Source organism: Sphingomonas sp. VDB2 (assembly GCF_047946695.1).
In the GTDB taxonomy this organism is placed as follows: Bacteria; Pseudomonadota; Alphaproteobacteria; order Sphingomonadales; family Sphingomonadaceae; genus Sphingobium; species Sphingobium bisphenolicum.
Map to the genome: position 1 here is coordinate 1,983,152 of NZ_CP159615.1, position 222,007 is coordinate 2,205,158.

The 222,007-nt window shown below is 65.7% G+C and carries 227 protein-coding genes, 2 tRNA genes, 2 pseudogenes and 1 riboswitch (2 of these 232 cut by a window edge); of the genes and pseudogenes, 109 read left to right on the forward strand and 122 right to left on the reverse strand.

The annotated features are described in order from the left end of the window. The 6 genes from ABT375_RS09825 to ABT375_RS09850 form a co-directional block, all read left to right on the forward strand. On the forward strand, positions 1-1,767 hold the 3' portion of the coding sequence (locus ABT375_RS09825) for an OPT family oligopeptide transporter (RefSeq protein ID WP_416462308.1). The gene continues 201 nt to the left of window position 1, outside the view; 1,767 of the gene's 1,968 nt are visible here — the last part of the coding sequence; the start codon falls outside the window, past its left edge; its stop codon occupies positions 1,765-1,767. A gap of 89 nt (positions 1,768-1,856) precedes the next feature. Further along, the gene (locus ABT375_RS09830) at positions 1,857-2,036 is read left to right on the forward strand and encodes a DUF3606 domain-containing protein (RefSeq protein WP_416462310.1); all 180 of its coding nucleotides are present in this window, start codon (positions 1,857-1,859) and stop codon (positions 2,034-2,036) included. A gap of 181 nt (positions 2,037-2,217) precedes the next feature. After that, positions 2,218-5,004, forward strand: a complete 2,787-nt coding sequence (locus ABT375_RS09835) for a TonB-dependent receptor (RefSeq protein WP_224551014.1) — start codon at positions 2,218-2,220, stop codon at positions 5,002-5,004. Between the two features lie 74 nt (positions 5,005-5,078). Continuing rightward, the gene (locus tag ABT375_RS09840) at positions 5,079-6,485 is read left to right on the forward strand and encodes a metallophosphoesterase (RefSeq protein ID WP_416462312.1); all 1,407 of its coding nucleotides are present in this window, start codon (positions 5,079-5,081) and stop codon (positions 6,483-6,485) included. A gap of 11 nt (positions 6,486-6,496) precedes the next feature. Continuing rightward, positions 6,497-7,567 (forward strand): phytase, encoded by a 1,071-nt coding sequence (locus tag ABT375_RS09845; protein ID WP_416462313.1) that lies wholly within the window; start codon positions 6,497-6,499, stop codon positions 7,565-7,567. Positions 7,568-7,638: 71 nt separating this feature from the next. Then, positions 7,639-8,955, forward strand: coding sequence for an acetyl-CoA hydrolase/transferase family protein (locus ABT375_RS09850; RefSeq protein ID WP_416462314.1), 1,317 nt, complete (start codon positions 7,639-7,641; stop codon positions 8,953-8,955). A gap of 39 nt (positions 8,956-8,994) precedes the next feature. Here ABT375_RS09850 and ABT375_RS09855 read toward each other — a convergent pair whose 3' ends face one another. Together ABT375_RS09855 and queF are read right to left on the reverse strand one after the other, a co-directional pair. After that, the gene (locus tag ABT375_RS09855) at positions 8,995-11,649 is read right to left on the reverse strand and encodes a M1 family metallopeptidase (RefSeq protein ID WP_416462315.1); all 2,655 of its coding nucleotides are present in this window, start codon (positions 11,647-11,649) and stop codon (positions 8,995-8,997) included. A 182-nt stretch (positions 11,650-11,831) separates the two neighbouring features. Further along, on the reverse strand, positions 11,832-12,293 hold the full coding sequence (queF, locus tag ABT375_RS09860) for a preQ(1) synthase (protein WP_066606263.1): 462 nt from the start codon (positions 12,291-12,293) through the stop codon (positions 11,832-11,834). An 88-nt stretch (positions 12,294-12,381) separates the two neighbouring features. Here queF and ABT375_RS09865 point away from each other — a divergent pair, with 88 nt between their 5' ends. From ABT375_RS09865 to ABT375_RS09910, 10 genes are all read left to right on the forward strand, one after another. Continuing rightward, positions 12,382-13,677 carry a hypothetical protein gene (locus tag ABT375_RS09865; RefSeq protein ID WP_416462316.1) on the forward strand — a complete coding sequence of 432 codons (1,296 nt, stop codon included), beginning with the start codon at positions 12,382-12,384 and terminating at the stop codon, positions 13,675-13,677. A 72-nt stretch (positions 13,678-13,749) separates the two neighbouring features. Beyond that, positions 13,750-14,595: a sulfurtransferase gene (locus tag ABT375_RS09870; protein ID WP_416462317.1), complete on the forward strand. Its 846-nt coding sequence runs from the start codon at positions 13,750-13,752 to the stop codon at positions 14,593-14,595. Beyond that, positions 14,592-15,821, forward strand: a complete 1,230-nt coding sequence (metC, locus tag ABT375_RS09875; RefSeq protein ID WP_416462318.1) for a cystathionine beta-lyase — start codon at positions 14,592-14,594, stop codon at positions 15,819-15,821. Before ABT375_RS09870 ends, metC begins: the two co-directional genes overlap by 4 nt. 3 nt (positions 15,822-15,824) lie before the next feature. Continuing rightward, on the forward strand, positions 15,825-17,078 hold the full coding sequence (locus ABT375_RS09880; protein ID WP_416462319.1) for a mechanosensitive ion channel family protein: 1,254 nt from the start codon (positions 15,825-15,827) through the stop codon (positions 17,076-17,078). Positions 17,079-17,333: 255 nt separating this feature from the next. Continuing rightward, entirely contained in the window at positions 17,334-18,098 is a 765-nt protein-coding gene (locus ABT375_RS09885; RefSeq protein WP_261936173.1) for a TorF family putative porin, read from the forward strand. A 197-nt stretch (positions 18,099-18,295) separates the two neighbouring features. Then, positions 18,296-18,817: a beta-carotene hydroxylase gene (locus ABT375_RS09890; protein WP_416464876.1), complete on the forward strand. Its 522-nt coding sequence runs from the start codon at positions 18,296-18,298 to the stop codon at positions 18,815-18,817. Continuing rightward, positions 18,798-19,238 carry a hypothetical protein gene (locus ABT375_RS09895; protein WP_416462320.1) on the forward strand — a complete coding sequence of 147 codons (441 nt, stop codon included), beginning with the start codon at positions 18,798-18,800 and terminating at the stop codon, positions 19,236-19,238. Before ABT375_RS09890 ends, ABT375_RS09895 begins: the two co-directional genes overlap by 20 nt. Positions 19,239-19,326: 88 nt before the next feature. Then, positions 19,327-19,584 (forward strand): hypothetical protein, encoded by a 258-nt coding sequence (locus tag ABT375_RS09900; RefSeq protein ID WP_416462321.1) that lies wholly within the window; start codon positions 19,327-19,329, stop codon positions 19,582-19,584. A gap of 489 nt (positions 19,585-20,073) precedes the next feature. Further along, positions 20,074-20,940 carry a prolipoprotein diacylglyceryl transferase gene (gene lgt, locus ABT375_RS09905; protein ID WP_416462322.1) on the forward strand — a complete coding sequence of 289 codons (867 nt, stop codon included), beginning with the start codon at positions 20,074-20,076 and terminating at the stop codon, positions 20,938-20,940. After that, positions 20,930-21,997 (forward strand): class I SAM-dependent methyltransferase, encoded by a 1,068-nt coding sequence (locus tag ABT375_RS09910; RefSeq protein WP_416462323.1) that lies wholly within the window; start codon positions 20,930-20,932, stop codon positions 21,995-21,997. The genes lgt and ABT375_RS09910 overlap by 11 nt, the downstream gene beginning before the upstream one ends. On the opposite strand, the gene gmk is transcribed toward ABT375_RS09910, so the two are convergent. Beyond that, positions 21,994-22,659 carry a guanylate kinase gene (gene gmk / locus ABT375_RS09915; RefSeq protein WP_224550524.1) on the reverse strand — a complete coding sequence of 222 codons (666 nt, stop codon included), beginning with the start codon at positions 22,657-22,659 and terminating at the stop codon, positions 21,994-21,996. The two genes, ABT375_RS09910 and gmk, sit on opposite strands and share 4 nt — an antisense overlap. Positions 22,660-22,713: 54 nt before the next feature. Between gmk and ABT375_RS09920 the strand changes: the two genes are divergently transcribed. Beyond that, positions 22,714-23,283 carry a DUF2585 domain-containing protein gene (locus ABT375_RS09920; RefSeq protein ID WP_416462324.1) on the forward strand — a complete coding sequence of 190 codons (570 nt, stop codon included), beginning with the start codon at positions 22,714-22,716 and terminating at the stop codon, positions 23,281-23,283. Here the strand turns inward: ABT375_RS09920 and ABT375_RS09925 are convergent. From ABT375_RS09925 to ABT375_RS09935, 3 genes are all read right to left on the reverse strand, one after another. Beyond that, a complete protein-coding gene (locus tag ABT375_RS09925) occupies positions 23,280-23,624 on the reverse strand; it encodes a hypothetical protein (protein ID WP_224550526.1) in 345 nt (114 codons plus the stop codon). The genes ABT375_RS09920 and ABT375_RS09925 overlap by 4 nt on opposite strands. Positions 23,625-23,673: 49 nt before the next feature. Then, positions 23,674-25,062 carry a class II fumarate hydratase gene (gene fumC / locus ABT375_RS09930; protein WP_416462325.1) on the reverse strand — a complete coding sequence of 463 codons (1,389 nt, stop codon included), beginning with the start codon at positions 25,060-25,062 and terminating at the stop codon, positions 23,674-23,676. A gap of 105 nt (positions 25,063-25,167) precedes the next feature. Beyond that, positions 25,168-25,644 carry an SspB family protein gene (locus tag ABT375_RS09935; RefSeq protein WP_224550528.1) on the reverse strand — a complete coding sequence of 159 codons (477 nt, stop codon included), beginning with the start codon at positions 25,642-25,644 and terminating at the stop codon, positions 25,168-25,170. A gap of 97 nt (positions 25,645-25,741) precedes the next feature. Here ABT375_RS09935 and hisB point away from each other — a divergent pair, with 97 nt between their 5' ends. The 8 genes from hisB to ABT375_RS09975 all read left to right on the forward strand — a co-directional run bounded on the left by hisB (position 25,742) and on the right by ABT375_RS09975 (position 30,319). Next, positions 25,742-26,329 carry an imidazoleglycerol-phosphate dehydratase HisB gene (gene hisB / locus ABT375_RS09940; protein WP_261936685.1) on the forward strand — a complete coding sequence of 196 codons (588 nt, stop codon included), beginning with the start codon at positions 25,742-25,744 and terminating at the stop codon, positions 26,327-26,329. A gap of 23 nt (positions 26,330-26,352) precedes the next feature. Next, positions 26,353-26,643, forward strand: coding sequence for a YciI family protein (locus ABT375_RS09945; RefSeq protein WP_066606340.1), 291 nt, complete (start codon positions 26,353-26,355; stop codon positions 26,641-26,643). Next, entirely contained in the window at positions 26,640-27,251 is a 612-nt protein-coding gene (hisH, locus tag ABT375_RS09950) for an imidazole glycerol phosphate synthase subunit HisH (RefSeq protein ID WP_416462326.1), read from the forward strand. Before ABT375_RS09945 ends, hisH begins: the two co-directional genes overlap by 4 nt. Before the next feature lie 96 nt (positions 27,252-27,347). Further along, positions 27,348-28,085, forward strand: a complete 738-nt coding sequence (gene hisA / locus ABT375_RS09955; protein WP_224550530.1) for a 1-(5-phosphoribosyl)-5-[(5-phosphoribosylamino)methylideneamino]imidazole-4-carboxamide isomerase — start codon at positions 27,348-27,350, stop codon at positions 28,083-28,085. Between the two features lie 37 nt (positions 28,086-28,122). Then, positions 28,123-28,887 (forward strand): imidazole glycerol phosphate synthase subunit HisF, encoded by a 765-nt coding sequence (hisF, locus tag ABT375_RS09960; RefSeq protein WP_224550531.1) that lies wholly within the window; start codon positions 28,123-28,125, stop codon positions 28,885-28,887. Positions 28,888-29,048: 161 nt separating this feature from the next. Next, positions 29,049-29,306 carry a PEP-CTERM sorting domain-containing protein gene (locus ABT375_RS09965; protein ID WP_416462327.1) on the forward strand — a complete coding sequence of 86 codons (258 nt, stop codon included), beginning with the start codon at positions 29,049-29,051 and terminating at the stop codon, positions 29,304-29,306. A 39-nt stretch (positions 29,307-29,345) separates the two neighbouring features. After that, complete coding sequence (locus ABT375_RS09970; RefSeq protein ID WP_224550533.1) at positions 29,346-29,666, forward strand: phosphoribosyl-ATP diphosphatase; 321 nt, start codon at positions 29,346-29,348, stop codon at positions 29,664-29,666. Between the two features lie 74 nt (positions 29,667-29,740). After that, a complete protein-coding gene (locus ABT375_RS09975; protein WP_416462328.1) occupies positions 29,741-30,319 on the forward strand; it encodes a hypothetical protein in 579 nt (192 codons plus the stop codon). Here ABT375_RS09975 and ABT375_RS09980 read toward each other — a convergent pair. Continuing rightward, positions 30,316-31,215: a histone deacetylase gene (locus ABT375_RS09980; protein WP_416462329.1), complete on the reverse strand. Its 900-nt coding sequence runs from the start codon at positions 31,213-31,215 to the stop codon at positions 30,316-30,318. The genes ABT375_RS09975 and ABT375_RS09980 overlap by 4 nt on opposite strands. A gap of 56 nt (positions 31,216-31,271) precedes the next feature. Here ABT375_RS09980 and ABT375_RS09985 point away from each other — a divergent pair, with 56 nt between their 5' ends. Genes ABT375_RS09985 through ABT375_RS09995 form a run of 3 tightly spaced genes read left to right on the forward strand, consistent with a single transcriptional unit; the run spans position 31,272 to position 33,768 of the window. Beyond that, positions 31,272-32,720 carry a L,D-transpeptidase family protein gene (locus ABT375_RS09985; protein WP_416462330.1) on the forward strand — a complete coding sequence of 483 codons (1,449 nt, stop codon included), beginning with the start codon at positions 31,272-31,274 and terminating at the stop codon, positions 32,718-32,720. A gap of 3 nt (positions 32,721-32,723) precedes the next feature. Further along, positions 32,724-33,038, forward strand: coding sequence for a hypothetical protein (locus tag ABT375_RS09990; RefSeq protein WP_416462331.1), 315 nt, complete (start codon positions 32,724-32,726; stop codon positions 33,036-33,038). Positions 33,039-33,090: 52 nt separating this feature from the next. Beyond that, positions 33,091-33,768 (forward strand): murein L,D-transpeptidase catalytic domain family protein, encoded by a 678-nt coding sequence (locus ABT375_RS09995; RefSeq protein ID WP_416462332.1) that lies wholly within the window; start codon positions 33,091-33,093, stop codon positions 33,766-33,768. A gap of 116 nt (positions 33,769-33,884) precedes the next feature. Here the strand turns inward: ABT375_RS09995 and ABT375_RS10000 are convergent, their stop codons facing one another. The 8 genes from ABT375_RS10000 to ABT375_RS10035 form a co-directional block, all read right to left on the reverse strand. Beyond that, the gene (locus ABT375_RS10000; RefSeq protein ID WP_416464877.1) at positions 33,885-34,619 is read right to left on the reverse strand and encodes a hypothetical protein; all 735 of its coding nucleotides are present in this window, start codon (positions 34,617-34,619) and stop codon (positions 33,885-33,887) included. Between the two features lie 142 nt (positions 34,620-34,761). Next, entirely contained in the window at positions 34,762-35,457 is a 696-nt protein-coding gene (locus ABT375_RS10005) for an ATP12 family chaperone protein (RefSeq protein WP_416462333.1), read from the reverse strand. Next, on the reverse strand, positions 35,454-35,717 hold the full coding sequence (locus tag ABT375_RS10010) for a hypothetical protein (RefSeq protein ID WP_261936159.1): 264 nt from the start codon (positions 35,715-35,717) through the stop codon (positions 35,454-35,456). Before ABT375_RS10010 ends, ABT375_RS10005 begins: the two co-directional genes overlap by 4 nt. Continuing rightward, positions 35,714-36,373 (reverse strand): HAD-IA family hydrolase, encoded by a 660-nt coding sequence (locus ABT375_RS10015; protein ID WP_261936158.1) that lies wholly within the window; start codon positions 36,371-36,373, stop codon positions 35,714-35,716. The genes ABT375_RS10010 and ABT375_RS10015 overlap by 4 nt, the downstream gene beginning before the upstream one ends. After that, a complete protein-coding gene (locus tag ABT375_RS10020) occupies positions 36,370-36,987 on the reverse strand; it encodes an FMN-binding negative transcriptional regulator (RefSeq protein ID WP_261936157.1) in 618 nt (205 codons plus the stop codon). Before ABT375_RS10020 ends, ABT375_RS10015 begins: the two co-directional genes overlap by 4 nt. Beyond that, entirely contained in the window at positions 36,984-38,441 is a 1,458-nt protein-coding gene (locus tag ABT375_RS10025) for an RluA family pseudouridine synthase (protein WP_416462334.1), read from the reverse strand. Before ABT375_RS10025 ends, ABT375_RS10020 begins: the two co-directional genes overlap by 4 nt. Next, positions 38,438-38,824 (reverse strand): fluoride efflux transporter CrcB, encoded by a 387-nt coding sequence (gene crcB / locus ABT375_RS10030; protein ID WP_416462335.1) that lies wholly within the window; start codon positions 38,822-38,824, stop codon positions 38,438-38,440. The genes ABT375_RS10025 and crcB overlap by 4 nt, the downstream gene beginning before the upstream one ends. A 44-nt stretch (positions 38,825-38,868) precedes the next feature. Further along, positions 38,869-39,825 carry a DMT family transporter gene (locus tag ABT375_RS10035; protein ID WP_416462336.1) on the reverse strand — a complete coding sequence of 319 codons (957 nt, stop codon included), beginning with the start codon at positions 39,823-39,825 and terminating at the stop codon, positions 38,869-38,871. Between the two features lie 107 nt (positions 39,826-39,932). On the opposite strand from ABT375_RS10035, the gene ABT375_RS10040 reads away from it, so the two are divergent. Next, positions 39,933-40,406 (forward strand): Lrp/AsnC family transcriptional regulator, encoded by a 474-nt coding sequence (locus ABT375_RS10040; RefSeq protein WP_416462337.1) that lies wholly within the window; start codon positions 39,933-39,935, stop codon positions 40,404-40,406. A gap of 67 nt (positions 40,407-40,473) precedes the next feature. On the opposite strand, the gene ABT375_RS10045 is transcribed toward ABT375_RS10040, so the two are convergent. After that, positions 40,474-40,827, reverse strand: coding sequence for a hypothetical protein (locus ABT375_RS10045; RefSeq protein ID WP_416462338.1), 354 nt, complete (start codon positions 40,825-40,827; stop codon positions 40,474-40,476). Positions 40,828-41,115: 288 nt separating this feature from the next. On the opposite strand from ABT375_RS10045, the gene ABT375_RS10050 reads away from it, so the two are divergent. After that, a complete protein-coding gene (locus tag ABT375_RS10050; protein ID WP_416462339.1) occupies positions 41,116-42,273 on the forward strand; it encodes a DUF2157 domain-containing protein in 1,158 nt (385 codons plus the stop codon). After that, positions 42,270-42,806, forward strand: coding sequence for a GDYXXLXY domain-containing protein (locus ABT375_RS10055; protein WP_416462340.1), 537 nt, complete (start codon positions 42,270-42,272; stop codon positions 42,804-42,806). Before ABT375_RS10050 ends, ABT375_RS10055 begins: the two co-directional genes overlap by 4 nt. Here ABT375_RS10055 and ABT375_RS10060 read toward each other — a convergent pair. Both ABT375_RS10060 and ABT375_RS10065 read right to left on the reverse strand, forming a co-directional pair. Next, positions 42,803-43,504 (reverse strand): hypothetical protein, encoded by a 702-nt coding sequence (locus tag ABT375_RS10060; protein WP_416462341.1) that lies wholly within the window; start codon positions 43,502-43,504, stop codon positions 42,803-42,805. The genes ABT375_RS10055 and ABT375_RS10060 overlap by 4 nt on opposite strands. A 151-nt stretch (positions 43,505-43,655) precedes the next feature. Next, entirely contained in the window at positions 43,656-44,042 is a 387-nt protein-coding gene (locus ABT375_RS10065; protein ID WP_224550549.1) for a PH domain-containing protein, read from the reverse strand. A gap of 161 nt (positions 44,043-44,203) precedes the next feature. Between ABT375_RS10065 and ABT375_RS10070 the strand changes: the two genes are divergently transcribed. Together ABT375_RS10070 and ABT375_RS10075 are read left to right on the forward strand one after the other, a co-directional pair. Beyond that, positions 44,204-44,755 (forward strand): nuclease, encoded by a 552-nt coding sequence (locus ABT375_RS10070; RefSeq protein ID WP_261936151.1) that lies wholly within the window; start codon positions 44,204-44,206, stop codon positions 44,753-44,755. Between the two features lie 336 nt (positions 44,756-45,091). Then, positions 45,092-46,174 (forward strand): sensor domain-containing diguanylate cyclase, encoded by a 1,083-nt coding sequence (locus tag ABT375_RS10075; protein ID WP_261936150.1) that lies wholly within the window; start codon positions 45,092-45,094, stop codon positions 46,172-46,174. Positions 46,175-46,258: 84 nt separating this feature from the next. Here the strand turns inward: ABT375_RS10075 and ABT375_RS10080 are convergent, their stop codons facing one another. Together ABT375_RS10080 and lepA are read right to left on the reverse strand one after the other, a co-directional pair. Then, positions 46,259-46,804, reverse strand: coding sequence for a hypothetical protein (locus ABT375_RS10080; protein WP_224550552.1), 546 nt, complete (start codon positions 46,802-46,804; stop codon positions 46,259-46,261). Positions 46,805-46,859: 55 nt separating this feature from the next. Continuing rightward, entirely contained in the window at positions 46,860-48,668 is a 1,809-nt protein-coding gene (gene lepA / locus ABT375_RS10085) for a translation elongation factor 4 (protein ID WP_416462342.1), read from the reverse strand. Positions 48,669-48,840: 172 nt separating this feature from the next. Between lepA and ABT375_RS10090 the strand changes: the two genes are divergently transcribed. After that, positions 48,841-49,611, forward strand: coding sequence for a CsgG/HfaB family protein (locus ABT375_RS10090; RefSeq protein WP_224550554.1), 771 nt, complete (start codon positions 48,841-48,843; stop codon positions 49,609-49,611). Between the two features lie 56 nt (positions 49,612-49,667). On the opposite strand, the gene ABT375_RS10095 is transcribed toward ABT375_RS10090, so the two are convergent. From ABT375_RS10095 to rpsL, 29 genes and pseudogenes are all read right to left on the reverse strand, one after another. Next, positions 49,668-50,711 carry an acyltransferase family protein gene (locus tag ABT375_RS10095; protein ID WP_416462343.1) on the reverse strand — a complete coding sequence of 348 codons (1,044 nt, stop codon included), beginning with the start codon at positions 50,709-50,711 and terminating at the stop codon, positions 49,668-49,670. A 125-nt stretch (positions 50,712-50,836) separates the two neighbouring features. Further along, positions 50,837-51,376, reverse strand: coding sequence for an SRPBCC family protein (locus tag ABT375_RS10100; protein WP_416462344.1), 540 nt, complete (start codon positions 51,374-51,376; stop codon positions 50,837-50,839). A gap of 36 nt (positions 51,377-51,412) precedes the next feature. Continuing rightward, on the reverse strand, positions 51,413-52,069 hold the full coding sequence (locus tag ABT375_RS10105; protein ID WP_224550557.1) for an adenylate kinase: 657 nt from the start codon (positions 52,067-52,069) through the stop codon (positions 51,413-51,415). 41 nt (positions 52,070-52,110) lie between these two features. After that, complete coding sequence (gene secY / locus ABT375_RS10110; protein ID WP_224550558.1) at positions 52,111-53,475, reverse strand: preprotein translocase subunit SecY; 1,365 nt, start codon at positions 53,473-53,475, stop codon at positions 52,111-52,113. A gap of 195 nt (positions 53,476-53,670) precedes the next feature. After that, the gene (gene rplO, locus ABT375_RS10115) at positions 53,671-54,204 is read right to left on the reverse strand and encodes a 50S ribosomal protein L15 (RefSeq protein ID WP_416462345.1); all 534 of its coding nucleotides are present in this window, start codon (positions 54,202-54,204) and stop codon (positions 53,671-53,673) included. A 367-nt stretch (positions 54,205-54,571) separates the two neighbouring features. Continuing rightward, positions 54,572-54,751 carry a 50S ribosomal protein L30 gene (rpmD, locus tag ABT375_RS10120; RefSeq protein ID WP_066560520.1) on the reverse strand — a complete coding sequence of 60 codons (180 nt, stop codon included), beginning with the start codon at positions 54,749-54,751 and terminating at the stop codon, positions 54,572-54,574. Between the two features lie 5 nt (positions 54,752-54,756). Beyond that, on the reverse strand, positions 54,757-55,488 hold the full coding sequence (rpsE, locus tag ABT375_RS10125; protein ID WP_261936146.1) for a 30S ribosomal protein S5: 732 nt from the start codon (positions 55,486-55,488) through the stop codon (positions 54,757-54,759). Between the two features lie 2 nt (positions 55,489-55,490). Continuing rightward, positions 55,491-55,844, reverse strand: a complete 354-nt coding sequence (rplR, locus tag ABT375_RS10130) for a 50S ribosomal protein L18 (protein WP_066606453.1) — start codon at positions 55,842-55,844, stop codon at positions 55,491-55,493. Position 55,845: 1 nt separating this feature from the next. Continuing rightward, on the reverse strand, positions 55,846-56,379 hold the full coding sequence (gene rplF / locus ABT375_RS10135; RefSeq protein WP_066606456.1) for a 50S ribosomal protein L6: 534 nt from the start codon (positions 56,377-56,379) through the stop codon (positions 55,846-55,848). Next, complete coding sequence (rpsH, locus tag ABT375_RS10140; RefSeq protein WP_224550561.1) at positions 56,379-56,774, reverse strand: 30S ribosomal protein S8; 396 nt, start codon at positions 56,772-56,774, stop codon at positions 56,379-56,381. Before rpsH ends, rplF begins: the two co-directional genes overlap by 1 nt. Positions 56,775-56,786: 12 nt before the next feature. Continuing rightward, positions 56,787-57,092, reverse strand: coding sequence for a 30S ribosomal protein S14 (rpsN, locus tag ABT375_RS10145; RefSeq protein WP_007707881.1), 306 nt, complete (start codon positions 57,090-57,092; stop codon positions 56,787-56,789). A gap of 51 nt (positions 57,093-57,143) precedes the next feature. Continuing rightward, complete coding sequence (gene rplE, locus ABT375_RS10150; protein WP_224550562.1) at positions 57,144-57,719, reverse strand: 50S ribosomal protein L5; 576 nt, start codon at positions 57,717-57,719, stop codon at positions 57,144-57,146. After that, positions 57,719-58,030: a 50S ribosomal protein L24 gene (rplX, locus tag ABT375_RS10155; RefSeq protein ID WP_416462346.1), complete on the reverse strand. Its 312-nt coding sequence runs from the start codon at positions 58,028-58,030 to the stop codon at positions 57,719-57,721. Before rplX ends, rplE begins: the two co-directional genes overlap by 1 nt. Next, entirely contained in the window at positions 58,030-58,398 is a 369-nt protein-coding gene (rplN, locus tag ABT375_RS10160) for a 50S ribosomal protein L14 (RefSeq protein WP_056691686.1), read from the reverse strand. The genes rplX and rplN overlap by 1 nt, the downstream gene beginning before the upstream one ends. Before the next feature lie 167 nt (positions 58,399-58,565). Beyond that, positions 58,566-58,829, reverse strand: coding sequence for a 30S ribosomal protein S17 (gene rpsQ, locus ABT375_RS10165; RefSeq protein WP_006960320.1), 264 nt, complete (start codon positions 58,827-58,829; stop codon positions 58,566-58,568). A gap of 12 nt (positions 58,830-58,841) precedes the next feature. Continuing rightward, complete coding sequence (rpmC, locus tag ABT375_RS10170) at positions 58,842-59,045, reverse strand: 50S ribosomal protein L29 (protein WP_056691689.1); 204 nt, start codon at positions 59,043-59,045, stop codon at positions 58,842-58,844. A 4-nt stretch (positions 59,046-59,049) separates the two neighbouring features. Next, positions 59,050-59,481 carry a 50S ribosomal protein L16 gene (gene rplP, locus ABT375_RS10175; RefSeq protein WP_261936143.1) on the reverse strand — a complete coding sequence of 144 codons (432 nt, stop codon included), beginning with the start codon at positions 59,479-59,481 and terminating at the stop codon, positions 59,050-59,052. 21 nt (positions 59,482-59,502) lie between these two features. Beyond that, a complete protein-coding gene (gene rpsC, locus ABT375_RS10180; protein WP_416462347.1) occupies positions 59,503-60,198 on the reverse strand; it encodes a 30S ribosomal protein S3 in 696 nt (231 codons plus the stop codon). A gap of 4 nt (positions 60,199-60,202) precedes the next feature. Next, the gene (gene rplV, locus ABT375_RS10185; RefSeq protein ID WP_224550565.1) at positions 60,203-60,589 is read right to left on the reverse strand and encodes a 50S ribosomal protein L22; all 387 of its coding nucleotides are present in this window, start codon (positions 60,587-60,589) and stop codon (positions 60,203-60,205) included. After that, on the reverse strand, positions 60,589-60,864 hold the full coding sequence (rpsS, locus tag ABT375_RS10190) for a 30S ribosomal protein S19 (RefSeq protein ID WP_007707899.1): 276 nt from the start codon (positions 60,862-60,864) through the stop codon (positions 60,589-60,591). Before rpsS ends, rplV begins: the two co-directional genes overlap by 1 nt. A gap of 5 nt (positions 60,865-60,869) precedes the next feature. Next, positions 60,870-61,706, reverse strand: coding sequence for a 50S ribosomal protein L2 (gene rplB, locus ABT375_RS10195; RefSeq protein WP_224550566.1), 837 nt, complete (start codon positions 61,704-61,706; stop codon positions 60,870-60,872). Between the two features lies 1 nt (position 61,707). Then, entirely contained in the window at positions 61,708-62,025 is a 318-nt protein-coding gene (locus ABT375_RS10200; RefSeq protein ID WP_224550567.1) for a 50S ribosomal protein L23, read from the reverse strand. After that, positions 62,018-62,641 carry a 50S ribosomal protein L4 gene (gene rplD / locus ABT375_RS10205; RefSeq protein ID WP_416462348.1) on the reverse strand — a complete coding sequence of 208 codons (624 nt, stop codon included), beginning with the start codon at positions 62,639-62,641 and terminating at the stop codon, positions 62,018-62,020. Before rplD ends, ABT375_RS10200 begins: the two co-directional genes overlap by 8 nt. Positions 62,642-62,644: 3 nt before the next feature. Next, a complete protein-coding gene (rplC, locus tag ABT375_RS10210) occupies positions 62,645-63,400 on the reverse strand; it encodes a 50S ribosomal protein L3 (RefSeq protein WP_224550597.1) in 756 nt (251 codons plus the stop codon). A gap of 271 nt (positions 63,401-63,671) precedes the next feature. Next, positions 63,672-63,980, reverse strand: a complete 309-nt coding sequence (gene rpsJ / locus ABT375_RS10215) for a 30S ribosomal protein S10 (RefSeq protein WP_007686587.1) — start codon at positions 63,978-63,980, stop codon at positions 63,672-63,674. A 209-nt stretch (positions 63,981-64,189) separates the two neighbouring features. Continuing rightward, a pseudogene (tuf, locus tag ABT375_RS10220) lies at positions 64,190-65,381 on the reverse strand (elongation factor Tu). A 137-nt stretch (positions 65,382-65,518) separates the two neighbouring features. After that, the gene (gene fusA, locus ABT375_RS10225; RefSeq protein ID WP_224550569.1) at positions 65,519-67,591 is read right to left on the reverse strand and encodes an elongation factor G; all 2,073 of its coding nucleotides are present in this window, start codon (positions 67,589-67,591) and stop codon (positions 65,519-65,521) included. A gap of 163 nt (positions 67,592-67,754) precedes the next feature. After that, positions 67,755-68,225: a 30S ribosomal protein S7 gene (rpsG, locus tag ABT375_RS10230; protein ID WP_224550570.1), complete on the reverse strand. Its 471-nt coding sequence runs from the start codon at positions 68,223-68,225 to the stop codon at positions 67,755-67,757. 15 nt (positions 68,226-68,240) lie between these two features. Further along, on the reverse strand, positions 68,241-68,612 hold the full coding sequence (rpsL, locus tag ABT375_RS10235; RefSeq protein ID WP_004208728.1) for a 30S ribosomal protein S12: 372 nt from the start codon (positions 68,610-68,612) through the stop codon (positions 68,241-68,243). 352 nt (positions 68,613-68,964) lie between these two features. Here rpsL and ABT375_RS10240 point away from each other — a divergent pair, with 352 nt between their 5' ends. From ABT375_RS10240 to ABT375_RS10250, 3 genes are all read left to right on the forward strand, one after another. Further along, positions 68,965-71,259: a putative bifunctional diguanylate cyclase/phosphodiesterase gene (locus tag ABT375_RS10240; protein WP_416462349.1), complete on the forward strand. Its 2,295-nt coding sequence runs from the start codon at positions 68,965-68,967 to the stop codon at positions 71,257-71,259. Between the two features lie 257 nt (positions 71,260-71,516). Further along, the gene (locus ABT375_RS10245; RefSeq protein WP_416462350.1) at positions 71,517-72,602 is read left to right on the forward strand and encodes a M23 family metallopeptidase; all 1,086 of its coding nucleotides are present in this window, start codon (positions 71,517-71,519) and stop codon (positions 72,600-72,602) included. Next, complete coding sequence (locus ABT375_RS10250; RefSeq protein WP_416462351.1) at positions 72,583-72,966, forward strand: bactofilin family protein; 384 nt, start codon at positions 72,583-72,585, stop codon at positions 72,964-72,966. The genes ABT375_RS10245 and ABT375_RS10250 overlap by 20 nt, the downstream gene beginning before the upstream one ends. A gap of 603 nt (positions 72,967-73,569) precedes the next feature. On the opposite strand, the gene ABT375_RS10255 is transcribed toward ABT375_RS10250, so the two are convergent. From ABT375_RS10255 to ABT375_RS10265, 3 genes are read right to left on the reverse strand one after another with little or no spacing between them, the layout of a single operon-like run. Continuing rightward, entirely contained in the window at positions 73,570-75,078 is a 1,509-nt protein-coding gene (locus tag ABT375_RS10255; protein ID WP_416462352.1) for a YifB family Mg chelatase-like AAA ATPase, read from the reverse strand. Between the two features lie 43 nt (positions 75,079-75,121). Next, the gene (locus ABT375_RS10260; protein ID WP_261936099.1) at positions 75,122-75,826 is read right to left on the reverse strand and encodes an RlmE family RNA methyltransferase; all 705 of its coding nucleotides are present in this window, start codon (positions 75,824-75,826) and stop codon (positions 75,122-75,124) included. Next, entirely contained in the window at positions 75,823-76,944 is a 1,122-nt protein-coding gene (locus tag ABT375_RS10265; protein ID WP_224550584.1) for a Ppx/GppA phosphatase family protein, read from the reverse strand. The genes ABT375_RS10260 and ABT375_RS10265 overlap by 4 nt, the downstream gene beginning before the upstream one ends. Before the next feature lie 334 nt (positions 76,945-77,278). Here ABT375_RS10265 and ABT375_RS10270 point away from each other — a divergent pair, with 334 nt between their 5' ends. After that, positions 77,279-80,770 (forward strand): autotransporter domain-containing protein, encoded by a 3,492-nt coding sequence (locus tag ABT375_RS10270; RefSeq protein ID WP_416462353.1) that lies wholly within the window; start codon positions 77,279-77,281, stop codon positions 80,768-80,770. Positions 80,771-80,959: 189 nt separating this feature from the next. Here ABT375_RS10270 and ABT375_RS10275 read toward each other — a convergent pair whose 3' ends face one another. The 5 genes from ABT375_RS10275 to yajC all read right to left on the reverse strand — a co-directional run bounded on the left by ABT375_RS10275 (position 80,960) and on the right by yajC (position 85,833). Then, the gene (locus ABT375_RS10275) at positions 80,960-82,384 is read right to left on the reverse strand and encodes a M20/M25/M40 family metallo-hydrolase (RefSeq protein ID WP_416462354.1); all 1,425 of its coding nucleotides are present in this window, start codon (positions 82,382-82,384) and stop codon (positions 80,960-80,962) included. A 106-nt stretch (positions 82,385-82,490) separates the two neighbouring features. After that, positions 82,491-82,832: an Mth938-like domain-containing protein gene (locus ABT375_RS10280; RefSeq protein ID WP_224550598.1), complete on the reverse strand. Its 342-nt coding sequence runs from the start codon at positions 82,830-82,832 to the stop codon at positions 82,491-82,493. A 47-nt stretch (positions 82,833-82,879) separates the two neighbouring features. Next, positions 82,880-83,869: a protein translocase subunit SecF gene (gene secF, locus ABT375_RS10285; RefSeq protein ID WP_224550587.1), complete on the reverse strand. Its 990-nt coding sequence runs from the start codon at positions 83,867-83,869 to the stop codon at positions 82,880-82,882. Positions 83,870-83,890: 21 nt separating this feature from the next. Beyond that, positions 83,891-85,489 carry a protein translocase subunit SecD gene (secD, locus tag ABT375_RS10290; protein WP_416462355.1) on the reverse strand — a complete coding sequence of 533 codons (1,599 nt, stop codon included), beginning with the start codon at positions 85,487-85,489 and terminating at the stop codon, positions 83,891-83,893. 8 nt (positions 85,490-85,497) lie between these two features. Further along, complete coding sequence (yajC, locus tag ABT375_RS10295; protein ID WP_224550589.1) at positions 85,498-85,833, reverse strand: preprotein translocase subunit YajC; 336 nt, start codon at positions 85,831-85,833, stop codon at positions 85,498-85,500. A 184-nt stretch (positions 85,834-86,017) separates the two neighbouring features. Between yajC and ABT375_RS10300 the strand changes: the two genes are divergently transcribed. From ABT375_RS10300 to ABT375_RS10310, 3 genes are all read left to right on the forward strand, one after another. Next, positions 86,018-86,094, forward strand: a tRNA-Pro gene (locus ABT375_RS10300). Positions 86,095-86,329: 235 nt separating this feature from the next. Further along, the gene (locus tag ABT375_RS10305) at positions 86,330-86,869 is read left to right on the forward strand and encodes a glycoside hydrolase family 108 protein (protein ID WP_416462356.1); all 540 of its coding nucleotides are present in this window, start codon (positions 86,330-86,332) and stop codon (positions 86,867-86,869) included. An 11-nt stretch (positions 86,870-86,880) separates the two neighbouring features. Further along, positions 86,881-87,150, forward strand: a complete 270-nt coding sequence (locus ABT375_RS10310) for a 3TM-type holin (protein WP_224548096.1) — start codon at positions 86,881-86,883, stop codon at positions 87,148-87,150. 451 nt (positions 87,151-87,601) lie between these two features. Here ABT375_RS10310 and ABT375_RS10315 read toward each other — a convergent pair whose 3' ends face one another. Continuing rightward, on the reverse strand, positions 87,602-88,183 hold the full coding sequence (locus tag ABT375_RS10315) for a hypothetical protein (protein WP_416462357.1): 582 nt from the start codon (positions 88,181-88,183) through the stop codon (positions 87,602-87,604). Between the two features lie 279 nt (positions 88,184-88,462). Here ABT375_RS10315 and rpsM point away from each other — a divergent pair, with 279 nt between their 5' ends. The 8 genes from rpsM (at position 88,463) to guaA (ending at position 97,274) form a co-directional block, all read left to right on the forward strand. Further along, a complete protein-coding gene (rpsM, locus tag ABT375_RS10320; RefSeq protein ID WP_066606530.1) occupies positions 88,463-88,831 on the forward strand; it encodes a 30S ribosomal protein S13 in 369 nt (122 codons plus the stop codon). 111 nt (positions 88,832-88,942) lie between these two features. Beyond that, positions 88,943-89,332, forward strand: coding sequence for a 30S ribosomal protein S11 (rpsK, locus tag ABT375_RS10325; RefSeq protein ID WP_004208752.1), 390 nt, complete (start codon positions 88,943-88,945; stop codon positions 89,330-89,332). A 118-nt stretch (positions 89,333-89,450) separates the two neighbouring features. Next, positions 89,451-90,512 (forward strand): DNA-directed RNA polymerase subunit alpha, encoded by a 1,062-nt coding sequence (locus tag ABT375_RS10330; protein ID WP_224548098.1) that lies wholly within the window; start codon positions 89,451-89,453, stop codon positions 90,510-90,512. A gap of 176 nt (positions 90,513-90,688) precedes the next feature. Then, positions 90,689-91,111: a 50S ribosomal protein L17 gene (gene rplQ / locus ABT375_RS10335; RefSeq protein WP_224548099.1), complete on the forward strand. Its 423-nt coding sequence runs from the start codon at positions 90,689-90,691 to the stop codon at positions 91,109-91,111. Between the two features lie 101 nt (positions 91,112-91,212). Beyond that, positions 91,213-93,393, forward strand: a complete 2,181-nt coding sequence (locus ABT375_RS10340; RefSeq protein WP_416462358.1) for a prolyl oligopeptidase family serine peptidase — start codon at positions 91,213-91,215, stop codon at positions 93,391-93,393. 106 nt (positions 93,394-93,499) lie between these two features. After that, positions 93,500-94,132: a hypothetical protein gene (locus tag ABT375_RS10345; protein ID WP_416462359.1), complete on the forward strand. Its 633-nt coding sequence runs from the start codon at positions 93,500-93,502 to the stop codon at positions 94,130-94,132. 288 nt (positions 94,133-94,420) lie between these two features. Continuing rightward, on the forward strand, positions 94,421-95,671 hold the full coding sequence (locus ABT375_RS10350; protein WP_416462360.1) for a TCR/Tet family MFS transporter: 1,251 nt from the start codon (positions 94,421-94,423) through the stop codon (positions 95,669-95,671). A 43-nt stretch (positions 95,672-95,714) separates the two neighbouring features. After that, a complete protein-coding gene (gene guaA / locus ABT375_RS10355; RefSeq protein ID WP_224548104.1) occupies positions 95,715-97,274 on the forward strand; it encodes a glutamine-hydrolyzing GMP synthase in 1,560 nt (519 codons plus the stop codon). Between the two features lie 180 nt (positions 97,275-97,454). Here guaA and ABT375_RS10360 read toward each other — a convergent pair whose 3' ends face one another. Further along, entirely contained in the window at positions 97,455-97,730 is a 276-nt protein-coding gene (locus tag ABT375_RS10360; RefSeq protein ID WP_224548130.1) for an HU family DNA-binding protein, read from the reverse strand. Positions 97,731-98,094: 364 nt separating this feature from the next. On the opposite strand from ABT375_RS10360, the gene ABT375_RS10365 reads away from it, so the two are divergent. Continuing rightward, positions 98,095-99,270 carry an aminotransferase gene (locus ABT375_RS10365; protein ID WP_416462361.1) on the forward strand — a complete coding sequence of 392 codons (1,176 nt, stop codon included), beginning with the start codon at positions 98,095-98,097 and terminating at the stop codon, positions 99,268-99,270. Here ABT375_RS10365 and ABT375_RS10370 read toward each other — a convergent pair. The 3 genes from ABT375_RS10370 to ABT375_RS10380 all read right to left on the reverse strand — a co-directional run bounded on the left by ABT375_RS10370 (position 99,225) and on the right by ABT375_RS10380 (position 101,526). Next, entirely contained in the window at positions 99,225-99,737 is a 513-nt protein-coding gene (locus tag ABT375_RS10370) for a hypothetical protein (RefSeq protein ID WP_261936074.1), read from the reverse strand. The genes ABT375_RS10365 and ABT375_RS10370 overlap by 46 nt on opposite strands. Positions 99,738-99,826: 89 nt before the next feature. Beyond that, the gene (locus ABT375_RS10375) at positions 99,827-100,606 is read right to left on the reverse strand and encodes an SDR family NAD(P)-dependent oxidoreductase (RefSeq protein ID WP_416462362.1); all 780 of its coding nucleotides are present in this window, start codon (positions 100,604-100,606) and stop codon (positions 99,827-99,829) included. 89 nt (positions 100,607-100,695) lie between these two features. Next, positions 100,696-101,526 (reverse strand): alpha/beta fold hydrolase, encoded by an 831-nt coding sequence (locus ABT375_RS10380; RefSeq protein WP_416462363.1) that lies wholly within the window; start codon positions 101,524-101,526, stop codon positions 100,696-100,698. Positions 101,527-101,655: 129 nt separating this feature from the next. Between ABT375_RS10380 and ABT375_RS10385 the strand changes: the two genes are divergently transcribed. The 13 genes from ABT375_RS10385 (at position 101,656) to ABT375_RS10445 (ending at position 111,756) form a co-directional block, all read left to right on the forward strand. Then, positions 101,656-102,639, forward strand: a complete 984-nt coding sequence (locus ABT375_RS10385) for a GlxA family transcriptional regulator (RefSeq protein ID WP_416462364.1) — start codon at positions 101,656-101,658, stop codon at positions 102,637-102,639. A gap of 124 nt (positions 102,640-102,763) precedes the next feature. Continuing rightward, on the forward strand, positions 102,764-104,284 hold the full coding sequence (gene rmuC / locus ABT375_RS10390) for a DNA recombination protein RmuC (RefSeq protein WP_416462365.1): 1,521 nt from the start codon (positions 102,764-102,766) through the stop codon (positions 104,282-104,284). A 302-nt stretch (positions 104,285-104,586) separates the two neighbouring features. Continuing rightward, entirely contained in the window at positions 104,587-105,216 is a 630-nt protein-coding gene (locus ABT375_RS10395) for a nicotinate-nucleotide adenylyltransferase (protein WP_261936069.1), read from the forward strand. A gap of 84 nt (positions 105,217-105,300) precedes the next feature. Beyond that, positions 105,301-105,618 carry a ribosome silencing factor gene (rsfS, locus tag ABT375_RS10400; protein WP_315975808.1) on the forward strand — a complete coding sequence of 106 codons (318 nt, stop codon included), beginning with the start codon at positions 105,301-105,303 and terminating at the stop codon, positions 105,616-105,618. Positions 105,619-105,736: 118 nt separating this feature from the next. Continuing rightward, positions 105,737-106,159 (forward strand): 23S rRNA (pseudouridine(1915)-N(3))-methyltransferase RlmH, encoded by a 423-nt coding sequence (locus ABT375_RS10405; protein ID WP_224548148.1) that lies wholly within the window; start codon positions 105,737-105,739, stop codon positions 106,157-106,159. A 102-nt stretch (positions 106,160-106,261) separates the two neighbouring features. Continuing rightward, the gene (locus ABT375_RS10410) at positions 106,262-107,467 is read left to right on the forward strand and encodes a murein hydrolase activator EnvC family protein (protein WP_416464878.1); all 1,206 of its coding nucleotides are present in this window, start codon (positions 106,262-106,264) and stop codon (positions 107,465-107,467) included. Between the two features lie 55 nt (positions 107,468-107,522). Beyond that, positions 107,523-107,720 carry a type II toxin-antitoxin system VapB family antitoxin gene (locus ABT375_RS10415; protein WP_416462366.1) on the forward strand — a complete coding sequence of 66 codons (198 nt, stop codon included), beginning with the start codon at positions 107,523-107,525 and terminating at the stop codon, positions 107,718-107,720. Continuing rightward, complete coding sequence (locus tag ABT375_RS10420; RefSeq protein WP_416462367.1) at positions 107,717-108,085, forward strand: type II toxin-antitoxin system VapC family toxin; 369 nt, start codon at positions 107,717-107,719, stop codon at positions 108,083-108,085. The genes ABT375_RS10415 and ABT375_RS10420 overlap by 4 nt, the downstream gene beginning before the upstream one ends. A 102-nt stretch (positions 108,086-108,187) precedes the next feature. Next, positions 108,188-109,540, forward strand: coding sequence for a S41 family peptidase (locus ABT375_RS10425; protein ID WP_416462368.1), 1,353 nt, complete (start codon positions 108,188-108,190; stop codon positions 109,538-109,540). A 110-nt stretch (positions 109,541-109,650) separates the two neighbouring features. Then, positions 109,651-110,130 (forward strand): disulfide bond formation protein B, encoded by a 480-nt coding sequence (locus ABT375_RS10430; RefSeq protein WP_416462369.1) that lies wholly within the window; start codon positions 109,651-109,653, stop codon positions 110,128-110,130. After that, positions 110,127-110,681, forward strand: a complete 555-nt coding sequence (locus ABT375_RS10435) for a demethoxyubiquinone hydroxylase family protein (RefSeq protein ID WP_416462370.1) — start codon at positions 110,127-110,129, stop codon at positions 110,679-110,681. Before ABT375_RS10430 ends, ABT375_RS10435 begins: the two co-directional genes overlap by 4 nt. 13 nt (positions 110,682-110,694) lie before the next feature. Further along, a complete protein-coding gene (locus ABT375_RS10440) occupies positions 110,695-111,264 on the forward strand; it encodes a hypothetical protein (RefSeq protein WP_261936064.1) in 570 nt (189 codons plus the stop codon). Between the two features lie 90 nt (positions 111,265-111,354). Beyond that, positions 111,355-111,756 carry a hypothetical protein gene (locus tag ABT375_RS10445; protein WP_416462371.1) on the forward strand — a complete coding sequence of 134 codons (402 nt, stop codon included), beginning with the start codon at positions 111,355-111,357 and terminating at the stop codon, positions 111,754-111,756. A 23-nt stretch (positions 111,757-111,779) separates the two neighbouring features. On the opposite strand, the gene ABT375_RS10450 is transcribed toward ABT375_RS10445, so the two are convergent. Then, entirely contained in the window at positions 111,780-113,354 is a 1,575-nt protein-coding gene (locus ABT375_RS10450) for an amidase (protein ID WP_416462372.1), read from the reverse strand. Further along, positions 113,351-113,767 (reverse strand): DUF1801 domain-containing protein, encoded by a 417-nt coding sequence (locus ABT375_RS10455; RefSeq protein WP_416462373.1) that lies wholly within the window; start codon positions 113,765-113,767, stop codon positions 113,351-113,353. Before ABT375_RS10455 ends, ABT375_RS10450 begins: the two co-directional genes overlap by 4 nt. 33 nt (positions 113,768-113,800) lie before the next feature. Continuing rightward, positions 113,801-113,985: riboswitch (yybP-ykoY riboswitch) on the forward strand. A gap of 19 nt (positions 113,986-114,004) precedes the next feature. On the opposite strand from ABT375_RS10455, the gene ABT375_RS10460 reads away from it, so the two are divergent. The 6 genes from ABT375_RS10460 to gltB all read left to right on the forward strand — a co-directional run bounded on the left by ABT375_RS10460 (position 114,005) and on the right by gltB (position 123,469). Further along, the gene (locus ABT375_RS10460) at positions 114,005-114,583 is read left to right on the forward strand and encodes a TMEM165/GDT1 family protein (RefSeq protein ID WP_416462374.1); all 579 of its coding nucleotides are present in this window, start codon (positions 114,005-114,007) and stop codon (positions 114,581-114,583) included. 80 nt (positions 114,584-114,663) lie between these two features. Continuing rightward, positions 114,664-115,590, forward strand: a complete 927-nt coding sequence (locus tag ABT375_RS10465; protein ID WP_416462375.1) for a complex I NDUFA9 subunit family protein — start codon at positions 114,664-114,666, stop codon at positions 115,588-115,590. Positions 115,591-115,708: 118 nt separating this feature from the next. Beyond that, positions 115,709-116,518 (forward strand): undecaprenyl-diphosphate phosphatase, encoded by an 810-nt coding sequence (locus tag ABT375_RS10470; RefSeq protein ID WP_416462376.1) that lies wholly within the window; start codon positions 115,709-115,711, stop codon positions 116,516-116,518. A gap of 164 nt (positions 116,519-116,682) precedes the next feature. After that, positions 116,683-118,128, forward strand: a complete 1,446-nt coding sequence (locus ABT375_RS10475; RefSeq protein ID WP_261936059.1) for an NAD(P)-dependent oxidoreductase — start codon at positions 116,683-116,685, stop codon at positions 118,126-118,128. Further along, positions 118,128-118,844, forward strand: coding sequence for a DUF2059 domain-containing protein (locus tag ABT375_RS10480; RefSeq protein ID WP_416464879.1), 717 nt, complete (start codon positions 118,128-118,130; stop codon positions 118,842-118,844). The genes ABT375_RS10475 and ABT375_RS10480 overlap by 1 nt, the downstream gene beginning before the upstream one ends. A gap of 86 nt (positions 118,845-118,930) precedes the next feature. Then, positions 118,931-123,469: a glutamate synthase large subunit gene (gltB, locus tag ABT375_RS10485; protein WP_416462377.1), complete on the forward strand. Its 4,539-nt coding sequence runs from the start codon at positions 118,931-118,933 to the stop codon at positions 123,467-123,469. A gap of 75 nt (positions 123,470-123,544) precedes the next feature. On the opposite strand, the gene ABT375_RS10490 is transcribed toward gltB, so the two are convergent. Further along, positions 123,545-124,054 carry a hypothetical protein gene (locus ABT375_RS10490; RefSeq protein WP_224548170.1) on the reverse strand — a complete coding sequence of 170 codons (510 nt, stop codon included), beginning with the start codon at positions 124,052-124,054 and terminating at the stop codon, positions 123,545-123,547. A 160-nt stretch (positions 124,055-124,214) separates the two neighbouring features. Between ABT375_RS10490 and ABT375_RS10495 the strand changes: the two genes are divergently transcribed. The 4 genes from ABT375_RS10495 (at position 124,215) to ABT375_RS10510 (ending at position 131,149) form a co-directional block, all read left to right on the forward strand. Beyond that, positions 124,215-124,301: transfer RNA gene (locus ABT375_RS10495), tRNA-Leu, on the forward strand. Between the two features lie 124 nt (positions 124,302-124,425). Further along, entirely contained in the window at positions 124,426-127,785 is a 3,360-nt protein-coding gene (locus tag ABT375_RS10500) for a DUF2126 domain-containing protein (protein WP_416462378.1), read from the forward strand. Further along, the gene (locus ABT375_RS10505) at positions 127,785-130,256 is read left to right on the forward strand and encodes a circularly permuted type 2 ATP-grasp protein (protein WP_416462379.1); all 2,472 of its coding nucleotides are present in this window, start codon (positions 127,785-127,787) and stop codon (positions 130,254-130,256) included. Before ABT375_RS10500 ends, ABT375_RS10505 begins: the two co-directional genes overlap by 1 nt. Next, positions 130,253-131,149, forward strand: coding sequence for a transglutaminase family protein (locus ABT375_RS10510; RefSeq protein ID WP_261936054.1), 897 nt, complete (start codon positions 130,253-130,255; stop codon positions 131,147-131,149). Before ABT375_RS10505 ends, ABT375_RS10510 begins: the two co-directional genes overlap by 4 nt. Here the strand turns inward: ABT375_RS10510 and ABT375_RS10515 are convergent. Next, a complete protein-coding gene (locus ABT375_RS10515; protein WP_416462380.1) occupies positions 131,142-132,512 on the reverse strand; it encodes a cytochrome P450 in 1,371 nt (456 codons plus the stop codon). The genes ABT375_RS10510 and ABT375_RS10515 overlap by 8 nt on opposite strands. Further along, complete coding sequence (locus ABT375_RS10520; RefSeq protein ID WP_416464880.1) at positions 132,509-133,642, reverse strand: hypothetical protein; 1,134 nt, start codon at positions 133,640-133,642, stop codon at positions 132,509-132,511. Before ABT375_RS10520 ends, ABT375_RS10515 begins: the two co-directional genes overlap by 4 nt. A 22-nt stretch (positions 133,643-133,664) precedes the next feature. Between ABT375_RS10520 and ABT375_RS10525 the strand changes: the two genes are divergently transcribed. After that, on the forward strand, positions 133,665-133,958 hold the full coding sequence (locus ABT375_RS10525) for a hypothetical protein (protein WP_224548182.1): 294 nt from the start codon (positions 133,665-133,667) through the stop codon (positions 133,956-133,958). Between the two features lie 5 nt (positions 133,959-133,963). Further along, positions 133,964-134,791 (forward strand): 3-deoxy-8-phosphooctulonate synthase, encoded by an 828-nt coding sequence (gene kdsA / locus ABT375_RS10530; protein WP_416464881.1) that lies wholly within the window; start codon positions 133,964-133,966, stop codon positions 134,789-134,791. 20 nt (positions 134,792-134,811) lie between these two features. Here kdsA and ABT375_RS10535 read toward each other — a convergent pair whose 3' ends face one another. From ABT375_RS10535 to ABT375_RS10550, 4 genes are all read right to left on the reverse strand, one after another. Further along, positions 134,812-136,077, reverse strand: a complete 1,266-nt coding sequence (locus tag ABT375_RS10535) for a glutamate-5-semialdehyde dehydrogenase (RefSeq protein ID WP_416462381.1) — start codon at positions 136,075-136,077, stop codon at positions 134,812-134,814. Between the two features lie 220 nt (positions 136,078-136,297). After that, positions 136,298-137,398 carry a helix-turn-helix transcriptional regulator gene (locus tag ABT375_RS10540; RefSeq protein ID WP_416462382.1) on the reverse strand — a complete coding sequence of 367 codons (1,101 nt, stop codon included), beginning with the start codon at positions 137,396-137,398 and terminating at the stop codon, positions 136,298-136,300. Positions 137,399-137,507: 109 nt separating this feature from the next. Next, positions 137,508-138,152 carry a class I SAM-dependent methyltransferase gene (locus ABT375_RS10545; RefSeq protein WP_416462383.1) on the reverse strand — a complete coding sequence of 215 codons (645 nt, stop codon included), beginning with the start codon at positions 138,150-138,152 and terminating at the stop codon, positions 137,508-137,510. 138 nt (positions 138,153-138,290) lie between these two features. After that, entirely contained in the window at positions 138,291-140,585 is a 2,295-nt protein-coding gene (locus ABT375_RS10550) for a CDC48 family AAA ATPase (RefSeq protein ID WP_224548186.1), read from the reverse strand. Positions 140,586-140,920: 335 nt separating this feature from the next. On the opposite strand from ABT375_RS10550, the gene ABT375_RS10555 reads away from it, so the two are divergent. After that, positions 140,921-141,799, forward strand: a complete 879-nt coding sequence (locus tag ABT375_RS10555; protein ID WP_261936048.1) for a LysR substrate-binding domain-containing protein — start codon at positions 140,921-140,923, stop codon at positions 141,797-141,799. Positions 141,800-141,857: 58 nt separating this feature from the next. Next, complete coding sequence (locus ABT375_RS10560) at positions 141,858-143,015, forward strand: GGDEF domain-containing protein (RefSeq protein ID WP_261936680.1); 1,158 nt, start codon at positions 141,858-141,860, stop codon at positions 143,013-143,015. A gap of 6 nt (positions 143,016-143,021) precedes the next feature. On the opposite strand, the gene ABT375_RS10565 is transcribed toward ABT375_RS10560, so the two are convergent. After that, positions 143,022-143,693 (reverse strand): glutathione S-transferase family protein, encoded by a 672-nt coding sequence (locus ABT375_RS10565; RefSeq protein ID WP_224548189.1) that lies wholly within the window; start codon positions 143,691-143,693, stop codon positions 143,022-143,024. Positions 143,694-143,877: 184 nt separating this feature from the next. On the opposite strand from ABT375_RS10565, the gene acs reads away from it, so the two are divergent. Continuing rightward, a complete protein-coding gene (gene acs / locus ABT375_RS10570) occupies positions 143,878-145,821 on the forward strand; it encodes an acetate--CoA ligase (protein ID WP_416462384.1) in 1,944 nt (647 codons plus the stop codon). A gap of 97 nt (positions 145,822-145,918) precedes the next feature. Next, on the forward strand, positions 145,919-146,431 hold the full coding sequence (locus tag ABT375_RS10575) for a cytochrome b (protein WP_416462385.1): 513 nt from the start codon (positions 145,919-145,921) through the stop codon (positions 146,429-146,431). 34 nt (positions 146,432-146,465) lie between these two features. Here the strand turns inward: ABT375_RS10575 and ABT375_RS10580 are convergent, their stop codons facing one another. The 3 genes from ABT375_RS10580 to ABT375_RS10590 all read right to left on the reverse strand — a co-directional run bounded on the left by ABT375_RS10580 (position 146,466) and on the right by ABT375_RS10590 (position 149,461). Next, complete coding sequence (locus ABT375_RS10580) at positions 146,466-146,924, reverse strand: hypothetical protein (protein WP_416462386.1); 459 nt, start codon at positions 146,922-146,924, stop codon at positions 146,466-146,468. A gap of 85 nt (positions 146,925-147,009) precedes the next feature. Beyond that, the gene (locus tag ABT375_RS10585) at positions 147,010-148,218 is read right to left on the reverse strand and encodes a UbiH/UbiF/VisC/COQ6 family ubiquinone biosynthesis hydroxylase (RefSeq protein WP_224548194.1); all 1,209 of its coding nucleotides are present in this window, start codon (positions 148,216-148,218) and stop codon (positions 147,010-147,012) included. A gap of 151 nt (positions 148,219-148,369) precedes the next feature. Then, the gene (locus tag ABT375_RS10590) at positions 148,370-149,461 is read right to left on the reverse strand and encodes a branched-chain amino acid aminotransferase (RefSeq protein WP_224548196.1); all 1,092 of its coding nucleotides are present in this window, start codon (positions 149,459-149,461) and stop codon (positions 148,370-148,372) included. A gap of 159 nt (positions 149,462-149,620) precedes the next feature. On the opposite strand from ABT375_RS10590, the gene ABT375_RS10595 reads away from it, so the two are divergent. Further along, a complete protein-coding gene (locus ABT375_RS10595) occupies positions 149,621-150,652 on the forward strand; it encodes a threonine aldolase family protein (RefSeq protein ID WP_416462387.1) in 1,032 nt (343 codons plus the stop codon). Then, complete coding sequence (locus ABT375_RS10600; RefSeq protein WP_224548201.1) at positions 150,645-151,556, forward strand: DMT family transporter; 912 nt, start codon at positions 150,645-150,647, stop codon at positions 151,554-151,556. Before ABT375_RS10595 ends, ABT375_RS10600 begins: the two co-directional genes overlap by 8 nt. A 99-nt stretch (positions 151,557-151,655) precedes the next feature. Here ABT375_RS10600 and ABT375_RS10605 read toward each other — a convergent pair whose 3' ends face one another. From ABT375_RS10605 to ABT375_RS10660, 12 genes are all read right to left on the reverse strand, one after another. Further along, positions 151,656-151,811, reverse strand: a complete 156-nt coding sequence (locus tag ABT375_RS10605; protein WP_224548202.1) for a hypothetical protein — start codon at positions 151,809-151,811, stop codon at positions 151,656-151,658. 77 nt (positions 151,812-151,888) lie between these two features. Next, positions 151,889-152,683: an SDR family NAD(P)-dependent oxidoreductase gene (locus ABT375_RS10610; protein ID WP_416462388.1), complete on the reverse strand. Its 795-nt coding sequence runs from the start codon at positions 152,681-152,683 to the stop codon at positions 151,889-151,891. 30 nt (positions 152,684-152,713) lie between these two features. Then, positions 152,714-153,076, reverse strand: a complete 363-nt coding sequence (locus ABT375_RS10615) for a HesB/IscA family protein (protein WP_224548204.1) — start codon at positions 153,074-153,076, stop codon at positions 152,714-152,716. Then, on the reverse strand, positions 153,076-153,540 hold the full coding sequence (locus tag ABT375_RS10620) for an SUF system Fe-S cluster assembly protein (protein ID WP_416462389.1): 465 nt from the start codon (positions 153,538-153,540) through the stop codon (positions 153,076-153,078). The genes ABT375_RS10615 and ABT375_RS10620 overlap by 1 nt, the downstream gene beginning before the upstream one ends. Continuing rightward, on the reverse strand, positions 153,537-154,742 hold the full coding sequence (locus ABT375_RS10625; protein WP_261936041.1) for an aminotransferase class V-fold PLP-dependent enzyme: 1,206 nt from the start codon (positions 154,740-154,742) through the stop codon (positions 153,537-153,539). The genes ABT375_RS10620 and ABT375_RS10625 overlap by 4 nt, the downstream gene beginning before the upstream one ends. Continuing rightward, positions 154,739-155,491 (reverse strand): SufD family Fe-S cluster assembly protein, encoded by a 753-nt coding sequence (locus tag ABT375_RS10630; protein WP_416462390.1) that lies wholly within the window; start codon positions 155,489-155,491, stop codon positions 154,739-154,741. The genes ABT375_RS10625 and ABT375_RS10630 overlap by 4 nt, the downstream gene beginning before the upstream one ends. A 139-nt stretch (positions 155,492-155,630) precedes the next feature. Continuing rightward, complete coding sequence (sufC, locus tag ABT375_RS10635) at positions 155,631-156,374, reverse strand: Fe-S cluster assembly ATPase SufC (protein ID WP_416462391.1); 744 nt, start codon at positions 156,372-156,374, stop codon at positions 155,631-155,633. A 3-nt stretch (positions 156,375-156,377) separates the two neighbouring features. After that, positions 156,378-156,833: a hypothetical protein gene (locus tag ABT375_RS10640; RefSeq protein WP_261936039.1), complete on the reverse strand. Its 456-nt coding sequence runs from the start codon at positions 156,831-156,833 to the stop codon at positions 156,378-156,380. Beyond that, positions 156,834-157,256 (reverse strand): endonuclease domain-containing protein, encoded by a 423-nt coding sequence (locus ABT375_RS10645; protein ID WP_416462392.1) that lies wholly within the window; start codon positions 157,254-157,256, stop codon positions 156,834-156,836. It lies immediately after the preceding gene. A 71-nt stretch (positions 157,257-157,327) separates the two neighbouring features. After that, the gene (gene sufB, locus ABT375_RS10650; protein ID WP_224548211.1) at positions 157,328-158,827 is read right to left on the reverse strand and encodes a Fe-S cluster assembly protein SufB; all 1,500 of its coding nucleotides are present in this window, start codon (positions 158,825-158,827) and stop codon (positions 157,328-157,330) included. After that, entirely contained in the window at positions 158,824-159,267 is a 444-nt protein-coding gene (locus ABT375_RS10655) for an RrF2 family transcriptional regulator (protein WP_224548213.1), read from the reverse strand. Before ABT375_RS10655 ends, sufB begins: the two co-directional genes overlap by 4 nt. A 99-nt stretch (positions 159,268-159,366) precedes the next feature. Next, a complete protein-coding gene (locus tag ABT375_RS10660; protein WP_261936036.1) occupies positions 159,367-160,308 on the reverse strand; it encodes a helix-turn-helix domain-containing protein in 942 nt (313 codons plus the stop codon). Between the two features lie 352 nt (positions 160,309-160,660). Here ABT375_RS10660 and ABT375_RS10665 point away from each other — a divergent pair, with 352 nt between their 5' ends. Next, positions 160,661-161,719 carry a quinone-dependent dihydroorotate dehydrogenase gene (locus ABT375_RS10665; protein ID WP_416462393.1) on the forward strand — a complete coding sequence of 353 codons (1,059 nt, stop codon included), beginning with the start codon at positions 160,661-160,663 and terminating at the stop codon, positions 161,717-161,719. A gap of 7 nt (positions 161,720-161,726) precedes the next feature. On the opposite strand, the gene ABT375_RS10670 is transcribed toward ABT375_RS10665, so the two are convergent. Further along, positions 161,727-162,146: a YybH family protein gene (locus ABT375_RS10670; protein ID WP_416462394.1), complete on the reverse strand. Its 420-nt coding sequence runs from the start codon at positions 162,144-162,146 to the stop codon at positions 161,727-161,729. Between the two features lie 136 nt (positions 162,147-162,282). Here ABT375_RS10670 and ggt point away from each other — a divergent pair, with 136 nt between their 5' ends. Continuing rightward, positions 162,283-163,983 carry a gamma-glutamyltransferase gene (gene ggt / locus ABT375_RS10675; protein ID WP_416462395.1) on the forward strand — a complete coding sequence of 567 codons (1,701 nt, stop codon included), beginning with the start codon at positions 162,283-162,285 and terminating at the stop codon, positions 163,981-163,983. A gap of 36 nt (positions 163,984-164,019) precedes the next feature. Here ggt and ABT375_RS10680 read toward each other — a convergent pair whose 3' ends face one another. The 3 genes from ABT375_RS10680 to ABT375_RS10690 all read right to left on the reverse strand — a co-directional run bounded on the left by ABT375_RS10680 (position 164,020) and on the right by ABT375_RS10690 (position 165,613). Beyond that, positions 164,020-164,514: a hypothetical protein gene (locus ABT375_RS10680; protein WP_416462396.1), complete on the reverse strand. Its 495-nt coding sequence runs from the start codon at positions 164,512-164,514 to the stop codon at positions 164,020-164,022. Between the two features lie 61 nt (positions 164,515-164,575). Continuing rightward, positions 164,576-164,992 carry a SufE family protein gene (locus ABT375_RS10685; RefSeq protein WP_224548220.1) on the reverse strand — a complete coding sequence of 139 codons (417 nt, stop codon included), beginning with the start codon at positions 164,990-164,992 and terminating at the stop codon, positions 164,576-164,578. 69 nt (positions 164,993-165,061) lie between these two features. After that, positions 165,062-165,613, reverse strand: a complete 552-nt coding sequence (locus tag ABT375_RS10690) for a hypothetical protein (protein ID WP_224548221.1) — start codon at positions 165,611-165,613, stop codon at positions 165,062-165,064. A 125-nt stretch (positions 165,614-165,738) separates the two neighbouring features. Between ABT375_RS10690 and ABT375_RS10695 the strand changes: the two genes are divergently transcribed. Beyond that, positions 165,739-166,629, forward strand: coding sequence for an aldose 1-epimerase family protein (locus ABT375_RS10695; RefSeq protein ID WP_416462397.1), 891 nt, complete (start codon positions 165,739-165,741; stop codon positions 166,627-166,629). Positions 166,630-166,771: 142 nt separating this feature from the next. Then, on the forward strand, positions 166,772-168,349 hold the full coding sequence (locus tag ABT375_RS10700; protein ID WP_261936030.1) for a peptide chain release factor 3: 1,578 nt from the start codon (positions 166,772-166,774) through the stop codon (positions 168,347-168,349). Positions 168,350-168,624: 275 nt separating this feature from the next. Here ABT375_RS10700 and ABT375_RS10705 read toward each other — a convergent pair whose 3' ends face one another. Continuing rightward, entirely contained in the window at positions 168,625-169,893 is a 1,269-nt protein-coding gene (locus ABT375_RS10705) for a spinster family MFS transporter (protein WP_261936029.1), read from the reverse strand. Between the two features lie 98 nt (positions 169,894-169,991). After that, a complete protein-coding gene (locus ABT375_RS10710; protein WP_416462398.1) occupies positions 169,992-172,298 on the reverse strand; it encodes a TonB-dependent receptor in 2,307 nt (768 codons plus the stop codon). Between the two features lie 160 nt (positions 172,299-172,458). On the opposite strand from ABT375_RS10710, the gene ABT375_RS10715 reads away from it, so the two are divergent. Together ABT375_RS10715 and ABT375_RS10720 are read left to right on the forward strand one after the other, a co-directional pair. Further along, positions 172,459-173,085 carry a TetR/AcrR family transcriptional regulator gene (locus tag ABT375_RS10715; RefSeq protein WP_224548227.1) on the forward strand — a complete coding sequence of 209 codons (627 nt, stop codon included), beginning with the start codon at positions 172,459-172,461 and terminating at the stop codon, positions 173,083-173,085. 106 nt (positions 173,086-173,191) lie between these two features. Further along, positions 173,192-173,593, forward strand: coding sequence for a PilZ domain-containing protein (locus ABT375_RS10720; protein ID WP_416462399.1), 402 nt, complete (start codon positions 173,192-173,194; stop codon positions 173,591-173,593). Position 173,594: 1 nt separating this feature from the next. On the opposite strand, the gene metW is transcribed toward ABT375_RS10720, so the two are convergent. The 3 genes from metW to ABT375_RS10735 all read right to left on the reverse strand — a co-directional run bounded on the left by metW (position 173,595) and on the right by ABT375_RS10735 (position 175,833). Continuing rightward, entirely contained in the window at positions 173,595-174,188 is a 594-nt protein-coding gene (gene metW, locus ABT375_RS10725) for a methionine biosynthesis protein MetW (RefSeq protein WP_224548231.1), read from the reverse strand. After that, positions 174,185-175,336 carry a homoserine O-acetyltransferase MetX gene (gene metX / locus ABT375_RS10730; RefSeq protein WP_416462400.1) on the reverse strand — a complete coding sequence of 384 codons (1,152 nt, stop codon included), beginning with the start codon at positions 175,334-175,336 and terminating at the stop codon, positions 174,185-174,187. Before metX ends, metW begins: the two co-directional genes overlap by 4 nt. Positions 175,337-175,524: 188 nt before the next feature. After that, positions 175,525-175,833, reverse strand: coding sequence for a DUF3601 domain-containing protein (locus ABT375_RS10735; RefSeq protein ID WP_416462401.1), 309 nt, complete (start codon positions 175,831-175,833; stop codon positions 175,525-175,527). Positions 175,834-176,314: 481 nt separating this feature from the next. Between ABT375_RS10735 and ABT375_RS10740 the strand changes: the two genes are divergently transcribed. Both ABT375_RS10740 and ABT375_RS10745 read left to right on the forward strand, forming a co-directional pair. Next, positions 176,315-177,436, forward strand: coding sequence for a pyridoxal phosphate-dependent aminotransferase (locus tag ABT375_RS10740; RefSeq protein WP_416462402.1), 1,122 nt, complete (start codon positions 176,315-176,317; stop codon positions 177,434-177,436). Positions 177,437-177,440: 4 nt separating this feature from the next. Further along, entirely contained in the window at positions 177,441-178,346 is a 906-nt protein-coding gene (locus ABT375_RS10745) for a prephenate/arogenate dehydrogenase family protein (protein ID WP_416462403.1), read from the forward strand. Here ABT375_RS10745 and ABT375_RS10750 read toward each other — a convergent pair. The 4 genes from ABT375_RS10750 to ftsE are packed head-to-tail and all read right to left on the reverse strand — an operon-like array spanning position 178,340 to position 181,205. Continuing rightward, positions 178,340-179,047 carry a lysophospholipid acyltransferase family protein gene (locus ABT375_RS10750; RefSeq protein WP_416462404.1) on the reverse strand — a complete coding sequence of 236 codons (708 nt, stop codon included), beginning with the start codon at positions 179,045-179,047 and terminating at the stop codon, positions 178,340-178,342. The genes ABT375_RS10745 and ABT375_RS10750 overlap by 7 nt on opposite strands. Before the next feature lie 9 nt (positions 179,048-179,056). Continuing rightward, the gene (locus tag ABT375_RS10755; RefSeq protein ID WP_224548241.1) at positions 179,057-179,590 is read right to left on the reverse strand and encodes a YdcF family protein; all 534 of its coding nucleotides are present in this window, start codon (positions 179,588-179,590) and stop codon (positions 179,057-179,059) included. Beyond that, positions 179,587-180,492, reverse strand: coding sequence for a cell division protein FtsX (locus tag ABT375_RS10760; protein WP_261936021.1), 906 nt, complete (start codon positions 180,490-180,492; stop codon positions 179,587-179,589). Before ABT375_RS10760 ends, ABT375_RS10755 begins: the two co-directional genes overlap by 4 nt. Further along, positions 180,492-181,205 carry a cell division ATP-binding protein FtsE gene (gene ftsE / locus ABT375_RS10765; RefSeq protein ID WP_416462405.1) on the reverse strand — a complete coding sequence of 238 codons (714 nt, stop codon included), beginning with the start codon at positions 181,203-181,205 and terminating at the stop codon, positions 180,492-180,494. The genes ABT375_RS10760 and ftsE overlap by 1 nt, the downstream gene beginning before the upstream one ends. Positions 181,206-181,374: 169 nt before the next feature. Between ftsE and ABT375_RS10770 the strand changes: the two genes are divergently transcribed. Further along, on the forward strand, positions 181,375-182,187 hold the full coding sequence (locus ABT375_RS10770; RefSeq protein ID WP_416462406.1) for a zinc-ribbon domain-containing protein: 813 nt from the start codon (positions 181,375-181,377) through the stop codon (positions 182,185-182,187). A 60-nt stretch (positions 182,188-182,247) separates the two neighbouring features. Here the strand turns inward: ABT375_RS10770 and ABT375_RS10775 are convergent, their stop codons facing one another. From ABT375_RS10775 to ABT375_RS10785, 3 genes and pseudogenes are all read right to left on the reverse strand, one after another. After that, complete coding sequence (locus ABT375_RS10775) at positions 182,248-183,153, reverse strand: pirin family protein (RefSeq protein WP_416462407.1); 906 nt, start codon at positions 183,151-183,153, stop codon at positions 182,248-182,250. Continuing rightward, positions 183,150-183,856: pseudogene (locus tag ABT375_RS10780) on the reverse strand (glutathione S-transferase). The gene ABT375_RS10775 and the pseudogene ABT375_RS10780 overlap by 4 nt, the downstream one beginning before the upstream one ends. Before the next feature lie 56 nt (positions 183,857-183,912). Beyond that, a complete protein-coding gene (locus tag ABT375_RS10785) occupies positions 183,913-184,200 on the reverse strand; it encodes a BolA family protein (protein ID WP_224548246.1) in 288 nt (95 codons plus the stop codon). Between the two features lie 45 nt (positions 184,201-184,245). On the opposite strand from ABT375_RS10785, the gene ABT375_RS10790 reads away from it, so the two are divergent. From ABT375_RS10790 to ABT375_RS10820, 7 genes are all read left to right on the forward strand, one after another. Next, positions 184,246-184,866 carry a J domain-containing protein gene (locus tag ABT375_RS10790; protein ID WP_224548247.1) on the forward strand — a complete coding sequence of 207 codons (621 nt, stop codon included), beginning with the start codon at positions 184,246-184,248 and terminating at the stop codon, positions 184,864-184,866. 181 nt (positions 184,867-185,047) lie between these two features. After that, positions 185,048-186,340 carry an Hsp70 family protein gene (locus tag ABT375_RS10795; protein ID WP_416462408.1) on the forward strand — a complete coding sequence of 431 codons (1,293 nt, stop codon included), beginning with the start codon at positions 185,048-185,050 and terminating at the stop codon, positions 186,338-186,340. 86 nt (positions 186,341-186,426) lie between these two features. After that, positions 186,427-187,434 (forward strand): cobaltochelatase subunit CobS, encoded by a 1,008-nt coding sequence (gene cobS, locus ABT375_RS10800; protein ID WP_224548250.1) that lies wholly within the window; start codon positions 186,427-186,429, stop codon positions 187,432-187,434. Positions 187,435-187,481: 47 nt separating this feature from the next. Beyond that, positions 187,482-187,904, forward strand: coding sequence for an OsmC family protein (locus tag ABT375_RS10805; protein WP_416462409.1), 423 nt, complete (start codon positions 187,482-187,484; stop codon positions 187,902-187,904). After that, on the forward strand, positions 187,901-188,683 hold the full coding sequence (locus tag ABT375_RS10810) for a tyrosine-protein phosphatase (protein ID WP_416462410.1): 783 nt from the start codon (positions 187,901-187,903) through the stop codon (positions 188,681-188,683). Before ABT375_RS10805 ends, ABT375_RS10810 begins: the two co-directional genes overlap by 4 nt. Continuing rightward, entirely contained in the window at positions 188,680-190,506 is a 1,827-nt protein-coding gene (gene cobT, locus ABT375_RS10815; RefSeq protein WP_416462411.1) for a cobaltochelatase subunit CobT, read from the forward strand. Before ABT375_RS10810 ends, cobT begins: the two co-directional genes overlap by 4 nt. Positions 190,507-190,589: 83 nt before the next feature. After that, positions 190,590-191,060: a GreA/GreB family elongation factor gene (locus tag ABT375_RS10820; protein ID WP_224548256.1), complete on the forward strand. Its 471-nt coding sequence runs from the start codon at positions 190,590-190,592 to the stop codon at positions 191,058-191,060. 69 nt (positions 191,061-191,129) lie between these two features. Here the strand turns inward: ABT375_RS10820 and ABT375_RS10825 are convergent, their stop codons facing one another. The 3 genes from ABT375_RS10825 to ABT375_RS10835 form a co-directional block, all read right to left on the reverse strand. Continuing rightward, positions 191,130-191,621: a Dps family protein gene (locus ABT375_RS10825; RefSeq protein WP_224548257.1), complete on the reverse strand. Its 492-nt coding sequence runs from the start codon at positions 191,619-191,621 to the stop codon at positions 191,130-191,132. Positions 191,622-191,731: 110 nt separating this feature from the next. Next, positions 191,732-192,298 (reverse strand): TMEM165/GDT1 family protein, encoded by a 567-nt coding sequence (locus ABT375_RS10830; RefSeq protein WP_261936012.1) that lies wholly within the window; start codon positions 192,296-192,298, stop codon positions 191,732-191,734. A 13-nt stretch (positions 192,299-192,311) separates the two neighbouring features. Beyond that, positions 192,312-192,641: a hypothetical protein gene (locus tag ABT375_RS10835; protein ID WP_261936011.1), complete on the reverse strand. Its 330-nt coding sequence runs from the start codon at positions 192,639-192,641 to the stop codon at positions 192,312-192,314. Between the two features lie 213 nt (positions 192,642-192,854). Here ABT375_RS10835 and rpmG point away from each other — a divergent pair, with 213 nt between their 5' ends. Continuing rightward, positions 192,855-193,022, forward strand: coding sequence for a 50S ribosomal protein L33 (rpmG, locus tag ABT375_RS10840; protein WP_066599119.1), 168 nt, complete (start codon positions 192,855-192,857; stop codon positions 193,020-193,022). Between the two features lie 201 nt (positions 193,023-193,223). On the opposite strand, the gene ABT375_RS10845 is transcribed toward rpmG, so the two are convergent. Next, on the reverse strand, positions 193,224-195,086 hold the full coding sequence (locus tag ABT375_RS10845) for a PhoX family protein (RefSeq protein ID WP_416462412.1): 1,863 nt from the start codon (positions 195,084-195,086) through the stop codon (positions 193,224-193,226). A 153-nt stretch (positions 195,087-195,239) separates the two neighbouring features. Further along, positions 195,240-195,602 (reverse strand): response regulator, encoded by a 363-nt coding sequence (locus ABT375_RS10850; protein WP_224548261.1) that lies wholly within the window; start codon positions 195,600-195,602, stop codon positions 195,240-195,242. A gap of 67 nt (positions 195,603-195,669) precedes the next feature. Between ABT375_RS10850 and ABT375_RS10855 the strand changes: the two genes are divergently transcribed. Genes ABT375_RS10855 through ABT375_RS10875 form a run of 5 tightly spaced genes read left to right on the forward strand, consistent with a single transcriptional unit; the run spans position 195,670 to position 198,897 of the window. Continuing rightward, positions 195,670-195,957 carry a DUF3572 domain-containing protein gene (locus ABT375_RS10855; protein ID WP_416462413.1) on the forward strand — a complete coding sequence of 96 codons (288 nt, stop codon included), beginning with the start codon at positions 195,670-195,672 and terminating at the stop codon, positions 195,955-195,957. Continuing rightward, the gene (locus tag ABT375_RS10860; RefSeq protein WP_416462414.1) at positions 195,954-196,610 is read left to right on the forward strand and encodes an HAD family hydrolase; all 657 of its coding nucleotides are present in this window, start codon (positions 195,954-195,956) and stop codon (positions 196,608-196,610) included. Before ABT375_RS10855 ends, ABT375_RS10860 begins: the two co-directional genes overlap by 4 nt. Next, positions 196,607-197,071 carry a RidA family protein gene (locus tag ABT375_RS10865; RefSeq protein ID WP_224548264.1) on the forward strand — a complete coding sequence of 155 codons (465 nt, stop codon included), beginning with the start codon at positions 196,607-196,609 and terminating at the stop codon, positions 197,069-197,071. Before ABT375_RS10860 ends, ABT375_RS10865 begins: the two co-directional genes overlap by 4 nt. A gap of 49 nt (positions 197,072-197,120) precedes the next feature. Next, positions 197,121-197,771: a glycerophosphodiester phosphodiesterase family protein gene (locus ABT375_RS10870; RefSeq protein ID WP_416462415.1), complete on the forward strand. Its 651-nt coding sequence runs from the start codon at positions 197,121-197,123 to the stop codon at positions 197,769-197,771. Further along, the gene (locus tag ABT375_RS10875) at positions 197,764-198,897 is read left to right on the forward strand and encodes a GNAT family N-acetyltransferase (RefSeq protein ID WP_416462416.1); all 1,134 of its coding nucleotides are present in this window, start codon (positions 197,764-197,766) and stop codon (positions 198,895-198,897) included. The genes ABT375_RS10870 and ABT375_RS10875 overlap by 8 nt, the downstream gene beginning before the upstream one ends. On the opposite strand, the gene ABT375_RS10880 is transcribed toward ABT375_RS10875, so the two are convergent. Beyond that, positions 198,898-199,194 (reverse strand): hypothetical protein, encoded by a 297-nt coding sequence (locus ABT375_RS10880; RefSeq protein ID WP_224548267.1) that lies wholly within the window; start codon positions 199,192-199,194, stop codon positions 198,898-198,900. 226 nt (positions 199,195-199,420) lie between these two features. On the opposite strand from ABT375_RS10880, the gene ABT375_RS10885 reads away from it, so the two are divergent. Then, positions 199,421-200,692 (forward strand): multidrug effflux MFS transporter, encoded by a 1,272-nt coding sequence (locus ABT375_RS10885; protein ID WP_416462417.1) that lies wholly within the window; start codon positions 199,421-199,423, stop codon positions 200,690-200,692. Positions 200,693-200,761: 69 nt separating this feature from the next. On the opposite strand, the gene ABT375_RS10890 is transcribed toward ABT375_RS10885, so the two are convergent. Next, positions 200,762-202,324: an amino acid permease gene (locus tag ABT375_RS10890; RefSeq protein ID WP_416462418.1), complete on the reverse strand. Its 1,563-nt coding sequence runs from the start codon at positions 202,322-202,324 to the stop codon at positions 200,762-200,764. Between the two features lie 172 nt (positions 202,325-202,496). On the opposite strand from ABT375_RS10890, the gene pgeF reads away from it, so the two are divergent. Next, the gene (gene pgeF / locus ABT375_RS10895) at positions 202,497-203,270 is read left to right on the forward strand and encodes a peptidoglycan editing factor PgeF (protein WP_416462419.1); all 774 of its coding nucleotides are present in this window, start codon (positions 202,497-202,499) and stop codon (positions 203,268-203,270) included. 12 nt (positions 203,271-203,282) lie between these two features. On the opposite strand, the gene ABT375_RS10900 is transcribed toward pgeF, so the two are convergent. Genes ABT375_RS10900 through ABT375_RS10925 form a run of 6 tightly spaced genes read right to left on the reverse strand, consistent with a single transcriptional unit; the run spans position 203,283 to position 209,413 of the window. Beyond that, positions 203,283-204,161, reverse strand: a complete 879-nt coding sequence (locus ABT375_RS10900) for an RDD family protein (protein ID WP_416462420.1) — start codon at positions 204,159-204,161, stop codon at positions 203,283-203,285. Next, positions 204,145-205,179, reverse strand: a complete 1,035-nt coding sequence (locus ABT375_RS10905; protein ID WP_416462421.1) for a stage II sporulation protein M — start codon at positions 205,177-205,179, stop codon at positions 204,145-204,147. The genes ABT375_RS10900 and ABT375_RS10905 overlap by 17 nt, the downstream gene beginning before the upstream one ends. Beyond that, positions 205,176-206,489 (reverse strand): DUF58 domain-containing protein, encoded by a 1,314-nt coding sequence (locus tag ABT375_RS10910; RefSeq protein ID WP_416462422.1) that lies wholly within the window; start codon positions 206,487-206,489, stop codon positions 205,176-205,178. Before ABT375_RS10910 ends, ABT375_RS10905 begins: the two co-directional genes overlap by 4 nt. Before the next feature lie 25 nt (positions 206,490-206,514). Then, positions 206,515-207,471, reverse strand: a complete 957-nt coding sequence (locus ABT375_RS10915; RefSeq protein WP_224548275.1) for an AAA family ATPase — start codon at positions 207,469-207,471, stop codon at positions 206,515-206,517. Then, positions 207,468-208,709, reverse strand: a complete 1,242-nt coding sequence (locus ABT375_RS10920; RefSeq protein ID WP_416462423.1) for a hypothetical protein — start codon at positions 208,707-208,709, stop codon at positions 207,468-207,470. The genes ABT375_RS10915 and ABT375_RS10920 overlap by 4 nt, the downstream gene beginning before the upstream one ends. Further along, positions 208,706-209,413: a DUF4129 domain-containing protein gene (locus tag ABT375_RS10925; protein WP_224548280.1), complete on the reverse strand. Its 708-nt coding sequence runs from the start codon at positions 209,411-209,413 to the stop codon at positions 208,706-208,708. Before ABT375_RS10925 ends, ABT375_RS10920 begins: the two co-directional genes overlap by 4 nt. 110 nt (positions 209,414-209,523) lie before the next feature. Here ABT375_RS10925 and ABT375_RS10930 point away from each other — a divergent pair, with 110 nt between their 5' ends. Then, positions 209,524-210,330 (forward strand): hypothetical protein, encoded by an 807-nt coding sequence (locus tag ABT375_RS10930; RefSeq protein ID WP_416462424.1) that lies wholly within the window; start codon positions 209,524-209,526, stop codon positions 210,328-210,330. 191 nt (positions 210,331-210,521) lie between these two features. Further along, positions 210,522-211,820 (forward strand): methyltransferase family protein, encoded by a 1,299-nt coding sequence (locus ABT375_RS10935; RefSeq protein ID WP_416462425.1) that lies wholly within the window; start codon positions 210,522-210,524, stop codon positions 211,818-211,820. A gap of 3 nt (positions 211,821-211,823) precedes the next feature. On the opposite strand, the gene ABT375_RS10940 is transcribed toward ABT375_RS10935, so the two are convergent. Next, complete coding sequence (locus ABT375_RS10940; RefSeq protein WP_416462426.1) at positions 211,824-213,197, reverse strand: glutamate--cysteine ligase; 1,374 nt, start codon at positions 213,195-213,197, stop codon at positions 211,824-211,826. Positions 213,198-213,296: 99 nt separating this feature from the next. Continuing rightward, positions 213,297-214,043: a 16S rRNA (uracil(1498)-N(3))-methyltransferase gene (locus ABT375_RS10945; protein ID WP_416462427.1), complete on the reverse strand. Its 747-nt coding sequence runs from the start codon at positions 214,041-214,043 to the stop codon at positions 213,297-213,299. Between the two features lie 93 nt (positions 214,044-214,136). On the opposite strand from ABT375_RS10945, the gene ubiA reads away from it, so the two are divergent. Further along, positions 214,137-215,045 (forward strand): 4-hydroxybenzoate octaprenyltransferase, encoded by a 909-nt coding sequence (ubiA, locus tag ABT375_RS10950; RefSeq protein WP_224548292.1) that lies wholly within the window; start codon positions 214,137-214,139, stop codon positions 215,043-215,045. Further along, positions 215,042-216,496, forward strand: coding sequence for a phospholipase D-like domain-containing protein (locus ABT375_RS10955; protein WP_416462428.1), 1,455 nt, complete (start codon positions 215,042-215,044; stop codon positions 216,494-216,496). Before ubiA ends, ABT375_RS10955 begins: the two co-directional genes overlap by 4 nt. Position 216,497: 1 nt before the next feature. Here ABT375_RS10955 and ABT375_RS10960 read toward each other — a convergent pair whose 3' ends face one another. The 4 genes from ABT375_RS10960 to ABT375_RS10975 all read right to left on the reverse strand — a co-directional run. Beyond that, entirely contained in the window at positions 216,498-219,941 is a 3,444-nt protein-coding gene (locus tag ABT375_RS10960; protein ID WP_416462429.1) for a chromosome segregation SMC family protein, read from the reverse strand. 68 nt (positions 219,942-220,009) lie between these two features. Further along, positions 220,010-220,741, reverse strand: a complete 732-nt coding sequence (locus tag ABT375_RS10965) for a thioredoxin domain-containing protein (RefSeq protein WP_224548297.1) — start codon at positions 220,739-220,741, stop codon at positions 220,010-220,012. 45 nt (positions 220,742-220,786) lie between these two features. After that, positions 220,787-221,458, reverse strand: coding sequence for a thioredoxin domain-containing protein (locus tag ABT375_RS10970; RefSeq protein ID WP_224548298.1), 672 nt, complete (start codon positions 221,456-221,458; stop codon positions 220,787-220,789). A 114-nt stretch (positions 221,459-221,572) separates the two neighbouring features. Further along, on the reverse strand, positions 221,573-222,007 hold the 3' portion of the coding sequence (locus ABT375_RS10975) for a DUF721 domain-containing protein (RefSeq protein WP_224548299.1). It continues 108 nt past the right edge of the window; only the last 435 of its 543 coding nucleotides appear in the window; its start codon lies off the right edge, out of view; the stop codon is at positions 221,573-221,575.

Genomic DNA, 222,007 nt, shown 5'->3' on the forward strand with positions numbered 1-222,007 from the left:
AACAATATCGTCCAGACCATCGCGTCCGCCGCCGGCACGCTCTCGGCGATCATCTTCGTGCTGCCTGGCCTGGTCATCATCGGCTGGTGGCAGGGCTTCCCCTATTGGCTGTCGGCCTGCACCATCGCGCTGGGCGGCATATTGGGCGTCATGTATTCGGTGCCGCTGCGCCGCGCGCTCGTCACCGGCTCCGACCTGCCCTATCCCGAAGGCGTCGCCGCCGCCGAAGTGCTGAAGGTCGGCGCGGGTTCGCGCGAGGGGCTGGAGGAAAACCGCCGCGGCCTCGCCGCGATCGTCGCCAGCGCGATCGCCGCCGCCAGCTTCTCGATCGTCGCCAAGACGAAGATCCTAGCCGAAGAAGCCGCCACCTTCTTCAAATTCGGCGCGGGCGCGACGTCGGTCTCCACCAGCTTTTCGATGGCGCTGATCGGCGTCGGCCATCTCGTCGGCCTGTCGGTCGGCGTCGCCATGTTCATCGGCCTGCTCATCAGCTGGGTCGGCATCGTGCCCTATCTGACCACGCCTGTTCCCGCCGGCGCGGACCTGGCCGACCTCGTCGGCACCACCTTCCGCATGAAGGCGCGCTTCATCGGCGCGGGCACGATCGGCGTCGCGGCGATCTGGACCCTGCTCAAGATCCTCGGCCCCATCGTCAGCGGCATCCGCTCCGCACTGGTCGCCAACGCCACGCGCAAGGCAGGCAACGCCGCCGACCTCGACATTACCGAGCGCGACCTGCCTATCTCCATCGTCGGCGGCACCATCCTGGCTGCGCTGGTGCCGATCGGCTTCCTGCTCTGGGTCTTCGCGCAGGGCGGCCCGATCGCCGCCAACCCCGTGCCCGTCATCGGCCTGACCCTGGCCTATGTGCTGGTCGCGGGCATCGTGATCGCGTCGGTCTGCGGCTATATGGCGGGCCTGATCGGCGCGTCGAACAGCCCGATTTCGGGCGTCGGCATCCTCGCCGTGCTGGGCGCTTCGCTGATGCTGGCCGCCATCTACGGATCGGGCGGCGGCGATCCCAAGCAGACGCAGGCGCTGATCGCCTATGCCCTGTTCACGACGGCGATCGTGTTCGGCATCGCGACCATCTCCAACGACAATCTGCAGGATCTCAAGACCGGCCAGCTGGTCGGCGCGACGCCGTGGAAGCAGCAGATCGCGCTGATCCTGGGCGTGCTGTTCGGCGCGCTGGTGATCCCGCCGGTGCTAGACCTGCTCAACAGCGCCTTCGGCTTCGCCGGCGCGCCCGGCGCCGGGCCGAACGCCCTGCCCGCACCGCAGGCGGCGCTCATCTCCGCGCTGGCCAAGGGCGTGCTGGGCGGCGATCTCGACTGGGGGCTGATCGGCATCGGCGCAGGGATCGGCTCGGTCGTGGTGCTGGTCGACGAACTGCTCGGCCGCGCCGGCAAGCTGCGCCTGCCCCCGCTTGCGGTCGGCATGGGCATCTACCTGCCGATGGCGCTGACCCTGCTGATCCCGGTCGGCGCGGTGATCGGCCATTTCTACAACCGCTGGTCGCTGCGCCAGTCGAACCCGGAATTCGCCGAACGCATGGGCGTGCTGATGGCGACCGGCTTCATCGTCGGCGAAAGCCTGTTCGGCGTCGCCTTCGCCGGCATCGTCGCCAGCACCGACAGCGATGCGCCGCTGGCGCTGGTGGCGGAAAATCCCTGGGCCGTGCCGCTCGCGATCCTGATCTTCGCCGGGGTTATCGCCGCGCTCTACGCCAAGCTCAAAAACTGGGCCAGCAGCCCGCTCAGCTAAGCCTTTCCCGGTCACCTGTCCCAAAGGGAAGCGGAAAAGCGCGGCCATTTATGCGTTTGTACCTGTCCGATGGGACAGGAGGACGCATCATGAAACCGGATCGGAATGTCGATCGCGTCATGCTGGATGATGAAGCGGCGCTGCTTTACTGGACCTGCCGCTTCGACGTGTCGCCCGATGAACTGGAGGAGGCCGTCGACATCGTCGGCGACAGCGTCGATGCGGTCGCGGCCTATCTCAACGTGGGCAAGGGCCGGGAACGGGAATAGCCTCCGACCTTCGGACGCCCGCCCGATCCGGGCCGCGCGCTTTTTCCCCGTCTAATATCTGCGATATTCACGGATCTGTCACGGCTCTGGAATGAAGTCGTAACATCAATCTCCCACTGCGCGCCTCAACGACTGGCAGGCGGAACGACGCCGCATTGCCGCGCCAACAGGGAGAATATCGATGAACCACCTACTTCGCGGCGCGAGCCGCGCAGCCATCATGCTCGCGCTCGCGACCCCCGCAGCGGCTTTTGCCGGCACCATCGCCGGCACCGTGTCCGACGGCACCGGCACGCGCGCGCTACAATCGACGCAACTGCGCATCGTGGAAACCGGCCGCATCGCCGAAGCGGGCCGTGACGGCAGCTATCGCTTTCCCGATGTCGCGCCCGGCACCTACACGATCGAGGCCCGCTATGTCGGTGCCGATCCGGTCCGCACCACCGTCATCGTGCCCGCCAGCGGCGATGTCGATGCCGACATCCGCATCGGATCGAATATCGACGCGTCGATCATCGTCGTCGGCCAGGTCGCCAACCAGGCCTCGACGCTGTCCCGTCAGCGCGCCGCCGACGGTGTCGAAAGCGTCCTGACCCGCGACGCCATCGGCCAGTTCCCCGACCAGAATGTCGCCGAATCGATCCGCCGCCTGCCCGGCGTCAACATCCTGAACGACCAGGGTGAGGGCCGCTTCGTTTCGGTCCGCGGCCTCGATCCCGAACTCAACGCCGCCTCGATCAACGGCACGCGCATCCCCGCACCGGAAAGCGACGTCCGCTCGGTCGCGCTCGACGTCATCCCGTCGGAACTGATCGAATCGATCGAAATCAAGAAGTCGCTGACGCCGGACATGGACGCCGACACCATCGGCGCGTCGATCGAGATCAACACCACCAGCGCCTTCGACCGCAAGAAGGATCTCTACACGGTCAAGCTGGAAGGCAGCTATAACGACTATGCCGATGCACTGACGCCCAAGGGCAGCTTCGACTTTTCGACCCGCATCACCGACCGGTTCGGCATCGCCGGTGGCGTCAGCTACTATAAGCGCAAGTTCCAGACCGACAATATCGAGGCGGCCGACTGGAACCAGACCGACGACGGCACCGCCTATGCCGAAGAAGTCCAGTATCGCGACTATGACGTGCAGCGGAAGCGCCTCGGTGGTTCGCTCAGCCTCGACTGGCTCGCGACGGACACGACCAAACTTTATGCGCGCGGCATCTACAGCCAGTTCGACGACCAGGAATATCGCGGCGACGTGACCCTGATCATGAGCGAGCCTCCCGCATCGGCTTCGGGCGATACCGTCCAGTTCAGCGACGAGGACGGCCGCATCGAAGTACGCCGCCGCATGAAGGATCGGTTCGAGCGCCAGCGGATCAAGTCGCTGACCCTGGGCGGCGTCACCGAAACCGGCCCGTGGAAGGCCACCTATGCCGGCAGCTGGTCCGAATCGAGCGAGCGCGAGAATGGCTCGATTGATCCCACCCGTTTCCGCGCCCGTTTCGACGGCGACGGCGTCGACGTGAATTTCGACTATTCCAACCCGATGAAGCCGACCTTCACGGTCAGCGGCAACACCGCCGATTTCTACGACCCCGAAAGCTATGGTTTCAACGAACTGGAGCGCACCACGCTGTCCAATTCGAAGGACCGCGAATATATGATAAAGGGTGACATTTCACGCGCCTTTGCAAGCGATGGCGGCACCTTCACGGTGCAGACGGGCATGAAGGCGCGCTGGCGCAAGAAGAGCTACGACCTCCAGGCCGACGTCTATGACGACTATGACGGCGACTACACGCTCGCCGACGTGCTGGGCGGCCAGACCTACCGCATCCAGGACATCCTGCCCCTGCCCAGCCACACCGGCCCGACCGACTTCTTCTACGACAACATCGCCAATTTCGAACGCAACGAGCTGGACTCCACGCTCAATTCGGCGACGTCGGACTATTCGGTGAAGGAAGACATCCTGGCGACCTACCTGCTGGGCCGCTGGGACAGCGAGACGCTGCGCGTCATCGGTGGCGTCCGCATGGAGCAGACCCGCAACGACATCCGCGCCTTCCTGACCGAAACGGACTCGGACGAGAATGTCACGATCACGCCCAACCGCTTCATCCGCAACTACACCAACTGGCTGCCCAGCCTGACGGTCCGCTACGAACCCGTCCGCAACCTCGTCTTCCGCGCGGGCGGCTACAAGAGCCTCGTGCGTCCCAAGCTGTCCAACCTCGCGCCGCGCTTCGACATCAACGAGGATCGCGAGGCGACCTTCGGCAACCCGAACCTCAAACCCTATCAGGCGTGGAACGCCGACCTGTCGGCCGAATGGTATTTCGGCACCAATGCAGCGTTGACCGCCGGCTTCTTCTGGAAGTCGGTCAAGGACTTCGTGGTCGAACAGCGGATCACCGATCCGGGCACGATCATGGGCGTCGATTATGAGGAACTGACCACCTACATCAATGGCGACAAGGCCAAGATCAAGGGACTGGAACTGTCCTACAGCCAGGTGTTCAGCTTCCTGCCCGCGCCGTTCGACGGCCTGCTGCTCAACGCCAACTATACCTATACCGACGCCAAGGGCACGGTGCCGACCGACGGCGACATCAGCGATCCGCGCAAAATCCCGCTGATGTCCTCGTCCAAGAACACCTTCAACCTGGTGCTGGGCTACGAAAAGGGTCCGGTCTCGCTGCGCGCGGCCGGCACCTATCGCGACAAATATCTGGACGAACTGGGCAGCGAAGCCGATCAGGACCGCTATGTCGACAATCACTTCCAGCTCGACCTGAGCGCCAAATACCGGGTCGCGCCGGGCGTGCGCGTGTTCGCCGAGTGGATCAACGCCACCAACGAACCCTATTTCGCCTATCAGAACTACGCCGGGTCGAAGCGCATCCTGCAATATGAAGAATATAACTGGACCGCGAAGTTCGGCGTCACCGCCAGCTTCTGATCCGCCCCTTGTTCCCCTCTGCCGGCCGGGTTCCCTTACCCGGCCGGCTTTTTGCTTTTACCGGAGTCCAGGCCATGATCCGCCTCGCCCTCATCGCTCTGCTGGCCGGCACGGCGCCCGCCGATGCCCAGACACCGACGCCACCCGTCCCGCGCTCGACCGGCACGCCCTATGCCGCGCGCAGCCTGCCCGACCGCATCATCCTGACGCCCGCCGCCGATCCGGCCCGCGGCATGGCGGTGGCCTATCGCACCGACGCCGCCCAGTCGCCTAGCGAAGCGCAGATCGCCATCGCGGTCGACGGCCCGACGCTGGAGGAAAAGGCGCAGACCATCGCGGGTTCGCCTGGAACGGCAAAGGACAGCGCCAACGGCCCGGCCCTCTATCACCAGATCCGCTTCGACAATCTGACTCCCGACACCGTCTACGCCTATCGGCTCAAGGGCAGCGCGGGCTGGAGCGAATGGCTGCAATTCCACACGGCTTCGACAGAGGCGAAGCCTTTCCGTTTCCTCTATCTGGGCGACATCCAGAACGGCATATTGACCTATGCCAGCCGCGTCATTCGTCAGGCCTTCCATGCCAATGGCGGCATCGAACTGGTCGCCCATGCCGGCGATCTCGCGGCGCAGCGCGACGATCTCGACCATGACGACGAATGGGGCGAATGGAACCAGGCGGGCGGCTATAACTGGTCGATCGTCCCGCAACTGCCCGCCACCGGCAATCATGAATATGTCGACGTGGCGCTGCCGGACGGCACGGAAAGCCGCCGGCTCGGCCCGTATTTCCCGCTCCAGTTCGCCCTGCCCGACAATGGCGTGCCGGGCCTGAAGACGACCTATTTCGTGGACTATCAGGGCGTACGCTTCATCATCCTCGACGGCACCTCGGCGATCGATCTCGGCACCATGGCGCAGCAGACCCAATGGCTCGACGCCACGCTGGCATCCAGCAAGGCGACATGGAATATCGTCCTGTTCCACCAGCCCGTCTTCACCTGCGCCCGGCCGCAGGACACGGCGGAGATCAAGGCCGCGTGGAAGCCGGTGTTCGACAAGCGCAAGGTCGATCTGGTGCTGCAAGGCCATGACCATTGCTACAGCCGCCTGACCTCCGAAGCGGGACGCGAAGCCTCCGCCACGGCGCGCAGAAATGGCGCGATCCAGGGGCCGGTTTATCTCGTCTCGGTCACCGGCGCCAAAATGTACGGCCTCAACGACCGCGCCCGCACCCAGCCCGACAGGACTGCCGAAGCGACCGAACTCTATCAGGTGGTGGATGTGGCCAATGACGGCGGTATCGACCGGCTCACATTTCGCACCTTCACCGCATCGGGCAAGCTCTATGACGGCTTCGACCTGGAAAAGCGGGCGGACGGCAATCATCTGACCGGCACCACCGAACCGACCATCGCCCAACGCACCTGCACCGGCAATATCGGCCCCGACGGCGGCAAATGCGTCGCGCGCGGCAAGTGAGGAAGACCAAGATGAAGCCTTTCGCCCTCCCCCTCACCAGCCTCCTCGCCCTGGCCGCCTGCACCACGACGGAAGCGGAAGTGCCCGTCGCCACCCGCATCGCCAACGCCACTGCGGCGGTGACCGTCACCGCGCGCGGCGAAACCACGCCGGTCGGCACCGCCAATGCCGACGCGGCCGACGACCCCGCGATCTGGCGCAACCCGGCCGACCCCGCGCAGAGCCTGATCGTGGGCACCGACAAGAAGGCCGGGCTCTACGTCTATGGCCTCGACGGCAAGACCCGCGACTTTCTGAACGCGGGCCGGGTCAACAATGTCGACCTGCGCGACGGCGTGACGATCGCCGGCCGGCCCGGCATCCTCGTCGTCGCGTCCGACCGCAGCGATGTCGCCCACGCGAAGCTCGCGCTCTTCCGCCTCGACCCCGCCACGGCCAAGCTCACGGCGCTGGGCAAGGTCGATGCCGGGACCGGCGAGGCCTATGGCGTCTGCCTGTCGCGTGAAGGCGCGGCGACCTACGGCTTCATCGTACTGAAGGACGGCACCATCCATCAGGTCGCGCTCGACGCATCGGGCGCGACGCCGACCGGCACGATCGTCCGCACCATGAAGCTCGGCACCCAGTCGGAAGGCTGCGCCGTCGATGATCGCACCGGCACCCTCTATGTGGCGGAGGAGGATGTCGGCCTCTGGCGCTTCGACGCGCGCGCGACCGGATCGGCCATGCCGACGAAGATCGCTGCGGCCGACGGGAAGAATCTGGTCATGGATGCCGAAGGCGTCGCCATCGCGCCGATCGGCGCGAAGGACGGCTATGTCCTCGTGTCCAGCCAGGGCGACAATGCCTATGTCGTCTACCGGATCAGCGACGACTCCTATGTCGGTCGCTTCCGCGTGGTGGACGACGCCATCGGCGGATCGGAGGAAACCGACGGCATCGACCTGATGCTCGGCGATTTCGGCCCGGCCTATCCCGGCGGGCTGTTCGTGGCGCAGGACGGCCACAATGCGACCGCCGCCCAGAATTTCAAACTGGTCGCCTGGGACGACATCGGCAAGGCGCTGGGGCTGCCACGCTGACTTCCCACTAAAGGTGGATTGCCCTCTCCGCGGCGCCGGGCGACAAGGCCCCAAAGCGCCGGGGAGAGGGCATGACCATCAAGGAACTATATGACGCGAAGCGGATGTCGGCGCAGCAGGCCGTCGCGCTGATCCCGGATGGCGCGAAGATCGCCGCCGGCCTCGCCGTCAGTTTCCCGCCCGCGCTGGCGGCGGCGCTGGCCGACCGGGTGCGCGCCGGCGCGCTGCGCGGCGCCACCCTCTACGCCATGCTCGCGCCCGCAGTGTCCGCCGCCGCGATCCTCGCACCGGACCTCGCCGACCGCATCCGCCGGATCAGCCTGTTCCATGGCGGCGTGGAGCGCGCGAATGACGCGCTGCTATCAGGCGGCGTGGAGCCGCTAACCGAATTGCTGCCGGTCTCGTTCCACCAGATACCCCGCGCCCTGACCGAGCATATCGGCGTGGACAGCTTCATCACCACCGTCTCGCCGATGGATGCGAATGGCTATTTCAGCCTCGGCACCGACACCGACTATGCGCTGGCGGTCGCGCGCAGCGGCGCGCGGCTGGTCGTGGAGGTCAACCCCGCCATGCCCTATGTGCATGGCGACTGCCTGATCCATGTGTCGGACGTCGCTGCGCTGGTCGAACATCATGTCCCGCTCTGCCAGACCCCGTCCCTCCCCCGCAACGCCACGGACGACGCGATCGGCGCGATCATCGCCGCCATGGTGGAGGATGGCGCCTGCCTGCAAATGGGCATCGGCGCGGTGCCCGACGCGGTCTGCGCCGCGCTGATGGGCCATCGGCGCCTGGGCATCCATACCGAACTCCTCTCGCCCGGCCTTGTCAGCCTGATCCAGGCAGGTGTGGTCGACAACAGCGCCAAGAGCCTGCACCCCGGCAAATCGGTCTTCACCTTCGCCATGGGCGACCAACCGCTCTACGATTTCCTGCACGACAATCCGACGCTCGACGCCCGGCCGGTCGAATATGTGAACGCGCCGCATGTCATCGCGCAGAATGACGCCATGCTTTCGGTCAACGCCACGCTGCAACTGGACCTGTCGGGCGCCTGCAATTCGGAATTCGTGAACGGCCGCCAATATAGCGGGACCGGCGGCCAGCTCGATTTCGTGCGCGGCGCCTATGCGTCGAAGGGCGGCCGGTCGATCATCGCCTGCCATGCGACCGCCGCGAAAGGCACGATATCGCGCATCGTCCCCTGGCTCGACGGCCCGGTCACGACGCCGCGCACCGATACCCATATCATCGTCACCGAATTCGGCTCCGCCGACATGAAGGGCAAGAGCCTGGCCGATCGCGCCCGCGCGCTCATCGCCATCGCCCACCCCGCCTTCCGCGACGATCTGGAACGCGCCGCGCGCGAACGGCGAATCCTCTGAATCAAAAAGGGCGGTGGATCGCGCCACCGCCCTTCCTGCTTATTTCCTGCCCGCGAACCAGGCGGTGAGCGGTGCCTGCAACCGGCCCCGCGTCTCGATCCGCGTCTTGATCGCGGAAATGGCGCGATCCACCACCTTGCGCGATTCGGGCGTCAGATATTGGGTGGCATAGGCGTCCAGCTTGGTCGCCATCGCCGGATCGGCAGACCCGCCGCCGAGGCGCGCCAGCGCCTGGCTGCGCGCCGACACGTCGATCAGCGCCTCATATTGCGCGCGATGCGCCAGCACATAATCGACCGCCATCATAGGATGCTCGTAACCGACCGCGCTGATGATCGCCGCGCTCGTCGTCTTGCCCGGCTCGTCGGTCAGGGCGAGGTCCAGCGCCTGCGCCGCCAGCTTCTCGTCCTTCGCGCCGCCCAGCAGCGCATAGGTGCTGCTCTTCTCCAGGTCGGTCGTCGCGCCCTTGGCCATGGCGCGCAGCTTGTCCCAGGTCGCCTGATCGGCATTTTTGGCGATGATCGACAGCCAGGTGTTGCGCAGCGGCCCATCGAGCAGGGCAGGCTGGGCGAAGCGACGATTGGCCTCCGCCACCACCGTCTTGTCGCCCATATCGCCCAGCGTCGCCACCAGCGCCTGACGCAGCACCGGCGCCTGCGCCGCTTCGCCCGGCTTCACGTCATAGCCGATATCCGCCAGCACCGGCCCCAGCTTGGCCGAGCCATAGGCCGCCACCTTCGCCTGCGCCGCCTTGTCGCTCTCCAGCATGTCATAGGCGCTGCTGATATATTCCGGGACCTCCGCCAGCACGGCGGGGCTGGCGGTCGCGGGCACCGCGTCCACCAGGTCCATCGCCAGCCCGATCGGCTGATACCCGCCCAAACCAAGCTGGAAGTTGTCCGCAAGCAAGCCGGTCTGGTCGATGCTGGCCAGCCTGGTGAAATCCTTCGCCAGCGCCTTCACATTGGCCGCCGGATAGAGCGAGCGATAATAGCCCGTCTGCCCCGCATTGACGACATAGGCGCCGCAGCCCGGCAGCGTCACCGTGCCCTTGCCCTGCAAAATCAGACGCTGCGCTTCGCCGCCGATGGTCTGCGCCTTGACCGGCACGTTCCAGCGCAGCGGCGTCTTGCTCTTCTGATCGCGGCTAAATTCGCCCTGACTCAGCGTCAGGACGGTCGATCCGCCCTTGCAGACCGCGCTGTCGACGGTGACCAGCGGAATGCCCGGCTGCGACGTAAAGTCATGCGCGATCGAAACCAGCCCCGTGGCGCCCGCGCCCTCGACCGATTTCCACAGGTCGTCGGTCACGGTGTTTCCGTAGGCATGCGCCTTCATATAGGCTTGGATGCCCGCCTTCCATGCGTCCTCGCCGGCATAGCCTTCCAGCATGGTGATGACCGCCTCACCCTTCTGATAGGTGATGGCGTCGAACGCCTGGTTCACCTGATCGACGGTGGTGATCTTCTGCACCACGGCATGGGTGGTGGCGAGCGAATCGAGGCTCATCGCCGCCTCGCGCCCGTCAACGCGGGTCAGCAGCATTTCCCAGTCGGGTTGCAGCTTGTCGGTCACCTTGGTCGCCATCCAGCTGGCGAATCCCTCGTTCAGCCACAGATCGTCCCACCAGGCCATGGTGACGAGGTCGCCGAACCACTGATGCGCCATTTCATGCGCGACGGTTTCATAGATGCGGCGCTTGGTCGCTTCCGACGTGAAGCGCGGATCGACCAGCAAGGCGCGCTCGAAGGTGAAGATCGCGCCCCAATTCTCCATCGCGCTGAAGAACTGGCTCTGGCCTGGTCCTGCGACATTATCCAGCTTGGGCAGCGGATAGGGGACGCCGAAATAATCGTTATAATAGGGCAGGATGCTGGCCGACGCGTCGAGCGCCAGTTGCGCCTTGCCCGTATTGCCCTTGCCGGTGATGACGCCGACTTCGGTATTGCCCGCCATCTTGGTGGCGCGGTCGAGTTCGCCCAGGCCGAAGAACAGCAGATAGGAGGACATTTTGGGGCTGGTGCCGAACGTCACCAGCTTCTTGCCGCCGCCCAGATCCTTGCTCGTCTTGACCGGCATGTTGCCGACCGCCAGTTGATCGGCGGGAACGATCGCGGACAGGTCGAACGTCGCCTTATAGCTCGGCTCATCCCAGCTCGGCACGAAACGGCGCGCATCGGGCGCTTCGAACTGGGTGAAGAGCGCGCGCTTCGCCGCGCCCGCATTGTCGGTATAGTCGAGCGCGAACAGGCCGTTCGCCTGCTGGTTGATGACGCCGGCATAGACGATGTCGAGCTTGTAGCTGCCCGGCTGGACCGGCTTGCCGAAATCCAGGCTGACGGTCTGCGCGTCCGCGTCGACCTTGGCAGTGCCCTTGATCGCCTTGCCCTTTGCCGGCGTCAGCATGACGGACGAAACGGTCAGGTCGGCGGCGTTCAGCACCAGCGCCGGCAGCGCGGTCGCGACGCTGACATCGATCGTCACCTTGCCGCTGAACTTCAGGTTCGCCGCATCGGGCGTCACTTGAATCGCATAATGGCTGGGCGCGGCGCCGCGCGGCAATTGCGTGGTGATCCCGGCGGCCGGGCCGGTGGGCATGGAACCGGGCGTTGGCGCGCTTTGCGCCAGGGCGGGGGCCGCAATGGCGACAGGCGCAGCCGCGATCAGCAGCGGCAGGATGGTCTTGAGGGGCATAGGATGAAGACTCCGACACGTCTTGGGAGCGCATGAAATCATGTCTCACGCGCGATAAACGCGGGATCACCCGTTTCGCTGCATCGGTCAAGCGATGGCGTACGGCCGGCATGTCGTTGGTCGAACCCTGTTGCCCGTTTGTCAAACAGGGTCGCCCCACCCCAAAGGAGCGGATGTCCGTATTATCCGCGCCCGCGATAGCCCGGCACGTCCTGCGCCGGCAGCCATAGCCCTGCCGGCGGCTCGCCCGATTGCCAGAAGACGTCGATCGGGATGCCGCCGCGCGGATACCAGTATCCGCCGATGCGCAGCCAGACCGGGTCCATCTCGGCGAACAACCGCTCGCCGATGCCCACGGTGCAATCCTCGTGAAAGGCGGCGTGGTTGCGGAACGCGCCCAGGAACAGCTTGAGCGATTTCGATTCGACGATCGTCGCGCCCGGCGCATAATCGATCACCAGATGGGCGAAATCGGGCTGGCCGGTCACCGGGCAGAGCGAGGTGAATTCGGGCGCGGTGAAGCGCACCAGATAGGGTTTGCCGGGGCGTGGATTGGGCACATAATCCAGCACGGCCGCTTCCGGGCTGGCGGGAAGGGCGCTGCTCTGCCCCAGATGCAGGGGCGCGGTGGGAAGGTCGGTCATGCCCGGCCATCTACGCGATTGCACGCCTGATGTCATCGGCCTGCATTGTTCACTTGCGGTTCAGCCATTCTTGTGCCTTGGCAGGGCCATGGGGTCTCATATTCGTCCGTTGCCGTTCGCGGCGCCGCTGCTGGCAATTGCCGCACTTTCCGCCGCGCCCGTCCATGCCCAGCAGGCGTCGGACACCACCCCCGGCTTCCAGCTACCGCCCGCCAACACGACGCCCGCGCCCAATCCCAACCGGCAAGGCCCGGAACTGAACGTCTATCGCGATCCCGTCACGCCCAGCGTTACGCCCCCGGTCGTAGCACCCACGGTGACGCCGCCGCCCGTCACGGTGCAGCCGACGCCGCAGCCCAGCCGCCCGCGCCCTGCCCCACCTGCGACGCCGTCGGAAACGCCCCGCGCGCCGCGTCCCACCGATCGCGCGACGCCGCCGCCCGCGCAGCCGACGCGCCAGCCCGAAGCCGCACCCGCCGCCGCCACGCCGGCGCAGCCCGCGCCCGACGACGCCCCGGCCAACGCCAGCGCCGCGGGCGCGCCAACGCTCCAGCCGCCTCCCACGCCCGCGACCAATGCCACGGACAGTCCGGAACCGGCCGCCGCGCCCGCCCCGGCGGCGGAAGACGCCAGCCCCCTGTCCCTGCCCTGGATCATCGGCGGCCTACTCGCCCTGGCCGTGCTGGCCGCCGCCTTTCTGCTACGCCGCCGCCGTCCGACCGCGGAACCGCTGGCCGAACCGGCTGCGGAACCCTTAGCCGATCCGGTCGCCCTGCCCGCCGCGCCACCACCGCCTGCCGACACCGTGCGACTCACCCCCGCCGCCCCCGCCACCGCGCGCGCACCCGCTTCCGCCCCGGCCGAGCGTCCCTGGCTCGACATGGACATGACCGTGTCGCAGGCGCGCTATTCGCTGATGGGCGTCACGATCAGCTACAGCCTGATCCTGCACAATCGCGGCGACCGCCCGGCGCAGGACGTGCTGGTGCGCGGCATATTGGGCAATGGCGGCGCGCAGCAGCAGGCCCTGCTCAACGGCTTCTTCACCGGCGACGACGGCCTGCCGCTGCATAGCGCCGTATCGATCGCATCGGGCGAAACGCTCCAGCTTGCGGGCGAGCTGCGCCTGTCGCCCGACCAGATCGTGCCGGTGACGATGGGCCAGCGCAGCCTGCTGATCCCGCTGGCCGCCTTCGACGCCGCCTATCGCTGGGGGCCGCAGGATGGCGATCCGGTCGAACAGGGCCGCACCGCCCGCGCCTTCATCGTCGGGCAGGAGCAGGAGCCGCCGGCCGAACGCCTCGCCCCGCTCCGCCTGGACCAGGGGCCGCGCCAATATCGCCGCCCCGCTGCCCGCGCCGCGGCGGAACTTACGCCGGCCTGATAGGCGCAACGCCCTTTAATCCCTTGCCGTCCCGCTCTAAGACAGGCGCGAACAAGGGCCGAAGGACGCCGCATGACCATTTTCCTGTCCACCGCAGACCTCGCCGCCCAGCTTGGCCAGCCCGACCTCGTCATCCTCGACGCCAGCCTGTTCCTGCCCGGCACCCCCCGCGACCCGCGCGCCGAATATGAAGCCGCCCATATCCCGGGCGCGGTCTTTCTCGACCTGCCGACCCTCAACGATCCGGCCGACCCGACCCCCGGCATGTTGCCGCCCGACAATCTCATGACGCAGCGTGTCCAGGCGCTGGGAATCCATCCCGACAGCCGCATCATCGTCTATGACAACAGCCCCACCCACAGCGCCGCGCGCGGCTGGTGGATGATGCGCCTTTACGGTCTGGGCCAATCCGCAATGATCCTCGACGGCGGCCTGCCCAAATGGCTGGCGGAGGGACGCCCGACGCAGAGCGGCGCGGCAACGCCCGCTCCCGGCACCGCTATCGCCCGTCGCGCAGCCGGCCAGGTCCGCACCAAGGCGGAGCTGATCGCCAATGTCGCGAGCGGCGCGGAACAGGTGCTGGACGCGCGCGGCGCGGGCCGCTTCACCGGGCAAGAGGCCGAACCGCGCCCCGGCATGGCGTCGGGCCATATCCCCGGATCGCGCAATCTCCCCTCCTCCGCCCTGTTCAACCCGGACAACAGCATGAAGGCGGGCGAAGAGCTGCGCGCGCTGTTCGAGGGCGCAGGCATCGACCCGGCCGCTCCAGTCATCACCACCTGCGGCAGCGGCGTCACCGCCGCGATCCTGCTCGCGGGCCTCGAAACGCTCGGCAACGACGCCGTCACCCTCTATGACGGCAGTTGGTCGGAATGGGGATTCGACCCCGCCACGCCCAAGGCGACGGGCGCAGCATGACCCAAGACGCTTCCGGCAAGGATGGGCGCAGGCCCCTCACCAAACTCGCGCAAGCCGGCCGCAAGCCCGAATGGACCGGGATGCCCGGCCAGCCCGGCGCAATTGTCAGCCCACCTGTCTGGCGCGCCTCGACCATCCTCTATGACGATGTCGCCCATCTGCGCAAAGCCGCGGGCAGCAGCACCCACGAACGGCTCTTCTACGGACGCAAGGGCACGCCGACCGCCTGGTCCCTTGCCGACGCGCTCACCGAGATGGAGCCGGGCGCGGAAGGCACGATGCTCTACCCATCGGGCGTCGCGGCGATCGCCTGCGCGCTGATGGCCGTCCTCAAGCCCGGCGACCGGCTGCTGATGGTGGACAGCGCCTATGATCCGACCCGCAATTTCTGCACGCAATTGCTGGATAATTACGGTATAGAAACGATCTATTATGATCCCACAACCGTCTCACTCGATGTCTATCTTGCAGGCGGCCCGATCCGCGCCCTCTTCCTCGAAAGTCCCGGCAGCCTGACCTTCGAGGTGCAGGACGTGCCCACGCTGACCGCTTGGGCGAAGGCGAACGGCATCGTCACTCTGCTCGACAATACCTGGGCGACGCCGCTCTATTTCCCCGCGCTCAGCCATGGCGTCGATATCTCGATCCTCGCCTGCACCAAATATATCGTCGGCCATAGCGACGTGATGATGGGCAGCGTGACCGCGACCGCCGACTGGTTTGCCAGGATTCGCCAGACCGCTTATCTGTTCGGCCAGATGGTCAGCCCCGACGACGCCTGGCTCGCCAGCCGCGGCCTGCGCACGCTGGGCGTCCGGCTGCAACAGCATCAGGACAGCGCGCTCGCCATCGCCCATTGGCTGAAAGACCAGCCCGATGTCGCCCGCGTCCTCCATCCGGCGCTGCCCGACTGCCCCGGCCACGCCCTGTGGCAGCGGGATTTCAGCGGTTCGACCGGCCTCTTCACCTTCATCCTCGATGGCGGCGACGAGGCCGCCCGCGCCGCCCTGATCGACGGCCTCGCCCATTTCGGCATCGGCTATAGCTGGGGCGGCTTCGAAAGCCTGGCCCTGCCCGTCGATCCCGCCCGCTATCGCAGCGCGACGATATGGAACGCCAAAGGCCCGGCGGTCCGCCTCCATATCGGCCTGGAAGACCCGGCCGACCTGATCGCGGACCTCGACGCCGGCCTCGCCCGCTTCCGGGCGATACGGGACGCCGGCTAGAAAATGACCCCCGACGCCGCCCATCTGCTGGCGCTCTTGCCCGGCGACCCGGACATCGTCCACCCGATGGTCGCGCTGCTGCTCGCCATTTTGCTTTATGCCGCCGCCTGGGCCATCGGCCGCGCCCTCGCCCCGCGCCTGCGTCATCGCCTGCCGCCGCTGGGCGACGCGCTGGCCGGCCATGTCCGCGCTATCCTGCGCCATGGCGTCGCCGCATTGCTGCTGGCGCTGGCGCTCGTCCTCTGGCCGACCGGATCGCTCGCCCATCTCGTCGTCGGCACGGCGCTGGGCGGGGCGGTGGCGCTGCTCGCCACCCACATCCTGCGCGGCCTCGCCATACCCCGCTGGGCGGTCGCGCCGCTCGCGCTCATCCTCTTCATCCTGATCGTGTCGGGCAGCAGCGGCGGCATCGTCCCGGTGGGCGAGATGCTCGATCGCATCGGCTTCACCCTGGGCAAGCGCCGCATCACCCCGCTCGGTCTGCTCTCGATCGCCGCCACCTGCGTCGCGCTCTTCGCCGCCGTGCGCCTGACCAATCGCCTCATCGGTCGATCGATCCAGAAGACCGACGGCTTCGATCCGACGCAGAAGCTGCTGGCGCAAAAGCTCGCCGCCATCGCGGTGATCGTCGCCGCCTTCTTCATCGGCGTCGATCTGCTGTCGATCGACCTGACCGCCTTCGCCGTCTTCTCCGGCGCGCTCGGCCTCGCCATCGGTTTCGGCCTGCAAAAGACCTTCGGCAATCTGATCGCCGGCATCATCCTGCTGATGGACCGCTCGATCAAGCCGGGCGACGTCATCGTCGTGGGCGACAGTTTCGGCTGGGTGAACAAGATCGGCGTGCGCGCCGTCTCCGTCATCACCCGCGACGGCAAGGAACATCTGATTCCCAACGAGAATCTGATGACGCAGGAGGTCGAGAACTGGTCCTATTCCGACCGCAACGTCCGCGTTCGCATCCCTGTCGGCATCGCCTTCGACTCCGACCTCAAGCTCGCCCAGCAATTGATGCTCCAGGCCGCACAGGACAGCCCCCGCGTACTGCGCAATCCCAGGCCCAATGTCTGGCTCACCAGTTTCGGGGAAAGCCGCGTCGAACATGACATATTGGTGTGGATCAGCGACCCCGAAGGCGGCGTGGGCAATGTGAAGTCGGACGTGCTGGGTCGCGTCTGGCAGCTGTTCCGCGACAATGGCATCGCCATTCCCTACCCGCAGCGCGTCATCCACCACGCGCCCGACACAGGGCGACCATAAGCGGCTACCCCCAGCAATTGCGCGCTTCTGACCTGTCGGCGGGCTTGATCGCGCGTGGCCCTAACGGAATTTTGTTGCAGTCCAGCAACATTAGGGCAGCAAAAGACATTGGCGAGCAATAAAATCTTGTGCAGCGCAATGAGGACAGGCATTTCCACACATGTTGAGGCAGCCGGCCCATCCCGAGCGGGGGAAGCATAGAGGCGGGCGCCTGGACGCAGGCGGGACGATCGCAGAACCATCAAGGGGATTAATATGCGTAAGTCCATTCTCGGCCTCTCGGCCCCCGTCTTTGTCGGCGCTCTTGTCGGCGCGCTCGCCGCCGTTTCGGCGCCTGCCATGGCCCAGGACGAGCCCACGCCCGAGATCACCGTCACCGGCAACGCGGCCGTCGTCACCGACTATCGCTTCCGCGGCATTTCGCAGACCAACAAGAAATTCGCGCTGCAGGGCGGCATCACCGTCAGCCACGCTTCGGGCTTCTACGCGTCGGTCTGGGGCAGCTCGATCGACGATTATGTCGCGGCCGGCTCCGACCAGGAACTCGACCTGATCGGCGGCTATACGACCACGGTCGGCGCCGCCACGATCGACGTCGGCGTGCTCTATTATTACTATCCGGGCAATGCCGGTCTCAACACCGACTTCGTCGAGCCCTATGCCTCGGTCAAGGGCACCTTCGGCCCCGCCACAGCCAAGCTGACCGTCAACTACGCCCCCAAGGCGAAGGCGCTGTCCGTCGGCAACGGCAAGGAAGACAATCTCTACGTCGCGGGCGACCTGTCGGCCTCGATCCCCAACACCCCGCTGGGCGTGTCGGCGCATCTGGCGCATAGCTTCGGCCCCAGCTACCTGACCATCGGCAAGGGCTATACCGACTGGAATATCGGCGCGACCTACACCTGGCAGCATCTGACCTTCGGCGTCTCCTATGTCGACACCGACAAGTCGCTCTACTCGCCGGCCGGCCACAATATCAGCAAGGCCGGCGTCGTCGGCACGCTGACCGCGGCCTTCTGATCCGACACGCCTTTCGGGGGTGAACCGGGCCGCGACCGCGCCAGCGATCGCGGCCCTTTTCGCGTGCGCGACACAGGCTGCGAATCCGTCCGGGCCGAACGGGGCGACATGGTGTCGCTCGAACGAACGGATGAAGGACGGCGCTCATGGATCATTACGGGGTCGCCACCGCCGCCCGGCGCCCCTATATTGCCCTGATGTCGCCCCTCACCCTCCTGCTCCTCTTCCTCGCCACGATCGCCGCGATGGAGGGGTTCGCCTATGTCATGCACCGCTGGGTGATGCACGGCCCCGGCTGGTTCCTCCACGCCAGCCATCACAGCGCGCGTACCGGCTTTTGGGAAGCGAACGACCTCTATTTCGTGATCTTCGCCCTGCCCTCCATCCTGCTGCTGCTCGGTGGCGTGCAATGGGGCTGGGGCAGTTGGGCGACCGCGGTCGGCGCGGGCATCGCCGCCTATGGCGCCATCTATCTGGGCTTTCACGACATCATCGTGCATCAGCGGGTGAAGCACCGCTATGTCGCGCGCTCGCGCTACATGAAGCGCATCGTCCAGGCCCACCGCCTGCACCATGCGGTCGAAACGAAGCATGGCACGGTCAGCTTCGGCTTCCTGATCGCTCCGCATCCGACCGCGCTGAAACAAGCATTGGCACAGCGCGGCCGCCAGGGCGTGCGCGCGGCGAAGGGGCTGGAGGATGCGGGCGCGGTGGACTGAATTTGGGTGGGCAGCGGACTGGCTGCCTATTGGTAACGACGGCGCTATAACGGACATTGACGTAAGTGCCGACATCAATAATTTGCCATCGATGCTTGATAAATTCCTCTACAGGTTCGGCTATGAGACACCCTCTGAGTTTGATTCAAATTCAACTCATGGCACTGACTTTGAATCCAGTGCCGCCTGCTGGATTATGGCCCCGTCGCCAGCGGATGCTCTAATTTGGGGCGAGAGCATTGCGCAGACTTTCGTCACGCAACTCTTTAATCAAGCTGGTCGGAAAGCCTATTCGTGGCGTGAGGCACAATTTGCAAGCTGGGTTGAAGACGATCCAAATATAGCGGAGATGCTGGCAGGCGCTCCCGTCGTAAATCTGGGTGAAAGTCCCGATTTTGACAATTTTGGTCTGCGACCTTGATTCTTCGGCGTCAGACGGGCGCGGAATTGCGACTTTTCCATTTCGGTAATTATAGGTGGAAAAGAAGATTGGGATGTTGGCAACAGCTATGACACGCGACGAGCTTATCGAGATAATGATGCTTGAGGGTATACCGCAAGGTATGCTCTGCTCGCAGACGTCTATTCCGTCGGAATGCTTTGTGATCCGAGAGATGTATGGGGTTTGGGAAACTTTCTATGCCGAGCGTGGGCTGGAAACGGGACTTGTCACTCACCCAACCGAAGATGCTGCCTGCCGGACCTTACTTGAAGAACTGCGGGGATATGCCGCCGCGTCAGGCATCGTGAAACGGAACGGCAACTAACAAGAAGCGCAAGAGATGTGACAAGGGACTGCAACTGGTCGTCAGCGGTCATCGCTCACCCCGTCAGCGGACAGGCATCCAGTCCGCTTTCGCTCCTCCGCACCACCGTCTTTCCTATTCCCCCATTCTCTGGTTTACCCTCACCGATGGACCAGCCCCTCCCCTCGTCACCCCCCACGCCTGCCAGCCGCTGGCCCATGGCGTCCGTGGCGCGTGGATGGCGCGAACCCGGCGCGTCCCTGTCGCATCCCCGTCGCGTTGGTGTGCCCCGATCATGACCGTCCCTTCACCCACCTGTAGCCTCGCGATAGCGTCGCAGGCGCGTCGGCGGCGCTTTTCGCGCAAATCACCCGACAACGGTGTGAACTTCGGCCGTGGCGCCCACCCGGCCCCGTCGCGACCCGTCGGCACCATCAAATCCCCGTCCCCCCTTCATCTTGGCCGCCGCTTGTTCTATGTCCGCACTCCAATTCCCAAGAGGACGCCATTTTGATCCTGGACCTTGCCGCCGCCGCTTCGGGCGCCATTCGCTTTGAAGATCTGGGGCTGGACCCCGTCGCCCTCAATCTGGGCTTCTTCACGCTCAAATGGTACAGCCTCGCCTATCTGGCCGGCATCCTGATCGGCTACTGGTATCTGCTCAAACTGGTCGCGCAGCCGGGGTCGCCGATGGGCCGGCGCCATGCCGACGACATGATCTTCTATGCGACGCTCGGCATCATCATCGGCGGGCGGCTGGCCTATGTGATCTTCTACCAGCCCGAAATCCTGGCCCATCCGCTCGACATCTTCAAGCTGTGGCATGGCGGCATGTCCTTCCATGGCGGCGCGGTCGGCGTGTCGCTCGGCATTCTCTACATGGCCTGGAAGGAAAAGCTGAGCTGGCTGCGCATCCATGATTATGTCGCCTGCGTCGTGCCCTTCGGCCTGTTCTTCGGCCGCCTCGCCAATTTCGTGAACGGGGAATTGTGGGGCAAGGAAACCGACGTGCCCTGGGGCATCATCTTCCCCACCGGCGGCCCCTTCGCGCGCCATCCCAGCCAGCTCTACGAAGCCGGACTGGAGGGCGTCGTCCTGTTCCTGATCCTCGCCTTCGCCTTCTGGAAGACCCGCGCCCGCTACAAGCCGGGGATGCTGGTCGGCATCTTCCTGCTGGGCTATGGCTGCTTCCGCTTCGGCGTGGAATATTTCCGCGAGGCCGACGCGCAGTTGATGGAGTTCGCCGCGCGCACCGGCCTGCATATGGGCCAATGGCTGTGCGTGCCGATGATCCTGGGCGGCCTCTACCTGATCGGCACCGCCGGCCGCCGCCGCGTGCGGGTGGAACCGATCGCCGGGGCGAACAGTGTCGCCTGAAACGGCATCGCTGGCGGATCGGCTGGCGCGGCAGATCGCATCGGGCGGGCCCATCTCGGTCGCCCATTATATATCGGAGGCGAACCAGCATTATTACGCGACCCGCGACCCCTTGGGCGCGGACGGCGACTTCACCACCGCACCGGAAATCAGCCAGATGTTCGGCGAGCTGGTCGGCCTGGCGCTGGCCGACGTCTGGATGCGGTCGGGCCGCCGCCCCGAAACCGTCTATGCCGAGCTGGGGCCGGGCCGCGGCACGCTGTCGGCCGACGCGCTGCGGGCGATGGAGCGGGCGGCGCTCGCGCCCAAAGTGCATCTGGTCGAAACCAGCCCCGCGCTGCGCGGTCGCCAGCTCGCCCTGCTGCCCCATGCCATCCATCATGACAGCATCGACAGCCTGCCCGAAACCGGCCCGCTGCTGGTGGTCGCCAATGAATTTTTCGATGCCCTGCCCGTCCGCCAGTGCATCCGCGTCGGGGACGAATGGCGCGAGCGCGTCGTCGTCAGTCGCGAGGCGGAGGGCCGCTTCCTTGCCGTGCCCGGCTATCGCCGCATCGAATCGGGCCTGCCACCCTTTGCAGTGGACGCGCCCGAAGGCGCGATCCTCGAATCGCCGATCGTCGGCGCCGGCATCGCCTATGCCCTGGCCCACCGCATCGCCAGGCAGGGCGGCGCCGCGATCATCATCGACTATGGCCATGAAGGCCCGGCGCTGGGTGACACGTTGCAGGCGGTCAAGGCGCACCAGTTCGCCGATCCCTTCACCGATCCGGGCGAAGTGGACCTGACGACCCATGTCGATTTCAACGTGCTGGGCAATATGGCGCGCCAGGCCGGCCTGCGGGTTCATGGCCCGGTCGGCCAGGGCGATTATCTGCGCCAGCTCGGCATCGACGCCCGCGCCGACCAGCTCGCCCGCACCGCCCCTGCCCGCGCTGCGGAGGTGGAGGCGGCCCGCCATCGCCTGACCGACGCGGCGGAGATGGGGACGCTGTTCAAGGCGATGGCCTGGACCCATCCCGACTGGGCGGACCCGGCCGGGTTCGACCGGCTTTAATCTTCCTGGTGGTAGCGGCCCAGCTTGCGGATGAAACCGATCAGGCCGGTCTGCCGGCTGCGCTTCATGCGTTCGGCGTGGAGGATGGTCTGGACCCGCGCGAAACAATCGTCGGCATCGACATTGCACAGCACATAGTCATAGCCGTCCCAATGCGCGATCTCGCCCGCGGCGCGCGCCATGCGACCCTCGATCACCGCCTCGCTGTCGGTCGCCCGCCCGCGCAGGCGCCGCTCCAGTTCCTCCATCGACGGCGGCAGGATGAAGATGCGGACCACGTCGCCGCCGGCAATCTGGTGCAACTGCTGCGCGCCCTGCCAGTCGATGTCGAACAATACGTCCTGACCAGCCTTCAGCATCGCTTCGACCGGGCCGCGCGGCGTGCCGTAACGCTGGCCGAACACATGCGCCCATTCCAGGAATTCATGGTCGCTCGTCATCCGGCGGAATTCTTCCAGATCGACGAAATGATAATCCTTCCCATCGACTTCACCCGGTCGCATCGGCCGCGTGGTCGCGGATACCGACATGGACAGGTCCGGTTCGGCGGCAAGCAGCTTGCGCGCAATGGTGGATTTGCCCGCGCCCGAAGGGGAGGAAAGGACGAAAAGAACGCCCCGCCGCTTGAAATCGGGGGTCTCTGAAGGAATGGTGTCGGCCATGGCCGCTAGTGACGCCTGAGACGCGATTTTGCAAGAGGGCGGTGGGGAGAGACGATGCGACGCAGACGACTGGCCAACCGGCGCGGCTTCATCGCCGCCGCCCTGATCGCGCTCGTCGCCTGCATCATTCTGTTTCTGATGCACCGCCCACCCATCTGCACCTGCGGCCATGTGGAACTGTGGCATGGCGCGCTCGACAGCGGCAACAGCCAACATATCGCCGACTGGTACAGCCTCAGCCATGTGGTCCACGGCTTCCTGTTCTACGCGGGCGCGCACCTGTTGCTGAAACGCCGGCCGATCGGGCCGCGACTGGCGCTGGCCGTGCTGATCGAATCGGCATGGGAGATATTGGAGAATTCGCCGATCGTCATCGACCGCTATCGCACCGCGACGATCGCGCTGGGCTATTCGGGCGACACGATCCTCAATTCGATGAGCGATATCGGCATGATGACGCTGGGCTTCCTGTTCGCCGCCCGCGCGCCGGTCTGGGTGACGGTCGCGCTCGCCGTCGCGCTGGAATTGCTTGCGCTCGCGGTGATCCGCGACAATCTGACGCTCAACGTCCTGATGCTGACCTGGCCGATCGACGCGGTGCGCGACTGGCAGGCGGCCCTTTAACCCTTGGCTTTCCGCGCCGTTTCGATCGGGATCGGCTCGCCGCTCTTGTCCGGCAGCAGTTTCAGGTTCCTTTTGCGCTCCGCCTCGCGCTTGGCCTCGTACAGCTTGCCCGCCATATAGGCCCCGGTTACGAACAGCGCGCCGGCGGGGTAGCGCATGATGATCCGCTTGGCGCCCGCGCCTGCGATCAGGCCGAACACGCCCTTCTTTCCCGTCGCCGCCGCGACCCGGGCGGCGACCACCGTCGCCCCGACCCGCGCCGCCTTTCTCAGCATTCCCGCCTTTTTCGGCGGACGGATCGTCACCAGCGGGGCGGAGGGGGTGAGGGGTGTTTTCTTCATACAGGGTTAATGTATCGAAGCCCGGCCGGTTCCGCCATGTTGATCTGGATCAGACCATATTTTCCGGCCGCACCAGCCGGTCGAAGGTCGCCTCATCCACCAGCCCCAGCTCCAGTCCCGCCTCTTTCAGCGTCTGCCCTTTCTTGTGCGCATGTTTGGCGATGGCAGCGGCATTGTCGTAGCCGATCTCGGGCGCCAGCGCGGTCACGAGCATCAGCGACCGGTCGACCAGCTCGGCGATCCGCGCCTCGTTCGCCACCAGACCCTCGACGCAGCGTTCGGCGAAGCTCTCCATGCCGACGCTCAGCAGGTGGATGGAGCGCAGCACATTGGCGCCGATCAGCGGCATGAAGACGTTGAGTTCGAAATGGCCCTGCATCCCGCCGATCGTCACCGCCTGCGCATTGCCGATCACCTGCGCGGCCACCATGGTCAGCGATTCGCACTGGGTCGGGTTGACCTTGCCCGGCATGATCGAACTGCCCGGCTCGTTGGCGGGCAGGTCCAGTTCGCCCAGCCCCGATCGCGGCCCCGATCCCAGGAAGCGGATGTCGTTGGCGATCTTCGTCAGTGACACCGCCAGCGTGCTCAAGGCGCCCGCAAAGAAGACCAGCCCATCCTTGGCGGCGAGCTGCTCGAACTTGTTGGGCGCGCTTTCGAACGGGGTGCCCGCGATATCGCTGATCGCCGCGACCATATCCTCGGCCCAGCTTTCGGGCGCGTTGAGGCCGGTGCCGACGGCCGTGCCGCCGATCGCCAGCTTGCGGATATTGCCGTTGAGCGCCCCCTCGATCCGCGCCCGGCCGCTGACCAGTTGCGCGGCATAGCCGGAAAATTCCTGGCCCAGCGTCAAGGGCGTCGCATCCTGCGTATGGGTGCGGCCGATCTTGACGATATGGCTCCAGGCCTGCGCCTTCGCGGTCAACGCCCCGGTCAGCTTTTCGAGCGCCGGGATCAGCCGGTCGCGCGTCGCCATCACGGTCGCGACGTGCAGCGCGGTCGGGAAGCTGTCGTTGGACGACTGGCTCATATTCACATGGTCGTTGGGATGGACCGGGCTCTTGCCGCCGCGCGTGCCCGCCAGTTGCTCATTAGCGAAACCCGCGATCACCTCGTTGACGTTCATATTGGTCTGGGTGCCCGACCCGGTCTGCCAGATGACGAGCGGGAACTGGTCGTCCAGCGCCCCCGACACGATCTGCTGCGCCGCATCCTCGATCGCGGCGACGAGGCTGGCGTCCAGCCCATGCGTCCCGTTCACCCGCGCCGCCGCCTGCTTCACGATCGCCTGCGCATGGACGATGCCGAGCGGCATCCGTTCGGTGTCGCCGAAGGGGAAATTCTCGATGCTCCGCTGCGTCTGCGCGCCCCAATAGGCGGCAGCGGGCACCTCTATGGCGCCGATGCTGTCGGTTTCGGTGCGGGTGGTGGCGGGCATGAAGACAGTCTCCTTTTGAGAAGGAATCTCAAGAGACTGTCATGTAAGGTAAGGCTGGAAAATTCCAATGACCGACGGCGTGACCTGCCCCGCCGACGGACAGCTTTACTTCTTCTTCCCGAAGTCCACCGTCACGACATTGGAGCCGTCTTCGGCCGTCACCTGCGGCCCGTCATTCTCCGCTTCGTCATGCGGCTCGGGCAATTCATCCGCCGCGACCTGGAATTGCAGCGCGAAATTGACCGCGGGATCGACGAAGGCGGTGATCGCGCTGAAGGGAATGTTGAGGTGGGCCGCGACCTGGTTGAAGGTCAGGCTGACTTCGAAATGATGGTCGCTGACCTTCAGGTCCCAATATTTATTCTGGAGGACGATCGTCATCTCGTCCGGGAAGCGCTCCACCAGATGTTTGGGGATATCGACGCCCGGCGCGTTCGTCTTGAAGGTGATGTAGAAATGATGCGCGCCCGGCAGGCCGCCGGACTGCTGCACCTCGCCCAGCACGCGGCCGACGACTGCACGCAGGGCCTCCTGCACGATTTCGTCATAGGGAATCAGGCTGTCGGGCAGATCTTCGCTCATGGCGCAATGTCCTAACGGCCCGAAACAGGCGGTCAACCCCCGCAGGCGGATTGCATGAGCAGATTGCATGATGGGCGCTACACGCTATAGGGCGGCCATGCGCACGGCCGAGATTCACCGCAACACGGCGGAAACCCAGATCGACGTCACCGTCAACCTCGACGGGACTGGCCTCTATACGGTGTCGACGGGCATCGGCTTCCTCGATCATATGATCGAGCAACTGTCGCGCCATTCGCTGATCGACATGGATGTGAAGACGGTCGGCGACCTGCATATCGACCAGCATCACACGACCGAGGATACCGCGATCGCGATCGGCGAGGCGCTGGGCAAGGCGCTGGGCGACAAGCGGGGGATCAGCCGCTATGGCAGCGTCTATTCGCCGATGGACGAGACGCTGAGCCGCGTGGCGCTCGACATTTCGGGTCGCCCCTGGCTGGTGTGCAAGCTGCCCTTCACCGTCACCAAGGTCGGCGAATGGGACACGGAGATGGTGGAGCATTTCTTCCACAGCTTCGCCCAGGCAGCCGGCATCACGCTGCATATCGAGCTGCTCTATGGCAGCAACAACCATCATATCGTCGAAAGCGCGTTCAAGGGTCTGGCCCGCGCGCTGCGCCAGGCGGTGGAGATCGACCCGCGCAAGGCGGACGCGATTCCCTCGACCAAGGGCATGTTGTAACAGCGCAACGAAAGGCTGGACCCATGTTCATCATATCGCTGACCTATACGGCTCCGGCCGATATTCTGGACGGCCATCTGGCGGACCACCGGGCCTGGCTGGACCGCGGCATTGCCGATGGCTGGCTGCTGCTGGCCGGCCGCCGTGAGCCGCGCACCGGCGGCATATTGCTGGCCCGTGGCGATCGCGCGGCGATCGAGGCGAAGGCGGCGACCGATCCCTTCGTCGTCAACGGCGCCGCTACGGCTGAGGTGATCGCATTCAACCCGGTGCGCGCGGCGGCGGGCGTCACTCTGGAGAGCCTGCTCGCATGATTGCCCTGATCGACTATGGCGCGGGCAATCTCCATTCGGTCCATAATGCTCTGCGCAAGGCTGGCGCGCACGATGTCGCCATCACCGCCGACGCCGATGTCGTGGCCAAGGCCGATCGCATCGTCCTGCCGGGCGTGGGCGCTTTCCGCGCCTGCCGCGATGCGCTGGTCGCGATCCCCGGCATGGTCGACGCCATGAACGAGGCGGTGAACGGGCGTGGCACGCCGTTCCTGGGCGTATGCGTGGGCATGCAGTTGCTGGCCGATGCCGGCGAAGAGTTCGGCCGGCATGAGGGGCTGGGCTGGATTCCCGGCACCGTCCGCCGGATCGAACCGACCGACGCCGCCGTCAAGGTGCCGCATATGGGCTGGAACGATGTGGTGCTGAACGGCGCGCCGCCGCTCATCGAGGCGGGCGAGGCCTATTTCCTGCACAGCTATCATTATGAGGCCGCCGATCCCGCCCATGTCGCCGCGACGACCGACCATGGCGGGCCTCTCGTCGCCGCAGTCGCGCGCGACACCATCATCGGCTGCCAGTTCCACCCCGAGAAAAGCCAGCGTTACGGGCTGGCCTTTATGGCGCGGTTTCTGGATTGGAAGCCGTGATATAATGCAACATCCGTTCGGTTCGAGCCTGTCGAGAACCCTCGCGCAACAGGTTCTCGACAAGCTCGAACCGAACGGAATTTTGGAAGTCGCATAATGTCCCTGATCGTCTTTCCCGCCATCGACCTGAAGAACGGCCAGGTCGTCCGCCTCGCCGAGGGGGATATGGACCGCGCCACCGTCTATGGCGACGATCCCGCCGCGCAAGCGCTGCTGTTCGCGCAAGCGGGCGCGCAGCATCTCCATGTCGTGGACCTCGACGGCAGCTTCGCCGGCCATGCCGTCAATGCGCAGGCGGTCGAGAAGATCGTCGACGCCTTTCCCGGCCATGTCCAGTTGGGCGGTGGCATCCGCAATCGCGAAGCGGTGGAGCGCTGGTTCGACCTCGGCGTCTCGCGCATCGTGATCGGTACCGCAGCGCTCAAAGACCCCGCCTTCGTCAAGGCGGCGGCGCGCGACTTTCCCGGTGGCATCGTCGTCGCGGTCGATGCCCGCGACGGCTTCGTCGCGACCGACGGCTGGGCGGAAAAGAGCGATATGGAAGTGATCGACCTCGCCCGCCGGTTCGAGGATGCCGGCGTCGCATCGCTGCTCTTCACCGATGTCGGCCGCGACGGGATGCTCAAGGGCTGCAATATCGACGCGACCGTCGATCTCGCCCGCGCCACCGACATTCCGGTGATCGCCAGCGGCGGCGTGGCGGGGATCGCGGACATCCGCATCCTCAGCCTCCATGCCGACGAGGGGATCGAAGGCGTCATCACCGGCCGCGCCCTCTATGACGGGCGGCTGGACCTCAAGACCGCGCTGGCGGTCGCCAAGGCGGCGGCGTGAGTAACGTGACATCCCACGGGTATTGGAAACCAGTCGCATGACCGTCCGCACCCGCGTCATCCCCTGCCTCGACGTCGCCAATGGGCGCGTGGTCAAGGGCGTCAATTTCGTCGATCTGAAGGATGCCGGCGACCCGGTCGAGCAGGCCAAGCTCTATGACGCGGCCGGGGCGGACGAACTCTGCTTCCTCGACATCACCGCCACCCATGAAGCGCGCGGCACCATCCTCGACGTGGTGCGCCGCACCGCCGAAGTCTGCTTCATGCCCGTCACCGTGGGCGGCGGGGTGCGCACGCCGGACGATGCGCGCGCGCTGCTGCTGGCAGGCGCGGACAAGGTCGCGGTCAACAGCGCGGCGGTCGCCCGGCCCGAACTGGTCGCCGACATCGCCGACCGCTTCGGTAGCCAGTGCATCGTCGGGTCCGTCGATGCGCGTAAAGTGAGCGAAGGCCGGTGGGAAATCTTCACCCATGGCGGTCGCCAGCCGACCGGCATCGACGCATTGGAACATGCCCTGCGCCTGGCGGACCTGGGGGCGGGCGAACTGCTCGTCACCTCGATGGATGGAGATGGCACCAAGGCGGGCTACGACCTGGCGCTGACCCGCGCCATCGCCGACGCGGTATCGATTCCGGTGATCGCCAGCGGCGGGGTCGGCACGCTCGACCATCTGGTCGAGGGCGTGGTGCAGGGCCATGCCAGCGCGGTGCTGGCCGCGTCCATCTTCCATTTCGGCCAACACACGATCGCTGAGGCCCATCGCGCGCTCGCGGCGGCGGGCGTGCCGGTGCGGTCGGCCTGAAAATGTCGATTTACTTTACAGCAACCATGATTTCCGCTGCTATGTTAACCATCATTATTCCCTGAAATACTGGGAATTCTACCCCATGGCATGGACCCTGCTTAACCAAGTCCGGGTCGCGTTCAACCATTACAGGTTCAACGCAAACGGGGTGATTTGATATGAAACTTCCTAAGATGCTTCTCATGGCCGGCGCCGCCGGCCTCATGGGCGCCGCCGTGCCGGCGCCCGCCAACGCCACTTTCTGGTGCTGGTTCGGAAAGTGCGGCGGTTCGTCTTCGGGTGGTTCGACCAGCGGCGGCGGCTCGTCGGGCGGCACGCCGACGCCGGTGCCGGAGCCGGAACAGATGGCGCTGTTCGGCATGGGTGCGGCCGTTCTGGCCGGCCGCATGTTCTTTGCGGCCCGCAAGCGCAAATAATCGATTGACGGGTCGCGCGCACGGCGCTTGATGGCGGCCATGCGCGCGACCCTTCATAGCCTCGAACAGACCATCCGCCAGCGGCGGAGCGCCGACCCGTCGGCCTCCTATGTCGCCAAGCTGACCGCCAGGGGCCGCGCCAAGATCGCGCAGAAGGTCGGCGAGGAAGCGGTCGAGACGGTGATCGCCGCCATGGCGGACGATCGCGACGCAGTGATCGGCGAAAGCGCCGACCTGCTGTTCCACCTGCTGCTGCTGCTGGCCGATGTCGATGTGCCGCTCGACGCGGTGCTGGACGAGCTGGACCGGCGCGAAGGCGTGTCGGGCATCGCCGAAAAGGCCGCGCGCCCGGTGGATTGACGCCCCATTGGGGAAAGATGTTGCCTGCCCTGCGTTGATGCGTCAGCTTCATATCAGGAAAAGGGGGAGGCATCATGGTTCGCACTCTTGTCGGCGGCCTTCTGGGCGGCTTTGCCATTTTCATCACCGGCTTCATCTTCTGGGGCACGCCCTTGTCCGCGCTGGCGCTCAGCCGCACCGACGAACAGGCCAGCGCAAACCTGCAGGCCGCGATGGCGCAGGCGCTGACCCCGACCGGCACCGGCGTCTATGTCATCCCCGACCCCGCGACGGCGCAGGGCACCATCCTCTACGGCAAGGGGCCGGTAGCGCAGATATTCTACAATGAAGGCGGCTTTCCGGTGATGGATAGCGGCGCGCTGATCGGCGGGCTGATCCTGGCGCTGGTCGTGGGCGTGCTGATCGCGTTCGCCCTGCGTTTCGCACTGGCCGATTTCGCCAGCCGCGCCCGCGCCTCCATCCTGTTCGCGCTGGCGGCCGTCCTATGGCTGCATATCGGCCAGGCGGTCTTCAACCACGCGCCCTGGGGCTATATTCTCTATCTCGCCTTCAGCGATTTCGTGGCGCTGGCGCTCGCCGGCCTGATCGCGGCCAAGCTGATGGAGACGAAGGCCGAAGCCACGGCTGCGGCGGACGCCGGCACGTTGCATTAAGCGGACGCTTCCTCCGCCAGCCGGATCATGCAGGCGGCGTGGCGCCGGGCGATCGCCATGCGATCCTCGCCATAGCCGCCGCCCATGGTGCTGGCGAGCGGCACGCCCCGCCCCCGCGCCTGCCGCATGACATAGCGGTCGCGCGCATCCAGCCCGGCATCCGTGAGCGCCAGCCGTCCCAGCCGGTCCGCCCCATGCGGATCGACCCCCGCCTGATAGAGGATCAAATCCGGCGCGAAATCGTCCAGCACGCGCGGCAGCACCTCCGCCAGCACCGCCAGATAGGCCGCGTCGCCAGTCCCATCCTCCAGCCCGACATCGAGCGTCGAGCGCGCCTTGCGCACCGGGAAATTCTTTTCCGCATGGATCGACAGGGTGAAGATATCGCCGCGCCCGGCCAGCAGCGACGCGGTGCCGTCCCCCTGATGCACGTCGAGGTCGAGGATCAGGATGCGCCCCGCATCGCCCTCCGCGATCAGCCGATGGGCGGCGATGGCTAGGTCGTTGAACACGCAATAGCCCGCCCCCGTATCGTGCAGCGCATGATGGCTGCCCCCCGCGGCATTGGCGGCATAGCCATGCACCCTCGCCAGCTTCGCCGCCGCCCAGGTGCCGCCGGGCGACAGCATCGACCGGCGCATGACCCGCTCCGTCACCGGAAAGCCGATCCGCCGTGCCTTTTCCAGCGGCACCGTCAGGGTCATCACCTCTTCCACATAGGCGGGATCATGCACCGCCTCGATCCAGGCGCGCGGCATCTGCAAAGGCTCAACCGTCTGGAAATCCAGGCCGCTTTCGCGCAGTGCATCCATCACCAGCCCATATTTGTCGAAACGAAATCGGCCGCCATCTGTTGCAGGGGAGACATAGGCGGGATGGTGAACAACGTGCAGCATGATCTTTTCCGCTATGGCGATTTGAACCGTGGCGGCTTTGCGCTATCTGGTCCAGCATGAACCGTCCCGATCTGATCCGTATCCCGCTGCTGGCGCTGCTTGGCGTCGCCGCGTTCCCCGCCGTGGCACAGACCCCGCCGCCCGCCGTGGCGCCCACATTGTCTGTGCCGACCGTCCAGCCCGTCCCGGTCCCCCCGCCGCCCGTGCCGATTCCGGCGCTGTCCCCGGCGCAGGAGGCCTGGGCCAATGACTGGCTGAAGAATGGCGCGGCGCAAGGGCTGATGGCCCGGCAGAAGGCGAGCGGCCCGCTGAGCGGCGATGCGCTCGTGAGCGCCCTGCTCGATCGCGCCAAGGCGCTCAGCACCGGCCGCGTCGATACCGCCGACTTCCTCCAGATCTGGGCGCTGCGCCCCGGCGCCTTCGACCCGCGCCCCGGCCTCGCCAAGGCGGTGAGCGAGGATCGGCTGTCGCAATGGTCCACCGGCCTCACCCCGCCCTGGTCGGGTTATGACACGCTGCGCAAGGGCCTCGCCAAATATGAGGCGATCCGCGACAAGGGCGGCTGGCCGACGCTGACCGCGTCCAGCGCGCCCGATGTGGTGCGCGCGCGCATCGCGCTGGAAGATCCGGCCGTCACCCAGAATGAAAAACTGGTGGACGTGATCCAGCGCGCCCAGCGCCGCTATGGTCTCGAACCCACCGGCACGCTCGGCACGCGCACATTGGCCGAACTCAATGTCGGCGTCGATGACCGCATCGCCGCGATCATGGCCAATATGGAACGCTGGCGCTGGATGCCGCGCAGCCTGCCGGTCAATCGGGTGCAGGTGAACATCGCCGCCGCCGTGCTGACCGTGTTCGAAGGCGACCAGCCGGTCACCTCGATGCGCGCGGTCACCGGCAGCCCGACCAACCAGACGCCGATGCTGACCTCCAGCATCCATTCGATCGTGGTCAATCCGCCCTGGAACGTGCCGATGTCGATCGCCAATCGCGAACTGTTTCCCAAGGGGCGGGCGGCGCTGGCGCGACAGGGCTACAAGATCGTCAAGACGCCCGAAGGCGGCGAACGCATCGTCCAGCCGGCAGGCCCCGGCAGCGCGCTCGGCCGGTTGAAGTTCGACTTCAACAACCCCTTCGCCGTCTATCTGCACGACACCCCGTCGCGGGGCAAATTCTCCAGCTATGACCGGCTGGCCAGCCATGGCTGCATCCGCCTGGAAAAGCCGGTGGCGCTGGCCGAACTGATGGTCGCGGCCGACCCCAATCTGAACGGCCAGATCCAGACGCTGATCGACGAAGGCAAGACCCAGCGCGTATCGCTGCCCAGCCAGGTGGCGGTCTATCTGCTCTACTGGACGGCTTTCGCCGGCAATAACGGCACGGTCAGCTTCCGCGCCGACCCCTATGGCTGGGACAAGCTGCTCGCGCAGAAGATCGAGGCGTCCAGCCGCCGCGTCGATCCCACCGCTGCCCCCTCTCCCGCTATCGCATCGAAGGACTGATCCATGCGCACACTCGCTTTCGCCGCCCTCGCCGGCGCCTTGCTCCTCTCCGCCTGCGGCAAGAAGGAAGAGGACACCCCGACCGTCACCAACAATCTGGTCGAGCCGCCGGTCGAAAATGTGATCGTGCCGGAGCCGGATGCGCCACTGCCGGAGCCGCAGGACAATGCCGTCGCGACTCCGGCCGCGCCGCCGCCTTCGGTGTCGGAACAGCAGCAGATTCAGGATGATGCGGAAGCGACCGGCATGACCTCGCGCCTGCCCGAAGGCGGCGAACAGAGCCAGCCGGCGGACGGGACGAGCACGACAGGCGAGTGAAAGCGCCCGCCCCGCTCTTGGACCGGGGCGTCGCCTTTGCTATATTGCGGCCATGGATCGCCGCAATTTTACGAAGTTCGCTTTAAGCGGACTCGCCTTTTCGTTTCTGTCGGACAGCATGGGTCGCGCCGCGCTGTCCTCGACAGGGCCTGAACCATTGAGTCCGGCGCCGGTTCCCACCGTGCCTGCAACGCCGCGCGCAGTGGCGCAAAAGCCCTATGCCGCGCTGCTGGAACGCGCCAAGGCGGCGCTCGACCGCCATGCCGACGCCTTCGCCCTGCGCGACCGGCTGGCGATCGTCGATTTCGACGCCCCGTCGAAAAATCCGCGCATGCATATCGTCGACCTGATTGGCGGCCAGACCAGCAGCTATCTGGTCTCGCACGGCCGCGGCTCCGACCCCGAACATTCCGGCTGGCTGCACAGTTTCTCGAACGAGTTCAACTCGCTCGCCAGTTCGTCCGGCGCGTTCAAGACGGGCGACATGTATTTCGGCCAGCATGGCCGGTCGATGCGCCTGCTGGGCCTCGACCCCCAGAACAACAATGCCGAACCGCGCGCCATCGTCATCCATGGCGCCGATTATGTGAGCGAGGATCATGTCGCCGCCTGGGGCAAATGCGGTCGCTCCGAAGGCTGTTTCGCCGTCGCCCCCCATATCGTGCCGCAGGTGCTGGGCCTGTTGGGGCCGGGCCGGATTCTCTACGCCGACAAGATCGGGAACGGCTGACGGAGCGGTCGCGAAGCGAAGCGCACTCCCTCAGCCGTCATTCCAGCCAACCGAACCGGCCTACGAAAAAGGCCGAAGCATCGCCCCGGCCTTTTTCGTCTTGTCGGGGATGGAACCTACCCCACCGTGCCCGCAGGCCCGGTCATGGTTTCGATCGACGGCTTGTTCATGGCGTCGATCGTTCCGTCGGCCATCATCGCCTTGCCCATCGTGATGGCCTCGTCGCGCAGCCCCTCCTCGGTTGAGGTCTGGCTGGCGCCGATCAGGGCCGACAGCAGCACGTTCCTGCTCACCGCGTCGCCCGGTTGATCCGTTACGGTCTGGCGCGCCAGGGTCAATGCTTCCTCATAATAGGTATCGGCCGCGCCCCGGTCATGGTCGCGCAATTCCTGGTTCCCCATCTGGATCAGGATGCCGGCCAGGATGTTGCGGCCGGCCGCATCGGCGGGCTTGGCCTCCACCACCTTGCGCCAGTGCGGCAGCGATTCGCCATAGAGCGCGATCACCTTGTCCATCTGCCCCAGCGCGCCATAGGCGGCGGCATCGGCATAGAGCGCATTGGCGAGGAAATTGACATTGTCGCCCTTGGACGGGTCGGCCTCTACCGCGGTCCGGATCGCCGGCATGGCGGCGTCATATTTGGCGACCGCACCGGCATTGTCGCCCTTTTGCTGGGCGGCCTGGCCGGCGGTGAAGTCGGTCACGGCCTTGTTGAAGGCGGCGATTTCGGCCGGGGTCAGTTCGCGCGCGACGGGCGTTTCAGCGGCGGCGGGCGCGGCTTCGGCCGGCGGCGCTTCGGGCGGAGCGGCATCGGGTGTCTGCTGCGCCAGCGCCAGCGGCGCGGCGAGCATCGAAACGAGGGTCAAAGCGGTGTTGCGGAACGTTGATGCCAACGTCTGGGTCTCCCTTGTCACGGCATTGGATAGTTGGCCGGACGCTATGCGCCCCTGCCAACAACAGAATGAACGAAACAGCGTTCGGGTTCCTAACGCTTTAGCACCGGCTCATCGCGCAAAAGGCGCCGGCCATGGCAAAATCGGCCGTGCGCCGTGCCGTGGCCGCGGCGGCCAGCGCATCTTCGCCCCATAGTTCGACCTGCCACGCCGCGTCGATTTCGGCCGCCTGCCACACCCGGTCGAGGTCATGTCCCCCCTCGACGATCGCCAGCCCGCAGACGAGCGATCCGCTGAGCGACACCAGCGTCGACAGGCCGACCAGCGTGAAAGGATCGCAGGCCGCGACCGCCGCGCCCAGCCGGGCGAGCGTTTCGGGCGGCTGCGGCACCGGGATGATCCCCTGCGTAACGGCGAACGTCACGTCGTAGCGCGTCCGCGCCCAGTCGAGCAGCGGCTCCCACGCCGCTGCCTGCCGCGCGACCAGCGTCGCCGGCCCGTCGGCGCGATAGCAGAGCAGGTCGGTTTGCGCATATTGCGCTATCCCGTCGGCAAAGGCTGCCGGCCTGGGCGCGACATGATCGATCGCCGCATTGGCGAGGCCGGTCATCGGCATGGACGCGGGATCGACCGTCTCCCCCTGTGCCCGCCATTCCTGCGCGACCGCTTCGGCCAGCGCGGGCGTCGGCAGCACCAGCAGCGCGCGCGCCGGGGTGCGGACCACGCGGCCGTCCAGCCGGATGGCAAAGCCGCCATCCTCGGCGACCATCGTCACGTCGGTGTAGAAACGCTTCATTGCGGCGGCCGCGTGCGGAACAGCGCCAGCAAAATGCGCGGCACGGCGATGAACTGGAACAGGCCGGTCACCACCATGATCGCGCCGAATGCCTTGGCCTTGTCGCCCTGCACCCAGGCGAAGCGCTGCATGATGGCGAGAAAGCCGAACATCACGATCAGCGCACCCGACAGGCGGAACAGGCCGATCGCGAAATGGCGCTGGCGCGCGACCGAATCGGGATTGGGTTTGGGCGGCGGAGCGGGCGGAAGATCGGTCATGGCGCGCCGATATGGCCGCGTAATTCCGCGCTGTCCATCGCCACCGCATGGGCGCCCGCCGCGACCAGTTCGCCCGGCAGATGATAGCCCCACGCCACGCCGATGCTGCGCACGCCCGCGGCCAGCCCCATGGCGATGTCGAAGCTGGTGTCGCCGATCATCACCGTGGTGTCGGGCGCCGCCCCCGCTTCCGCCATCGCGGTCATCAGCATCGAGGGGTGCGGCTTGGACGGGTGGCGATCGGCGGTCTGCAGCGTCACGAACCGGTCGATGATACCATGATGGGTGAGGCACAGGTTGAGGCCGCGGTCCGACTTGCCGGTCGCCACCCCCAGCAACCATCCCGCCGCGTCCAGTTCCGCCACCAGATCGGCGATGCCGGGATAGAGCGGTTCCTGCACCCCCTGCTCGCGCCGCATCGCCTGGAACGCCAGCTTGTAGCGATCGGCCAGATGATCGTGGAAATCCGCCTCCGCATCGGGCAGCAGCCGCGCCATCGCGACCGGCAGCGACAGGCCCACCGCCGACAGGATCGCCAGCCGTTCGGGCGGCGGCAGTTGCACATCCTCGAAGGCGCGGACCATGGCGGTGCAGATGCTGTGCTGGCTGTCGACCAGCGTGCCGTCGCAATCGAAGACGACCAGGCGATTGCTCATGCCGCGTCCCCTTCGCCCAGAGTCGCCCGCATCAGCGCCGCCAGCGGCGCATTGCCACCGGCGTCCAGCGCATCGGCCACGCCGATCCGCGCCGCTTCCGGCTTGTCCTGCCCCAGCTTGGCAGTGCCGTGCAGCGCGTCCACCCGCATGGCGAAGCCGACGAGCCCACCGAGCAGCCGGTCGAACTGGCCCGCCCCCATCTTGTCGCGGGTCCAGACCGGCTTTGGCGCCAGCCGCCGCTCCTGCTCCTGGGTGAGCGCATCGATCTGCGCAATCGTCGCGTCCCGGTCCAGCCGCGCCATCGGCCCGCGCAATTCGGCCGACAGATAGTTCCAGGTCGGCACCTTGTCGGGCAGGCCATACCAGTCCGGGCTGACATAGCCATGCGGCCCGGTAACGACGATCAGTGCGTCCGCTCCGTCCAGATGCCGCACGATCGGATTGGCGCGATGGATGTGCAGGCCGATCCGCCGATCGTCCAGCCAGACGACAGGCAGATGCACCACATGCATCCTGTCGGGCGCGGCGACGCAGAGCAGGCCGAAGCCCGCCTGTCCCACGAAATCGCGGATCGCCGCCTCATCCGTCCAGCGATAGGGCGCCCCCGGCGTCATTCGCCGCGGCCGCCACCCCGCGACCGGCGCTCGCCCTTGCGATCCTTGCGCACCTGCTTGGCGTGCTGGCGCGCGAACTTCTTCTCGTCCTCGCGGGTCGGGGTCCGGTCGATCTCGTCGTCCAGCGGCATGTCGCCCAGGGAGAGGTCGAAGCCCAGATCCTCCAGGCTGTTGGCGAAATGGGTCGGCAGGTCCGCCATCACGTCCACCCGCCCGCCATCGGGATGATCCACCCGGATGCGGCGCGCATGCAGGTGCATCTTGCGGCTGATCGACCCGGTCAGGAAACTGTCCTTGCCGCCATATTTGCCGTCGCCCACGATCGGGTGGCCGATCGCCGCCAGATGGACGCGTAACTGGTGCGTTCGGCCGGTATAGGGTTGCAGTTCGACCCAGGCGGCGCGGTTGCCGGCCCGTTCGATCACGCGATAGCGCGTGCGGGCGGGCATCCCCTCTTCCTCGTCCACATGCATCTTCTCGCCGCCAGTGCCCGGCTGCTTGGCGAGCGGCAGCTCGATCATGCCGTCATTGATCGACGGCACGCCGATCACCAGCGCCCAATAGACCTTGCGCGCGGTGCGGCTGGAGAAAGTCTTGGCGAAATGCGCGGCGGACCGGCTGGTCCGCGCCAGCAGCAGCGCGCCCGACGTATCCTTGTCCAGCCGGTGGACCAGTTTGGGGCGCGATTCGGAATCGAACAGCAGCGCGTCGAGCAGCTTGTCGACATGCTCGTCGGTCTTGGTCCCGCCCTGCGTGGCCAGCCCCGGCGGCTTGTTGATGACGATGGCCTGCGCATCGCGATGGATCACCATCTCCTGCGCATAGGCGATCTCGTCGGGCGTCAGGTCGATGACGCGGACGCGCTTCGCCTTTTCGGGCATATCGGGCCGCGCTTCGGCGGGGGGGACGCGGATCGTCTGCCCCTCGACGATGCGGTCGCCCGGCGCGGCGCGCGCGCCATCGACCCGCAACTGGCCGGTGCGCGACCAGCGCGACACGATATTGAAGCCGACATCGGGCAGATGCCGCTGGAACCAGCGGTCGAGGCGGATGCCGTCATCGTCGGCGGCCACGCGGAACTGGCGCACGTCGAGCGACACGCCCTTGGCGGCGCTGCTCTTGGCGGCGACGGGCTTGGCTGCGGCCGGTGCGGCCTTGGCCGCGGCGGGCGCAGCGGCTTTCGTGCGGGGCTTGAACGGCGGCTTGCCGCCCTCCCCCTTGCGCGCACTTGCCGCCTTCGCGCCCCCACGGGCGCGGCCGGGCGCGCCGGGCTTGCCGTCGGCGGATTTCCGGTCGAACTTGCGGTCAGCGGGCTTTTTATCACCCGGCTTCTTGTCGCCGAAGCGCTTGTCCGAGGGCTTGCCGCTGGCGGAGTGGCCCGCAGGCTTGCCGTCGCGCGGCCCCTTGCCGCCGGTCGCGCCCGCGCCGGGCCTGGCGGGAGGACGCCCCTTCATGCCACGACACTCCGCATCACGGTCAGGCCCACGCCCAGCGCCACGGTCGCGCCGATCACCGACGCCAGCGCATAGCCGCTCGCCAGTATGACGTCGCCGCGCTGGATCATCAGCATGGTTTCGAGGCTGAACGCGGAAAAGGTGGTGAAGCCGCCCAGCACGCCCACACCCAGCAACAGGCGGATCGGCTCGCCCGACACGCTGCCCCCGCGCGCCAGCCATCCGGCGAGCAGCCCCATGGCGAAACCGCCGATCAGATTGGCGGCGAAGGTACCCCAGGGCCAGGCCGTACCGGGCGCCATCTGCCCGGCGAAGCGCCCCAATTGATAGCGCAAGGCGGCGCCCACGGCGCCCCCGCCCATCACAAGAAACATATTGGTCATGCAAAGCGCCCTATAGCGAATCCGTCGAAGGGGAAAGCGCGCAATCAGGCGGTTGTGACGAGCTGCGCCACCGGCCGCCGATGCGCCGCGATGCAGGTCACGACGCTCAGCACCACCAGCAGGAAGGCCGCGCTCTCCAGCCCGGTCGGCCAGCGCCCTTCCCAGGCGAAGCCATAGATCAGCGCGAAGGCGGTTTCGAACAGGATCATCTGCCCGACCATGGTCAGCGGCAATAACCGGCTCGCCCGGTTCCACAGCGCGTTGCCCACGATCGAGGCCAGCAGCGCGACAGCGACCGAGACGGTGGCGAACTGCGTCCAGGCGGCGGCGTCATGCCGGCCCAGCCCCAGCCACAGCACGACCGGCAGGAACAGCAGCGCCTGGCATCCTGTCGCCAGCCCGATCAGCAGGTTCCAGTCCTGCGCCGGCATGTCGCCCTGCCGCCGCAGCCAGTGATTATTGCCGATGGCGAAGGCGGCCCAGGATATCAGCGCCCCGACCGCGCAGGCAAAGCCCAGCAGCCGCGTCGCTACCGGCCCCGGTCCGGGCATGACCACCGCCTGCCAGCCGATGCACAGCGCGCCGGCGACGCACAGCAGCAGCGAGGGCGCCAATTGTCGCAGCGGCACCGCGCCCGCCTCCCGGCTGCCGATGATCGTCACCGCCACCGGCAGGAAACCGACCACCAGCGATGTCATGGCGACGCCGCCCATCTGCACCGCGCTCACCAGCAGCACATAGTAAAAGAGGTTGCCGGCCAGCGCGAGCCAGGCCAGCGCCCACAATAGGCGCGGCGTCATCCGCGCAGCCAGCATCCGCCAGCGCGGCGCGACGAGGATCAGCGACAGCGCGCCATAGGCCAGATAACGGCCGACCGCCTGCTGCAACGGGGTGAAGCCGCGCACCACTTCGGGCGCCACGAACACCAGCCCCCACAGCGCGCCCGCGCCCACACCGCACGCGATGCCCGCCAGCATCGTTCCGCCTGATCCCTTGGTCATACCCGTCCGTCTTTCCCGCCCGACCGCCTGTCGATCCCGAATATTATCATCACAACAGCGGGAAAAATGCTCTTGATTGCCCCAGAAAATGCAACAATTACTCGTCCATGCCCGATATGCGCACTCCAGACCCGTTCGACCGCGCGATCCTGCGAATCATCCAGCGCGACAATCGCACGCCGCAACGCGCCATCGCGCAGGCGGTGAACCTCTCCACCGCAGCGGTGCAACGCCGCATCGCCGCCATGGAAAAGGCCGGGATCGTCGCCCGCAACGCCGCGATCGTCGATCCCGATGCGGTGGATTTGGACATCACCGCGATCGTGGAGGTTCATCTGACCGACGAACGCTCCGCCACGGTCGACCGCGCCAAGGCGCTGTTCCGCGCCGATCCGGCTGTGCAGCAATGCTATTATGTGACGGGCGGCTGCAGCTTCATCCTGCTGATCATATCGCCCGACATGCGCCATTATGACGCCACCACCCGCCGCCTGCTGTCGGACACCGACTTCGTCGCCAGCTTCCACAGCTTCCTCGCCCTCGACCGGGTGAAGGCGGGGATGGAATTGGTGATAGCGTGAGGGGGCGGACTTTGGTGGGAAGCGGACAGGCAGCTTTTTAGAACGTGTTGATGCAAAGCAGTCGCTGTCAAAACTTTATGTGGCGAGATGCGTCTTCGACGCCTCTCACAATTTTTCGGCCGCAAGCTGCTGGCTGCCTTTCTCGGCAATCGTACTCCTTCTCAAAAAGAAATTTTTCCTTCCAGAAGTACGTCACTCTCAACCCGTCACTATTTCCAGCAGTCTTATCAATGTTAGCGATAAGAACCGTCTCCCCATCCACGTTAATTGTCACGACATTAGATCGCATAATCCCGAAAAATACAGCATTAGAGAGCTTATCGCTGACGACAATGGCTCTCCCATAATTAATCGTAACGGGTACGCCGGGGCGGTTTCGTGCACTAGCCTCGGCGGACATCATCAACAGAAGCCCCGCCATGATAGCCGATCTTAGTAGTTTTTGCATTGCTGCTCCCGTCAGCTTTCGGGCATCCTGATCCGGAAGATAAAGGTCCGCAAGTGGTCGCCTCCCGACGATATAAATTTCGTCATTGCGAGCGTAGCGAAGCAATCCATGTCGCGCCGGTGGATTGCTTCGCTACGCTCGCAATGACGACGCTTGGTTTATGCTCGTGCTTAAAGTGCCCATCAGGCAGCGACAACCACCTCATAGTCGCGCGCCAACAACCCCATTGCCCTCCGCGCCGGCCCCATTACTCTCCCCGCCATGTCGGAACGGAAACTCAGGGCGTGGCAGGCGGCGGGGCTGATCGACGCCGATACCGCCAGCGCGATCGGCGCGTGGGAAGCCGCGCATAGCCGGCCGATCGGCGTCTGGGCGATCGTCGGGCTGGGCGCGCTGACGATCGGGCTGGGGCTGGTGTCGATCGTCGCCGCCAATTGGGATGCGATTCCCGGCACGGCGCGGCTGGCGATCCATTTTGCGATCATGGGCGCGCTCGCGGCAGGGATCGGGTGGCGGTTGTTGAAAGGCGATCTGAACCCAATAGTCAGCGACGCCCTGCTCTTCGTGGCGGCGGTGCTGGGCCTCACCTTTTTCGGCCATCTGGGGCAGGTTTACCAGACCAGTTCGCCGCTGTGGCAGCCGCTGCTCGCCTGGCTGCTGCTCTTCTCGCCGCTGCTTCTATTGTTCGGGCGCGGCTGGCCGGTTGCGGGCCTGTGGATGGCAGGGCTGCTGGGCACGCTGTGGGCGCACGCCGACGATCATGACCGTGTCTGGTCCCTATTCGGTCGCGTCTCGCCGACGCATCCGTCGCTCTATTGGGGACTGATCGCCTGCCCGCCGATCCTGGTCGCCGGCGCCGCCGCCCTGATGCGCGGCAGGAGCAATCGCCCCGCCTTCTGGCGGCTGATCGAACAAATGGCCGCTACGACGATCTTCGCGGGCGTCAGCATCGTCCTGCTGCTGCGCGGCTGGGACAGCGACAGTGCGGTCCTGCCCGGCAGCGCCGCGATCCAGAGCGTCGCCCTGCTCTGTGCCGCCGCGGCGATCGCTTATGCCCGGCGCACCGCGTCCGGCCGGGCGACCGCAGCGCTGCTGGTCGTTGCGGCGTTGCTGCATCTGGGCCAGGCGCTGCTGCCCAACCTGCATGGCACCGCCCGGGCCTGGATCGCCAGCCTGTTCTTCCTCGCGCTCTGGGGCGCGGTCGCCGCCGGTGCGATCCATGCCCGTTGGCGGCGCATCTTCCAGGCCGCCGTCGCGCTGGTCGCGCTGCGCATCATCATCCTCAGCTTCGAACTGAATGACGATTTGCTGGGCAGCGGCGTGGGGCTGATTCTGTCGGGCCTGTTCGCCATGGCCGTCGCCTGGGCCACGATCCGCCTGTCGCGCCGTTATGCCCCTGCGCGCGGAGAGGGCGCATGACGCCAGCCCGCCATCGCCTGATCCTTGCCGCCGCGCTGCTGCTGCCGCTCGCCGCCCTGTTGGCAAGCTGGGCCATGATCCACCGGCAGGCGCAGCAGGGGGAGGACTGGCTGATCCCGATCGAGGGCTATGACCCGCGCGACCTGCTGCGCGGCCATTATGTGCGCTATCGCTACGCCTGGCCGACCGCGCCGTTGCGCGAGGGGGAGAGCCGGGTCGACCCCGCTTATGCCAGCGCCCTGTGCGTCACCGGCATCGCGCCGCACATCCGAACGGTGCGCCCTGTATCCCCAACGGATGCGACCGGGGACTGCGCCATCATCCTCCGTGCGACATTGGGCGCGCGGCAGGAGGTCCGCAGGCTTGAAAGCGAGATATTCTACGCCTCGCAGGGCCAGGCGATCGCCCTCTCCCGCAAGCTGGCCGATCCGCGCCTGCAAGGGCTGGTCCGCGTCCGGGTCCGCGCCGACGGCGTCATGCGCCCGGTCGCGCTGGACTTCCGCCCCCGCCCGAAACCGCAGGTTGCGCCCTAAAGCTCCAGCCCGATCAGCGTCCCGCTGCCGATCCGGTCGACATGCCGCTTGCCGTCAATCTCCAGCCAGTCGGGCGTCACCTCCAGCCGGCGGCCGTTGATCGTGGTGCGCAGATGCTCCACCGCGATCCGGTTGCGCGCGACGATCCGCAGCACCGCAAGGCCATCGCCCCGCGCCGCCATCATGCTGTAGCGGTCGCCGCGCAGCAGGAAATGCCAGCTACCATCGGTCGGCTTCCATTCATTGCCGTCGATGATCTGCGTCGCCACCCCGTCGGGCGAGCCCAGCCGCACGCTGATCCGCGTCGCGCCATTGGTCCGGCGCGGCGGCGCGAAGATCAGGATCGGCTCGCCCTCCAGCGTGATCGGGATCGGCGTGTCGCGCAGCAGCCGCGATCCACCGACGATCAGTTGCGGCAATTCCGCCGAAAAGGGCAGCCGGTCGCGCGCGAAATGGCGCTGGCGCACCACCGGATTGGCGTGGAAGCTGTGGACCTGGGTCGCGGTCAGCCGCCCTTCCTCCACCAATCCGTGGCATGTCGGGCACAGCAAGGTCGCCCCCGGCCCGTCCGGCAGCCGCAGATAGCGGTAGATGGTGACGCCGCACCGCACGCAGGCAAAGCCGCAGGCGTGGCGGATTTCGGCGCGCTGCTCGGCCGTCAGGTCCGGCAAAGACGGCATCACTCGCAAACCAACCATGGAAGACGACCCCTTATCCCGCCGTTCACCCCTTTGTGAACGGACGTTCCTGACATGGCGTCCTCTTGCGAATTGAGGCTCTGCGGCCCCTCTTTTGTTAACCCTATCGTTGAAATAAATCGGCTCAAGTCAAGGGGCTGGACGAAATAGTCTATCTTTGCGGCAGCAGGTCCAGGTTGCGCGCGGCGGCGATCGCGCGGATGCGGTCGGGCCGCGGCATGTTCTTGATCGCGATTTCGGCGATATCGCCGGCACTGAACAGCTCGACATGGCCGACGCCGAAGATGCGCTGGCCCAGGCTTTGGGTGATGCGCACCGACCGAATGGAGGACAGCGCGACCTCGGTCCGCTGCTTGGCCAGCAATCCGCGCTCCATCAGCACTTCGCGCTCGCTCAGCGCCAGTCGTTCGCCCTTGTGCAGCACCCACCAGATCGCGATCGCGACGATGCCGACCACCGAAACCAGCAGCAGCAGGAACAGGACGGGATGCGCCCGGAACATCGCAGGATGCTCGTCATACAACCAGGTATCGCTCACGCCGCCTCCGTCGCTACAGCCCGCCGACTTGACCATGGCCCGGCCGATCCGTCAACCGGCCAGTCCGTGAGGCCGCACGCCGTTGCAGAGCGGCGCTCCGGCTGGTTAACCGAAATTTTCCATAAGCGATGGTAAAGCATCCGCTCCATTTGGGATGCACCATGGCACGCAATCTGTACGACGTCGGCGATCGCCACCCGGATGACGCCGGCGCCTGGCTGAACGACAAGCAGGAACAGCGCACGCGCGTCGTCCCGATCGGCCTGCTCCTTGCCGCGCTCGGCATCGCCGGGGCCGTGGCGTTGCTCATCGCACATATTCTGCCCGCCCCCGGCGACGCCGCGAAAGACGTCGCCGCGCCCACCAGCATCAACGCACGGTTCGCGCTGTGCGACGACGTCCGGGGCGACGCCTGCATCCTGTCCGCCAACGCCTATGCCTGGCGCGGCACACGCTATCATCTCTCCGACATCAGCGTCCCCAGCGACACCGCCCCCCGCTGCTCGGCCGAAGCCGCGCGCGCGCAAAAGGGCCGCGCCGCGCTGGCCGCGATGCTGAACGGCGGCGCGTTCGAGGCCCGGCCCGACGCCGCCGATCCCGATCCCTCCGCCCGGCTGCTGCTGCGCGACGGCGTGTCGATCGGCCAGTTGATGATCCTTAAGGGCCATGCCAGGGCTTGGTCGCGCAACCCGATCGACTGGTGCGCGTCCTGATCGCCATATTTTCGCCGCTCTGCATATACCAGTACGGGATATTTATGCGGACCTGCAAGCAACGCATTGCTCCGCCATCGACTATGCGCCCCGCCGCCGATGGGGCGGCCCCGGTCGCGCGGTATCCCGATTGCAGGGCAATCCCACCGGTGCGGCTGGACGCCCGAGAGCCTTCATCCCCCCGGCGCAGAAAAAGAGGTTGGATCGATGCCGGGCCAGTCGGCTACGGGCTAGAGACAGATAGGGGATACAGTATCTTCCCCTCTCATGCGCTCCTTATTTGCCATTGGGAAATATGGCGCTAAAACAAGAGAACCGGGTCGAAGGTAGAGGGTCGTGACGAGCAATAACGCTAATCCTCACCATTATAGTCTCAGCGACGGCGATCTGAAGAGATCCGTAGACGAAGCTTGCGCCAACGACTTGTCGATCGAGCTTCCAGTTCGTTTTATCGTAGAGCTGTCTGTAGCTCCGGACATCGATACCATTATGCAAGTGATAGCGCGCTGGTCGCGCGCGATTTTCCGTGCCGATCGCGTAACAATCGCTCTGCCGGTTGACGCTACGCATCTTCGCCTGGTGGCCATGGAGGGGAATGACGCCATTCCTTTGGACATGCCGGTCCCTATTGCCGGCACGATGGTCGGACGCGTCTTTGCGCAGGGGAAAGCAGAAATATGCCCCGACCTCACCTTATCGGAGGATTGGGACTGTAAAATGCTGACCAGCAAGGGGCTGCAGTCATGCCTGGATGTTCCCTTGCTGAGCGGGTCGCGCTGCTTTGGCACAATCAACATCGGTCATTGCCATAGGAATGCGCAGGATGTGGCGGACCTGATACGATTACAGGCTATGGCCCATTGGGTGGCGTCGTCGCTCCGCATTCATCATCAGGTGGACGAAATGCGGACATTGGCGGATATTGATCCGCTGACCGGCGCCCTGAACAGGCGCGCATTTGCTCGAAAATTCGCGGCCATGTCGGCCGACTGGGACGCCCGCGGCGACCCGAAAAAGGCGCAGCTGGGCATCGCCATGATCGATCTCGATCATTTTAAGGCCATCAACGACCGCTATGGACATTCCGCCGGGGACAGGGTGCTCATCCGTGTCAAGGAAGCCTTGGCGGACAGTTGCCGCGATGGCGATTTGATCGCAAGAATGGGAGGGGAGGAATTTTGTGTAGCGATACCCGATATCAGCCAGCCGGGAATGCTGACTGTGCTCGACCGTTTCACAAAAGCCATAGAATCCGTCTATATTCCCGAGGCGGACCAGCATATCAACGTTACGGCCAGCATCGGCGCGCTGCTGGTGCAGAGTAAAATGGACGATCAGGACAAGCTATTGTCCCTGGTGGATGGGATGATGTACCGCGCCAAGGAATCCGGTCGAAACAGGGTTCTCTTTTACCAATAGTCAGGATTGCGTCGGACTTTGCTCGTGACGCCAATCCTCAACCTTCTTGCAACCGCGGAAGCATGAAACCGCGCTGTTGAAGCATCATTTTCCTGCGGCGGTGTCGAAATTCGGCGCTCCCGCCCGTCCCCTGACCGCCGCCAGCACCTCGCCCGCCAACCGCGCATAGTCGGCGCAGGCGCGTTGCATCGCGGCCTCGGCGCCCTCCCCGCGCAGGCGTCCGAAACAATGGCGGTTCTGCGCCGCGCGCATTTCGCGCAACCGCGCGCGCGCGTCCATCGCCAGCCCCAGTTGCGGCCCGGTGCGCCGCCAGGCCTCGGCCGCGCTATAGATGCGCCGGCCCGGATGCACGCCCGGATCGCCCCCGGCCGCCGCGCCCAGCCGGTGGACCCGCCCCGCCTCCACGATCAGGTCGGTCAGGAACAGGTCCAGTTCGCGCAAACCGTTGCCGATCAACTTGGCCGGCATGGCGTCGCGCCGTCGCCCCGCCGCGTCGGGACAGGTGCCCAGCGACAGGCCATTGGCCAGAAACGCCGCCGCCCGCTCGATCCGAGCGACCTGCCCGGCCAGCCCATTGTCCGGTTGACCCTTGCCGGTCAACGGCCCGGACGTTGCGCCGTCACAGGACAAGATCGTTCCCGTTCAACGGCGGGACGATCCTGCGGCGCGGCGGTCGTTCATGGGATCAGCTTTCGTCGCCCATGCGCAGCGCGGCGATGAAGGCTTCCTGCGGAATCTGCACGCTGCCATATTCGCGCATCCGCTTCTTGCCTTCCTTCTGCTTGTCGAGCAGCTTCTTCTTGCGGCTGATGTCGCCGCCATAGCATTTGGCGGTCACATCCTTGCGCATCGCCGCGATCGTCTCGCGCGCGATCACCTTGCCGCCGATCGCCGCCTGGATCGGGATCTTGAACAGATGGCGCGGGATCAGGTCTTTCAGCCGCTCGCACATGCCGCGCCCGCGCAATTCGGCGGTGCCGCGATGGACGATCATGCTAAGCGCATCGACCGGCTCTGAATTGACCATGATGCTCATCTTGACCAGATCGCCCTCGCGATAGCCGATCTGGTGATAGTCGAAGCTGGCATAACCCCGGCTGATGGACTTCAGGCGATCGTAGAAGTCGAACACCACTTCGTTGAGCGGCAGTTCATAGGTCACCTGCGCGCGGCCGCCGACATAGGTCAGGTTCTTCTGAATGCCGCGCCGATCCTGGCACAGTTTCAGGATGGAGCCGAGATATTCGTCGGGGCAATAGATGATCGCCTCGATCCACGGCTCCTCGATCTCGTCGATCTTGGTGGGATCGGGCATGTCGGCCGGATTGTGCAGCTCGATCTCGCCCGCGCCATAGGTGAGCTGGATTTTGTACACCACCGACGGCGCGGTGGTGATGAGGTCCAGATCATATTCGCGGGTCAGTCGCTCCTGAATGATCTCCAGATGGAGCAGGCCCAGGAATCCGCAGCGGAAGCCAAAGCCCAGCGCCGCGCTGCTCTCCATCTCGAAGGAGAAGCTGGCATCATTGAGCCGCAGCTTGCTGATGCTGTCGCGCAGCTTGTCGAAGTCGTTGGCATCCACCGGGAACAGGCCGCAGAACACCACCGGCTGCACTTCCTTGAAGCCCGGCAACGGCTTGGCCGCCGGGTTCTTGACCGTGGTGATGGTGTCGCCGACGCGGGTCTGGCTGATATCCTTGATCTGCGCGGTGATGAAGCCGATCTCGCCCGGCCCCAGTTCGGGCAGTTGCTCGATCTTGGGCCGCATGCAGCCGACGCGGTCGACCAGATGTTCGGTGCCGCCGATCATGAACTTGACGTTCTGGCCCTTCTTGATGACGCCGTTCATCACGCGCACCAGGATGACGACGCCCAGATAGGGATCGTACCAGCTATCGACCAGCATCGCTTCCAGCGGCGCGTCGCGGTCGCCCTTGGGCGGCGGGATCTTCTTGACGATCGCTTCCAATATATCGTCGATGCCGATGCCCGACTTCGCGCTGGCCAGCACCGCCTCGGACGCGTCGAGGCCGATCACCTCCTCGATTTCCGCGCGCACCTTTTCCGGTTCGGCGGCGGGCAGGTCGATCTTGTTCAGCACCGGCACGATCTCGTGGTCATGCTCGATCGACTGATAGACATTGGCCAGCGTCTGCGCCTCCACGCCCTGCGCGGCGTCCACGACCAGCAGCGCGCCCTCGCACGCGGCCAGGCTGCGCGACACCTCATAGGCGAAGTCGACATGGCCCGGCGTGTCCATCAGGTTCAGCTCATAGGTCTCGCCATTTTTGGCAACATAGTCGAGCCGGACCGTCTGGGCCTTGATGGTGATGCCGCGCTCCCTCTCGATGTCCATGTTATCAAGAACTTGCGCGCTCATCTCGCGGTCTGTCAGGCCGCCGGTGCGCTGGATCAGGCGGTCGGCGAGCGTCGACTTGCCATGGTCGATATGGGCAATGATCGAGAAGTTACGGATATGGCTGAGATCGGTCATTGCGCGCCGATAGCAGCAGTTGCGCCCCCTGTCAGCAGGATCGCGCACAGGATGACAAAGCCCGTCATCCATGGCCCACATTGCTTGGAAGCGTCCCTGCCCTGTGATACGCTTTCGCAAAAGACGGGGCGCACGACATTTTCTCGATCAAGCAACAAACGGGGTTCTTGAAATGCGTGGATTGAACAAGCTGACGGCGGCCATGGTCTGCCTGGCCATGGCGACGCCGCAAGCGATCGCAGCGGACAAGGGATCGTCGGGTCGCCAGGCCCAGACCAGGAAGCAGATGGAAATTCCCCGCTGCACCAAGCGCCTTGGCACCGTCGCCATCGTCGAGCCGGACAATCAATGGTGGCGCGAACTGAACCTGGGCAGCCCGGAAGCGATCATCAAGCTGTTCGTCCAGCAGTCCGGTTGTTTCGGCATCGTCAATCGCGGCCGGTCGATGGCGAGCCGCAACATGGAACGCGCCATGGCGGATTCGGGCGAATTGCAGGCCGGGTCGAACCTGGGCAAGGGCCAGGTCAAGGCGGCGGACTATTTCATCCAGCCCGATATCGTCACCACCAACAAGAATAGCGGCGGCAACGCCATTGGCGGTCTGGTCGGCGGCTTCCTGGGCGGGCGTACGCTGGGCGCGCTGGCGGGCGGCATCTCGGTCAAGAAGAGCGAGGCCAATGTCATGCTCTCCGTCGTCAACGCCCGCACCACCGAGGAAGAAGTGATGGCCGAGGGCTATTTCCGCAAGTCGGACCTGAGCTTCGGCGGTGGCGGCGGCCTCGGCTGGATGGGCGGCCTCGCCGCGGTCGGGGGTGGCGGCTACCAGAATACCGATATCGGTCAGGTGATCGTGCTGGCCTATCTGGATGCCTATACCAAGATGGTGACGCAGATGGGCGGTCTGCCCGAAAATGCGGCTGCCGCGGCGCCTGTCGCGCAATAAGGCGATAGCGCAGCTATAAGACGGGGCGCGGCCGGCGACGGCGGCGCCCTTTTTGTTCAGCCCTCGCTGGTCACCGCACTCGTCGTGGCCAATTGGGCCTCGCGGCGGCGCTTCCACCAGGCAATGATCGCTTCGCCGACGGGCCGCTCCACCACCCGGTTGATGACCGTGCCCAATGTCAGCGCCACGGTAAAGGCGGCGGCAAAGCCGAGCCACGGACTGTAGCCCGCCCTGGCGAACTCCAGCATGACGACGAAACCGACATGCTGGTGGATCAGATAGAAGCTGTAGCTGATCCCTCCCAGCCACAAGAGCGGACGCAGGCTGAGGAAGCGCAAATATCCATGGATCAGCGCGAGGTAGGTGATCATCAGGACACAGCCTACGATCGTCACGTCCCACGTCTCCATGGTCGCGATCGACAGCAGCGCGAGCGCCGCATAGGGGGCCTGCTGGATCAACGTCCGCTGACCTGACCAGAGGCGATAGGCCAGCATCCCGATCACGAAGAAGGGCGTGTAGCGCAGCACCAGCAGCATGATGATTCGTTCCGGCATGTCCGGCCACAGCCAGAACAGCCAGCGCACCGCCAGCCAGAACGCCAGCACCGGTTCCAGCCGCCGGATGCCGAAGAACTTCCAGATCGCGATCATGCAGAAATAGAAGGCGATCTCGACCGTCAGTGTCCAATAGGCGCCATCCACCTCCGGCATGAAGGCGAAGCCCTGGAGCATCGTGAAATTGGCGAGGATCGCGACCGGGCCGACCAGCAACTGCGTCGCCTGCGCCAGATATTCGATCCCAAGCGTCAGCAGCATCGCCACCAGATAGGCGGGATAGAGACGGGCGAAGCGATTGACGATGAAGTCGGCGACGGTACGGATGCGATCGAGCGTGAAGAAAATCGCGAAGCCCGAAATAGTAAAGAACAGCAGCACGCGATAATTGCCGCCGGGAAAGCTGAACGGCACATGCGAGGCTTGCGGAAACAGTTCGTGGAAGCGGGTCGAATAATGGAAAATCAGCACGCATAGCGCGCCGATCCCGCGTAAAGCGTCCAATTCCGTCAAGCGGCCACGAGCGCGCAGCGATCCGTCCATGCGCCTCCATAGCAACAGCGGAGCAATGAATCTGCTACGATCATGGTTAATAGGCCCGGCCGATGCGCTTTTCTTTGCTGTTTTCTTTCCCGACAGGTTCGATCGGCCGCGTCGCGCCACGCGGCTCAGGGCGCAGGCGCTTCCGCCGCCCTTTTCAACCCCTGCAACTGCTCATCCAGCACCCGATCAACCAACGGCGCAATCCGGGCCGGAGGCGTACGCAGATAGCCCCCCACCACATAGGTCATGCGGACCTTCGTCCCCTTCCCCGCCGGCGTGAGCACAAGGTCGAGCGTGCCGGTCGCCGCATCGGCCTGCAAAGGCCCCAGCGCGCCGGACAGGCGCAATTGCCGCCCCGGCGCGACATAGATGACGCGCCCATGCTCGACCGACCCCGACGCCCCGCCTGCCGCCGGGATCGTCTCGCAGAAGCAGCCGCCGGCGCGGGCATCCACGGTCATATTGGTCGAATCGCCGCTATAGCTGTGGCTGTCACTCCACCAGCGGCCCGGCGTCAGCAGCAGTGCATAGACGGCATGGGCGTCGGCTGCGATCTCGATGCTGCTTTCGATGACGAAACCGACATCGCCGGTGGCCGTAACGGCAGAATGGGCCGGGGCGGCCATCGCCGCACCAGCCCATCCCAATAATGTGATAATGCGCATATCCGCCCTCCCCTCGTCCGAAGGGCGGACACTAGCTCAGGCCGCGTCGCCGTCCAATATGGCCGCGATCGCCGCGCTCACCTCGCCCATATCGGCCATGCCGTCCACCCGCGACACGATATCGCGCGCTTCGTAGATCGGCAGGATCGGCGCGGTCTTCGCGCGATATTCGGCCATGCGCGTACGCACGGTGTCCTCATTATCGTCCGGCCGGCGCTTGAATTCGTGACCGCCGCATTTGTCGCACGTGTCTTCGACCTTGGGCTTGTGGAACAGGTCGTGATAGCCCGCGCCACAGGTGCCGCAGGTGAAGCGACCGGTGATCCGCTCGACCAGCGCATCCTCGTCCACTTCCAGCTCGATCACATGGTCGAGCGTGCGGCTGCGATCCGACAATATGGTGTCGAGCGAATGGGCCTGCGCCTCGGTCCGCGGATAGCCGTCGAAAATGACGCCCGTCTCGGGCGCCAGCGCGTCGAGCGCCTCGCCGATGATGCCGGACACCACTTCGTCGGGAACCAGCGCGCCGGATTCCATCAGCGCCTTGGCCTGAAGCCCGACCGGCGTTCCGGCCTTCACCGCAGCGCGCAGCATGTCCCCCGTGGACAGTTGCACCATGCCGCGTTGCTCGACCAGTCGGCTCGCCTGCGTTCCCTTGCCGGCCCCCGGCGGGCCAAGCAGAATGATGTTCATTGCGCGCATACTCCCCTGTTGTGCGCCCTATCTGTGGTCGCCTAGCGCAGGCGACCCTTGAGCTTCGCCTTCTTGATCAGGTCGCCATATTGGTGAGCGAGCAGATGGCTTTGAATCTGGGTCACGGTGTCCACCGTAACATTGACGACGATCAACAGGCTAGTCCCACCAAGGTAGAAGGGAATGCCCGCCCGCGCGATGGCGAATTCCGGCACCAGACAGATGAAGGCCAGATAGGCCGCGCCGATGACGGTGATGCGCGTCAGCACATAATCCAGATAATTTTCGGTATTCTTGCCCGGACGAATACCGGGAATGAAGCCGCCATTGCGCTTGAGGTTATCGGCCGTCTCTTCGGGATTGAACACCACGGCAGTGTAGAAGAAGCAGAAGAAGACGATCCCCAGACCATAGAGCCCCATATAGACCGGGCTGCCATGCGACAGATACTGGTTCAGCGTCAGGACGAAATCGCCCCACTTGCTTTCGCCCGCCACGGTCTGGCCCGCAAATTGCGAGATGGTCAACGGCATCAGCAACAGCGAGCTGGCGAAGATCGGCGGGATGACGCCCGCGGTATTGACCTTGAGCGGCAGATGGCTGCGGTCGGCCTGCATCAGGCCCTGGCGGGTCTGGCGCTTGGGATATTGGATCAGCACCCGGCGCTGCGCCCGCTCCATGAAGCAGATCAGCAGAATCAGGCCCAGCGCCATCACCATGACGAACATGATGAGCAGGCCGGAGATCGAGCCTTCGCTACCCGACTTGAACAGGTTGCTGAGCGTCACAGGCAACTGGGCGACGATGCCCGCCATGATGATGAGCGACACGCCGTTGCCGATCCCGCGCGACGTGATCTGTTCGCCCAGCCACATCAGGAACATGGTGCCGCCGATCAGCGACACGACCGCGGTCAGGCGGAACAGCAGGCCCGGTTCGATCACCGCCGCGACACCCGACTGGGCGCCGAAGCTTTCAAGGCCCACGGCGATGAAATAGCCCTGCACCGCGGTCAGGCCCACGGTGCCATAGCGCGTCCACTGGTTCAGTTTCTTGCGGCCGCTTTCGCCTTCCTTCTTGATCGCCGCGAGTTGCGGCGAGAGGCTGGCGCCGAGCTGCACCACGATCGACGCGGTGATATAGGGCATCACGCCCAGCGCGATCAAGCTCATGCGCGACAGCGACCCACCCGAGAAGGTGTTGAAGATGTCGAGGATGCCGCCATTGGTCTGGCTGTAGAGCTGCGACAGGGCGGTCGGATCGACGCCGGGCAGCGGCACGAAGCTGAGGAAACGGAAGACGATCAAGGCGCCCAGCGTGAACCACAGGCGCTTCTTGAGGTCGGTCGCCTGGCTGAACTTTGCGAGGCTGAGATTGGATGCGAGCTGGTCGGCTCTCGATGCCATGGTGGCTGCCCTTCAAATCACTCTTGCCGGGGTATCAAGCCCCGGAGCGGAATCGCTCATCCCTTAGCGGGACGGGTCCGGCGTGTCGAACGGGGAGTTGTCGCCGGTGCGACAAATGGATTCCCCCCGATACGCATGACCCCGCCAACCCATATCGGGCAGCGGGGCCGCGCTTGCAAGTCTGCGAAAGGCGGATCAGCCCTTCTGGGCGGCCTTCTTGGCGGCCAGGGTAGTGCCCTTCTTGGCCTTGGCCTTGTCCGCCGCCGGAACGACTTCGATCACGTCAACCTTGCCACCGGCCTTTTCGACCGCCTCGATCGCGCTCTTCGACGCGCCGGCGACCAGGAAGCTGACCTTGGCGGTCAGTTCGCCCTTGGCGAGCAGACGGACGCCATCCTTGCCGCCACGGGTCAGGTTGGCGGCGTTCAGCGCCGCCTGATCGATGGTTGCAGCCGCGTCCAGCTTGCCGGCGTCGATCGCCTTCTGCACCGCGCCCAGGTTCACGATCGCATAATCGCTGGCGAAGATGTTGTTGAAGCCGCGCTTCGGGATGCGCATGTGGAGCGGCATCTGGCCACCCTCGAAGCCGTTGATGGCGACGCCCGAGCGCGCCTTGGCGCCCTTCTGGCCGCGACCAGCGGTCTTGCCCTTGCCCGAGCCGATGCCGCGTCCGACGCGCATACGGCCCTTGCGGGCGCCATCATTGTCACGGATGTCATTGAGTTTCATATCGTGCACTCGCTTTCGCTTGGTTCGCGCTGAATTGGGAAGCGCGGCCCATAGCGGGATGCGGGAGGCTTGTCACCCCCTAATGCGTAAGGATGGCCAGGCCGTCGCCAGCATCGCAACCGGCGGGACGGCGTTGGGGCATGGCCGCTTAACTTCGCACATTTCCCGCCCATTCAGACATTTCATGGCGAGAATAGGCTATTATCTTGCGCCTCTGCTTGCGCCCTTTGCATCCATCGCCACGCCAGTTTGCCATGGCCGAGCGTTGTAGGACAGCGCGCAAGCAACCGACGACGCCGCCAAAAAGGAAAGGGCCAATTCGCGAACGCGAACCGGCCCTTTTCAATCTTGCCGCAGGGCGAAGGGTTTAGCCTTCGACCACCGCCACCATGTGCGGCAGCTTCTTGATCGCACCGCGGACTTCCGCCGTGTCTTCAAGCTCCACCACGCGGTGCATCTTGCCCAGGCCCAGGCCGATCAGAATCTTCTTCTGGTCGGCGGGGCGACGGATCGGCGAACCGATCTGCTTGATCTTGATTTTCGCCATGTCGCTTACTCCACAATCGCGTCGGCGTCAGCCGCCGCGACTTCGACCGAAGCGCCACCGCGACGAAGCAGGTCGGCGACCTTCTTGCCGCGACGCTGCGCCACCGACTTGGGGCTGGTCTGCTCGACCAGCGCCGCGAAGGTCGCACGGATCATGTTATAGGGGTTCGACGTGCCGTTCGACTTGGTCACGACGTCCGCGACGCCGAGGCTTTCGAACACGGCGCGCATCGGACCGCCGGCGATGATACCCGTACCGGCCGGGGCCGAACGGACCGTCACCTTGCCGGCGCCGAAATGGCCGAGACCGTCATGATGCAGCGTGCGGCCTTCCTTCAGCGGAACGCGGACCATCGCCTTCTTGGCGGCGGCAGTCGCCTTGCTGATGGCTTCCGGCACTTCGCGTGCCTTGCCATGACCGAAGCCCGCACGGCCCTTGCCGTCGCCGACGACGACCAGAGCCGCGAAACCGAAGCGCTTACCGCCCTTGACGGTCTTCGAGACGCGGTTGATGTGAACCAGCTTCTCGATCAGTTCTTCGCCCTGATCCTCATCGCGGTTGCCGCCACGACGATCGTCGCGACGGCCACGGCCGCCACGCTCGCCACGGTTGCGATCATTGCCGCCACCGCCGCCGCGGTTGCCACGGCCACGGCCGGGACCACGACCTTCGGTCGGTGCAGTCGCTTCGGCGCCCTCGACGGGTGCGACGACTTCGTTGGTGTTTTCGTCAGCCATGATCAGAACTCCAGCCCGGCTTCACGGGCCGCATCGGCCAGCGCCTTGACGCGGCCATGGAACAGGAAGCCACCACGGTCGAACACGACGCGGGTGACGCCGGCAGCGGTCGCCGCGGCGGCGACGCGCTTGCCGACATCGGCAGCCGCTTCGGACGTGGCGCCGGTCTTGCCGCGCACGTCCTTGTCCAGGGTCGATGCGGCGGCAACGGTCTTGCCCTGCGCGTCATCGATGACCTGGGCGTAGATGTGACGGCCCGAACGGTGAACGCTGAGGCGCGGGCGGGTGCCCGAAACAGCCTTGAGCGCGGTGCGAACGCGGCGACGACGCCGCGCGAAGAGGGAAAGCTTTGCCATCTTACTTCTTCTTCCCTTCCTTGCGGAAGATGAATTCGCCGGCGTATTTGATACCCTTGCCCTTATAGGGTTCGGGCTTGCGCCAGCGACGGATCTCGGCCGCTACCTGACCGACCTGCTGCTTGTCGATGCCGCTGATCTCGACCGTGGTGTTATCCGGGGTCTTGATCTCGATCCCGTCGGGGATCGCGAAATCGACGTCATGGCTGTAGCCAAGCTGCAGCTTCAGGTTCTTGCCCTGCGAGTTGGCGCGGTAGCCGACACCGGTGATGAGCAGCTTCTTGGAGAAGCCCTCGGTCACGCCGGTGATCAGGTTCTGCACCAGCGTCCGCTGCATACCCCAGAAGGCGCGCGCCTGCTTGGTCTTGTTGGCCGGCTGCACGGAGATGCCGTCATTTTCCAGCGTGTAGCTGATCTCGTCGCGCATCTGCAGGGCCAGCGTCCCCTTGGGACCCTTGACCGACAGCTGCCCGCCTTCGATGGTTGCGGTCACCCCTGCGGGGATCGCGACCGGCTTTTTACCGATGCGGCTCATTAGAACACCTCCGCCAGCACTTCGCCGCCGACATTCTGTTCGCGCGCTTCGGCGTCGGACAGAACACCGCGAGGCGTCGAGACAATGGTGATGCCCAGGCCGTTGCGAATCACCGGAAGTTCCTTGGAACCCGAATAGACGCGGCGGCCAGGCTTGGACACGCGGGCGACATGCTTGATCGCCGGCTGGCCTTCGAAATATTTCAGCTCGATGCGCAGGCCCGGGTGATTGCCGAGGGCTTCCTCGGAATAACCACGGATATAGCCTTCGCGCTGGAGCACGTCGAGCACGCGGGCGCGCAGCTTGGACGCCGGGGACATAACGCTGTCCTTCTTCGCCTGCTGCCCGTTGCGGATGCGGGTGAGCATATCACCCAGGGGATCGGTCAATGCCATCTCAAATGATCCTTACCAGCTCGACTTGGTGACGCCGGGGATCAGGCCCTTGTTGGCCAGATCACGCAGCTGCACGCGGCAGAGGCGGAATTTGCGGTAATAAGCGCGGGGACGCCCCGTCAGTTCGCAGCGGTTCCGAACGCGGGTCGGATTGCCGTTGCGGGGGATCTCCGCCATCTTCAGACGCGCGATCAGACGATCGCTGTCGTCGGCCGCGGTATCATTCGCGATCGCCTTGAGCTTCGCATAGCGGCCGGCATATTTCTTCACCAGCTTCTTGCGGCGCTCGTTCTTGTTGATCGAACTCAGTTTCGCCATGACTTAAGTTCTCTTCCTTAGCTTAAGCGTTGGGAGAGAAGCGGGGCCTTATCAGGCCGCCTGCTTCTCTTCTTCCTGCGGGAAGGGGAAGCCGAAGAGGCGCAGCAGTTCGCGCGCTTCGTCGTCCGTCTTCGCGGTGGTGGTGACGATGATGTCCATGCCGCGCACCTTGTCGACGCGGTCATAGCTGATCTCGGGGAAGATGATCTGCTCCTTGATGCCGAAGGCATAATTGCCACGGCCGTCGAAGCTCTTCGGGTTGAGACCACGGAAGTCGCGCACGCGGGGCAGCGCGATATTGATCATGCGGTCAAGGAATTCATACATGCGCTCGCGGCGCAGTGTGACCTTGGCACCGATCGGCATGCCTTCACGCAGCTTGAACTGCGCGATCGACTTCTTCGCCTTGGTGATGACCGGCTTCTGGCCGGCGATCAGTTCCATTTCCTCGGCGGCCTGCGTGACCTTCTTCTTGTCCTGGGTCGCTTCGCCCACGCCCATGTTGAGCGTGATCTTGTCGATCTTGGGGACTTCCATGACGTTCTTGTAACCGAACTTCTCGGTCATCGCCTTGGCGATTTCAGCGTCATACTGCGCCTTGGAGCGCGGGATATATTTGTCGGCCATTACAGCACCTCACCGGACTTGACGGCGACGCGGACCTTCTTGCCGTCGCGGTCCTCGAAACGGACGCGGGTCGGCTTGCCATCCTTGTCGGCGACAGCGACGTTCGAAATGTGCAGCGGCGCAGCCTTGCGCTCGATGCCACCCTGCGGGTTCGCCTGGTCGGGCTTGCGATGCTTGGCATGCACGTTGATGCCTTCCACCAGGACCTTGTCGTCCTTGGGCATCACCTGCAGGACGGCGCCGGTACGGCCCTTGTCCTTGCCAGCCAGGACGACGATCTTGTCGCCCTTCTTGATCTTAGCAGCGCTCATTACAGCACCTCGGGAGCAAGGCTGATGATCTTCATGTGCTTCTTGGCACGCAGCTCGCGAACGACCGGGCCAAAGATACGGGTGCCGATCGGCTCCTCGTTCTTGTTGATCAGCACAGCGGCGTTGCCGTCGAAACGGATGACCGAACCGTCTGCACGGCGGATATCCTTGGCGGTACGCACGATGACGGCACGATGCACGTCACCCTTCTTCACCTTGCCACGCGGCGCAGCTTCTTTGATCGAGACGACGATGATGTCGCCCACGCCAGCGAAGCGACGCTTCGAGCCGCCCAGCACCTTGATGCACTGGACGCGCTTGGCGCCGCTGTTGTCAGCGACGTCAAGATTGGATTGCATCTGGATCATTGGATCCGGTTCCTTCTTATTTGGCCTACCGGGGCAATTCCCGGCGGTTCCGAATTCATCTGCCTAGAGCCCGGTGACTCTACGCGAAGCGCGGGCCTGTAACCCTTTCCGAAGGAAAAGGCCAGCCCCGCGCCGCATTTTTCACCGAAGGCTCAGCGAGCCGTCCCTCAGGCCGCCGTTTCCGGCGACTTGTGGGTGTCCACGCGCTCGATCACCTTCCAGGTCTTGAGCTTGGAAATCGGGGCGGTCTCTTCGATTCGGACCGTCTCGCCTTCCTTGTAGACATTGCCCTCGTCATGGGCATGGTACTTCTTCGAACGGCGGATGATCTTGCCGTAGAGCGCATGCTTAACCTTGCGCTCTACACGAACCACCACCGTCTTGTCGGTCTTGTCGGAAACCACCGTTCCCGTCAGCACGCGCTTGGGCATCGTGTGTTTCCTTTACTTCGCGGCGGAGCTGTTACGCTCCGTCTGCAGGGTCTTGATCTGCGCGATCGACCGACGGACTTCCTTGACGCGGCTGGGCTTTTCCAGCTGGTTGGTGGCCGCCTGGAAACGCAGATTGAACTGCTCGCGCTTCAGGTTGTTCAGTTCGGTCGACAGTTCGTCGTCCGTCTTGGTCTTCAGGTCTGCAACATTCGCCATGTGCTTAACCCTCCAGATGCGAGGTGTCGCCGAGGCGGGCGACGACCTTGGTCTTGATGGGCAGCTTCATCGCGGCGCGCGAGAAGGCCTCTGCTGCGAGCGGACCGGGCACGCCGTCCAGTTCGAACAGGATGCGACCCGGCTTGACGCGGGCGGCCCAATATTCGACCGAACCCTTGCCCTTGCCCTGACGGACTTCGGCAGGCTTCTTGGAAACCGGCACGTCGGGGAACACGCGGATCCACAACCGGCCCTGACGGCGGATGTGGCGGGTGATCGCGCGGCGGGCCGCTTCGATCTGGCGTGCGGTGACGCGCTCGGGTTCCATGGCCTTCAGACCATAGGAGCCGAAGTTCAGGGCCGAGCCACCCTTGGCATCGCCCTTGATCCGACCCTTGAAGGTCTTGCGGAACTTCATTTTCTTCGGTTGCAGCATGACGCTATTACCTTCTTATCTTCAGCGCGCCGGGCGCACGCCGGAGGTCTGAGCCTCCAGCATCAGCCGGTCGGTGGCCATCGGATCGTGACCAAGGATTTCGCCCTTGAAGATCCAGACCTTGATGCCGCACACGCCATAGGCGGTGTGTGCCGTGGCTTCGGCATAGTCGACGTTCGCACGCAGAGTATGCAGCGGAACGCGGCCTTCGCGATACCATTCGACGCGCGCGATCTCCGCGCCGCCCAGACGGCCGCCGCAGGTGATCTTGATGCCTTCGGCGCCCAGACGCAGGGCCGACTGCACCGCACGCTTCATCGCCCGGCGGAACGCCACGCGGCGTTCGAGCTGATCGGCGATGCCCTGTGCGACGAGCTTGCTATCGATTTCCGGCTTGCGGATCTCGACGATGTTCAGCGACACGTCGGACGAGGTCAGCGCGCCCAGCTTCTTGCGAAGCTTTTCGATGTCCGCGCCCTTCTTGCCGATGATGACGCCCGGACGGGCGGCGTAGATCGACACGCGGCACAGCTTGGCCGGACGCTCGATCACGACCTTGGAGATCGCGGCCTGCGGCAGGTTCTTGAAGATGAACTGGCGGATCTTGAGATCCTCCAGCAGCAGGCGACCATAGTCGGCGCCTTCGGCGAACCAGCGGCTGTCCCAGGTGCGGTTGATCTGCAGACGCAGACCGATCGGATTGCTCTTGTGACCCATGTGCTTACGCCTCCGCTTCTTCGCCAGCTTCACGCACGACAATGCGCACGCGGCTGAAGGGCTTGAGGATCCGGGTCGACTTGCCGCGGCCGCGAGCGTGGAATCGCTTCAGGGTGAAGCTCTTGCCCACCGATGCTTCCGCGACGACCAGCGAATCGACGTCGAGATTGTGGTTGTTTTCCGCGTTGGCGATGGCCGAAGCCAGCACCTTGCGCACGTCCACCGCCATCGCCTTCTTGGAGAAGGCGAGAATGTTCAGCGCGTCCTCGACCTTGCGGCCGCGGATGAGCGTGGCGACCAGGTTCAGCTTCTGGGCCGAACCACGGATCTGCGTGCCAACGGCCAGCGCCTCATTGTCGGCGACGCGACGGGGAGCCTTTTCCTTGCTCATCAGCGCTTGCCCTTCTTGTCGGCGGCGTGGCCGGGGAAGAAGCGGGTCGGGGCGAATTCGCCCAGCTTGTGACCCACCATATCCTCGTTCACGGAGACCGGAACATGCTTGCGGCCGTTATAGACGTTGAACGTCAGGCCAACGAACTGCGGCAGGATGGTGGAACGGCGCGACCAGGTCTTGATCGGCGCACGGCCACCCGCGTCCTGCGCGGTTTCCGCCTTCTTCAGAAGGCTGAGGTCCACGAAAGGACCTTTCCAGACGGAACGAGCCATCTCGCTTACCTCTTCTTCTTCGCATGGCGGCTACGGATAATCATCTTGTCCGTCGCCTTGTTGTGGCGGGTGCGCGCACCCTTGGTCGGCTTGCCCCATGGCGTAACCGGATGACGGCCGCCCGAGGTGCGGCCTTCACCACCACCATGGGGGTGATCGACCGGGTTCTTGGCGACGCCGCGCGTCAGCGGGCGGATGCCGTTCCAACGGTTACGGCCAGCCTTGGCGAGGTTGGTGTTGCCATTGTCCGGGTTGCTGACGGCGCCGATGGTGCCCATGCAGTCCGAACGGATGTAGCGCTGCTCGCCCGAGGACAAACGCACCATCACCATGCCGCGATCGCGACCGACGAGCTGGGCGTATGTGCCCGCCGACCGGCAGAGCTGACCGCCCTTGCCCGGCTTCATTTCGATGTTGTGGATGATCGTGCCGACCGGCATCTGACCCAGTTCCATCGCGTTGCCCGGCTTCACGTCGGTCTTCTTGCCGGCGATGACCTTGTCACCGGGGGCAAGACGCTGCGGCGCCAGAATATAGTTCTGGGTGCCGTCGGGATAGTTGACCAGCGCGATGAAGGCGGTGCGGTTGGGGTCATATTCCAGACGCTCGACCGTACCTTCGACATCCCACAAGCGGCGCTTGAAGTCGATGATACGATAGCGCTGCTTGTGACCGCCACCGATGCCGCGCGAGGTCACATGACCCTTGTTGTTGCGGCCGCCGGTCTTGCGCTTGCCTTCGGTCAGCGCCTTGACGGGCTTGCCCTTGTGCAGGCTGGACTTGTCGACCAGGATCAGGCCGCGGCGGGCCGGGCTGGTCGGGTTATAATGCTTCAGAGCCATCTCAGCGGACTCCCTCGGTGATGTCGATCGACTGGCCTTCGGCCAGGCGGACGATCGCCTTCTTCACGTCCGAACGCTTGTAGGGCTTGCCCTTCCAGCGCTTCGTCTTGCCCTTCGTGACCAGCGTGTTGACGCTCTTGACGTCCACACCCCAGATCGCTTCGACAGCGGCCTTGATCTCAGGCTTGGAGGCATCGCCCGCCACCTTGAAGACCACGGCGTTGTTTTCGCTGAGAAGGGTCGACTTCTCGGTGATGTGGGGGGCGACAACCACGTCATAATGACGGTTGTCGACGGTCCCGGCTTGCTTTTTAGCCATTGAAACGGGCCTCCAGCTTTTCGACCGCGGCGCGGGTGAGCACCAGCGAGTCGGCTTTCAGGATGTCATAGACATTGGCGCCAACGGCGGGGAGCAGGTCCACGCCGATGATGTTCGCCGAAGCCTTCGCGAAGCTGACGTTGACCGCGTCGCCGTCGATGAACAGCACCTTGGTGAGGTTCAGCTTGGCGAGGCTGGCGACCAGCGCCTTGGTCTTGCCTTCGGCGACGTCCAGGCTGTCGATGATCGTGAGCGTGCCGCTCTTGACCTTCGACGACAGCGCCATCTTCAGACCCAGCGCGCGAACCTTCTTGTTCAGCGAGGGGTTGAAGTCGCGGACGCGGGCGCCGTGCGCCTTACCACCACCGATGAACACCGGCGCGCGGCGATCGCCGTGACGGGCGGTGCCGCCGCCCTTCTGGCGGCCAAACTTCTTGCCGGTGCGGGCAACATCGCTACGCTCGCGGGTGCCGCGGGCGGTGCCGCGACGCTTTTCGAGCTGCCAGGTGACGACGCGGTGCAGGATGTCAGCGCGGGGCTCGATACCGAACACGGCATCGTTAAGCTCCAGATCGCCAGCTTCCGCTGCGTCGAGGGTCTGTACCTTGACCTTCATGGTTTAGCCCTCCTGGCCTTCGGTCGCTTCGGGCGCCGCGGCGTCTTCCGCCGGGGTGTTCGCCGGAGCGTCATTGCTGTTGTCGGCCTTCTTCAGGCTGGCGGGGTACGGCACGTCGGCCGGACGGGGAACCTTGACCGAATCCTTGATGGTCAGCCAGGTGCCCTTGGCGCCCGGAACGCTGCCCTTGACGAAGATCAGGCCACGCTCGACGTCCGTGCGGACGATTTCGAGATTCTGCTGGGTCCGCTCGCGGTCGCCCATATGGCCGGCCATCTTCTTGTTCTTGAAGACGCGGCCCGGATCCTGGCGGTTACCGGTCGAACCATGCGCACGGTGGCTGATGGACACGCCGTGGGTGGCGCGCATACCGCCGAAGCCCCAACGCTTCATCGCACCGGCAAAGCCCTTGCCCTGCGTGTGACCCGACACGTCGACCAGCTGGCCGTCGATGAAATGGTCTGCGGCGATTTCAGCGCCGACATCGAGGAGCGCATCCTCGGCGACGCGGAATTCAACCAGGCGAGCCTTCGGCTCGACCTGCGCCTTGGCGAAGTGGCCACGCTGCGGCTTGGCGACATTCTTCACCTTGGCAACGCCGGCGCCGAGCTGGACGGCGACGTAGCCATCGCTGTCGACATCCTTGCGGGCCACGACCTGATTGCCCTCAAGGGCCAAAACCGTAACCGGGATATGGCGTCCGTCCTCTTGGAACAGACGGGTCATCCCGACTTTCTTAGCGATCACGCCTGTGCGCATCACTGATTACTCCCATAGAGGCCCGTCTTAGCAACGGGCGTATCCAACGAAAAAACCGCTCAGCATCTCTGCTTAGCGGCCCAACCCAATGTATAGATCACCCCGTCCGGGTTGGATGCCACCCCCTGCTCGGGAATAGCGACGGGGGACCAGAACCACAGACCCGCTGGTTGCCCAGTGCTGTGCGGTATCCCTTGTGTCGTGTGAGCTTCCGGTTTCCCGAAATGCCCGATACCCTGCCCTCTTTTCAGAAAGCAGGGACTTGTCGGCTTTAGGCCAACTTGATCTCGACGTTCACGCCGGCAGCTAGGTCCAGCTTCATCAGCGCGTCGACCGTCTGCGGCGTCGGCTGCACAATGTCAAGCATACGCTTGTAGGTGCGGACTTCGAACTGCTCGCGCGACTTCTTGTCGATGTGCGGACCACGGTTGACCGTGAACTTTTCGATGCGCGTCGGAAGGGGAATGGGACCGCGAATAAGGGCGCCGGTGCGGCGGGCGGTGTCGGCGATGTCGCCGGTCGCCTGATCAAGCACGCGATGATCGAACGCCTTGAGGCGGATGCGGATGTTGCTGTCCATAGTTCCTGTACCGATGCGAAAGAGCCAAAAACGTAGAGCATTTTCAAAAATCAGCCGGAGCAGCCGATGACTTGTGAAAATGCGCCAACCAAAAAATATCCGCCCCGCAAACTGCCCTTCTAGCTCTTGCGAGCCGGAGAAAGGCGATCCGGGGCGGTTAAAATCCTCAGCGGCACGAATCGGGTGATTCGCGCCGCTGCGGTCCTATATTACTTCGAGATCGTGCCGACAACCCCTGCACCGACGGTGCGGCCGCCTTCGCGGATCGCGAAGCGCAGGCCGGCGTCCATGGCGATCGGGGCGATCAGCTTCACGCCGAGCTTCACGTTGTCGCCAGGCATGACCATCTCGGTGCCCTCGGGGAGGATCACTTCGCCGGTCACGTCCGTGGTGCGGAAGTAGAACTGCGGACGATAGTTGGCGAAGAACGGGGTGTGACGGCCGCCTTCTTCCTTCGAACAGGACGTACACTTCGGCGTCGAATTCGGTGTGCGGGGTGATGGTGCCGGGCTTCGCCAGAACCTGACCACGCTCCACGTCTTCACGCTTCGTGCCGCGCACCAGGGCGCCGATATTGTCGCCTGCACGACCTTCGTCGAGCAGCTTGCGGAACATTTCCACACCGGTGACGGTCGTCTTGGTGGTGTCCTTGAGGCCGACGATCTCGACTTCTTCACCAACCTTGATGATGCCGGTTTCGACACGGCCGGTGACGACGGTGCCGCGACCCGAGATCGAGAACACGTCTTCGATCGGCATCAGGAAGGGCTTGTCGACCGGACGCTCGGGCTGCGGGATCCAGCTGTCGACGGCCGCCATCAGCGCCAGAACGGCGTCATGGCCGATTTCAGGCGTCTTGTCCTGCAGCGCGGCAACGGCCGAACCGGGGATGACGGGGATGTTGTCGCCGTCGAAATCGTAGCTGCTGAGCAGTTCGCGGATTTCCAGCTCGACCAGCTCGAGGATTTCGGCGTCGTCGACCAGGTCGACCTTGTTCATGAACACGACAAGCTGCGGCACGCCGACCTGACGGGCGAGCAGGATGTGCTCGCGGGTCTGGGGCATCGGGCCGTCGGTGGCCGACACCACCAGGATCGCGCCGTCCATCTGGGCGGCACCGGTGATCATGTTCTTGACGTAGTCAGCGTGACCCGGGCAGTCGACGTGCGCATAGTGACGGGCTTCGGTCTCATATTCGACGTGGGCGGTCGAAATGGTGATGCCGCGCTCGCGCTCTTCAGGCGCCTTGTCGATGTTGTCGTACGACGTGAAGGTCGCGCCGCCGGTCTCGGCCAGCACCTTGGTGATCGCTGCGGTCAGCGAGGTCTTGCCATGGTCGACGTGACCGATGGTGCCGATGTTGCAGTGCGGCTTGTTCCGCTCAAACTTAGCCTTAGCCATTTTATCCTACCTTCTAATCAAAATCAGCTTGGGTCTGACCGCTCGGCCGCGCCTCGCGAAGGCGCGTCCATAGCAGCAAATTTACAGATTACCAGCCCCTAACCGAGCCGTTCGCACGGCTCGGCACGGGAAAGTCATCAGGCCATCTTCGCCTTGACTTCATCCGCCACATTCTGCGGCACTTCGTCATAGTGCGAGAAGATCATCGAATAGTTCGCACGCCCCTGGGTGAACGAACGCAGCGAGTTCACATAGCCGAACATGTTGGCCAGCGGAACCATCGCCTCGACCACCTGCGCGTTGCCGCGCGTATCGGTGCCCTGGATCTGGCCGCGACGGCTGTTCATGTCGCCGATGACGTCGCCCAGATATTCTTCCGGGGTGACGACTTCGACCTTCATGACCGGTTCGAGCAGCGTGATGCCCGACTTCTGCGCGACTTCGCGCATCGCAGCACGGCCGGTGATTTCGAACGCCAGAGCCGACGAGTCGACGTCATGATAGGCGCCGTCATACAGGTTGATTTCGAAATCGATGATCGGGAAGCCGATCAGCGAACCGGTCGCCGCGGTTTCGCGCATACCCTTCTCGATCGCCGGGATATATTCCTTGGGAATATTACCGCCCTTGATCTCGTCCTTGAAGATGATGCCCGCGCCGCGCTCGCCCGGCGTGACCTTCACCTTGATGCGGCCGAACTGGCCGGTGCCGCCCGACTGCTTCTTGTGGGTGTAGTCGACGTCGACGGCCTTCTTGAGATATTCGCGATAGGCCACCTGCGGCGCACCGACATTCGCCTCGACCTTGAACTCGCGCTTCATGCGGTCGACCAGGATTTCGAGGTGAAGCTCGCCCATGCCCTTGATGATGGTCTGGCCCGATTCGTGATCGGTCGAGACGCGGAAGGACGGATCTTCGGCGGCCAGGCGGTTGAGCGCGACGCCCATCTTTTCCTGGTCGGCCTTGGTCTTGGGTTCCACCGACAGTTCGATAACCGGCTCGGGGAATTCCATCCGCTCCAGGATGATCGGCTTGCGCTCGGCGCACAGCGTGTCCCCGGTGGTGGTTTCCTTCATGCCCGCCAGCGCGACGATGTCGCCGGCATAGGCCGCGTCGATGTCCTCACGGCTGTTCGCATGCATCAGAAGCATGCGGCCGATCTTTTCCTTCTTGTCCTTGACCGAGTTCAGGTACGTGCCCTTGGTCAGCGTGCCCGAATAGACGCGCAGGAAGGTGAGCGAGCCGACGAACGGATCGTTCATGATCTTGAACGCCAGACCCGAGAAGGGCGCGTCGTCCGCGGTCGCGCGGCTGTCGGGTTCGTCGGTGTCGGGATTGATGCCCTGCACGTCTTCGATGTCGAGCGGCGAAGGCAGATAGTCCACGACTGCGTCGAGCAGGGGCTGAACGCCCTTGTTCTTGAACGCCGAGCCGCACAGCACCGGCACGAACGACTGGTTCAGCGTACCCTTGCGGATCAGCGCCTTGAGCGTCGCGGTGTCGGGCAGATTGCCTTCGAGATAGGCTTCCATCGCCTCGTCGTCCTGTTCGACGGCGAGTTCGATCAGCTTTTCGCGATATTCGGCAGCCTTGTCGGCGAGGTCGGCCGGAATCTCTTCATAGGAGAATTCGGCGCCCAGATTCTCATCCTTCCAGATGATGGCGCGATTCTCGACCAGGTCGACCAGGCCCTTGAACTCGCTCTCCGCACCGATGGGGAGATAGAGGACGGCCGGGATCGCACCCAGGCGATCGATGATCGTCTGCACGCAATAATAGAAATTGGCGCCGGTGCGGTCGAGCTTGTTGATGAAGCACATCCGCGGAACCTTGTACTTGTCCGCCTGGCGCCACACGGTTTCCGACTGCGGCTCAACGCCGGCAACGCCGTCGAACGCGGCGACCGCGCCGTCCAGCACGCGCAGCGAACGTTCGACTTCGATGGTGAAGTCGACGTGGCCGGGGGTGTCGATGATGTTCAGGCGGTGATCGTTCCAGATGCACGTGGTCGCAGCCGACGTGATGGTGATCCCACGCTCCTGCTCCTGCTCCATCCAGTCCATCGTGGCGGCGCCGTCATGGACTTCGCCGATCTTGTAGGACTTGCCGGTGTAGTAAAGGATACGCTCGGTCGTGGTGGTCTTGCCGGCGTCGATATGCGCCATGATACCGAAATTGCGATACTTCTCGAGCGGATGGCTGCGGGCCATGATGCTTCTCCGTTGCCGGTGCGCCGGCGGTTGGGGATTCGTTTGATCTGGGCGTGGCCCCTAAACCAATCCGTTCGCCATGGGTAGGCCCACGACGAACGGATGGATTTTTAGAGCGAAAAACGGGACGGACACCCTGCGGCGACCTTCCCGTTCATCATTGTTACCAGCGATAGTGCGAGAAGGCGCGGTTCGCTTCCGCCATGCGGTGCGTGTCTTCGCGCTTCTTCACGGCATTGCCGCGGTTGTTGGCGGCGTCCAGCAACTCACCCGACAGGCGCGCGGCCATCGTGGTTTCGCTGCGGTTGCGCGCTGCGGTGATCAGCCAGCGGATCGCCAGGGCCTGCGACCGCTCGGGGCGGACTTCGACAGGAACCTGATAGGTCGCACCGCCGACGCGGCGGCTGCGGACTTCGATGCCGGGCTTCACATTGTTCAGCGCGTCATGGAACAGGCCGATCGGATCCTTCTTGGCGCGGGTCTCGACGGTTTCGAGAGCGCCATAGACGATCGATTCAGCAACGGCCTTCTTGCCGTCCTGCATGATGCTGTTCATGAACTTGGACAGAACCTGATCGCCATATTTGGGATCGGGCAGGATGATGCGCTTTTCGGGGCGACGACGACGTGACATATTATTGTTCTCCCCTTACTTCGGACGCTTCGCGCCGTACTTCGAACGGCTCTGCTTGCGATCCTTGACGCCCTGGGTATCCAGAACGCCGCGAAGAACGTGGTAGCGCACGCCCGGAAGATCTCGCACACGGCCACCGCGGATCAGCACGACGCTGTGCTCCTGCAGGTTATGGCCTTCACCCGGAATATAGGTGATGACTTCGCGCTGGTTGACCAGGCGAACCTTGGCCACCTTGCGAAGCGCCGAGTTCGGCTTCTTCGGGGTCGTCGTATAGACGCGGGTGCAAACGCCGCGCTTCTGCGGGTTTGCATCCATTGCAGGGACCTTGCTCTTGGTCTTCTGCAGCTCGCGGCCCTTGCGGACCAGCTGGTTGATTGTTGGCATGAAGCCCTTCACCTTTTTCAGTTACTTTACCTGGGCATCCCCGCGTCTCGCACCGCCTGGAGGAATGATTCGTCCAAACGGCAAAGGCCCCGGTGGGCATAAGCCCCCTGGAGCCGCAAGAGCACCCGGTAATGTTCAGCTCTAGTGTCGCCCAGTTGATATGACGCGAGGAGACGAGTCTTCGCACGGCAAGGCCGCTGGGCAGCCGCGCCTATAGCCATCGACGCCCGGCCGGTCAAGCGAGCAGCGGAGGCGGCGATCGGCGCTTTTCAGGTACACGCTTTTTCAGGCACTTAGTAAATTGATAACCTTAACAGTCCTATGATGACGGCCCGCTCAGCCTGGACGCGACGTGACGATATTATCCCCTTTCACCGGCGAGTTTCGCGATCCCGACCGGGAATCGGCGTTTCAGGCCGAACGACTCCCCGAAACCCGCCGCCATGCCAGAACCTTGTTCGCCCTGTCGGCACTGCTGAACGCCATCTTCCTGATCAGCGACTGGCGCTTTGCCGGCACCCCCCATTTCTGGGTCGCCATTCCCGCCCGCCTCGCCGTCGTCGCAGGGTCGCTGCTGTGCCTCGCCCTGTGGCGCTACACCCGCAGCTTCTCCGCGCTGGAGCGACTCTGCTTCCTGTGGCAGGGGATCACCGCCATCGGCGTGGCGCTGCTCGTCAGTTCGCGCAGCGACATTGCCCTCTTCGTGCTGGTCATGCTGCCGCTCGTCTTCTACCTCGTCGTGCCCACCAGCTTCCGCGGCAATGCCGGCGGCGGCCTGGCCTGCGCGGCCGCGATGCTGACCGGCTATCTTGCCCCTGCGCCGCATAGCCAGACAGCGATCGGCATGGTCCTGGCGATGCTGATCCTGCATTGCGGCATGTGGATGGCCATCACCCGGCACAACCGGCTGCAACGGCAGGAATGGACGGCCGGCCGACTGGCGCAGGCGGCGCAGGCGGCACTGGCCAACAGCCTCGACGCGCTGGAGCGGATGTTCATGGCCGTGCCCATCCCTCTGCTCGTCACCCGGCACGACGGCAGCATCCTGCGCCTGAACCAGGCCGCGCAGGACGCCTTTGCCGCCGGCAGCGACATCCCCCTTGCGCATGTCGAGCAGACCTATGTCGACCTGCCGATCCGCAACCTGCTGTTCGGGATGTTGCAGCGGGAGGAGCGCGTCGACAATTTCGAATGCCGCCTGCGCCGGGCGGACGGACAGATTCGCGACACATTGCTGTCCTCGCGCCCGATCGTCGTCGACGACACGCCCTGCATCGTGACCAGCGTGGTGGACATCACCGAACGCAAGGAAGCCGAACAACATCTCGAGCGGCTGGCCATGACCGACGCACTGACCGGCCTTGCCAACCGCGCCCATTTCATGGCGGCGGTGACCCAGGCGACGAGCGGCCCGGCCAGCCGACTGGTGGATTCGGCCCAATCGGCGATCTTGCTGATCGATCTGGACGAATTCAAGCGGGTCAACGATACCGCGGGGCATGATGCGGGCGACGCGCTGCTCTGCGCCGTAGCGGACCGCCTGCGCCTGGCGCTGCGACCGGGCGACCTGGTGGCGCGCATGGGCGGCGACGAATTTGCCGTATTGCTGACCCGCCTGCGCGACATCGACGCCTTGATGCCGATCCTGGCGCGCATCACCGATCATCTCCATGCGCCGCTCAGCTATCGCGGCCGGCCGATCGAGGCGCGGGTCAGCATCGGCGTGGCGCTCTTCCCGGACCATGGCGGCGATGTCACCGCGCTGGTCAAACATGCCGACATCGCCCTCTACCACGCCAAGAATAGCGGGCGCGGGCGCGCGACCCTGTTCGAGCCGGCGCTGCTCGCCAATTGGGAGCGCGAGGCGACCATGCTCGACCGGGCGCGGCACATTCTGGCGCAGGAACGCCCCTGCCCGTGGTATCAGCCCAAAATCGATCTCGCCACCGGCGCACCGGTGGGATTTGAAGCGCTGTTCCGCTGCCCCACGACCGCCGGCGCGGTCATCATGCCCGCCGACATCGCGGCCGCCTTCGAACATCCCGAACTCGGCCCCGCCATCACCGCGCAGATGATCGACGGCATCCTGGCCGACTGCCGCCGCTGGCGCGACGCCGGCCTGCCCTTCGGCCATGTCGCCTTCAACGTGTCGGGCGCCGACCTCAACGACGATGATTTCGCCGACCGCCTGCTGCGCCGCGTGGCGGACGCCGATCTGCCGCCCTCGATCATCGAGCTGGAAGTAACCGAATCGGTGTTCCTGGGACGCAATGCCGACCGGGTGGGACGCCTGCTGCAACGGCTGAGCGACGCGGGCGTCGCCATCGCCCTGGACGATTTCGGCACCGGCTATGCGTCGCTGTCGCACCTCAAGCAATTCCCGATCGACGTCATCAAGATCGACCAGCGCTTCGTCCGCGACCTCGAAACCGACCCGGACGACGCCGCCATCGTCCGCACCGTGCTGAACCTGGCCTATAGCCTGGGCATCCGTACCGTGGCGGAAGGCGTGGAGAACCAGCAGCAGGTGGACTATCTGCGGGCCGGCGGGTGCCATATGGGGCAGGGCTATCATTTCAGCGCCGCCATCCGCGCGGCGGATGTCGAAGCCATGCTCGGCCGGCAGGATCAATTCCGCCAGATCTGAAATAAATCCGCAAATAATCGACCGAAGCAGGGAACAAAAAGCCAGACCGATCATTTCGCCGCATCGATCGCTCGAACTCGTCACGACTCCGCAACGACGGATTCGCGCGAAAGGCAAAGCTTTGCTACCGGCCCCCTCGCTATATAAGAGTCGGGGTCGCATTGTCGCATCAGAAGAAGAAGGGGGTCGCTCCCCTCCGGGAACGGCTGCTCGCCCTATGCCCGGAACGGGAGATATTCCTCCGTTCCGGCGGCCAGGTGAAATTCCTCCGCATCTCGCGCCGCGCGCAGCTTGCCGCGATCGGCGTGACGTCCGCCGCGCTGCTCGGCTGGGGCGGCATGACCCTGTCGATGCTCGCCGGCAGCGCATCGGTCGCGCAGGAACGCGCCGCGCTGGCGCAGCAGGGCCGCTCGGTCGCCACTGCCGCCACCAAGGTCGAGGGCTATCGCAAGTCGGTCGAGGATCTGGCGCAGGATCTGGAAGCCCGCCAGGACTTCATGGACGACCTCTACAAGACCCATTTCGGCGATCAGGACGATAAGTCCGCGGGCAGCGACATGGCCGCCCCGACCAGGGCGGAAAAATCCGACGCGCTGACCGCCAAGATCAGCCTGGCGCCCGAAGCTGCACCGCTGGTCCGGCTGGAAGCGCGCCAGCGTCAATTCGCCACCCTGCTGACCGCCGCAGTCGAGCGCCGCGCGGACAAGGCCGCCGCCGCGATCCGCAGCTTCGGCCTCAACCCCGACAATCTCGCCCGCAGCGCCGCCCGCGCCCAGGGTGGCCCCTTCGTCCCATGGAAGGGCGACAAGGGCGCGCTGACCGACGAACTGGAAAATCTGGCCGACGCCATGTCGCGCATGGAATTTCTGGAGCGCAGCCTGCTCACGATTCCCTCAGGCCGCCCGACCGGATCACCGATGCTGACCAGCTCCTATGGATACCGTCGCGACCCGTTCAACGGCCATGCCGCCTTCCATGCCGGCCTCGACTTTCCCGGCCGCTACGGCCAGCCGATCACCGCCGCCGCCGATGGCAAGGTCAGCTATGTCGGCCAGCGCCAGGGCTATGGCAATGTCGTCGAGGTCGAACATGGCAATGGCATCATGACCCGCTACGCCCACCTGTCCGGCTTTTCCGCCCGCGTCGGCCAGAAGGTCGCGCGCGGCGACACCATCGCCCGGATGGGATCGACCGGCCGTTCGACCGGCACCCATCTCCATTTCGAGGTCCGGCTGAACGGCCAGGCCGTCAATCCCCGCCCTTTCCTGGAGGCCCGCAAAGATGTTCTCCAAGTCCAGCAAATCGCCACGGCCCGTTTCGCCGATGTCCGCGACGGGAGCTAAGCACACGCCCTTCTCGCTGATCGGCAGCGACGTGACGATCACCGGCAACCTCGCCGCGTCGGTCGACCTGCATGTCGATGGCGTGGTCGAGGGCGACATAAGCTGCGCCGCGCTGGTGCAGGGACCGGACAGCCGCATCACCGGCCATGTCACCGCGCAGAGCGCCCGCCTCGCCGGCCTGGTCGACGGGTCGATCGCCGCGGGCGAACTGGTGGTCGAAAGCAGCGCCCGGATCACCGGCGACGTCGTCTATGAACGCATCACGATCGAACCGGGCAGCCGCATCGAAGGCCGCTTCCGCCCCAGGGACAGCGACGCCCCCGCCGCCGAGTTGAAGCTGATCGCCAACGACAGCGCAGGTTGAATCCTCCTCTTGATCCGTTCGGGCTGAGCGAAGGCGAAGCCCTCCACCGAGCGTAGCGAAGTACCTCCCTCCGGTCGGCCCAGCCCTTCGACTTCGCTCAGGGCGAACTGATGCGGGTGTCCGCCTCTAACCATATTTGTCACTGGCCACGCCGCCGCAGCGCTCCTAATCCCCGCGCCATCATCCCAATGGGAAGAGGTGCGCCATGGACGATTTCGAACTCTGGCCCGACATACGCCGTTTCCTGCTCGCCTTCACCGGCAGCGGCCTACTGATCGGCCTCTACACGCTACTCAGCGTCAAGCCGGTGCCATGAAGAGGCGTAGTGGTTTGCTGACGCCCCCATTTCTATACTCTCATCCCCGCGTAGGCGGGGATCCATCTCCAGCCTTTGCGCTGTGCCGAGAGGTTGGGAGATGGGTTCCCGCCTACGCGGGAATGACGAAAAGGGGTGGTTGGGCGACAGTCTGCTTTCCTCCGTCATCCCAGCGAAAGCTGGGATTTCCCTTTTCTTTCCCGCGCTTCTCCTGAAGATGTGAGATTCCAACCTTCGCTGGCATGACGACAGTGGCGACTGAGAATGGTCGTTAATTGGTCACACCCTCAATTTACCGGCGCCCGTCGCCGATAGCTCAGCGCCTCCGCCACATGCACCCGCCCGACCCGCTCCGCGCCCGCCAGGTCGGCGATCGTGCGGGCCACGCGCAGCACCCGCGTATAGCCCCGTGCCGACAGCTTCATCGCCGCGGCCGCCTGCGCCAGCAACTGTCGCCCGGCCTCGTCCGGCCCGGCGACCTCCTCCAGCCGCTCGCCATCCACCTCGGCATTAGTACGCACCTTACTCCCGGCATAGCGCGCCGTCTGGACGCGGCGGGCCACCGCGACCCGCGCCGCGACCTCAGCGGATCCTTCGGCGGGCGGTGGCAGCACCAGATCGGCGGCCGTCACCGCCTGCACCTCGACATGCAGGTCGATGCGGTCGAGCAGCGGCCCCGACACCTTGGCCTGATAATCCGCCGCGCATCGTGGCGCGCGCGAACAGGCCAGCGCCGGATCGCCCAGATGGCCGCAGCGACACGGGTTCATCGCCGCAATGAGCTGCACCCGCGCAGGAAAGGTCACATGCGCGTTCGCCCGCGCCACCGTGACCTCGCCTGTCTCCAGCGGCTGGCGCAGCGAATCGAGCACTGTCCGCTGGAACTCCGGCAACTCGTCCAGAAACAGCACGCCCAGATGCGCCATGCTGACCTCGCCCGGCCGCGCCTTCAGCCCGCCGCCGACCAAAGCCGCCATCGACGCGCTGTGATGCGGGTTGCGAAACGGCCGCGCCCGACTGATCCGTCCACCCTCCAGCGTCCCGGCGACGCTCGCCACCATGGAGCTTTCCAGCGCCTCGGAAGGCGTCATCTCAGGCAATATGCCCGGCAGGCAACTCGCCATCAGCGATTTGCCTGCGCCCGGCGGCCCGACCATGAGCAGATTATGCCCGCCCGCCGCGGCGATCTCCAGCGCGCGCTTGGCGACCTCCTGCCCCTTGACCTGTTTCAGGTCCGCGCCCCGCACCGGCGCCTCCACCACGCCCGGCTGCGGCGCCGACAGCGCCGACGTCCCCTTGAAATGATTGAGCAAACCCAGCAGATCCGGCGCGGCGACGACCTCGACCTCGCCGGCCCAGGCGGCCTCCGTCCCCTGCGCGACCGGACAGACCAGCCCCATTTCCTGGCTGCCCGCATGGAGCGCCGCCAGCAGCACGCCGGGCGACGGCGCGGTGCGCCCGTCCAGCCCCAGTTCGCCGACCACGACATAGCCCGCCAGCGTCTCGGCATCGATCACACCCATCGCGCCCAGCAAAGCCAGCGCAATCGGCAGGTCGAAATGCGATCCCTCCTTGGGCAGGTCGGCGGGCGACAGATTCACCGTGATCCGCTTGGGCGGCAACGACAGGCCGATCGCGGCGATCGCGTTGCGCACCCGCTCGCGGCTTTCGGCCACCGCTTTGTCGGGCAGGCCGACGAGGATGAAATTGGGCAGGCCGGGCACGAGCTGGCACTGCACCTCCACGGCGCGCGCCTCCAACCCCAGATAAGCGACCGTCGATACCGTTGCGACCAAATGCCCCCGCCTTTTCCCGCTGCCCCGCCAGTCTATTGCCGCACTATTCTTCTACCGGTTCCCCGGTCCGGTCCCGCGCAGGCTCGTCCGGCCGCCCCTTGAACCCCTGCGCCACGACATACCATTCAACGCTGCCCTTGCGGCTGGCCGGCGGCTTGGCATGCTTGATCGTGGTGAAATTCTTCTTGAGCAGCACCAGCAACTCGCCGTCGGTCCCGCCCGCGAACACCTTGGCGACGAAGGTGCCGCCCTTGCGCAGATTCTCCACCGCGAACCAGGCCGCGGCCTCGACCAGCCCCATGGTGCGCAGGTGATCGGTCGCGGCATGGCCGACGGTGTTGGCCGCCATGTCGGAAATGATGAGGTCCGGCGCGTCGCCCAGCGCATCGCGCAGCATCTGCGGCGCCTTGTCGTCCATGAAATCCATTTCGAACAGGGTCACGCCCGCGATCGGATCGACCGGCAGCAGGTCGATACCCACCACCGCCGCTTTCGGGGCCATCTTGCGCACCACCTGCGCCCAGCCGCCCGGCGCTACCCCTAAGTCCACGACCGCCTTCGATCCCTTCACGAAATGGAATTTCTCGTCCAGTTCGATCAGCTTGAAGGCGGCGCGGCTGCGCCACCCTTCCGCCTTCGCCTTGCGGACATAGGGATCGTTCAGATGCCGCTCCAGCCAGCGCACCGACTGCGCCGTGCGGCCCTTGGCGGTCTTGACCCGCACCTTGCCGACACCAGACCCTCTCACATCTCTCTCCCGTCGCGGTCCATCAGGCCGCGCAATATGCCTTCGCGAATCCCCCGGTCGGCCACGCCCAGTCGCGCGGCCGGCCAGATGTCGAGGATCGATTCCAATATGGCGCAGCCCGCCACCACCAGATCGGCGCGCTCGGTGCCGATGCAGGGCAGCTTCTGCCGCTCGGCCAGCGCCATGGTCGACAGCCGCTCCGAAATGGCGCGCATCGATTCGCATGGCACGATCAGGCCGTCGATCGCCTGCCGGTCGTAGCGCGGCAGGTTGAGGTGCAGGCTGGCCAGCGTCGTCACCGTGCCCGACGTGCCCAGCAGGCGGATATCCTCCGCCCCCTGCGGCAGGCGCCGGGCGAGCGGCGAGAAAGCCTCGCTGACCCGCGCGCGCATCCGGTCATAGGCGGCCAGCCGTTCCGCCTTGTCGCCATGGTCGAACGCCTCGCTCTCCGTCAGGGACACGACGCCCCAGGGCGCGCTGACCCAGTCGACGATCCTCGGCGCGCCCGTCGTTCCGTGCGAATCGACCAGCACGAGTTCGGTCGATCCACCGCCAATGTCGAAGATCAGCGCCGGTCCATCGCCCGGCTCCAGCAACGCATGGCACCCCAGTACCGCCAGCCGCGCTTCTTCCTGCGCGCTGATGATGTCGAGCGCGATGCCGGTTTCGCGATAGACCCGCTGGATGAACTCCGCCCCGTTCGACGCACGGCGGCAGGCTTCGGTCGCGACCGATCGTGCCAGCGTGACGTGGCGGCGACGCAATTTGTCAGCGCACACGGACAGCGCCGCGATCGCGCGATCGATCGCCGCATCGCTGATCCGACCGGAAGACGCCAGTCCCTCGCCGAGCCGGACGATCCGCGAAAAGGCGTCGATGACGATGAAGCCGTCGGCGGACGGCTTGGCGATCAGCAGGCGACAATTATTCGTGCCCAGGTCGATCGCGGCATAGGATCGACGCTCACGCGCGCCATGGGGCGGAAAGCCCCGTTGCGTCGACGGGGGCGGAATGGCCGCAGCCTTGCTCCCATCGCCCGGACCGGAACGGGCGCGCTTGCCCGCATAACGGCCGGCCGGGCCGGAACTCTGCGGCGATGGGCGGCTCTGCTGCACCATGCCGTAACTCGCTTCTACATTCGCCAGCCGCCAAAGGGCGACCGGAACTTGCCCCCATGCTTAAGCAGATATGACGCATCGCGCAAGGCGCGGCCGGCATCGCCGCCAGCGCAAGACTTAAGAATGATTAAGGATACGTCTTGCACGTCCCGCAAAGGCAGGGTTCGTTTCGGATCAGCAAAGAACAAGATCGCTCGGTCGACGTCATCGCCTTTAGGATAAAACAGACATGCTGTGACGTTTTGGATACATGACACAAGTTTTCATGATTGTACGATTGTCTTGGGCAATACAGTTGATTAGCCTCCCATTCGGTCTTTGGGGAGTTTATATCATGCACATTCGCAAGAATGGTGCGGGCCTGTTGGCGCGCGTCGGTCGTCCTGCACTGCTGGCATCCGCTGCCATAGCCGCCCTTGCCGTCGCGCCCGTGGCGCAGGCCGTCGTGCCGACCGACGACAAGAGTCCCAGCGACATCATCGACGGCAGCGACGTCAACGGCGTAGGCATCATGTATCGCGACGACGGTTTCGTCTGCACCGGCACGCTGATCAACCCGCGCACGGTCATCTTCGCCGCGCATTGCGTCAACGACCTGACGTCCGCCGACTACAGCACCGTCAACGGCGGCGTGCCCGTCGCCTTCGCCTTCCAGAACAATGCACGGCCCGGCCTCATCGACTGGATTTCGAACAATTACCGCACGAATACGGCGCTCAGCGTCTATAACGTCAACAACATCGCCTATAATCCGGAATCGCTCGATCCGCCGGCGCTCAGCTTCCTCTATGGCGACGTTGCGATGGCGACGCTCGACACGCCCGCATCCGACGTACCGACCTGGGCGGTGCTTTTTTCCGCGCTGCCCGCCCCGTCGTCGATCAGCGAAACGAGCGGCACCGGTTATCATGTGACGATCACCGGCTATGGCCGCAGCGGCAGCGGAAGCACCGGCAACAGCTATGGCATCGACTTCCGTCGCAAGACGGCCGAGAATTTCCTGGGTATGCTGGGCTCGCTCGACGATGTCGACAGCTTCCTCTTCGGCGAAGCCGGCGGCTATACGCAGAATCTCTACCACACCGATTTCGACGATCCGACGCGGGAAAACCCCTTCGACTTCAACCTGTTCAAGGATGACGCCCTGCCCAACGAAGGCAGCACCGCGGGCGGCGATTTGGGCGGTCCCCTGATTCTGGACCAGGCGTTCGATGAAAAGACCGTGATCGGCGTCCTGTCGGGCGGCAGCCGTTACTTCTTCGAACAACCGGCCAGTTCCTATGGCGGCTCGTCCTTCTATCAGCCGCTCTATCTTTTCTGGGACTGGATCGCGCAGAACAACCCCTATCGCTATGCCACCGCCAAGGCCGGCGACGGCAAATGGAGCGACGCCGAACATTGGGTAACCGCGCTCGATCCCAATTATCGCATCATCGACAGCACCGGCAAGCTGGTGAACGGCGTGCCCACCACGCCGGGCGCCGGCGCCTTTGGGCAGGACGATACACAGAAGTTCGGCCAGCTCTGCTATACGCCCGACGGCATCTGCTATGATGTCGGCACCGGCGAGCTGACCGTGGACGGCGTGCCCGTCACGGAGGACGGCACGGCCCCTGCCACCTCGTCCACCGGCGCACGGACGGTTTCCAACAACAAGGGCAAGGTGGAAATCGCCGAGCGCAGGCCTGATGGCGAAAGCGTCACGCTTGCCGGCGGCGCCATGCACGAGGCGCAGGCCGAAGGCGATGTGGAAGCCGCCATTCTGCCCAGCCCCACTTTGGCCAACGGCCTGCCCGGCGCGACCGGCTTCGTGCCCGACAATATCGATCCGCAGGCGTCGGCAGGCGTGGTCGGCCGCTATTATGACGTGACGCTGAGCGCCGCCGGCAAGACCACGCTGGACACCGACGCCACCGTGGACCGCTTCACCATTTCTGGCACGGGCGCGACACTGGACGTCACCGCGGACGGATCGCTGACCAGCCTGATGGACATTTCCCATCTCGCCGGCGTGGTGAACGTCGATGGCACGGTCGAAACCCCGGGCGACTATTTCCTGATGACCGGCCTGCTGTCGGGCACCGGCACCGTGCGTGCGCCCTATTTCACCAACATATTGGGCGTGGTGGCGCCGGGCAGCATCGGCAAGATCGGCACGCTGACCGTTGAGGGCAATGCGCTGCTCACCTCGGGCAGCACGCTGCATATCGACCTGGGCGCCAATGGCGTGTCTGACGTGCTGGCGGTCAAGGCCACGCAATTCGTCGCGGATGACGGCGACGGCGAAGTCGAAACCCCGCCCACCGGCAGCGAAGGCGATGGCGGCGGTAGCACCGCAGAGCAGCGCACCGGCGCCGCCATCACCGCGGCGCAGGCCGACGGCGACGTGTCGCTGCTCGCGGCCGGCGATCCGATCGACGGCATCGCCGCGGTCGGCGGTCAGGTGGTCTTCGGCGCGACCGCCGGCACCAAGATCCGCTATGGCAACCAATATACGTTCGTGACGGCGGAAGGCGGCATCGACGGCACCTTCACTGCCCCGGCACAGCTGTCGGCGGTACTCAAGCCCGTGCTGATCTATGGCGACAACAGCGTCAGCGTCCGGATCGACGCCGGTCTCTATGCCGCCGTGGTCAACCCGGCTGCCCAGAACCAGACCAGCTTCGCCCAGCTGCTCGACCAGAACCGGTCGCTCTACGCCAATTACGCCGCCCTTTATGGCGAGGCGGACCTGCTGAGCGTCGCCGGCGTGCAGGCGACGTTCGAGGCGATGGCGCCACGCACCGAAGCGCTCAAGACGTCGATGGCCGAGGTGCTCAACGACAATATGGCGCGCTTCTATCGCGATCGCCTGACCAAGCTGGACGCCGGATCGATGGGCGGCACGCTGACCATGACCGGCCAGCCGATCCAGCTCGCCTCCGCCAGCCTCAACAATATCGATCTGGGCATGGACCAGGGCGGCGGCGACGACACGACGACCCGCGAAGGCGTGCTGCCCGACGATATGAGCGCGTTCCTGGCGGGCGGCTATCTCGACGGCAAGAGCGCGCCGATGCGCACCGCCGTGCCGCTCGGTCGTGACCAGTTCGATGGCTGGTATGCGGCGGCGGGCGTCGAAAAGGCGTTCGGCGACAATGGCGTCATCGGCCTGGCTGCGTCCTTCAGCGAACTGAAGGGCAATACCGGCGCCAATGACTGGGCGCGCGCGCGCCTCTATCAGGGCACCGTTTACGGCGCCTTCGACCTCTCCGGCGTCAAGCTGGACGCGGTCGGCAGCGCCGGCACGCTTGCCACCCGCTCGCGCCGCGCCTTCGCCGTCGGCGTCACGCCCTACACCCTCTATGGCAGCGACCAGGAACTCGCGCTGTCGGGCGAACTTGGCCTCAGCAAGGCGCTGGGCGGCGACGCCTTCAGCATCGTGCCGCGCGCCTCGATCCGCGGCGCCTATATCAGCTCGGGCAACCTGGCCGAATATGGCGGCGACGCCGCGCTGGTGATCAAGCGTCACGCCATCCGCAGCGCGCAGGGTCGCCTGGGCGCTACGGTCAAGGCCAACACCGGCGGCTTCAAACCCTATGTCACCGCCAACTTCGTCCATGAATTCAACGACCAGCCGGCCTATTTCCTGGCCAATCTGGTCGGCGGCACCGGCAGTCTGGCGCCCTTCGCGCTCGGCGGTTCGGATCGCAACTGGGGCGAGGCGGGCGGCGGCCTGACGGTCACCACGGGCAATGTCGATCTCAGCCTGTCGGCCGACACCACCCTGTGGCGCAAGGACGTGAAATATCAGAGCTATCGCGCCAGCGTGAAGTTCCGCTTCTGATTTCCGGCTCCCAGCCGAAAGGAAAGGGCCGCCCGATGGGGCGGCCCTTTTCGTTGGTGTCGGGATTGGATAGGATTACGCACTTCCGTTCGCTTCGAGCCTGGTCAAGGATCGGGTGGCCCGCCTTTCTCGTTTCTCGACACGCTCGAAAACGGGCAGAGGCGGCTTAGCGGCTCCCCCCCCCCTCTCTCACTGCGTATACAGCTTCACCAGCCGATAGAGAAATGCCCGCCCGTCCAGCAGCGACTTGACGCGGATGCGCTCGTTCAGGCCATGGACGCCCTGCCCGTCCGGGTCGGCGAACATGCCCGACACGCCATAGGTGGGAATCCCCGCCGCATTGGTGAAGCGCCCGTCGGTCGCCCCGGTTGCCAGGCGCGGGATCACCGGCACGCCCGGCCACATCTCCTTGGTCAGCGTTTCGATCGGCCCCATGATCTGTGGCGTCAGTTCCGGCGCGGAGGATTTGGGCTGCGGCGGATCGGCCAGCGTCACCTTCACCTTCGGATCGGCGGCGACCTCGCCCAATCGCGCCAGCACCGACTCCACGCTCTCGCCGGGAATGATGCGGCAATTGACGTTCGCAGTCACCGATTGCGGCTGGGCATTGGGCGCATGGCCGCCGGAAATCAGCGTCGGGATGCAGGTGGTGCGCAGCGTCGCGTTCCAGCTCGCGCTCTCGGCCGACACTGCGGCATAGTCGGCCTCGGTCGCCTTGCCCGCGCCGATCGCCGCCATCGCGCTCGACACCTTCGCCGGGTAGAGCGGCGCCGACGCACCGAAATAGGCCTTGGCCGCCGGGGTCAGGTTCACCGGGAAATCATAGTCGTTGATCCGCGCCAGCGCCGCCGCCATCCAGCCGATCGCATTGACATGCGGCGTCTGGCGCGAGCTGTGGCCGCCCGGCGCGGTCGCGGTTAAGGTGAAGTCCTGATAGACTTTCTCGCCCGCCTGCACGCCCTGGCTCACCGGCTTGCCGCTCTCGTCCAGCGACCCGCCGCCTCCCTCGTTCAGCGCCCATCCGGCCTTGAGCGCATCGGGCTTGGTCTTGAGCAGATATTCGACCCCGTTGAGCGCCTTCTCCGTCTCCTCGCCGCAGGTCAGTGCCAGCTTGATCGTGCGCTTTGGCTTATAGCCTTCCGTCTTGTAGCGGATCATCTGGTCGGTGAAGGCCGCCGCCATGGCCTTGTCGTCGGACGTACCCCGGCCATAGAAATAGCCGCCCTCCTCGATCAGGCTGAACGGATCGCGCACCCAGTCGGCGCGCTTGGCCGCAACCACATCGATATGGGCGAGCAGCAGCACGGCCGGCAGCTTGGCGTTGCTGCCACGCAGGATCGCGGTCAGATTGCCTTCCTTCGGATGCGCCGGATCGACGATGATCGCCACGTCGCCGTCGGCATAGCCGGCCGCTTTCAGCCGCGCGCCCATCCGTTCGGCCGCCAGCTTGCAACTGCCGTCGGGCCAGCTCGAATCGGTTTCGACCAGTTCCTTGTAAAGACCCCGGAAAGCGGGCTCGTCCCCGCGCGCCTGCGCATCCGGGATCGCGGCATGGGCGCTGGTGGTGACGAGAAGCGCCGCGATCAGCGCGGCGGCGGGACGGTGAAATGCCATGGAAAAGCCCCTTGGATGGAAGAGGCGACCAGCTTGGCGGAGCGGCGGGATGAGGGCAAGACTTCCGGCACGACCTGTTCCCGCGCAGGCGGCAACATGCCACGCTTCACAAGGGCAGCAGCGCCGCCACGATCTGCCGTTCCTCGGCGCGCAGCACGCCCCAGGCGCGGGCGGCGGCGCGGCTGTCCATCGCCTCCACGCCGATCCCCAGCGCCTCGACCGCGCGGACAAAGGCGCGCGGCGGCTGGCGCAGCGCCGCGCCGGTGCCCAGCAGCAGGAATTCAGGCTTCGGCTCGGTATCGAACAGGTCGCCCAGCGACGCTACCGTCAGCCCATCCACGCCCGGCGCATCGGCCCAGGCCAGCGCCCGCACCGGGCTGAGCAGCAAGCCGTCGGGAAACACGTCGTCGCGCACCCGAAAGCCGCGGCCCTGAAAGCCGGTGACGATCGGTCCCTGACCGTCATCGTCCCGGCGGACCTTTATCCCGACATCGCTCAGGGCTTCGCCCCATCGTCGCGCGGACCTACGCGCTCGGCGGTGCCGGCATAGTCGCCCTTCCGGGTCGCCTTCTTCTCCGACGTCTGCGGGGTCAGACCCAGCGAGATCAGCAGCGAAGACGACACATAGACCGACGAATAGGTGCCCACGATGATGCCCAGCATCATGGCGGCGGTGAAGCCGCGCAGCACATGGCCGCCCAGCAGCAGCAGCGCGCCCAGCGCCAGCAGGATGGTGACGGACGTCATCACCGTGCGCGGCAGCGTCTCGTTGACGGACAGGTCGATCAGCGCCTTCATGTCCATCTTGCGATATTTGCGCATATTTTCGCGGATACGATCGTCGATCACCATCTTGTCGTTGATCGAATAGCCCACGATCGTCAGCACCGCGGCGATGATGTTGAGGTCGAATTCGAGCTGGGTGATCGCAAAGAAGCCCAGCGTCATCAGCACGTCATGGACGATCGCGACGAAGGTCGAGACGCCGAACTGCCATTCGTAGCGGAACCAGCTGAACACCGCGATGCCCAGGATCGCCAGCACGACCGCCAGCACGCCATTCTGGATCAGTTCGCCCGACACCTTGCCCGACACCGTGTCGTAACGGGAAAAGGTGACGCCGGGAAATTGCGCCGTCATCGCCTTGCGGGTCTTTTCGACGACCGCGTTCGCCGCGCCGGCCCCGCCCTGTTCGGGCAGCGGCAGGCGGATCTGCACGGTATTGGCGTCGCCGAACTGCTGGAGCGAGCTTTCGCCCACGCCCAGACGGCCGATGGTCGAGCGCACCTTGTCGGTATCCACCGCCTGCGGGAATTTCGCCTCGATCATCAGGCCGCCGACGAAGTCGACGCCCAGATTGAGGCCCTTGTGCGCGGTCGCGCCCACGGCCAGCACGGTCAGCAGCGCGGTCAGGGCGAAGGCCCATTTGCGGATCGCAACGAAGCCGATATTGGTGTTGTCGGGGACGAGCTTGAGAAGTTTCATGGGTGTGTCCTCCCGCCCCTCTTAAATGTGAATGTCGGTCGGACGGGTGCGGCGCACCCAGTTCGCGACGACCATGCGGGTGAAGGTGACGGCGGTGAACACGCTGGTCGCGATGCCGATCAGCAGCACGATGGCGAAACCCTTGACCGGCCCCGACCCCAGCGCGAGCATGATGCCGCCGGCGATGGCGTGGGTCACATTCGCTTCGAAGATCGTGCGGCTGGCTTCCTTATAGCCATGCTCGATCGCCGCCACGACATTACGCCCCCGTCGCCGCTCTTCGCGGATGCGTTCGTAGATCAGCACGTTGGCGTCGACCGCCGTGCCGATGGTCAGCACGAAACCGGCGATGCCGGGCAGCGTCAGCGTCGCGCCCAATATGCCCATGACGCCCAGGATGACCAGCACGTTGATCGCGACGGCCAGGTTCGCATACATGCCGAAGCGGCCATAGCTGACGAACATGAACAGCGCGACCGCGACCACCGCGACCACCGATGCGATCAGGCCCGCCCGGATCGAATCCGCGCCCAGCCCCGGCCCCACGGTGCGCTCTTCCACCACGACGAAGTTCACCGGCAGCTTGCCCGAGCGCAGCGCGATGGCGAGCTGGTTGGCGCTTTCGACGGTGAAGCTGCCGCTGACCTGCGCGCTGCCGCCCAGGATAGGTTCGTTGATATTGGGTGCCGACAGCACCTTGCCGTCCAGGATGATGGCGAAGGGGCGGTTGACATTCTGCGACGTCACCTGCCCGAACTTGCGGCCACCCGAACTGTTGAAGCGGATGTTGACGATCGCCTGGTTGCTCTGGTCGTAACCCTGGGTCGCGTCGGTCAGATCCTCGCCCGACACCATCACCTGGCGCTTGACCGCGATGAACGGCACGCCCGAGGGGTTGTTGACATAGGGCAGCACTTCGCTGCCCACGGGCGCGCGGCCCTGCGCCACTTCGGACGGGTTGGCGGTCGTGTCGACCAGCTTGAATTCCAGCTTGGCGGTCTGGCCCAGCAGGGCCTTCAAGGCCTTGGGATCTTGCAGCCCCGGCACCTGCACGACGATACGATTGTCGCCCTGCTGCTGGATGGTCGGCTCGCGCGTGCCCATTTCGTCGATGCGGCGGCGGATGACTTCGGTCGATACCTCCATCGCGCTCTTGACCGCGTTCTTGATGCCCGCTTCGGTCGGCGTGATGACGATGGTGGAGCTGTTGACCACCTCGACATTGAAATCGCGCTGGCCGGTCAGGCCCGCCCCCTGCGTCAGCGGGCGGATGCGCTCGACCGCGGCATCGACCTGCGACGGGTCACGCACCATGAAGCTGAGCTTGCCGTCGCGGGCCGAAATATCGCCGATCGCGATCCTGGGATCGCCGCGGCGCAATTCGGTGCGGACCTGCTCTTCCATGTTGGTCAGGCGCTGCTTGGCGACATCCTGCGTCGATGCTTCGAGCAGCAGATGGCTGCCGCCCGACAGGTCGAGGCCCAGATTGACGCGCGTCTGCATGAAGCGCGGCAGGTGCGCGACGGTCGCGTCGGGCAGGAAGCTGGGAATGGCGCACAGCACGCCGATCGCCAGAGGCAGGATGATCGCGAAGATCGCCCAGCGCGAGAAGTTCAGCATGAAGGCGCTCAGTCGTTCGCGGGCTTGGCGGCGGTCGGATCGATCACCTCGGTCAGGGTCGACTTGACCGCCTTGACCTTCAGGCCCGGCGCCAGTTCGATATCGGCGTAAATCTCGTCCACGCGCGCTACCTTGCCGACCAGGCCGCCGCCGGTGATGACCTGATCGCCCTTCTTCACGGCGTCGATCTTCGCCTTATGCTCCTTCATCTTCTTTTGCTGCGGACGGATCAGCAGGAAATAGAAGACGACGAAGATCAGGACCAGCGGCGCCATCTGCACCAGGATTCCGGCGCCGGAGGCTTGCCCGCCCGCGGTCTGGGCAAAGGCTGGGGTAATGAACATGGGTGGGACTGCCTTGTATCTGTCGGTCGCGCACGCCCAGTCGGCGTCCACGGATCAAGGGCGGGCGGCTAACACAGATGGGGGGATAGAGGCAATATGATTAGGGATTCGGACGGCCGGTGGAAAGAGATGCGATTGAGCGCTTGCAACTTCCCATTTGTGCTTATATTGGGCGCCCTCCGGTCGGGACGTAGCGCAGCCTGGTAGCGCATCACACTGGGGGTGTGGGGGTCGGAGGTTCGAATCCTCTCGTCCCGACCAAGATTTTCGGAAAAGCGGCCGTCCGGGGGACGGACGCCCGAAAATCTCCCAAGCGCAAGCGCGGGAGGCCATCAAGCATTTCCAATAATGACGTGAGTCGGCCGTAAAGCCGACCGCTTGGTCGCGCCTGCAGGCGCGCAGACACCTGCGCGCACCGCGCACCGCATATTTCCCGCTGTCCTACAACGAACCATATGGGATAAATGATTCGCCTCTTTCCTGACTGGAGGCGAATATGGACATTCACGACCTGATCGACGAGGTCATCGCCCGCGAAGGCGGCTACAGCAATCACCCTGCCGATCGCGGCGGCCCGACCAACATGGGCATCACCTTGGGCGTAGCGCGCGCCAATGGCTATGCCGGCGAGATGCAGGCGATGCCGCGTGCCATGGCGGAGGGCATCTACCGCCGCCTCTATTGGGACCGGCCCGGCTACGCCTTCGTCGCGGAAATGAGCTGGCCGATCGCGGCGGAACTGTTCGACACCGGCGTCAATATGGGCGTCGCGACCGCGACCGGCTTCCTCCAGCGCGCGCTCAACGCGCTCAACCGCAACCAGCAGGACTATCCCGATATCAAGGTGGACCGGGCGATCGGCGCGCGGACGCTGGCCGCCTTGCGCGCGTTCCGCACCTTGCGCGGCGCGTCCGGCGACACGGTCCTGCTCAAGGCGATGGAGGCGTTGCAGGGCGAACGCTATGTCGCCTTGGCGGAGCAGCGCCCAGCCAACGAAGCCTTTCTCTACGGCTGGCTCGCCAACCGGATCGGTTAAAGGAGGGGATAATGCAGCAGGACACCGACCCCGACTCGACCGATCCCTGGGCAAGGCGCGCGCGGCCCGCCTTTCTTTACGTCATGTATGCGCTGCTGCTCTGGTCGGTGCCAATGGGGCTGGTCGCGGGCATCCATCCGGCCACGGCGGCGGCGATCATCGCGGGGATGCGCGCCTATCTGGGCGCGCTCCCCGAACCGCTCTACGCGCTCTTCGGCACCGGTTATCTGGGCTATACCGCCGCGCGCGCCTGGGGCAAGGCGAAGGGGCTGGAACGCTAACGGAGAAGGGCGCGGCCTTGAGAAGCGAGGCCGCCGCCCCGCCCTATCATACAGGCATGAGAGGGGCCGCCGGGTCAAAGCCCGACGGCCCATCATGTGCATGGTCAGCGGCCGGAAGCACCGCCCAAGGAAAACGGATTGTCGCGCTATCGCCCGCCCGGAGACACGGCCTGTCTATTGGCGCTCACAGTCTCTGGTGAAGGGATCGACGCTAAGGCGTCGCTCAGCGGCGCGTTTCCCGAATGGACTGAACCGACCCCAATGCTGAACCATGAGACATCGGATCACCTCCTTTCGCTAGTTGAAGCCCGCGTGACCGGCTTCGAGTGTACCCTCTGATCGGCCACGAGACGGACTGTGAATCAGACGAGAGACATGATCAAGACTTGTAATTTTCTTTTTTCGAATCATAATTTCGCGTCCTGCTTCGGCGCCGATCACGCCGAACGGTTCAACCCCGGCAATCCTCGATGACGCGCGATATTTCGGCCCAGACCGGGACGATCAACGGCGGCTGCCCGGCCGCCTCCACCGCGATCTTGCCGCGGCTATAGGCAAGCTGGTCGAGGCCGGTGTCAGATGCAGCGCGAAAAGCGACCAGATGCGGCACCGCGCCACCGGATGCCGTCGCCGGCCAGCTCGCTGCGCCATAGCTGGTCCGCACGATCAGCGCGCCCTGGCCACCCCCGGCCCCAACCGCCGCCCGCGCCAGGCTGACCCGGCGGCTGGCGCGGTCGCAGCGCAGCGTCAGTTGCGCGTCCGCTATGCTCGAACCGAATGTCGCGGACGCCCCCGCCGCTTCGGCGCGATATGTCCAGTTGCCCGGCGCGACCGGCCGATATTGCCATTCCGTTGCGACCGGCGCGGGCTGCGCCTGGGGCGCAGGCGTCGGCGCAGGCCGGACGGGTCGCCCCGCCACGGGCGCTGGCGCTGGCGCAGGGCGCGCCACCGGCCGGTCGGCGCCGGGACCGACGCAGGAGCCGAGCAGGATCAGAAAGGGCGCGAGCGCGGCGAAGGATGGGATGAGACGCATAGCCTTCCATGCCGGACGCTTGCCGGACGCTCAACCCGAAAAGGGTCGAGCCGCCGAACCGCTGCGTCCGGCCGCATGGCAATTGACTATTTTCCGCCGAATCGCTAATGGCCCCCTTCCCCTGAACGTGGCGAGCGGCGGTGCTTTTGGCACTGGCCGTCTTTTTTGCGTCCTGGGGTTATGTAATTGGCCGTTTTTCCTCGCCAGGGAAAACCGGCTCGGACGCTTTGAGATAGGGACGACTCCGGTCGGCCCTGTGGAGCAGGAGACACTATTACCATGGCACGTATTGCGGGTGTTAACATCCCGACCAACAAGCGCGTGATCATCGCGCTGACCTACATTCACGGCATCGGTCGCAAGACCGCCGTCGACATCGCCGACAAGCTGGGCATCGATCACAGCCGCCGCGTGCAGGACCTGTCCGACGCCGAAGTGCTGCAGATCCGTGAAACCATCGACGCCGACCTGTCCGTCGAGGGCGACCTGCGTCGCGAAACCGCGATGAACATCAAGCGCCTGATGGATCTGGCCTGCTATCGCGGCCTGCGTCATCGCAAGGGCCTGCCGGTCCGCGGCCAGCGCACGCACACCAATGCGCGCACCCGCAAGGGCAAGGCGAAGCCGATCGCTGGCAAGAAGAAGTAAGTAGGGCGCCGGGAAAACGGTCCGGGGGACTGTTTTCAGCCTTACTCCGCCGGAGGCAGCCATCGACAAGGCGCGGCCTAGGCCTAGCAGATTTTGTAGGAAGAACTCAAAATGGCACGCGAACCCCAGCGCATTAAGCGCCGCGAACGCAAGAACATCTCGGCCGGCGTGGCCCACGTCAACGCCAGCTTCAACAACACCATGGTGACCATCACCGACGCCCAGGGCAACGCGATTTCGTGGTCCTCGGCCGGCATGATGGGCTTCAAGGGCAGCCGCAAGTCGACCCCGTACGCCGCCCAGGTGTGCGCCGAAGACGCCGGCCGCAAGGCCGCCGAACATGGCGTCCGCACGCTCGAAGTCGAAGTGAAGGGCCCCGGTTCGGGCCGTGAATCGGCTCTGCGCGCGCTGCAGGCCGTCGGCTTCCACATCACCTCCATCCGCGACGTGACGCCGATCCCGCACAATGGCGTGCGTCCGTCCAAGCGTCGCCGCGTCTAACAGCGGCTGAGCGATATGCGGGCGGCGGACGCGCCGCCCGTTACCCGTCTACATCGGCCGCAACGTCCTGTCGGGTCCAGGATGATAAGCGTTTCGGCCACATCCCCAGGGGAATTACATGACTGTCAACATGAAGAACTGGCAGGAATTGAAGAAGCCCAACGCCCTCGAAATCAAGCCGACCAGCGACGGCAAGCGCAAGGCGACCTTCGTCGCCGAACCGCTTGAGCGCGGTTTCGGCCTGACGCTCGGCAATGCGTTGCGGCGGGTTCTTCTTTCCTCGCTCCAGGGCGCGGCGGTCACCTCGATCAAGATCGAGAACGTCCTGCATGAATTCTCGTCGCTGGCCGGCGTGCGCGAGGACGTGACCGACATCGTCCTCAACATCAAGCAGGTCGCGCTCCGCATGGAAGGCGAAGGCCCCAAGCGGCTGCAGCTTTCCGCCACCGGCCCGGCCGTGGTGAAGGCGGGCGACATCAGCGTCGTGGGCGACATCGAAGTGATGAACCCCGATCTGGTCATCTGCCATCTGGACCAGGGCGCGACGCTCAACATGGAACTGACCGCGGATGTCGGCAAGGGCTATGTCCCCGCCGTCGCCAACCGCCCGGCGGACGCCCCGATCGGCCTCATTCCGATCGACGCGCTCTACTCGCCGGTCCGTCAGGTCGCCTACAAGGTGGACAACACCCGCGTCGGCCAGGAACTGGACTATGACAAGCTGTCGCTGACCGTCGAGACCGACGGCACCGTCACGCCTGAAGACGCGGTGGCCTATGCCGCCCGTATCCTGCAGGACCAGCTCCAGCTGTTCGTCCACTTCGAAGACGCGCTGCCCGCCGCCGCCCCTGCTGCGGGTCACACCGCCGCTGCGGCTTCGGAAGGCGAAAGCGACACCAACCAGATCAACCGCTATCTTCTCAAGAAAGTGGACGAACTGGAACTGTCGGTCCGCTCGGCCAACTGCCTCAAGAATGACAACATCATCTATATCGGCGATCTGGTCCAGAAGACCGAAGCCGAGATGCTTCGCACCCCCAATTTCGGCCGCAAGTCGCTGAACGAAATCAAGGAAGTGCTGTCGTCCATGGGCCTGCGCCTGGGCATGGACATCCCCGGCTGGCCGCCGGAAAATATCGAGGAAATGGCCAAGAAGCTCGAACAGGAGCTGCTGGGTTAAAGCCAGACTGCCGTTCGTTTCGAGCGAAGTCGAGAAACGGGAAGCTCGCGCAAGACGCTTCTCGCCACGCTCGAAGCGAACGGATGCTGGTTTATCGGGGTTTTGGGCGGCGCCCCTTATTCGCCGCCTGGTCTGGGATACCTTGCACGGTCCCTTAACGAACGAAGGAATGCATTATGCGTCATAGAGTTGGTCATCGTAAGCTGCAGCGCGCCACCGGTCATCGTACCGCCCTGCTGCGCAACCTCGCCGCGTCGCTCATCAAGCATGAGCAGATCCTGACCGGCGTCGCCAAGGCCAAGGAACTGCGTCCCTACGTCGAAAAGCTGATCACGCTCGCCAAGAAGGGTGGCCTGTCCAACCGTCGTCTGGCCGACGCCCGCCTGAAGGACGATGCGCAGCTCGCCAAGCTGTTCGAAGTCCTGGCCGAACGCTACAAGGACCGCAACGGCGGCTACACCCGCGTGATCAAGGCCGGCTTCCGCGCCTCGGACGCGGCGCCGATGGCAATCATCGAGCTGGTCGACCGCGACGTCAGCGCCAAGGGCCAGGACAGCGGTCCGGTCTTCAGCGCGGAAGACGAGCAGGAAGACGCCTGATCCGACCAGTCCCGCATTCAGGGACTGGCGCTTTACCAACAGGCCGTGGCTCTCTAGGGAGCCACGGCCTGTTGTCGTTTGGAAAAGAGTCGAAAGAGAGGATGCGCGTCGCTGCCCTGATCCTGCTGCCGCTGCTGCTGGCGGCCAGCCCCGCTTATGCGGGGCCGGAGGGCGCCGCCATCGATGCGGGCGGCCTGAAGGCGTCCGACGCCCTGCGCTATCCCGTCGCCAGGCGGCTCGACCTGGTCGAGGATCATTTCGGCGTGAAGGTCGCCGATCCCTATCGCTGGCTCGAAAACGACCTGCGCGCCGACCCTGCGGTGCGCGACTGGGTGGGCCAGGAAAATGCCCTCACCCGCCGCTATATCGACGACCTCCCCGGCCGCGAGGCGCTCAAGGGCCGGATGCAGGCGCTGCTCTCGCACGGGCGCTACACCGTGCCGCGCAAGGCGGGCGGCCGCTATTTCTATGGCTATAACAAGGGGCTGGAGAACCAGACCCCGCTCTATGTCCGCGAAGGGCTGAACGGCCCGCAACGGCTGCTGCTCGACCCCAATGACTGGGCGAAGGATGGCGCGAGCGCGCTGGCGGAATGGACCCCCTCCCCCGACGGCCGCACCCTCGCCTTCGCAGTGCAGGAGGCCGGCAGCGACTGGCGCACGCTCAAGCTGCTCGACGTCGATACCGGCAAAGTGCTGGACGACCGGGTCGAATGGGTGAAATTCTCCCAGATCGCCTGGGACGGCCGGGCAGAGGGTTTTTTCTACTCCCGCTTCGCCGCGCCCCAGGATGGCGAGGCATTCCGGTCGGCCAGCGAGGACCAGCAGCTCTATTATCACCGCATCGGCACCGCCCAGGCGCAGGACCAGCTCGTCTACGCCACGCCCGACCGGCCCGCGCTCAGCCACCAGGCGCAGGTGACCGGCGACGGCCGCTGGCTGATCATCAGTTCCTTTCAGGGCATAGACCCCCGCCGCGAACTCCATGTCGCGGAACTCACCGGCGGTCCGATCAAGCCTCGCCTGCTGGTCAAGGGACCGGCGCAGGACTGGCGGCTGATCGGCAGCAAGGGGACGACTCTCTTCTTCCTGACCGACGATCACGCCCCCCATATGCGGGTGGTGACGCTGGACGCATCGCGCCCGCGCCAGCGACCAAAGCCGCTGGTGCGCGAGCGGCCGGAGACGCTGGCCGGCGGGTCGCTGGTCGGCAACCGCATGATCCTGGCCTATATGAGCGACGCCCAGACGGTGGCCGAACTGGTCGAACTGGACGGGCGCAAGGTTACCGACGTGCCGCTGCCGGGCTTTGGCACCGCGGCGGGCTTTGGCGGGCGGGAAGGCGACCCCGAAACCTTTTTCAGCTTCTCCGGCTTCGTCACCCCGTCCAGCATCTACCGCTTCGACACCAGCAGCCTGCAAAGCCAGATCTTCGCCCAGCCCGACCTGCCCTTCGACCCTAATGATTTCGGCATCGAACAGCGCCTCTACCCTTCGAAGGACGGCACGCTGATCCCGATGACGATCCTGCGCAAGAAGGCGCTGGCCGATCGCGCGATCGCCGCGCCGACCATCCTCTACGGCTATGGCGGCTTCAACATTTCGCTGACGCCCGGCTATTCGGCGACCCGCATGGCCTGGCTGGAACAGGGCGGCGCCTATGCCATCGCCAATCTGCGCGGCGGCGGGGAATATGGGAAGGCGTGGCACGATGCCGGGCGCGGCGCGAACAAACAGAATGTCTTCGACGATTTCATCGCCGCGGCCGAATATCTGAAAGCCAACGGCTTCACCCCCCAGAACGGCCTCGCGATCGAGGGCCGCTCGAACGGCGGGCTGCTCGTCGGCGCCGTGGTCAATCAGCGGCCCGACCTGTTCGCCGCCGCGCTGCCGGCCGTGGGCGTCATGGACATGCTGCGCTTCGACCGCTTCACCGCGGGCCGCTACTGGATCGACGATTATGGATCGCCTGAAAAGGCGGCCGATTTCCCGCTGCTCTACGGCTATTCGCCCTATCACAACATATTGGGCGGAAAGGATTATCCCGCGATATTGGTGACCACCGCGGACACCGACGACCGCGTCGTCCCCGCCCACAGTTTCAAATATGCCGCCGCGCTTCAGGCCGCCGACCTTGGCGCCCGCCCCCGCCTGCTGCGCGTCGAAAGCCGGGCGGGCCATGGGTCGGGCAAGCCGGTCGACAAGCTGATCGACGAATATGCCGACAGCTATAGCTTCGCGGCCTATTTCACCGGATTGAAGATCAAGGCCAGGCCGGATTGATAGTCCCGCGGGGGACCGGCAAGGCCGGTGCATGGGCGCCACCGCCGTTCAGCCGCGCGACAGCCGATCGCGGCTATAGCCCCATTCATCGCATGGAGACGCAGGCATGATCGGGACCAAGACTCGCTGGATGACCGGGGCGCTGGTGAGCGCGGGGCTGCTGCTGGGCAGCGTCGGGACGGCCGAAGCCCGCCCGCGCTACGGCTATGGCGGCGGTGGCTGGGGCCATCAGGGCGGCTGGGACCGGCATCATCGCCGCGGCGACGGCTTCGGCCTGGGCGACGCGATCGGTGTCGCCGCGATCGTGGGCGCGGTGGCGATCGTCGCCAATTCCATGAACAAGGACAAAAGGGTTCGCGATCCGAACACCGGCGGCGAATATGACGCGCCCCCGCCCAGCAGCGGCACCGACTATGGCGCGGACGTCCGCGATGACGCCCCCGCACGCGACGACGCCGACTTCTCCGATATCGCGGGCGCCGACGATGGGAACGGCGCGCTGACCGACGCCTGCGCGCTTGCCGCCCGCGATGAAGCGCAGGCGCGGGAGGGCGGCTATGCCGAGGTGCGCCACATGGAAACGCCGCTCGCCACGGCCGATGGCTATAATATCGACGGCTATGTCGAAACCCGCACCAGCTATCGCGCCAATGACGGCGTCTCGCGCCGCTTCACCTGCGCGATGAAGAACGGCCGGGTGGCGGAAGTCTATCTCAGCCGCGACGTCGCGATGCGGTAAGCCGGGCCTGCCAGTCTCGGTCATGCGGCCGGAATGTCGGTTTCCTGCCATGCACTGCCTGCCAGCGGGATGGGCACTCGCCGCCCGTCTGGCACCATTGATGCAGGACCGGCACTTGGTGGCCGCCTCGTTGGCGCACCGGCGCGACCCGTCCGATATCCATCACTTACTCGACCATGGCTTCGCAGCGGCGTTTCAGGGACGATTGCTTCCCGACACTTAACAACATCGTGAACTTCGGCACCGTCGCCCTTGGCAACCCCCGCGCATCCCTATAGCCCCACCGCCATGTCCGCCCCGCCCCTGCCCCGCCGCAACGCCGCGATCGTCTTCATCCTCATCACGGCGCTGCTCGACGTCATGTCGATGGGGATCGTCATCCCGGTCCTGCCGCAGCTCATAGAAACGCTGTCCGGCTCCGACGCGGCCGCGGGCATGTGGAACGGCCTGTTCGTCGCGCTGTGGGCCGGGATGCAGTTCGTCTGCTCGCCCCTGATCGGTTCGCTGTCCGACCGCTTCGGGCGGCGACCGGTGATCCTGATCTCGGTCGCGGGCCTGTCGCTCGACTATGTGCTGATGGCGCTCGCACCCAATCTCTGGTGGCTGGCATTGGGCCGCATCCTGGCAGGCATCACCTCGTCCAGCTTCACCTCCACCTTCGCCTATATGGCCGACATCACCCCGCCCGAAGAGCGCGCCAGGGGCTATGGCCTCATCGGCGCGGCCTTCAGTGCCGGCTTCGTCGCCGGGCCGCTGCTGGGCGGCGTGCTGGGTGAAATTTCCCACCGCGCGCCCTTCTGGGCCGCCGCCGCCCTGTCCGGCCTCGCCTTCCTCTACGGCCTGTTCGTCCTGCCCGAATCGCTGACGCCGGACAAGCGCATGGCGTTCAGCTGGCGTCGCGCCAATCCCTTCGGCGCGCTGCGCCTGCTGCGCTCGCACCCGGAACTGTCCAGCCTCGCCGTCGGCAATTTCCTGCTCTATTTCGCCCATCACATCTTCTCCGCCATCTTCGTCCTCTATGCCGGCGATCGCTACGGCTGGGGCGCATGGCAGGTGGGCGGCCTGCTGGCGCTGGTGGGCCTGCTCGACATGGCCGTGCAGGGGCTGCTGGTCGCCCCGGTGGTCAAGCGGCTGGGCGACCGCACCACCATGGTGGTGGGGCTGTGCTTCGGCGCGATCGGCGTCGCGGCCATGGGGCTCGCCCCGACCGGCTGGCTGTTCATCGCCGCCATGTTCCCCAATGCGCTCTGGGGCCTCGCCATGCCGACGATCCAGTCGCTGATGACGCGGCACGTCTCGCAATCCGAACAGGGACAGTTGCAGGGCGCGAACAACAGCGTCGGCGCGATCGCCGGCATCGTCTCGCCGCTCTTCTTCGGCGCCATCTATTCGCTCTCGGTGGGGGCAAGACCGACCCTGCCCTTCATCGGCAGCGCCTTCCTCATCGCTGCCGCCGTGCTGGCGTTCGCGGCGCTGATCGGCTGGCGAGCGGGCCAGCAATTCAAGCCGCAACTGGACATATCGGGGCCGGGCGACTAACCGGGCGCGAATCCCTTCCCACGCTCGACATAAAGGCGATTCGATGACGCTGCCCCTTCAGGATTCCATCCTTATCGTGGACTTCGGCAGCCAGGTGACCCAGCTCATCGCCCGGCGCGTCCGCGAAGCCGGCGTCTATTCCGAGATCGCCCCCTTCAACAGCGCCGCCGAAGCCTTCGAACGGATGCAGCCCAAGGGCATCATCCTGTCCGGCGGCCCCTCCTCGGTCATGTGGGAGGACAGCCCCCGCGCCCCGCAGCATTTCTTCGACGCGGGCATTCCGATTCTGGGCATCTGCTACGGCCAGCAGACGATGATGCAGCAGCTCGGCGGCAATGTCGAAGGCGGCGAAAGCGGCGAATTCGGCCGCGCCTTCATCGAAGTGAAGCAGGGCTGCGCCCTGTTCGACGGCCTTTGGACCACCGGCGAAAAGCATCAGGTCTGGATGAGCCATGGCGACAAGGTCACGAGCCTGGCCCCCGGCTTCGAAGTGGTCGCGACCAGCGAGGGCGCGCCCTACGCCATCACCGCCAACGAGGCCAAGCGCTTCTACGCCACCCAGTTCCACCCCGAAGTCGTCCACACCCCCGACGGCGCCAAGTTGCTCGCCAATTTCGTCCGCCATGTCTGCGGCCTCGCCGGTGACTGGACCATGGCGGAGTTTCGCGCGACCAAGATCGCGGAGATTCGCGCGCAGGTGGGCGAAGGCCGGGTCATTTGCGGCCTGTCCGGCGGCGTCGACAGCGCGGTCGCTGCGGTCCTGATCCATGAAGCGATCGGCGACCAGCTCACCTGCGTCTTCGTCGACCATGGCCTGATGCGGCTGGGCGAAGCCGAACAGGTGGTCAGCCTGTTCCGCGAACATTATGGCATCAAGCTGGTCCATGTGAATGCGGAGGACCGCTTCCTGGGCGGCCTCGCCGGCCTCACCGACCCGGAAAAGAAGCGCAAGTTCATCGGCGGCGAATTCATCGCCGTGTTCGAGGAGGAAGCCGCGAAGATTGGCGGCGCCGACTATCTGGCGCAGGGCACCCTCTATCCCGATGTGATCGAGAGCGTCAGCTTCACCGGCGGCCCGTCGGTCACGATCAAGTCGCACCATAATGTCGGCGGCCTGCCCGAACGCATGAACATGAAGCTGGTCGAGCCCTTGCGCGAACTGTTCAAGGACGAGGTCCGCATACTCGGCAAGGAACTGGGCCTGCCCGACATCTTCGTCGGTCGCCACCCCTTCCCTGGCCCCGGCCTCGCCATCCGCATCCCCGGCGAAGTCACCAAGGAACGCTGCGACATTCTCCGCAAGGCGGACGCCATCTATCTGGAGGAGATTCGGAGCGCCGGCCTCTATGACGCGATCTGGCAGGCCTTCGCGGTGCTGCTGCCGGTCCGCACCGTGGGCGTGATGGGCGACCACCGCACCTATGACAGCGTCTGCGCCGTGCGCGCCGTCACCTCGACCGACGGCATGACCGCCGACATCTACCCCTTCGACGCCGCCTTCCTCAGCCGCGTCGCGACCCGCATCATCAACGAGGTCAAGGGCATCAACCGCGTAGTCTATGATTACACCTCGAAGCCGCCGGGCACGATCGAGTGGGAATGATCTGAACTTTCCACGAGGGATCGAAACTGCGCCGGAATGGCGCATGATCCACTGACTGGACATATTTGCTGATCGACGACATGCGCCGACGGGTGGTGGATGTCCTTCGCGATGAACATCCGCCCGATGCGAACGAACGACGCTTCGCCCGGTCTGCCGGGCGAAGCGCATTGTCTCGGGTTAGCCGTTCAGCTTGTCCTTCACCGCCTTGGCGGGCGTGAAGCTGAGCTTGCGCGACGCCTTGATGGTCATCGCTTCGCCGGTCGCGGGGTTACGGCCCTCACGCTCCGGGCTGTCCTTCACCTTGAACTTGCCGAAGCCGTTGATCGAGATTTCCTCGCCCTGCGCCGCAGCATCGCCGATCGCGGCGAACAGGCCATCGACCAGCTTCTTCGCGTCCGCCTTGGTGATCCCGTTTTCGCCGGCCAGCTTGTCGGCAAGATCGCTGTTGTTCATCGATAGTCTTCCTTGTTGTTGAAACCTGAGTGGACGATCTAGCCGCATTCGCAGCCCGCGTCACTGCATCCTTGCTCGCGCCACTGCGCTGCGATCAAGAGCATAATGCCCGTCAACGCAAGCGGTGCGCCGTTATCGATCATATGGACGCGGCTGCCGCCCCTGTTCCTGCGCTTCGACCGCCCTGGCGGCGAGTGCGGAGCCGGAGGGATGGCCCCGGCCGATGCCGAAAGCCGCGACCGCATGACGGGCCTGAAGCAGGGCGCATCAGGCACCGGTCGAGCGCAGGGATCAAGCCTGCCGATCGCTGATCGCTTGCGCGCCTGACTTGGGATGCCACCCCCGACAGGCTATAGCTGCATCCATGATCGCCCGCCCTCCCCTCGGCCACCCCGTCTATCGGGACATGTCGACCACCATCTTCGAACATATGTCCGCCCGCGCACGGGAAACGGGCGCCATCAATCTGGGGCAGGGTTTCCCCGAAGGCCCCGGCCCAGATGCCGTCCTGCAAGCCGCCGCCGACGCGCTGCTGACCCGATCCAGCCAATATCCGCCGATGGCGGGCCTCGTCGAACTGCGCACGGCCGTCGCGGATCATTATGCCCGCCACCAGCAACTCGACCTCTCGCCGCAGGAGGTGATCGTCACCTCCGGCGCGACCGAGGCGATCGCCGCCAGCCTGCTGGCGCTGGTGCAGCCGGGCGACGAAGTGCTGATGCTCGCCCCGCTCTACGACGCCTATCTGCCGCTGGTGGAGCGGGTCGGCGGCATGGCGAAGCTGGTGACACTGACCCCGCCCGACTGGCGCATCACCCGCGAAGCGCTGGCGGCGGCGATCACGCCCCGCACCCGCATCCTGCTGATGAACAATCCGGTGAACCCCACCGGCGTCGTGCTGCGGGAAGAAGAACTGGCGCTGATCGCCGACCTGTGCGTCGCCCATGACCTCATCGCCATCTGCGACGAAGTCTGGGAACAGACCGTTTATGACGGCCTGCCCCACCGCCCGCTCATGGGCCTTGCGGGAATGCGCGACCGCACCGTCAAGATCGGGTCGGCGGGCAAGATTTTCTCCGTCACCGGCTGGAAGGTCGGCTGGATGTGCGCCGCGCCGCCGATCGCCGCCCTGCTCGCCCGCGCCCACCAGTTCCTGACCTTCACCACCCCGCCGGGCCTGCAATGGGCGGTGGCGGAGGGGCTTGCCTATCCCGACGCCTGGTTCGCCGACCAGCGCGCCGCCTATCAGGCGTCGCGCGACCGGCTGGCGGCGGGCCTCGCGGCGGCGGGCTATGTGGTGCAGCCCAGCGCCGCGACCTGGTTCCTGTCGATCGACCTGCCCGCATCGGGCATCGCGCTGGACGACGTCAGCTTCTGCAACCGCATCATCGATGAAGCCGGCGTGGCGGCGATCCCGATCAGCGCCTTCTATCCGACGCGGCCTGTCACCCATCTGGTCCGCCTCTGCTTTTCCAAGACGGACCGGACGTTGGATCAGGCGATAGAACGGCTCGCCGCCTTCCGCGCGACGCTTGGCTGACGGACGATCGCCGCGCCCAGGATCAGCATCGCGACCAGCAGCAGCCCCTGCGTCGCCAGAAAGGGCGGTTCCGTCCCAGTCGGCGCGAAGGCATGGAGCCAGGGCATCTTCAGGAAGCTCTGCACCACCAGCACGAACAGGTTGAGCCACAGGGCCGCGGTCGCGCTCACCGCGTAGACGACCCGCGCCCGGCCGCGCAGCCTGAGACCATATAGCACCACCAAAGCGACGATCAGCACCAGGGTCGAGACGATCCCGACCCCGATCGCCGGGGTGAAGCCGCGAAAGGGAAAGAGGAAGCCGGTCAGGCTGGTCAGCAGGGTGGTGGCGAGGAAAAGCGCCTGAATGCGAGGCAGGAACCGCCCCTTCGCCTGCGCCAGCAGGGCGGCAAGTCCGGCAAGGATGCCGATCAGGCTGATCGCGACATGCAGGACGATGAAAGCGGGAATGGAAAGACCGAGGATCATGATATGTCTCCTAGATTCCAACATCCGTTCGTTTCGAGCGACGTCGGGAAACGGTTCTCGACACGCTCGAACCGAACGGAAGATGAGGCTCAGGCGCGATACCGCCCTGCCGCATCCTTGCGCGACAGGTTCGGCCGCAACGTCCCCCGCGCGGCCAGATAGGCGTCGAGATCGCCCCGCTCCGGCAGCGCCGGGATGGTGATCGGCTCGCCCATGTCCAACCCGGCCAGCGCGGCGTCGACCATCACCTCGACATCCATCACCATCTCGGCCGGGATTCCCGCGATCTGTTCGGCGGTCCAGATCGCCGTCCGGGTGATCCCGGGCAACACCGCCTGCACCTTCACCCCCTTGGCCCCCAATTCGACCTGCAACGCTTCTGTAAAGGCCAGCACATAGGCCTTGGTCGCGGGATAGACCGCCGTGAAGCCGTCGGGCATCAGCGCCGTGACCGACGTGATGTTGATCAGCGTCCCTGCCCCGTTGGCCGCCAGCCGCGGCGCGATCGCACGCGACAGCCGCGTCACCGCCAATATGTTGAGGTCGATCATCCCGGTCAGATAGGCCGGGTCCGTCTCGACGAAGCTCTGTTCGCCCGCAATCCCGGCATTGTTCACAAGCCCGGTGACGGCGTCATCGTCCCGCAGCCGCGCTTCGATCCGGGCGAGGTCGTCGGCCTTGGCGAGATCGGCGGCGATCACTTCGACAGCGACGCCGGTCTGGGCGCGCAGGCTGGCGGCCAGCGCCTCCAGCTTCCCCACCCGTCGCGCGACGAGGATCAGGTTCGCGCCGCGCTTGGCGAAGCGATCGGCATAGACCGCGCCGATGCCGTCCGACGCGCCGGTGATGAGAATGGTTTCGTTGGTCATGGGAAGTCTCCTTTGAGTCCATCCCGTTCGGTTCGCGCGACGTCGAGAAACGGTTCTCGACACGCTCGAACCGGACGGTGTCGGACATGTCAGCCGTTGATGAAATCGAGCAGGTCGGCGTTGAACCGATCCTGATGCGTGACCGTCAATCCATGATCGGCCCCCTCATACACTTTTAGCACCGCTTGCGTAACGATCTTGGCGGTGGAAAGGGCGGCCGCACCGATCGGCACGATCTGGTCGTCGTCGCCGTGCAGCACCAAAGTCGGCACATCGACCTTCGCCAGGTCGGCATGGAAATCGCTTTCGGAAAAGGCGCGGATGCTGTCGAGCTGGCCCTTCAGCCCGCCCATCATCCCCTGCCGCACGAAATCGTCACGGATGCCGTAGGAGATCACCGCGCCTTCCCGATTATAGCCGTAAAAGGGGATGGTCAGATCCTGGAAAAACTGGCTGCGATTGTCGAACGTCCCCTTGCGGATGCCGTCGAATATCTCGATCGGCAGCCCGCCCGGATTGGCTTCGGTCTTCAGCATCAGCGGCGGCACCGCGCCGATCAGCGCCAGTTTGGCGACTCGCGCCGTGCCATGGCGCCCGACATAGCGGGTGACTTCGCCGCCGCCGGTGGAATGGCCGACCAGCACCACATCGCTCAGATCCAGCGCCTCGATCAGTTCGGCCAGATCGTCGGCATATTGGTCCATATTGTTGTTCGCCCAGACCTGATCCGACCGGCCATGGCTGCGGCGGTCATGGGCGATGGTGCGAAAGCCCCGATCGGCGAAATAGACCATCTGCGCGTCCCAGGCGTCGGCGCTCAGCGGCCAGCCATGGGAAAAGACGATCGGCTGGCCGTCGCGCGGCCCCCAGTCCTTGTGGAAGATGCGGGTGCCGTCCTTGGTGGTGACGAAATTGCTCATGATGAAATCCCTTCTCTGTCTCGGAAGAGCGTTCTCACGCCCTGTGCTTGCAGAATTAGGGGAGTTGGACGAGGATCGGGATTGGCGGTCCCGACATTAAGCGGGCCGATTCCGACAAAGGCGGCACTCATGGACGCGATGCAGCCCCCCAGGGCAGAAATCGGGATTCTCTTCTACCGCGACTGCCAGCAGGCGATGGTCCATGGCATGACCGACCTGATCGCCATCGCCGGACAATTTTCACAGCAGCATGGCGGCCCCGCCTTGCGCGTCAGCCATTGGCACATGCAGGCCGATGGCGGATGCGCCCGCGTGCATGATACGCATGAAGCCCTGGCCGGTACGCCCGACATCTGGCTCGTCCCCGGACGCTTGACCGGCATACCCGATGCCGTTGAGGCCGCACCCTATGCCCGCTGGCTGCTCGATCGCCACGCCGCCGGCGCGACCCTCGCCTCCAATTGCGGCGGCGCCTTCCTGCTTGCGGCGACCGGCCTCCTCAGTGGCCGCCCGGCGACGACGCACTGGTGGTTCGCCGATTCGTTTCGCGCCCGCTTCCCCGATGTGAAGCTGGACTGCGACCGCATCGTGATCGACGATGGCGACATCATCACCGCGGGCGGCCTGATGGCCTGGACCGACCTCGGCCTGCGGCTGGTCGACCGCCTGCTCGGCCCGACGGTGATGCTCGACACCGCCAAATTCCTGCTGATCGACAGCGCCGGGCGCGAACAGAAGCATTTCGCGCGCTTCATGCCGCGCATGACCCATGGCGACGAACCGATTTTGAAGGCCCAGCACTGGCTCGCCGCGCGGGAAGCCAAAGCCGTCAGCGTCGGCGACATGGCGGCGCAGGTCGGTATGGAGGAACGCACCTTCCAGCGCCGTTTCAAGGCGGCGACCGCCATGACGCCGATCGAATATGTCCAGCATCTGCGCGTCGCAAAGGCGCGCGAACATCTGGAGTTTACGAAGCGCACGATCGACCAGATCGCCTGGAGCGTCGGTTATGAAGACGCCGCCGCCTTCCGCAAGCTGTTTCATCGCCTCGTCGGCCTGTCGCCCGGCGACTATCGCGCCCGCTTCGCGGCGCCAAGCGCGCGGGCGGCCTGATTTTCAATAGTTAGCTAACTATCTAAATTCGACATGGCGTTTCTACTGTCGCACTCGCCGTCTCACACTTGCAGCGTCCGTCCCGGCCCGCTAGGTTCCCGTTTCGTTCCAAACAAGGATTATCATGGACAGCCTGGCCGCCCTCTTCATTCTCGTCGCCCTGCTGATCGGCCTTGCGGTCGGCTGGCTGCTCAAGGGCAAGGCGCTTGCCCCGCTTGCCGCCGAGAAGGCGGAACTGCGTGACAAGCTGGACCTCGCCACCAGCCAGCGCAACGGCGCCATCGCCGAACTGGCGGTGGAGCAGGAGCGCGTCCATCAGTCCGCGACCCACATCGCCCGGCTCGAAACCGCCCAACTGGCCGCCGACCAGCGGCTCGAAGCCCTGCAGGCCGCCGCCGCCCAGCGTATCGAGTCCATCCAGGCCGAACGCGAAGCCGCGCTGCGCGAACTGGCCGGATTGAAGTCCGATACACAGGCCCGCACCCAGGCCTTCGAGCAGCAGATCGCTGCGCTCCGGGACGCCAAGGAACAGCTCTCCGCCCAGTTCAGCGAAATCGGCGGCAAGTTGCTCGAATCCGCCCAGACCCAGTTCCTGACCCGCGCCGACCAGCGTTTCGCCCAGGCGAACGAGAAGAGCGAGGCCCAGCTCAAGACCCTGCTCAATCCGGTCGAAACCACGCTCAAACGCTATGAGGAGGGCCTCGCCCGCGTCGAAAAGGACCGGGTCGGCAGCTATGCCGAACTGCGCGAGGCGGTGCAGCAGGTGCATCTGGGCCAGGGCCAGGTGCGCGAGGAAACCGCCAAGCTGGTCAACGCGCTGCGCGCCGCGCCCAAGACCCGGGGCCGCTGGGGCGAACAGCAGTTCAAGAACCTCATCGAAACCGCCGGCCTCTCCCCCTTCGTCGATTTCAGGGAAGAAGTATCGGTCGCGGTCGAAGCCAATGGCTCTGAAACCCGGATGCGGCCCGACTTCGTCATCAACCTGCCTGGCGACCAGCAGATGGTGGTCGATGTCAAATGCTCGCTGGTCGCCTATCTCAACGCCGTCGACCAGGTCGATCCGGCGCTGCGCGACGCCCATATGCTCGACCATGCCCGCGCCATGCGCACCCATGCCGACGCGCTGGGGCGCAAGGCCTATTGGGAGCAGTTCGACAAGGCCCCCGACTTCGTCATCATGTATGTCCCCGGCGACAATTTCGTCACCGCCGCGCTGGAAGCGGACATGGACCTGTGGGAACGCGCGGCCAAGAATCGCGTCATCATCTGCGGTCCCGCCACCTTCCTCCCCCTCGCCCGCACGCTGGCGGGTCATTGGCGCCAGGCCAAGATGCAGGAACAGGCGCAGCAGGTCGGCCAGCTCGGCAAGGAGCTGTATGAGCGCCTGGCCGTCGCCGCGACCCACCTGAAGCGCCTCGGCTCCGGCCTCAACAGCGCCGTCTCGAACTACAACAGCTTCATCGGCAGCTTCGAAAGCCGCGTCCTGTCCACCGGCCGCAAGTTCCGCGACCTCGACATCGAAACCGGCGGCAAGGAGATCGAGGCGATGGAGCCGCTCGACGTGCTGGCCCGCGACGCCCAGACCGACGAGGCGCGGGCCTTGCCGGCGGCGGAATGCATTAAAACAGGAACAAGCATGGCCTGACCGCGTCTCTTCTCCATGAGCGGCAACAAATCACAGGATTTGACAGAGTCGCGGGTCGGAGAGTGCCATGTGGAAAGCCATCACCCTGCGCCGTCCATTGCGGCGGCGCGAAGACAAAGCGCCAGACGTAACGACGTCGCGCGCGCCCCCGTCCAGACAGGATCATCCCTTTGCCGATCTGATGGCGAAACTGGACAAGATTCCCTATCGGCGGACCCGGAAACCGGCTTTCGGGGGCCGCTGACGCCGCCCCGCCGATAGGCCCCATTGCCGCCCCGCCTTCAGGCTGGCATGGCGGGGGCATGACACGCATCGGCCTGCTTGGCGGCTCCTTCAACCCGGCCCATGGCGGGCACCGCGCCATCTCGCTCTTCGCGAAGGACGCGCTGGACCTGGACGAAATCTGGTGGCTGGTATCCCCCGGCAATCCGCTCAAACCCGCCAAAGGCATGGCCCCGCTCCCGGCCCGCCTCGCCCACGCCCGCATCGTCGCCCGCCGCGCCCCGATTCGCGCGACCGCGATCGAGCGGCATCTGCGCACCCGCTACACGATCGACACGCTGCGCGCGCTCACCCGCCGCTACCCCAAAAACCGCTTCATCTGGCTGATGGGCGCGGACAATCTGGCCCAATTCGGCCGATGGCGCGACTGGCGCGGCATCGCCCGGCAAATGCCCATTGCTGTTATCGCCCGTCCGGGCTATGATGACGCCGCCCGTGGCTCTGTGGCCATGAGCTGGCTGCGGCGCTTCGTCCGGTCCGCGCGCCAGAGTGCAGACTGGACGAATTGGAGACCACCGGCGCTCGTGCTATTGCGCTTTCGCCCTGATCCAAGATCGGCGACCCTGCTGCGGCAGGCGGACCCCCTCTGGCATCGCGAATATGAAGCAACGTGTGTGCGCGATCCGCTCACGCGTCGGTACGTCATCTAGATTGGAGTTTCATTGTCTAACCTCGCCTCTGCCAACGATACCGCGCTCGGCGCGCAATCCGTGGCCGCCCTGCACGCCCTCGTCATGCAGTCTCTCGACGACGACCAGGCCCAGGAAACCATCTCCATCCCGCTGGAAGGCAAGAGCAGCATCGCCGATTATATGGTGATCGCCAGCGGCCGTTCGTCGCGTCAGGTCGCCGCGATCGCCCAGCATCTGGCCGAGAAGATCAAGAAGGAAACGGGCCGCTCCGCGCGGGTCGAGGGACTTCCGGTCGCCGACTGGGTGCTGATCGACGCTGGCGACGTGATCGTCCATCTGTTCAAGCCGGAAGTGCGCAGCTTCTACAATCTGGAACGGATGTGGGGCTTCGTCGACGCGCCGGTCGCGGGCAACGCCTGACCTCTGCATTCCGTTCGTCCTGAGTAGCCGCTGAGCGAAGTCGAAGCGGCGTATCGAAGGATTGCGCGGGTGCTTCGATATGGGGCTTCGCCTCTACTCAACACGAACGGAGTAGGGTGTGCTCCTTCACATCATCGCGCGCGGCAAGATCGGGCGCTCGCCCGAAGCCGATCTGGTCGACCGCTATGTCAAGCGGCTGACCATGCCGCACAAGATCACCGAAATGCCCGACCGCGGCGGCAAGCTGCCCCCGGTCGCACCCGGCACCGTCACGGTCATGCTGGACGAAAAGGGCAAGCAGCTCGGCTCGCTCGATTTCGCCCGCCGGATCGAGGGCTGGCGCGACGCGGGCACGCGCGAATGTCGATTCCTGATCGGCGCGGCGGACGGATTCGACGATGCGGAACGAGCCAATGCCGACCTGCTGATCGCCTTCGGCGCCATGACCTGGCCGCATATGATGGCCCGCGCGATGCTGGCTGAACAATTGTGGCGCGCCTGCTCGATCCTTGCGGGCCACCCCTATCACCGCGAGGGTTAGCCGCCCTTTCGACCATGCTCGACACGCCCTGCGCTTATGCCTAGTCAGGAACGATACGGGTCGGGGCATCGGGTGAAGCGCAATCTCCTCATCGCAAGCATAATGGCGGGCCTGATGGCCTTCGCCGCCACGCGCCTTCCGGCCGCTGACGATGCCGCGATCATCCTGTCCGGCACCGCCGGCACGACGCTGGCGCAGGAGCAGCAGGCGCTCAAAAACGCCCGCCGCCAGTCGGACGAGGCCCGCGACCGCTCCGCCCGGCTGGAACAGCAGGCCGGGCTTGCCCGCGACGAGGCCGAACAGGCGCGCCGCCGCGCCGCCGCGCTCGCCGCCCGCATCCAGCAGGCGGAGGCCGACATTCAGGCGGCGCAGGCCCGGATCGCCATCATCGCCCGGATGCAGCGCGCGCAGGCCGCGCGTCTCGCCGCCAGGCAGGAACCCGTCGTCCGCCTGACGGCCGCGCTCCAGATGATGGCCCGCCGTCCGCTGGCGCTGGCGCTGGTCCAGCCCGGATCGGTCGGCGACGCGGTCCATATGCGCGCGGTGCTGGGGCAGGTGCTGCCGGTGATCGAGCAGCGCACGGCCGGCCTGCGGCAGGAACTGGACAAGAGCCGCGCCCTGCGCGCCACCGCGCAGCAGGCGGCCGATGCGCTGGGCAAGGCGCAGGCCGACCGCAAAGACCGGCAGACCGCGCTCGCCGCCCTCGAAACGCAAAAGCGCATCGCCGCCCGCGACTATGGCGCCAATGCCGGCATGGAGAGCGAGCGGGCGCTCGCGCTGGGCGAACGGGCGCGCGACATCGTCGACCTGATGGACCGGCTGGAACAGGCCGGCGACCTGCGCGAGCGGCTGGCTGCCCTGTCCGGCCCGCTGCTTCGCCCCGCCCGCCCCGATCAGACCGGCGCCCCCGCCCCGGAGCGCGATGCGTCCGCCGGCGGCCCGCCGCCCTATCGCCTGCCGGTGATCGGCCAGCTCGTCACCGGCATGGGCGAGGTCAACGACGGGGGCGTGCGATCGCGCGGGCTGACTTTGGTGACCCAGCCGGGCGCGCAGGCGATCGCGCCCACCGCCGGCCGCATCGCCTTCGCCGGCCCCTATCGCGATTATGGCCAGATCCTCATCATCGACCATGGCCAGGGCTGGACCACCCTCATCACCGGCCTGCACCGCGTCACGGCACAGGTCGGCGACAGCGTGCGCCAGGGCGACCCCGTCGGCATCACCGGCCCGGAACGCCCCAACATCACCGTGGAACTGCGCCGTAACGGCCGCCCGGTCGATATCGTGCCGCTGGTGGGATTGGGGTGATGCATTGATAGTAGCATCAATTGATGCTAACTGCGATGCGTATGGGAGATATGCAGTGCGTACGACGGTAACCCTCGATGACGATCTCGTGGCAACGGCGCAGGAATATACCGGCCTGCGGGAAAAGCCGGCGCTGCTCCGTGAAGCGTTGACCGCCCTGATCCAGCGGGAAGCTGCGCGCCGCCTCGCGCGTCTCGGTGGTTCTCAACCCGATCTGGAACTGCCTTCCCGTCGTAGACCGGACATGCCGTGATCCTGGCGGATACGTCTGTTTGGGTAGATCATCTGCGAGCGGAAGATGCCGTCCTGAGCGCCTTGCTCGACGCAGAGGACGTGTTGTGCCACCCCTTCGTGATCGGCGAAATCGCGATGGGCAGCCTACATCGGCGGGAATCGCTGTTGAACATATTCAAGCGCCTTCCTTCTGCGGTGGCAGCGAGCCATGACGAAGTCATGCATCTCGTGGAAACTGAGCGCCTCTTTGGCTCAGGTGTGGGCTATTTGGATGTTCATCTGCTCGCATCGACAAGGCTCACACCAGACGCGAAACTTTGGACACGCGATAGGCGATTAAGCGACGCCGCGGTTCGCTTGGGGGTCGCTTGGACTCCCCATTAACCCGACGCTCATCGATTCTGCGCAACATTGGTCGAAGCGCGCTTTTGCGTCTGTACGCGAATCAGCTATGGTAGGAAGCAGATGCCGGAATCTAGGACAGCCATGAAATCCACCTTCCTCCAGGGCGCAGTCGCGCTCGGGGCGCTTGCGCTCATCCCTGCCACCACCGCAGCCCTCGCCGACGGGGAGGCGTCGAGCTACAAGGCGCTCGACGAGTTCATGGACGTGTTCCAGAAGGTCCGCAGCGACTATGTCGAAAAGGTCGACGACGAAAAGCTGATCAAGGGCGCGATCGACGGAATGCTCGCCAGCCTCGACCCGCATAGCAGCTTCCTCGACGCGCGCGACTTCCAGAATCTGCGTACCCAGACGGAGGGCAGCTATGGCGGCCTGGGCCTGTCGGTCACGCAGGAGGATGGCGCGGTCAAGGTGATCGCGCCGACGCAGGACACCCCGGCCTGGCGGGCGGGGATCAAGGCGGGCGACTATATCACCCATATCGACGGCCAGTTGATCTATGGCGGCACGCTGGACGAGGCGGTCGACAAGATGCGCGGCGCGCCGGGCACCAGCCTGAAGCTGACCATCGTGCGCGCCGGCCGCGACAAGCCGATCGACCTGACCCTGACGCGCGAGATCATCCAGCTCAAGCCCGTGAAATGGGAAGTGAAGAACAATATCGGCATCGTCAACATCGTCAGCTTCTCGGCCAATACCGGGGCCGACGTGCGGTCGGCGATCCGCAGCATCGACAAGTCGCTGGGCCACAAGCCCACCGGCTATATCCTCGACCTGCGGTCCAATCCCGGCGGCTTGCTGGACGAAGCGGTGAGCGTCAGCGACGCCTTCCTGGAGCGCGGCGAGATCGTGTCGCAGCGCGGCCGGGCGAAGGGCGATGTCGAACGCTATTACGCCAAGCCCGGCGACGACGCCAAGGGCCTGCCGGTGATCGTGCTGGTCGATGCGGGTTCCGCCTCGGCCTCCGAAATCGTCGCGGGCGCATTGCAGGACCAGCATCGCGCGCTGGTGATGGGCGAGCGCAGCTTCGGCAAGGGCAGCGTCCAGACCATGCTGCCGCTGTCGAACACCACCGCGCTCAAGCTGACGACGGCGCGCTACTACACGCCGTCGGGCCGCAGCGTGCAGGAAGGCGGCATCCAGCCCGATATCCGCGTGCCGCAGTTGAGCGATCCCGATTACAAGAACCGGCCGAAATATCGCGAGAGCGACCTGCGCCGTCACCTGATCAACGAGATCAAGACCGACGACAAGGCGCTGGAGGAAGACAGCAAGGACGATCCGCGCTTCGCCCTGTCGGCCGAGGAACTGAAGAAGAAGGGCGTCGAGGACTTCCAGCTCGACTATGCGCTCAAGACGATCGCGCGCCTGGCCGGCACGCCCGGCGCGACCATCGCCCAGGCGCAGGGGGCGGCGCGCAAGCCGGGGGCGAAATAAGGCGATCTCTTCACCATGGCGTGTTCCCGCGCAGGCGCGAACACGCCACGATATGTCCAGGCCATCAAGTTCAGCATGACGAAAGCAAGCCAAGGCTTTAAGCGGGCATCATGAAGAGCATCCCGCTTGCCCGCACCATCGCCTTGCTGACGCCCGTCCTGCTGCTGGGCGGCGCCTATTCGTCGCAATATGTCGGCGGCCTGCACCCCTGCGACATGTGCTGGTGGCAGCGTTACCCCCATATGGCCGCGATCCCGCTGGCGCTGCTGGCCTATGCGCTGCGCGGCCGCGCCTGCGTCAGCGCGCTGTTCGCGGGGCTGGCCGGCCTCGCCATCGGCATCAGCGGGCTGATCGGCCTGTTCCATGCCGGGGTCGAATATGGCTGGTGGGAAGGACTGACCACCTGCTCCACCACCCCGGCGGGCGGCGGCGCCGACCTGCTCAACCAGATCTGGGCGACGCCGATCACCCGTTGCGACGTCGCGCCATGGGATCTTTTCGGCATTTCGCTCGCCGGCTATAACGGCCTCTTGTCCGGAGCCGCCGCGCTCGCCATCTTGGCGCTATTGCTCAAGGCGAGAAAAGCATGACCGCGCCCAAGGATTTTCCCCGACCGGGCAAGCGCCTGTCCGATGCCGACCGCGCCGCCATGGTGCGGGTCGACCAGGCGGGCGAGTTCGGCGCGGTGCGCATCTATGCCGGCCAGCTGGCGGTGATGGGCGATCGCCACCCCTATGGTCGGCTGATCGCCGGCATGGCGGCGCAGGAGGAACGGCATCGCGCCGCCTTCGACGCGATGATCGCCCGGCGCGGGGTGCGCCCGACGGCGCTGGCGCCGATCTGGAGCGCGGCCGGTTTCGCCCTGGGCGCGGTCACCGCCGCCATGGGGCCGAAAGCGGCGATGGCCTGCACCGCGGCGATCGAAACCGAGATCGACCGCCATTATGCCGAGCAACTGGCGCAATTGGGCGACAGCGATTCGGAACTCTCCACCGCCATTGCGGATTTCCAGGCGGAGGAGGTCGAACATCGCGACGCGGCGCTCGCCCACGGTGCGGAGCGGGCACCTGCCTACCCCCTCTTGTCGGGCGCCATCCGTTTGGGATGCCGGGCCGCCATCGCGCTTTCCAAGCGCCTCTGATAAGGACGGACAGATGATGAAGACCCCGATGATTGCAACGGCTCTGACCATTGGGCTGATGCTGGGCGCGTCCGTCCCCGCCCTGGCCCAAACGGCATCGCCACCCGCCACCGCCCCGACCGCCGTGACCGACCCCGCGTCGGAAAAGGTCAATATCGTCATCGTCTATGGCGACGACGCCTGCCCGCAAAGCGCTGGCGACGACATCGTCGTGTGCGCGCGCAAGGGCGAGGAGGAACGTTATCGCATCCCCGAACCGCTGCGCGGCGATCCCAACATGCCGAGCAAGCAGGCCTGGGGCGAACGGGTGCGGTCGATGGAATATGTCGGCCGCTCCGGCACCGAAAGCTGCTCGCCGGTCGGCAGCGGCGGCGCGACCGGCTGCTTCGCGCAACTGTCCCGCCTGGCCAAGGCGGAGCGGCAGGCGCTCGACAATGCAAGCTGGAAGGATCTGGTCGCGGCCGAGCGCGCCAAGCGCCTGTCCACCATCGATGCCGACAGCGACGCGATCGAGGCGCGGGTGAAGGCCGAGGAAAAAGCGGCGCAGCAGCCCGCACCGGCGCCATCTGCGACCCGGCCATGACGGATTGTGGGCGTTGATGACGTCCTGATCCATGAACCGCCGGGCATTGGGCACGCCCGGCATCCAACGGGGGTGGTAAAGGATTCTCTTATGCGACCGCGCGTCGTGTTTCCCCTGGTCGGCCTGTTGCTGGCCCCGCTGCTTCCCTCTCCGGCGCTTGCGCAGGCGGAGCCACCGCCCGAACGGATCATCAACCTGCTGGTCTATGGCGACGATCCCTGCCCGCAGAGCAAGGGCGACGAGATCGTCGTGTGCGCCCGCAAGCCCGAGGCGGAGCGCTATCGCATCCCCAAGAAATTGCGGGAAAAGCCCGCCGTGTCGGGCGGTCCGGGCTGGGGCAGCCAGGTGGCGACGATGGAGCAGACCCAGCGGCAGACGCTGCCCAATAGCTGCAACGCCATCGGCAGCAACGGCTTTACCGGCTGCACCGCCCAGATGCTGCAACAATGGTTCGCCGAACGGCGGATGCAGGAAAGCGCCGGCGAGCCTTGAGACAGGCTAAGACCTGATGGATGTCAGGGCCGCTGGCCTTCCAGTTCCGGGCCGCTGTCCACCGTCGCGCGGAAATCCGGCTTGTTGCTGATTCCCGCCGCCTGTTCATAGGCCAGCCCCGCATCGAGCAGCCTCTGTTCGGCATAGGCCGCGCCGATGAAGCTCAACCCTACCGGCAGGCCGCGCACCAGCCCCATCGGCACGGTCAGATGCGGATAGCCCGCGATCGCCGCCGGGCCGGTGGAGCCGCCCGGCCCCTCATATTGATCGCCCCATACGGTATCGGACGGCCAGGCCGGGCCGTAGCTGATCGTCACCAGCAGATCGACGCGGTTATCAGCCAGCATCGCGTCGATCCCCTCCCGCCCCGCCAGCCGCAACGATGTTGCGCGCGCCGCTTTGTAGGCCGGGTCGTCCAGCCCGGCCTTGGCTTGCGACAGGGCGAAGATTTCCTGCCCGAACAGCGGCATCTCCGACGCCTTGTGCGCGTCGTCGAAGGCGATGAGACCGGCGAGCGTGCGGCTGTCCACCTGGTCGGGCCGTGTGGTGGCGAGATAGGCGTTCACGTCCGCCTTGAACTCATATTGCAGCACGTCGTAGCTGGCGGCCGACATGCCTTCCATCGGCGGTTTCTTCACCTCCACCAAGGTCGCGCCCATTCCCTTGAGCAGCGCCAGCGCCGCTTCATAGCGCTCCAGCAGTTCCGGTTGCGCGCCGCCGCGCAGCACGCCGATCCGCATCCTGCCGATCGCGGCGGGATCAAGCGCGGCGGCATAATCGCCCGCATGGGCCATGGCGTCGGCAGTGGCAGGGTCGGCGGGGTCGCTGGCGATCAGCGCCGACAGCAGGATGGCGACGTCGCGCACGCTGCGCGCCATGGGGCCGGCCGTATCCTGGCTATGGCTGATCGGTACGATATGGGTGCGGGGTATGAGGCCGACCGTCGGCTTCAACCCCGCCAGCCCCATCATCGAGGCGGGGCAGATGATCGACCCGTTGGTTTCGCTGCCGATCGCGGCAGGGGCGAAGCCGGCGGCGACCGCTGCGCCCGATCCGCTCGACGACCCGCAGGTGGTGCGATCGAGCGCATAGGGATTGCGGGTGAGCCCGCCGATCGCGCTCCAGCCGCTCATCGACCGTTCGGAGCGGAAATTGGCCCATTCGGACAGGTTGGTCTTGCCCAGGATGATCGCGCCCCTCGCTCTTAGCGCTGCGGCGACCGGCGAATCGCGGCCCGGATCGTTGCGGGCGAGCGCCAGCGACCCGGCGGTGGTCGGCATCCCCGCCGCCTCGATATTGTCCTTGAGCAGGATCGGCACGCCATGGAGCGGCCCGCGCAGCTTGCCCGCGCGGCGCTCGGCATCCAGCGCCCGCGCGTCCTGCATCGCATGGGGATTGAGACTGATGATGCTGTTGAGGCGCGGCCCCTTGCGGTCCATCGCTGCGATGCGTTTGAGATATGCGCGCACTGTCTTCTCGCTGGTCGTGCGGCCGCTCGCCAGATCGGCGGAGAGCGACGCAATCGTCGCCTGCTCGCTCTGCGCCCGCGCGGGCGCTGCGGTCAACAACAGGGCAAGGATCGGCAACAGCGTCTTCATCGCGGATAGACCTCGTCCATATGGGCAAGGCTCTTGACGATCAGCGCCTCCAATACCGCCATGTCGATGCCGGACAGGCGTTTCACATAGAGGCAGCCCTTGCCGCGCCGATGCGTGCCCAAAGTGGCGAAATCCATATCCGCCAGCCCGGCCAGATAGAAGACCAGCTCCGCCTTGCGCGGCGCAAAGCCGATGCGGCAGCTCTCGCCCTCGCGCCCGCTGTCATAGCGATAGTGATAGCGGCCGAAACCGATGATGGTGGCCCCCCACAGGCGCGGCGGTTCGCCCGACAGGCGCGCCATCAGCGCCGCCGCGATCCGGCCGTCCGCGCGCCGCTCTTCAGGCTCGACCGCCGCCAGAAACGCGTCCACGTCCGCCGCCGTTTCGACCGTCTTGTTCGCGTCCTTCGCCATGGCTTGCCTTCCCCGCGCCGCTCGCCTAGAGGCTAGCGCGTCATCTGGGGAGTAGCCAGCCGTTCCGCCGAGGAACGGGCCATATGTCAACATATTTGGCCGAGAGGCCATGGCATATGGGACGCGGGTCACCGCTTCTGGCGAGACCAATGGCATCGGCGCTTCTCTGTCCGGCCGGGCGGGAGGCGACGGTGGCATTGCGTCTGTTTCACTTCCGCCCGGCCCCGGAAATTCACGATGGAAGCTCTCTTCACCTCCGCCGCGCTCGTCGCGCTCGCCGAAATGGGCGACAAGACGCAGTTGCTGGCCATGCTGCTCGCCACCCGCTTTCGCAAGCCGGTGCCGATCATCCTGGGCATTTTCGCGGCCACGGTCGCCAATCATTTCCTCGCCGCGCTGGTCGGCCATTCGATCGCAGGCGTGCTGACGCAGGAGTGGTTCCGCTACGCCGTCGCCGCCTCCTTCATCGCCATGGCCGCCTGGACGCTGATCCCCGACACGTTCGACGAGGATGCGCCGCTGAAAGCCCCGACCAAGGCGGGCGTGTTCGTGACGACGCTGGTCGCCTTCTTCCTGGTCGAGATGGGCGACAAGACGCAGGTTGCGACCGTGGCGCTGGGCGCGCGGTTCGACAATCTGGTCGCCGTCACCATGGGCACGACGCTGGGCATGATGATCGCCAATGTGCCGGCCGTCCTGTTCGGCGAGGCGCTGGCCAGGAAGGTGCCGATGCGCGCGTTGCAGATCGGCGCGGCGTTGCTGTTCCTGGGTCTGGGCCTGTGGATGCTGGCCGATCTGCAAGGCTGGTTCGGCTAAAGGCGGTTGTCAGCGCGCGGCGGCTGTTGCAAGGGGTTTGGCAAAGTCATTCCCTTAAATTTGGACATGGGACGCGCGTGATGAAGGACAGTCTGGTTACGGTGTTCGGCGGCGGCGGCTTTCTGGGCCGGCAGGTCGCCCAGGCGCTGATGGCGCAGGGCGCGCGGGTGCGGATCGCGCAGCGCGACCTGGCCACCGCGATGAAGGTCAAGACGCTGGGCAATCTGGGCCAGACCCAGTTCGTGGCCGCGGACATCCGCAAGCCCGACAGCGTCGCTCGCGCCATCCATGGCAGCGACGTCGTCGTCAATCTGGTCGGCATATTGGCGGGCGATTTCGACGCCTTCCACCATGTCGGCGCGGCCAATGTGGCGAAAGCCGCCGCCGCCGCGGGCGTGCGGGCGCTGGTCCATGTCTCGGCGATCGGCGCGGACGCCGAAAGCCCGTCGGCCTATGGCCGGTCGAAGGCGGCGGGCGAGACCGCGGTCAAGGCCGCCTTCCCCAGCGCCACCATCATTCGCCCGTCGATCGTCTTCGGGCCGGAGGACCAGTTCCTCAACCGTTTCGCCGACCTCATCAGCCTGTTCCCGGTCGTCCCGGTGATTGCGCCTGCGACCAAATTCCAGCCGGTCTATGTCGGCGACGTTGCCGACGCGATCGCCCATGCCGCCGCGCAGCCCGGCCTTTATGGCGGCAAGACCTATGAGGTCGCCGGCCCGCAGGTGATGAGCATGAAGGAGATCAACGCCTGGATCGCCAAGGCGATCGGCCGTGACAAGCCCCTGATCGACGTGCCGCAGGGCGTCGCGTCGCTGCTGGCGATGCTGCCGGGCGGCCCGATCAGCCGCGACCAGCTCGCCATGCTGGGCCGCGACAATGTCGCAGCGCCCGGGGCGGAAGGGCTGGAGGCGCTGGGCGTCGCGCCGACGCCGCTCGGCGCAGTCGCCGACAAGTGGATGGTCCGCTATCGCCGCCACGGCCGTTTCGCCGGCCGCGCGCGCGCCTGACATAGCCTTGTTCTCCCGCGCAGGCGGGAGACCAGCCCCACCGTCCGAACTGGATTGAACCGAGTCACGTGCCTCGGTTCAACGCCTTCGCGAGAGCACGCTGCGCCAAAGGCTTCCCATGGACCTCCATTATCTGACCGTCATCCTGCTGGGCATCGTGGAAGGGCTGACCGAATTCCTGCCGGTATCCTCGACCGGGCATCTGATCCTGGCGAGCGAATTGCTGGGCTATGATTCAGCCAGCTGGGCGATGTTCAACGTCGTGATCCAGCTCGGCGCGATCCTGGCGGTGGTGGTGCTCTACTGGCGCACTTTCTGGGCGGTGGCGATGGGGCTGTTGCGGCGCGAGCCGGTAAGCTGGCGGTTCCTGCGCAACCTGCTGCTCGCCTTCATCCCCGCCGCCATCGTCGGCCTGGCGCTGCACGACTATGTCGAGATGCTGCTGGGCGCGCCCAGGGTCGTCGCCTGGGCGTTGATCGTGGGCGGCGTAGCGATCCTGCTCATCGAACGCATGGTGAAGGAACAGCGGTTCCACGGCATCGCCGACATCCCCGCCATCCGCGCGCTGGGCGTAGGCCTGATCCAGTGCATATCGATGATTCCCGGCGTCAGCCGGTCGGGGGCCACGATCATGGGCGCGCTGACGCTGGGCGTCGAGCGGCGCACCGCGGCGGAGTTCAGCTTCTTCCTGGCGATACCGACCATGTTGGGCGCGACGACCCTGGAACTGCTGAAGAAGGGCGACCAGATCACCAGCGCGACGGTGGGCTGGGACAGTATCGCGCTCGGCTCCATCGTCTCCTTCTTCGTCGCCCTTCTGGTCATCAAATGGTTCGTCGGGCTGGTGTCCAAACATGGCTTCACCCCCTTTGCCTGGTATCGAATCGTCGCCGGCTGCGCCGCGCTGATCTGGCTCGGCATGAGGTAGGTCCGAAACGGTCCTTATGTTACGCTAGTTTTTGCGATCAATTCGCAATTAAGCGGTAAAATCCCATTTAATTAGTAAGTCATGCTGACCTAACTGCCAGAATCCACGTGACTGCGCGGGTTTTTCTGCTATGCGCGCTGCTGAAACAGATTCAGAGGCGATCCATGGCTGACAATCCGATGCTGAAATTTGTGGGTAAGGCACAATCCTACCCGGAAAAGCGCGCGGCGGACGACCGCGCCGACGATTTTCTGGAAATCAGCCGCAGCTTCATTCTCGATAAGGCGGAGGAACAGGCGTCGCGCTGCTCGCAATGCGGCGTCCCCTATTGCTCGACCCATTGCCCGCTGCACAATCATATCCCCGACTGGCTGCGCCTGACCGCCGAAGGCCGGTTGCGCGAAGCCTATGAACTGTCGAACCTGACCAGCACCATGCCGGAAATCTGCGGCCGCATCTGCCCGCAGGACCGGCTGTGCGAGGGCAATTGCGTCATCGAATTTTCCGGCCATGGCGCCGTGACCATCGGCAGCGTCGAAAAATACATCACCGACACCGCCTGGAAGGAAGGCTGGGTCGAACCGCTGGTCCCCGGCGCGGCGCGCGGCCAGTCGGTCGGCGTCATCGGTGCGGGACCGGCCGGCCTGACGACGGCGGAATATCTGCGCGTGGCGGGCTATGAGGTCCATGTCTACGACCGGCACGATCGCGCCGGCGGCCTGCTGACCTATGGCATCCCCGGCTTCAAGCTGGAGAAGGACGTGGTCATGCGCCGCATTCAGCGGCTCAAGGACGGCGGCATCATCTTCCACGACAGTTTCGAGATCGGCCGCGACGCCACGCTGGAACAGTTGCGCCAGAAGCATGACGCGATCCTGATCGCGACGGGCGTCTACAAGCCGCGCGACATCAAGGCGCCGGGCGTCGGCGCCGCGGGCGTGGTCAAGGCGCTCGACTATCTTACCGCCTCCAACAAGGCGGGCTTCGGCGACGCCGTGCCGGAACATGACGACGGGTCGCTGCTGGCGACCGGCAAGAATGTCGTCGTCATCGGCGGCGGCGACACCGCGATGGACTGCGTCCGCACCGCCATCCGCCAGGGCGCCAAGTCGGTGAAGTGCCTCTATCGCCGCGACCGGGAAAATATGCCCGGATCGCAGCGCGAAGTCGCCAATGCCGAGGAAGAAGGCGTCGAGTTCGTCTGGCTGACCGCGCCGATCGCTTTTGAAGGCACAAGCCAAGTCACCGGCGTCAAGGTCACCAAGATGCGCCTCGGCCAGCCCGACGCCTCCGGTCGTCGTGCGCCGGAAGCCGATCCGGGCAGCGAACATACGCTGGAAGCCGATCTGGTCATCAAGGCGCTGGGCTACGACCCTGAAGAACTGCCCAGGTTGTTCGGCGCCGACGACCTGTCGGTCACCCGCTGGGGCACGCTGCGCGTCGATCACAAGACGATGATGACCAGCGTGGACGGCGTGTTCGCGGCCGGCGACATCGTGCGCGGCGCATCGCTGGTCGTCTGGGCGATCCGCGACGGGCGGGATGTGACGGATCATATGCATCGCTATCTGAAGGCGAAGGCCAAGGCGGGCGAAAGGGTCGCGGCGTGATGCGCTTCACTTCCCTTGTCGCCCCGTTGCTGCTGCTATCCGCCCCGATCGCTGCGCAGGCCCAGACGCCTGCGGCAACGGTAGAAGCTGTCGATCCGGCGCTGCTGGCCAAGGCCAAGCCGATCGCCGCTGTCATTCTGCCCGATGGCACCATGGAAAAAATGATGGGACCCATGATGCAGAAGATGATGGGACCGATGATGGACGGCATGACCAAGATGCCGATCCGCGAGTTCCTGAAAGTCGGTGGCCTCGATCCGGAACAGGCGGACAAGCTGGGCGAAGGGACGATCGAGGAGATGATGGCGATCATCGATCCCAATTTCCGGAAGCGCATGGACGTGGTCGTCAACAGCATGATGCCCGCAATCGGTCGCTTCATGGGGCGCTATGAACCGGATATGCGCGAAGGCATGGCGGAGGCTTTCGCCTCTCGCTACAATTCTGCCGAACTCGACCAGATCGGCGCGTTTTTCAAGACGCCCATCGGCGCGAAGTTCGGCGCAGGCTTCATGGAGCTGGCTGCCGACCCGCATTATATCGGTCGACTGCAGAAGGTGATGCCGGAAATGATGCAGGCCATGCCGGAGATCATGAAATCATCTGCGGCCGAACTCGAAAAGCTGCCCAAGCCGCGCACCTATAACGACCTGACCAAGGCTGAACGCGACCGCCTCACTGCATTGCTCGGGGCGGACGCCAAGAAGGCCAACTGACAATCGACGCCGGCGATGCCGGCAATCAACGGAATGACAGCGGCCGTACCCAAAAAGCGGATGGCCACAGGCAAGGGTAAGTCATCATGACCGACACCAACTTCACCGCCAGCCCCGAAGAACGCGCACGGATCGCGGCCGAGGGCATGTATCATCCCGAGATGGAAGGCGACGCCTGTGGCGTGGGCCTGGTCGCCGCGACCGATGGTCGGCCCAGCCGACGCGTCGTCGCCAGCGCGATCGATGCGCTCAAGGCCGTATGGCATCGCGGCGCGGTCGATGCCGACGGCAAGACCGGCGACGGCGCGGGCATCCATGTGGACCTGCCGGTGCGCTTCTTCGACGATGCGATCGCGGATTCGGGCCACAAGCCGCTGCCCAATCGCCTCGCCGTCGGCATGATCTTCCTGCCCCGCACGGACCTCAGCGCCCAGGAAACCTGCCGTACTATCGTGGAAGCCGAGATCATCGAGGCCGGCTACACCATCTATGGCTGGCGCCAGGTGCCGGTGGACGTGTCGGTCATCGGCGAAAAGGCGCAGCGCACGCGCCCCGAAATCGAGCAGATCATGATCGCCGGCCCGATGCCGGAGGAACGCGACCAGGCCGAATTCGAAAAGGACCTCTACCTGATCCGCCGCCGGATCGAAAAGCAGGTCATCGCCGCGCAGATCCAGGATTTCTACGTCTGCTCGCTGTCGTGCCGGTCGATCATTTACAAGGGGCTGTTCCTGGCCGAATCGCTGTCGGTCTTCTTCCCCGATTTGCAGGACGAGCGGTTCGAAAGCCGCGTCGCCATCTTCCATCAGCGCTATTCGACCAACACCTTCCCGCAATGGTGGCTGGCCCAGCCGTTCCGCACCCTCGCCCATAATGGCGAGATCAACACGATCCGCGGCAACAAGAACTGGATGAAGAGCCACGAGATCAAGATGGCGAGCCTCGCCTTCGGCGAGCAGTCGGAGGACATCAAGCCGGTGATCCCGGCGGGTGCGTCCGATACCGCCGCGCTCGATGCCGTGTTCGAAGCGATCTGCCGGTCGGGCCGCGACGCGCCGACGGCCAAGCTGATGCTGGTCCCCGAAGCCTGGCAGTCGGCGAGCGCCGACCTGCCCAAGGCCCATGCCGACATGTACGACTATCTCGCCTCCGTCATGGAGCCGTGGGACGGGCCGGCCGCGCTCGCCATGACCGACGGCCGCTGGGTCGTCGCCGGTGTCGACCGCAATGCGCTGCGCCCGCTGCGTTATACGCTGACCGGCGACAATCTGCTGATCGTGGGTTCGGAGACCGGCATGGTCGTCGTGCCCGAAACCACCATCGTCAAGAAGGGCCGCATGGGTCCGGGCCAGATGATCGCCGTCGACCTGCTCGAAGGCGAAATCTATGACGACCGCGCGATCAAGGACCGGATCGCGGGCGAGCGCCCCTATGGCGAACTCATCAAGGACTTTCTGACCGTCGCCGACCTCGGCAACGCGCCAACTGCGCTGCCCGGCTGGGACAAGGCCGAACTGACCCGCCGCCAGGTCGCCGCCAACCTGACGCTGGAGGATCTGGAACTGATCCTCTCGCCCATGGTGGAGGACGCCAAGGAAGCGATCGGGTCGATGGGCGACGACACGCCGCTCGCGGTCATTTCCGACAAGCCGCGCACGATCAGCCATTTCTTCCGGCAGAATTTCAGCCAGGTGACCAACCCGCCGATCGATCCGCTGCGCGAACGGCATGTGATGAGCCTGAAGACGCGCTTCTCCAACCTCCACAACATCCTGGAGGAAGGCGCACAGAACAGCCATGTGCTGGTGCTGGAATCACCGGTCGTGACGAGCGCCGAATGGGCGCGGCTGAAGGCCTATTTCGGTCCGTCCGTGGCCGAGATCGACTGCACCTTCCCCGCGAGCGGCGGGCAGGAGCAACTGCGCGCCGCCATCTCCCGCATTCGCGAGGAGGCCGAGCAGGCGGTGCGCGAGGGGCGCACCGAAATCTTCCTGACCGACGAGGGCGTCAATGCCGATCGCGCGGCGATCGCCGGCGTGCTGGCGGCGGCGGCGGTCCATACGCATCTGGTACGCAAGGGGCTGCGCAGCTACGCATCGATCAACGTGCGGTCGTGCGAAGCGCTCGACACCCATTATTTCGCGGTGCTGATCGGCGTCGGCGCGACCACGGTGAACGCCTATCTGGCCGAAGCCAGCATCGCCGACCGCCACAGCCGCGGCCTGTTCGGCGATCTGGCGCTAGACGCCTGTTTCGAACGCTATCGCACGGCGATCAACGAAGGCCTGCTCAAGATCATGTCCAAGATGGGCATCGCGGTCATCAGCAGCTATCGCGGCGGCTATAATTTCGAGGCGGTCGGCCTGTCGCGCGCGCTGGTCAACGATCTGTTCCCCGGTATGCCAGCGAAGATTTCAGGCGAGGGCTATGCCTCGCTCCATTACAGCGCGATGCTGCGCCACGAGCAGGCGTTCGACGCCGCTGCCGTACGCCTGCCGATCGGCGGCTTCTACCGCCAGCGCCAGGGCGGCGAGAGCCATGCCTATTCGGCGCAGCTGATGCACCTGTTACAGACGGCCGTGGCGACCGACAGCTATTCGACCTATCTGCAATTTTCGCGTGGCGTCCGCGATTTGCCGCCCGTCTATCTGCGCGACCTGATGGAGTTCAACTTCGCTCGCGAAGCCGTACCGATCGACGAGGTTGAGGCGACCACCGAAATTCGCAAGCGCTTCGTGACGCCGGGCATGTCGCTGGGCGCGCTCAGCCCCGAAGCGCATGAGACGCTGGCGATCGCGATGAACCGCATCGGCGCCAAGGCGGTGTCGGGCGAAGGCGGCGAGGATGCGAACCGCTTCAAGCCCTATGACAATGGCGACAACGCCAACTCGGTCATCAAGCAGATCGCGTCGGGCCGCTTCGGCGTTCATGCCGAATATCTGGCGTCGGCCGAAGAGATCGAGATCAAGGTCGCGCAGGGCGCCAAGCCCGGCGAGGGCGGCCAGCTCCCCGGTTTCAAGGTGACCGAGTTCATCGCCAAGCTGCGCCATTCGACGCCCGGCGTGACGCTGATCTCGCCGCCGCCGCACCACGACATCTATTCGATCGAGGATCTGGCGCAGCTCATCTACGACTGCAAGATGATCAACCCGCGCGCCCGCGTGTGCGTGAAGCTGGTCAGCCAGGCCGGTATCGGCACGGTCGCGGCGGGCGTGGCCAAGGCCCATGCCGACGTCATCCTGATCGCGGGCCATGTCGGCGGTACCGGCGCATCTCCGCAGACCAGCATCAAATATGCCGGCACGCCCTGGGAAATGGGCCTGTCCGAAGCCAATCAGGTGCTGACCCTCAATGGCCTGCGCCATCGGGTGAAGCTGCGCACCGACGGCGGCCTCAAGACCGGGCGCGATATCGTGATCGCCGCGATCCTGGGCGCGGAGGAGTTCGGCATCGGCACGCTGAGCCTCGTCGCCATGGGTTGCATCATGGTGCGCCAGTGCCACAGCAACACCTGCCCGGTGGGCGTGTGCGTGCAGGATGAAAAGCTGCGCCAGAAGTTCACCGGCACCCCGGAGAAGGTCATCAACCTGATGACCTTTATCGCCGAAGAAGTGCGCGAAGTCCTTGCCCGCCTTGGCTTCCGCAGCCTGGACGAAGTGATCGGGCGGACGGAACTGCTCAAGCAGGTCAATCGTGGCGCCGAACATCTGGACGATCTCGACCTCAACCCGATCCTGGCCAAGGTGGACGCGCCCGACGACCAGCGCCGCTTCAGCCTGACGCAATGGCGCAACGAGGTGCCCGACAGCCTGGATGCGCAGATGATGCGCGATGCCAAGGCGGTGTTCGAGCGTGGCGAGAAGATGCAGCTCACCTATACGGTGCGCAACACGCATCGCGCGGTCGGCACGCGGCTGTCATCCGCCGTGACAGACCGGTTCGGCATGTCGACGCTGGCCGACGGCCATTTGACCGTGCGCCTGCGCGGGTCGGCGGGCCAGTCGCTGGGCGCCTTCCTGTGCAAAGGCATCACCCTTGAAGTGTTCGGCGACGCCAACGACTATGTCGGCAAGGGGCTGTCGGGCGGCATCATCAAGGTGCGCACGACCGTCTCCAGCCCGCTCTCGTCCAAGGACAATACGATCCTGGGCAACACCGTCCTCTATGGCGCAACCAGCGGCAAGCTGTTCGCGGCCGGTCAGGCTGGTGAACGCTTCGCCGTCCGCAATTCGGGGGCGCAGGTCGTGGTCGAGGGCTGCGGCGCCAATGGCTGCGAATATATGACCGGCGGCACGGCGGTCATCCTGGGCAAGACCGGCGCCAATTTCGGCGCGGGCATGACCGGCGGCATGGCCTTCATCCTGGACGAGGATGGCAGCTTCCCGGCGCAGGCCAACCCCGAAGGCATTGTCTGGCAGCGACTGGACAGCGTCCATTGGGAGGCGCAGGTCAAGGCGCTGATCGCCGAACATGCGGTGGCGACGGACAGCAAATGGTCCAACACCATCCTGGACGACTGGGATCGCTGGCGCCGCTATATCTGGCAGGTCTGCCCGAAGGAGATGCTGGGCCGCCTCGCCCATCCGCTGAGCGACCGGCCGGCGGAAACGGTCGCCGCCGAATAAGCGGCCTGACGCCGGTCCGTACCGATCCGATCGATGGTCCCGTGAAGGCGGGACACCGATCGGATCATGGTACAGTCAAAAACGGGGTTCGGCAGGCATGGTTGCGACCACAGGCGCCGGCGGCGGATCATCCTCCATCGCATCTTGATCGGCCGGCACGGCGACCGGCGGCGGGACTGCTTCACCAGCCGCGAATCGCCTGATCTGCGGCGGCAAGGTACGAACCGCAGCAGGCGCAGCATCGGGCATCAGATCTTGCGGCAAGGCGGCCGCCTCATAGTCCCGCACCACCGGATCGCTGGTCCCGTCGATCATGCCATTCGCATCCAGCCCCGCCATGTCAGCCTGCCAGCGCCGTTCGGCCAGGGTAGGGCCGCACCCGGTGCAATGAATGACCCCCGGCCCCTTCTGCATCGCGAAGGACGCCTCGGTCGCGACCTGATCGGCGGGCGTCGCCTCCACATAGTCGCTCGCGCTGCGCGCCGGTCTATGCGGGCTGGTCACATAGCTGCCCAACCCCAGGCCCATCATGGCCGCCACCCCCAGGGTCGCGCCCGCGCCCATCCAGAAATGCGCCGTCATCATGCGGTTTCTCCCACGCCGGTCGCGCCATTGTGCGACACTGGCTTCACCTTCTCCAATCAATCACAACGCGGATGCCGATCACTTGTTGCATGGCGCAAAAGCCTTTGCTAAGGGCCGCCTCCTACCAAGGCACCGGCCCCGCCGGTTTCCCTGTTGATGTGCGGCCATGGCGGAATTGGTAGACGCGCAACGTTGAGGTCGTTGTGGGCGAAAGCCCGTGGAAGTTCGAGTCTTCTTGGCCGCACCATCACTATCCCGCGCCATCGCCATCGGGGCGAGCGGCCGGGAAAGCTGGCCGACACGGGCCAGAAACTTCATCGCTTCAGAGATTGGCTGTTGCATTGCAACAGGGGGTGGCGTTTGATCCGGCCATGCTCAAGGCCGCCCTCCACCATCTCACCGCCTATCGCTACAACCGCCCGATCCGGCTCGGCCCGCAGGTCATCCGCCTGCGCCCCGCGCCGCACAGCCGGACCAAGGTGCCCAATTATGCGCTGAAGATCGAGCCGGCGAACCATTTCCTCAACTGGCAGCAGGATCCGCATGGCAACTGGCTCGCCCGCGTGGTCTTCCCCGACCCGGTCGACCATTTCCGCATCCAGGTCGATCTGCTCGCCGACCTCGACATCATCAATCCGTTCGACTTCTTCGTGGAGCCTTATGCGGAAAATTATCCCTTCGCCTATGACGACCAGCTAAAGACCGACCTCGCCGCCTATTTCGATATCGAGGATCAGGGGCCAAGGTTCGAGGCGATGGTCGCCCAATATGACGGCTATCAAAGCCGCACCGTCGATTTCCTGGTCGAGGTGAACCGCCGCCTGCAACAACAGGTGGGTTACGTCATCCGCATGGAGGCAGGCGTGCAGACGCCGGAGGAGACGCTGGACATCGGCACCGGCTCCTGCCGCGATTCCGCCTGGCTGCTCGTGCAGTTGCTGCGCCGGCTGGGCTTCGCCGCCCGTTTCGTATCGGGCTATTCGATCCAACTGGTCGCCGATGTCGAACCGATCGAAGGGCCAAAGGGCGTCACCCAGGACGTGGTCGACCTTCACGCCTGGGCGGAAGCCTATGTGCCCGGCGCAGGCTGGGTCGCGCTCGACGCGACCAGCGGCATGTTCGCGGGCGAAGGGCATATCCCGCTCTGCGCCACCCCGCACTACAAGTCCGCCGCGCCGATCAGCGGCATGGCCGAACCGGCCGAAGTCGATTTCGAATTCGCCATGACCGTCAGCCGCATCGCCGAAGCGGTGCGCATCACCAAGCCCTTCACCGACACCCGCTGGGACGCGGTGATGGCGTTGGGGGCCAAGGTGGACGCGGACCTCATCGCGCAGGATGTGCGCCTGACAACCGGCGGCGAGCCGACCTTCGTGGCCGAGGATGGCGGCGAAGCGGGCGAATGGAATGGCGATGCGGTCGGCCCGACCAAGGCCGACTATGCCGACCGGCTGATCCGCAAGCTGCGCGCCGAATTCGCACCCGGTGGCCTGCTGCACCATGGCCAGGGCAAATGGTATCCGGGCGAAAGCCTGCCGCGCTGGGCCTATGCGGTCTATTGGCGCAAGGACGGCACGCCGATCTGGCGCGACGACAGCCTGATCGCGCCCGATAATGCGCCCGAAGGCGCGGCGCAGGTGACGGCGGCCGACGCGAAGGCCTTCCTCGCCCATATGGCCGGCAATATGGGCTTTTCTGCGGACTATACCCATGCCGTCTATGAAGATCCGGCGGTGTGGGCGGTGAAGGAAGCGGACCTGCCGCTCAACGCCAGCCCCGACGATCCCAAGATCAGCGATCCCGAAGCGCGCGCCCGCATGGTCAAGACGTTCGAGCGCGGCCTCGACCAGCCGGTCGGCTATGTCCTGCCGGTGCAGCGTTGGCAGAGCCAGGTGGCGACCCCGCGCTGGCAGAGCGAAATCTGGCAGTTGCGTCGCGGCCGTCTGTTCGCGGTGCCAGGCGATTCGGCGCTGGGCTATCGCCTGCCGCTGGGCTCGCTGCCCTATGTGCCGCCGTCGGACTATCCCTATATTCATCCCCGTGACACCAGCGAGCCGCGCGAGCCTCTGGCGGATTTTCGCGCGCAGGTGACCCAGCCTGCCAACGTGGAGGAAGTCCGCGCGCAGCAGGCCCAGCGCGTCGCCGGGCCGGACGGCGGCGTCGCCGCGCAGGACCGGGTCGAACAAGTCTTCATCGAAGGGGCGGTGCGCACCGCCGTCACCGTCGAACCGCGCGGCCATTATCTTTCGGTCTTCCTGCCCCCGGTACAGGCGCTGGAAGATTATCTGGAGCTGATCGCAGAGGTCGAGGCGACCGCCGAGGCGCTGCGCATCCCGGTGCGGATCGAGGGCTATGCCCCCCCGCCCGACCCGCGCATCGACGTATTGAAGGCCACGCCCGATCCCGGCGTGATCGAAGTCAATGTCCAGCCCGCGTCAAGCTGGGACGAAACGGTAGCGATCACCGAACGCCTCTATGCGCTGGCCCGCGAATGCGAACTGACCGCCGACAAGTTCATGGTCGACGGCCGATCGGTCGGCACCGGCGGCGGCAACCATATCGTGCTGGGCGGGGCGACGCTGACCGATTCCCCCTTCATCCGCCGCCCCGACCTGCTCAAGAGCTTCGTCCTCTACTGGCAGCGGCACCCTGCGCTGTCCTATCTCTTCTCGGGCCTCTGCATCGGCCCGACGAGCCAGGCGCCGCGCATAGACGAAGCCCGGCATGACGGCCTTTATGAGCTGGAAATAGCGCTGGCGCAGGTGCCCAACCCGTTCGCGGGCGCAGGCAGTGCGCCACCCCCATGGCTGGTCGATCGCCTGTTCCGCAACCTGCTGGTCGACGTGACCGGCAACACCCACCGCACCGAAATCTGCATCGACAAGATGTTCTCGCCCGACGGCCCGACCGGACGGCTGGGTCTGCTGGAGTTTCGCGGCTTCGAAATGCCGCCCGAAGCGCGGATGAGCCTGGCGCAGCAATTGCTGATCCGCGCGCTCGCCGCCTGGTTCTGGCGCCAGCCGCAACAGGGGGGTCTCGTCCGCTGGGGCACGACACTCCACGATCGCTTCATGCTGCCCCATTTCGTCTGGGCTGATTTCCTTGAGGTATTGTCCGACCTGCGCGGCGCGGGCTATGATTTCGACCCCAACTGGTTCGAGGCGCAGCGCCAGTTCCGCTTCCCGATCCATGGCGCGGTCGATGCCGGTGGCGTAGGGCTGGAAATCACCCATGCGCTAGAGCCGTGGAACGTGCTGGGCGAAACCGGCGCGATCGGCGGCACGGTGCGCTATGTCGACTCATCGACCGAACGGTTGCAGGTCCGCGCCACCGGGCTGGTCGCCGGTCGCCACATCGTCGCCTGCAACGGGCGGCAAGTGCCGATGACCGCGACATCGGTGCCGGGCGAAGGCGTGGGCGGCGTGCGCTACAAGGCTTGGACGCCCGCCAATTGCCTCCACCCCAACCTGCCCGCCAATGCGCCGCTCACCTTCGATGTGCTGGATAGCTGGAGCGGGCGGTCGCTGGGCGGCTGTGTCTATCATGTCGCCCATCCGGGCGGGCGCAATTACGACACGCTGCCGGTCAACGGCTATGAGGCGGAAGCGCGGCGCAAGGCACGCTTTCAGGATTATGGCCATACGCCCGGCCAGGTCGACATGCCCGCCGCCGAACCCGCCAACGAGTTCCCGATGACGCTCGACCTGCGTTTCCACCATAGCGGACTGTGATGGCCGCGGACGTCCTCGCGCCGCGCGCAGGCGGTGAAGCCTGGGCGGACGCCTATCTCGCCACCGCGCCGGCCGGCGACCTGTTCGCCGGCGCGGCCCCCGCCATGGCGACGCGCTGGCGCGACATGCTGGGGCGGCTGTCGACCCAGGCGCAGGGCGATCCCGCGACGCTGGCCGACCATGTGTCGCGGCAGGCGATTGACCTCGGCATGGCGTTCCGCCTGACCGGGGACGAGCAGGAACGGTCCTGGCCGCTCGGCCCGGTGCCGCTGCTGATCGACGCTGTGGAATGGGCGCAGATCGAACGCGGGCTGATGCAGCGGGCCAACCTGCTCGAACGGGTGGTGAGCGACATCTATTCGACCCAGTCGCTGGTCCGCGACGGCAAGCTGCCCGCCAGCATCGTCACAGGCAGCCCGCATTATTGGCGCGTCATGACCGGAACGCCGCCGCCGCGCGGCCATCATCTCCATTTCTACGCCGCCGATATCGGGCGCGGGCCGACCGGCGAATGGCGCGTGCTGGCCGATCGGGTGCGGACGCCCGTCGGCGTCGGCTATGCGCTGGAAAACCGGCTCGCCCTCTCCCGCGCCACCGGCGACCTGCTGGGCGCGATGAACACGCGGCGACTGGCGCCCTTTTTCGACGAGTTGCGCCGCGGCCTCGCCGCCGATTGCGAGCGCACCGATCCACGCATCGGCCTGCTGACGCCCGGTCGCTTCAACCAGAGCTATGCCGAACAGGCGCATCTCGCCCGCTATCTCGGCCTGTTGCTGGTCGAGGGCGACGACCTGATCGTTTCGGACGGGCGGCTGTTCGTGCGGACGATCCAGGGGCTTAAGCGCATTGATGGCCTCTGGCGCTGGATGGACAGCCGCTTCCTCGACCCGCTCGCCTTCGACGGCCGGTCGCATATCGGCGTGCCCGACCTCTATAACGCCTGTGCGCGCGGCGGGCTGATGGTCAGCAACTGGCCCGGCGCGGGCGTGATCGAATCGCGTGCCTTCGCCGCCTTTCTGCCGCAACTGGCGCGCGAACTGCTGGGATCGGACCTGATCCTGCCCAATATCGCGACCTGGTGGTGCGGCCAGTGGCAGGAGCGCGACCATGTGCGGGCACAGCTCGACAATCTGGTGGTCGGCTCCGCCTTCGATCAGGATGTTGCGGGCCTGCCCGACGCCCATTTCACGCCCGGATCAGGGCTGGACACCGCGCAGCGCACCGCCCTTCTCGACGCGATGGCGCGGCGGCCGATGGACTATGTCGGGCAGGAAGTCGTCAAGCTGTCGACCACGCCCGCGATCATCGACGGGCAATTGACGCCCTTGCCCTTCACCCTGCGCATCTTCGTCGCGCGCGACGCCGCCGGCCAGTGGCGGGTAATGCCCGGCGGCTTTGCGCGGCTGGCAGGCCATGGCGACATTCGCGCCGCGCTGATGGGCCGGGGCGACATGTCCGCCGACCTGTGCGTGATCGATAGCCATCCGGTGCCGCCCGACAGCCTGCTGGGCGTCGGTGCGCCTGCCATCCGCCGGGTGGGCGGCATGTTGCCGGCCAAGGCGGCGGACAATCTCTTCTGGCTCGGCCGCTATATCGAGCGGGCGGAAATGACGCTGCGGCTGGTCCGGGCGATCGTCGGCGGATCGATCGAGGCCGATCTGGGGCCATCGCTGGCTTCACCCACCATGGCGCGGCTGGTCGACCAGTTGGCGCTGTGGGGCGCGATCGCGGGGAGGGGCGGCGCGATCGGTCCGCTCTGCGCTACGGCGCTGGGCGATGCGCGCCAGTCGGGCAGTGTACGCGCGCTGATGGGCGTGGTGGCCAATATCGGCGAGGGGCTGCGCGACCGGCTCGCCAGCGATTTCTGGCGACTGGTGCGCCTGCCCCTGCCCGGCTTCGACGGGAACGTCACCGAAACCCTGCTCGATGCCTCGTCCCGCATGATCGAGCGGATTTCCGCGCTGTCGGGCCTGGCCGCGGAAAATATGGGCCGGACCGAAGGCTGGCGCTTCCACGATATGGGGCGGCGGATGGAACGGGCGGTCAACGGCTGCCGCCTGCTGACCGCGTTCGGCAACGACCAGGCGTCGGCCGACGACCTGACCGTGCTGCTGGACCTGATGGACAGCCAGATCAGCTATCGCACCCGCTACCTGACCGGCCCGGCGCTGCCCCCGGTGCGCGATCTGGTTGCGTTGGAGCCGCATAATCCGCGCGCCATCGCCTATCAGGCGGCGCGGCTGGCCGAGCATGTCGCCGCCCTGCCCACGCTGCGCGCCGACGGCATGCCGGAAGAGCCCCGCCGCCTGGCCGATGCGCTGGTCGCCCGGCTCGCGCCGCTGACCGGAGACATGCTGACCATAGGCGACATCGGCGATGTCGAAAGCCGCCTGCTGCGCCTGTCGGATGCGATCGGCCAGCGTTACTTCCTGCAATTGCGCAAGACGCAGACGCCGGACCTGCTGTCATGATCTACCATGTCCGCCACCAGACCATCGTCCGCTATGCCAGTCCCGTGCGGCTCGCCCGCTTCAACCTGCGGCTGCGCCCCGCGCCCTGGACGGGCCAGTGGACGTCCGATTATGCGCTGACGGTCGATCCCTTGCCCTCCGCCATCGAATCGCGGCCCGGCGCCTGGCCGGTCAACGTCGCCCGGCTGGTGATCGAAAATCCGATCCGCCAGTTGACGATCGAAAGCCGGTTCCGGGCCGGGGTGGATAATGGCCCACAGATCTCGCCGCAGAGCGACGACCCGACCATCGCCACTGTCGCGCAAGCCGCCCTGCTGGATCGCGACATGGGGCCGTCGGCCCCCGCCCATTATCTCTATGCCTCGCCCCGCGCACCGCTGCTGGCACCGATCGGCGACTGGGTAGGGGACATGCTGGCCCCGGACCGGCCGATCGTCGCCGCCGCGCTGGACCTGACCCGGCGCATCCAGGCCGAGTTCGCCTATGAACCCGGCGCGACCGATGCCTCCACCCCGGTCGCCGACGCCTTTGCCGCGCGCCATGGCGTGTGCCAGGATTTCGCGCATGTGATGGTGGTGGCGCTGCGCCTTGCCGGCCTGCCCGCCGCCTATGTCAGCGGCTATCTGCGCACCCTGCCCCCGCCCGGACGGCCCCGGCTGATCGGCGCAGACGCGATGCATGCCTGGGTGATGCTGTGGTGCGGCCCGACGCGCGGCTGGATCGGCTTCGACCCGACCAACGGCGTCATCACCCATGACGGGCATCTGTTCGTCGCCATGGGCCGCGACTATGCCGATGTCGCACCGATGGACGGGCTGTTCGTCGGCGGCGCAGGCCAGAGCCTGCGGGTCATGGTCGACGTCGCGCCCGAAGAGGAAGCCGCGCTTAGCTGACCGCGCGGAACAGCAGCGGCATCCCCGTCCTGGGCCGAATCGTCAAGCGGCTGATCGGCTCGGGCTTGAATCCGGCGGGCATGGTCAGCCGATAGCCGCGCACGACGCTGGCGATCACCGTCATCACCTCCTGCTGGGCGAAGCCCGCGCCGACGCACACGCGCGGGCCGCGGCCGAAGGGGAACCAGGCCTGTTTCGCCATGTCCGCATTGGCCGGATCGTCGAAGCGATCGGGATCAAAGGCATGGGGGCAGGCCCAATTATCCTTGTTGCGCTGGGTCAGCCAGGGCGCGACCACCAGCATCGATCCGGCTTCCAGATGCTTGTCGCGCATCGGCATCGGGCAGGTAACTTCGCGCGGCAGGAAGGACACGGGCGGATAGAGGCGCAGCGTCTCCTTGAAGATATTGCGGACCTGTCCCATGTCCTTGAGCATCGCCGCGGTCAGCGGGGCGTCGCCCGCGACCTCCGCGATTTCCGCCCGCACCCGATCCTGGATATGGGCGCATTCGGCCAGCATGTAGAGCGCCCAGGTCATGGTGCTGGCCGATGTTTCATGCCCGGCCAGGAAGATGGTCGACACCTGTTCCATCACCTGCTGACAGGTGAAGGATAAGCCGGTCTGCGCGTCCTTCGCCTCGATCAGCGATTGCAATATGTCGCGATGCGGCGCTTGCCCGCGGGCGTGCCATCCTTCGTAGCGCGCCTCCACGATCGGCCGGAACACGTCGTGGATCGCCCGCGCCGGACCTTTGGATCTTTTCTCGAACCAGCCCGCCGGCAGGCCGTAGAGGCGCAGCATCGATGCGCTGTGGGCGAGCCGCTGGAATTTGCCAAAGGCGGTGTGGATGATGTTCGATCGCTCGGCATCCAGCGTCTGCGAAAACAGCGTGCGAAAGATGATGTCGGCCGCGACATGGGTCATCATCGGGTCGATATCGATCGGCTTGCTGCGATCCGCCGCGTCGAGCCGGGCGAGCAGGTCGTCCACCGCCGCGACCATCAGCGGCATCGATTTGGTCAGCGCGGTATGGGCGAAGGCGGGATTGACCATCGCCCGCTGGCTTTCCCAATCTTCGCCATTGGCGGAAAAGACGCTGTTGCCGATCAGCGGGTCGAGGTTGCGCACCAGTTCGCTATGCTTGGGATAGGCGGTGCCGCCGCGCAATATCTGGTCCACAAGGGACAGTTCATTGGCGATATACATGGTGCGGCCCGGCAGGCGGATCTCGCCCATCTTCATCGTATAGCTTTTGTCGAACAGCACATGGATCCAGCTATGCCAGCCGCGCAGGAACCGCTTGATCAGGCCCCGCTTGGTGCGGGGCGGCTGCGGATAGGGGGGCGTGAAAAGATCGGTCACGATATCGTCCTGAAAGCGGCGACGGCGTCGTCCACGGTGCGGCGGCCAGCGGTCAGGCTGATGAAATCGAGCGGCGAGAGCCGGTCGCCGACGCGCAGATAGTCGAAATGGGCCTCATATTTGTTCGACCATCCGCCATGATAATTGTCCGGCTCGTAGAACAGGTGGAAGCGCGGCGATAGCATGTCGACGCGGGCCGCATATTGATCCGCGACAAGCCGGAACGGATTGACGTTATAATAGGCCGCGCCATCGGGCGGGGAACTGACGTCGACATAGCGGAAGGCCTTGTCGGCCAGCGCGCGCAGATCGTCATGATACCAGGTTGCGTCGCGGCGCAGGCCGATGACCGGCACCACCTGCCCCAACCCCAGCATCACGAAATGATCGGGCAGGCTGCCGCCGCGCAGCGCGATCAGGCGGCGCATCAGGCGCATGCCCAATATCGTGCCGGCGCTGTGGGTGACGAGTTGCACCTCGTCCCAGTCGCCGTCCAGTTCCTGCGCGATGCGGGCGGCGAACTGGTCGAGCCGCTGGTCGAGGGCGTCGCCCGGCCCCTCCGCCGCCAGCGCGCCATGATAGGTCATGAAGCGCAGCAGCCAGGGCACGACCAGCTTGGCGAGGATGCGGCCGGACAGAAGGGCGCTGACCGCGATGCCGATCAGCGCCGACGCCCAGAAGGGCAGCAGCAGCGACAGAAGCAGCGCGGGCGCCAGCGCCAGCAGCAGCGGGATCAGCACCGCCAGCAAGGGTGGATAGAGAATGGTGATGACCGGCCCCTTGCGTAGCCGGCGCATCCGCAGGAAATCCATGTGGCGGGCATGGCCGGCATAGGCGCGCGCCGACCGCAGGGCGAGGCTCAATGGATTGCGAATCCAGACCTTCCCGATCAGATCCTCCCAGCGGCAATATTCATAGTCGGTCGCCACCCCGGCCTGCGGGTTATCCACGGTCCAGCGCGCCGACACGATCGACCCGGCCACGCCCGCCTGCCGGCCGCCCACGGCCAGTTCTTCTCCCGTCAACGCGCCATATCGCGCCGCCTGCTCGCGATAGAGCTGGTGGTAGAAACGCACGCCGCGTGGATCGAAACCGCCGAGGTAGAAGACTTTACGCTTGAACTTTTGCAACAGCATCGCCCTAATCGCGCGCATGAGCACGCCCGAACGCGACTACTGCTATTTCATCGACCACCGCAAATACAACCGCAATGTCGGCTGTCGCAAGCATGACAATATGTACGGCATCAATGGCGGTGGCAGCGAACGGGACCGATGGCGGGCCGACAGGGCCTTTTATCGCCATATGAAGGCCAATGGCGATCCGATGGCGCTGCCCGCGCTGATCGCCTGCCTCGCCTTCGGCTGGTTCTGCTGGAACTATCATCCGGGCAAGGGGCCATGGCGCGGTCAGTTGTTGCGCCGCTTCGCCAAAGCGCCCAAATGACCGCCATGACCAATCCCAAGCATGTGTCCGCAGGCCCGATCACCTTCGGCAACGACCTGCCCTTCGTCCTGATTTCCGGCCCCTGCCAGATCGAGAGCCGCGACCATGCCATGAGAATGGCCGATGCTTTGCAGCATGTTGCGGCTCAGGCTGGCGTCCCTTTCATTTTCAAATCTTCCTTCGATAAAGCGAACCGGACATCGGTAGGTGGCAAGCGCGGCGTCGGCATCGACGCTGGCTTGCGCATATTGGCAGATATAAAGGCGGCGTTGGGCTGCCCGGTGCTGACCGACATCCATGGCCCGGAACAGGTCGAAGCCGCCGCGCAGGCAGTCGACATCCTCCAGATTCCCGCCTTCCTCTGCCGCCAGACCGACCTGCTGCTGGCGGCCGGCCGGACCGGCGCGGTCATCAACGTCAAGAAGGGCCAGTTCCTCGCCCCCTGGGATATGGCGGCGGTGGCGCAGAAGGTCGCCTCGACCGGCAATGAGCGCATCCTGCTGACCGAGCGCGGCGCCAGCTTCGGCTACAACACTTTGGTCAGCGACATGCGCGCGCTGCCGACCATGGCGCAGACCGGCTATCCGGTCGTGTTCGACGCCACCCATTCGGTGCAGCAGCCCGGCGGCCTTGGGTCCGCGTCTGGCGGCCAGCGCGAGTTCGCGCCCTTGCTGGCGCGCAGCGCCGTGGCGGCCGGCGTCGCGGCGATCTTCGCCGAAGCGCATGACGACCCGGACAATGCGCCGTCGGACGGGCCGGTGATGCTGCCGCTGGACTGGGTGGGGCCGATGCTGGCGCAGCTCAAGGCGATCGACGCGGTGGTGAAGGGGTAAAAACCCTCACCCAACGGAAATCAGGGCCGCACCTGCCCGGTCCCGCGCACGATCCACTTATAGGTGGTCAGCCCTTCCAGCGCTACCGGCCCGCGCGCATGGAGCCGCCCGGTCGAAATGCCGATTTCCGCGCCCAGCCCGAATTCGCCGCCATCGGCGAACTGGGTGGAGGCGTTCCACATCACGATCGCGCTGTCGACGGCATTGAGGAATCGTTCCGCCGTCGCCGCGTCCTCCGTGATGATCGCATCGGTATGGTGGCTGGCATGGGCGGCGATATGGGCGATGGCATCGTCCACGCCATCCACCAGCCGGACCGACACGATCGCATCGAGATATTCGGTATCCCAATCCGCATCCGCCGCCGCGGTGACACGTGCGTCCATCGCCTGCACATCCCGGTCGCCGCGCACTGCGCACTGGGCGTCGAGCAAAGCCGTCACCAGCGCCGCCGCCGCGCCATAGGCGCGGTCGATCAGCACGGTCTCCGTCGCGCCGCATACGCCCGTCCGCCGCATCTTGGCGTTGACGACCAGCGCCTGCGCCATGGCGGGATCGGCCGCGCCGTCCACATAGCTGTGATTGATGCCGTCGAGATGGGCCAGCACCGGCACCCGTGCCTCCTCCTGCACCCGCGCGACCAGGCTCTTGCCGCCGCGCGGTACGATCAGGTCCACAAATTCCGATGCCTTGAGCAGCGCACCCACGGCGGCGCGATCGGTCGTGGGGACCAGTTGCACGACATCGGCGGGCAGTCCGGCGGCGCCGATCCCCTCGACGATGGCGGCGTGGATCGCGCGGTTGCTTTCCTTCGCCTCGCTGCCGCCGCGCAGGATCACCGCATTGCCCGCACGCAGGCACAAGGCCGCCGCGTCCGCCGTCACATTGGGGCGGCTTTCATAGATGATGCCGATCACGCCCAGCGGCACCCGCACCCGGCTGAGTTCCAGGCCATTGGGGCGCACGACCGTGTCGATCACGCTGCCCAGCGGATTGGTGAGCGCCGCGACCTGATCCACGCCCTGGGCGGTGGCGGCGACGCGCTCCGCATTCAGCTTCAGCCGGTCGAGCAGCGCGGGCGACAGACCGTTCGCGACCGCATTCTCCATGTCGCGGGCATTGGCGGCGATGATCGCCGGCGCCTGGTCCCGCAACGCCTGCGCCGCGCGCCGCAGCGCGTCGGCCTTTTGCGCGTCGCTCGCCTGCGCGATCGTCGCAGCGGCGCGGCGCGCGCGCGCGCCCATCGTGGCGATCAGCATTTCGGGGGTCTGGGTCAGGTCGTTCATGAAAACACTCGCCGGAAGGTCGGCCGCGCCTTAGCATGAAAGCGCGCCGAAACGAAAGCGGCGGAACTTGGCAGCAATCAGTGCCGACGACCGGATCATGGGTCGCAATATGATCCGGCCGCCAGCCAGCAGGACGAACCCGCCTGATGGCCTGTCTACGCCGTGGTCGCCGTCGCCACATACCCCAACGGGGGTAGGGACAAGAAAATTCCGCAGCGGATTAGTGGCTGATCAGGCCGACGATGCGCACCAGTTGCGATTCCCGGTTGCAGCCGGTCTTGTCGTAGATGCTGCGCAACTGCACCTTGAGCGTTTCCACCGACACGCCGCGCGCCGACGCGATATCCTTGCGCGATTGGCCCGCCGACAGGCGAATGGCGATATCGGCCTCGGCCGGGGTCAGGCGGAAGGTGCGCGTCAGCGCCTGGATATGACGCTCGGTCGGCGCACCAACCCGGGCGATGACGATGGCGCGCGGGGCGAAGGGCAGCGCCCAGGGCCGGGCGGGAAGCGGATGAAATTCCAGCATGATCGCGACGCCGCCGGCATCGTCCGCCAGCGCGACCGGATCGGCGGGTCGGCCCGGCGGGTCGATCACGGCGCGCATCGCCCGCCCGATGGCGCGGGTTTCGTCCGCGCGTTCGCTGGCCAGCCAGCCGTCGCTGACCCGGATCCGGCTGGACGAGAGCAGGGCTTCGGCGCGCGGCGTCATGCCGCCGACCCGCCCGGTCGCGTCGAGCAGCCAGCAGGCCCGGTCCATCGACTCGAACGTGCCGGACAACAGGGCGAAACCCTGCTGCTCGATCGCCTGCTGCAAACGGACAGCGGCCTGCGCATGGCCCGCAATATGGCCGAACAGATCCCGCTGATCCTGGCTCGTCCGTCCATCCCTGCGGTTGCGCAGCAGCGCCAGCCCAACCATCTGGTCGTTGCTTGCCACCAATCGGGCCTGGCAACCATCGAAAATGTCGAAATCCGAACACATGTCGAGATAATCTTGCGATCGCAGCGACTGACGCGCCATGTCATAATGGGCTTCGTGGACGATCGCCGGGCGATCGGGCAGCCGGTCCGCCGCGACCCGGAAATTGAGGTCGGGCGCGGACTGGTCGATGGCCGCCCCGATGGGGATGATGCTGGTGTCGATGTCGCTGATCCAGTTGAAGCTGGACGCCCCCGGACCAAAGCCGATCAACTGCCCATGCCCCGATCCGGTCGCGACGGCCATCGCCTTGATCGCATCCGGCCATTTATCCGGTTCCAGCGCCGCGGACAGGAACAGCTCCGCCCACGGATCGCTACCTTCGGCGTGCGTCGCCATAGTCTTCCCCCATGCCCCGCTTCGGGTTAGCCAAAGCGCCGGGGAAGTCAAATCGACAGCTCGCCAAGCCGCTGATTCCCGCCAAAAAGCTGATCCAGATCAGGACAATTCAGGCAGCCTGGGCCAAAGCCTCCTGCCGGACCGCGCGAATCATCCGGCAGGGCGGGATGTTGCGCCATTCCAGCGCATCGCTGACATCGCCGAACAGCGGGTTGAGCAGGCGCAGCACATAGCGCGAATATTGGTAGATCAGGAATGCCCCGCCCGGCCGCAGCGCGCTGCGCGTTTCCGCACAGATCGCCTCGCCCACGCCTTCGGGCAGGGTCGAGAAAGGTATGCCCGACAGCACATAGTCGGCCTGATAATGCCCCGCTTCCTTGACGAACCGCCGGACGTCGGCGGCCGATCCATGGACCACGCGCAGCCGCGGATCGTCTATCTCCGCCTCCAGATAGGCGACGAAATCGAGATTGAGGTCGATCGCCAGCAAGGTCGCGTCGGCCGGCAAGCGATCGAGGATCGATCGGGTGAAGGTGCCGACACCGGGGCCATATTCCACGAACAACCGCGTCCCCTGCCAATCGACCTGGTCCAGCATCCGGTCCACCAGCGTCGCGGAGGAGGGAATGACCGAACCGATCATGCCGGGATGCTTGACGAACTGGCGGAAGAACATGCCCCATTGGCTGAAAAATGATCCGGCCTTGCCCGCACCGGCCTTATTCTTGTTCTTCTTCAATGGAATGGAGGCCATCAACACCCGCCTATATGGATCATGCTTCCCGCCTTGCAAATCCCGCTCTTGCTGGCAAGCGGCTTTGCAACACTATCGTCATGAACGCGGCGGACGGCGGATGGGTTCAATCCGCCGTCCCGCATCGGCCCGACCCGTTCAGTCCGTCCGGTCGCGCGACCGGACCATGCCCGGCGCGACGAAGCCGATCGGATCGACCTGCATCGCCCGCTGCTTCAACTGCGACTGGATCTGCTCATATTCCCGCTCCATTTCGGGGGTGACGGACGCGCGCGTATCGTCCAGCGCATCCTCGAAATGGGCCTGCGTCACCTTGTCTACCGACAGCGACTGGCGCAGCGCGAACAGGCCCGCGCGCCGCACCAGATCCTCCAGGTCGGCGCCGGTGAAGCGCTCCGTCCGACCCGCCAGCCGGTCGAGATCGACATCGTCCGCCAGCGGCATCTTGGCGGTATGAATGCCCAATATGCGGCGACGCCCCGCCTCGTCGGGCACCGGCACATAGATCAGCTCGTCGAACCGCCCAGGCCGCAGCAGCGCCGGATCGATCAGGGTCGGCCGGTTGGTCGCGCCGATGACCACTACCGACTGCAACTCCTCCAGCCCATCCATCTCGGCCAATATGGTGTTCACCACCCGCTCCGTCACCGCTGGTTCACCCAGCCCCCCGCCACGCGCGGGCACCAGACTGTCCAGTTCATCGATGAAGATGACCGTGGGCGCCACCTGCCGCGCGCGGGCGAACAGACGGGCGATCTGCTGTTCGCTCTCGCCATACCATTTGGACAGCAGGTCGCTGGACTTGGTCGCGATGAAATTGGCCTGCGCCTCCCGCGCGACCGCCTTGGCCAGCAAGGTCTTACCGGTGCCGGGCGGGCCGTAGAGCAGGAAGCCCTTGGCCGGGCGGATGCCGATGCGTCGAAAGGCGTCGGGGTCTTTGAGCGGCAGCTCCACGCCTTCCTTCAGCCGCATTTGCGCGTCGTCCAGCCCGCCAATGTCGGACCAGCCGATATTGGGCGCCTGCACCATCACCTCGCGCATAGCCGACGGCTGCACCCGCTTGATCGCCGACAGGAAATCCTCCCGCGTGACGGACAGTTCCTCCAGCACGTCGGGCGGGATCGTCCCGTCCTCCAGATTGAGGCGCGGCATGAAACGGCGCACCGTCTCGATCGCCGCCTCGCGGGTCAGCGCGGCGAGGTCGGCGCCGACGAAGCCATAGGTCATGCGCGCCAGTTCGGCCAGGTCGACCTTGTCGCCCAGCGGCATACCGCGCGTATGGATGCCCAATATCTCGCGCCGCCCGCGCTCGTCAGGCACGCCGACGATGATCTCGCGGTCGAACCGGCCGGGGCGGCGCAGCGCCTCGTCGATCGCTTCGGGCCGGTTGGTCGCGGCGATCACCACCAGATTGGTGCGCGGCTCCAGCCCGTCCATCAGGGTGAGCAACTGGGCGACCAGTCGCTTTTCCGTCTCGCCGGTCACCTGGCCCCGTTTCGGCGCGATCGAATCGATCTCGTCGATGAACAGGATCGAGGGCGAGGATTTGGCCGCCGCCTCGAAAATCTCGCGTAGCTGCTTTTCGGACTCGCCATAGGCCGATCCCATGATCTCCGGCCCGTTGATCAGAAAGAATTCCGCGTCCGATTCATTGGCGACCGCGCGCGCCAAGCGCGTCTTGCCGGTGCCCGGCGGGCCATGCAGCAACACCCCCTTGGGCGGATCGACGCCGAGGCGCGTGAACAGTTCGGGATAGCGCAGCGGCAGTTCCACCATCTCGCGCAACTGGTCGATCGCGTCGGCCATGCCGCCGACATCGTCATAGGTGACGTCGGCACGGCGCGATTCGCGCGGCTCCTCATATTCGGCGCGCAGCTCGACCTCGGTATCGGCGTCGATATGGACGATGCCCTTGGGCACCGTGGACACGACGACGAGACGGATTTCCTGGAGCGCATAGGCCGGCGCGGCCAGCATCTGGCGCAGCTGCGGCGGCATGTCGCCCGGCGGCACCTGCTGCTGCCCTGCGGTCGCCACCACATCGCCCGCGGTCAGAGGCCGCTGGTAGAAGACACGCTTGAGGGCATCGGGATTGCCCTGCAAGCGCAGGTTATTTTGTGCAGGCGCGAACACGACCCTTTGCGCGGGCCGCGGCTCCGCCTTGTCGATCTGGACGAAGTCGCCGGAGCCGACCCCGGCATTGGCGCGCTGCAAACCGTCGAGGCGCAGCACGTCCAGCCCCTCATCCTCCTTATAGGGCCGCACGACGCGCGCCGACGTCGATCGCTTGCCCACAATCTCGATGACGTCGCCTTCGGCCAGTTGCAGCTCCGCCATCACCGCCAGCGGCAACCGCGCCAAACCGCGCCCGGCATCCTCCGGCCGCGCATTGGCGACCTGAATCCGGCGTCCCGTATCGTCCTCATCCGCCACAAGCCATCCCCGTCTTTCTCGTTCCGTAACGAGATAGGAAACGCAATGACCCGCGAAAAGGGGCAAGCCGCCGGATCGACCGACGAAAAAAAGGGCCGGCCCGAAGGCCAGCCCTGAAAGTTTTAGGAGAGGATGCCTGAAAGGCACCTCCTATGTGCAATGCGGGACGAAATATTGCAAGTGCGAAAAGAATATGGGAGTTGCAAAAAATGCATCTTGCCATTTTCCGCATTTTCCTGCTCAGTGCGGAGAGGATGCTTGAACCCCGGCTCGCGATGCGCCCGACAATAAGACATGACGCGGCGCAGCGCACCGGCTTAGATATTTGACGAGACATGCGCAGATTGCCGCCCCTAACGGCCCTGGAGGCCTTTGTTCAGGTTGCTCGCCTGGGCTCCGTCAAGGCGGCGGCGGAGGAGCTTGCGCTGTCGACTCCCGCGCTCAGCCGTCGCGTTCAGGCTCTGGAGCGCTTCATCGGCCGCCCCCTGTTCGACCGCAAGCACCAGGCGCTGGAGATCAACGCCGAAGGACAAAGGCTGCTGGACGATATCGCGCCCGCGCTTGATTCGCTGTCGCAGGCGCTGGAAAATATCCAGAGCGGCGGCAACCAGTTGCGCCTGCGCCTGGCGGTGATGCCGCTGTTCGCGACGCAGCGCCTGTTCCCGCATCTGGGCAAACTGCGTCAGCAGCATCCCCAGCTCCATATCGATATCGAAACGACGCCCCATGCGGTCGCGCGGCTGGGCGAAGGGCTGGACGCGGCGATCGTGCTGTCGAAGGATATCGACCCCGCACTCTACGCGCATGAGCTGGATCATGAAGAAGTCTATCTGATCGGCCGGCGCGAATTGCTGGAAGGAGCGCAGGCGCTCGCCTCGCCGACGGAACTGGCGCAACAGACTATCCTGCTCCACCGCGACATGGCGATGTCGTTCGACGCCTGGAAGGAAGCGGCGGGCCTGCCCGACCTGCAACCGCTGGCGATCGACAATTATGACTCGGGCCAGTTGATGCTGGAGGCCGCGGCCCAGGGGCTGGGCGTCGCGGTGATGCATGCCAGCCATTATGAACAGTCGGGCGATCCGCGACTGGTGCGGCTGTTCCCGATCCATGTCGAAAGCCCCTATCGCTACTTTTTCGTCTGCCGCCCGCGCGCTTTGCAGACCCGCGCCGTGCGCATTTTCCGCGACTGGCTGGTCAGCGCCGACATCTGATCCGATTCTTTTGCTGCCGACGCCTTAACCTTGTTCCGCGGCGTCCGTTATGAAGCGCATGAACGGGGCACAACCATCTTCCGCGAGCCCGCAGCATGGGCTGACCGACCGTCTGGCACGCTGGGCCAGGGGATTTTCTGGCAAATCCGAGGAGGATGTCGTCGAAGAGGAACATCGGCCGCGCAGTGGCACGGCGTCCAACCGGGAAATCAATCGCCGTCGGCAACTCTATGGCGATATCGGCGACTTTCTCTTCGCCCATGATCTCGATCTGACCCCGATCAATTTCAGCGTCGCGCTGGATTATCTGACCGGCGCCAATATCGGCGTCGAAAAGGCGATCAAGGCCGTGATGATGGAACGCGGCAAGATCACCAATGGCTGGATCGAATCGATCGCCGCCGAACAGCGCGCCGATGAAGTGACGCCCGAATCGCTGGCGACGATGCTGGACAAGGTGGAGGAAAATCTCATCCAGTTCACCGGCCTGATGCATGAATCGCGCAATTCGGCGAAGGATTATGGCGCCGCGCTGCAGGAACAGGCCAAGGATCTGGGCGAAGGCCGCAACAATGAGCCGGTGCTGGCCCGCCTGGTCGGCCTGACCCGGTCGATGGTCGAAAAGACACGCCAGGTCGAAAGTCAGCTCCGTGACAATCAGCGCCAGACCCAGGCGCTCAAGTCCAGTCTGGAAAATGCCCGCCGCGCCGCCGAGCATGACCACCTGACCGGCCTGCCCAACCGCCGCGCCTTCGAAGGCGTGCTGGGCGAAGAGATGCAGCAGGCGCTCGACAATGGCGAAGCGCTGTCGGTCGCCTTTTGCGACATAGACCATTTCAAGCTTATCAACGACACTCATGGCCATGACACGGGCGACCGGGTGTTGAAGTTCGTCGCCGGCCTGCTGGCCAAGGCGTCCAACGACCGTTGCCATGTCGCGCGGCACGGGGGCGAGGAGTTCGTGATGCTGTTCCGCGGCAAGACCGCCGCCGAAGCCTGCGAGGCGGTGGACAGCGTGCGCGAAGACCTGGCCAACCGCAGCCTCGTCAACCGCACCAATGGCGAGCGGATGGACCGGGTGAGCTTTTCCGCCGGCGTCGCCAATGTCCTGATCTACGACGATCCCCGCGCTGCGCTCAAGGCCGCAGACCGCGCCCTCTATCTGGCCAAGGAACATGGCCGCAACCGGGTCTATCTCGCGGCCGAAACGGACTAGAGGCGCTTAGAAATCCGGCTTCTCATAATGGGCCGGCGGGGTGATGACCTCCATCCGCTCGGACAGGAGCGGGCGGAAGGACGGGCGCGACTTGAAGCCCGCATACCAGCGCCTGACCGGCTCGTGCCCCGCCCAGTCGATTCCGCCCAGATAGTCCGCCACCGACAGATGCGCCGCCGCCGCAATATCGGCCAGGCTGAGCGTCCCGCCCGCCATCCAGCTACGATGGTCGAGCAGATAGTCCATATAGTCCATATGGACATTGGCGCGCTTCATCGCCTCGCGCAGGATGCGCGCGTCGGGCGGCGCGCGTTCGATCAGCCGCTTCTTCATCCGTTCGTGCAGCAAAGGCCCGACCACGTCGCCATAGAAATTCTGGTCGAAAAAGGCGGTCAGCCGTCGCACCTCCGCCCGTCCCGCGGCGGTGCCGGAGATAAGGGGGAATTTCTCCACCGTCTCCTCGAAATATTCGCAGATCGCCTGGCTGTCGATCAGCGTCACGCCCTTGTCCGCATCCGCCATCACCGGCGTCGTGCCGGCCGGGTTCAGGTCGAGAAACTCGTCGCGCATCGCCCAGGGCGATTCCCGCACCAGGTCATAGCCAATCCCCTTCTCGCCCAGGAGAAGCCGGACCTTGCGGGAAAAGGGGCAGAGCGGGAATTGATAAAGCAACCACATAAGCGACCCCTGTTAGGCGCGGGCGCGCCGCGGGGAAAGCGACAAAATGCTGCGACCATAGCTTCGTGCAACAGCGCTATTGTCCGAAGGGATGGCGCGATACGGCATGGTCCGGCCTTTCGATCCCGGCGGCGGCGCGATAGAAGGAACGCCAATAATGGTTTCGTGATGGAAAGGATGCCCGATGTCTGACGATTTCTTCCCGGTGCCGGAGGCATGGGCCAAGGACGCGCTGATGGACCGGGCGGCGCGCGACGCCGACTATGCGCGCTCGATCGAGGACAGCCACGGCTATTGGCTGGAACGGGCGCAGCGGCTGGACTGGATCGCGGCGCCGACCCTGACCAATGAAAGCAGTTTCGCCGAAGCCGATTTCGGCGTCAAATGGTTCGCCGACGGCGTGCTGAACGTCAGCGCCAATTGCATCGACCGCCATCTGGCGCAGCGGGCGGACCAGACCGCCATCCTGTGGGAACCCGATTCGCCCGATGCGCCGCCGCGCCGCTACAGCTATGCCCAACTGCACGAAGAGGTGTGCCGCCTCGCCAATGTGCTCAAGGCCGCCGGCGCGAAGAAGGGCGACCGCATCACCATCTATATGCCGATGATCCCGGAGGCCGCCTTCGCGCTGCTCGCCTGCGCGCGGATCGGCGCGGTCCACAGCGTCGTGTTCGGCGGTTTCTCGCCCGACGCGCTGGCCGGTCGCATCCAGGATTGCGATTCGAATATCGTCATCACCGCCGACGAAGGCCGCCGCGGCGGCAAGGCGGTGCCGCTCAAGGTCAATGTCGATGCCGCGCTCGTCCATTGCCCCAGCGTGAAGAAGGTCATCGTCGTCAAGGCGACCGGCGGGGCGGTGACGATGCAGGACGGCCGCGACCTGTGGCTGCATGAGGAAGCCGCCAAGACATCGCCCGACTGCCCGCCCGAACCGATGAACGCGGAAGACCCGCTGTTCATCCTCTACACCTCCGGCTCCACCGGCAAGCCCAAGGGCGTGCTGCACACGACCGGGGGCTATCTGCTCTGGGCGGCCCTCACGCACGAACTCTGCTTCGATTATCGCCCCGGCGACATCTACTGGTGCGCCGCCGATATCGGCTGGGTCACGGGCCACAGCTATATCGTCTATGGCCCGCTGGCGAACGGCGCGACGACGCTGATGTACGAAGGCGTCCCCAACTGGCCGACCCCCAGCCGCATCTGGGAAGTGGTGGACCGGCATCAGGTGCAGACCATCTTCACCGCCCCCACGGCGCTGCGCGCGCTGATGAAGGAAGGCGACGGCTTCGTCCATTCCACCAGCCGCGCCTCGCTGCGCCTGCTCGGCACGGTGGGCGAACCGATCAACCCGGAAGCCTGGCGCTGGTATCATGAAGTCGTGGGCGAAGGCCGCTGCCCGATCATCGACACCTGGTGGCAGACCGAGACGGGCGGCGCCATGATCGCCCCGACGCCGGGCGCCACCGATCTCAAGCCCGGCTCCGCCACCTTCCCCATGCCCGGCGTAGTGCCGCAGATCGTGGATGCGGAGGGCCATGTGCTGGACGGCGCGGCCGAGGGCAATCTCGTCATCGCGCAAAGCTGGCCGGGCCAGATGCGCACCGTCTGGGGCGATCATGACCGCTTCTTCCAGACCTATTTCACCACCTTCCCCGGCAAATATACCACCGGCGATGGCGCCCGGCGCGACGGCGACGGCTATTACTGGATCACCGGGCGCGTGGACGACGTCATCAACGTGTCGGGCCACCGCATGGGCACGGCGGAGGTCGAAAGCGCGCTGGTGCTGCATGAAAGCGTCGCGGAAGCCGCGGTCGTCGGCTTTCCCCACGACATCAAGGGCCAGGGCATCTACGCCTATGTGACGCTCAACAGCGGCGAGGATGCGACCGACGAACTGCGCAGGGCGCTGGTGCAATGGGTGCGCACCGAAATCGGCCCGATCGCCACGCCCGACGTCATCCAGTTCGCACCGGGCCTGCCCAAGACGCGGTCGGGCAAGATCATGCGCCGCATCCTGCGCAAGATCGCCGAGGGCGAGGTGTCCGCGCAGGCATTGGGCGACACCAGCACGCTGGCCGACCCGTCGGTGGTGGAAAATCTGGTCGCCAATCGTCAGGGATAGGGCGTCGGGTCGCCCGCGATTCGTTCCGCAATGATGCCAGGGCCGTCGGGTAGGATGGTCCTGGCGTCCGGCAGACATCCGTAAGAAGGAGCCGCCTATGGCCCGCTACACATCCGTCGCCCGCACCCTGCACTGGGCGATCGCCATCCTGATCCTCCTCAACCTCTTTTTCGGCTTCGCTCATGACGCCCTGCCCAAGGAGTGGGCGGTGATGCCGGTCCACAAGTCGATCGGCCTGACCGTGCTGGCGCTGACGCTGGTGCGGATCGTCTGGCGGCTGACCCACCCCGCCCCGCCGCTACCCGCGGCGATGCCGGCGTGGGAAAAGGGCGCGGCCCATGCGACGCATGTCCTTTTCTACGCGCTGATGCTGATCCTGCCGCTGTCGGGCTGGATCATGTCGTCGGCGGGTACGCGGCCGCTCAACTGGTTCTTCCTGTTCGACGTGCCGAAATTCGGCGTGGGCAAGGAAGACGCCATCGTCGGTCTGTCACGCCGGGCGCATGAACTGCTGCCCTGGCTGTGGGTCGCGCTGATCCTGCTGCATGTCGGCGCCGCCCTGCGCCATCATTTCATGCTCAAGGACGATGTGCTGCGACGGATGCTGTGAGCGGCGGGGCGACCATGGTCGCCCCGGCCGTCCCTCATCCTCTCTCGCGTTCGGGCTTGTGGGTGCACTCCCGCACGTCGAGCGCCTGCAATGTCGCCGCCATATGCTTGGCCAGCGGCTCCGCGCGCGGCTCTTCCGCGACCGGCTCGGCCTTGGACAGGCTGTTCATCCGGCTGCCGAGCAATTTGCACTCCGCCCGCCACCCCTTCATCGTTACGATGCGCTTGCGACTCTCGGTCTTGTAAACGCTACAGAATTGCGGAAGCATTTGCGCCCAATAGGGAAACTGGAACCCCTGCGAGATGATCGTCGAGGTCGTGCCCTGACAGGCCTGCGCCACTGCGCCCAGATCGCCGGTATCGGCTGCGGCGGATACCCGTTCGGCATGGTCGGCCCAATTCTTCCAGCCGGCCGCCTTGTCCGCCGCCCACGCCGTACCGGTCAACGTCGCCACAGCCAGCAATCCCGAAACCAATAGAAAATGTTTCTTCATAACACCCCCTCTCGACCCAAGAGGAAAGCTAACAGAAGCGACAAGAAATACTAATGAATTGCGCGTCGGATGCGGGGCATATACTTCAGATCAATTCACCGGTCAGCAACCGCGGCAGCGCACCCGACTGCCCGCGCGCTTCCGCCATGAAGCGTCCCTTGAGCGCGCCGCTGCGCTGCACCGCCGCCAGACCGGCACGCCGCACCAGCGACGGCAATTTGCCCGGCACGTCGAACAGCCGCACCAGCCCGTCCATCGCCACGCTGGTCATCATCGAATCGAGGCCGCGCCAGCGCTGGTAGCGCGCCAGCAATTGCGCATCGCCTGGATCGAGTCCCAGGCGCATGCCCTCCACCAGCACCTCGACCAGCGCGGCGACGTCGCGGAAGCCAAGGTTCACGCCCTGCCCCGCGATCGGATGGATCGCATGGGCGCTGTCGCCCACCAGCGCCAGCCGCGTGTCGGTGATCCGGGCCGCATGATGGAAGCCGAGCGGATAGGAGGAGCGCGGCCCCGCCAGTGCAATCTCGCCCAGAAAACCGCCGATCCGCTTCTGCGCTTCGGCCAGCCAGGCGCGTTCGGACAATTTCATCATCGCCGGCGCCTGCTCGGTCGGCACCGTCCATACCACAGCGGAGCGGGTGCCCGGCAGCATCGGCAACAGCGCGAAGGGGCCGCCGACATAGAAAATCTCATAGGCCGTATTGGCGTGCGGCACCTCATGGTCGATCGCCGTGACCATGGCGGTGTGCTTATATTGCCAGCGGGTGGTGTTGATCCCCGCCGCCTCGCGCGTGGGGCTGTTGCGCCCCTCCGCCGCGACCAGCAGCGCCCCCTGGATGGTGGCGCCGCTCGCCAGCGTCAACGTCACGCCATCGGCGTTGCGATCGACATGGATCGCGCGGTCGGGCTGGAAACGGGTGAGGTTGACGGCTTCGTCCGCCGTCTGCGCCAGCGCCACGCGCAGGTCGCGATTGGGAACCATCGTGCCCATCACGCCGTCGTCGGCGTCCGGCGCGAAATCCAGCGCGCCCGGCGCCAGCCCGTCGCTGACCCAGATACGGTCGATCGGGCAGCCCTTGCCTTCCAGATGCCTGCCCACGCCGATGGCGGTCATCATCGCATAGCTGGTCGAGCTGATCGCCGACACGCGGCCGTCGAACCCGGCGGCGGTCACGCCGACCGGATCGGCAGGGTCGATCACGGCGGTCTTCACGCCATGGCCGGAAAGAGCGATGCCCAGAGTGAGGCCGACAAGCCCACCCCCCAAAATCACGACGTCGAAGCGTTCCATGGGGCTGTGTCTAGGCGTTTGGGAGGGGATTGGGAAGTAGAGCAATCCTTAATTCCGTTCGGGCCGAGCCTGTCGAAACCCTTTCCTTCCGTCAAAAAGGAAAGGGTTTCGACAAGCTCAGGGCGAACGGAACTGGGTTTGCCGCTTAAGATTAAACCGTCCGGACCCAACCGGCCGGGTCGGCGACCACGCCGCGCTGAATGCCGGTCAGTTCGGCGCGCAGCGTCTCCGTCACCAGCCCGCCATCGCCATTGCCGATGGTGAAGTCCCCGTCCGTGCTCTTGACCGTGCCGATCGCGGTGACGACCGCCGCCGTGCCGCAGGCGAAGGCTTCGCGCAGCGTGCCGCTGGCGGCGTCGGCGCGCCACTGGGCGAAGCTATAGGGCTCCTCGCGCACGGCATGACCCTTGGCGCGGGCCAGGTCGATGATCGAATTGCGGGTGATGCCGGGCAGGATCGTGCCCCCCAGCGGCGGGGTGACGATCGACCCGTCGTCCATCACGAAGAAGACGTTCATGCCGCCCAGCTCCTCGACCCACTTATTTTCCGCAGCATCGAGGAAGACGACCTGGTCGCAGCCATGGCCGATCGCTTCCTTCTGCGCGACGAGGCTCGCGGCATAATTGCCGCCGCATTTGGCCGCGCCGGTGCCGCCGCGCGCCGCGCGGGTATAATGTTCCGACACCCACAGGGTCACGGCCTTCTTGCCGCCCTTGAAATAGGCGCCTGCGGGCGAAGCGATGACGCAGAAAATATATTCGTTGGACGGGCGGACGCCCAGGAACGTCTCACTCGCGAACAGGAAGGGGCGCAGATAGAGGCTGCCTTCGCCGGTCGGAATCCAGTCGGCGTCGATCTTCACCAATTGCTCGACCGCTTCCAGGAACAGGTCTTCGGGGATCGCCGGCATCGCCAGCCGTTCGGCCGATGCGGCGAAGCGGCGGGCATTCTCTTCCGGGCGGAACATGGCGATGCTGCCATCTTCCAGCCGATAGGCCTTCATCCCCTCGAAGATTTCCTGCGCATAATGCAGCACGGCGCAGGCGGGATCGAGCTGGAAGGGTTCGCGCGGGCCAACGGCATGGCTGTGCCAGCCCTGCCCCTCCGTATAGCGAATCGTCACCATATGGTCGGTGAAGAGCCGGCCGAAGCCCGGATCTTCCAGCAGCACCGCGCGCGCGTCAGCCGCCACAGCCTTGGTGCTGGGGGTAACGGTGAAACGCGACTTCTGCTCGACGGCCATGGTGAGTCTCCTTTTCTGGCTCGGATCGGCCGCCTATGTCATAGAGCGGCCTGCGAAACAATGGGTCATGCTTACTGACTAATTCTACAATTGGAAAAAGGCCAATTGTCCCCCGCTGGCCCCTTCCCGCCCGCGCGACGTCCTTGTATCGCTTGCGCCATGCATTTTTTCTCGGACAACGCCACCCGCATCAGCCCCGCCGTGATGGCGGCCATCGCCGCGGCCGACCAGGCCGACCATGGCTATGATGGCGACGCCTGGAGCGCACGGCTGGACGGGGCGTTCAGCGCCCTGTTCGACACCCCGGTCAGCACCCCGGTCCATGCGCTGTGGATCGCGACCGGCACGGCGGCGAACAGCATCGCGCTGGCGTGCCTCTGTCCCCCCTATGGCGGCGTGATCTGCCATGAGGAAGCGCATATCGTCGTCGATGAATGCGGCGCGCCGGGCTTCTTCACCCATGGCGCGACGCTGATGCCGCTACCCGGCGCGGGCGCGAAGCTGACGCCGGACGTCGTCGCCGACCGGCTGAAGGCGATCCGTCCCGACGTGCATCAGGTGCCGGCCCGCGCGATCAGCATCACCAACGCCACCGAATATGGTCTGGTCTACAGCCCGGACGAAGTCGCGGCGCTGGGCGAACTGGCCAGGGCGCATGGCCTGGGCTTTCACATGGATGGGGCGCGCTTCGCCAATGCGGTCGCGCATCTGGGCTGCGCGCCCGCCGACGTCACCTGGCGCGCGGGGGTGGATGCGCTCAGCTTCGGCTGCGTCAAAAATGGCGGCATGATCGGCGAGGCGCTGCTCTTCTTCGGCGAACAGGCCGCAGCACGCGCGGCCGAAGCGAAGCGCTGGCGCAAGCGGTCGGGGCATCTCTTCTCCAAGGGCCGCTATCTCGCCGCCCAGATTTTGGCGATGGTCGAGGGCGATCTGTGGCTGGCCAATGCCCGCGCGGCCAATGCGGCGGCGCGGGCGCTTGCCGGTGGCGCCGCCGGCCGCCTGCTCCACCCGGTGCAGGCGAACGAACTGTTCATCCGCCTGTCCGCCGACGAGGCCGCCCTGTTGCGCGCGCAGGGCTTCGATTTCTACGACTGGGGCGAGGGCGCGGCGCGGCTGGTCACCAACTGGGCGCAGGACGCGGCCAGCGTCGCGCCGCTGGCGCAGGCGCTCAAGGCGCTCACCGATGGCTGAGAGCAGATCGAACGGCGTCATCCTGCCTTTCATCCTCGTCACCCTGATCTGGAGTTCGACCTGGATCGTGATCCGAGACCAGATCGGCTCGGTCCCGGCCAGTTGGTCGGTCTGCTACCGTTTCCTGCTCGCCGGCATCGCCATGGCCGCCTTCGCCCGACTGCGCGGCGTGTCGCTCAATATCGGCGGGGCGGGCCTGCTCTACGCTGCGCTGCTGGGCGTGGCGCAGTTCGTCCTGAACTTCAACTTCGTCTATCGGGCGGAACATTATCTGACCTCCGGCGTGGTCGCGGTCGTCTATGCGATGCTGCTGATCCCCAATTCGATCCTCGCCTGGCTGATCTTCCGGGTGTCGGTAAGCCGCGCCTTCATCGGCGGGTCGCTGGTCGCGGTGACGGGCATCATACTCATGCTGCTGCACGAATATCATGCCGCCCCAATGCAAAACGATATAGCTCGGCCCGACATGGTGCTGCTGGGCGCGGCCTTCTCGCTCGCCGGCCTGATGAGCGCCTCGGCCGCCAATGTCATGCAGGGCATGGACATCGCCCGGCGGCTGCCGATGGTGGCGGTGCTGGCCTGGGCGATGCTGATCGGCGCCGGGGTGGACGCGCTCTTCGCCTGGGCCACCGTCGGCCCGCCGCAGTTCGACATGCGGTGGGGCTATGTGCTGGGCATAGGCTGGCTGGGGATCGCCGGGTCGGTCGTGACCTTCCCGCTCTACTTCACCCTGATCCAGCGCATGGGCGCGGGCCGCGCCGCCTATACCAGCGTGCTGATCCCGGTGATCGCGATGCTGATCTCCACCGTGGCGGAGGGCTATCGCTGGAGCGCGCTGGCGATCGTCGGCGCGCTGCTGGCGATCGCGGGGATGGGCATCGCGCTGCGCTCGAAGGCGGCTTAGCGCATCGTGCGGAAAAGCAGGAACCGGTTTTCCGCTAAAAACGATGCGAAAACAAAAAACCAGAGCGTCCGGCCCGCATTCGATTAAACGCAGCGCGCGCTAGCGCATCGCCCCCGGCTGGTAGCGCCGCTTGGCGGCATCGACCTTGGCGAGCAGGCTGGCGACCGATTCGGGCGAAGTCGCGGGGCGGCCGGGCGCGGACAGATGCTGCATCCGGTCGCTGAGCGCGGAAAAGGCCTTGTCGATACGGGTCATGGGATCGTCCTCGCTGAATGACGATCCCGTCTTCGCGTGATCCGGTTAACAAGGCGTAAACCATGCGCCGACCCGCTTCACAGGCAGGCGCGCAACCCCTGGCGGTAGGTCGGATAGAGCGGCGCCCAGCCCAGCAGCCGCTTCGCCCGGCCATTGGCGACGCGGCGATTTTCGGCATAGAAGCCGCGCGCCATCGGCGACAGGGCGGCCTCCCCCATGGTCTGGAGCGGCGGCCAGGGCCGGCCCAGCAGGTCGCAGGCCGCCTCGATCACGTCGTTCTGCGCGCAGGGCAGGTCGTCAGCCAGATTATAGACGCCGGGCGGTCCATCGAAGCTGGCGATCGCCCCGGCGACGATGTCATCCACATGGACGCGGCTGAAGACCTGATCGGGCAGGGCGATGCGATGCGCCTTTCCCTCGCGCACCCGGTCCAGCGCCGATCGCCCCGGCCCATAAATGCCCGGCAGGCGAAAGCGGCGCATGTCGGGACGCAGCGCGCCCCAGTCGGCGTCGGCGGCGGCCCGCGCGGTGCGCCGCCCCTGCCCCACCGGGCTGGCCTCATCCACCCAGGCGCCGGCCGCATCGCCATAGACGCCGGTGGACGACAAATAGCCGGTCCACAACGCCGGCGCGGCGGCGATGGCCTGGCCATAGCGGATCAGCACGGGGTCCACGCCTCCTTCGGGCGGGACGGAGGAGAGAATGTGGGTCGCGCCGGCGATGGCGGCGCGGACGGCTGGCTCATCATCGAAGGCAAGGATATCCGAGTCGGCGTGACGCCTGACGCCGGTAACGCGCCACCCTTCCCCACGCAGGCGACCGGCCAGGCGAGCGGCGGTATAGCCCATGCCGAGGATGAGCAGATGCGGCAATACAACCCACCTCCGTTCGGCTGTTGCGCCCTAGACCGTGAAGCTCTCGCCACAGCCGCAGCTACCCTTGGCGTTGGGGTTGTTGAAGACGAAACCGGCGGTGAAATCATCCTCCACCCAGTCCATCGTCGATCCGATCAGGTACAGCACCGACGCGCCGTCGATATAGAGCACCCCGCCCGGCGTCTCGATCTTCTCGTCGAACGTGGTCTCTTCCGACACATAGTCGACCGAATAGGCCAGGCCCGAACAGCCGCGCTTGGGGGTGGAGAGCTTGACCCCGATCGCGCCCTCGGGCGCTTGGCGCATCAGTTCGGCGATGCGCGCCTGCGACGTCGGCGTCAGGATGACGGCGGCGGGGCGCGCGCGGGTCTTGGTCTGCACGTCGGTCATCAGAGCATCCCCAGTTCCAGCTTCGCCTCGTCGCTCATCTTCTGCGGGTCCCATGGCGGATCCCAGACCAGATTGACCTGCGCATCGCCCACGCCCGGCACCGCGCCGACGCGCAGTTCGACTTCGCCCGGCATGGATTCGGCGACCGGGCAATGCGGCGTGGTCAGCGTCATGGTGACGACGGCATGGCCATCGTCCGTCAAGTCGACCCCGTAGATCAGGCCCAGATCATAGATGTTGACCGGGATTTCCGGATCGAAAATCTCCTTCAGCGCCTCGATGATCGCGTCATATAGATCGCCCCCCGGTTCGCCGGCCGGCACGTCGCTGGGCTTGGCGGACAGGAAGCCGTCCAGATAGTCGCGCTGGCGCGGCGCCGCATCCGCGGCCTCTTCGACGCGCGCCTTGGGCGGGGTTTCGACCGCCTCGACTTCCTCGATCATGATCTTATGCTCTTCGCTCATCCGAAGATTTTCCTTACCCGTTCAAGTCCGCGCACCAGCGCATCCACGTCGCTCTCGTCGCTATAGATGCCGAAGCTGGCCCGTGCGGTCGCCTCGACGCCCAGATGCCGCATCAGCGGCTGTGCGCAATGATGGCCGGCCCGGATCGCGACGCCCGTTTCGTCCAATATGGTGCCGACATCATGCGGATGCACCCCCTCTACCTCGAAAGAGAGGATTCCCGCGCTGTCGTCCGGCCCGAACAGGCGGACGCTGTTGATATTCTCCAGCGCCGCCCGCGCCTTGGCCACCAGCGCGCACTCATGGGCGTGGACCCTGTCCAACCCGATGCCCTGTACATAGTCGATCGCCGCCGAAAGCCCGACGACGCCGGTGATGTGCGGCGTCCCCGCCTCGAACCGGGTCGGCGCGGGCGCGTAGGTGGTCTTTTCGAACGTCACCTTGTCGATCATCGATCCGCCGCCCTGATAGGGGGGCATGGCGTCCAGCAGTTCGGCCCGCCCCCACAGCACGCCGATGCCGGTCGGGCCATAGAGTTTGTGCGCGGAAAAGACGTAGAAATCGCAGTCCATCGCAGCCACGTCGATCGCCAGCCGCGGCACCGCCTGGCAGCCGTCGATCAATATCTTCGCGCCCACCATATGGGCGATGTCGGCAGCGCGGCGCACGTCCAGCACGCTGCCCAGCACGTTGGACACATGGGCCAGCGCGACCATCCGGTGCTGCGGCGTAATCATCGCGCGCATCGCGTCGAGGTCGATCTTGCCGTCCTGCGTCAGCGGCACGACGTCGATCGCGGCGCCGACTTTCTCCGCGACGATCTGCCACGGCACGATATTGCTGTGATGCTCCAGCGTGGACAGCAGGATGCGGTCGCCCGCCTTGAGCTGCGTCCCGGCCCAGCATTGCGCGACCAGGTTGATCCCCTCGGTCGCGCCGCGGACATAGACGATTTCCCCGTCGCTCGCCGCGCCGATGAAGCCCGCCACCTTCCGCCGCGCCGCTTCATAGGCGAGCGTCATATTGGCCGACCGCTCGTACACGCCGCGATGCACCGTCGCATAGTCCGGGCCATAGGCGCGCGCGATCGCGTCGATCACGGCGTTGGGCTTTTGCGCGGTGGCGGCGCTGTCGAGATAGTGCCAGTCCCCGACACCGGGGAAATCGTCCCGCAGCCGCAAAGTCTGGGCCAGATCGGTCATACCAGGGCCTCCAGCTTGGCGATCGCGGCCGCTTCCAGCACATCCTTGACCGCCTCGTCCGCGACGTCGTCGAACACGCCCGCGACGAAGGAGCGCAGCAGCAGCGTCTTGGCCGTCGCCGGGTCCATGCCCCGGCTCGCCATGTAGAAGAGCGCCGTCTTGTCCAGTTCGCCCACGGTCGCGCCATGGGCGCATTTCACGTCGTCGGCGAAGATTTCCAGCTCCGGCTTGGCGTTCGCCGTCGCCGTCCGGTCCAGCAGCATCGCCTTGATCGACTGGAAGGCGTCGGTGCGCTGCGCATTGCGCGCGACATTGATGCTGCCCAGATAGCTGCCGGTCGCACGCTGCCCCAGGATCGACCGGATCGTCTGGCCGCTGGTCGAATCGGGCTTGGCATGGGTGACGCTGGTGATGATCTCCAGCGTCTGGTCGCCGCCGCCCAATATCGCGCCATTGAGCTCGAAATGCGCCTGGCTGCCGAGCGTCACGGTGAAGGTCACACGCCCCAGCTTGCCGCCGATATTCAACACATGGAAATCGCACCGCGCCCCGTCGGCGATGGTGATGACATAGTCATGCACCGCCGCCGTCCCATCCGCCGCGTCCTGCACCAGATGATGACGCGCCGTATCGCCTTCGGCCACGTCGATCCGCGTCGGCGCGGGCGTCGGCCAAATCGCGGCGACAGCCTCGACATCGCTATAGCGCCAGTCTTCGTCCTTGCGCGTGGGGAGAGCGAGCACAGTCATTCCCCGCCTCCGTTCGCTTCGAGCGAAATCGAGAAGCGGCTAGCGCTGCGCCTGCGTTTCTCGACCTTGGCCTGTCCTGAGCGCCTGCCTTGGCAGGCCGTCGAAGGGCTCGAAACGAACGGCAGTTGTGTTGCATTGCTCACGCCACCACCTCGGCATAGCCTTCGCGTTCCAGCTCCAGCGCCAGTTCCGGCCCGCCCGACTTCACGATCCGGCCCGCCGCCAGCACATGGACGAAGTCCGGCTTCACATAATCGAGCAGCCGCTGATAATGGGTGATGAGCAGCACGGCCTTGTCGCTCTTGCGCATGATCGCGTTGATCCCCGCGCCCACGATCTTCAATGCGTCGATGTCGAGGCCGGAGTCCGTCTCGTCGAGGATGGCGAGCCTGGGGTCGAGGATGCCCATCTGCACCATTTCGGCGCGCTTCTTCTCGCCGCCCGAAAAGCCGACATTCACCGGCCGCTTGAGCATTTCCATGTCGAGGCCCAGCAGCGCGGCTTTTTCCTTGGCGAGGCGGATGAACTCGCCGCCGTTCAATTCCTTCTCGCCCCGCGCGCGGCGCTGGCTATTGAGGCTTTCGCGCAGGAATTGCAGGTTGGAGACGCCGGGAATCTCGACCGGATATTGGAAGCCCAGGAACAGCCCGGCGGCGGCGCGTTCATGCGGCTCCAGTTCGAACAGGTCCGCACCCTCGAACGTCGCCGTGCCGCCGGTCACATCATAGCCCGGCCGCCCGCCCAGCGTATAGGCCAGCGTCGACTTGCCCGCGCCGTTCGGCCCCATGATCGCATGGATTTCGCCCGCGTTGATGGTCAGCGACAATCCCTTCAGGATCGCCTTGCCGTCGATTTCGTTGGTCAGATTGTCGATCGTCAGCATCTCTTACCCCTTATGCGCCCGCTCGAGCGTCCGCGCGGTCCAGAACGCCATGTCGCGCACGTCGCCCGGCGCGGGAAACAGCGTGTCGATATGCCGCTTGATCGGCATATAGGGCCACCAGTCGGCATCCGGCTCCGGCGCGCCCTTTTCCAGCAGCGCGACGACGAATTCGCTGACCGGCCCCATGCGGGCCAGGTTGGGCGCCTTCGCCTTGTGGAAAGCCTTGTCCTTGCGCAGCTTCTCGGTGAAGGCGACGTCGCCGGCCTCCAGCGCCGCGCGACTCTGCGCCTCATAGGCGTCGAGGTCGCCGAAATCGGCGCGCGCACGCGGCTCCAGCTCGCCCTCTTCCAGCTCATAATCCTCGGTCAGGATCCGGATCGCAGCGGTCCATGACTGGCCATTGCCGACATCCTCCGCAAAATCCGCAAGGGCATCCTGAATATCGTCTTCGTCGCTCATCTAGTCACTCGTCTTTTCATTGATCTCGAAAAGCCCCTCCCCTTCAGGGGAGGGGTTGGGGTGGGGGTTGTGCCAACGGTCAGGTGCAGTCTCCAAAACAGCCAGCAACCTTTCGCACACACCTTCCAAATTCGTCATCACATCAGCATTCCCGAAACGAATGACGTGATAGCCCTGTTCGCTCAGCCGATGATCACGCTCAGAATCCGAACCATCAGCGTGCGTATCGCCGTCGATCTCAACGATGACGGCTTTCTGCGGACACAGAAAATCAGCAACAGCGTAACCGGCAACCGCCTGCCGTCGGAATTTATAGCCGCCCAGCTTTGAACCCGACAGGACACGCCAAAGCCGCTTTTCCGGCTCGGTCGGATCGTGCCGCATCTTGCGCGCACGATCTTGCATCGTAGAAAGCTGCCGCACGGACAGCCCCCACCCCCACCCCCGGCCCCTCCCCTGAAGGGGAGGGGAGTCCATGGGTTGCCCCTTGTCCCTCACCCCACGCTGCCTTCCAGCGAAATCCCCAGCAGCTTCTGCGCCTCGACCGCAAACTCCATCGGCAACTGCTGCAGCACTTCGCGCGCGAAGCCGTTGACGATCAGCGACACCGCGCTCTCCGCATCCAGCCCGCGCTGCATCGCATAGAAAAGCTGGTCGTCGGAAATCTTTGACGTCGTCGCTTCATGCTCGATCTGCGCGCTCGGATTACGCACCTCGATATAAGGCACGGTATGCGCGCCGCACTGATCCCCCAGCAGCAGGCTGTCGCACTGGGTAAAGTTGCGCACCCCTTCCGCCCCCGGCGCCACCCGCACCAGCCCGCGATAGGTGTTGTTGGACCGCCCGGCGCTGATCCCCTTCGACACGATGGTCGAGCGCGACCCCTTGCCGTTATGGATCATCTTGGTGCCGGTGTCGGCCTGCTGCCTGTTGTTGGTCAGCGCCACCGAGTAAAACTCGCCGACGCTATTCTCGCCATTCAGCACACAGGACGGATATTTCCAGGTGATCGCGGACCCCGTCTCGACCTGCGTCCACGACACCTTGCTGTTCCTGCCCTGACACAGCGCCCGCTTGGTCACGAAATTATAGATGCCGCCCTTGCCGTCGGCGTCGCCGGGATACCAGTTCTGGACGGTCGAATATTTGATCTCGGCGTCGTCCAGCGCGACCAGTTCGACGACGGCCGCGTGCAACTGATTCTCGTCGCGCATCGGCGCGGTGCAGCCCTCCAGATAGGAGACATAGCTGCCCTCGTCCGCGACGATCAGAGTCCGCTCGAACTGCCCCGTATTCTCCGCGTTGATGCGAAAATAGGTGGACAATTCCATCGGGCAACGCACCCCCTTGGGGATATAAACGAACGTCCCATCGGAAAAGACCGCACAGTTCAATGTCGCGAAATAATTGTCGTGCATCGGCACGACCTTGCCCAGCCATTTGCGGATCAGGTCGGGATATTCGCGCACCGCCTCGCTGATCGAGCGGAAGATGACCCCCGCTTCCTCCAGCTCCTTGCGGAAGGTCGTGGCGACCGACACGCTGTCGAACACCGCATCCACCGCGACCCGGCGCGAACCCTTCACCCCTGCCAGCACTTCCTGTTCGGCGATGGGAATGCCCAGCTTTTTGTAGGTCGCCAATATCTCCGGATCGACCTCGTCCAGGCTGTCCAGCTCCACCTTCTTCTTCGGCTCGGCGTAATAATAGGCGTCCTGATAGTCGATCGGCGGGACGTTGAGCTTCGCCCAGTCCGGCGGCGTCATCGTCTTCCACATGGCGAACGCCTTCAGCCGCCAGTCGAGCAGCCATTGCGGCTCCTTCTTCTTGGCGGAAATGAAGCGGACCGTATCCTCGTTCAGCCCCTTGGGCGCGAAATCCTGTTCGATCGCCGACGACCAGCCATGTTCGTAGGTGGAGGCGCGATCGGCCGCCTCCTGCGCTTCGGCGTTACGGCCAGAATAGCCTTGAACGGTGGTTGCTTGTTCGGTCATGCCATTTCTCTGCTAAGGCTGGCGATGGTGACGCCGGCAAGGGCGGATCGGATCGCTTCATTGGCAACGTTCATATGCGGGCGGATGCGGCAGTCGGTTTCCAGATTGCAGTCATGCGCGCCCTGCTCGTTGCAGGCGGTCATGGCGATCGGCCCTTCGACCGCCTCCACCACATCGGCCAGCGTGATCGTGGCGGGTGGGCGCGACAGCCGCACGCCGCCGCCCGTACCGCGGCTCGACTCGAGCAACCCGGCCGCCGACAGCCGGCTCACCAGCTTCTGGGCGGTGGGCAGCGGAATGCCGGTTTCGGCGCTCAATGTGGTCGCGTTCATCTTCGCTACGCGCTGCGATTCCGCCGGGGCAAGCCCAGCGTGGCCGCAATGGCGCGCGGCGGCGGACATCAACACGACCGCATAGTCGGCAAAGCTCGATAATTTCATATCAATTGCGAACCATTCTCAAATCGGACTGATTCCATCCGATTGGCCGCATGTGGTCCGCCGAGCGCCGATAATCAAGGCAATTTTGCTTGGCCGCCCTTAACTCAGGCGATTCAGCACCGCCACGTCGCCGCCCAGCGAGCGGCGCAGGAGCGTCAGTTGCGCCACCGCGGACGGCTCGGTCTGCAACTGGTGCGGGGTCAGGCCGATGAAATGCTTGATCTCCCGGATGAAGTGCGACTGGTCGTAAAAGCCGCCCTCCTCGCAAAGCTGCTGCCAGCTCACTCCGTCCAGCGCGATGCGCGCGGAACAGCGCAGGGCCCGATATTTGCGCGCCAGCAGCTTGGGCGCCGCGCCATAATATTTATTGGCAAGGCGAGCGAGCTGGCGCGGCGACAGGCCGGTGGTTTCGGCCAGCACCTCGATCCGCGGCGATCCTTCGTCCATCAGCCAGGCGTCGATCGCCGCCAGCAATTCCCACGTCGCGGGGCGCAGCGGTCGCGTCAGCCGCCCCAGTTCGCTCCAGCACAGCGCGGCCATCGCGTCGGCATCGTCGCCCAGCGCGCGCAACCTGTCCAGCAGCCGGGCATAGACGTCGCCCCGTTCGGCCGCGAGATCGCACAGCCCGTCCGCCAGCGCGCTGGCGTCGCCGCCGTGCAGCGCCAGCCAGCCGGCGGGCAGCAGGGAAATGCCCATCACCCGCAACGGCCGGTCGACTTCGAATCGAGTCGCGCCCATGGTCGGCCCCAGCAGGCAGACGTCGGGCGTCGCCATCACGGTTCCGTCCTGGAAATGATAGTCGCCGCCACCCTCCAGCATCAGCCGCAACTGCGGCACGTCGGCGCGGGTGAAGTCGGCATAGCGATCGGCCGCGACGGTGAAATAATAGAGCGATCCGAAATAGGCGCGCAGATGCGCAGGCGGTGCGAAATAGCGCAGCCGGACAGGCCCCTGCGCGGCATCGACCGTATAGGACAGCGGCCCGCGGTCATCCGGCAACGCGACTGCGTGCGCCACATTATCGCTGTGATGCGACCCCATTTTTTCACCCCTGCCGGTCACTATGCGCCAACACGGGCGCGGCGCAAGCGGCCGGACGGAAAAATTGTAAAGTTTTTCGACAGCTAGCAGCCGCAGCCCAAAAAAAATGACCCGGCGGTTTGCACCGCCGGGTCAGTAAAAGGTCTCATTGGCCATAGGCCAGAGAGCCTTCGGGTCGCAAGGCGGCTTTACGCCCGAATCACAGCAACTTTATTGGATGAAACGGACATTTTCGGCGCGCAAACGGTGTCATTCATGACGTTTCTTGTCATGAAATAACCCGAACCCTCCGCTGTTGCCCCATGGCCACAGTGACTCGACGGACGAAGGGTCCGCTGGCATAGGCAGGGCCATGTCCTATCGCCTGATCCGCCCGCTGCTGTTCGCCCTGGATGCCGAGCGCGCCCACCATCTCTCGATCGCCGCGCTGCGGCTGATGCCGACGCCCGCGCCGCTGGCGCCCGACCCGATGCTGGAGTCGGTGGTGGCGGGAATCCGCTTTCCCAACCCGGTCGGCCTGGCCGCGGGCTATGACAAGGACGGGCGCATCGCCCACAAGATGCACGGGCTGGGCTTCGGATTCGCCGAACTGGGCACGCTGACCCCGCTGGCCCAGCCGGGCAATCCCCAGCCGCGCCTGTTCCGCCTGGTCGAGGACCGCGCCGTCATCAACCGCTTCGGCTTCAACAATGGCGGCCAGGGCGCCGCGGCGGACCGGATCGCGCGCTATCGCCGGCCGGTGGAGAGCGGCGGCCCGGTGATCGGCATCAATATCGGCGCGAACAAGGATGCGACCGCGGCCGGGCGCGGCATCGCCGACTATGCGACCGGCGTCACCTGCATGGCGCCGCTGGCCGACTATCTGACCGTCAACATCTCCTCCCCCAACACGCCGGGCCTGCGCGCGTTGCAGGGCCGGGCGGCGCTCGACGATCTGCTCTCGGCGGTGATGGCCGCGCGGGGCGCGGGAACGACACCCATCTTCCTGAAAGTCGCCCCCGACTTGGAACCGGCCGATGTCGAGGATATCGCCGCCGCCTGCCTCGACCATCGCGTCGATGCGCTGATCGTGTCCAACACCACCATCACCCGCCCCGCGCTGCGATCGGCCCTTGCTGGCGAAGCGGGCGGCCTGTCCGGCGCGCCGCTGACCGGCCTGTCGCTGGCGCGGCTCAAGGACTTTCGCCGCCTCACCGGCACCCGCCTGCCCCTGATCGGCGTGGGCGGCATCGCCAATGCGGAACAGGCCTATGCCCGCCTCCGCGCCGGCGCCTCGCTGGTCCAGCTCTACAGCGCGCTGGTCTATGAAGGGCCGTATCTCGCGAAACGGATCAATGCCGGGCTGAAGGCGCTGATGGCGCGGGATGGCGTGAAAACGATCGGCGAGGCGATCGGGGTCGACGTGCAATAGGATCGCGTCAGGGGCGATGCAGCGTCACTTTGAGCGTCTCGAAATCCGCCGGGCCGGACGAATGTTCATGCACGATCCGCCACCGACCGTCCCGACGCCGAAGGGACCAGCTCGTCCTGTTTTCCAGCGCGCGCAATTCTTCGCCCGATGGCGCGATGGCGGCGTAGCGCGTCGTGGCGCACCAGACGGCCCAGTCGTCCCCGACCAGACTCTTCTCCGGCGTGAATGTGACTTTGACGCGCTCTTCGCCCAGCGATGCAAACCAGTCCCGCACCATGGCCGCCCATGCATCCCGGCCTTCATAAGACCATGGCCCCCATGCATCGAAGACAAGCACGTCCATGTCGTATAAGGACAGGAAAGCGGCCTCGTCTTTCTCGTAGACGGCCAGGGCATATGCGTCCGCGAGTGTATCTATGCTGTCCATATGCCGATGCTAACGCCTGTATCGCCTGTCTGCTATCGCGAAAGTCGGTCTGGACGAGCCGGCTGTTGTTGATCGCGACCGCCCAGAACCGCCACAAAGGGTTGCCGCGCGCAACCTTATGGCTAGGGTGACGGCCATGATCTCCCGCCTTCCCGGCCTGCTGGCCCCGTTCGCCCTCCTCGCCCTCATCCCCGCGTCCGCCCTCGCCCGCGAGCCGGTGTCGACCAACGCCACCGTGTCCGCCGCCGATCCGCGCGCGGCGCAGGCGGGGCAGGAGATATTGCGCAGGGGCGGCAGCGCGACCGATGCCGCGATCGCGATGATGCTGACGTTGAACGTCGTGGAACCGCATAATAGCGGCATCGGCGGCGGTGGATTCCTGATGCATCATGACGGCGCGACCGGCCTGCTGGAATCGATCGATGGGCGCGAAACCGCGCCGGCCGCTGCCCGGCCGGATCGCTTCATGGGACCGGACGGCAAGCCCCTGCCCTTCATTCAGGCCTGGCCGGGCGGCTATTCGGCCGGCGTGCCGGGCAATCTGCGCATGGCGTGGGACGCGCACAAGAAATGGGGCAAGCTGCCCTGGGCCGATCTGTTCGCGCCCGCGATCCGCTACGCGCAGGATGGCTTCGACCTGGGCGAACGCACCGCCACAGCGCTGCGCGCGACCCAGAGCATCTGGGCCGACTTCCCCGAAATCCAGAAAGCCTTCTGGATCGACGGCGCCCCGCCGCCCGTCGGCACCCACCTCAAAAACCTGCCGCTCGCCGCCCTGTTCAAGCGGATCGCGGCGGAAGGCCCGGACGCCTTCTACACCGGCGAAAACGCCCGCCTCATCAGCCAGGCCGTCACCCATGCGCCCAAGAATCCGGTGCCGATGACGGAAGCGGATCTGGCCGGCTATCAGGCCAAGCCGCGCAAGCCGGTCTGCGGTCACTATCGCGCCTATACCGTCTGCGGCATGGGGCCGGCGTCGGCCGGTGGCGTCACCGTGCTGGAGATTCTCGGCATGGTCGAACGCTTCCCGCTCGCCCAATGGGGCAAGGACGATCCACGTAGCTGGCATGTCATCGGCGAAGCGATGCAACTGGCCTATGCCGATCGCGACACATGGCTGGGCGATCCCGATTTCGTGTCGGTGCCGGTCAGCGGCATGATCGATCCCGCCTATCTGAAACAGCGCTCGTCGCTCATCCGCCTGAACAAAGCATTGAATGTCTACAAGCCCGGTACGCCCCCCGGCGCCCGGCCGCGCACCGCGTCGCTGCCCCAGCCCGAAAGCGGCACCAGCCATTTCGTCGCGGTGGATCGCAATGGCGACATCGCCGCCTGGACCTCCACGATCGAAAGCTTCTTCGGCAGCCAGCTGATCGCCAATGGCGTGATCCTGAACAATGAACTGACCGATTTCAGCTTCACGCCCGAAAAGGACGGCAAGCCGGTCGCCAACCGGGTGGAGGCGGGCAAGCGCCCCCTCTCCTCCATGTCGCCGACCATCGTCTATGACGACAAGGGCACGCCGATCTTCACCGTCGGCGCGGCGGGCGGCAAGACCATCATCATGCAGGTCGCCAAGGCGCTGATCGCGCATTTCGACTGGGGCCTGTCCGCGCAGGAGTCGATCGCGCACGGCCTCCTCTTCTTCAACGGCGACGGGCTGGTGCTGGAACAGGGCACCTCGCTGGAGGCGATGAAGGCGCCGCTGGAGAAACTGGGCCACCGCGTCAGCGTCAACCGCATGGGCCTCAAGGCCAATGCCGCCGAACGCATGGCCGACGGCCACTGGGTCGGCGCCGCCGACCCGCGCAGTCCGGGGGTTTCGTTGCAGGAGTGAAGCCGGTCTTCGGCCCACTCCGCTCGCAATGACGGATCACCCCTTCAAATCCAGCCCCGCCACGTCGAAGTCGAACGGCGCGGTCTGCGCCTTGCCATCCACGACCAGGTCGACCTTCAAACTCTTGGCGGCCTTGATCGCATCATAGGCCCCCTGCGATGGCGCGATGGCGATCCCGTCGTCATTGGTCGCCATCCGCCCCTGCCATTCGTGGCGCTTGCCGTCGTCGGTGGTGGCCGTGATCCGGCAATCCGACAGGTCGCAGGTGAAGGGCGCGCCGACCAGCTTGACCGTTACGTCCGCGCCGCCTTCCTTGAGCGGCTGGACCAGCAGGACCGAGAAAGTGTCGGGCGCGGTCATCGTCTGCACGCTGTTGGCGCTGCCGATATAGGCGACCTTGGGCTTGCCGCCCTCACCGCCCTCATATTTCCAGACCTGGCCGATCTGCTCGCGCTGGGTCGGTTCCTTGGGTGTCTTGTCGCCGCAGGCCGCCAGCGTGGCGACGGCTGCGATCATCATGATGGCGCGCATTGCGTCCTGTCCTTCCGATATGGTTACGGAAGGACAATGTCTGAACCGGCCGGGAGTTTCCTTAAGCGGTGTAACGGGCGGCCGTATCGCGGATCAGCGCGATCATGTTGGGAATGCCCTGGGTGCGGTTGGAACTGAGCTGGTTGCGGAGGTCGAACGGCGCCAGCGCGCCCTCTATGTCCGCCGCCGCGATCTCGGCCGGCGCGCGGTCCTGCACGGTCAGCAGCACCAGCGCGATGATCCCCTTGGTGATCGCGGCATTGCTGTCCGCCAGGAAATGCAGCCGGCCATCATCGAGGACGGTAGGATAGACCCACACCGCCGCCGAACAGCCGCGCACCAGGGTCGCGTCGGTCTTGAGCGCGTCGGGCATATCCTCCAGCCCGCGCCCCAGGTCGATCAGCAGGCGATAGCGATCGTCCGCGTCCAGAAATGCATAGTCTTCCTGGAGATCGGCGAGATGGGGCTGGTCGGTCATGGCCGCCCATATAGGGGCAAATGCAGAAAGCGGAACCCGCTTTGCAGGCCCGCCTGGGCGGAATGTCGATCAGCTCGTGACCTTGCACCCCTTGGCCGCCGCCTGCCCGCGCAGATAGCCGCGCCGCGCGACGCCCGCCGTCACCGCCGCCTGCAGGCGCCGCTCGGCCGGGGCCGCGCCGCTGATCTCGCGCACCAGCCCGCGGAACGGGATGAGCGAATTGACGATCGTCTTGCCGACCGCCTCGGCGATCTTGCCGGTCCGATTCTCGTTCGCCTTCGCGCCGACGGTAAAATCCTCGCCCAGCACGGCGTTGAGTTCGGCGAGCGACGCCTTCAGCCCCTTGCACGTGCGCGACGGCGGGGCGGCATAGGGATTTTCCACCGCTTTCAGCAGCACGGGCGGAATCTCGTCTTTGTCCAGGCCGATGTCGCGCGCCGGCTGGGTGGCGATGTTGCCGGCCTTGTCCAGCGTGCCGTCGCGGCGCTTTTCCGGTTCCTGCCCAGCCGCCTCCTGCCTGGCCGCTTCCTGCTTGGCCTGCTCCGGTTTCGCCGGCGCCTGGGCCAGCGCAGCGCCCGGCACCAACATGGTCAGGGCAATAGTCATGGTCGTCAATTTCATGGTCGTCCTCCCGGTTTGTCAAACCAGCGACGCGCCATGTCGGTTCCGGACCGAAACGATTGTGGCGCAAGACAAGTCGCCGCCCCCGCGCTATGCGGCAGGCTCCATCCCGCAGGAGATGTTTCTTGTCCCGATCCGACGCGCGCTGCACCATCGCCTCGTCCGCCCTCTCCGCCGCCATCGATCCCCTGGGCGCGGAACTCTGGTCGCTCAAGGACGCCGCCGGGCGCGAATTGATGACCGACGCCGACCCGCGCTGGTGGACCGGCCACGCCCCCTTGCTCTTCCCCTTCGTCGGCCGGTCGCGCGGCGACGTCTATCGGCTGGACGGGCAGGATTATCCGATGCCCCAGCACGGCTTCGCGCGCCGCAGCGTCTTCCTGCCCATCGAGCAAAGCGACGATCGCCTGCTGCTGCGGCTGGAAGCGGACAGCGAAACGCGCGCCATCTATCCCTTCGACTTCCGCCTCGACATGGCCTTCGCCATTGAAGGCGCAACGCTGCGCATGACCGCCACCGTCACCAACCGGGGCGAAACGGTCATGCCGTTCAGCTTCGGCTACCACCCCGCCTTCGCCTGGCCGCTGCCCTATGGCGGCGCGGCGGAGGATCACCGCATCGTCTTCGAGCAGCCCGAACCCGCCCCGATCCGCAAGGTCGGCCATGAACCCGGCCTCATTGCCCGCGAAAGCTTCCCATCCCCAGTGGAGGGCGACACGCTCATCCCCACCCACGCCCTATTCGAAGGCGACGCCCTGATCTGGGACGACCTCGCCAGCCGCTCCCTAACCTGGGGCGTAGCCGGCCAGCCGCACCTCAAGATCGATTTCCCCGACACCCCCTGGCTCGGCCTGTGGCAGAAACCGGGCGCCCATTATCTGTGCGTCGAACCCTGGGCCGGCATGGCCGACCTTGTAGGCTTCACCGGCGATGTCTGGGACAAGCAGGGCATATTGTGCCTGCTGCCCGGCGACGGCCGATCCTTCCGCATGGACGTGACGTTGGTGGACGTGTAACGGGCGCTTTTCAGTTTCCGTTCGCCCTGAGCGAAGTCGAAGGGCACGCCTGAACGAAGTGAAGGCACTTCGCTCCGCTCAGTGGCAGGCTTCGACTTCGCTCAGCCCGAACGGGTTTATTTATTTCGGTTAGAAAATCATCATGACCATCCCATCCCGCCGCACCTTCGCGATCATTTCCCACCCCGACGCCGGCAAGACCACGCTGACCGAAAAGCTGCTGCTGGAAGGCGGCGCCATCCATCTCGCGGGCGAAGTCAAGGCGCGCGGCGCAAACCGCCGCGCCCGCTCCGACTGGATGAAGATCGAGCAGCAGCGCGGCATCTCCGTCACCTCCTCGGTCATGACGTTCGAACGCACCCGCGATGGCGAGACGATCACCTTCAACCTGCTCGACACGCCGGGCCACGAAGATTTTTCGGAAGACACCTATCGCACCCTGACCGCCGTCGACTCCGCCGTCATGGTGATCGACGCGGCCAAGGGGATCGAGCCGCAGACCCGCAAGCTGTTCGAAGTCTGCCGCCTGCGCAACGTCCCCATCATCACCTTCGTCAACAAGGTCGATCGCGAAGGCCGCGAAACCTTCGGCCTGCTGGACGAGGTCGCCGACCAGCTCCAGCTCGACGTCTGCCCGATGAGCTGGCCCGCCGGCATGGGCGGCGAGTTCGAAGGTATCTACGACTTCGCCACCAACCGCCTGATGCAGCCCACCGGCCCGTCCAAGGAATTTGACGGCACCCGCCACCAGTTCAGCGGCCTGGACGATCCGAAACTGGCCGATCATCTCTCGCCCCACGCGCTGGAAAAACTGCGCGAGGAAGCCGAACTGGCGCAGGGCGGCTATGCCCATTTCGATCTTGATCGCTATCGCGCAGGCGACCTGACCCCGGTCTATTTCGGGTCCGCATTGAAGCTGTTCGGCGTCACCGAACTGATCGACGCGCTCGGCCAGCACGCCCCGCCGCCACGCGCCCAACCGGCCGAACCCGCCGCGATCGAGCCGGAGAATAACGAAGTCACCGGCTTCATCTTCAAGGTGCAGGCCAATATGGACCCGATGCACCGCGACCGCATCGCCTTCATGCGCCTCGTCTCGGGCAAGTTCAAACGCGGCATGAAGCTGACGCCGTCGGGATCGGGCAAGCCGCTTGCGGTCCACTCGCCGATCCTCTTCTTCGCGCAGGACCGCGAACTGGCGGACGAAGCCTTTCCCGGCGACATCATCGGCATCCCCAATCATGGCGCGCTGCGCGTGGGCGATACGCTCAGCGAAAAGCCCGGCCTGCGCTTCACCGGCCTGCCCAATTTCGCGCCGGAAATCCTGCGTCGCGTCCAACTCAAAGACCCGACCAAGACGAAGCAGTTGCGCAAGGCGCTGGACGACCTCTCGGAAGAGGGTGTGATTCAGGTCTTCTATCCGGAAATCGGCAGCAACTGGATCGTCGGCGTCGTCGGCCAGCTTCAGCTCGAAGTGCTGATATCCCGCCTGGAAGCCGAATATAAGGTCGCAGCAGGCCTCGAACAGTCGCCCTTCGACACTGCCCGCTGGATCAGCGGCGACGATGCGGCAGTCAAGGAACTGGTCGGCCATAATGTCAGCAACATGGCCAAGGACCGCGACGGCAATCTCGTCTTCATGGCCCGCAGCGCGTGGGACATCGGCTACCAGCAGGAACGCCACCCCAAGGTGAAGTTCAGCGCGACGAAAGAGCGTTAAAAACAACGTGCTCCCGCGAAGGCGGAAGCCCAGTTCCAACGGCAGAGCTGGGTTCCCGCTTTCGCGGGAACCCACCACATATCTACTAGTGCACAAAAATCATGAATGGCGCCATTGCTTCCGCCCATTCACGAAAACCATCCTATCGCTGCAACTGTCGCACTCCCTGTCTCAAACGGTGGCCCGACCTCCGCTGCACCCACGTCTTTTCCGTTCGCCCTGCGCTTGTCGAAGGGTATGGCTGAGCGAAGTCGAAGCCCGAACAGGATGTGGCGTTACGCCGCCACCCAATCCTTGCGCAAAGCCTTGCCCGCGAGCGCCATGAACAGCCCGGCGAGCAGGTAGAAGCCCAGCGCCGCGACGATCGCATAGCGCAGCGCCTCCGCCCCATAGGTCGGCGTCAGCGCATCCGACAGCGCCCCCACGCTCCACGACCCCAGCCCCAGCCCGACCAGATTGTTGATCAACAGGAAGCTCGCCGCCGCACTCGCCCGCATATGGGCGGGGACGAGATGCTGGACCGCGGTCAGCACCGGGCCGAGCCAGACATAGACCAGGGCCTGCGGGATCAGGAACAGGGCAAAGGCAAAACCCACGCTACCCGACAGCACGCCCACCACGAACAGCGGCATCCCCACAACATAGCTGACCGCCGGCACCCAGGCATAATAGGCCTTGTCCTTGCCACCCATGGCGTCGCCCAGCCAGCCGCCCAGCAGCACGCCCGCCACCCCGCCGATCAGCAGCAATCCACCCAGAAACTGCCCCGCCCCCAATATGTCCAGGCCAAAGCTGCGCATCAGCAGGCTGGGCAGCCAGAAGGCCACGCCATAGCCGCACATCGAACTGCACGCCGCGCCCAGCGCCAGGAACCAGAAGCTGCGCTTGGCCGCCAATATGCCGAACACCGCCGACACCGGCACCGCATCGGCCGCCTGCACCGGCCGCGCCGGTTCGCGCACCACCAGCCGAAAGACCGGCGCGATCAGGATGCCCATGATCCCCACCGCGATGAACGCCGTGCGCCACTCCACCGCCTGCGCGATATAGCCGCCCAGCAGCACGCCACCGGCCGACCCCAGCGGAATGCCGAGCGAATAGATGGACAGCGCCCGCGCCCGCTGATGCGCGGGAAAATAGTCGCTGATCACGGCGTAGGAGGGCGCGACGCCGCCCGCCTCCCCCACGCCCACCCCGATGCGGAACAGGAACATCTGGGTGAAGCTGCTCGCGATCCCGCAAAGCGCGGTGAAGCCGCTCCAGATGGCGAGGCTGACGGTGATGACCCAGGTCCGGCTGGTCCGGTCCGCCAGCAACGCCAGCGGGATCGCCAGCGTCGAATAGAGCAGCGCAAAGGCGATCCCGCCCAGCGCGCCGAGCTGCGTATCGCTCAGCCCCAGCTCCGCCTTGATCGGTCCGGCCAGGATGCCCAGTATCTGCCGGTCGAGAAAGTTGAACGTATAGACGAGCAGCAACATCGCCAGCACGATGCCACGATAGGCGGGGGAGGCAGGCGCGGCGGCAGAGGTGGATCGGTCGGTCATAAGGCTTTCACCCATCTCCATTCAGTTCGCGCTTGTCGAGAAGCGTTGTGCGTGGGTTCTCGACAAGCGCGAACCGAACAGGACGGATTGGACGATGATCAGAATTTGACCGAGCCCGTCACGAACAGCTGCCGCGGATTGCCGTAAAAGGCGGTCAGCACGCCCTCGCGCCCCAGCGTCGATACGCCCGTCGCCGACTGATAATTATAGCCCGACGTGATATACTGCTTGTCGGTCAGGTTCTTGCCGTGCAGCCCCAGCGAATAATGATCGTCGGCCGACGTCCACACGATGCTGGCGTCCCACAGCGCATAGCCCGGCTGGTCGAGCGCCGGGATCGGCACTTCGAACTGGTGGGTCAGGCTGCGATAGGACAGGGTGGTCGACAGGTCGAGCGACCCGCCCGCCATCGCCACGCCGCCGCTCAGCGTGCCCGACACCGTCCATTTGGGCGTATTCTGGAAGGTGCGGATGTCCGAAACATCGTTCCCCGCCGGACCGATGAAGCGCTTATATTGCGCATCGACATAGCCAAGAGCGCCCACGAAGCGCAGGCTGGACCCGGCCCCGGCGAAGTCGCGCGCCAGCAGGGCGTTGGCTTCCGCCTCGATCCCCTTGATATGTGCCTTGGCCGCATTGGTGGTGATGCCGCAGAAGCTCTGCACCCCGCCCACGGTGCAGCCAACCGATCCGGGAATCTGCACGTCGCTATAGTTGGCGTAGAAACCCGCGACGCTCAGGCTCAGGCGGCGGTCGAACAACGACCCCTTATAGCCGACTTCATAGCTGTCGACCTTTTCCGGGTCGAAGGAGAGGAAGTCGTATATTTCCTGATAGCTGCGCACCCCGTCGCCATTGCTGTCCGGCGCCGACGTGCCCGATCCGCGCGGGTCGAAGCCGCCGCCCTTGAACCCCTTGGAGTAGGAGGCATAGACCATCTGGTCGGGCGCGGGCTTGTAGCTCAGCGACGCGCGCGGCGTGAATTCCTTGAAGGTGCGGTCGCCGCGGAAATTGGTCGCGGTGGCGATCACGATCGGGGCGGCGCCGCCAAATTCCGGCGAGGTGCCGCTGATGCGGTTTTGCTTGAGGATATAGGCCGAGCGCTTGTCGTTGGTGTAGCGCCCCCCGACCGACAGGCTGATCTGGTCGGTGAAGTCGAAGGTGAAGTCGCCGAACACCGACCAGGTGTCGGTCCGCACATCGCCCGCCGTATAGCCGTTCAACCCCGGCAGGCCGATGGTCGCGCCGGTCAGGCCCAGCAGCACGTCGAAGGACGTCGCCGCCTTCGCATCGAGATAATAGAAGCCGACCAGCCCCTTCACCCGGTCGCTCTCATAGAGAAGCTGCCATTCCTGGCTCAGTTGCTCGTTGCGATAGACGGCGGGCACGTCGACATCGACCGCGGGGAGCGCGTCGAAATCGATCGGTGTATAGCTGGTGTCCTTGCGCCAGGCGCTGATCGAGCGCAGCGTGACATGATCCGACAGTTCGGCGGTGATGTTCATCGCCAGCCCATAGGCCTTCACATCCTGCTTGGGATTGTTGAGGCCGGCACGGGTATCATAGACGTCGTCCAGCACCGGCGCGCCGGAAATCAGGCCGGGGATCAGCCGATGGCCGTTGCGGGCATTGGACTTGTCGCGGGTATAGTCGCCCGAGATGCGGATCAGCACCGGCTGGCCGTTGCCGCCAATCTCCAGCGTGCCGCGCCCGGCCCAGACATCCTTGTTGTAATTCTCGATGCCCAGCGTGAGATTGTCGCCGAAGCCGCCGCGCGACAGCCGCGCCACCGACCCGCCGACGCGGATCAGGTCGCTGATCGGCGTGCTGACGGTCAGGACGCCGTCGGCTTGGTCATAGCTGCCATAGGTGCCGCGCAGCTTGAGCGAGAACTGGTCGGGCAGCGACCTGGTGACATATTTGATCGCCCCGCCGATCGTGTTGCGGCCATAAAGCGTACCCTGCGGCCCGCGCAGCACTTCGATCCGCTCGACATCGTAGATATCCAGCACCGACGCCTGCGGGCGGTTGAGATAGACGTCGTCCAGATAGAGGCCGATCCCCGCCTCGAACCCCGGCACCGGGTCCTGCTGGCCCACGCCGCGGATGAAGGCGGTCAGCGTCGAATTGGTGCCGCGCGAATTTTCCAGCGTGGTGTTGGGGGTGACGTTGGAAATGTCGGTAATGTCGATCGCGCCGCTGCGCTCCAGCGTCTCGCCCGAAAAGGCGCTGACGGCGATCGGCACGCTCAGCAGGCTTTCCTCGCGGCGGCGGGCGGTGACGACGATGTCGGTGCCCGTATCGGCAGCCGGCGCGCTGTCCTGCGCCAGCGCCGGCAGCGCGACGCAGCCGCTCCAGGCGACGGACGCCAGGGCAAGAGCGCGGATGGTCTGATGGGCCTTCATGGGCTGTCCTCTCCTGAAAAAAACGCGCCCGGTTCGCCGGGTCGCTCCTGTCTTGCCCGATTCGATAATGAAAGTTGAACCATCTTTCAACTTCAAATAAGAGGTCTGTGACGAGAGCATCGCGATGCGGCAAAAAGAACACAGGATTACGGGAGAGGGCATGACCGAAAACGGCAAGGCGGCAGACGGCGTCAAGGACGACAAGACGCCGCGCACCGCCCGCGGCGAACGCACCCGCCGCGCCCTGCTGTCGGCGGCGGCGGCGGAATTTGGCGAAAAGGGTTTCCATGACGGGTCGATCAGCGGAATCACCCGCCGCGCGGGGTGCGCGCTGGGCAGTTTCTATACCTATTTCGACACCAAGGACGACATCTTCCGCGCGCTGGTGGCCGACATGTCGGGGCAGGTGCGCGACTATGTGTCCCCCCGCATCGCCACCGCGCGCGACGGCATCGACGCCGAACGCATCGGCCTGTTGAGCTTCCTGGAGTTCGCGCGCGCGCACAAGGAAATCTACCGCATCATCGACGAGGCCGAATTTGTCGATCAGGCCGCCTATCGCGCCCATTATGAAAATACCGCCAGCCGCATGGCCGGACGGCTGCGCGCGGCCGCGGACAAGGGCGACGTCCGCGCCGACGTGGAGGAGGTCCATGCCTGGGCGATCATGGGGATGAACGTGTTTCTGGGCCTCCGCTACGGCGTGTGGGACGACAGCCGTCCGGCCGATGAGATCGCCGCGATCGCCAATGCGCTGGTGGAAAAGGGGATCGGCCCACAACGCTGACGAATCCACCGTCCGTCGCGCCGGCGGCCCGGATCGGCGCGACCGTTGCAACCACCCGCCACGTTCAGGACTCCTCCCCTTGGTGCAACATCAAGCGAGAAGGATCATGGACTTCCCCCCGCGCGCCAGGCGCGCCAACGTCTTCATCGATGCCCATCTCAATCTGGGCGAACCGCTCTCCGCCACGCAGATCGTGCGCATCCGCGACATTTCCGAAGGCGGCGCGCGCATTCAGGGCAAATCGCCCGGCGTCGGCGCCCGCATCGTCGTCACGCGCGGCGAGACGGCGATGCCGGGCCGTGTGGTGTGGACCGCAGATCGCCATTTCGGCATGGCCTTCGACGAACCGGTCGATGTCGAATCGGTGTTGAAGGCGACCGGGCGCAAATCCCCTGACCGCCCCGTCTACGCCGCCGCCCTCACATCGGGACTGACGCATTTCCAGCGCCACACGCCACGCGGCCGAACCGCGTCTTTCGGCCTGCGCCTGGCGGAGTCGGGACGCTAGGCTATTTGCGCAGCAGGAACACCGCATGTTCGGCGAACAGGTTGGCGTTGGCGTGGGTGGTTTCCTTGTCGCCCTTCAGGAACCATTGGCCATCGATGGTCCAGCCCCGCTCCTTCACCAGCGCACGGAAATCGTCGACCGTGACATGATGGATGTTGAGCGTGTCGTACCAGGTGTCGGGCAGCAGCCGCGTCACCGGCATCCGTCCGCCCCACAGCAACGATATGCGCCCGCGCCAATGCGCGAAATTGGGGAAGGAGACGAACGCCTGACGGCCGATGCGCAGCAATTCCTCCACCACCAGATCGGGGCGCCGCGTGGTCTGCAACGTCTGGCTCAATATCGCATAGTCGAAACTGGCGTCGGGATAATAGCCAAGATCGGCGTCGGCGTCGCCCTGCACCACCGACAGGCCTCGCGCCACGGCGGCGGCGACATTCGACCCGTCAATCTCCAGCCCGCGCGCATCCACCTGGGCATTGTCGCGCAGGGCCGCCATCAGCGCGCCGTCGCCGCAACCCACGTCCAGCACGCGCGCGCCCTGCCGCACCGTCCGCGCGATCAGGGCGAGGTCCGGCCGCAAAGTCTCGCTCATGCCCGCCCGCCCTTCAGGAAACCGTCCACGACCCGGTTGAGTTCGGGGCATTCCAGCAGGAAGGCGTCATGGCCGAACGGGCTGGACAGTTCGACGAAACTGGCCTGCGCGCCCGACGCATTGAGCGCATGGACGATGATCCGCGATTCGGCGGTGGGATAAAGCCAGTCCGTATCGAAACTGACGAGGCAGAAGCGCGCCTTGGTGGCGGCGAACGCCTTGGCCAGCGATCCGCCATGATCGTCGGCGATGTCGTAATAATCCATCGCGCGGGTGATGTAGAGATAGGAGTTGGCGTCGAACCGCTCGACGAAACTCAGCCCCTGATGGCGCAGATAGCTTTCCACCTGGAAATCGGCGTCGAAGCCGAAGGTCTTGGCCCCATTGGGATTTTCCGGCCGCCCCTGCAATCGGCGCCCGAATTTCTCGGTCAGCCCGGCTTCCGACAGATAGGTGATGTGCGCGGCCATGCGCGCCACGGCCAGCCCGGCGCTCGGCACCTGCCCATCGGCATAATAGTCGCCGCCGCGCCAGTGCGGATCGGCCATGATCGCCTGCCGCCCGACCTCGTGAAAGGCGATATTCTGCGCACTGTGCCGCGCGGTCGAGGCGATCACGATGCAGCTTTCGACCCGGTCGGGAAACAGCGTGGGCCAGGTCAGCGCCTGCATCCCGCCCATGGAACCGCCGATGACAGCCGCCAATCGGTCCACCCCCAGATGGTCCAGCAACGCCGCCTGCGCCCGCACCATGTCGGCGATGGTCAGCACCGGAAAACGCATGGCGTGCGGGTCGCCGGTCGCCGGATCGACGCTGGCCGGGCCGGAAGAGCCCATGCAACTGCCGATGACGTTGGAGCAGATAATGAAATGGCGCGCCGGATCGACCGGCTTGCCTGCGCCCACCAGCCGCCACCACCAGCCCGGCTTGCCGGTGACGGGATGGTCGGACGCGACATATTGGTCGCCGGTCAGCGCATGGCAGATCAGGATGACGTTGGACTTGTCCGCATTCATCGCGCCATAGGTTTCATAGGCGATGTCGACCGGGCCAAGGCTGGCGCCGCTGGAAAGGTGGAGCGGACCGGCCAGGCGGACCTGCCGGCGCAGGCCGAAACGGCTGTTTTCGCTGATGGGAACGCTGGCCATGACCTGAGCGGCGCTAGGACCGCGACCCGGCCCTGTCAATCGGAGCGGTTGATCTTGCGCGGCGGGGCGTGGATAGGTGGGTGGCCGAATGTCGGTTTTTTTGGCTCTTTGCCGTCTTCAAAAAAAGCTGAAGGGATGGCCGATTTGGGTGGGAAGCGGAATGGCTGCTAAATGCTCTGTAGAGCGTGTTAGCGGACTTCCTCTAGTTGAACGTATCGCTCAAAATGATCCAGTATGTGCCCCTGCGCATCAGGTCGCCATTGGAGGCGGATATGCCACTCAGATTTGCCATCCAGTGAAACGAAAAGTGACTGCCCATCGTCATAGGGTAGGAAGCTGGCACCAAGAAAGGTCCATGCCTCGCCTTGTCTGTGAACGTATCCGTCGAAATCGACAAACTCTGAAACAACCATATATCGACGATTAGCGGCCAAGTGCTGGAGTGCTGGCTTACTGCCTGCGCCTGTCCAATGTCCCAAGGGATGCGGTCCAATCATGAGGCGGGGTTATGCTGTCCCGCCCATGTCCGCAATCGGGATTAGAACTGGATCGTTTAAACGTCGAAAAGTGGTCGCCTCAAGACATCTCCCTCCCGAACGGAAGCAAAAAAGTCCGGCTTCGATCGCGCCAGACCAGCGGCTTCGCCATCGCCGATGCGCCGTTTCAACAGGCTTCCAATGTAGGATAATCTCTGGTCTATCCTGATAAATGGAACCGCTTTTCCGCCCCTACGCACCCCCCGGCTACCGCGCCCTTGCCCACAGGACGCGCGACCGGCGCGTCACCGGCGCGCAACACGCGCGCGAGAGTGACCCGCCAGTTACTTTGGCGAGGCTTTGGGGGAGCTTCGCGGAAGCTTCGCAGTCGCTTTTTGCCCGAAATACCCCACGACGGTGTGAACTTCGCTTTTGGTGCGCCGAAAAGGCGACATGGTCTGCCACTTTGCCTTTGGCGCGGAAGCCGCTAAAGCCGCGCCCCATGACAGAGACTATTGCGAACCCCGCTACAAAACCTGCCCCCAAGGACTGGATTCTCGGCATTTCCGCCTATGTGCCGGGCAAGGCCGCGGCCGACGATGGCCGGCCGTTGATCAAGCTCTCGGCCAATGAAAATCCGCTGGGCACCGGTGCGGCCGCGCGTGCTGCCCTCGTCGCCGCCACCGCCGACCTCGCCACCTATCCCGATCCGGGCGCGACGAAGCTGCGCGAGGCGATCGGCGCGGTCCATGGGCTCGATCCCGAACGGATCATCTATGGCACCGGCTCGGACGAACTGCTGCACATCGCCGCCTCCGCCTATGCCGGGCCGGGCGACGAGATTCTCTATGTCCGCTATGGCTTTGCCGTCTACGACATAGCCGCGCGGCGCGTCGGCGCGACCCCGGTGATCGCGCCGGACAAGGATTACGCCACCGACGTCGATGCGTTGCTCGCCGCGGTGACGGACAAGACCAGGGTGGTCTTCCTCGCCAACCCCAATAATCCGACCGGCACCATGACCAGCCGCGAAGAGATCGCCCGCCTCCACGCCGGGCTGCGGCCCGATATCCTGTTCGTCCTCGACCAGGCCTATGCCGAATATCTGGACGCGGACGAGGATGATGGCGGCCTCGAACTGGCCAGGACCGCATCGAACATCTTCGTCACCCGCACCTTCTCCAAAATCCACGGCCTGGCGGCCGAACGGATCGGCTGGGGCTATGCCAGTGCGGATGTGATCGACATCCTCCACCGCATTCGTGCGCCGTTCAATGTGACGACGGCCGGACAGGCTGCCGCCGTCGCGGCGATCAACGACAGCGAATGGGTCGCGTTCAGCCGCACCCACACCGCCCGATGGCGCGAATGGCTGGCGGGTGAGGTTGCGGCCCTGTCCAACCACGGCCTGCGCGTCGTGCCGAGCAAGACCAATTTCCTGCTGATCCTGTTCGACGGCAAGCTGACCGCAGAGGCCGCGATGAAGGGGCTGTGGGACGAAGGCTATGCCACCCGCTGGCTGCCGGGGCAGGGCCTGCCCAACGGCCTGCGCATCACCATCGGCACCAAGGCGCAGACCCGCGCCGTCGCGGCCAAGCTGCGCGCCATGGCGGAAGAAGCCTGACGCAATGCTGCCCTTCGCCCGCGTCACCATCATCGGCCTGGGGCTGATCGGCTCCTCGCTCGCCCGCGCGATCCGGGCGGACATGCCGACCGTGCGCGTCACCGGCCATGACGCCGACCCGGCGGTGCGCGACATCGCCCGGCGGATCGACCTGTGCGACGACATCACCGACACGGCCGGGGCATCGGTGACGGATGCCGATCTGGTGGTGCTGTGCGTGCCGGTCCGCGCCATGGGCGCAGCGGCGGCAGAGCTTGCCGACGACCTGCCCGCCGATGCGATCGTCAGCGATGTGGGGTCGTGCAAGGCCGACGTACTGGCGCAGTTGAGCGCCGCGCTGCCGGGGCGGACGATCATCCCGGCGCATCCGGTCGCGGGGACCGAGAATAGCGGACCGGAAGCGGGCTTCGCCACCCTGTTCAAGGGCCGCTGGTGCATCGTCACCCCGCCCGCCGAGGCCGATCCGGCTGCGGTGGAGCGCGTCGCCGAACTGTGGCGGCGGGTCGGCGCGGACGTGGAGACGATGGACCCGGCGCATCATGATCTGGTGCTGGCGGTGACCAGCCATCTGCCGCATCTGATCGCCTATACCATCGTCGGCACGGCCAGCGACCTGGAGAATGTCACCCAGTCCGAGGTTATCAAATATTCGGCGGGCGGTTTCCGCGACTTCACCCGCATCGCCGCATCGGACCCGACCATGTGGCGCGACGTCTTCCTGGCAAACAAGGACGCGGTACTCGAAATGCTCCAGCGCTTTTCGGAGGATCTGTCAACCTTGCAGCGGGCGATCCGCTGGAATGACGGTGACGCGCTGTTCAACCTTTTCACCCGCACCCGCGCGATTCGCCGGTCGATCATCGAACAGGGCCAGGACGACGCCAAGCCCGACTTCGGCCGCTCTCACTGATCGAGCGCTGAAGGGGGGTTCAGGGCATTGATCGCGGCATGGACCTGCCGCTCGGCTTCCTTGCGGTCGAGGCCGACGGGCACGATCTGCCCCACCTTGTAGGTGATGACGCCCGGCCGCTTGAGGAATTTGCCGCGCGGCGACACCCGGCCGCTGTCGATGGCGATCGGCACGACCGGCAGGCCGAGCAGGCTGTAGAGGCCCGCAAAGCCGGAGCGGAGCGGCGGCGCTTCGCCATGGGGGACACGGGTGCCTTCGGGGAAGAGGCAGAGCGGCCGGCCCTGTGCGATCCGGTCTTTCGCCGCGGCGCGCAGCACGCGCAGCGCACTCGCCCCGGCCGCCCGTTCGATCGGGATCAGTCCGTACAGGCGGGCGATCCGGCCCCAGAGCGGAATGTCGAACAGCTCCCGCTTGGCGCCAATTGCGGGGCGGTCGAGGAGGCACAGCACATCGATCGTCTCGAACATCAATTCATGCTTGATGATATAGAGATAGGCGCCGAGCGGCAGATCACCCTCCACCCGCACCGTCTGGCCCAGCAGCCAGCGCGCGCAACTGCGATGATAGCGACTCCAGCCTGTCGCAATCCGCTGCACCATCATCGGGGTGACCGAACCCAGAGCCATCGCGGTCAGCACGAAGACCAGGCTGCCGACATAGAAAGCCAGCATGAAGAAGAGAGAACGCAGCGCGGTCAGCATGGATATCCTTCAGATGCCGATCAGCGCAGCGATGCGGCGGAGCAGATATTTATTATATTCCCGCGCCAATATGGTGAGGCTGGGGCGGCTGGGCACTGCGTCATAGACGATCGTGATCTTCCCGCCCGGCAGCGCCTGCCGCAGTTCCAGCGCGGCGCGGCGCATATGCCAGTCGGTGGTGATGAGGCGCACGGTCTTGTAATCGCGCCGTTCCAGCCAGCGCGCGGTTTCCAGCCCGTTGGAGCGGGTGTCGATCGCCTCGCGGCCCAGCGTGATGCAGCAGCTGAACAGCGCTTCGGGCGTCTTATACTCCGCCGCCAGCTCGACAGGGCGAACCGATCGATCGACCCCGGAGATCAGCATCCGTTTGGCCGCGCCGCCCTGCAACAGCGCGATGCCGCGATCGATGCGGCCGGCGCCGCCCGTCAGCACCACGATCGCATCGGTTCGACGACCATCGAGCGGCTGGGGCAAAAGAACCGCGAACCAGACGAAGCCCAGCATCCAGGCCAGCAGCGTGACCGCCAGGAAGCGGACGATCACAGCGCCCGGCCCAGCGCGCGCAGCACGGTCCAGCGCGCCGTGAGAGTCGCCAAGATGACGCCGAAGATCGGCAGCGCCGCCAGCAACAGCCAGCCACGCGGGTCGAGACTGATCGCGCCGACGACATCCGATCCGGTCGCCGACAGCCGCAGGCCGATCAGCAGGATGACGAGGATCGCGAAGGAAAAGCCGAGCGCGCCGCCCATCAGCGCGTCGAGGCCGATGCGGCGCTGGAACAGGCGGGCGATCTGTACGTCGGTCGACCCCATCAGGTGCAGCACATCGATCGTGCCGCGATGGCTGTCATGCGCCCCCCGCGCCGCCAGCACCACCACCGCGCCGGTCGCCAGGATCATCAGCAGCACGACCCCGGCGGCCAGCCATCCCAATGCCGTCAGCAGCCCGGCGAGCGGCAGGAGAAAGGCGGCATGGGGTTCGATCCGCAGCTTGGGCGACAGGCCGCCGAGCAGGCGGCGCAGGCGATCGAGCTTGGCATCGCTGTCGCCGGGCGTGAGCATGACGTCGATCAGCGCCGGGACCGGCAGGTCGCCGCTGGTCGCCGCCTCCCCCAGCCAGGGACGCAACTGATCGGCGAGCTTGGCCGGATCGACCGGATCGGCGGCGCGCACGCCATCGGCACCGCGCAACGCCTGCAGGGTCCGCGCGGCAAGCTGGCCGCGCGCCTGTGCGTCGGCCTCCACCACCTGCACGCTGGCACGGCCGGCCAAGTCGGCGCTCATCGACCGGACGGCGGCGCCAAGGCCCAGGCCGGCGGCGGCGGCCAGCACGGTCAGGAACATCATGATCGCGATGATCCAGGGCATCGGCCCCGCCAGCCGTCCCCCCGGCAGCAGGCGATGGCGCGCGGCGGCAGCGGCCTTGCGATCGGCGCGGGCCGCCATCACGGCGTGTCCTGCGGCGGGCGGGGCGGATAGCGCAGCGATCCGGTCGGGTCGGCAAGCCGCCCCTTGTCCAGCCGCATCATCTGCGCGCCCGACACCTGCGCGATCAGAGGCAGGTCATGGGTGGCGACGACGATGGTGGTGCCGAGGCGATTGAGCGCTTCGAACAGGGTCATGAGGCGACGGGCCATGTCGGCGTCGACGTTGCCAGTCGGCTCGTCCGCAACCAGTATTTCCGGGCGACCGATCACCGCGCGGGCGATGGCGACGCGCTGCTGCTCCCCGCCCGACAGGGTGGCGGGGCGCGCCTGGCCACGATCGCCCAGCCCGACCCAGTTCAGCATCTCCACCACGGGGGCGTCGATCTCCCCTTCTTCCATCCCAGAAACCCGCAGCGGCAGGGCGATATTGTCATAGGCGGACAGATGGGGGACGAGGCGGAAATCCTGGAACACCACGCCGATGCGACGGCGGAAGCCGGGCAGGCGCTTGCGCGGCAGCGTCACCACATCCTCCCCGAACAGGCGGATGACGCCGCGGCTGGGCCGTTGGGCGAGGTAGAGGATTTTGAGCAGCGAGGTCTTGCCCGCGCCCGATGCGCCGGTCAGGAAATAGAAGCCGCCGCCCGCAAGCGAGAAGCTGACGTCGGAAAGCGTCTCGCTGTCCAGACCATAGCGCAGGCCGACATTTTCGAACTGAACGATGGCCGGCATGTCTTGAAATATCGCGCCGTCGCGCTCCCTGCGTATCGAAGCGTCAGCCATGGCACAGCGGGCGGCCCGCCGTAAAGCCCGCGCCGCATATCGCCGCGAGTCGCGGTCGAATCACACCGGCTGTCGTTGACCGCTTGCGCGCGAGTCCCTGCCATGCCTATGAAGCATCATGATCCTGGTGTGCCCCAATTGCGCGACGCGCTATGTCGTGCCGGACAGTGCTGTTGGTACGAGCGGCCGCCAGGTCCGCTGCGCCGCGTGCAAGCATAGCTGGTTCCAGGAACCGCCGGCCCTGCCGGAACGCGACACGCCGCCGGTTCCGGTCGCCGCGCCCGTCGCGCCCCCTCCACCGCCCGTCGCTGCGCCGCCACCTCCCCCTCCCCCAGTCGTTGATCCCGGCATGGCTGCGGTCGCGCCGGCCGCGGTCGAGGACGCGCCCCCTGCGGAAGCGCCCCCGATCGCGGCCCCGGCGGATAATCGGTTCGACGACATCTATGCCGGTGCGCCGACCGATCCGGTCGAGGAAAGCCGCTTCGTCCCTGCGCCGCCGTTCAAGGCGCGGCGCAATCCGCTCAAGCTATGGACCTATGCCGCCATCGGCTTCTGCCTGCTCGTCGCAGCGGCGGGTGGCGCCTTCTTCTATTTCGGGCCACCGGCCTGGATGGTGTCGATGGGGCTGGTCGGCGAAGAGGGCGATCCGGACCTGCTTTTCTACCTGTCCAAGCCTGCCGAGCGGCGCAAGCTGCCGACCGGGGAGGAATATTTCGCCTTCGGAGCGCGGATCGTGAACAGCGGGACGCAGGCATTGCCGGTGCCGCCGGTGCTGGTGCAATTGCGCGACCGGCAGAACCGGCTGGTGTTTAGTTGGACCACCAAGGCGGACAAGAGCCGGTTGAAGCCCGGCGAAGAGGCGTCGATCAACGAGAGCCGGATCGACATTCCCAAAAATGCCGAGAATCTGTCACTGACCTTTGTTCAGTAAGGCAAGTTGGCAGCAAGGCAGGTGGCCGACTTCCGCCCGCCCCTGCCTTTGCAGCGTCGATCAGGGGTAGCTGACCGTCTTTGGGCGGCCCTGCGGGATGGGGATATACTCCTGGTCGTCGCCTGGGATGAGGGGGAAGCGCATCGCTTCCCAATCCTCGCGCGCCTGCATCAGCCGGTCCTGGGTCGAGGAGACGAAGTTCCACCAGACATGGCGGGGCGAGGTGAAGGCTTCGCCGCCGCACAGTACCACCCGGCCGCCATCCACGCTCATCAGGGTGGCGGAAGTGCCGGGTCGCAGGACATAGAGCGTCTGGGGTATGAGCATCAGCCCGTCCAGCATGGCATCGCCGCCAGAGACGTAAATGGCGCGCTCGTCGGCGGACGGGTCGATAGCGATGCAGCCGCCCGGCGAGAGCTGGATATCGGCATAGATGGTCTGGGCATAGGTCGTGACCGGCGAGGTTTCGCCCCAGAGCGACCCCATGATGACGCGCGCGCGCACATGGCCGTCGTCGATCACCGGCATGCCGCCTTCGCCGACATGCTCGAACGCCGGGTCCATCTCCTCATAGCGATCGGGCAAGGCGAGCCAGGTCTGGATCGCCGACAGTTTCAATTCCTTGGCCCGGTCCGCGTCGGGCGAACGCTCCGAATGGACGATGCCCTTGCCCGCGGTCATCAGGTTGACCGCGCCCGCCTCGATCAGTTGCTCGGTGCCCAGCGAATCGCGGTGCAGGAAGGCGCCTTCGTACATATAGGTGACGGTGGCGAGGTTGATGTGCGGGTGCGGGCGCACGTCGATGCCCTGCCCCGCGCCGATCTTCGCTGGCCCCGCCTGGTCGAAGAAGATGAATGGGCCGACCATGGTGCGGCCCTGGACCGGGAGCGAGCGATGCACCCGGAAATCGCCCAGATTATGGCTGGTGGGGGTGATCGTCTGAAGGATGAGGTCGTCTGCGGTCATGGGGCGTCCAGTTCGGGATAATGGCGGAAGACATCCTTCTGGCTGAAGGGCAACCGCCGGTCGCTGGATAGATAGTCCTGCAATTCGGGCAAGGCCACAACCCTGTCGTGCAGCGCGGCCAGTTCGGGATAGCGCGGCATCAGCGTCGCCATGCGCCGGGGAAAGGCATAGCGAAGGCCGGCGACCAGTGGAACAGCGACAGATCGGCATAGCTCCAGCGCGCGCCCGCCAGCCAGTCGCCGACTTCGGATTTCAGAGCATATTCGAAATAGTCGAGAAATTTGGGAATGCGCTGGTCGCGAAAGCCATGCGCGCGACGCAGCAATTCGGCCTTCTGATCTTCATAATAGAGATCGACGCCGATCGGATGATGGACGTCATGCGCCTCCGCCACCAGATCCATGATGGTGAGCTGGATTTGGGCGAGCCAGTAGCGGCTCTTCATCCCCGACGGGCCGCATTGATGCCGTTCGGACAGGTAGAAGAGGATGTTGGCGGTCTGGGCGACGGTGGTGCCGTCGATGCCGAGATAGGGCGGCGCGAAGGCGGGGCCGCGCGCATGATCCGCCATGTCGGCCATCAATGCGTCGGCCCCTTCTTCCCGCGCGCGGTCGCGATAGGCGATGCCGCAGGCTTCCAGCGTCAGGCGGACGAACTCGCCCCGGCCGGCTATGGTGGGCCAGTACCAGAAATCATAGGCCATGGACGGGCGCTCCTTGCTTGGCGAAGCAGGATGAACGCCCGGCCAATGCTAAAGTCTCATGCCTCGTCGGGTGCGCGCGCCCTGATGGCGAGGGCGTGGACCTTTTCCGCCAGCAGGTCGGCGAGCGCGGCGTTGACCAGCCGCTGGCGCACGACGCGGTTCTGGCCGGTGAAGCGATCCGACACGATCTCCACGGTGAAATGGCTTTCACCCGATCCGTCATGGCCGGCATGGCCGCGATGCTTTTCGCTGTCGTCGATGACGGCGAGATGGTCCGGCGACAGGGCGGCGCGCAGCCGCGCCTCGATTTCGGTGGCAACGGGGCCTTTGAGGTCTGTGGTCATATTTCCTATATAGGTCGCTTTGCCAGCCAGATCATCAGGACAATCTTGAGCAGCGATCCTTTCTCCACCCGTCGTTTCAACCGCTTCCATGGCCGGGTGGAGGGCGACCGGCCCTGCGCCGCGCCCGGATGCCCGGAGCCCGGCGAGTTCCGCGCGCCCCCGGCAGACGGCAGCGCCCGGCTGGGCGACGCAGGGCCGCGCTGGCGCTGGTTCTGCCTGGAGCATGTGAAGGCGTTCAACCAGGGCTATAATTTCTTCACCGGCATGACCCCGGACGAGATCGCCGCGGCGCAGCGCCCCTATGCCGGCTGGGAACGGGAGACGCGCGCCTTTTCCGCCCATGCGCATAGCCCGTCACCCAAATGGGCGGATTTCGTCGATCCGCTCGATGCGATCGGGGCGAAGTTCAGGGAGCGCATGGCCAAGGCGCGGGCCGACGCACAGGTGCGGCAGGACGGCAAGTTCCTGTCGGGCGAGGATCGCAAGGCGCTATCGGTCATGGGGCTGGAGATCGACGCCGACCGCAAGGCGCTGCGCACCCGCTATACCGCGTTGCTGCGCCGCTATCATCCCGACCATAATGGGGGCGATCGCACCCATGAAAGCGCCTTGCAGGCGGTGATCGAAGCCTATGCCCATCTGCGCAAAGCCGCCGCTTTTGCATGATTGCCGGCCGGAACCTCACGAATTGCGCGCATATCGCATATGGCAAATGCAGCAGGATGCCGACGATGGGAAAGAGCCGGTGCGAGCATAGCAGCGGGCGAGCGTGTAGGACAGCGCGCCCCTTGCCCAAGCCCGGTCGGCCTGCCATAGCGCCCGGCCTTTAATCCCCCGGAGACTGACCATGCAGGACGTGCCGCGCGCGCTGGGCCTCGATTTCGGCACGACCAACAGCGTCGCCGCGCTGGCGGGCGGCGGGGAGTCGCGGCTGGTGGAATTTGCCGGACGGCACGCAACCGGCGCGGTGTTCCGGTCGGCGCTGTGCTTCTGGCATGACGAGGCGGTCAAGGGCGGCATGGCGCATGAAGCGGGGCCGTGGGCGATCGCGGAATATATGGCCTATCCCGAGGACAGCCGGTTCCTGCAAAGCTTCAAGTCGGTGGCGGCCAGCCCGATCTTCGAAACCGCCAATGTGTTCGAGAAGCGGTTCCGCTTCGAGGAACTGGGCCAGATGTTCCTCAAGCGCATGATCGCTCATGCGGGCGGGTCGCTCGACAACAGGCCCGAACGGATCGTGGTCGGGCGGCCGGTCGAATATGCCGGATCGCGGCCGGACGAAGCGCTGGCGCGCAAACGGTATGACGCGATGTTCGCCGGGTTCGGCACCGAGGTTCATTATGTATACGAGCCGCTGGGCGCGGCGTTCAGCTATGCCAGCCGGCTGACCGAGGCGGCGACGATCCTGGTCGCGGACTTTGGCGGTGGCACCAGCGACTTTTCGCTGGTCCGGGTCGAGGCGCCGGGTGCGGCGCGGCGCTGCGTGCCTCTCGGATCGACCGGTATCGGGCTGGCGGGCGACCGGTTCGACTATCGCATCCTTGACCATCTGGTGCTGCCGATGCTGGGCAAGGGCGGCAGTTACCAGAGTTTCGGCAAGGAACTGGAGATACCGCGCAGCTATTTCGCCGATTTCGCCGACTGGTCGCGCCTCGCCCTGATGCGCAACCGGCGGACGATGGACGAACTGGCGCGGTTGCAGAAGACGGCGAAGGAGCCGGCCGCGATCGGGCGGATGATGACCGTGATCGAAAAGGAGCTGGCCTATCCGCTCTATGATGCGGTCGGTGCGCTGAAACGCGCATTGTCGGAACAGGAGGAGGCCATGTTCCGCTTTTCGGGCGGCGGGCTGGAGATCGAGCAGGCGGTGACGCGCGCCGATTTCGAACGCTGGATCGCGCCCGACATCGCCCGGATCGAGGAAACGGTGGACAAGGCGCTGGCCAAGGCCGATGTCGCGCCCGACAGCATCGACCGGGTGTTCCTGACCGGCGGGTCGTCGCTCATTCCGGCGATCCGCGCCATTTTCCGCCGGCGGTTCGGGCAGGATCGGCTGGCGACGGGGGGCGAGCTGACCTCCATTGCGCACGGGCTGGCGCTGATCGGCGAGGAAGCCAATTTGGCGGAATGGGCAGCTTGATCCCGGCGCGCCTTGCCCCCACTCTCTCGACATCGCCTTCATGGATCGTTTAGGGCGGACATGACTCGCAGGAAGATGATGACCCGATGACCGATATTTCCAACGTTCAGCCCGACACCCGCGCCGAAACGCTGCTGGAAGCGCCCGACCGCGAAGTAGATGCGCGCGACGTCTTCGGCATCGACGTCGACATGAAGATTCCGGCCTTCAGCCAGGCCGATGAGCGCGTGCCCGACTTGGACCCCGCCTATGTGTTCGACCCGGACACCACACTGGCGATCCTGGCGGGCTTTGCGTTCAACCGGCGCGTGATGGTGCAGGGCTATCATGGCACCGGCAAGTCGAGCCATATCGAACAGATCGCCGCACGCCTGAAATGGCCGTGCATCCGCATCAACCTGGACGCGCATATCAGCCGTATCGACCTGGTCGGACGCGACGCCATCGTGTTGCAGGACGGGCAGCAGGTCACGCAGTTCAAGGAAGGCCTGTTGCCATGGGCGTTGCAGCGCCCGGTCGCTCTGGTGTTCGACGAATATGACGCCGGTCGCCCCGACGTGATGTTCGTGATCCAGCGCGTGCTGGAGACGGACGGCAAGATGACGCTGCTCGACCAGAATCGTGTGATCCGCCCGAACCCGCATTTCCGCCTGTTCGCGACCGCCAACACCGTGGGTCTGGGCGATACGACAGGCCTCTATCATGGCACGCAGCAGATCAACCAGGGTCAGATGGACCGCTGGAATCTGGTGGTGGCGCTGAACTATCTGCCCGCCGCGACCGAAGCGCAGGTGGTGCTGGCCAAGTCCGGCGAATATGATCATGAGGGCGGCCGCAAGGAAGTCGAGAATATGATCAAGGTCGCCGAACTGACGCGGCAGGGCTTCATCAACGGCGATATCTCGACCGTCATGTCGCCCCGCACCGTCATCAGCTGGGCGCAGAATGCGCTGATCTTCAAGAATGTCGGCTTCGCCTTCCGCCTGAGCTTCCTCAACAAATGCGATGAGGCCGAACGGGCCCTGGTCGCCGAATATTATCAGCGCGTGTTCGGCAAGGACTTGCCGGAAAGCGTGGCGAGCCGGGCGAACTGACCGTTCGCCCTGCTAGTGGCGCTTTTGGCACGGCAGGGAGACAAGAGATGATCGTCGTCGAACGGATCGACCCCAATGGCGGGACGGCGCACCGGATCAGCATCCGGGGGCATGAGATCGTGGCCGACATGTCGGCGCCGGACGGGCATGATGCCGGGCCGGACCCCCATGACCTCTATGATACGGCGCTGGGCGCGTGCAAGGCGATGACGATGCTCTGGTATGCGCAGCGCAACGATATTCCGTTGGAGGCTATCCATGTCGGCGTGGTTCGCGATGCGAGTCAGGAGCGCAAGGGCGTCTACAAGCTGACCACGCGCATCGCCCTGACCGGCGACATGAGCGACGAGCAGCATGACAAGCTGATCGCGGTGGCGGCAAAATGCCCGGTCCACAAGCTGATGAGCGAAGTCGAGACGCAGATCGAGACGATTGCCGTGCCGCGCGTTGGCGAACCGGAGCGGCCATGAGCGAGGAGGCGGTGATGGAACGCAGCGGACTGCCGCTGGCCAGCGCGTTCAACCTGCGCGATTTTGGCGGTTATCCAACCATGGGCGGCCGGCGGGTACGCCGCGGCATGTTGTACCGGTCGGGCACGATGGCGCTGCTGACGCCGGAGGACAGCGCGCAATTACGGTCGCTGGGCATCCGGGCCATCTGCGATTTTCGCCGTCCGGGCGAGCGCAAGTCGGAACCGACCAGTTGGCATGACGCGAGCGTCGATTATTATTGCCGCGATTATAGCGGGGCGACCGGCGTGCTGATGGACTTGGTGCGCGAAGACCGGACGACCGCCGCGGACATGAAGGCGGCGATGCTGGCCGTCTATCATGAGATCGCGACCGACCACGCCGAGGCCTATGCCGCGATGTTCCGACAGATGCTGGCCGGCCACCTGCCGATCCTGATCAACTGTTCGGCGGGCAAGGACCGCACCGGCGCGGGCGCGGCAATGGTGCTGGCGGCGTTGGGCGTATCGCGCGATGTCATCATCGAAGATTATCTGCTGACCAACAGCCATGCCGACTGGACATGGCGGCTGGCGCAGGGCGAGAACCATCTGAGCCGGCTGCAACAGGCCAGGGCCGATGTGGTGGAGCCGCTGCTGATCGCCGACGCGGCCTATCTGGAGGCGTTGTTCGCGCAGTTCGACGCGATGCATGGCGGCATCGATGGCTATTTGCGCGATGTGCTGGGTGTGGGTGCGGCGGCGCGCGCGGCCTTGTGCGAGGCGTTGCTCGAATCATGACCGAACGCTCCCCTCTCGACGCCTTCAAGGATGTGCTGTCCGGGGCGGCGCGGGCGATGACGCGCGACGCCGAGGTCGAGGTCGCCTTCACCGCCGATACCCCCCATGCCGTGGGCAAGGCGATCAAGGTGCCGACGCCCAGCCGCGCCCTGCCCGCCGATCAGGTGGCGTTGGCGCGCGGTTTCGCCGATGCGTCCGCGCTCAAGCTGCGCCATCATAACGCCCGGGTCCATGCCGCCTCCGCGCCGGGCGAGGCGGTCGCGCGCGCGGTGTTCGACGCGGTCGAGCAGGCACGGGTCGAAGCGATCGGCGCGCGGGCGATGGAGGGCGTGCGCGCCAACCTCAACCATGCGCTGGACCTGCGGCTGAAGTCCGATGCGATCCGCCGGGCGCGGTCGGCCGACGAGGTGCCGCTGTCCACTGCATTGGCGTTGAAGGTGCGCGAGCGGCTGACGGGCCAGGCCATCCCCAAGGATGTGGCGGCGGGCGTGGCGATGGTCGACCAGTGGATCGAGGACAAGGCGGGGTCCGACCTGGATGCCCTGACCATGGCGATCGACGACCAGCGCGCCTTCCAGAAGCTCACCACCGCGATGCTTGAGCATCTGCAACTGATCGACGCCGACGTGCCGCCCGACACGGACGAGCCCGAATCGCAGGACGAAAGCGAGGACGAGGAGGACCAGCCGGAAGAGGGCGACAGCGGCGAGGAGGAATCCGGCGACAGCGACATGAATGCCGAAGCGCGCGCCGAGGATCAGGGCGGCGACAGCGAAGAGGGCGAAACCGACTATAGCGACGAGTTCGACGCCGACAGCGACGAAGGCGCGGACGATATGGGCGAGGAAGGCATGATGCCGGTCCGCCCCAACCGGCCGATGTCCGACCTGCCGCCCGGTTTCGACTATAAGGCCTATACGCTGAAGTTCGACGAGGTCGTCAGCCCCGAAGAGCTGTGCGACGAAGATGAGCTGGTGCGGCTGCGCGGCTTCCTCGACCAACAACTGGTGAGTTTGCAAGGCGCGGTGACGAAGCTCGCCAACCGCTTGCAGCGGCGGTTGATGGCGCAACAGTCGCGGTCATGGGACTTCGACCAGGAAGAAGGGATGCTGGACGCGGCGCGGCTGGCGCGGATCGTGATCGATCCCACCCATTCGCTGTCCTACAAGATCGAGCGTGACACCGAATTTCGCGACACCGTGGTCACGCTGCTGATCGACAATAGCGGGTCGATGCGCGGGCGGCCGATCAGCATCGCGGCGATCAGCGCCGACATCATGGCGCGCACGCTGGAGCGGTGCGGGGTCAAGACAGAGATATTGGGCTTTACCACGCGGGCGTGGAAGGGCGGGCAGAGCCGCGAGGAATGGCTGGCCGCCGGGCGTCCGCCGATGCCGGGGCGGCTCAACGACCTGCGCCATATCGTCTACAAGAAGGCCGACGATCCGTGGCGGCGGGCGCGCAAGAATCTGGGCCTGATGATGCGCGAAGGGCTGCTGAAGGAGAATATCGACGGCGAGGCGCTGCTATGGGCGCATAGCCGGCTGATCGCGCGGCCCGAAGAGCGACGCATATTGATGGTGATCTCCGACGGCGCGCCGGTGGACGATTCGACCCTGTCGGTGAACAGCGGCACCTATCTGGAGCGGCATTTGCGCCAGGTGATCGACTGGATCGAGAATCGATCGCCGGTGCAACTGGTGGCGATCGGCATCGGCCATGACGTGACGCGTTACTACAGGCGGGCGGTGACGATCATGGACGCCGAACAACTGGGCGGGACCATGGTGGAGCAGCTCGCGGGTCTGTTCGACGAGGATTGAGCGATTGCTCGCCCTGAGCCCGTCGAGGGCGCGGGCTTCGAGGCTCATACCGAACGGATGATATATTCAGGAAAGAGACTGACATGAGCGTCGCCTTCCGTCGCGAGAGCGATGACGAGCATATGGAGCCCAAGTTCGAATTGCCGATCCCGCCCGGCCCCAATTGGGTCACCGCGCGCGGACTGCGGCTGACGCGGGAGAAGGTCGAGGCGCTGGAAGCCGTCGATACCGCCGCAATGGAGGAAGAGGCCGCCAAGAAGCACAAGCGAGTGCTGCGCTACTGGCGCACGCGGCGGGCGACGGCGGAGTTGCAGGCTGCGCCCGGTGGCGACGCGGTCGCCTTCGGGACGCGGGTGACCTATCGCCTGAACCGGCAGGAAAGGACGGTGGCACTGGTCGGCGACGACGAGGCCGACCCCAATGAAGGGCGGATCAGCTTTTCCGCCCCGCTCGCCCGCGCGATGATGGATGCGGCGGTCGGCGAGAAGGTCGATTTCGCCGGTAAGAGCGAAGCGGTCGAGATCGTACAGATTGCGGTGGCCAGCGAGGCCTGATCCTTCGCTCCGGATATGAAAGAGCCCGCCGGTCTGCACCGGCGGGCTCTTTCATGGGCTTAAGGCGAATCAGACCCCGCGGGCAGCTTCGAACAGGAACCAGGCGCGCTGTTCGGCCTGGTCGGTCCAGTCGTCGACAATGCCCTCGGTCGCGTTGTCGCCCGCCTCGGTCGCGGCGGCCTTTACCGCGCGGAAGGTTTCGACCAGCGCCAGATTGTCGTCGCGCAATTCCTTGAGCATGTCTGCCGGGCCGACGAACTCGGCATCGTTATCCTTGACGGTCTGGCGCCGCGAAATATCGCCGATTGAGCGTAGCGTGACGTTGCCGGTCTTGCGCACGCGCTCGGCGATCAGGTCGGTCACGCCCAATATCTCGGTCGCCTGCTCGTCGAACATCAGATGATAATCACGGAAATGCGGACCGGAGACGTGCCAGTGGAAATTCTTGGTCTTGAGATACAGCGCATAGCTGTCCGCCAGCGCGCCGTTGAGGGCGTCGGCCACCGACTTGGTCGCATTGCTCTTGAGGTCGGTCGGGGTCTTCAGATCGGGCGCGGTCATGCACTATCCTCCTGTTCGCGAAAATGATTTCGGATATATAATGATCTCGCGCCAAGTTGGTGCCATTTTTTCAGGCAGGAAATCCCGATCAGCCTGATGCAGTGGGTCGATCAGAGCAGCCCGGTTGCGACGAGCGCCATCACGGCCCCCGCCAGCAAGAGCAGAACGCCACCGGTCCAGCGGATCGCCCGCAGCGGCAGCACCGCCAGGATGCGATCGCGCAGCAGCACGACGGGAACCAGCGCGGCGATGACGCCGATGGTGCCGCCGATGCCGGCCAGCATCGGATCGGCGGTCCGGGTGGCGATCCCCAGGATCAGGAATTGCGGCCCGTCGCCAAAGCCCAGGATGAAGAGGCCGAGCGCGGTGGTCAGGAAAGCGCCGGTCGGCCAGCCGGCCAGCGGATCGGGCGCGGAGGGCCGCCAGAACAGGCCAGCGCCCAGGAACAGGACGGACAGCGCCATGAAGAGCAGCCGGGCGTCCGCGCCCAGCATCGGCCCGATCCACGCGCCGGCAAAGGCGGAGAGGGCGGCGTTGGCAGCGGCCGCGACGACGATGCCGGCGATGATCGCGCCGTTGCGATCGTAGCGGGTGGCGAGCGCGAGAACGAGCAACTGGCTCTTGTCGCCGATTTCGCCGAGCAGGCAGCCGAGCAGGGCGATCAGCAGGGCGTCCATCCGGCGGCGCGAATCAGGCGCGCAGCGCGCGGACGGTGGCGGACGGCATCGCCGGCGGGATCATCGACACGATGTCGGCGACCGGCATGTCCTGCGCGATCGCATCGCGCATCAAGTCGAGATAGGACAGCACGATCGGACCGAGCCCGTGCAGCGACAAAGCCGATTCGAGCGTGCCCGCAAGCCCTTCGACGGCATCGAGCCGGAAGGCGCGGGCGATGTGGCGAATCTGGTCGAGTTCGTCATGCAGACGCGGCACCGACAGGTGGCCGCGCTGGTTCGCCAGCCCGTCGACCCGGCGCATCAGGTCCGCCAATATGGCCAGCATCGGATCATGTCGCATGGGAAAGCCCCCGTCTTGTCGCCCCGCCAACGATCATGCGCCCGATTGGTTAAAGGCGTGTAAAGCCTGTAGATCGCGGTGCGCGATGGGATGCCCAGCCTTGACATGAACCCGAATCTGCCCCATGGGCCACCGCTGAAACGGGGCGGTCCCCCTTCCACATCCGGGGGGCCGCTTTATCTTTTTACGCAATTACGACCAGGGAATAGGGCCATGGCCAAGCCGGCAACCGTCAAGATTCGTCTCGTCAGCACGGCTGACACTGGCTTCTTCTACGTCACGAAGAAGAACCCGCGCACCAAGACCGAGAAGTTCAGCTTCCGCAAATATGACCCCGTCGTGCGCAAGCATGTCGAGTTCAAGGAAGCCAAGATCAAGTAAACCGCTGCGGACTTCCCGCCTGCGCGTTTGATCTTTCGGTTTCAAACAGGAAAAGGCCCGTCCCCTTGTGGGAACGGGCCTTTTCCTGTTGGTGCGGCAGGGACGATCTGCGCCGTAGCTTAGCAAAGGAAATGGGAGCGCCTTTCGGACGCCCCCACCCCAACCCCCTCCCCTGAAGGGGAGGGGCTTTTAATATGATGTCTAGTTGCCGACGGGCTGGCTGTCGGTGCGGCGCACGACGATGGTCGAGGAGCGCGGCTCCTGGCCCGACACCGGCCAGTCGCCGGTGGGATGCTGGATGTTCACGAAGAAGGTCTTGAGGTCCGGCGTATAGGCAAGGCCGGTGATCTCGCAGCCCTTCGGCCCGACCAGGAAGCGCGACGACTTCTTGGTGGTCTGGTCGATGTAGAACATCGCGTTCTGGCCGAAGATCTGCTCGATCGTGCGCGAGGAATCGCCCGACGAACCGGGAACGCTGTGGTCAGTCTGGACCCACAGGCGGCCCTTGGGATCGATGCGGATGCCGTCGGGGCTGGAGAAGGTATCGCCGTTGATATTGCCTTCCAGCTTGTCGCCGAAGCCGGCCAGGCTCGGATCACCCGCCAGCAGGAAGATTTCCCAGCTGAACTTCATGGCGAGCGGCGAATTGCCCTCTTCCTTGAACTTGATGATGTGGCCGTGGCGATTGCGCGTGCGCGGATTGGCGGCATCGACGACCGCGCGGCTGCTGTTGTTGGTCAGCGTCACGAAGACGGCGCTGTTGTCGGGCGCGACCGTGATCCATTCCGGACGGTCCATGACGGTGCCGCCGGCGACGCGGGCGGCCGAGATGGTGTTGATGAGGACATCCGCCTGGTTGCGGAAGTCGACGATCGCCGGGGTCTGCGGCCCCTGGCTGACGTTGCCCGGGTCCGAAGCGCCGACGACGAGGCCGTTCTGGCCCTGGACCAGAGCGCGCCATTCCCCGGTGCCGTCCGCGTTGAAGCGGGCAACATAGAGGGTGCCACGATCGAGCATGTCGCGGTTCTGGGCGCGGTTGCTGCTGCTGAAGGCGCGGTCGCAGACGAATTTGTAGATGCAGCCCGGCGTGCCGTCATGGCCCATATAGAAGGCGACGCGGCTGTTGCTGTCGGCCATATAGGCGGTATTTTCATGGTCGAAACGGCCCAGCTCGGTGCGCTTGGTCGCGGCGTCCAGTTCCTGATAGGGATCGATTTCGACCACCCAGCCGTAATTTTCCTCCGGCTGCGACGGATCGAGATAATTGTCGGTCGTTTCCTCGCAGGTCAGATAGGTGCCCCAGGGGGTGCGGCCCGACGAGCAGTTGTTCAGCGTGCCCTTGATCGAGGTCGAGAGCAGGCCGGAGGCGCGGCCGCTGGCGCGATAGATGCTGTTGCCGGTGTAACGCTTGTTATATTTGGAGCCGGCCTTGACGCCCCACTTGCCGTCCGAGCCCTTGGCGATCTCGACGACGCCCACGCCCACGCCCGACAGGGCGATGGCGCGCTGTTCCGCCGTGGCGGTGACGGGATCGGGCTGGCCGTCCGCGAACAGGATGTTGAAGTCGGGCAGTTCGAAATTGATCGCCAGCAGGCCGCCGCTGTTCGCGTCGGTGCCGGACAGTTCATAATATTCCATGCCGTCATGGTTGCCGCCGGCCCATTTTTCGGCATCGGCCGCCGTCGGGAAGCTGCCCGAATAAGCCGTGCCGGTTTCGACCGAATCGCCGGCCTTCAGCAGGACGTCGACGGTATAGCCGGCGGGCACGGTCACGGTGTCGTTCATGTTGGCGGCGACGGGCGCGAAGCTGATGCCGTAGCTGGGCGCCGGGGTCGGCGTGGGGGTCGGCGTCGGCGTCGGCGTGCTCGAATCGTCATCATCGTCGCCGCACGCGGCCAGCGTACCCAGCATGGGCAGGATCGACAGGCCGAGCAGGCCGTTCTTCAGCACGGAGCGACGGCCCGGATTGGCGGCGATGATCGCCTCCAGGCTCTGGTCGCCCATATCGATGGTGGGCTGCGCGGCGCGAGACGGCGCGCGGGCCTCGTCGGTCAGATGAGACATGGATATCTACCCCTGTAGTGTTTGCAGGGCTGTCGGCGGAACGCCGCGCCCTTGGGGCAGCGAGGTGGCAGAGCGGAATGACGGCAGGACTTCGAAACGAAGTCACGCCCATGAAAAGGATATGACAGCGCGGTGACGAAGCTGTCGGAAACGTTACAGCAGGGCGTTAACCTGCTCGACGAAGCGCAGCACCGATATCGGTTTCGACACATAGGCCTGGGCGCCGGCGGCGCGAATCCGATCCTCGTCGCCATGCCCGGCATAGGCGGTGACCGCCATGATCGGGACCGCGGACAGCCGTTCGTCCGCCTTCAGCGAAACGATCAGGTCGAGACCGCTGACATGGGGCAGGTGGATGTCGGTGATGACGAGGTCGGGCAGGAAGGCCTGCGCCTGGGCCAGGACGTCGCGCCCGTCGCGCAGCGGCAGCACCTCATGCCCGTGCGCGCGCAGCAGGTCGCAAAAAAGTTTCAGATTGAGTTCGTTGTCCTCGACAACGAGCACGCGCTTTGCCACCAGTCACCCGCGGTCCGAAAATGCCTTTGGAGCGCGCCTATAGCGGCCCCCGCCCCGAGAACCAACCATGCGACCCGATACAGCGAATGGCAAGCAGGATAGCGGCCCGGATGCCGCAACCCTGGCGCTGATGGCGCTGGGATGGACGTTGAGCGACGTCGGACGGGCCGACCGGCTGCTGTCGCTGACCGGGCTGGATGCCGATGCGCTGCGCGCGGGAATCGACAATCCGGCGATCCTGGGCGCGGTGCTGGCCTTCCTGGCCGACCATGAGCCGGACCTGATCGCCTGCGCCGAGGCGATCGACACAACCCCCGCCGCGCTGATCGCGGCGCAGGAGAGATTGAGCCGATGACCCGCCCGCTGATCATCACCGATTGCGACGAGGTGCTGCTGCACATGGTCGTGCCCTTCCGCCACTGGCTGGACGAGACGCATGACGTGCATTTCGACATGCATGAGCGCGGCTTTGGCGAGGCGCTGCGGCACAAGGACAGCGGCGCGGTGGTCGAGCGGGCGCTGGTATGGGAATTGCTGCTGGGCTTTTTCGAGACCGAGATGCACCGGCAGACGCCGATCGCGGGCGCGATCGAGACGATCCAGCGCCTGTCCCGTGTGGCAGACATCGTCGTGCTGACCAACATTACCGAGCGGCACCAGCAGCGGCGGGCCGAACAGCTGGCGTCGCATGGCCTGACCCTGCCGGTTCACTGGAACCAGGGCGGCAAGGGACCGCCGCTGGCCGCCATCGTGGCGGAGCGCCAACCCAGCGTCGCGCTGTTCATCGACGACCTGGCCGAACATCATAAGTCGGTCGCCGCCCATGCGCCGGGCGTGTGGCGGCTGCACATGGTCGGCGAACCGGAAATCGCCGCCAGCGTGGCGGACGCGACCCATGCCCATGCGCGGATCGACAGTTGGGCGGGCGCCGAACAGTGGATCACGCAGCGGCTGGCCGAAGGGCCAGCCCCCGTCGATATTGACGCAACCCAAGGAGCTAACCCATGAGCATCGAAGCCCGCCTGACCGAACTGGGCATCACCCTGCCCCAGGCCGCCGCACCCGTCGCCGCCTATGTCGCCGCGGTCGAGGCGAACGGACTGTTGCACATTTCCGGCCAGATCTCGCTGGCGCCCGACGGCCTGATGACCGGCCGGCTGGGCGAGGACAAGGAACTGGACTATGGCGTCGCCGCAGCGCGGGTGTGCGGCCTCAACCTCATCGCCCAGATGAAGGCGGCGCTGGGATCGCTCGACCGGGTCGAGCGGATCGTGAAGCTGGGCGCCTTCATCAGCAGCGCGCCAGGCTTCACCGACCAGCCCAAGGTCGCCAATGGCGCGTCCGAACTGATGGTCGAGGTGTTCGGCGAGGCGGGCAAGCACGCGCGCAGCGCGGTCGGCGTGCCGGTGCTGCCGCTGGGCGCGGTGGTCGAAATCGATGCGATCGTGCTTGTCAAAGCGCAGGCCTGATTTTCCGACCGATCGCCCCTTCGCCCATCGCGGATGGCATGGCGAGGGGATGAGCGAGAATGGGATGGCGGCGTTCGACGCCGCCATCGCCGCGGGATATGGCATCGAATGCGACGTCCGGGCGAGCCGGGATGGCGTCGCCTTCGTCTTTCACGACGCGATATTGACGCGGATGGCGGGCCGCGACGAAGCGGTCGCGGCGCTCGATGCCGTGGCGCTTGACGGCGTCCCCCTGCCCGATGGCGGCGCGATCCCGCGCCTGTCGGCGCTGCTGGCGCGATGTGGCGGACGGGTCCCGTTGCTGGTCGAGATCAAGGCGGAGGGGCGGCATGTCCGGTCCGTCTGCGCAGCGGTGGCCCACGACCTTAGCCGCTGGCCCGATGCGCCGGTGGCGGTCATGTCGTTCAATCCATGGGCGATGCGCTGGTTCGTGAAACAGCAAGTTGGACAGGTGCGCGGCCTTGTCGTGACGCAGCAGGGCAAGGGGCGGATTCGCGGCGGCATCGCACGCGCCCTTGCGCTTTGGCTGTCGAAACCCGATTTTCTGGCCTGTGACATTCGCGACCTGCCATCCCGCCTGTCCCGCCGCGCCCGCGCCGGGAGACTGCCCGTGCTGACATGGACCGTGCGCAGCGCCGCCGATCGCGCCCGTGCGGCGATCCATGCCGACCAGAGCATCTTCGAGCGTGGCCATGACTGAACTGGTGGCGCGGATCGCATCGGGAGTCGCGGATTTCGACCGCGACCAGTGGAATGCGTGCGCGGGGGACGGCAATCCGTTCGTGAGCTGGGATTTCCTGGCCGCGCTGGAACGATCGGGGAGCGTCGGCGAGGGCAGCGGCTGGCAACCGCTGCCGATCGTGGTCGACGGGCCGGACGGGTGCATCGCCGCGGCAGCGCCCGCCTATGGCAAGAGCCACAGCCAGGGCGAATATGTGTTCGACCATAGCTGGGCCGACGCCTGGGAACGGGCGGGCGGGCGCTATTATCCCAAGATCCAGATCGCCGCGCCCTTTTCTCCCGTGCCCGGCCCGAGATTATTGCTGCGGGACGAGGCATATGCCCCCGCCCTGATCGCGGGGATCGAGACGCTGGTGGAGCGCAATAATCTCTCGTCCGCGCATGCGACCTTCATCGCGCCCGATCAGCTGCCGCTGTTCGAGGCGGCGGATTGGCTGATCCGGGAGGACAGCCAGTTCCACTGGACCAATCGCGGCTATGGCGGGTTCGGCGATTTCCTGGCCGACCTGTCGAGCGAAAAGCGCAAGAATATCCGCAAGGAACGCGCGCGCGCGGTCGAGGGGCTGGAGATCGCCCATCTGAGCGGCGGCGACCTGACCGAGAGGCATTGGGATATTTTCTGGCGCTTCTACCAGGATACCGGTGCGCGCAAATGGGGGCAGCCCTATCTGACCCGCGCCTTCTTCTCGATCCTGGGCGAGACGATGGCGGAGAAGATACTGCTGATCCTGGCGCTGCGCGACGGGCAGCCGATCGCGGGCGCGCTCAACCTGATCGGCGCGGATACGCTGTACGGACGCTATTGGGGCTGCACGCAGGATGTCCCCAACCTGCATTTCGAACTCTGCTATTATCAGGCGATCGACGCGGCGATCGCGCGTGGGCTCCACAAGGTGGAGGCGGGCGCGCAGGGCGGGCACAAGCTGGCGCGGGGCTATGCGCCCGAACCGACCTTTTCCGCCCACTATATTCCCAATGCGGGCTTCCGCCGGGCTATCGCCGATTTCCTGACGGCCGAGCGCGCGGGCGTGCGGCAGGACCGGATGTGGCTGGCCGAACGAACCCCGTTCAGGAAAAGCGACTGATCAGGCCGCGCGCAACTGGCTCGCGGCGATGACGGCGCGGGCCTGGCGCTGCGCCTCGGCGATTTCGCGCGCGGTCATTTCCTCGGCGATTTCGGCGCGCATGGACTGGCCCTGCTCGCTGCCGCGCAGCGCCGCCAGGTTGAACCATTTATGCGCTTCGACCAGATCGATCGGCAGGTCGCCGGTGCCGCAGCTATAGGCCACGCCCAGGTCGAAACAGTCTTCCGCCGATCCATATGCCCCCCGCGACAGACGGGCTTCCATTAGAAATTCTGCGCTCTTGATGCTGTTGCCCATGTGATTTCCCCTGTTCCCAATCTAACTCAATGGATCTGGACCCCCTTTTCCACGAACAGCAGGTTGGACCGGGAAGCGATAAAAAATGGTTAACGCGATTTTCGCCATATCGGCGCGGTCGTAAGGTAATCGGAACGCGGCCAGGGTTAACGCTCCCGCGAACTTCTTACGATCAGTGGCGGATTGGGACTGGCATCATCGGGCCGATGCCCGCATAGCCCCCGGCATGAGTCCAGCCTCCCCTGCTTCGCCCGTCCCAGCGCGCAAGGACATCCAGTTCCGCGAATTCGTGCTGCTATGCGCCTGCCTGATGGCGATGAACGCATTGTCGATCGACCCGATGCTGCCGGCGCTGCCGGAAATCGGCCGTGATCTCGCCATTCCGCATCCCAATGACCGGCAGTTGATCATCAGCGTCTATTTCCTCGGGCTGGGGTTCGGGTCTCTGCTGTTCGGCGTCTTGTCCGACCGCTATGGGCGCAAACGCGTGCTCGGATGGGCGATGGCGCTGTTCATCCTGTCCTCGGTCGCCTGCGCCAGCGCGCAGAGCTTCACCATGATGCTGACGGGCCGGGCCTGCGCCGGCTTTTTCGCCGGGGCGAGCCGGGTGATTACGGTGGGCATCGTGCGCGACCGGTTCAAGGGCGACGCCATGGCGCGGGTGATGTCTCTGATCTTCGCGGTATTCATGCTGATCCCGGTAATGGCGCCCAGCTTCGGCCAGGCGGTGCTGTGGATCGCACCGTGGCGCTGGATTTTCTGGGCGCTGGTGATCCTGGCCAGCCTGATCCTGATCTGGATGACGGTGCGCCTGCCCGAAACGCTGCATCCGGAAAACCGGATGCGGATCACGGTGCGATCGCTGATGCAAACGGTCGGCATGGTGATGCGCACGCGCAGCTCGATCGGCTATATGCTGGCGAGCGGCGTGGTGATGGGCGGCCTGATCGGATTCATCCTGTCGGTGCAGCAGATTTTCTTCGACGTGTTCCATGCCCAGCATATCTTTCCGATCGCCTTTGCCGCGATCGCCGGGTGCATGGGCATCGGCAGCCTGATCAATAGCCGGCTGGTGCAGCGTTTCGGCGCGCGGCGGATGAGCCAGAGCGCGCTGATCGCCTTCATCCTGATCGCCGCGGTCCATCTGGCGGTGATCCTGGCCGGCATGGAAACGCTGACCACCTTCATGGTGCTGCAGGCCATGACGATGATGACTGTCGCCTTCACCGCGTCCAATTTCAGCGCGATTTCGATGGAACCGTTCCACCGGGGGGCGGGCGTCGCCTCCTCCTTCCAGGCGTTCCTGACGACGGCGCTGTCGAGCGCACTGGGCAGCATCGTCGGCCGCGCCTTCGACGGCACCACCCTGCCCTTCACCACCGGATTGCTGGTGTTCGGCATCGGGTCTTTCCTGATCGTGATCTGGGCCGAACGCGGCAAGCTGTTCACCCGCCCCCATCATGGCGCCCTGCGCGAGGCGGAAATCGACTTCCATTAATCGGCGTTGACGCCGGCAAGAAAAAGGGGCGGAAAACCGCCCCTTTTTTTCGTGCTTGATCGTCCGCGATCAGGCGTCCTTGCCGCCCGGCGTATGCGCGCCGGGGAGCGGCGGCACCGGCTGGGGCGGGATGCCGGCATCGTCCTCCGCCACATCCACCACGCCGCGGCCGACATGGCTGCGGCTGCGGCTGTAGCCGAAATAGACCAGCAGGCCGATCGCCGCCCAGCCGACGAACATCAGCTTGGTTTCGACGCCCAGACTCCAGAAGAGATAGAGACAGCCCAGGATCGCAATCGGCGCGGTCACCATGATCGCGGGGGTGCGGAACGGGCGGGCACGGTTCGGATCGGTCTTGCGCAGTTGCATCACCGCGATCGACACGGCGGCAAAGGCGAAGAGTGTACCCGAGTTGGAGATGTCCGCCAGGATGCCGACCGGGAAGAAGGCGGCGAACAGCGCGACGAAGATGCCGGTCAGGATGGTGATGACATGCGGCGTCTTGTAGGTCGGATGGACCTTCGAGAAGACCGCGGGCAGCAGGCCGTCGCGGCTCATGACGAAGAAGATGCGGGTCTGCCCGAACATCATCATCAGGATGACCGAAGGCAGCGCCAGGCCGGCGGCAAGGCCGAGCAGGTTGCCGATCTGGGGCCAGCCGATTTCGCGCAGGGTCCAGGCCAGCGCTTCCTTCGAGCAGGTGACGGCTTCGGTGCCGGCGGCGGCGAGCGCGGCGCATTGCTGCGACAGAGCGGCCGAACCGGGGGCCAGTATTTCGCCACCCGGACCCGCAACCGGTTGCGCGCCGACGGTGCCGATGACGCCGGCGGCGACCAGCATGTAAAAGATGGTACAGATGCCGAGCGAGCCGATCAGGCCGATCGGCATGTTGCGCTGCGGATTCTTGGTTTCCTCAGCGGCGGTGGAGACGGCGTCGAAGCCGACATAGGCGAAGAAGATCGAGGCGGCGGCCGCCGAAATGCCCGAGAAGCCGAGCGGGGCGAAGGGGGTGAATTTGTCCATGTTGATGACCGGCAGGGCCAAGACGATGAACAGGGTAAGCGCGGCGACCTTGATGAGCACCAGCACGGCGTTGACGGTCGCGCTTTCCTTCGTGCCGATGACCAGCAGCCAGGTGACCAGCGATGCGATCAGCATCGCGGGCAGGTTGACCATGCCGCCGTCGAACGGACCGCGGGTCAGCAGGTCGGGTATGTCCATATGGAAAGTATGTTCGATGAGGCCCACGACATAGCCGGACCAGCCGACCGATACCGCACCGGCCGCGACCGCATATTCCAGGATCAGCGCCCAGCCGACCATCCAGGCAATGAGTTCGCCCATCACGGCGTAGCTATAGGTATAGGCCGAACCCGACACCGGGACCATGGCGGCCATTTCGGCGTAGCAGAGCGCCGCGACGGCGCAGACGAAACCGGCGATGACGAAGGAGAGCATCATGCCCGGCCCCGCCTTTTGCGCGGCCTCCGCCGTCAGCACGAAGATGCCGGTGCCGATGACGGCGCCGATGCCCAACATGGTCAGCTGGAATGCGCCCAGCGACCGGTGCAGCGATTTCTTCTCGGCCGTCGCCAATATGGCGTCGAGAGGCTTAACGCGCCCGAAAATCATGGATGATGCCCTTTACACTCATTTGTTCTGCTCGGGCGGCGTGCGCCGCCCCCGTTGAGCTATGGACGGGAGACTATCGCCTAATCCGCCGCGCGCAAGTATGTTGCGTGCGTGCGACATGCTCGTCCATGAGTGACGGATAGCGACGTGGACCTGACAAGGAACTGACCTGATGATCGAATTGCTGCGCGCGCGAGGACTGGATGGGAACATGGAAGCCGTGCCCCATGGTTTTGCCGGGCGGCGCGGCGGCGTGTCGACCGGGGTCCATGCAGGGCTGAATGTCGGCCTGGGATCGGCGGACGATCGCGACGCAGTGCTGCGCAATCGCGACCTGGCGCGTGACGCGCTGCTGCCCGGTGCGACGCTGGTGACGGTGCGGCAGGTCCATTCGCCCGACGTCGTGACGGTGACCGCGCCGATCGCAGAGGGCGAACGACCGGGCGCCGACGCGCTGGTGACGGACCGGCCGGGGCTGGTGCTGGGGATATTGACCGCCGACTGCGTGCCGGTGCTGTTCGCCGATGCGACGGCGGGCGTGGTGGGCGCGGCCCATGCGGGGTGGAAGGGCGCGATCGGAGGCGTCACGGACCGCACGATCGACGCAATGGTGGCGCTGGGGGCCGATCCGGCGCGAATTGCCTGCGCCATCGGGCCGTGCATCGGTCGCGTCTCCTATGAGGTGGGCGACGACTTCGCAGTGCGCTTCGCCAAGGAGGACGCGGCCAATGAGCGCTTCTTCACGCCGGGGCGCGCGCGCCATTGCCAGTTCGATATCGCCGCCTATGTCGCGGCGCGGCTGGCGGGGGCTGGCGTGGCGCGGATCGCGATGCTGGACGAGGACACCTATAGCCAGCCCGACCGATTCTACAGTTACCGCCGGTCCTGCCATCGGGGCGAAAGCGATTATGGGCGGCAGATTTCGATGATCGCCCTGCCGGGCTGACACAGGCCGGTCTTAACGCCGCCCCGTCGTCGCATGCTTGTCCTCGCGGCGGCGACCGACCAGCATGGCGCGTTCCAGGCGGGCGCAAAGCGCGGCGTAATAGTCGGAAAGGAAGCCATAATCATCGCCGTCGTCGGGCAGGCCGGCCTTGCGTCGGATCGTCGCGGCGACGGTGACGATCGCATCGTCCTGGCCGCCCCGCAGCACATTTTCCAGCGTCTGCAGCTCGTAGATGCCGTAGAGGTCGAGCGCGGCGTCGCTGAAGACCCGGCGCGGCTGCTCCGCACGGGCGGCGACGAGATCCGCGCCCAGCTTCGCCCGCACATTGTTCACGACCCATGTGCCCGCCAGCAGATCCCCCACCCGCAGCCGGTCACGGTTGAACAGCGGGAAGAAGAGGAAGATGCCGGTCCAGCACAGGGCGAAGAGGGTCAGGAAGCCGTCGGCCGCGCCCTGCGACGCCTGCATGCCGAGGAAGGACAACGGCAGGAAGACTTCGATCTCGCGCAGGGCGTTGCGGGCGATCACCGCGCCGCCGGTCAGCCGCCCGCCGTCGCGCGCGACGACGCGCAGGCCGAGCAGCCGCTTGCCCGGCGTCGCGCCGCGTCCGCCCATTTCGAACAGGATGAACCAGCCGTTGCGCAGCATGGAGGCGCCCACCAGCCAGAGGATCAGGAAGATTTCGGCGCGCGCCTGGGCGATGCCGAGCAGGCCGAGCAGGATCGTACCGAGGATCAGGCTGATGAACAGGATGAGGATGTCGAGGATGAAGGCCGAGGCCCGCGTCCCTGCGCTCGCCAGCTCCAGGCGCAGGTCGACGCCTTCGGGCGTGACGAAGCTGCGCCGCAGCGAGGCGGGCGCGCTGGGCGCGCGGTTACGCCGCCAGTGCATCTTCACCCTCCCGGCGACGGGGGAGATAATAATAGGTCAGCCAGCCGGCCAGCGCGGCCAGGCCGATGCCATAGCGCATCGCGTCCGACTGGACCGTCTGCCGCCCGATCCCTTCGAGCAGGCCCGCGACCAGCAGCATGAGGACGACGCCCGCCATCGCGATGGCGGCGCTGCGCCCGGCGATGACGGCGGCGTCAGTGCGTTCATACCGCCCCGGAAAGGCAACGGCGGTGCCGATCTTCATGCCCGCCGCGCCCGCCAGAATGATGGCGAACATCTCGGTCGAGCCGTGGATGGTGAGCCAGCCAAGGAAGTTGAGACCCAGCCCCTTTTGCGCGAACAGGCAGAGCATCGCGCCCAGGGTGAGACCGTTATAGACGAGCAGCAGCACGGTCGGCACGGTGAAGGCGAAGCCCAGGGCAAAGGCGAAGATCGCGACCTGGCTGTTATGGGTGAAGAGATAAGCGGCGAAGGTGGCGAGGCCGCCGCCTTCCTGCGGCCCGTAGATGGTGGCGCGCAGCGTTTCCGCGCTGGCGGACGGATCGCGCCCGCCCGACATCGCGTCGGGGATGATGCTGTAATACCAGCTCGGATCGGTGGCGACGAGCCACCAGCCGGCGACGACGCCCGCCACCGTCAGGACGAGGCAGATCAGGGTTTCGCGCCAGAGCGCCTGCACGCTCAAGGGCCAGTCGCGCGCGAAGAAGCGGGCAAGCTGGCGGGTCGCGGTGTCGGGCACGCCGTAGAGCTGGAAATAGGCGCGGGTGCAGAGCTGTTCGAGATAAGTGACGAGCGCCCGGTCGAGCGAGGTTTCGCGCGCCACCGAGAGCGACGACAGGGCGGAGCGGTAGAGCAGCGGCAGGGCGAGGATGTCGTCTTCCGACAGGGCGCGGACCGAGCGTTTCTCCATGCGGGTGACGAGCTGGTCGAGCCGGTCCCATTCGCCTTCATGCGCGGCGCGGAAGCGGCTGGCGTTGACCAGAGGGGCGGCGGCGCGGCCGTCGATGAGCGCGCTCACAGCAGGTTCCTCCGCTTGAGATCGACATAGCCCTGGACCAGCCGGTCGGCGACCCGATCATGTTCGGCCTCGATGACATGGGCGCCCAGATGCCGCAGCCGGGTGAGCACCATCAGCCGGTCGCGCAGCAGGGCGGCCGCGGTAACGGCGCGGGTGACGTCGTCGGCATTGCGGGGCCGGCGGTCGAGGATCGATTCCAGTTCCTCGTCGCGCAGGACGACCAGCAGCAGCACATGGGTTTCGACCAGGCGGCTGGCGGCGCGGACGAGAAATTCGGCCGAGGTAAGGTCGGTGAATTCGGTGAAGAGGACGATCATCGAACGGCGGGTGAGGCGCGTCGCGAGCGTGGTGAGGGCGTGGGTGTAGTTGGTTTCCTCCCCGCTATAGTCGATACGGGCGGCGAGGCGCTGAAGTTCACCAAAGGCGGCGGCGCCCGACACCAGACCGCTGGCGATGCGCGGGCGCGAATCGAAGGCGTGGAGCGCGACCCGATCCCCCAGCTTGAGCGCGACCCAGGCGGTCAGCAGGCTGGCCGATACGACGCGGTCGAGACGGCTGAGACCCGCCACCGGCTCGCTCATCTGCCGGCCGGCATCGATCGCGAAGACGATCTGGTTGTTGCGTTCGGAGCGGAATTCCTTGGCGTGCAGCTTGGAGTGCCGGGCCGATTGCTTCCAGTCGATCGCGCGCCGGTCCATGCCGGAGCGAAACTCTACCAGCGCGTCGAAATCCGCGCCGTCGCCGCGATCGACCTGCGCCATCAACCCCTGGAGCGCGTGGCGCTGGAAGATCTGCGCGCCGCGATCGCGCACCGGGCGGATGTCGGGCAGGATCGCCATGGTCGCGTCGAGCGGCACGATCCGCTGTTTCCAGACGAGGCCGAGCGGTCCTTTCCAGCGCAGCCAGCCGCGCGCGATCCGCGCCGTGCCGCGCCGGACGGTGCGCAGCGGAATGGCGGCAGACGCCTTGCCCGCATGTAGGTCGACCCAGAGGCCGTCCCCATCCTCCGCTTTAAGCAGCGGTCCGGTGTCCAGCAGCAGTTGCGCGCGCGCCGGGGGGACGCCCGCGATCGTCACATGCGCCGCCGCCTCCACCGGCGCGCCGACGCTGGCGGTGCGGGGCACGTCGAGCCGCAGCGCTGCCTGCGCCGGCCGGCTGCCCAGCAGCGCGTCGGCGAGCGTTGCGAGCAGCACCGCCACCGGCCAGGCGAGCGCGGCGTACCAGCGGCCCGGCACCAGCAGCGCAACGAGCAGCGTCGCGGGCGCGCCAGCCGCCGCCGTCCATATGGCTGTGCGTGTGGGATAGATCATGGGCGGTTGGTCATGGCGGGGGCGCTCAGCGCGGCGCCTCGATCGTGTCGATGATGCCGGTCACGACATCCTCGACCTGGCGGCCATCGATTTCGGCGGCGGGCGAGAGGATGAGGCGATGGCGCAGCAGGGCGGGCGCGAGCGCCTTGACGTCGTCGGGGATGACGAAGTCGCGGCCGTCCAGCGCCGCGCGGGCGCGCGCCGCGCCCGCCAGCATCGCGCCAGCGCGGGGGCTTGCGCCGCTTTCGAGATCGGCGACGTCGCGCGTGCCGCGGATGAGGGCGAGGATATAGTCGATCACTTCATCGACCAGCCGCACGCCATTCACCACAGCAATCGCTTCGGCGATCCGGGCGGCGTCGGCAACGGGGGCGACGCCCCAGGCTTCGGGCGTCATCGCGTGGGTGCGCGCGCCATGGGTGGCGACGATCTTCCGCTCCTCCGCGGCGCTGGGATAATCGACGCTCTGCTTGAAGAGGAAGCGGTCGAGCTGCGCTTCGGGCAGCGGATAGACGCCCTGCTGCTCGATCGGATTTTGCGTGGCGACGACCATGAAACGGTCGCTCAAGGCCAGGCTTTCGCCGTCGATGGTGACGGTGCGTTCCTGCATCGCCTCCAGCAGGGCCGCCTGCGTCTTGGGCGGGGTGCGGTTGATTTCGTCGGCCAGCAGCAATTCGGTGAAGATGGGGCCGCGCGTCAGGCTGAACTGGCTGGTCTGGAAGTTGAACAGATTGGCGCCGATGATGTCGCCGGGCATCAGGTCCGGCGTGAACTGGATGCGGCCGAAATCGAGGCCGAGGGCGCGGGCAAAACTGTGGGCGATCAGCGTCTTGGCGGTGCCGGGCGGCCCTTCCAGCAGGATGTGGCCGCCGGAAAAGAGCGCGACGAGCATGAGATCGACGGTTGCTTCCTGCCCCACGACCGCGCGGGCCACCTGCTGCTTGATGGCCTGGCCGAGCGCCTGAACCTCTTCTACCGTCATCTGCTCTTATCCTCTTGCCAATCGTGGAGTGCCTGCGCCGCGTCGAGCAGGCTGTGCCGGTCGCGCGCCGCGTCCGCCACCTGCAGGAGGTCGGTGAAGCGATGCGCCCCCTTCAAACTGTCGAGATATTCGTCCAGCGCGCCGTCGCGCAGCCGGGCGGGCGCGCCGAAGGCCCGCGCGGCACGATCGCGAATGGCGGCGGCATAACGGCCGCCGAGCCGCGCTTCGCGTCCGGCCTTGCGGATCAGCAGCGCGCTGTTGTCGACCAGCGCCGTCTTGCCGAAGGCGACGGCGCGGGCGCGCGCGCGCGGCGGGCCGAAACGGCCGAAGGCGTGGAGACCGGCGAGCAGTAGCGCGGCGGCGATCGCCAGCGTCATCGCCAGGAAGGGCGGCTCAAACAGCAATTTGAGCGGACTGCGCGAATGGCCGAGGCCATTCATCGACACGTCGAAGGCGACGCCGTCGGGATCGGTGCTGTTCATCCAGTCGAGCAGGGCCAGCGCGGATCGGGCCTGGCCCAGATCCTTCATGCCGCGATTGTTGAGCAGGTCGGGATCGGCCAGAACATAGAGCGGCCCTTCCCCGATCCGGGCCAGCACGATGCCGCCCCTGCCGTCGGTCAACAAAGGGGTGAGCTGGCGCCATTGATCCTGCTGCTGCTTGTTGGTCGGATCGATGCCGGTGATGACCTGGATCGGACGCGGCGCCCAGAAGCGACCGGGGACGCCATTGGAGACGAGCGCGCCGCCGCCGCTGCGATATTGGCGCATGGTGAAGCGGACGCCGGGCGCGAGCACGCCGATCGGCTCGTGTAGCGGCAGCAACCCCTGATAGCGCGCCCAGCCGGGATGATCGTCATCCGGTACTGTGCGCCATTTGGGCAGCACGAACAGAGTCGGCCGGGTCGCACGCTGCATCAGCGCCTCGCTGATGTCGACCGCCCCCGTTTCGGGGGTAACCACCAGCAGGTCTTCGGTATCGAATTCATGGGCGGTGCGCACGATGCGGGGATGGCGGCCGGTCGCTTCGGCCAGTTGCACCAGAGCGGCATAGCCGGTCACCGCATTGGACAGCGCGTGCGCGCCGCCATTGCGGCCCGATCGCAGGTCGGGCGCATAGGCGCCCAGCACCAGCATGGCGGCGAAACCGGCAATGCCGATCGCCAGCATCAGCGCGATGGTGCGGCCGCGGAACAGCGCAGCGTCGGCCGACGGCGGGGCCATGGCGACATCGCTCATGCCGTCCCGTTCCTTGGCCAATTCCGCGTCTGGGCGAAATCGGCATAGGCATGGCGGCAGCGGCCCCATTCGTCCGCGTCGATCGGGCGGCCGCCGAACAGGCTGCGCTCGACCGCGGACGCGATTTCCGTGAACAGGCGGCGCGGCGCGGACGGAATGCCGTCGGCCCGGGCGAGATCGCGGCTGGTGAGCGCCGGGCGCACGATCTGCGGACGACGACGCGCCATATCCTCCACGCTGCGCAGCAGGAGATGATGCACCGCCTGCGCATAATCGCCCTGCGCGGCGAGCGCATCGGCCTCCTCCAGCCAGGCGCGCGCCGGGGCGGCATCGGGGGTCCAGTCCTCTTGCGCCGCGTCCACCGCCGCGGCCGAACGGCGCCGCCGCCAGCGCGGCCAGCGCCAGACGCCGTGGCGCACCCGGTCCACGACGATCCAGAGGATCAACAGCGCCAGCGCGGCGATCATGGTCCACAGGACAATGCGGGCATAGGGCGCATCGGGCATGAAGCTGCCGATCCAGCGCAGGAAGCGGCCCACCGGGGCCAGCGCCCATTCCAGCCACTCGCCCAGCGCCTTCAGCCAGGCCGGCGGCGGCGGACGGCCCGGTGCGGCTATCATGTCGAACTGCACGTCGCCACCGGCCAGCAGCGCGCGATGCGCCGCAGCCAGTTGCTCGTCCGACATATGTCCTGGTCCGGCCATCGATGCCCACCCCCGTCGCGGCAGACCCTAGCGGCTGGCGACGATGGCGCAAGTCATTCAAAGGATGACAAAGTCGGTCAGATGCGACAGCATCCGGTCCGGATCTGGAGATGGGGGGTATGATAATGGCGACGCGGGCGGCTTTGAGCGAGCAACGGTCCTTCTCTGTCGGCCGGGTGTTGAGCCGGGCCTTCGGAACGCTGGGTGACAATCCGCTTGCGACCTTCGGCATCGCCTTCCTGTTCGGGTCGATCCCGCAATTTCTCTACAGCTATTTCATCGGTTCGACGCTGGCGAGCGCGGATCGGGCCAGCACGATCGCCGCTATCGCCGTATCGGTCGCTTCCTTCGTCGTCTTCCTGCTGCTTTCGATGCTGGTGCAGGGCGCGCTGGTGCGGGCGACGCTGGCCCATGCGCAAGGGGAGCGGGCGAGCTTCGCCCAATGTATCGGCACCGGGCTGGCCAAGGCGGTGCCGCTGATCGGCCTCACCATCCTGCTGATCCTGGGGATCATGGCCGGGTTCACGCTGTTCTTCATACCCGGCGTGATCCTGTTCCTGATGTGGTCGGTCGCGGCGCCAGCGCTGGTCGCCGAAGATAGCGGAGTGTTCGGCGCCTTTTCGCGCAGCCGGTTCCTGACCAAGGGGGCGCGCTGGCGCATCTTCGGGTTACAGATGCTGTTGCTGGTGCTGATATGGCTGGTGTCCGCGGCGCTGGGTGCGATCATCCTGGCGAGCGGCATGACGCCCCAGGGGATCGCCACAGCCGCCCTGTCACTGCCCTATCTGCTGATGTCGGCGGTCAGCAACACGCTGATCATCGCCTTCTGGAGCACGGTGCAGGCCAGCCTCTATATCGATCTGCGCGGCTGGAAGGACGGGCCGCAGGCACAGGATCTGGCGGATATCTTCGGCTAGAGGATTGTGGATCGGATGGAATTGTCAGTTGACCTGGGCAACGAGACGGCCGCGGCTATCCGTCGTCCGAGCGAGAGGCCGGGCAAACGGCGAAGTTGCTCTGCCTGGACATGGAAGCGCATAATATCGATCCCATCAGCCACAGGCGCCAATTCACCGCTTGCTTACCATTTTGCGCTATTGCGGCCGGCATGAGCAAGGTCGATCCCTGTCCGAAATCCGCCGTCAGCCATGGTGTCGGCATTGCCGGTCTGGTCGGCCTGGGCCTGTGGACGCTGGTGGCGCGCCATTATGGGATGAACGGGCCGAATGCCGGCCTTGCCGCAGTGGTCGCGTGCGGCCTGCCGATGGTGCTGTGGTCGCTGATCGTGGACAAGGTGCATCGCAACGCATCGACCGGGATCGACTGGCGCGCGCCGGCCCGGACGGTGCGGGACGTGCTGGACATCAGCATCGTCAAGATCGCCGGACTGTGGGCGACCTGGCTCGCCATCGCCAGCTTCTATTGCATCGCCCGCTGGTATTGGAGCGGCAATTACCGCTTTTCGATGGACCTGTTCATGGCGGCCGCGCCCTGGCTGCTGGTCCTGTCCGTCCCCTATATGCTCTGGATCGACCGGCGACTGGTGGAGCCGAAGGACGCCTGCTTCAGCTTCGGCCAGTGGGTGATCGGCGGCGTGGCGGGGCAGGCCGACATGCGCCAGGTCGCGCATCATGCGCGCGCCTGGGCGGTGAAGGGGTTCTTCCTGGCCTTCATGGTGTCAATCGTGCCGGGCAATTTCGCCAGCGTGGTCGAATGGCGGATCGAGGATGCCTTCGCCCATCCGGTGGCGCTGGCCGGCTTCCTGATCGCGATCATGTTCATGATCGACGTCTGCCTGGCGACGGTCGGCTATATCCTGACGTTCAAGCCGCTGGATTCGCACATCCGCACCGCCAACCCCTATCTGGGCGGCTGGCTGGCGGCGCTGATGTGCTACCCGCCCTTCGTCCTGATGGGCGGCGGCGGGCCGCTCGACTATCACGCCGGGGGCGCGGAATGGGATTACTGGACGCAAGGGTCGAGCGCGCTGCAATGGCTGCTGGGCGGCTGGCTGGTGCTGCTGACGGGCCTCTACGCCTGGGCGACGGTGGCGTTCGGGCTGCGCTTTTCCAACCTGACCCATCGCGGCATATTGACCCATGGCCCCTATCGCTGGACCCGGCACCCGGCCTATCTGTCGAAGAACCTGTTCTGGTGGTTTTCCGCCCTGCCCTTCCTGTCGGTCAGCGGATCGCTGGTCGACATGGTGCGCAACTGCGCGATGCTGGCGCTGACCAACGCGGTCTATTATTGGCGCGCCAAGACGGAGGAAAAGCATCTGTCAGCCGACCCCGATTATCGCGCCTATAGCGACTGGATGGAGCGCCACGCGCCGGTGCCGCGCTTCTTCGCCTGGGTGACGGGGAAGAAGCGCGAGACGGCGATGACGGCGCAGGCCGCCGAATAGAGTTTAGAAGCTTTCCTCGCCATAAACGCGGCTGAGATCGCCCTGCCATTCCCCATGATAGCGTTCGAGCAGCCGTTCGGCGTTGGTCTTGCCGGACGCAACCACCTCGTCCAGGAAGGACAGATAGCCGGTCTCATTGTCGCCCGCGCCGTTGAGGCGCGCACGCGACGCCAACCCGGACCGGGCGATATCGACCACCTGCCCCGCAATGTCGCGCAGCTTGCGCCCGCCGCCGATCGGCGCGTCGAGGCCCAGCTTCGGTACGGAATCGCGCAATATCTGCCGTTCCTCCATGGTCCAGTCCTTGACCACGTCCCACGCCGCGTCGAGCGCGCCCTGGTCATAGAGCAGCCCGACCCACAAAGCCGGCAGCGCGCAGATGCGGTTCCACGGGCCGCCGTCGGCGCCACGCATTTCCAGGAAGCTCTTCATCCGCACCTCGGGGAAGGCGGTGGAGAGATGATCCTCCCAATCCTTTTCCGTGGGCTTTTCGCCCGGCAGGACGGCCAGCTTGCCGTCGAGGAAATCGCGGAAGCTATGGCCCGACGCATCGATATATTGGCCGTCGCGATAGACGAAATACATCGGCACATCGAGCGCATAGTCGGCGTAGCGTTCATAGCCAAAGCCGTCTTCGAACACGAAGGGCAGCATCCCGGTGCGCTTGGGATCGGTGTCCGACCAGATATGGCTGCGATAGGACAGGAAGCCGTTGGGCTTGCCTTCGGTGAAGGGCGAATTGGCGAACAGCGCGGTCGCCAGCGGCTGGAGCGCCAACGACACGCGGAATTTCTGCGCCATATCCGCCTCGCTGCCATAGTCAAGGTTGGTCTGGATGGTGCAGGTGCGCAGCATCATGTCCAGTCCCATCGACCCCACGCGCGGCATGTGCCGCAGCATGATCTCATAGCGGCCCTTGGGCATGATCGGAAGGTCAGCGCGCGTCTTGTCCGGCCACATGCCCAGGCCCAGAAAGCCCAGGCCCAGCATGTCGCCGACATATTTCACCTGTTCCAGATGCCGGCCGGTTTCGGCGCAGGTCTGGTGGAGGTTTTCCAGCGGCGCGCCCGACAGTTCGAGCTGGCCGGCCGGCTCCAGGCTGATGGTGCCGTCGGCGCCGGACAGGGCGATGATATTCTCGCCCTCGAACACCGGATTCCAGCCATAGCGGGTCAGGCCGATCAGCAGCGTATGGATGCCGCCCTTTTCCTCATAGGACGGGGCATGATGATCGCGGCGATTATAGACGAATTTCTCGTGCTCGGTCCCGATCCGCCAGCGATCCTTGGACTTTTCGCCTTTGGAAAAGGCTGCGATCAGTTGGTCGCGGCTTTCGATGACGGGATCATGATCCCCTGAGTTGGTTCTAGTGCTCATGCCCCGCCCTTACTGCTTCCCCTCGGCCCGTCAAACAAAGTCGGGCGATCACCACATAGGGCCTGCCTATGAGCGCTTCAATCCAATAGCGGAATGAAACTATTTCCAGTCGCCATTGATCGCCATCCAGGCCGACGTCGCGGCGATGGCGGCGGTTTCCGCCCGCAGGATGCGGGGGCCGAGCGACACCGGTACCGCGCCGGGCGTAGCGCGGATCGCGTCGCGCTCGGCCGGATCGAATCCGCCCTCCGGCCCGACCAGAAAGGCGGCGGGACCAGGGTGCGCCCGCAATGTCGCCTCCAACGGTGCGCCGCCCGTCTCGTCCGCAAAGAAAAGGTGCCGATCGGGCGACCAGCCTTTGAGCAGCGCGTCCAGCTTCAGCATGTCAGCGAGGTCGGGCAGCGCCGTCCGTCCGCATTGTTCGGCCGCCTCGACCAGATGGCTGTGCAGCCGGTCGAGGTTCAGCTTGTCCACCACCGCACGGCGGGTCAGCACGGGCTGGAGCCGGGCGACGCCCAGTTCGCACGCCTTTTCAGCGATCAGGTCGATCCGCCCCTTCTTGATCGGGGCGCAGCAGAGCCAGAAATCGGGCACATGTTCGGGCGACTTGGTCTGTTGCACGCATTCCAGCACCAGGTCGCGCTTGCGAATGTCGCGCGCGCGCGCCGCCCATTCGCCCGATCGCCCGTCGAACAGCAGGACGATGTCGTCGGGCTTCACCCGCATGACGCTGATCAGATAATGGGCCGGATTGCCGTCGATGGGCACCGCGACGCCCTCTCCCAACTGGGTTTCGACATGGAGTCGGGGGGCGCTTTGCGGCGGCCAGGCGGGCGTTGCGGTCATTTTGTCTCTTCCGGTTCGGCCGCGCTTGTGGTCGGCCCGATCTTCCCTAAAGAGAAGCGACGGGCTTCGACAAGCTCATCGAACGGAGTCACGGTGAATTACAGGATCGTCCCCGACAGCGAAGCGCGCGGCCTGCTGGCGCGGTTGCCGGACACACCGCGCATATTGGCGCAACTGGCCCGATTCGACCGGCCGATCGGATGGTGGCTGCTCTTCTGGCCGGGCGCCTGGGCCGTGGCGCTGGCGGGCGGCGGCTTTGCGCGCTGGCCGCTGATCGGCTGGCTGCTGCTGGGCAGCATCGCGATGCGCGGCGCGGGCTGCGTGTTCAACGACATCGTCGACCGCGATCTCGACCGGAAGGTGGCGCGCACCGCCGCGCGACCGCTGGCGAGCGGGGCGATGTCGGTCAAGGTCGCCTGGGCCTGGCTGCTGGCGCTGTGCCTCGTCGGCCTGATCGTGCTGGTGCAACTCCATCCTTATGCGCAGGTCGTGGCGCTGGGCAGCCTGGCGCTGGTGGCGGCCTATCCCTTCATGAAACGGATCACCGGCTGGCCGCAGGTCTGGCTGGGGCTGGTTTTCTCCTGGGCGGCGCTGGTCGGCTGGAGCGAAGTCATGGGCGCACTGAGCCTGCCGGGCCTGCTGCTTTATGCAGGAACGATTTTCTGGGTGGTGGGCTATGACACCATCTATGCGTTGCAGGACCGGGAGGATGATGCGCTGATCGGGATCGGATCGAGTGCGCTGTCGATGGGTCAGCATGTGCGGAGCGGCGTGACGCTCTGCTATGCGTTGGCGCTGGCGCTCTGGGCCGGTGCGATCTGGCAGGTGCGGGGCGAGATGCTGGCGCTCGCCGCGCTGTTGCCGATGGCGGCGCATCTGTCGTGGCAGGTGACGACACTAAAGGAAGATGGCGTCGATCCGCTCGCCAAATTCCGGTCCAATCGTTTTTCGGGGTTGCTGATGTTTCTGGCCTGTCTGGTGGTGGGGAGCAGCGCCGCATGACGCCGCAACCGGGGAACGATTGCTGGCGCATCGCGCGGGCGGAGCGGGCGAGCGTCATCATCGACGCCGACAATTATTTTCGTCAGGCCCGTGCCGCGATGATGAAGGCGCAGCGCCGCATCATGCTGATCGGCTGGGATTTCGATCCTGCGATCAGTCTTATCCGCGAAGATGAGGCCAAGGACGGTGCGCCGACCGTGATCGGCGACTTCATCACCTGGCTGGTCGAACGCACGCCGGAGCTGGAGATTTTCCTGCTGCGCTGGGATGTCGGCGCGATGAAATCGATGACGCGGCCTTCGCACCTCGTCACCACGCTGCGCTGGATGGCGCATCCGCGGATCACGGTGAAGCTGGACGGCCATCATCCGCCCGCCGCATCGCATCATCAGAAGATCGTCGTGATCGACGATTGTTTCGCCTTTTGCGGCGGCATCGACATGACCGGCGACCGGTGGGATACGCGCCATCATCGCGACGAGGAACCGGGGCGCCTGCACCCCGACGGGTCGCCCTATAGCCCCTGGCATGACGCCACCACGGCGCTGATGGGACCGATCGCGGCGGCGCTGGGCGACCATGCGCGCAACCGCTGGGTCGGCGCGGGCGGCGACCCGCTGGAGCCGGTCGAAGGCGTACAGGATTGCTGGCCCGACACGCTGCCGGTGCAGTTCGAAGGGGTCGATGTCGCGATCGCCCGCACCGCGCCGAAGATGGAAGACCAGGAGGAGCTGATCGAGATCGAGCGGCTCTACCTGAACCAGATCGCGGCGGCGCAACGGCATATCTATGCCGAGAGCCAATATTTCGCGTCGCGCCGCATCGCCGAGGCGATCTCGAAGCGGCTGGCCGAGGCGGACGGGCCGGACATCGTCATCGTCAATCCGGAACAGGCGGATGGCTGGCTGGAGCAGCAGGCGATGGATACGGCGCGCGCGCGCCTGTACGAAACGCTCAAGAGCCGCGATCCGCATGGCCGGTTCCGCATCTATCACCCCTTCACCCAGCGCGGCGCCCCCATCTACGTCCATGCCAAGGTGCTGATCGTCGACGACCGGCTGATCCGGGTCGGCTCGTCCAACATGAACAACCGCTCGATGCGGCTGGACACCGAGTGCGACATCTCGATCGACACCGCATTGCCCGGCAATGACGGACGTCAGGCGACGATCCTGAAAATCCGCGACGACCTGATCGCCGAGCATCTCGACCTGCCGGCCGAACGGGTGTCGGCGGTGATCGCAGAGCGCGGGCTGGTCGCGGGAATCGAGGAATTGCGGCAGAAGCCGGGCCGGACGCTGCGCCCCTATGTGACCCCGAACCTGAACGACGTGCAGGCTTGGATCGCCGACCATGAGGTGCTGGACCCCGAAGGGCCGGAGGAGATGTTCGAAGCGATCAGCGAACGCGGCCTGTTCCGCCGGATGAAAGGCTGGTTTGGGCGGAGCTGAGCTACTCCGCCGCCAGCAGCGCTTCGGCGCTTTGCAGATTGACCGACACCAGCCGGCTGACCCCGCGTTCGACCATGGTGACGCCGAACAGCCGGTGCATCCGGGCCATGCTGACGGCATTGTGGGTGACGATCAGGTAGCGGGTGTTGGTCTGCGCCACCATCGCGTCGAGCAGGTCGCAAAAGCGCTCGACATTGGCGTCGTCCAGCGGCGCATCGACCTCGTCCAGCACGCAGATCGGCGCGGGATTGGTCAGGAACAGGCCGAAGATCAGCGCCACGGCGGTCAGCGCCTGCTCGCCGCCTGACAACAGGGTGAGCGCGGCCAGCTTCTTGCCCGGCGGCTGCGCCATGATCTCCAGCCCCGCCTCAAGCGGATCGTCGCTGTCGATCAGTTCCAGATGCGCCTGCCCGCCATTGAAGAGGGTAGTGAAAAGGCGCCGAAAATGGCCATCCACCGCTTCGAACGCGGCCAGCAGGCGCTGGCGCCCCTCGCGGTTCAAGCTGCCGATCGATCCGCGCAGGCGATGGATCGCCTGGGTCAGTTCCTCGCTCTCGGCGCGGCTCTTCGCCTGGGCAGCTTCCAGTTCCTCCAGTTCCTGCGCGGCGACGAGGTTGACCGGGCCGATCCGTTCGCGTTCGGCATGGAAGCGGTCATGATCGGCCAGTTCGGTCTGGGCCAACCGCACGTCGGCGCTGGCGAAGCCTAGTTTTTCGGGCAGGACCGGCGGCGGGCATGCAAAGCGTTCGCCCGACAGCCGGTTGGTTTCGACGCGCCGCTCGTCGGCGGCTTCGGCGCGGGCGACCGCGGTGGCGCGGGCTTCGCGGGCGGCGGCGAGCATTTCCCCCGCCTGAGCGGCGCGGCCCTCGGCGGTGCGCAGCGCGGCTTCCGCCTCCAGTTCGGCGCGGCGGGCCTGGTCGGCAGCCTCGGTCAGCGCCGATCCCCGATCATTGAGCGCGGCGATCGCGTCGGACAGCGATTCGGGCTGCGTCTCGATCGCGATCCTTTCGTTCCCGATCTCTTCGGCGCGGGCGACCATGGCGGCGATGCGCTTGGCCGCTTCCCCGGCGCGGGCGCGCCACCCCTTGATCTCCGCATCGGCCGCCGCCTGTCGCTCGCGATCGCTGGACAGGGCGCGGTCGGCGAGCGCCTGATCCGCCTGCAACTGGCTGACGGCGGCGCGCGCCTTGTCGCTCGCCTGCGACAGGGCGGCGACCAGCGCCCGCGTCTCTGCGCCGTCGGGCACGGCGGCGCGACCGGCCTGCGCCTTTTCATGCTCGCCCTGTGCGGCGGCGCGATCACGCTGCGCTCCGTCCAGCCGTTCCTCTATCCCTTCGCGCCGCCCGGCCAGCCGTTCGAGCGCGGTGGTCGCTTCGTCGGCGGCGCGGAGCGCGGCGCGCAATCGCTGGTCGGCCTGCGACAGGCTGGTGCGAGCCTGGGCGAGCGCCTGGGTGGCGGCCTGTTCGTCCGCCTTGGCCTCCTCCTGCGCCGTGGCGGCGCTGTCGACGTCAGCCTGAAGCGCGGGGCGCGCGGCGGCGATCGCGTCCAGCCGGTTGAGGCGGATCAGCCGCTCGGCCGCCGCCGCGCCACCCTCTGCCGCGACATAACCGTCCCAACGGCGCAACTGGCCGTCCAGAGTGACAAGGCGCTGGCCGACGGCGAGCGGCCGGCTATCGTCACGGTCCGCTACAACGATCTGTGCCAGACGGCGGGCCAGTTCGACCGGCGCGGTGACATGGACGGCCAAGGGCGTGGCGCCAGCGGGCAAGGCGGGATCGCCCGGCAGCGGATCGGCGCCGGCCCAGCGGCGCTTGCCGTCCGCGCCGACCGGCGCTTCCAGATCGTCGCCCAGCGCTGCGGCGAGCGCGCGTTCATAGCCGGGGGCGGCCTTCAACTGGTCGAGCGCGCGCGACCGGTTGCCTGCGCCGCTATCGACGGCGCGTTTGAGCGCTGCCGCCTCGCTATCGAGCGCGGCGAGGGCGGCGCGGGCGGAGGAAAGGGCGGCTTCCGCCGTGTCGCGCGCCTCGGCGGCGGACTGGCGGCCAGCCTCGGCGGTCTGGATTGCGGCTTCGGCGGCGTCGCTATCGCCCTTCGCCCTGTCCCGATCGGTCAGCGCCGCGGTACGTTGCGCCTCCAGCGGGGTGGCGTCGGGCAGGGCGGCGGCTTCGGCGGCGAGCCGCGCCACCTCCCGCTCCGCCCGGTCGAGGCGGGTGCGCGCGGCGGCCAGCGCCGCTTCGGCGACGCGCAGTTCGGCCTGTTCGGCCGCCTGGGTCGCCATCGCCCGCGCCAGATCCAGTTCGGCGTCGCGCGCGGCATCCTCGGCCGCGGCGATCCGGGCGGCGAAGGCCGGGCGCAGCTTGTCCGTCTCGGCGATCCGCCCCTTCAGCGTTGCGATCTCCGCCGTCAGCCGGGCGATCGCATCGGCGGCGTCATTGGCGAGCGTCCCTTCGCGGGCGCGATCCTCCTCCAGCCGGAACGCCTGTTGGGCAAGGTCGGCGAGGCGGCGAACCACGGCTTCCCGCTCGGTGCGGAGCGCGGCGAGGCGATGGCCCGCCTCATTGGCGTCGTCGCGCGCGCTCTGGGCGGCGGCGCGGCGATCGGCCAACAGGGCGATGGCGGCCTGGGCGTGGGCGGCGGCGGCGAGCTGCCCCTCCTGCGCGGCGGCAACGGCGGCGTCCGCCTGTTTCGCTTCGGTGCGGGCGGCCTCCGCGCTCGCATTGGCTTCGCGCCAGCGGGCGAAGAGGGTGCGGCCTTCGGCGACGCGGATCTGGTCGGAAAGCCGGATATAGCGTTCGGCGGCGCGGGCCTGCCGGCGCAGCGCGTTGGCGCGCGCATCCATATCGAGCAGGATTTCGTCGAGCCGGGCGAGGTTGGCCTCCGCCGCGCGCAATTTCTGTTCCGCATCCTTGCGCCGGACATGAAGCCCGGCAATGCCCGCCGCTTCCTCCAGCATGGCGCGCCGTTCCTGGGGGCGGGCGGCGATGACGGCGGCGATACGCCCCTGACTGACCAGCGCGGGGCTGTGCGGCCCGGTGGCGGCGTCGGCGAAGACGAGCGATACATCCTTGGCGCGCACGTCGCGGCCATTGGCGCGATAGGCGCTGCCCGCGCCGCGCTCGATCCGACGGGTGACCTCCAGTTCGCCGTCCGCGCCGACATCGACGGCGTTGAAGAGTTCGCCCTGTTCCTGGATGGTCAGCAGCGAGACTTCCGCGAAGTCGCGCTGCGGCCGCGTCGCGGTGCCGGCGAAGATGACATCCTCCATGCCGCCGCCGCGCATGGATTTGGCGCTTGATTCGCCCATGACCCAGCGAATGGCTTCGAGCAGATTGGACTTGCCGCAGCCGTTGGGGCCGACGATGCCGGTCAGCCCCGGTTCGATCCGCAACTCCGTCGCGTCGACGAAGCTTTTGAAGCCGGAGAGTTTGAGCCGCTTTATCTGCACGGGGTCGCACCGGGACAGCGTGCCGCCCCGGCCCTTTCAAACGATGCTGTCAGCCCCCGCTGGCCCAATCAGATGCCCGCTTCCTTGAGCTTAGGCTGGAGCGACGCCCAGTTGGCGACATTGTCGACCAGCACGCCGTTGATGAGGAAGCTGGGCGTGCCCTGTATCTGATATTGGTTGTTCGCCGCCTCGACGCCCTTGGCCAGCCGTTCGGCCGCGCCGGTGTCGGCCAGGCACTGTTTCGCCTGATCGGCGGAAATGCCGCGTTGCTGCGCATATTCGACCAGACCGGCGATCTGCGCGATCGCGCCGGGGCGCTGGGCCGGGGGCAGCTTTTCCACGCCCTGGAAGGCGGCTTCGTTACCCTGCACCTTTTCGAACATCGCCGCCTGATTGGCGAAAAACTGCTCCGACAGCGGATAGTAAATGTCCTTGCCGCCGCAGCCGGCGAGCAGCGCGGTGGTCAGGTCGATCGGGTCGCGCACATAGGTGCGGAATTCGAAGCTCATCTTGCCGGTGTCGACGATCTTCTTGATTTCCTCCGAGGCTTCGGCGGAGAAATCACGGCAATGGCTACAGGTGTAGGAGCCATATTCGACCAGCTTGATCTTGGCCGACGGATTGCCCATCAGATAATAGCCATCGGGCGTCTGGGCGATGGTCTGCGACCAGCTTGTGCCCGCAGGGGCGGAGACGGCGGCGATCGGATCGCCGCTCGGCTTGGCGCCTTCCTCACTCTTGCCGCAGGCGGCGAGGGTCAGGCTGACGGCGATGAGGGCAAGAGCGGAAACGGCTTTCACGGCGGGCAAGGCTCCGATGACTGGCGGTATGGACGGGGTTTTAGATCAGTGCGCGGCGGCGGGCAATGCGGCCTGGAGAATGGACCAGGTCGATCCCTTGACGAGGGTGCCGTTGACGACGAAGCCGGGCGTGCCGCCGATCTTCACCTTGTTCCAGGCGTCGTCGGTCATGGCGAGGATCTGCTTCATCGCCGTCGGGTTGGCGACGCAGGCGTCGAGCTGGGCATTGGTGAAGCCGCGCTTGTTCATCAGGGCATAGAGGCCGGTCTTTTGCCCGATATCGCGTATCGCCGCGGTCTGGTCCGCGGGCTTTTCGGTCGTCGCCCCGTCATAAGCCTCGATCTGCTCCATCCAGGCGGTCTGGTTGGCGAACAGCGCCTCATGATTGCCCATGAAGCGGGCCGGGCCGCCGCACCGCGCGAGCAAGGCGGCCGTCAGGTCATATCGGTCGCGCACGGCATTGCGGACTTCCACGCTCACCTTGCCGCCCTTCACATAGTCGGCCTTGAGCGGGGCGCTCGCCTCCCCCACGAAATGGGCGCAGTGGGAACAGGTGTAGCTGACATATTCGACCAGCTTGGTCGGCGCATTGGGATTGCCCATCGCATGGCCGCCGATCGGCGAGAGCACGACCCGGCTCACCCAGTTGGCGGCAGGCGCGGCGACCAGCGCGGCGGGAACGGCAAGCAAAGCAAGCGGCAGGAACAGTGTCTTCATGGCGTGCGTCCGTAAATTGGTTCCGCTGAACCGGAACCGAACAGCGTCGTTTTTGACGCGATGTGCAAGTCAATCGCTTCAGTCTTTTTTGACGCGATTTTCAAGTCAATCGCTTCAGTTGATCTTGGGCAATCCGCTGCTGTTGGCAAGCCCCTGCGCCAGCGATTCGAGCACGGCGCGCAGTTCGGGATCGCCAATGTCGCGCAGCGAATCACCCAGCTCGACCGGAATGGGCTTGAGGTTGCGGGGCGGCGGGCGGCGTTCGGCCGCGACGGGCCTGATATCGCCCTGCCGGATCGCGACCTTCGCCACAGCGGCATAGCCGAAGAAGCGATTCACCCGCTCGACGATATCGGGCAGCATATGCTGCACCATCGGCCCATGACCGCTCATGACCGTCAGTTGCAGCGTGCCGCCGGCCTTTTGCCCCACCGGGAAACGGATCGATTCGGGCGCGGAAATGCCGGCATAATGGGCGCCGACGATCTCCGCCCAGCGGGTGACGATGCTGGACTGGACGAAGCCGAACTTGCGGAAAGCGGCGCGGCC

What these genes read in the sequence shown, in the direction of transcription:
- ABT375_RS10600 (WP_224548201.1), top strand. Translation starts at nt 150,645, where the DNA reads ATGGCTGAGAGCAGATCGAACGGCGTCATCCTGCCTTTCATCCTCGTC.
- ABT375_RS10825 (WP_224548257.1), bottom strand. Translation starts at nt 191,621, where the DNA reads ATGACCGCGCCCGATCTGAAGACCCCGACCGACCTCAAGAGCAATGCG.
- ABT375_RS10505 (WP_416462379.1), top strand. Translation starts at nt 127,785, where the DNA reads ATGGCCGCGGACGTCCTCGCGCCGCGCGCAGGCGGTGAAGCCTGGGCG.
- ABT375_RS10620 (WP_416462389.1), bottom strand. Translation starts at nt 153,540, where the DNA reads ATGAGCGAAGAGCATAAGATCATGATCGAGGAAGTCGAGGCGGTCGAA.
- ABT375_RS09970 (WP_224550533.1), top strand. Translation starts at nt 29,346, where the DNA reads ATGCGCGCGACCCTTCATAGCCTCGAACAGACCATCCGCCAGCGGCGG.
- ABT375_RS10920 (WP_416462423.1), bottom strand. Translation starts at nt 208,709, where the DNA reads ATGAGCGATGTCGCCATGGCCCCGCCGTCGGCCGACGCTGCGCTGTTC.
- ABT375_RS10560 (WP_261936680.1), top strand. Translation starts at nt 141,858, where the DNA reads ATGAACGGGGCACAACCATCTTCCGCGAGCCCGCAGCATGGGCTGACC.
- ABT375_RS10460 (WP_416462374.1), top strand. Translation starts at nt 114,005, where the DNA reads ATGGAAGCTCTCTTCACCTCCGCCGCGCTCGTCGCGCTCGCCGAAATG.
- secD (WP_416462355.1), bottom strand. Translation starts at nt 85,489, where the DNA reads ATGCTGAACTTCTCGCGCTGGGCGATCTTCGCGATCATCCTGCCTCTG.
- ABT375_RS10265 (WP_224550584.1), bottom strand. Translation starts at nt 76,944, where the DNA reads ATGGTGCAGCAGAGCCGCCCATCGCCGCAGAGTTCCGGCCCGGCCGGC.
- ABT375_RS10865 (WP_224548264.1), top strand. Translation starts at nt 196,607, where the DNA reads ATGAGCATCGAAGCCCGCCTGACCGAACTGGGCATCACCCTGCCCCAG.
- ABT375_RS09885 (WP_261936173.1), top strand. Translation starts at nt 17,334, where the DNA reads ATGCGTAAGTCCATTCTCGGCCTCTCGGCCCCCGTCTTTGTCGGCGCT.
- ABT375_RS09880 (WP_416462319.1), top strand. Translation starts at nt 15,825, where the DNA reads ATGACCCCCGACGCCGCCCATCTGCTGGCGCTCTTGCCCGGCGACCCG.
- rsfS (WP_315975808.1), top strand. Translation starts at nt 105,301, where the DNA reads ATGCAGTCTCTCGACGACGACCAGGCCCAGGAAACCATCTCCATCCCG.
- rplE (WP_224550562.1), bottom strand. Translation starts at nt 57,719, where the DNA reads ATGGCCGACAAATATATCCCGCGCTCCAAGGCGCAGTATGACGCTGAA.
- rpsS (WP_007707899.1), bottom strand. Translation starts at nt 60,864, where the DNA reads ATGGCTCGTTCCGTCTGGAAAGGTCCTTTCGTGGACCTCAGCCTTCTG.
- ABT375_RS10250 (WP_416462351.1), top strand. Translation starts at nt 72,583, where the DNA reads ATGTCCGCGACGGGAGCTAAGCACACGCCCTTCTCGCTGATCGGCAGC.
- rpsG (WP_224550570.1), bottom strand. Translation starts at nt 68,225, where the DNA reads ATGTCACGTCGTCGTCGCCCCGAAAAGCGCATCATCCTGCCCGATCCC.
- ABT375_RS10020 (WP_261936157.1), bottom strand. Translation starts at nt 36,987, where the DNA reads ATGACGCCGGGGGCGCCCTATCGCTGGACGGATGAGGCGGCGATCCGC.
- ABT375_RS10490 (WP_224548170.1), bottom strand. Translation starts at nt 124,054, where the DNA reads ATGATGACGGCGCATTTCTGGATGGGCGCGGGCGCGACCCTGGGGGTG.
- secF (WP_224550587.1), bottom strand. Translation starts at nt 83,869, where the DNA reads ATGAAACTTCTCAAGCTCGTCCCCGACAACACCAATATCGGCTTCGTT.
- ABT375_RS10535 (WP_416462381.1), bottom strand. Translation starts at nt 136,077, where the DNA reads ATGAACGACCTGACCCAGACCCCCGAAATGCTGATCGCCACGATGGGC.
- ABT375_RS10605 (WP_224548202.1), bottom strand. Translation starts at nt 151,811, where the DNA reads ATGACCCGTATCGACAAGGCCTTTTCCGCGCTCAGCGACCGGATGCAG.
- kdsA (WP_416464881.1), top strand. Translation starts at nt 133,964, where the DNA reads ATGACCAATCCCAAGCATGTGTCCGCAGGCCCGATCACCTTCGGCAAC.
- ABT375_RS10945 (WP_416462427.1), bottom strand. Translation starts at nt 214,043, where the DNA reads ATGACCGCAACGCCCGCCTGGCCGCCGCAAAGCGCCCCCCGACTCCAT.
- ABT375_RS10655 (WP_224548213.1), bottom strand. Translation starts at nt 159,267, where the DNA reads ATGAAATTATCGAGCTTTGCCGACTATGCGGTCGTGTTGATGTCCGCC.
- ABT375_RS10465 (WP_416462375.1), top strand. Translation starts at nt 114,664, where the DNA reads ATGAAGGACAGTCTGGTTACGGTGTTCGGCGGCGGCGGCTTTCTGGGC.
- ABT375_RS09865 (WP_416462316.1), top strand. Translation starts at nt 12,382, where the DNA reads ATGGGGTCTCATATTCGTCCGTTGCCGTTCGCGGCGCCGCTGCTGGCA.
- pgeF (WP_416462419.1), top strand. Translation starts at nt 202,497, where the DNA reads ATGATCGAATTGCTGCGCGCGCGAGGACTGGATGGGAACATGGAAGCC.
- ABT375_RS10025 (WP_416462334.1), bottom strand. Translation starts at nt 38,441, where the DNA reads ATGAAGGGGCGTCCTCCCGCCAGGCCCGGCGCGGGCGCGACCGGCGGC.
- ABT375_RS10735 (WP_416462401.1), bottom strand. Translation starts at nt 175,833, where the DNA reads ATGATTGGACCGCATCCCTTGGGACATTGGACAGGCGCAGGCAGTAAG.
- rpsQ (WP_006960320.1), bottom strand. Translation starts at nt 58,829, where the DNA reads ATGCCCAAGCGCGTGCTGACGGGAACGGTGGTTTCCGACAAGACCGAC.
- ABT375_RS10105 (WP_224550557.1), bottom strand. Translation starts at nt 52,069, where the DNA reads ATGAACATCATTCTGCTTGGCCCGCCGGGGGCCGGCAAGGGAACGCAG.
- rpsN (WP_007707881.1), bottom strand. Translation starts at nt 57,092, where the DNA reads ATGGCGAAACTGAGTTCGATCAACAAGAACGAGCGCCGCAAGAAGCTG.
- ABT375_RS10100 (WP_416462344.1), bottom strand. Translation starts at nt 51,376, where the DNA reads ATGCGCATTATCACATTATTGGGATGGGCTGGTGCGGCGATGGCCGCC.
- rpsE (WP_261936146.1), bottom strand. Translation starts at nt 55,488, where the DNA reads ATGGCTGACGAAAACACCAACGAAGTCGTCGCACCCGTCGAGGGCGCC.
- ABT375_RS10385 (WP_416462364.1), top strand. Translation starts at nt 101,656, where the DNA reads ATGGACGCGATGCAGCCCCCCAGGGCAGAAATCGGGATTCTCTTCTAC.
- ABT375_RS10540 (WP_416462382.1), bottom strand. Translation starts at nt 137,398, where the DNA reads ATGGCGACGCACGCCGAAGGTAGCGATCCGTGGGCGGAGCTGTTCCTG.
- fumC (WP_416462325.1), bottom strand. Translation starts at nt 25,062, where the DNA reads ATGCCCGCCACCACCCGCACCGAAACCGACAGCATCGGCGCCATAGAG.
- ABT375_RS10370 (WP_261936074.1), bottom strand. Translation starts at nt 99,737, where the DNA reads ATGATCCTCGGTCTTTCCATTCCCGCTTTCATCGTCCTGCATGTCGCG.
- ABT375_RS10545 (WP_416462383.1), bottom strand. Translation starts at nt 138,152, where the DNA reads ATGGCCTCCATTCCATTGAAGAAGAACAAGAATAAGGCCGGTGCGGGC.
- ABT375_RS09920 (WP_416462324.1), top strand. Translation starts at nt 22,714, where the DNA reads ATGCGACGCAGACGACTGGCCAACCGGCGCGGCTTCATCGCCGCCGCC.
- ABT375_RS10615 (WP_224548204.1), bottom strand. Translation starts at nt 153,076, where the DNA reads ATGACCGACGTGCAGACCAAGACCCGCGCGCGCCCCGCCGCCGTCATC.
- ABT375_RS10870 (WP_416462415.1), top strand. Translation starts at nt 197,121, where the DNA reads ATGAGCGAGAATGGGATGGCGGCGTTCGACGCCGCCATCGCCGCGGGA.
- ABT375_RS10035 (WP_416462336.1), bottom strand. Translation starts at nt 39,825, where the DNA reads ATGACCAAGGGATCAGGCGGAACGATGCTGGCGGGCATCGCGTGCGGT.
- ABT375_RS10000 (WP_416464877.1), bottom strand. Translation starts at nt 34,619, where the DNA reads ATGCTCGCCGCGCCGCTGGCGCTGGCGCAGCAGACACCCGATGCCGCT.
- ABT375_RS09965 (WP_416462327.1), top strand. Translation starts at nt 29,049, where the DNA reads ATGAAACTTCCTAAGATGCTTCTCATGGCCGGCGCCGCCGGCCTCATG.
- ABT375_RS10805 (WP_416462409.1), top strand. Translation starts at nt 187,482, where the DNA reads ATGATCGTCGTCGAACGGATCGACCCCAATGGCGGGACGGCGCACCGG.
- ABT375_RS09900 (WP_416462321.1), top strand. Translation starts at nt 19,327, where the DNA reads ATGACACGCGACGAGCTTATCGAGATAATGATGCTTGAGGGTATACCG.
- rpsC (WP_416462347.1), bottom strand. Translation starts at nt 60,198, where the DNA reads ATGGGTCACAAGAGCAATCCGATCGGTCTGCGTCTGCAGATCAACCGC.
- rplF (WP_066606456.1), bottom strand. Translation starts at nt 56,379, where the DNA reads ATGAGCCGCATCGGTAAAAAGCCGGTCGCGATCCCCGCAGGGGTGACC.
- ABT375_RS09990 (WP_416462331.1), top strand. Translation starts at nt 32,724, where the DNA reads ATGCGCACACTCGCTTTCGCCGCCCTCGCCGGCGCCTTGCTCCTCTCC.
- ABT375_RS10820 (WP_224548256.1), top strand. Translation starts at nt 190,590, where the DNA reads ATGAGCGTCGCCTTCCGTCGCGAGAGCGATGACGAGCATATGGAGCCC.
- ABT375_RS10455 (WP_416462373.1), bottom strand. Translation starts at nt 113,767, where the DNA reads ATGGCGAAGGACGCGAACAAGACGGTCGAAACGGCGGCGGACGTGGAC.
- rplB (WP_224550566.1), bottom strand. Translation starts at nt 61,706, where the DNA reads ATGGCTCTGAAGCATTATAACCCGACCAGCCCGGCCCGCCGCGGCCTG.
- ABT375_RS10885 (WP_416462417.1), top strand. Translation starts at nt 199,421, where the DNA reads ATGAGTCCAGCCTCCCCTGCTTCGCCCGTCCCAGCGCGCAAGGACATC.
- hisB (WP_261936685.1), top strand. Translation starts at nt 25,742, where the DNA reads ATGCGCACGGCCGAGATTCACCGCAACACGGCGGAAACCCAGATCGAC.
- ABT375_RS10270 (WP_416462353.1), top strand. Translation starts at nt 77,279, where the DNA reads ATGCACATTCGCAAGAATGGTGCGGGCCTGTTGGCGCGCGTCGGTCGT.
- ABT375_RS10585 (WP_224548194.1), bottom strand. Translation starts at nt 148,218, where the DNA reads ATGGAACGCTTCGACGTCGTGATTTTGGGGGGTGGGCTTGTCGGCCTC.
- ABT375_RS10435 (WP_416462370.1), top strand. Translation starts at nt 110,127, where the DNA reads ATGACCGCGCCCAAGGATTTTCCCCGACCGGGCAAGCGCCTGTCCGAT.
- ABT375_RS10685 (WP_224548220.1), bottom strand. Translation starts at nt 164,992, where the DNA reads ATGACCGACCAGCCCCATCTCGCCGATCTCCAGGAAGACTATGCATTT.
- ABT375_RS10045 (WP_416462338.1), bottom strand. Translation starts at nt 40,827, where the DNA reads ATGGCGGGGCTTCTGTTGATGATGTCCGCCGAGGCTAGTGCACGAAAC.
- lepA (WP_416462342.1), bottom strand. Translation starts at nt 48,668, where the DNA reads ATGACCGATCTCAGCCATATCCGTAACTTCTCGATCATTGCCCATATC.
- ABT375_RS10480 (WP_416464879.1), top strand. Translation starts at nt 118,128, where the DNA reads ATGCGCTTCACTTCCCTTGTCGCCCCGTTGCTGCTGCTATCCGCCCCG.
- ABT375_RS10680 (WP_416462396.1), bottom strand. Translation starts at nt 164,514, where the DNA reads ATGCGCGCCATCATGATGATCGCAGCCGTCGCCACGCTGGCGGCCTGC.
- rplC (WP_224550597.1), bottom strand. Translation starts at nt 63,400, where the DNA reads ATGCGCACAGGCGTGATCGCTAAGAAAGTCGGGATGACCCGTCTGTTC.
- ABT375_RS10430 (WP_416462369.1), top strand. Translation starts at nt 109,651, where the DNA reads ATGAAGAGCATCCCGCTTGCCCGCACCATCGCCTTGCTGACGCCCGTC.
- ABT375_RS10900 (WP_416462420.1), bottom strand. Translation starts at nt 204,161, where the DNA reads ATGCACTGGCGGCGTAACCGCGCGCCCAGCGCGCCCGCCTCGCTGCGG.
- cobS (WP_224548250.1), top strand. Translation starts at nt 186,427, where the DNA reads ATGACCGATATTTCCAACGTTCAGCCCGACACCCGCGCCGAAACGCTG.
- ABT375_RS10050 (WP_416462339.1), top strand. Translation starts at nt 41,116, where the DNA reads ATGTCGGAACGGAAACTCAGGGCGTGGCAGGCGGCGGGGCTGATCGAC.
- ABT375_RS10040 (WP_416462337.1), top strand. Translation starts at nt 39,933, where the DNA reads ATGCCCGATATGCGCACTCCAGACCCGTTCGACCGCGCGATCCTGCGA.
- ABT375_RS10690 (WP_224548221.1), bottom strand. Translation starts at nt 165,613, where the DNA reads ATGAAATTGACGACCATGACTATTGCCCTGACCATGTTGGTGCCGGGC.
- ABT375_RS10350 (WP_416462360.1), top strand. Translation starts at nt 94,421, where the DNA reads ATGTCCGCCCCGCCCCTGCCCCGCCGCAACGCCGCGATCGTCTTCATC.
- hisA (WP_224550530.1), top strand. Translation starts at nt 27,348, where the DNA reads ATGTCCCTGATCGTCTTTCCCGCCATCGACCTGAAGAACGGCCAGGTC.
- ABT375_RS10845 (WP_416462412.1), bottom strand. Translation starts at nt 195,086, where the DNA reads ATGTCTCATCTGACCGACGAGGCCCGCGCGCCGTCTCGCGCCGCGCAG.
- ABT375_RS10470 (WP_416462376.1), top strand. Translation starts at nt 115,709, where the DNA reads ATGGACCTCCATTATCTGACCGTCATCCTGCTGGGCATCGTGGAAGGG.
- ABT375_RS10330 (WP_224548098.1), top strand. Translation starts at nt 89,451, where the DNA reads ATGACTGTCAACATGAAGAACTGGCAGGAATTGAAGAAGCCCAACGCC.
- ABT375_RS10670 (WP_416462394.1), bottom strand. Translation starts at nt 162,146, where the DNA reads ATGGACAGCATAGATACACTCGCGGACGCATATGCCCTGGCCGTCTAC.
- ABT375_RS10440 (WP_261936064.1), top strand. Translation starts at nt 110,695, where the DNA reads ATGATGAAGACCCCGATGATTGCAACGGCTCTGACCATTGGGCTGATG.
- rmuC (WP_416462365.1), top strand. Translation starts at nt 102,764, where the DNA reads ATGGACAGCCTGGCCGCCCTCTTCATTCTCGTCGCCCTGCTGATCGGC.
- ABT375_RS10055 (WP_416462340.1), top strand. Translation starts at nt 42,270, where the DNA reads ATGACGCCAGCCCGCCATCGCCTGATCCTTGCCGCCGCGCTGCTGCTG.
- ABT375_RS09895 (WP_416462320.1), top strand. Translation starts at nt 18,798, where the DNA reads ATGCGGGCGCGGTGGACTGAATTTGGGTGGGCAGCGGACTGGCTGCCT.
- rpsJ (WP_007686587.1), bottom strand. Translation starts at nt 63,980, where the DNA reads ATGGACAGCAACATCCGCATCCGCCTCAAGGCGTTCGATCATCGCGTG.
- ABT375_RS10915 (WP_224548275.1), bottom strand. Translation starts at nt 207,471, where the DNA reads ATGACGGTAGAAGAGGTTCAGGCGCTCGGCCAGGCCATCAAGCAGCAG.
- ABT375_RS10410 (WP_416464878.1), top strand. Translation starts at nt 106,262, where the DNA reads ATGGCGGGCCTGATGGCCTTCGCCGCCACGCGCCTTCCGGCCGCTGAC.
- ABT375_RS10910 (WP_416462422.1), bottom strand. Translation starts at nt 206,489, where the DNA reads ATGATCTATCCCACACGCACAGCCATATGGACGGCGGCGGCTGGCGCG.
- ABT375_RS10345 (WP_416462359.1), top strand. Translation starts at nt 93,500, where the DNA reads ATGATCGGGACCAAGACTCGCTGGATGACCGGGGCGCTGGTGAGCGCG.
- ABT375_RS10700 (WP_261936030.1), top strand. Translation starts at nt 166,772, where the DNA reads ATGACCATCCCATCCCGCCGCACCTTCGCGATCATTTCCCACCCCGAC.
- ABT375_RS10710 (WP_416462398.1), bottom strand. Translation starts at nt 172,298, where the DNA reads ATGAAGGCCCATCAGACCATCCGCGCTCTTGCCCTGGCGTCCGTCGCC.
- ABT375_RS10275 (WP_416462354.1), bottom strand. Translation starts at nt 82,384, where the DNA reads ATGGCATTTCACCGTCCCGCCGCCGCGCTGATCGCGGCGCTTCTCGTC.
- ABT375_RS10835 (WP_261936011.1), bottom strand. Translation starts at nt 192,641, where the DNA reads ATGCGACATGATCCGATGCTGGCCATATTGGCGGACCTGATGCGCCGG.
- rplQ (WP_224548099.1), top strand. Translation starts at nt 90,689, where the DNA reads ATGCGTCATAGAGTTGGTCATCGTAAGCTGCAGCGCGCCACCGGTCAT.
- ABT375_RS09845 (WP_416462313.1), top strand. Translation starts at nt 6,497, where the DNA reads ATGAAGCCTTTCGCCCTCCCCCTCACCAGCCTCCTCGCCCTGGCCGCC.
- ABT375_RS10880 (WP_224548267.1), bottom strand. Translation starts at nt 199,194, where the DNA reads ATGGGCAACAGCATCAAGAGCGCAGAATTTCTAATGGAAGCCCGTCTG.
- acs (WP_416462384.1), top strand. Translation starts at nt 143,878, where the DNA reads ATGTCTGACGATTTCTTCCCGGTGCCGGAGGCATGGGCCAAGGACGCG.
- ABT375_RS10315 (WP_416462357.1), bottom strand. Translation starts at nt 88,183, where the DNA reads ATGCGTCTCATCCCATCCTTCGCCGCGCTCGCGCCCTTTCTGATCCTG.
- ABT375_RS09925 (WP_224550526.1), bottom strand. Translation starts at nt 23,624, where the DNA reads ATGAAGAAAACACCCCTCACCCCCTCCGCCCCGCTGGTGACGATCCGT.
- ABT375_RS10930 (WP_416462424.1), top strand. Translation starts at nt 209,524, where the DNA reads ATGGGGGGTATGATAATGGCGACGCGGGCGGCTTTGAGCGAGCAACGG.
- ABT375_RS10935 (WP_416462425.1), top strand. Translation starts at nt 210,522, where the DNA reads ATGAGCAAGGTCGATCCCTGTCCGAAATCCGCCGTCAGCCATGGTGTC.
- ABT375_RS10365 (WP_416462361.1), top strand. Translation starts at nt 98,095, where the DNA reads ATGATCGCCCGCCCTCCCCTCGGCCACCCCGTCTATCGGGACATGTCG.
- ABT375_RS09855 (WP_416462315.1), bottom strand. Translation starts at nt 11,649, where the DNA reads ATGCCCCTCAAGACCATCCTGCCGCTGCTGATCGCGGCTGCGCCTGTC.
- ABT375_RS10875 (WP_416462416.1), top strand. Translation starts at nt 197,764, where the DNA reads ATGACTGAACTGGTGGCGCGGATCGCATCGGGAGTCGCGGATTTCGAC.
- ABT375_RS10510 (WP_261936054.1), top strand. Translation starts at nt 130,253, where the DNA reads ATGATCTACCATGTCCGCCACCAGACCATCGTCCGCTATGCCAGTCCC.
- ABT375_RS10060 (WP_416462341.1), bottom strand. Translation starts at nt 43,504, where the DNA reads ATGGTTGGTTTGCGAGTGATGCCGTCTTTGCCGGACCTGACGGCCGAG.
- ABT375_RS10395 (WP_261936069.1), top strand. Translation starts at nt 104,587, where the DNA reads ATGACACGCATCGGCCTGCTTGGCGGCTCCTTCAACCCGGCCCATGGC.
- ggt (WP_416462395.1), top strand. Translation starts at nt 162,283, where the DNA reads ATGATCTCCCGCCTTCCCGGCCTGCTGGCCCCGTTCGCCCTCCTCGCC.
- gmk (WP_224550524.1), bottom strand. Translation starts at nt 22,659, where the DNA reads ATGGCCGACACCATTCCTTCAGAGACCCCCGATTTCAAGCGGCGGGGC.
- ABT375_RS10860 (WP_416462414.1), top strand. Translation starts at nt 195,954, where the DNA reads ATGACCCGCCCGCTGATCATCACCGATTGCGACGAGGTGCTGCTGCAC.
- ABT375_RS10740 (WP_416462402.1), top strand. Translation starts at nt 176,315, where the DNA reads ATGACAGAGACTATTGCGAACCCCGCTACAAAACCTGCCCCCAAGGAC.
- ABT375_RS10890 (WP_416462418.1), bottom strand. Translation starts at nt 202,324, where the DNA reads ATGATTTTCGGGCGCGTTAAGCCTCTCGACGCCATATTGGCGACGGCC.
- ABT375_RS10450 (WP_416462372.1), bottom strand. Translation starts at nt 113,354, where the DNA reads ATGAAGACGCTGTTGCCGATCCTTGCCCTGTTGTTGACCGCAGCGCCC.
- ABT375_RS10750 (WP_416462404.1), bottom strand. Translation starts at nt 179,047, where the DNA reads ATGCTGACCGCGCTGCGTTCTCTCTTCTTCATGCTGGCTTTCTATGTC.
- ABT375_RS09830 (WP_416462310.1), top strand. Translation starts at nt 1,857, where the DNA reads ATGAAACCGGATCGGAATGTCGATCGCGTCATGCTGGATGATGAAGCG.
- ABT375_RS10070 (WP_261936151.1), top strand. Translation starts at nt 44,204, where the DNA reads ATGGCACGCAATCTGTACGACGTCGGCGATCGCCACCCGGATGACGCC.
- ABT375_RS09835 (WP_224551014.1), top strand. Translation starts at nt 2,218, where the DNA reads ATGAACCACCTACTTCGCGGCGCGAGCCGCGCAGCCATCATGCTCGCG.
- ABT375_RS09975 (WP_416462328.1), top strand. Translation starts at nt 29,741, where the DNA reads ATGGTTCGCACTCTTGTCGGCGGCCTTCTGGGCGGCTTTGCCATTTTC.
- ABT375_RS10665 (WP_416462393.1), top strand. Translation starts at nt 160,661, where the DNA reads ATGTCCTATCGCCTGATCCGCCCGCTGCTGTTCGCCCTGGATGCCGAG.
- ABT375_RS10380 (WP_416462363.1), bottom strand. Translation starts at nt 101,526, where the DNA reads ATGAGCAATTTCGTCACCACCAAGGACGGCACCCGCATCTTCCACAAG.
- ABT375_RS10340 (WP_416462358.1), top strand. Translation starts at nt 91,213, where the DNA reads ATGCGCGTCGCTGCCCTGATCCTGCTGCCGCTGCTGCTGGCGGCCAGC.
- ABT375_RS10760 (WP_261936021.1), bottom strand. Translation starts at nt 180,492, where the DNA reads ATGGCGGCCCGCGCCGATCGCAAGGCCGCTGCCGCCGCGCGCCATCGC.
- ABT375_RS09985 (WP_416462330.1), top strand. Translation starts at nt 31,272, where the DNA reads ATGAACCGTCCCGATCTGATCCGTATCCCGCTGCTGGCGCTGCTTGGC.
- ABT375_RS10310 (WP_224548096.1), top strand. Translation starts at nt 86,881, where the DNA reads ATGCAGCAGGACACCGACCCCGACTCGACCGATCCCTGGGCAAGGCGC.
- metW (WP_224548231.1), bottom strand. Translation starts at nt 174,188, where the DNA reads ATGAGCGAGACTTTGCGGCCGGACCTCGCCCTGATCGCGCGGACGGTG.
- ABT375_RS10425 (WP_416462368.1), top strand. Translation starts at nt 108,188, where the DNA reads ATGAAATCCACCTTCCTCCAGGGCGCAGTCGCGCTCGGGGCGCTTGCG.
- ABT375_RS09935 (WP_224550528.1), bottom strand. Translation starts at nt 25,644, where the DNA reads ATGAGCGAAGATCTGCCCGACAGCCTGATTCCCTATGACGAAATCGTG.
- ABT375_RS10360 (WP_224548130.1), bottom strand. Translation starts at nt 97,730, where the DNA reads ATGAACAACAGCGATCTTGCCGACAAGCTGGCCGGCGAAAACGGGATC.
- secY (WP_224550558.1), bottom strand. Translation starts at nt 53,475, where the DNA reads ATGGCATCGAGAGCCGACCAGCTCGCATCCAATCTCAGCCTCGCAAAG.
- rpsK (WP_004208752.1), top strand. Translation starts at nt 88,943, where the DNA reads ATGGCACGCGAACCCCAGCGCATTAAGCGCCGCGAACGCAAGAACATC.
- ABT375_RS09995 (WP_416462332.1), top strand. Translation starts at nt 33,091, where the DNA reads ATGGATCGCCGCAATTTTACGAAGTTCGCTTTAAGCGGACTCGCCTTT.
- ABT375_RS10095 (WP_416462343.1), bottom strand. Translation starts at nt 50,711, where the DNA reads ATGGACGGATCGCTGCGCGCTCGTGGCCGCTTGACGGAATTGGACGCT.
- ftsE (WP_416462405.1), bottom strand. Translation starts at nt 181,205, where the DNA reads ATGCCGGCCATCGTTCAGTTCGAAAATGTCGGCCTGCGCTATGGTCTG.
- rpmC (WP_056691689.1), bottom strand. Translation starts at nt 59,045, where the DNA reads ATGGCGAATGTTGCAGACCTGAAGACCAAGACGGACGACGAACTGTCG.
- ABT375_RS10785 (WP_224548246.1), bottom strand. Translation starts at nt 184,200, where the DNA reads ATGACCACAGACCTCAAAGGCCCCGTTGCCACCGAAATCGAGGCGCGG.
- ABT375_RS10625 (WP_261936041.1), bottom strand. Translation starts at nt 154,742, where the DNA reads ATGACCGATCTGGCCCAGACTTTGCGGCTGCGGGACGATTTCCCCGGT.
- sufB (WP_224548211.1), bottom strand. Translation starts at nt 158,827, where the DNA reads ATGACCGAACAAGCAACCACCGTTCAAGGCTATTCTGGCCGTAACGCC.
- ABT375_RS10475 (WP_261936059.1), top strand. Translation starts at nt 116,683, where the DNA reads ATGGCTGACAATCCGATGCTGAAATTTGTGGGTAAGGCACAATCCTAC.
- hisF (WP_224550531.1), top strand. Translation starts at nt 28,123, where the DNA reads ATGACCGTCCGCACCCGCGTCATCCCCTGCCTCGACGTCGCCAATGGG.
- yajC (WP_224550589.1), bottom strand. Translation starts at nt 85,833, where the DNA reads ATGTTCATTACCCCAGCCTTTGCCCAGACCGCGGGCGGGCAAGCCTCC.
- rpmG (WP_066599119.1), top strand. Translation starts at nt 192,855, where the DNA reads ATGGCCAAGCCGGCAACCGTCAAGATTCGTCTCGTCAGCACGGCTGAC.
- ABT375_RS10580 (WP_416462386.1), bottom strand. Translation starts at nt 146,924, where the DNA reads ATGAAGAAACATTTTCTATTGGTTTCGGGATTGCTGGCTGTGGCGACG.
- ABT375_RS10745 (WP_416462403.1), top strand. Translation starts at nt 177,441, where the DNA reads ATGCTGCCCTTCGCCCGCGTCACCATCATCGGCCTGGGGCTGATCGGC.
- ABT375_RS10590 (WP_224548196.1), bottom strand. Translation starts at nt 149,461, where the DNA reads ATGGCCGTCGAGCAGAAGTCGCGTTTCACCGTTACCCCCAGCACCAAG.
- rpsM (WP_066606530.1), top strand. Translation starts at nt 88,463, where the DNA reads ATGGCACGTATTGCGGGTGTTAACATCCCGACCAACAAGCGCGTGATC.
- ABT375_RS10015 (WP_261936158.1), bottom strand. Translation starts at nt 36,373, where the DNA reads ATGAGCAATCGCCTGGTCGTCTTCGATTGCGACGGCACGCTGGTCGAC.
- ABT375_RS10940 (WP_416462426.1), bottom strand. Translation starts at nt 213,197, where the DNA reads ATGAGCACTAGAACCAACTCAGGGGATCATGATCCCGTCATCGAAAGC.
- ABT375_RS10810 (WP_416462410.1), top strand. Translation starts at nt 187,901, where the DNA reads ATGAGCGAGGAGGCGGTGATGGAACGCAGCGGACTGCCGCTGGCCAGC.
- ABT375_RS10595 (WP_416462387.1), top strand. Translation starts at nt 149,621, where the DNA reads ATGCATTTTTTCTCGGACAACGCCACCCGCATCAGCCCCGCCGTGATG.
- rpmD (WP_066560520.1), bottom strand. Translation starts at nt 54,751, where the DNA reads ATGGCGAAAATCAAGATCAAGCAGATCGGTTCGCCGATCCGTCGCCCC.
- rpsH (WP_224550561.1), bottom strand. Translation starts at nt 56,774, where the DNA reads ATGGCATTGACCGATCCCCTGGGTGATATGCTCACCCGCATCCGCAAC.
- fusA (WP_224550569.1), bottom strand. Translation starts at nt 67,591, where the DNA reads ATGGCCCGCAGCCATCCGCTCGAGAAGTATCGCAATTTCGGTATCATG.
- ABT375_RS10010 (WP_261936159.1), bottom strand. Translation starts at nt 35,717, where the DNA reads ATGACCGATCTTCCGCCCGCTCCGCCGCCCAAACCCAATCCCGATTCG.
- rplD (WP_416462348.1), bottom strand. Translation starts at nt 62,641, where the DNA reads ATGAAGGTCAAGGTACAGACCCTCGACGCAGCGGAAGCTGGCGATCTG.
- metC (WP_416462318.1), top strand. Translation starts at nt 14,592, where the DNA reads ATGACCCAAGACGCTTCCGGCAAGGATGGGCGCAGGCCCCTCACCAAA.
- ABT375_RS10715 (WP_224548227.1), top strand. Translation starts at nt 172,459, where the DNA reads ATGACCGAAAACGGCAAGGCGGCAGACGGCGTCAAGGACGACAAGACG.
- ABT375_RS10640 (WP_261936039.1), bottom strand. Translation starts at nt 156,833, where the DNA reads ATGAGCGACGAAGACGATATTCAGGATGCCCTTGCGGATTTTGCGGAG.
- ABT375_RS10305 (WP_416462356.1), top strand. Translation starts at nt 86,330, where the DNA reads ATGGACATTCACGACCTGATCGACGAGGTCATCGCCCGCGAAGGCGGC.
- ABT375_RS09945 (WP_066606340.1), top strand. Translation starts at nt 26,353, where the DNA reads ATGTTCATCATATCGCTGACCTATACGGCTCCGGCCGATATTCTGGAC.
- ABT375_RS10720 (WP_416462399.1), top strand. Translation starts at nt 173,192, where the DNA reads ATGGACTTCCCCCCGCGCGCCAGGCGCGCCAACGTCTTCATCGATGCC.
- ABT375_RS09850 (WP_416462314.1), top strand. Translation starts at nt 7,639, where the DNA reads ATGACCATCAAGGAACTATATGACGCGAAGCGGATGTCGGCGCAGCAG.
- gltB (WP_416462377.1), top strand. Translation starts at nt 118,931, where the DNA reads ATGACCGACACCAACTTCACCGCCAGCCCCGAAGAACGCGCACGGATC.
- ABT375_RS10555 (WP_261936048.1), top strand. Translation starts at nt 140,921, where the DNA reads ATGCGCAGATTGCCGCCCCTAACGGCCCTGGAGGCCTTTGTTCAGGTT.
- ABT375_RS10955 (WP_416462428.1), top strand. Translation starts at nt 215,042, where the DNA reads ATGACGCCGCAACCGGGGAACGATTGCTGGCGCATCGCGCGGGCGGAG.
- rplO (WP_416462345.1), bottom strand. Translation starts at nt 54,204, where the DNA reads ATGAAACTCAATGACATCCGTGACAATGATGGCGCCCGCAAGGGCCGT.
- crcB (WP_416462335.1), bottom strand. Translation starts at nt 38,824, where the DNA reads ATGACCAATATGTTTCTTGTGATGGGCGGGGGCGCCGTGGGCGCCGCC.
- ABT375_RS10445 (WP_416462371.1), top strand. Translation starts at nt 111,355, where the DNA reads ATGCGACCGCGCGTCGTGTTTCCCCTGGTCGGCCTGTTGCTGGCCCCG.
- ABT375_RS09980 (WP_416462329.1), bottom strand. Translation starts at nt 31,215, where the DNA reads ATGCTGCACGTTGTTCACCATCCCGCCTATGTCTCCCCTGCAACAGAT.
- ABT375_RS10925 (WP_224548280.1), bottom strand. Translation starts at nt 209,413, where the DNA reads ATGGCCGGACCAGGACATATGTCGGACGAGCAACTGGCTGCGGCGCAT.
- ABT375_RS10795 (WP_416462408.1), top strand. Translation starts at nt 185,048, where the DNA reads ATGCAGGACGTGCCGCGCGCGCTGGGCCTCGATTTCGGCACGACCAAC.
- ABT375_RS09870 (WP_416462317.1), top strand. Translation starts at nt 13,750, where the DNA reads ATGACCATTTTCCTGTCCACCGCAGACCTCGCCGCCCAGCTTGGCCAG.
- rplX (WP_416462346.1), bottom strand. Translation starts at nt 58,030, where the DNA reads ATGAGCGCTGCTAAGATCAAGAAGGGCGACAAGATCGTCGTCCTGGCT.
- rplR (WP_066606453.1), bottom strand. Translation starts at nt 55,844, where the DNA reads ATGGCAAAGCTTTCCCTCTTCGCGCGGCGTCGTCGCCGCGTTCGCACC.
- ABT375_RS10575 (WP_416462385.1), top strand. Translation starts at nt 145,919, where the DNA reads ATGGCCCGCTACACATCCGTCGCCCGCACCCTGCACTGGGCGATCGCC.
- ABT375_RS10705 (WP_261936029.1), bottom strand. Translation starts at nt 169,893, where the DNA reads ATGACCGACCGATCCACCTCTGCCGCCGCGCCTGCCTCCCCCGCCTAT.
- hisH (WP_416462326.1), top strand. Translation starts at nt 26,640, where the DNA reads ATGATTGCCCTGATCGACTATGGCGCGGGCAATCTCCATTCGGTCCAT.
- ABT375_RS10565 (WP_224548189.1), bottom strand. Translation starts at nt 143,693, where the DNA reads ATGTGGTTGCTTTATCAATTCCCGCTCTGCCCCTTTTCCCGCAAGGTC.
- ABT375_RS10375 (WP_416462362.1), bottom strand. Translation starts at nt 100,606, where the DNA reads ATGACCAACGAAACCATTCTCATCACCGGCGCGTCGGACGGCATCGGC.
- ABT375_RS10005 (WP_416462333.1), bottom strand. Translation starts at nt 35,457, where the DNA reads ATGAAGCGTTTCTACACCGACGTGACGATGGTCGCCGAGGATGGCGGC.
- cobT (WP_416462411.1), top strand. Translation starts at nt 188,680, where the DNA reads ATGACCGAACGCTCCCCTCTCGACGCCTTCAAGGATGTGCTGTCCGGG.
- ABT375_RS10525 (WP_224548182.1), top strand. Translation starts at nt 133,665, where the DNA reads ATGAGCACGCCCGAACGCGACTACTGCTATTTCATCGACCACCGCAAA.
- ABT375_RS10855 (WP_416462413.1), top strand. Translation starts at nt 195,670, where the DNA reads ATGCGACCCGATACAGCGAATGGCAAGCAGGATAGCGGCCCGGATGCC.
- metX (WP_416462400.1), bottom strand. Translation starts at nt 175,336, where the DNA reads ATGGCCAGCGTTCCCATCAGCGAAAACAGCCGTTTCGGCCTGCGCCGG.
- rplN (WP_056691686.1), bottom strand. Translation starts at nt 58,398, where the DNA reads ATGATCCAGATGCAATCCAATCTTGACGTCGCTGACAACAGCGGCGCC.
- sufC (WP_416462391.1), bottom strand. Translation starts at nt 156,374, where the DNA reads ATGCTGACGATCGACAATCTGACCAACGAAATCGACGGCAAGGCGATC.
- ABT375_RS10830 (WP_261936012.1), bottom strand. Translation starts at nt 192,298, where the DNA reads ATGGACGCCCTGCTGATCGCCCTGCTCGGCTGCCTGCTCGGCGAAATC.
- ABT375_RS10770 (WP_416462406.1), top strand. Translation starts at nt 181,375, where the DNA reads ATGATCCTGGTGTGCCCCAATTGCGCGACGCGCTATGTCGTGCCGGAC.
- ABT375_RS10090 (WP_224550554.1), top strand. Translation starts at nt 48,841, where the DNA reads ATGCGTGGATTGAACAAGCTGACGGCGGCCATGGTCTGCCTGGCCATG.
- ABT375_RS10200 (WP_224550567.1), bottom strand. Translation starts at nt 62,025, where the DNA reads ATGGCTAAAAAGCAAGCCGGGACCGTCGACAACCGTCATTATGACGTG.
- ABT375_RS09890 (WP_416464876.1), top strand. Translation starts at nt 18,296, where the DNA reads ATGTCGCCCCTCACCCTCCTGCTCCTCTTCCTCGCCACGATCGCCGCG.
- ABT375_RS09840 (WP_416462312.1), top strand. Translation starts at nt 5,079, where the DNA reads ATGATCCGCCTCGCCCTCATCGCTCTGCTGGCCGGCACGGCGCCCGCC.
- ABT375_RS10660 (WP_261936036.1), bottom strand. Translation starts at nt 160,308, where the DNA reads ATGGGGTCGCATCACAGCGATAATGTGGCGCACGCAGTCGCGTTGCCG.
- rplV (WP_224550565.1), bottom strand. Translation starts at nt 60,589, where the DNA reads ATGAGCAAGGAAAAGGCTCCCCGTCGCGTCGCCGACAATGAGGCGCTG.
- ABT375_RS10630 (WP_416462390.1), bottom strand. Translation starts at nt 155,491, where the DNA reads ATGACTGTGCTCGCTCTCCCCACGCGCAAGGACGAAGACTGGCGCTAT.
- ABT375_RS10970 (WP_224548298.1), bottom strand. Translation starts at nt 221,458, where the DNA reads ATGAAGACACTGTTCCTGCCGCTTGCTTTGCTTGCCGTTCCCGCCGCG.
- queF (WP_066606263.1), bottom strand. Translation starts at nt 12,293, where the DNA reads ATGACCGACCTTCCCACCGCGCCCCTGCATCTGGGGCAGAGCAGCGCC.
- rpsL (WP_004208728.1), bottom strand. Translation starts at nt 68,612, where the DNA reads ATGCCAACAATCAACCAGCTGGTCCGCAAGGGCCGCGAGCTGCAGAAG.
- guaA (WP_224548104.1), top strand. Translation starts at nt 95,715, where the DNA reads ATGACGCTGCCCCTTCAGGATTCCATCCTTATCGTGGACTTCGGCAGC.
- ABT375_RS10500 (WP_416462378.1), top strand. Translation starts at nt 124,426, where the DNA reads ATGCTCAAGGCCGCCCTCCACCATCTCACCGCCTATCGCTACAACCGC.
- rplP (WP_261936143.1), bottom strand. Translation starts at nt 59,481, where the DNA reads ATGCTGCAACCGAAGAAAATGAAGTTCCGCAAGACCTTCAAGGGTCGG.
- ABT375_RS10775 (WP_416462407.1), bottom strand. Translation starts at nt 183,153, where the DNA reads ATGACCGCAGACGACCTCATCCTTCAGACGATCACCCCCACCAGCCAT.